Source organism: Jujubicoccus corallicola, assembly GCF_047345645.1.
GTDB lineage: Bacteria > Pseudomonadota > Alphaproteobacteria > Rhodobacterales > Rhodobacteraceae > JBLEFH01.
Genome location: NZ_JBLEFH010000002.1, coordinates 1 through 223,551, shown reverse-complemented (window position 1 = coordinate 223,551; position 223,551 = coordinate 1). Strand labels below are relative to the sequence as shown.

General features: G+C 62.6%; 223 protein-coding genes, 2 tRNA genes, 1 other RNA gene and 3 pseudogenes (1 of these 229 only partly in view). 97 read left to right on the top strand and 132 right to left on the bottom strand.

Features of this window, described 5'->3' with window-relative positions; genetic code table 11:
- The 19 genes from lpxC to ACMA5I_RS03800 form a co-directional block, all read right to left on the bottom strand.
- Positions 1 to 241 carry the beginning of a UDP-3-O-acyl-N-acetylglucosamine deacetylase gene (gene lpxC / locus ACMA5I_RS03890; protein WP_525884923.1) on the bottom strand. 680 nt of this gene lie to the left of the window's left edge, so only the first 241 of its 921 coding nucleotides appear in the window; it begins with the start codon at positions 239 to 241; the stop codon falls past the left edge of the window.
- Between the two features lie 193 nt (positions 242 to 434).
- Complete coding sequence (gene ftsZ, locus ACMA5I_RS03885) at positions 435 to 1,937, bottom strand: cell division protein FtsZ (protein WP_525884922.1); 1,503 nt, start codon at positions 1,935 to 1,937, stop codon at positions 435 to 437.
- A gap of 181 nt (positions 1,938 to 2,118) precedes the next feature.
- The gene (gene ftsA / locus ACMA5I_RS03880; protein ID WP_525884921.1) at positions 2,119 to 3,468 is read right to left on the bottom strand and encodes a cell division protein FtsA; all 1,350 of its coding nucleotides are present in this window, start codon (positions 3,466 to 3,468) and stop codon (positions 2,119 to 2,121) included.
- On the bottom strand, positions 3,465 to 4,319 hold the full coding sequence (locus ACMA5I_RS03875; RefSeq protein ID WP_525884920.1) for a cell division protein FtsQ/DivIB: 855 nt from the start codon (positions 4,317 to 4,319) through the stop codon (positions 3,465 to 3,467). Before ACMA5I_RS03875 ends, ftsA begins: the two co-directional genes overlap by 4 nt.
- Entirely contained in the window at positions 4,307 to 5,221 is a 915-nt protein-coding gene (locus tag ACMA5I_RS03870) for a D-alanine--D-alanine ligase family protein (RefSeq protein ID WP_525884919.1), read from the bottom strand. The genes ACMA5I_RS03875 and ACMA5I_RS03870 overlap by 13 nt, the downstream gene beginning before the upstream one ends.
- 61 nt (positions 5,222 to 5,282) lie before the next feature.
- Positions 5,283 to 6,212: a UDP-N-acetylmuramate dehydrogenase gene (murB, locus tag ACMA5I_RS03865; RefSeq protein ID WP_525884918.1), complete on the bottom strand. Its 930-nt coding sequence runs from the start codon at positions 6,210 to 6,212 to the stop codon at positions 5,283 to 5,285.
- Positions 6,213 to 6,223: 11 nt separating this feature from the next.
- Positions 6,224 to 6,466 (bottom strand): hypothetical protein, encoded by a 243-nt coding sequence (locus ACMA5I_RS03860; protein ID WP_525884917.1) that lies wholly within the window; start codon positions 6,464 to 6,466, stop codon positions 6,224 to 6,226.
- A gap of 1 nt (position 6,467) precedes the next feature.
- Entirely contained in the window at positions 6,468 to 7,877 is a 1,410-nt protein-coding gene (gene murC, locus ACMA5I_RS03855; RefSeq protein ID WP_525884916.1) for a UDP-N-acetylmuramate--L-alanine ligase, read from the bottom strand.
- 2 nt (positions 7,878 to 7,879) lie between these two features.
- Positions 7,880 to 8,968: an undecaprenyldiphospho-muramoylpentapeptide beta-N-acetylglucosaminyltransferase gene (murG, locus tag ACMA5I_RS03850; RefSeq protein WP_525884915.1), complete on the bottom strand. Its 1,089-nt coding sequence runs from the start codon at positions 8,966 to 8,968 to the stop codon at positions 7,880 to 7,882.
- On the bottom strand, positions 8,968 to 10,128 hold the full coding sequence (locus ACMA5I_RS03845; protein WP_525884914.1) for an FtsW/RodA/SpoVE family cell cycle protein: 1,161 nt from the start codon (positions 10,126 to 10,128) through the stop codon (positions 8,968 to 8,970). Before ACMA5I_RS03845 ends, murG begins: the two co-directional genes overlap by 1 nt.
- A 151-nt stretch (positions 10,129 to 10,279) precedes the next feature.
- On the bottom strand, positions 10,280 to 11,674 hold the full coding sequence (murD, locus tag ACMA5I_RS03840) for a UDP-N-acetylmuramoyl-L-alanine--D-glutamate ligase (RefSeq protein ID WP_525884913.1): 1,395 nt from the start codon (positions 11,672 to 11,674) through the stop codon (positions 10,280 to 10,282).
- 9 nt (positions 11,675 to 11,683) lie between these two features.
- Positions 11,684 to 12,133 (bottom strand): hypothetical protein, encoded by a 450-nt coding sequence (locus ACMA5I_RS03835; protein ID WP_525884912.1) that lies wholly within the window; start codon positions 12,131 to 12,133, stop codon positions 11,684 to 11,686.
- 8 nt (positions 12,134 to 12,141) lie between these two features.
- Positions 12,142 to 13,227 (bottom strand): phospho-N-acetylmuramoyl-pentapeptide-transferase, encoded by a 1,086-nt coding sequence (gene mraY / locus ACMA5I_RS03830; protein ID WP_525884911.1) that lies wholly within the window; start codon positions 13,225 to 13,227, stop codon positions 12,142 to 12,144.
- Positions 13,227 to 14,669, bottom strand: a complete 1,443-nt coding sequence (locus ACMA5I_RS03825) for a UDP-N-acetylmuramoyl-tripeptide--D-alanyl-D-alanine ligase (protein ID WP_525884910.1) — start codon at positions 14,667 to 14,669, stop codon at positions 13,227 to 13,229. Before ACMA5I_RS03825 ends, mraY begins: the two co-directional genes overlap by 1 nt.
- The gene (locus ACMA5I_RS03820) at positions 14,666 to 16,138 is read right to left on the bottom strand and encodes a UDP-N-acetylmuramoyl-L-alanyl-D-glutamate--2,6-diaminopimelate ligase (RefSeq protein ID WP_525884909.1); all 1,473 of its coding nucleotides are present in this window, start codon (positions 16,136 to 16,138) and stop codon (positions 14,666 to 14,668) included. Before ACMA5I_RS03820 ends, ACMA5I_RS03825 begins: the two co-directional genes overlap by 4 nt.
- Before the next feature lies 1 nt (position 16,139).
- Positions 16,140 to 17,966, bottom strand: coding sequence for a peptidoglycan D,D-transpeptidase FtsI family protein (locus ACMA5I_RS03815; protein WP_525884908.1), 1,827 nt, complete (start codon positions 17,964 to 17,966; stop codon positions 16,140 to 16,142).
- Positions 17,967 to 17,970: 4 nt separating this feature from the next.
- Positions 17,971 to 18,282, bottom strand: a complete 312-nt coding sequence (gene ftsL, locus ACMA5I_RS03810) for a cell division protein FtsL (RefSeq protein WP_525884907.1) — start codon at positions 18,280 to 18,282, stop codon at positions 17,971 to 17,973.
- A complete protein-coding gene (rsmH, locus tag ACMA5I_RS03805) occupies positions 18,279 to 19,247 on the bottom strand; it encodes a 16S rRNA (cytosine(1402)-N(4))-methyltransferase RsmH (RefSeq protein WP_525884906.1) in 969 nt (322 codons plus the stop codon). Before rsmH ends, ftsL begins: the two co-directional genes overlap by 4 nt.
- Positions 19,244 to 19,720, bottom strand: a complete 477-nt coding sequence (locus ACMA5I_RS03800; RefSeq protein WP_525884905.1) for a division/cell wall cluster transcriptional repressor MraZ — start codon at positions 19,718 to 19,720, stop codon at positions 19,244 to 19,246. Before ACMA5I_RS03800 ends, rsmH begins: the two co-directional genes overlap by 4 nt.
- 596 nt (positions 19,721 to 20,316) lie before the next feature.
- Here ACMA5I_RS03800 and ACMA5I_RS03795 point away from each other — a divergent pair.
- On the top strand, positions 20,317 to 21,501 hold the full coding sequence (locus ACMA5I_RS03795; protein WP_525884904.1) for an FAD-dependent oxidoreductase: 1,185 nt from the start codon (positions 20,317 to 20,319) through the stop codon (positions 21,499 to 21,501).
- 32 nt (positions 21,502 to 21,533) lie between these two features.
- Here the strand turns inward: ACMA5I_RS03795 and rnpB are convergent.
- The 3 genes from rnpB to ACMA5I_RS03780 all read right to left on the bottom strand — a co-directional run bounded on the left by rnpB (position 21,534) and on the right by ACMA5I_RS03780 (position 23,574).
- Positions 21,534 to 21,891, bottom strand: an RNA gene (gene rnpB / locus ACMA5I_RS03790) — RNase P RNA component class A.
- A 10-nt stretch (positions 21,892 to 21,901) separates the two neighbouring features.
- Positions 21,902 to 22,591, bottom strand: coding sequence for an N-acetylmuramoyl-L-alanine amidase (locus ACMA5I_RS03785; RefSeq protein WP_525884903.1), 690 nt, complete (start codon positions 22,589 to 22,591; stop codon positions 21,902 to 21,904).
- The gene (locus ACMA5I_RS03780; RefSeq protein ID WP_525884902.1) at positions 22,588 to 23,574 is read right to left on the bottom strand and encodes an RNA pseudouridine synthase; all 987 of its coding nucleotides are present in this window, start codon (positions 23,572 to 23,574) and stop codon (positions 22,588 to 22,590) included. The genes ACMA5I_RS03785 and ACMA5I_RS03780 overlap by 4 nt, the downstream gene beginning before the upstream one ends.
- 43 nt (positions 23,575 to 23,617) lie before the next feature.
- Between ACMA5I_RS03780 and ACMA5I_RS03775 the strand changes: the two genes are divergently transcribed.
- From ACMA5I_RS03775 to ACMA5I_RS03725, 11 genes are all read left to right on the top strand, one after another.
- A complete protein-coding gene (locus ACMA5I_RS03775; protein WP_525884901.1) occupies positions 23,618 to 24,070 on the top strand; it encodes a nucleoside deaminase in 453 nt (150 codons plus the stop codon).
- 75 nt (positions 24,071 to 24,145) lie between these two features.
- Positions 24,146 to 24,835: a ceramidase domain-containing protein gene (locus tag ACMA5I_RS03770; RefSeq protein WP_525884900.1), complete on the top strand. Its 690-nt coding sequence runs from the start codon at positions 24,146 to 24,148 to the stop codon at positions 24,833 to 24,835.
- A gap of 30 nt (positions 24,836 to 24,865) precedes the next feature.
- Positions 24,866 to 25,153 (top strand): Asp-tRNA(Asn)/Glu-tRNA(Gln) amidotransferase subunit GatC, encoded by a 288-nt coding sequence (gene gatC / locus ACMA5I_RS03765; protein WP_525884899.1) that lies wholly within the window; start codon positions 24,866 to 24,868, stop codon positions 25,151 to 25,153.
- 3 nt (positions 25,154 to 25,156) lie between these two features.
- Positions 25,157 to 26,626, top strand: coding sequence for an Asp-tRNA(Asn)/Glu-tRNA(Gln) amidotransferase subunit GatA (gatA, locus tag ACMA5I_RS03760; RefSeq protein ID WP_525884898.1), 1,470 nt, complete (start codon positions 25,157 to 25,159; stop codon positions 26,624 to 26,626).
- Between the two features lie 39 nt (positions 26,627 to 26,665).
- Positions 26,666 to 27,187, top strand: a complete 522-nt coding sequence (locus tag ACMA5I_RS03755; RefSeq protein WP_525884897.1) for a hypothetical protein — start codon at positions 26,666 to 26,668, stop codon at positions 27,185 to 27,187.
- A 303-nt stretch (positions 27,188 to 27,490) separates the two neighbouring features.
- Positions 27,491 to 28,420 (top strand): 5-bromo-4-chloroindolyl phosphate hydrolysis family protein, encoded by a 930-nt coding sequence (locus ACMA5I_RS03750; RefSeq protein ID WP_525884896.1) that lies wholly within the window; start codon positions 27,491 to 27,493, stop codon positions 28,418 to 28,420.
- A gap of 2 nt (positions 28,421 to 28,422) precedes the next feature.
- The gene (locus tag ACMA5I_RS03745) at positions 28,423 to 29,604 is read left to right on the top strand and encodes a toxic anion resistance protein (RefSeq protein WP_525884895.1); all 1,182 of its coding nucleotides are present in this window, start codon (positions 28,423 to 28,425) and stop codon (positions 29,602 to 29,604) included.
- A gap of 51 nt (positions 29,605 to 29,655) precedes the next feature.
- On the top strand, positions 29,656 to 30,549 hold the full coding sequence (locus ACMA5I_RS03740; protein WP_525884894.1) for a DUF2927 domain-containing protein: 894 nt from the start codon (positions 29,656 to 29,658) through the stop codon (positions 30,547 to 30,549).
- Between the two features lie 3 nt (positions 30,550 to 30,552).
- Positions 30,553 to 31,668 (top strand): SPFH domain-containing protein, encoded by a 1,116-nt coding sequence (locus ACMA5I_RS03735; protein WP_525884893.1) that lies wholly within the window; start codon positions 30,553 to 30,555, stop codon positions 31,666 to 31,668.
- A gap of 18 nt (positions 31,669 to 31,686) precedes the next feature.
- Entirely contained in the window at positions 31,687 to 32,877 is a 1,191-nt protein-coding gene (locus tag ACMA5I_RS03730) for a TFIIB-type zinc ribbon-containing protein (RefSeq protein WP_525884892.1), read from the top strand.
- A gap of 19 nt (positions 32,878 to 32,896) precedes the next feature.
- Positions 32,897 to 33,745 carry an MBL fold metallo-hydrolase gene (locus tag ACMA5I_RS03725; RefSeq protein ID WP_525884891.1) on the top strand — a complete coding sequence of 283 codons (849 nt, stop codon included), beginning with the start codon at positions 32,897 to 32,899 and terminating at the stop codon, positions 33,743 to 33,745.
- 63 nt (positions 33,746 to 33,808) lie between these two features.
- Here the strand turns inward: ACMA5I_RS03725 and ACMA5I_RS03720 are convergent, their stop codons facing one another.
- Positions 33,809 to 35,563, bottom strand: coding sequence for a bifunctional metallophosphatase/5'-nucleotidase (locus ACMA5I_RS03720; RefSeq protein WP_525884890.1), 1,755 nt, complete (start codon positions 35,561 to 35,563; stop codon positions 33,809 to 33,811).
- Between the two features lie 146 nt (positions 35,564 to 35,709).
- Between ACMA5I_RS03720 and ACMA5I_RS03715 the strand changes: the two genes are divergently transcribed.
- Together ACMA5I_RS03715 and ACMA5I_RS03710 are read left to right on the top strand one after the other, a co-directional pair.
- On the top strand, positions 35,710 to 36,051 hold the full coding sequence (locus tag ACMA5I_RS03715; protein ID WP_525884889.1) for a DUF952 domain-containing protein: 342 nt from the start codon (positions 35,710 to 35,712) through the stop codon (positions 36,049 to 36,051).
- The gene (locus ACMA5I_RS03710) at positions 36,048 to 37,118 is read left to right on the top strand and encodes a quinone-dependent dihydroorotate dehydrogenase (RefSeq protein WP_525884888.1); all 1,071 of its coding nucleotides are present in this window, start codon (positions 36,048 to 36,050) and stop codon (positions 37,116 to 37,118) included. Before ACMA5I_RS03715 ends, ACMA5I_RS03710 begins: the two co-directional genes overlap by 4 nt.
- Here the strand turns inward: ACMA5I_RS03710 and ACMA5I_RS03705 are convergent.
- From ACMA5I_RS03705 to ACMA5I_RS03695, 3 genes are read right to left on the bottom strand one after another with little or no spacing between them, the layout of a single operon-like run.
- Complete coding sequence (locus tag ACMA5I_RS03705; RefSeq protein WP_525884887.1) at positions 37,070 to 38,401, bottom strand: MATE family efflux transporter; 1,332 nt, start codon at positions 38,399 to 38,401, stop codon at positions 37,070 to 37,072. The genes ACMA5I_RS03710 and ACMA5I_RS03705 overlap by 49 nt on opposite strands.
- Before the next feature lies 1 nt (position 38,402).
- The gene (locus ACMA5I_RS03700; protein WP_525884886.1) at positions 38,403 to 38,873 is read right to left on the bottom strand and encodes a PaaI family thioesterase; all 471 of its coding nucleotides are present in this window, start codon (positions 38,871 to 38,873) and stop codon (positions 38,403 to 38,405) included.
- Positions 38,866 to 39,339: a PaaI family thioesterase gene (locus tag ACMA5I_RS03695; RefSeq protein ID WP_525884885.1), complete on the bottom strand. Its 474-nt coding sequence runs from the start codon at positions 39,337 to 39,339 to the stop codon at positions 38,866 to 38,868. The genes ACMA5I_RS03700 and ACMA5I_RS03695 overlap by 8 nt, the downstream gene beginning before the upstream one ends.
- A gap of 183 nt (positions 39,340 to 39,522) precedes the next feature.
- Here ACMA5I_RS03695 and ACMA5I_RS03690 point away from each other — a divergent pair, with 183 nt between their 5' ends.
- From ACMA5I_RS03690 to ACMA5I_RS03655, 8 genes are all read left to right on the top strand, one after another.
- Positions 39,523 to 39,909, top strand: a complete 387-nt coding sequence (locus tag ACMA5I_RS03690) for a MerR family transcriptional regulator (protein ID WP_525885170.1) — start codon at positions 39,523 to 39,525, stop codon at positions 39,907 to 39,909.
- Positions 39,910 to 39,967: 58 nt separating this feature from the next.
- A complete protein-coding gene (locus ACMA5I_RS03685) occupies positions 39,968 to 40,390 on the top strand; it encodes a MerR family transcriptional regulator (protein WP_525884884.1) in 423 nt (140 codons plus the stop codon).
- A gap of 21 nt (positions 40,391 to 40,411) precedes the next feature.
- Positions 40,412 to 42,187 carry an acyl-CoA dehydrogenase C-terminal domain-containing protein gene (locus tag ACMA5I_RS03680; RefSeq protein WP_525884883.1) on the top strand — a complete coding sequence of 592 codons (1,776 nt, stop codon included), beginning with the start codon at positions 40,412 to 40,414 and terminating at the stop codon, positions 42,185 to 42,187.
- A gap of 55 nt (positions 42,188 to 42,242) precedes the next feature.
- Positions 42,243 to 42,803 carry a hypothetical protein gene (locus ACMA5I_RS03675; RefSeq protein ID WP_525884882.1) on the top strand — a complete coding sequence of 187 codons (561 nt, stop codon included), beginning with the start codon at positions 42,243 to 42,245 and terminating at the stop codon, positions 42,801 to 42,803.
- 60 nt (positions 42,804 to 42,863) lie between these two features.
- Positions 42,864 to 43,262: a hypothetical protein gene (locus ACMA5I_RS03670; RefSeq protein WP_525884881.1), complete on the top strand. Its 399-nt coding sequence runs from the start codon at positions 42,864 to 42,866 to the stop codon at positions 43,260 to 43,262.
- Between the two features lie 16 nt (positions 43,263 to 43,278).
- Positions 43,279 to 44,490: an acetyl-CoA C-acetyltransferase gene (locus ACMA5I_RS03665; protein ID WP_525884880.1), complete on the top strand. Its 1,212-nt coding sequence runs from the start codon at positions 43,279 to 43,281 to the stop codon at positions 44,488 to 44,490.
- A 12-nt stretch (positions 44,491 to 44,502) separates the two neighbouring features.
- Positions 44,503 to 46,707: a 3-hydroxyacyl-CoA dehydrogenase NAD-binding domain-containing protein gene (locus ACMA5I_RS03660; RefSeq protein ID WP_525884879.1), complete on the top strand. Its 2,205-nt coding sequence runs from the start codon at positions 44,503 to 44,505 to the stop codon at positions 46,705 to 46,707.
- A 140-nt stretch (positions 46,708 to 46,847) separates the two neighbouring features.
- Positions 46,848 to 47,051, top strand: a complete 204-nt coding sequence (locus ACMA5I_RS03655) for a hypothetical protein (RefSeq protein WP_525884878.1) — start codon at positions 46,848 to 46,850, stop codon at positions 47,049 to 47,051.
- Between the two features lie 46 nt (positions 47,052 to 47,097).
- Here the strand turns inward: ACMA5I_RS03655 and ACMA5I_RS03650 are convergent, their stop codons facing one another.
- Positions 47,098 to 47,802: a VIT1/CCC1 transporter family protein gene (locus tag ACMA5I_RS03650; protein WP_525884877.1), complete on the bottom strand. Its 705-nt coding sequence runs from the start codon at positions 47,800 to 47,802 to the stop codon at positions 47,098 to 47,100.
- A 121-nt stretch (positions 47,803 to 47,923) separates the two neighbouring features.
- Between ACMA5I_RS03650 and ACMA5I_RS03645 the strand changes: the two genes are divergently transcribed.
- A complete protein-coding gene (locus tag ACMA5I_RS03645) occupies positions 47,924 to 48,967 on the top strand; it encodes a hypothetical protein (protein ID WP_525884876.1) in 1,044 nt (347 codons plus the stop codon).
- 93 nt (positions 48,968 to 49,060) lie between these two features.
- Positions 49,061 to 50,413 (top strand): short-chain fatty acid transporter, encoded by a 1,353-nt coding sequence (locus tag ACMA5I_RS03640; protein WP_525884875.1) that lies wholly within the window; start codon positions 49,061 to 49,063, stop codon positions 50,411 to 50,413.
- 38 nt (positions 50,414 to 50,451) lie between these two features.
- On the opposite strand, the gene ACMA5I_RS03635 is transcribed toward ACMA5I_RS03640, so the two are convergent.
- Together ACMA5I_RS03635 and ACMA5I_RS03630 are read right to left on the bottom strand one after the other, a co-directional pair.
- Positions 50,452 to 51,129 (bottom strand): ABC transporter ATP-binding protein, encoded by a 678-nt coding sequence (locus ACMA5I_RS03635; protein ID WP_525884874.1) that lies wholly within the window; start codon positions 51,127 to 51,129, stop codon positions 50,452 to 50,454.
- Positions 51,122 to 52,414, bottom strand: coding sequence for a lipoprotein-releasing ABC transporter permease subunit (locus ACMA5I_RS03630; protein ID WP_525884873.1), 1,293 nt, complete (start codon positions 52,412 to 52,414; stop codon positions 51,122 to 51,124). The genes ACMA5I_RS03635 and ACMA5I_RS03630 overlap by 8 nt, the downstream gene beginning before the upstream one ends.
- A 114-nt stretch (positions 52,415 to 52,528) precedes the next feature.
- On the opposite strand from ACMA5I_RS03630, the gene ACMA5I_RS03625 reads away from it, so the two are divergent.
- A complete protein-coding gene (locus ACMA5I_RS03625; RefSeq protein ID WP_525884872.1) occupies positions 52,529 to 53,062 on the top strand; it encodes a hypothetical protein in 534 nt (177 codons plus the stop codon).
- Between the two features lie 62 nt (positions 53,063 to 53,124).
- Here the strand turns inward: ACMA5I_RS03625 and proS are convergent, their stop codons facing one another.
- The 6 genes from proS to ACMA5I_RS03595 form a co-directional block, all read right to left on the bottom strand.
- Entirely contained in the window at positions 53,125 to 54,462 is a 1,338-nt protein-coding gene (proS, locus tag ACMA5I_RS03620; RefSeq protein WP_525884871.1) for a proline--tRNA ligase, read from the bottom strand.
- 348 nt (positions 54,463 to 54,810) lie between these two features.
- Positions 54,811 to 56,334, bottom strand: a complete 1,524-nt coding sequence (locus tag ACMA5I_RS03615; protein WP_525884870.1) for a Ppx/GppA family phosphatase — start codon at positions 56,332 to 56,334, stop codon at positions 54,811 to 54,813.
- A gap of 59 nt (positions 56,335 to 56,393) precedes the next feature.
- Complete coding sequence (locus ACMA5I_RS03610; protein WP_525884869.1) at positions 56,394 to 58,574, bottom strand: RNA degradosome polyphosphate kinase; 2,181 nt, start codon at positions 58,572 to 58,574, stop codon at positions 56,394 to 56,396.
- Positions 58,575 to 58,626: 52 nt separating this feature from the next.
- Positions 58,627 to 59,346 carry a DnaA/Hda family protein gene (locus ACMA5I_RS03605; RefSeq protein WP_525884868.1) on the bottom strand — a complete coding sequence of 240 codons (720 nt, stop codon included), beginning with the start codon at positions 59,344 to 59,346 and terminating at the stop codon, positions 58,627 to 58,629.
- Positions 59,343 to 60,410, bottom strand: coding sequence for an AI-2E family transporter (locus ACMA5I_RS03600; RefSeq protein ID WP_525884867.1), 1,068 nt, complete (start codon positions 60,408 to 60,410; stop codon positions 59,343 to 59,345). The genes ACMA5I_RS03605 and ACMA5I_RS03600 overlap by 4 nt, the downstream gene beginning before the upstream one ends.
- A 100-nt stretch (positions 60,411 to 60,510) precedes the next feature.
- Positions 60,511 to 61,305 carry an NAD kinase gene (locus ACMA5I_RS03595; RefSeq protein ID WP_525884866.1) on the bottom strand — a complete coding sequence of 265 codons (795 nt, stop codon included), beginning with the start codon at positions 61,303 to 61,305 and terminating at the stop codon, positions 60,511 to 60,513.
- 207 nt (positions 61,306 to 61,512) lie between these two features.
- Between ACMA5I_RS03595 and glyA the strand changes: the two genes are divergently transcribed.
- The 3 genes from glyA to ACMA5I_RS03580 all read left to right on the top strand — a co-directional run bounded on the left by glyA (position 61,513) and on the right by ACMA5I_RS03580 (position 65,142).
- A complete protein-coding gene (gene glyA / locus ACMA5I_RS03590; protein ID WP_525884865.1) occupies positions 61,513 to 62,781 on the top strand; it encodes a serine hydroxymethyltransferase in 1,269 nt (422 codons plus the stop codon).
- A gap of 319 nt (positions 62,782 to 63,100) precedes the next feature.
- Complete coding sequence (locus ACMA5I_RS03585; RefSeq protein WP_525884864.1) at positions 63,101 to 63,928, top strand: LysR family transcriptional regulator; 828 nt, start codon at positions 63,101 to 63,103, stop codon at positions 63,926 to 63,928.
- 131 nt (positions 63,929 to 64,059) lie between these two features.
- On the top strand, positions 64,060 to 65,142 hold the full coding sequence (locus ACMA5I_RS03580) for a hypothetical protein (RefSeq protein WP_525884863.1): 1,083 nt from the start codon (positions 64,060 to 64,062) through the stop codon (positions 65,140 to 65,142).
- 69 nt (positions 65,143 to 65,211) lie between these two features.
- Here the strand turns inward: ACMA5I_RS03580 and ACMA5I_RS03575 are convergent, their stop codons facing one another.
- Both ACMA5I_RS03575 and ACMA5I_RS03570 read right to left on the bottom strand, forming a co-directional pair.
- Positions 65,212 to 65,772, bottom strand: coding sequence for a TetR/AcrR family transcriptional regulator (locus ACMA5I_RS03575; protein WP_525884862.1), 561 nt, complete (start codon positions 65,770 to 65,772; stop codon positions 65,212 to 65,214).
- Complete coding sequence (locus ACMA5I_RS03570; protein ID WP_525884861.1) at positions 65,772 to 67,613, bottom strand: PHA/PHB synthase family protein; 1,842 nt, start codon at positions 67,611 to 67,613, stop codon at positions 65,772 to 65,774. The genes ACMA5I_RS03575 and ACMA5I_RS03570 overlap by 1 nt, the downstream gene beginning before the upstream one ends.
- Positions 67,614 to 67,835: 222 nt before the next feature.
- Here ACMA5I_RS03570 and ACMA5I_RS03565 point away from each other — a divergent pair, with 222 nt between their 5' ends.
- From ACMA5I_RS03565 to ACMA5I_RS03520, 10 genes are all read left to right on the top strand, one after another.
- Positions 67,836 to 68,078 carry a hypothetical protein gene (locus ACMA5I_RS03565; protein ID WP_525884860.1) on the top strand — a complete coding sequence of 81 codons (243 nt, stop codon included), beginning with the start codon at positions 67,836 to 67,838 and terminating at the stop codon, positions 68,076 to 68,078.
- Between the two features lie 37 nt (positions 68,079 to 68,115).
- Complete coding sequence (locus ACMA5I_RS03560; protein WP_525884859.1) at positions 68,116 to 69,336, top strand: LL-diaminopimelate aminotransferase; 1,221 nt, start codon at positions 68,116 to 68,118, stop codon at positions 69,334 to 69,336.
- 188 nt (positions 69,337 to 69,524) lie between these two features.
- Positions 69,525 to 70,580: a Hint domain-containing protein gene (locus tag ACMA5I_RS03555; protein WP_525884858.1), complete on the top strand. Its 1,056-nt coding sequence runs from the start codon at positions 69,525 to 69,527 to the stop codon at positions 70,578 to 70,580.
- Positions 70,581 to 70,633: 53 nt separating this feature from the next.
- Positions 70,634 to 71,293, top strand: coding sequence for a DUF3891 family protein (locus ACMA5I_RS03550; RefSeq protein WP_525884857.1), 660 nt, complete (start codon positions 70,634 to 70,636; stop codon positions 71,291 to 71,293).
- 82 nt (positions 71,294 to 71,375) lie between these two features.
- Positions 71,376 to 71,780, top strand: coding sequence for a hypothetical protein (locus ACMA5I_RS03545; protein WP_525884856.1), 405 nt, complete (start codon positions 71,376 to 71,378; stop codon positions 71,778 to 71,780).
- Between the two features lie 155 nt (positions 71,781 to 71,935).
- Complete coding sequence (locus ACMA5I_RS03540) at positions 71,936 to 73,225, top strand: homoserine dehydrogenase (RefSeq protein ID WP_525884855.1); 1,290 nt, start codon at positions 71,936 to 71,938, stop codon at positions 73,223 to 73,225.
- Complete coding sequence (locus ACMA5I_RS03535; protein ID WP_525884854.1) at positions 73,222 to 73,737, top strand: GNAT family N-acetyltransferase; 516 nt, start codon at positions 73,222 to 73,224, stop codon at positions 73,735 to 73,737. The genes ACMA5I_RS03540 and ACMA5I_RS03535 overlap by 4 nt, the downstream gene beginning before the upstream one ends.
- 98 nt (positions 73,738 to 73,835) lie before the next feature.
- Positions 73,836 to 74,798: a class II fructose-bisphosphatase gene (gene glpX / locus ACMA5I_RS03530; RefSeq protein WP_525884853.1), complete on the top strand. Its 963-nt coding sequence runs from the start codon at positions 73,836 to 73,838 to the stop codon at positions 74,796 to 74,798.
- Complete coding sequence (recJ, locus tag ACMA5I_RS03525; RefSeq protein WP_525884852.1) at positions 74,799 to 76,526, top strand: single-stranded-DNA-specific exonuclease RecJ; 1,728 nt, start codon at positions 74,799 to 74,801, stop codon at positions 76,524 to 76,526. It abuts the gene before it with no gap.
- 89 nt (positions 76,527 to 76,615) lie between these two features.
- Positions 76,616 to 76,691 (top strand) — tRNA-Glu (locus tag ACMA5I_RS03520).
- Positions 76,692 to 76,736: 45 nt separating this feature from the next.
- Here ACMA5I_RS03520 and ACMA5I_RS03515 read toward each other — a convergent pair.
- The 7 genes from ACMA5I_RS03515 to ACMA5I_RS03485 form a co-directional block, all read right to left on the bottom strand.
- Positions 76,737 to 77,156: a hypothetical protein gene (locus ACMA5I_RS03515; protein WP_525884851.1), complete on the bottom strand. Its 420-nt coding sequence runs from the start codon at positions 77,154 to 77,156 to the stop codon at positions 76,737 to 76,739.
- A 3-nt stretch (positions 77,157 to 77,159) separates the two neighbouring features.
- Positions 77,160 to 78,467: a branched-chain amino acid ABC transporter permease gene (locus ACMA5I_RS03510; protein ID WP_525884850.1), complete on the bottom strand. Its 1,308-nt coding sequence runs from the start codon at positions 78,465 to 78,467 to the stop codon at positions 77,160 to 77,162.
- Positions 78,464 to 79,474 (bottom strand): branched-chain amino acid ABC transporter permease, encoded by a 1,011-nt coding sequence (locus tag ACMA5I_RS03505; protein WP_525884849.1) that lies wholly within the window; start codon positions 79,472 to 79,474, stop codon positions 78,464 to 78,466. The genes ACMA5I_RS03510 and ACMA5I_RS03505 overlap by 4 nt, the downstream gene beginning before the upstream one ends.
- Positions 79,474 to 79,872 carry a hypothetical protein gene (locus ACMA5I_RS03500; protein WP_525884848.1) on the bottom strand — a complete coding sequence of 133 codons (399 nt, stop codon included), beginning with the start codon at positions 79,870 to 79,872 and terminating at the stop codon, positions 79,474 to 79,476. The genes ACMA5I_RS03505 and ACMA5I_RS03500 overlap by 1 nt, the downstream gene beginning before the upstream one ends.
- A 1-nt stretch (position 79,873) precedes the next feature.
- Positions 79,874 to 80,578, bottom strand: a complete 705-nt coding sequence (locus ACMA5I_RS03495) for an ABC transporter ATP-binding protein (protein ID WP_525884847.1) — start codon at positions 80,576 to 80,578, stop codon at positions 79,874 to 79,876.
- Positions 80,575 to 81,372: an ABC transporter ATP-binding protein gene (locus ACMA5I_RS03490; protein WP_525884846.1), complete on the bottom strand. Its 798-nt coding sequence runs from the start codon at positions 81,370 to 81,372 to the stop codon at positions 80,575 to 80,577. Before ACMA5I_RS03490 ends, ACMA5I_RS03495 begins: the two co-directional genes overlap by 4 nt.
- A gap of 66 nt (positions 81,373 to 81,438) precedes the next feature.
- Positions 81,439 to 82,614: an ABC transporter substrate-binding protein gene (locus tag ACMA5I_RS03485; RefSeq protein ID WP_525884845.1), complete on the bottom strand. Its 1,176-nt coding sequence runs from the start codon at positions 82,612 to 82,614 to the stop codon at positions 81,439 to 81,441.
- A gap of 120 nt (positions 82,615 to 82,734) precedes the next feature.
- Between ACMA5I_RS03485 and rimO the strand changes: the two genes are divergently transcribed.
- Complete coding sequence (gene rimO / locus ACMA5I_RS03480; protein WP_525884844.1) at positions 82,735 to 84,129, top strand: 30S ribosomal protein S12 methylthiotransferase RimO; 1,395 nt, start codon at positions 82,735 to 82,737, stop codon at positions 84,127 to 84,129.
- 18 nt (positions 84,130 to 84,147) lie between these two features.
- Here the strand turns inward: rimO and ACMA5I_RS03475 are convergent, their stop codons facing one another.
- From ACMA5I_RS03475 to ACMA5I_RS03405, 15 genes are all read right to left on the bottom strand, one after another.
- Complete coding sequence (locus tag ACMA5I_RS03475) at positions 84,148 to 84,750, bottom strand: DUF4870 family protein (protein WP_525884843.1); 603 nt, start codon at positions 84,748 to 84,750, stop codon at positions 84,148 to 84,150.
- Between the two features lie 125 nt (positions 84,751 to 84,875).
- The gene (locus tag ACMA5I_RS03470; RefSeq protein ID WP_525884842.1) at positions 84,876 to 85,505 is read right to left on the bottom strand and encodes a 3-oxoacid CoA-transferase subunit B; all 630 of its coding nucleotides are present in this window, start codon (positions 85,503 to 85,505) and stop codon (positions 84,876 to 84,878) included.
- Between the two features lie 2 nt (positions 85,506 to 85,507).
- The gene (locus ACMA5I_RS03465) at positions 85,508 to 86,203 is read right to left on the bottom strand and encodes a CoA transferase subunit A (protein ID WP_525884841.1); all 696 of its coding nucleotides are present in this window, start codon (positions 86,201 to 86,203) and stop codon (positions 85,508 to 85,510) included.
- Between the two features lie 195 nt (positions 86,204 to 86,398).
- Entirely contained in the window at positions 86,399 to 87,274 is an 876-nt protein-coding gene (folD, locus tag ACMA5I_RS03460) for a bifunctional methylenetetrahydrofolate dehydrogenase/methenyltetrahydrofolate cyclohydrolase FolD (RefSeq protein WP_525884840.1), read from the bottom strand.
- A gap of 111 nt (positions 87,275 to 87,385) precedes the next feature.
- Positions 87,386 to 89,308: an ATP-dependent zinc metalloprotease FtsH gene (gene ftsH / locus ACMA5I_RS03455; RefSeq protein ID WP_525884839.1), complete on the bottom strand. Its 1,923-nt coding sequence runs from the start codon at positions 89,306 to 89,308 to the stop codon at positions 87,386 to 87,388.
- 100 nt (positions 89,309 to 89,408) lie between these two features.
- Entirely contained in the window at positions 89,409 to 90,590 is a 1,182-nt protein-coding gene (gene tilS / locus ACMA5I_RS03450) for a tRNA lysidine(34) synthetase TilS (protein WP_525884838.1), read from the bottom strand.
- Entirely contained in the window at positions 90,590 to 91,270 is a 681-nt protein-coding gene (locus tag ACMA5I_RS03445) for a tetratricopeptide repeat protein (RefSeq protein WP_525884837.1), read from the bottom strand. The genes tilS and ACMA5I_RS03445 overlap by 1 nt, the downstream gene beginning before the upstream one ends.
- Before the next feature lie 112 nt (positions 91,271 to 91,382).
- The gene (locus ACMA5I_RS03440) at positions 91,383 to 93,161 is read right to left on the bottom strand and encodes a hypothetical protein (protein WP_525884836.1); all 1,779 of its coding nucleotides are present in this window, start codon (positions 93,159 to 93,161) and stop codon (positions 91,383 to 91,385) included.
- 4 nt (positions 93,162 to 93,165) lie between these two features.
- The gene (locus ACMA5I_RS03435) at positions 93,166 to 93,615 is read right to left on the bottom strand and encodes an ExbD/TolR family protein (protein WP_525884835.1); all 450 of its coding nucleotides are present in this window, start codon (positions 93,613 to 93,615) and stop codon (positions 93,166 to 93,168) included.
- Positions 93,615 to 94,376, bottom strand: coding sequence for a protein TolQ (tolQ, locus tag ACMA5I_RS03430; RefSeq protein WP_525884834.1), 762 nt, complete (start codon positions 94,374 to 94,376; stop codon positions 93,615 to 93,617). Before tolQ ends, ACMA5I_RS03435 begins: the two co-directional genes overlap by 1 nt.
- Positions 94,377 to 94,478: 102 nt before the next feature.
- Positions 94,479 to 94,874: a YbgC/FadM family acyl-CoA thioesterase gene (locus ACMA5I_RS03425; protein WP_525884833.1), complete on the bottom strand. Its 396-nt coding sequence runs from the start codon at positions 94,872 to 94,874 to the stop codon at positions 94,479 to 94,481.
- A gap of 8 nt (positions 94,875 to 94,882) precedes the next feature.
- Entirely contained in the window at positions 94,883 to 95,920 is a 1,038-nt protein-coding gene (ruvB, locus tag ACMA5I_RS03420) for a Holliday junction branch migration DNA helicase RuvB (protein ID WP_525884832.1), read from the bottom strand.
- Positions 95,917 to 96,600: a Holliday junction branch migration protein RuvA gene (ruvA, locus tag ACMA5I_RS03415; RefSeq protein WP_525884831.1), complete on the bottom strand. Its 684-nt coding sequence runs from the start codon at positions 96,598 to 96,600 to the stop codon at positions 95,917 to 95,919. Before ruvA ends, ruvB begins: the two co-directional genes overlap by 4 nt.
- Entirely contained in the window at positions 96,597 to 97,112 is a 516-nt protein-coding gene (ruvC, locus tag ACMA5I_RS03410; RefSeq protein WP_525884830.1) for a crossover junction endodeoxyribonuclease RuvC, read from the bottom strand. Before ruvC ends, ruvA begins: the two co-directional genes overlap by 4 nt.
- 105 nt (positions 97,113 to 97,217) lie before the next feature.
- A complete protein-coding gene (locus ACMA5I_RS03405; RefSeq protein WP_525884829.1) occupies positions 97,218 to 98,090 on the bottom strand; it encodes a 50S ribosomal protein L11 methyltransferase in 873 nt (290 codons plus the stop codon).
- Positions 98,091 to 98,178: 88 nt separating this feature from the next.
- On the opposite strand from ACMA5I_RS03405, the gene ACMA5I_RS03400 reads away from it, so the two are divergent.
- The gene (locus tag ACMA5I_RS03400; RefSeq protein ID WP_525884828.1) at positions 98,179 to 99,576 is read left to right on the top strand and encodes a KAP family P-loop NTPase fold protein; all 1,398 of its coding nucleotides are present in this window, start codon (positions 98,179 to 98,181) and stop codon (positions 99,574 to 99,576) included.
- Between the two features lie 3 nt (positions 99,577 to 99,579).
- Here the strand turns inward: ACMA5I_RS03400 and msrA are convergent, their stop codons facing one another.
- On the bottom strand, positions 99,580 to 100,227 hold the full coding sequence (gene msrA / locus ACMA5I_RS03395) for a peptide-methionine (S)-S-oxide reductase MsrA (protein ID WP_525884827.1): 648 nt from the start codon (positions 100,225 to 100,227) through the stop codon (positions 99,580 to 99,582).
- A gap of 1 nt (position 100,228) precedes the next feature.
- Entirely contained in the window at positions 100,229 to 101,653 is a 1,425-nt protein-coding gene (locus ACMA5I_RS03390; RefSeq protein WP_525884826.1) for an MATE family efflux transporter, read from the bottom strand.
- A 425-nt stretch (positions 101,654 to 102,078) separates the two neighbouring features.
- Between ACMA5I_RS03390 and ACMA5I_RS03385 the strand changes: the two genes are divergently transcribed.
- On the top strand, positions 102,079 to 102,969 hold the full coding sequence (locus ACMA5I_RS03385) for an EamA family transporter (RefSeq protein ID WP_525884825.1): 891 nt from the start codon (positions 102,079 to 102,081) through the stop codon (positions 102,967 to 102,969).
- A gap of 69 nt (positions 102,970 to 103,038) precedes the next feature.
- Here ACMA5I_RS03385 and ACMA5I_RS03380 read toward each other — a convergent pair whose 3' ends face one another.
- On the bottom strand, positions 103,039 to 103,680 hold the full coding sequence (locus tag ACMA5I_RS03380; protein WP_525884824.1) for a GcrA family cell cycle regulator: 642 nt from the start codon (positions 103,678 to 103,680) through the stop codon (positions 103,039 to 103,041).
- Positions 103,681 to 103,806: 126 nt separating this feature from the next.
- Between ACMA5I_RS03380 and ACMA5I_RS03375 the strand changes: the two genes are divergently transcribed.
- On the top strand, positions 103,807 to 104,622 hold the full coding sequence (locus ACMA5I_RS03375; protein ID WP_525884823.1) for an ABC transporter permease: 816 nt from the start codon (positions 103,807 to 103,809) through the stop codon (positions 104,620 to 104,622).
- A 118-nt stretch (positions 104,623 to 104,740) separates the two neighbouring features.
- On the opposite strand, the gene ACMA5I_RS03370 is transcribed toward ACMA5I_RS03375, so the two are convergent.
- Both ACMA5I_RS03370 and ACMA5I_RS03365 read right to left on the bottom strand, forming a co-directional pair.
- Complete coding sequence (locus ACMA5I_RS03370; protein WP_525884822.1) at positions 104,741 to 105,826, bottom strand: sensor histidine kinase; 1,086 nt, start codon at positions 105,824 to 105,826, stop codon at positions 104,741 to 104,743.
- 1 nt (position 105,827) lies between these two features.
- Positions 105,828 to 106,511: a hypothetical protein gene (locus ACMA5I_RS03365; protein WP_525884821.1), complete on the bottom strand. Its 684-nt coding sequence runs from the start codon at positions 106,509 to 106,511 to the stop codon at positions 105,828 to 105,830.
- 230 nt (positions 106,512 to 106,741) lie between these two features.
- Here ACMA5I_RS03365 and ACMA5I_RS03360 point away from each other — a divergent pair, with 230 nt between their 5' ends.
- Positions 106,742 to 107,914: an aspartate aminotransferase family protein gene (locus tag ACMA5I_RS03360; protein ID WP_525884820.1), complete on the top strand. Its 1,173-nt coding sequence runs from the start codon at positions 106,742 to 106,744 to the stop codon at positions 107,912 to 107,914.
- On the top strand, positions 107,914 to 108,840 hold the full coding sequence (argF, locus tag ACMA5I_RS03355) for an ornithine carbamoyltransferase (RefSeq protein ID WP_525885169.1): 927 nt from the start codon (positions 107,914 to 107,916) through the stop codon (positions 108,838 to 108,840). Before ACMA5I_RS03360 ends, argF begins: the two co-directional genes overlap by 1 nt.
- Before the next feature lie 33 nt (positions 108,841 to 108,873).
- Here argF and ACMA5I_RS03350 read toward each other — a convergent pair whose 3' ends face one another.
- Both ACMA5I_RS03350 and ACMA5I_RS03345 read right to left on the bottom strand, forming a co-directional pair.
- Positions 108,874 to 109,242 (bottom strand): GFA family protein, encoded by a 369-nt coding sequence (locus ACMA5I_RS03350; RefSeq protein ID WP_525885168.1) that lies wholly within the window; start codon positions 109,240 to 109,242, stop codon positions 108,874 to 108,876.
- Positions 109,243 to 109,314: 72 nt separating this feature from the next.
- Positions 109,315 to 109,800 (bottom strand): annotated as a pseudogene (locus tag ACMA5I_RS03345) (RBBP9/YdeN family alpha/beta hydrolase); the annotation flags it as partial.
- 204 nt (positions 109,801 to 110,004) lie between these two features.
- Between ACMA5I_RS03345 and ACMA5I_RS03340 the strand changes: the two are divergent.
- Positions 110,005 to 111,087 (top strand): Hint domain-containing protein, encoded by a 1,083-nt coding sequence (locus ACMA5I_RS03340; protein WP_525884819.1) that lies wholly within the window; start codon positions 110,005 to 110,007, stop codon positions 111,085 to 111,087.
- A 42-nt stretch (positions 111,088 to 111,129) separates the two neighbouring features.
- Here ACMA5I_RS03340 and phoB read toward each other — a convergent pair whose 3' ends face one another.
- From phoB to ACMA5I_RS03305, 7 genes are all read right to left on the bottom strand, one after another.
- Positions 111,130 to 111,825: a phosphate regulon transcriptional regulator PhoB gene (gene phoB, locus ACMA5I_RS03335; protein WP_525884818.1), complete on the bottom strand. Its 696-nt coding sequence runs from the start codon at positions 111,823 to 111,825 to the stop codon at positions 111,130 to 111,132.
- Positions 111,826 to 111,842: 17 nt separating this feature from the next.
- Entirely contained in the window at positions 111,843 to 112,568 is a 726-nt protein-coding gene (phoU, locus tag ACMA5I_RS03330; protein WP_525884817.1) for a phosphate signaling complex protein PhoU, read from the bottom strand.
- 9 nt (positions 112,569 to 112,577) lie between these two features.
- The gene (pstB, locus tag ACMA5I_RS03325; protein ID WP_525884816.1) at positions 112,578 to 113,375 is read right to left on the bottom strand and encodes a phosphate ABC transporter ATP-binding protein PstB; all 798 of its coding nucleotides are present in this window, start codon (positions 113,373 to 113,375) and stop codon (positions 112,578 to 112,580) included.
- 17 nt (positions 113,376 to 113,392) lie between these two features.
- The gene (gene pstA / locus ACMA5I_RS03320) at positions 113,393 to 114,718 is read right to left on the bottom strand and encodes a phosphate ABC transporter permease PstA (RefSeq protein ID WP_525884815.1); all 1,326 of its coding nucleotides are present in this window, start codon (positions 114,716 to 114,718) and stop codon (positions 113,393 to 113,395) included.
- Positions 114,715 to 116,175, bottom strand: coding sequence for a phosphate ABC transporter permease subunit PstC (pstC, locus tag ACMA5I_RS03315; protein WP_525884814.1), 1,461 nt, complete (start codon positions 116,173 to 116,175; stop codon positions 114,715 to 114,717). Before pstC ends, pstA begins: the two co-directional genes overlap by 4 nt.
- Before the next feature lie 97 nt (positions 116,176 to 116,272).
- Entirely contained in the window at positions 116,273 to 117,316 is a 1,044-nt protein-coding gene (locus tag ACMA5I_RS03310) for a substrate-binding domain-containing protein (RefSeq protein ID WP_525884813.1), read from the bottom strand.
- A 157-nt stretch (positions 117,317 to 117,473) separates the two neighbouring features.
- Positions 117,474 to 118,730, bottom strand: a complete 1,257-nt coding sequence (locus tag ACMA5I_RS03305) for a sensor histidine kinase (RefSeq protein ID WP_525884812.1) — start codon at positions 118,728 to 118,730, stop codon at positions 117,474 to 117,476.
- 64 nt (positions 118,731 to 118,794) lie between these two features.
- Between ACMA5I_RS03305 and ACMA5I_RS03300 the strand changes: the two genes are divergently transcribed.
- From ACMA5I_RS03300 to ptsP, 3 genes are all read left to right on the top strand, one after another.
- Positions 118,795 to 119,178: a DUF1178 family protein gene (locus ACMA5I_RS03300; RefSeq protein WP_525884811.1), complete on the top strand. Its 384-nt coding sequence runs from the start codon at positions 118,795 to 118,797 to the stop codon at positions 119,176 to 119,178.
- A gap of 174 nt (positions 119,179 to 119,352) precedes the next feature.
- Complete coding sequence (locus ACMA5I_RS03295) at positions 119,353 to 120,570, top strand: aspartate kinase (RefSeq protein ID WP_525885167.1); 1,218 nt, start codon at positions 119,353 to 119,355, stop codon at positions 120,568 to 120,570.
- 1 nt (position 120,571) lies between these two features.
- On the top strand, positions 120,572 to 122,848 hold the full coding sequence (gene ptsP / locus ACMA5I_RS03290) for a phosphoenolpyruvate--protein phosphotransferase (protein WP_525884810.1): 2,277 nt from the start codon (positions 120,572 to 120,574) through the stop codon (positions 122,846 to 122,848).
- A 41-nt stretch (positions 122,849 to 122,889) separates the two neighbouring features.
- Here ptsP and ACMA5I_RS03285 read toward each other — a convergent pair whose 3' ends face one another.
- On the bottom strand, positions 122,890 to 123,366 hold the full coding sequence (locus ACMA5I_RS03285) for a GNAT family N-acetyltransferase (RefSeq protein ID WP_525884809.1): 477 nt from the start codon (positions 123,364 to 123,366) through the stop codon (positions 122,890 to 122,892).
- A 122-nt stretch (positions 123,367 to 123,488) separates the two neighbouring features.
- Here ACMA5I_RS03285 and ACMA5I_RS03280 point away from each other — a divergent pair, with 122 nt between their 5' ends.
- Genes ACMA5I_RS03280 through ACMA5I_RS03270 form a run of 3 tightly spaced genes read left to right on the top strand, consistent with a single transcriptional unit; the run spans position 123,489 to position 125,609 of the window.
- A complete protein-coding gene (locus tag ACMA5I_RS03280) occupies positions 123,489 to 124,103 on the top strand; it encodes a flavin reductase family protein (RefSeq protein ID WP_525884808.1) in 615 nt (204 codons plus the stop codon).
- Complete coding sequence (locus ACMA5I_RS03275; protein WP_525884807.1) at positions 124,100 to 125,074, top strand: AAA family ATPase; 975 nt, start codon at positions 124,100 to 124,102, stop codon at positions 125,072 to 125,074. Before ACMA5I_RS03280 ends, ACMA5I_RS03275 begins: the two co-directional genes overlap by 4 nt.
- Complete coding sequence (locus tag ACMA5I_RS03270) at positions 125,064 to 125,609, top strand: adenine phosphoribosyltransferase (RefSeq protein ID WP_525884806.1); 546 nt, start codon at positions 125,064 to 125,066, stop codon at positions 125,607 to 125,609. The genes ACMA5I_RS03275 and ACMA5I_RS03270 overlap by 11 nt, the downstream gene beginning before the upstream one ends.
- A gap of 2 nt (positions 125,610 to 125,611) precedes the next feature.
- Here ACMA5I_RS03270 and ACMA5I_RS03265 read toward each other — a convergent pair whose 3' ends face one another.
- The 11 genes from ACMA5I_RS03265 to coxB form a co-directional block, all read right to left on the bottom strand.
- Complete coding sequence (locus tag ACMA5I_RS03265; protein WP_525884805.1) at positions 125,612 to 126,028, bottom strand: GNAT family acetyltransferase; 417 nt, start codon at positions 126,026 to 126,028, stop codon at positions 125,612 to 125,614.
- Positions 126,025 to 127,431, bottom strand: coding sequence for an FAD-binding oxidoreductase (locus tag ACMA5I_RS03260; protein ID WP_525884804.1), 1,407 nt, complete (start codon positions 127,429 to 127,431; stop codon positions 126,025 to 126,027). Before ACMA5I_RS03260 ends, ACMA5I_RS03265 begins: the two co-directional genes overlap by 4 nt.
- Before the next feature lie 54 nt (positions 127,432 to 127,485).
- On the bottom strand, positions 127,486 to 128,103 hold the full coding sequence (locus ACMA5I_RS03255) for a GNAT family N-acetyltransferase (RefSeq protein WP_525884803.1): 618 nt from the start codon (positions 128,101 to 128,103) through the stop codon (positions 127,486 to 127,488).
- Complete coding sequence (locus tag ACMA5I_RS03250; protein WP_525884802.1) at positions 128,100 to 129,359, bottom strand: M16 family metallopeptidase; 1,260 nt, start codon at positions 129,357 to 129,359, stop codon at positions 128,100 to 128,102. The genes ACMA5I_RS03255 and ACMA5I_RS03250 overlap by 4 nt, the downstream gene beginning before the upstream one ends.
- Positions 129,360 to 129,380: 21 nt before the next feature.
- Positions 129,381 to 130,772, bottom strand: a complete 1,392-nt coding sequence (gene thrC, locus ACMA5I_RS03245) for a threonine synthase (protein ID WP_525884801.1) — start codon at positions 130,770 to 130,772, stop codon at positions 129,381 to 129,383.
- Positions 130,773 to 130,774: 2 nt separating this feature from the next.
- Positions 130,775 to 131,446 carry an SURF1 family protein gene (locus tag ACMA5I_RS03240; RefSeq protein ID WP_525884800.1) on the bottom strand — a complete coding sequence of 224 codons (672 nt, stop codon included), beginning with the start codon at positions 131,444 to 131,446 and terminating at the stop codon, positions 130,775 to 130,777.
- 61 nt (positions 131,447 to 131,507) lie between these two features.
- Positions 131,508 to 132,314 carry a cytochrome c oxidase subunit 3 gene (locus tag ACMA5I_RS03235; protein ID WP_525884799.1) on the bottom strand — a complete coding sequence of 269 codons (807 nt, stop codon included), beginning with the start codon at positions 132,312 to 132,314 and terminating at the stop codon, positions 131,508 to 131,510.
- 41 nt (positions 132,315 to 132,355) lie between these two features.
- A complete protein-coding gene (locus ACMA5I_RS03230) occupies positions 132,356 to 132,916 on the bottom strand; it encodes a cytochrome c oxidase assembly protein (protein WP_525884798.1) in 561 nt (186 codons plus the stop codon).
- Positions 132,903 to 133,157, bottom strand: coding sequence for a cytochrome c oxidase system small membrane protein (locus tag ACMA5I_RS03225; RefSeq protein WP_525884797.1), 255 nt, complete (start codon positions 133,155 to 133,157; stop codon positions 132,903 to 132,905). The genes ACMA5I_RS03230 and ACMA5I_RS03225 overlap by 14 nt, the downstream gene beginning before the upstream one ends.
- Positions 133,157 to 134,077 (bottom strand): heme o synthase, encoded by a 921-nt coding sequence (gene cyoE / locus ACMA5I_RS03220; protein WP_525884796.1) that lies wholly within the window; start codon positions 134,075 to 134,077, stop codon positions 133,157 to 133,159. The genes ACMA5I_RS03225 and cyoE overlap by 1 nt, the downstream gene beginning before the upstream one ends.
- Positions 134,078 to 134,110: 33 nt before the next feature.
- Entirely contained in the window at positions 134,111 to 134,995 is an 885-nt protein-coding gene (gene coxB / locus ACMA5I_RS03215) for a cytochrome c oxidase subunit II (protein WP_525884795.1), read from the bottom strand.
- A gap of 156 nt (positions 134,996 to 135,151) precedes the next feature.
- Here coxB and tldD point away from each other — a divergent pair, with 156 nt between their 5' ends.
- From tldD to mnmH, 7 genes are all read left to right on the top strand, one after another.
- The gene (tldD, locus tag ACMA5I_RS03210) at positions 135,152 to 136,585 is read left to right on the top strand and encodes a metalloprotease TldD (protein ID WP_525884794.1); all 1,434 of its coding nucleotides are present in this window, start codon (positions 135,152 to 135,154) and stop codon (positions 136,583 to 136,585) included.
- Positions 136,586 to 136,653: 68 nt separating this feature from the next.
- Positions 136,654 to 137,724 (top strand): DNA-processing protein DprA, encoded by a 1,071-nt coding sequence (gene dprA / locus ACMA5I_RS03205; RefSeq protein ID WP_525884793.1) that lies wholly within the window; start codon positions 136,654 to 136,656, stop codon positions 137,722 to 137,724.
- 160 nt (positions 137,725 to 137,884) lie between these two features.
- Positions 137,885 to 140,554: a type I DNA topoisomerase gene (gene topA, locus ACMA5I_RS03200; RefSeq protein WP_525884792.1), complete on the top strand. Its 2,670-nt coding sequence runs from the start codon at positions 137,885 to 137,887 to the stop codon at positions 140,552 to 140,554.
- Positions 140,555 to 140,623: 69 nt separating this feature from the next.
- On the top strand, positions 140,624 to 140,881 hold the full coding sequence (locus tag ACMA5I_RS03195; protein ID WP_525884791.1) for a hypothetical protein: 258 nt from the start codon (positions 140,624 to 140,626) through the stop codon (positions 140,879 to 140,881).
- A gap of 57 nt (positions 140,882 to 140,938) precedes the next feature.
- Positions 140,939 to 143,155 (top strand): ribonuclease R, encoded by a 2,217-nt coding sequence (gene rnr, locus ACMA5I_RS03190; RefSeq protein ID WP_525884790.1) that lies wholly within the window; start codon positions 140,939 to 140,941, stop codon positions 143,153 to 143,155.
- Positions 143,156 to 143,224: 69 nt separating this feature from the next.
- Positions 143,225 to 144,463, top strand: coding sequence for a lytic murein transglycosylase (locus ACMA5I_RS03185; protein WP_525884789.1), 1,239 nt, complete (start codon positions 143,225 to 143,227; stop codon positions 144,461 to 144,463).
- Positions 144,463 to 145,470 (top strand): tRNA 2-selenouridine(34) synthase MnmH, encoded by a 1,008-nt coding sequence (gene mnmH, locus ACMA5I_RS03180; RefSeq protein ID WP_525884788.1) that lies wholly within the window; start codon positions 144,463 to 144,465, stop codon positions 145,468 to 145,470. Before ACMA5I_RS03185 ends, mnmH begins: the two co-directional genes overlap by 1 nt.
- Here mnmH and ACMA5I_RS03175 read toward each other — a convergent pair whose 3' ends face one another.
- A complete protein-coding gene (locus tag ACMA5I_RS03175; RefSeq protein WP_525884787.1) occupies positions 145,471 to 147,579 on the bottom strand; it encodes a slr1591 family oxidoreductase in 2,109 nt (702 codons plus the stop codon). It lies immediately after the preceding gene.
- Entirely contained in the window at positions 147,576 to 148,667 is a 1,092-nt protein-coding gene (gene zapE / locus ACMA5I_RS03170) for a cell division protein ZapE (protein ID WP_525884786.1), read from the bottom strand. The genes ACMA5I_RS03175 and zapE overlap by 4 nt, the downstream gene beginning before the upstream one ends.
- Positions 148,668 to 148,802: 135 nt before the next feature.
- Between zapE and ACMA5I_RS03165 the strand changes: the two genes are divergently transcribed.
- Positions 148,803 to 150,056: an MFS transporter gene (locus tag ACMA5I_RS03165; protein WP_525884785.1), complete on the top strand. Its 1,254-nt coding sequence runs from the start codon at positions 148,803 to 148,805 to the stop codon at positions 150,054 to 150,056.
- Between the two features lie 49 nt (positions 150,057 to 150,105).
- Positions 150,106 to 151,134 carry an NADPH-dependent curcumin/dihydrocurcumin reductase gene (gene curA, locus ACMA5I_RS03160; RefSeq protein WP_525884784.1) on the top strand — a complete coding sequence of 343 codons (1,029 nt, stop codon included), beginning with the start codon at positions 150,106 to 150,108 and terminating at the stop codon, positions 151,132 to 151,134.
- Positions 151,135 to 151,166: 32 nt separating this feature from the next.
- Here the strand turns inward: curA and ACMA5I_RS03155 are convergent, their stop codons facing one another.
- The 3 genes from ACMA5I_RS03155 to ACMA5I_RS03145 form a co-directional block, all read right to left on the bottom strand.
- Positions 151,167 to 151,406 carry a DUF6552 family protein gene (locus ACMA5I_RS03155; protein ID WP_525884783.1) on the bottom strand — a complete coding sequence of 80 codons (240 nt, stop codon included), beginning with the start codon at positions 151,404 to 151,406 and terminating at the stop codon, positions 151,167 to 151,169.
- A 66-nt stretch (positions 151,407 to 151,472) separates the two neighbouring features.
- Positions 151,473 to 152,384 (bottom strand): oxygen-dependent tRNA uridine(34) hydroxylase TrhO, encoded by a 912-nt coding sequence (gene trhO, locus ACMA5I_RS03150; protein WP_525884782.1) that lies wholly within the window; start codon positions 152,382 to 152,384, stop codon positions 151,473 to 151,475.
- Between the two features lie 6 nt (positions 152,385 to 152,390).
- Positions 152,391 to 153,569 (bottom strand): MFS transporter, encoded by a 1,179-nt coding sequence (locus tag ACMA5I_RS03145; protein ID WP_525884781.1) that lies wholly within the window; start codon positions 153,567 to 153,569, stop codon positions 152,391 to 152,393.
- Positions 153,570 to 154,020: 451 nt separating this feature from the next.
- Here ACMA5I_RS03145 and ACMA5I_RS03140 point away from each other — a divergent pair, with 451 nt between their 5' ends.
- From ACMA5I_RS03140 to ACMA5I_RS03090, 11 genes are all read left to right on the top strand, one after another.
- Complete coding sequence (locus tag ACMA5I_RS03140) at positions 154,021 to 154,398, top strand: hypothetical protein (protein ID WP_525884780.1); 378 nt, start codon at positions 154,021 to 154,023, stop codon at positions 154,396 to 154,398.
- A 177-nt stretch (positions 154,399 to 154,575) separates the two neighbouring features.
- Positions 154,576 to 156,030, top strand: coding sequence for a signal recognition particle protein (gene ffh / locus ACMA5I_RS03135; RefSeq protein WP_525884779.1), 1,455 nt, complete (start codon positions 154,576 to 154,578; stop codon positions 156,028 to 156,030).
- The gene (locus ACMA5I_RS03130; protein ID WP_525884778.1) at positions 156,027 to 156,542 is read left to right on the top strand and encodes a GNAT family N-acetyltransferase; all 516 of its coding nucleotides are present in this window, start codon (positions 156,027 to 156,029) and stop codon (positions 156,540 to 156,542) included. Before ffh ends, ACMA5I_RS03130 begins: the two co-directional genes overlap by 4 nt.
- On the top strand, positions 156,539 to 156,847 hold the full coding sequence (locus ACMA5I_RS03125; RefSeq protein ID WP_525884777.1) for a chorismate mutase: 309 nt from the start codon (positions 156,539 to 156,541) through the stop codon (positions 156,845 to 156,847). The genes ACMA5I_RS03130 and ACMA5I_RS03125 overlap by 4 nt, the downstream gene beginning before the upstream one ends.
- Positions 156,847 to 157,281, top strand: coding sequence for a 30S ribosomal protein S16 (gene rpsP, locus ACMA5I_RS03120; protein ID WP_525884776.1), 435 nt, complete (start codon positions 156,847 to 156,849; stop codon positions 157,279 to 157,281). Before ACMA5I_RS03125 ends, rpsP begins: the two co-directional genes overlap by 1 nt.
- Positions 157,282 to 157,329: 48 nt before the next feature.
- The gene (rimM, locus tag ACMA5I_RS03115) at positions 157,330 to 157,863 is read left to right on the top strand and encodes a ribosome maturation factor RimM (protein WP_525884775.1); all 534 of its coding nucleotides are present in this window, start codon (positions 157,330 to 157,332) and stop codon (positions 157,861 to 157,863) included.
- A complete protein-coding gene (gene trmD / locus ACMA5I_RS03110; RefSeq protein WP_525884774.1) occupies positions 157,856 to 158,725 on the top strand; it encodes a tRNA (guanosine(37)-N1)-methyltransferase TrmD in 870 nt (289 codons plus the stop codon). Before rimM ends, trmD begins: the two co-directional genes overlap by 8 nt.
- Entirely contained in the window at positions 158,722 to 159,108 is a 387-nt protein-coding gene (gene rplS, locus ACMA5I_RS03105; protein ID WP_525884773.1) for a 50S ribosomal protein L19, read from the top strand. The genes trmD and rplS overlap by 4 nt, the downstream gene beginning before the upstream one ends.
- An 11-nt stretch (positions 159,109 to 159,119) precedes the next feature.
- The gene (gene rpmE / locus ACMA5I_RS03100) at positions 159,120 to 159,341 is read left to right on the top strand and encodes a 50S ribosomal protein L31 (protein WP_525884772.1); all 222 of its coding nucleotides are present in this window, start codon (positions 159,120 to 159,122) and stop codon (positions 159,339 to 159,341) included.
- A gap of 130 nt (positions 159,342 to 159,471) precedes the next feature.
- A complete protein-coding gene (locus ACMA5I_RS03095) occupies positions 159,472 to 160,596 on the top strand; it encodes an HPP family protein (protein ID WP_525884771.1) in 1,125 nt (374 codons plus the stop codon).
- Positions 160,597 to 160,674: 78 nt separating this feature from the next.
- Entirely contained in the window at positions 160,675 to 161,484 is an 810-nt protein-coding gene (locus tag ACMA5I_RS03090; protein WP_525884770.1) for a division plane positioning ATPase MipZ, read from the top strand.
- A gap of 67 nt (positions 161,485 to 161,551) precedes the next feature.
- Here the strand turns inward: ACMA5I_RS03090 and ACMA5I_RS03085 are convergent, their stop codons facing one another.
- Complete coding sequence (locus ACMA5I_RS03085) at positions 161,552 to 162,943, bottom strand: D-alanyl-D-alanine carboxypeptidase family protein (RefSeq protein WP_525884769.1); 1,392 nt, start codon at positions 162,941 to 162,943, stop codon at positions 161,552 to 161,554.
- A gap of 242 nt (positions 162,944 to 163,185) precedes the next feature.
- Here ACMA5I_RS03085 and clpS point away from each other — a divergent pair, with 242 nt between their 5' ends.
- From clpS to ACMA5I_RS03070, 3 genes are read left to right on the top strand one after another with little or no spacing between them, the layout of a single operon-like run.
- Positions 163,186 to 163,500, top strand: coding sequence for an ATP-dependent Clp protease adapter ClpS (clpS, locus tag ACMA5I_RS03080; protein WP_525885166.1), 315 nt, complete (start codon positions 163,186 to 163,188; stop codon positions 163,498 to 163,500).
- The gene (locus tag ACMA5I_RS03075; RefSeq protein ID WP_525884768.1) at positions 163,497 to 164,477 is read left to right on the top strand and encodes a methyltransferase; all 981 of its coding nucleotides are present in this window, start codon (positions 163,497 to 163,499) and stop codon (positions 164,475 to 164,477) included. The genes clpS and ACMA5I_RS03075 overlap by 4 nt, the downstream gene beginning before the upstream one ends.
- The gene (locus ACMA5I_RS03070) at positions 164,477 to 165,301 is read left to right on the top strand and encodes an SDR family NAD(P)-dependent oxidoreductase (RefSeq protein ID WP_525884767.1); all 825 of its coding nucleotides are present in this window, start codon (positions 164,477 to 164,479) and stop codon (positions 165,299 to 165,301) included. The genes ACMA5I_RS03075 and ACMA5I_RS03070 overlap by 1 nt, the downstream gene beginning before the upstream one ends.
- Before the next feature lie 27 nt (positions 165,302 to 165,328).
- On the opposite strand, the gene ACMA5I_RS03065 is transcribed toward ACMA5I_RS03070, so the two are convergent.
- The gene (locus ACMA5I_RS03065; protein ID WP_525884766.1) at positions 165,329 to 166,063 is read right to left on the bottom strand and encodes a cell cycle transcriptional regulator TrcR; all 735 of its coding nucleotides are present in this window, start codon (positions 166,061 to 166,063) and stop codon (positions 165,329 to 165,331) included.
- A 121-nt stretch (positions 166,064 to 166,184) separates the two neighbouring features.
- On the opposite strand from ACMA5I_RS03065, the gene ACMA5I_RS03060 reads away from it, so the two are divergent.
- Entirely contained in the window at positions 166,185 to 166,802 is a 618-nt protein-coding gene (locus ACMA5I_RS03060; RefSeq protein ID WP_525884765.1) for a ribonuclease T2 family protein, read from the top strand.
- 81 nt (positions 166,803 to 166,883) lie between these two features.
- Here ACMA5I_RS03060 and ACMA5I_RS03055 read toward each other — a convergent pair whose 3' ends face one another.
- The 3 genes from ACMA5I_RS03055 to ACMA5I_RS03045 are packed head-to-tail and all read right to left on the bottom strand — an operon-like array spanning position 166,884 to position 169,424.
- Complete coding sequence (locus tag ACMA5I_RS03055; protein WP_525884764.1) at positions 166,884 to 167,870, bottom strand: NAD(P)H-quinone oxidoreductase; 987 nt, start codon at positions 167,868 to 167,870, stop codon at positions 166,884 to 166,886.
- Positions 167,870 to 168,736, bottom strand: a complete 867-nt coding sequence (locus ACMA5I_RS03050) for a branched-chain amino acid aminotransferase (protein WP_525884763.1) — start codon at positions 168,734 to 168,736, stop codon at positions 167,870 to 167,872. Before ACMA5I_RS03050 ends, ACMA5I_RS03055 begins: the two co-directional genes overlap by 1 nt.
- A gap of 1 nt (position 168,737) precedes the next feature.
- Positions 168,738 to 169,424, bottom strand: coding sequence for a COQ9 family protein (locus ACMA5I_RS03045; protein WP_525884762.1), 687 nt, complete (start codon positions 169,422 to 169,424; stop codon positions 168,738 to 168,740).
- A gap of 89 nt (positions 169,425 to 169,513) precedes the next feature.
- On the opposite strand from ACMA5I_RS03045, the gene rpsU reads away from it, so the two are divergent.
- Positions 169,514 to 169,720 carry a 30S ribosomal protein S21 gene (gene rpsU, locus ACMA5I_RS03040; RefSeq protein WP_525884761.1) on the top strand — a complete coding sequence of 69 codons (207 nt, stop codon included), beginning with the start codon at positions 169,514 to 169,516 and terminating at the stop codon, positions 169,718 to 169,720.
- 183 nt (positions 169,721 to 169,903) lie between these two features.
- Here rpsU and ACMA5I_RS03035 read toward each other — a convergent pair whose 3' ends face one another.
- From ACMA5I_RS03035 to ACMA5I_RS03000, 8 genes are all read right to left on the bottom strand, one after another.
- Positions 169,904 to 170,224 carry a hypothetical protein gene (locus ACMA5I_RS03035; RefSeq protein ID WP_525884760.1) on the bottom strand — a complete coding sequence of 107 codons (321 nt, stop codon included), beginning with the start codon at positions 170,222 to 170,224 and terminating at the stop codon, positions 169,904 to 169,906.
- Between the two features lie 3 nt (positions 170,225 to 170,227).
- On the bottom strand, positions 170,228 to 171,088 hold the full coding sequence (locus ACMA5I_RS03030) for a hypothetical protein (RefSeq protein WP_525884759.1): 861 nt from the start codon (positions 171,086 to 171,088) through the stop codon (positions 170,228 to 170,230).
- 303 nt (positions 171,089 to 171,391) lie between these two features.
- Complete coding sequence (locus ACMA5I_RS03025) at positions 171,392 to 172,303, bottom strand: EamA family transporter (protein ID WP_525884758.1); 912 nt, start codon at positions 172,301 to 172,303, stop codon at positions 171,392 to 171,394.
- Between the two features lie 67 nt (positions 172,304 to 172,370).
- Positions 172,371 to 172,979, bottom strand: coding sequence for a hypothetical protein (locus tag ACMA5I_RS03020; protein WP_525884757.1), 609 nt, complete (start codon positions 172,977 to 172,979; stop codon positions 172,371 to 172,373).
- Between the two features lie 9 nt (positions 172,980 to 172,988).
- On the bottom strand, positions 172,989 to 173,135 hold the full coding sequence (locus tag ACMA5I_RS03015) for an aa3-type cytochrome c oxidase subunit IV (RefSeq protein WP_525884756.1): 147 nt from the start codon (positions 173,133 to 173,135) through the stop codon (positions 172,989 to 172,991).
- Between the two features lie 50 nt (positions 173,136 to 173,185).
- Entirely contained in the window at positions 173,186 to 173,626 is a 441-nt protein-coding gene (locus tag ACMA5I_RS03010; RefSeq protein WP_525884755.1) for a DUF6173 family protein, read from the bottom strand.
- The gene (locus ACMA5I_RS03005) at positions 173,623 to 174,642 is read right to left on the bottom strand and encodes an MBL fold metallo-hydrolase (protein WP_525884754.1); all 1,020 of its coding nucleotides are present in this window, start codon (positions 174,640 to 174,642) and stop codon (positions 173,623 to 173,625) included. The genes ACMA5I_RS03010 and ACMA5I_RS03005 overlap by 4 nt, the downstream gene beginning before the upstream one ends.
- A 9-nt stretch (positions 174,643 to 174,651) precedes the next feature.
- Positions 174,652 to 176,331 carry an acyl-CoA dehydrogenase family protein gene (locus ACMA5I_RS03000; protein ID WP_525884753.1) on the bottom strand — a complete coding sequence of 560 codons (1,680 nt, stop codon included), beginning with the start codon at positions 176,329 to 176,331 and terminating at the stop codon, positions 174,652 to 174,654.
- 132 nt (positions 176,332 to 176,463) lie between these two features.
- On the opposite strand from ACMA5I_RS03000, the gene ACMA5I_RS02995 reads away from it, so the two are divergent.
- Complete coding sequence (locus ACMA5I_RS02995) at positions 176,464 to 177,429, top strand: L-threonylcarbamoyladenylate synthase (protein ID WP_525884752.1); 966 nt, start codon at positions 176,464 to 176,466, stop codon at positions 177,427 to 177,429.
- Here the strand turns inward: ACMA5I_RS02995 and ACMA5I_RS02990 are convergent.
- A complete protein-coding gene (locus ACMA5I_RS02990) occupies positions 177,426 to 177,989 on the bottom strand; it encodes a YqgE/AlgH family protein (protein ID WP_525884751.1) in 564 nt (187 codons plus the stop codon). The two genes, ACMA5I_RS02995 and ACMA5I_RS02990, sit on opposite strands and share 4 nt — an antisense overlap.
- A gap of 122 nt (positions 177,990 to 178,111) precedes the next feature.
- On the opposite strand from ACMA5I_RS02990, the gene ACMA5I_RS02985 reads away from it, so the two are divergent.
- Entirely contained in the window at positions 178,112 to 178,885 is a 774-nt protein-coding gene (locus ACMA5I_RS02985) for a protein-disulfide reductase DsbD domain-containing protein (protein ID WP_525884750.1), read from the top strand.
- On the opposite strand, the gene ACMA5I_RS02980 is transcribed toward ACMA5I_RS02985, so the two are convergent.
- The gene (locus ACMA5I_RS02980) at positions 178,886 to 179,329 is read right to left on the bottom strand and encodes an Lrp/AsnC family transcriptional regulator (protein ID WP_525884749.1); all 444 of its coding nucleotides are present in this window, start codon (positions 179,327 to 179,329) and stop codon (positions 178,886 to 178,888) included. It abuts the gene before it with no gap.
- An 82-nt stretch (positions 179,330 to 179,411) separates the two neighbouring features.
- Here ACMA5I_RS02980 and ACMA5I_RS02975 point away from each other — a divergent pair, with 82 nt between their 5' ends.
- Positions 179,412 to 180,005 (top strand): LysE family translocator, encoded by a 594-nt coding sequence (locus ACMA5I_RS02975; protein WP_525884748.1) that lies wholly within the window; start codon positions 179,412 to 179,414, stop codon positions 180,003 to 180,005.
- Here ACMA5I_RS02975 and ACMA5I_RS02970 read toward each other — a convergent pair.
- Together ACMA5I_RS02970 and ACMA5I_RS02965 are read right to left on the bottom strand one after the other, a co-directional pair.
- Positions 179,937 to 180,473, bottom strand: a complete 537-nt coding sequence (locus tag ACMA5I_RS02970) for an NUDIX domain-containing protein (protein ID WP_525884747.1) — start codon at positions 180,471 to 180,473, stop codon at positions 179,937 to 179,939. The two genes, ACMA5I_RS02975 and ACMA5I_RS02970, sit on opposite strands and share 69 nt — an antisense overlap.
- A complete protein-coding gene (locus ACMA5I_RS02965; protein WP_525884746.1) occupies positions 180,470 to 181,246 on the bottom strand; it encodes a uracil-DNA glycosylase in 777 nt (258 codons plus the stop codon). The genes ACMA5I_RS02970 and ACMA5I_RS02965 overlap by 4 nt, the downstream gene beginning before the upstream one ends.
- 83 nt (positions 181,247 to 181,329) lie before the next feature.
- Between ACMA5I_RS02965 and ACMA5I_RS02960 the strand changes: the two genes are divergently transcribed.
- From ACMA5I_RS02960 to ACMA5I_RS02940, 5 genes are read left to right on the top strand one after another with little or no spacing between them, the layout of a single operon-like run.
- Complete coding sequence (locus tag ACMA5I_RS02960) at positions 181,330 to 182,271, top strand: aspartate carbamoyltransferase catalytic subunit (RefSeq protein ID WP_525884745.1); 942 nt, start codon at positions 181,330 to 181,332, stop codon at positions 182,269 to 182,271.
- Positions 182,268 to 182,663: a hypothetical protein gene (locus ACMA5I_RS02955; RefSeq protein ID WP_525884744.1), complete on the top strand. Its 396-nt coding sequence runs from the start codon at positions 182,268 to 182,270 to the stop codon at positions 182,661 to 182,663. Before ACMA5I_RS02960 ends, ACMA5I_RS02955 begins: the two co-directional genes overlap by 4 nt.
- Positions 182,660 to 183,916 (top strand): dihydroorotase, encoded by a 1,257-nt coding sequence (locus ACMA5I_RS02950; RefSeq protein WP_525884743.1) that lies wholly within the window; start codon positions 182,660 to 182,662, stop codon positions 183,914 to 183,916. The genes ACMA5I_RS02955 and ACMA5I_RS02950 overlap by 4 nt, the downstream gene beginning before the upstream one ends.
- Before the next feature lie 3 nt (positions 183,917 to 183,919).
- Complete coding sequence (gene plsY, locus ACMA5I_RS02945) at positions 183,920 to 184,534, top strand: glycerol-3-phosphate 1-O-acyltransferase PlsY (protein WP_525884742.1); 615 nt, start codon at positions 183,920 to 183,922, stop codon at positions 184,532 to 184,534.
- A 37-nt stretch (positions 184,535 to 184,571) separates the two neighbouring features.
- Positions 184,572 to 185,033: a DUF805 domain-containing protein gene (locus ACMA5I_RS02940; protein ID WP_525884741.1), complete on the top strand. Its 462-nt coding sequence runs from the start codon at positions 184,572 to 184,574 to the stop codon at positions 185,031 to 185,033.
- On the opposite strand, the gene ACMA5I_RS02935 is transcribed toward ACMA5I_RS02940, so the two are convergent.
- From ACMA5I_RS02935 to ACMA5I_RS02915, 5 genes are all read right to left on the bottom strand, one after another.
- Positions 185,034 to 185,300 (bottom strand): hypothetical protein, encoded by a 267-nt coding sequence (locus tag ACMA5I_RS02935; protein ID WP_525884740.1) that lies wholly within the window; start codon positions 185,298 to 185,300, stop codon positions 185,034 to 185,036.
- Between the two features lie 81 nt (positions 185,301 to 185,381).
- Positions 185,382 to 185,570 carry a hypothetical protein gene (locus ACMA5I_RS02930; RefSeq protein ID WP_525884739.1) on the bottom strand — a complete coding sequence of 63 codons (189 nt, stop codon included), beginning with the start codon at positions 185,568 to 185,570 and terminating at the stop codon, positions 185,382 to 185,384.
- A 57-nt stretch (positions 185,571 to 185,627) separates the two neighbouring features.
- Positions 185,628 to 186,998: a glutamate--cysteine ligase gene (locus tag ACMA5I_RS02925; RefSeq protein ID WP_525884738.1), complete on the bottom strand. Its 1,371-nt coding sequence runs from the start codon at positions 186,996 to 186,998 to the stop codon at positions 185,628 to 185,630.
- Positions 186,999 to 187,044: 46 nt separating this feature from the next.
- Complete coding sequence (locus tag ACMA5I_RS02920) at positions 187,045 to 187,581, bottom strand: hypothetical protein (RefSeq protein ID WP_525884737.1); 537 nt, start codon at positions 187,579 to 187,581, stop codon at positions 187,045 to 187,047.
- Entirely contained in the window at positions 187,578 to 188,315 is a 738-nt protein-coding gene (locus ACMA5I_RS02915; RefSeq protein ID WP_525884736.1) for a 16S rRNA (uracil(1498)-N(3))-methyltransferase, read from the bottom strand. Before ACMA5I_RS02915 ends, ACMA5I_RS02920 begins: the two co-directional genes overlap by 4 nt.
- Positions 188,316 to 188,356: 41 nt before the next feature.
- Here ACMA5I_RS02915 and ubiA point away from each other — a divergent pair, with 41 nt between their 5' ends.
- The 3 genes from ubiA to ACMA5I_RS02900 all read left to right on the top strand — a co-directional run bounded on the left by ubiA (position 188,357) and on the right by ACMA5I_RS02900 (position 191,491).
- Positions 188,357 to 189,295, top strand: a complete 939-nt coding sequence (ubiA, locus tag ACMA5I_RS02910; protein WP_525884735.1) for a 4-hydroxybenzoate octaprenyltransferase — start codon at positions 188,357 to 188,359, stop codon at positions 189,293 to 189,295.
- A gap of 116 nt (positions 189,296 to 189,411) precedes the next feature.
- Entirely contained in the window at positions 189,412 to 191,181 is a 1,770-nt protein-coding gene (locus ACMA5I_RS02905) for an OmpA family protein (RefSeq protein ID WP_525884734.1), read from the top strand.
- Positions 191,174 to 191,491 (top strand): hypothetical protein, encoded by a 318-nt coding sequence (locus tag ACMA5I_RS02900; RefSeq protein ID WP_525884733.1) that lies wholly within the window; start codon positions 191,174 to 191,176, stop codon positions 191,489 to 191,491. Before ACMA5I_RS02905 ends, ACMA5I_RS02900 begins: the two co-directional genes overlap by 8 nt.
- Here the strand turns inward: ACMA5I_RS02900 and pgsA are convergent, their stop codons facing one another.
- From pgsA to ACMA5I_RS02870, 6 genes are all read right to left on the bottom strand, one after another.
- Complete coding sequence (pgsA, locus tag ACMA5I_RS02895) at positions 191,492 to 192,121, bottom strand: CDP-diacylglycerol--glycerol-3-phosphate 3-phosphatidyltransferase (RefSeq protein ID WP_525884732.1); 630 nt, start codon at positions 192,119 to 192,121, stop codon at positions 191,492 to 191,494. It lies immediately after the preceding gene.
- 69 nt (positions 192,122 to 192,190) lie between these two features.
- Complete coding sequence (uvrC, locus tag ACMA5I_RS02890) at positions 192,191 to 194,071, bottom strand: excinuclease ABC subunit UvrC (protein WP_525884731.1); 1,881 nt, start codon at positions 194,069 to 194,071, stop codon at positions 192,191 to 192,193.
- Positions 194,072 to 194,374: 303 nt separating this feature from the next.
- Positions 194,375 to 195,115 (bottom strand): SDR family oxidoreductase, encoded by a 741-nt coding sequence (locus ACMA5I_RS02885; RefSeq protein WP_525884730.1) that lies wholly within the window; start codon positions 195,113 to 195,115, stop codon positions 194,375 to 194,377.
- On the bottom strand, positions 195,112 to 196,068 hold the full coding sequence (locus tag ACMA5I_RS02880; protein WP_525884729.1) for a calcium/sodium antiporter: 957 nt from the start codon (positions 196,066 to 196,068) through the stop codon (positions 195,112 to 195,114). Before ACMA5I_RS02880 ends, ACMA5I_RS02885 begins: the two co-directional genes overlap by 4 nt.
- A 93-nt stretch (positions 196,069 to 196,161) precedes the next feature.
- Positions 196,162 to 196,968 carry a S49 family peptidase gene (locus ACMA5I_RS02875; protein ID WP_525884728.1) on the bottom strand — a complete coding sequence of 269 codons (807 nt, stop codon included), beginning with the start codon at positions 196,966 to 196,968 and terminating at the stop codon, positions 196,162 to 196,164.
- 93 nt (positions 196,969 to 197,061) lie between these two features.
- Positions 197,062 to 198,393, bottom strand: coding sequence for an aspartate aminotransferase family protein (locus ACMA5I_RS02870; protein WP_525884727.1), 1,332 nt, complete (start codon positions 198,391 to 198,393; stop codon positions 197,062 to 197,064).
- A 53-nt stretch (positions 198,394 to 198,446) separates the two neighbouring features.
- Here ACMA5I_RS02870 and ACMA5I_RS02865 point away from each other — a divergent pair, with 53 nt between their 5' ends.
- The 3 genes from ACMA5I_RS02865 (at position 198,447) to ACMA5I_RS02855 (ending at position 201,035) form a co-directional block, all read left to right on the top strand.
- Positions 198,447 to 199,961 carry an AAA family ATPase gene (locus ACMA5I_RS02865; protein WP_525884726.1) on the top strand — a complete coding sequence of 505 codons (1,515 nt, stop codon included), beginning with the start codon at positions 198,447 to 198,449 and terminating at the stop codon, positions 199,959 to 199,961.
- Between the two features lie 66 nt (positions 199,962 to 200,027).
- Positions 200,028 to 200,117, top strand: a tRNA-Ser gene (locus ACMA5I_RS02860).
- A 588-nt stretch (positions 200,118 to 200,705) separates the two neighbouring features.
- On the top strand, positions 200,706 to 201,035 hold the full coding sequence (locus ACMA5I_RS02855) for a type I restriction-modification system subunit M N-terminal domain-containing protein (protein ID WP_525884725.1): 330 nt from the start codon (positions 200,706 to 200,708) through the stop codon (positions 201,033 to 201,035).
- A gap of 1 nt (position 201,036) precedes the next feature.
- On the opposite strand, the gene ACMA5I_RS02850 is transcribed toward ACMA5I_RS02855, so the two are convergent.
- The 12 genes and pseudogenes from ACMA5I_RS02850 to ACMA5I_RS02795 all read right to left on the bottom strand — a co-directional run bounded on the left by ACMA5I_RS02850 (position 201,037) and on the right by ACMA5I_RS02795 (position 212,746).
- A protein-coding gene (locus ACMA5I_RS02850; protein ID WP_525884724.1) for an IS3 family transposase occupies positions 201,037 to 202,190 on the bottom strand; the annotation gives its coding sequence in 2 pieces (ribosomal slippage) (positions 201,037 to 201,923 and positions 201,923 to 202,190; 1,155 coding nt in all).
- Positions 202,191 to 202,400: 210 nt separating this feature from the next.
- A pseudogene (locus ACMA5I_RS02845) lies at positions 202,401 to 203,464 on the bottom strand (IS3 family transposase); the annotation flags it as partial.
- 236 nt (positions 203,465 to 203,700) lie between these two features.
- A complete protein-coding gene (locus tag ACMA5I_RS02840; RefSeq protein ID WP_525884723.1) occupies positions 203,701 to 203,907 on the bottom strand; it encodes a UTRA domain-containing protein in 207 nt (68 codons plus the stop codon).
- A 23-nt stretch (positions 203,908 to 203,930) separates the two neighbouring features.
- Positions 203,931 to 205,526, bottom strand: coding sequence for a DUF892 family protein (locus ACMA5I_RS02835; protein ID WP_525884722.1), 1,596 nt, complete (start codon positions 205,524 to 205,526; stop codon positions 203,931 to 203,933).
- Positions 205,523 to 206,086 (bottom strand): SAM-dependent methyltransferase, encoded by a 564-nt coding sequence (locus ACMA5I_RS02830; RefSeq protein WP_525884721.1) that lies wholly within the window; start codon positions 206,084 to 206,086, stop codon positions 205,523 to 205,525. Before ACMA5I_RS02830 ends, ACMA5I_RS02835 begins: the two co-directional genes overlap by 4 nt.
- Positions 206,086 to 206,790: a PIG-L deacetylase family protein gene (locus ACMA5I_RS02825; RefSeq protein WP_525884720.1), complete on the bottom strand. Its 705-nt coding sequence runs from the start codon at positions 206,788 to 206,790 to the stop codon at positions 206,086 to 206,088. The genes ACMA5I_RS02830 and ACMA5I_RS02825 overlap by 1 nt, the downstream gene beginning before the upstream one ends.
- Positions 206,787 to 207,884 (bottom strand): acyl-CoA dehydrogenase family protein, encoded by a 1,098-nt coding sequence (locus tag ACMA5I_RS02820; protein ID WP_525884719.1) that lies wholly within the window; start codon positions 207,882 to 207,884, stop codon positions 206,787 to 206,789. The genes ACMA5I_RS02825 and ACMA5I_RS02820 overlap by 4 nt, the downstream gene beginning before the upstream one ends.
- On the bottom strand, positions 207,881 to 208,900 hold the full coding sequence (locus ACMA5I_RS02815; protein ID WP_525884718.1) for a glycosyltransferase: 1,020 nt from the start codon (positions 208,898 to 208,900) through the stop codon (positions 207,881 to 207,883). Before ACMA5I_RS02815 ends, ACMA5I_RS02820 begins: the two co-directional genes overlap by 4 nt.
- A 32-nt stretch (positions 208,901 to 208,932) precedes the next feature.
- The gene (locus ACMA5I_RS02810; protein WP_525884717.1) at positions 208,933 to 209,901 is read right to left on the bottom strand and encodes a glycosyltransferase family 2 protein; all 969 of its coding nucleotides are present in this window, start codon (positions 209,899 to 209,901) and stop codon (positions 208,933 to 208,935) included.
- Positions 209,898 to 211,355, bottom strand: coding sequence for a glycosyltransferase family 2 protein (locus ACMA5I_RS02805; protein ID WP_525884716.1), 1,458 nt, complete (start codon positions 211,353 to 211,355; stop codon positions 209,898 to 209,900). Before ACMA5I_RS02805 ends, ACMA5I_RS02810 begins: the two co-directional genes overlap by 4 nt.
- Before the next feature lie 199 nt (positions 211,356 to 211,554).
- Positions 211,555 to 212,292, bottom strand: a complete 738-nt coding sequence (locus ACMA5I_RS02800; protein ID WP_525884715.1) for a Crp/Fnr family transcriptional regulator — start codon at positions 212,290 to 212,292, stop codon at positions 211,555 to 211,557.
- Positions 212,293 to 212,302: 10 nt separating this feature from the next.
- On the bottom strand, positions 212,303 to 212,746 hold the full coding sequence (locus tag ACMA5I_RS02795; RefSeq protein ID WP_525884714.1) for an MgtC/SapB family protein: 444 nt from the start codon (positions 212,744 to 212,746) through the stop codon (positions 212,303 to 212,305).
- A gap of 172 nt (positions 212,747 to 212,918) precedes the next feature.
- Here ACMA5I_RS02795 and ACMA5I_RS02790 point away from each other — a divergent pair, with 172 nt between their 5' ends.
- Entirely contained in the window at positions 212,919 to 213,434 is a 516-nt protein-coding gene (locus tag ACMA5I_RS02790; protein ID WP_525884713.1) for a DUF421 domain-containing protein, read from the top strand.
- A 1-nt stretch (position 213,435) separates the two neighbouring features.
- Positions 213,436 to 214,677 carry a cation:proton antiporter gene (locus ACMA5I_RS02785; protein WP_525884712.1) on the top strand — a complete coding sequence of 414 codons (1,242 nt, stop codon included), beginning with the start codon at positions 213,436 to 213,438 and terminating at the stop codon, positions 214,675 to 214,677.
- Between the two features lie 48 nt (positions 214,678 to 214,725).
- Here ACMA5I_RS02785 and ACMA5I_RS02780 read toward each other — a convergent pair whose 3' ends face one another.
- On the bottom strand, positions 214,726 to 216,834 hold the full coding sequence (locus ACMA5I_RS02780) for a catalase (protein ID WP_525884711.1): 2,109 nt from the start codon (positions 216,832 to 216,834) through the stop codon (positions 214,726 to 214,728).
- A 285-nt stretch (positions 216,835 to 217,119) separates the two neighbouring features.
- A pseudogene (locus tag ACMA5I_RS02775) lies at positions 217,120 to 217,713 on the bottom strand (IS3 family transposase); the annotation flags it as partial.
- Positions 217,714 to 217,958: 245 nt separating this feature from the next.
- On the opposite strand from ACMA5I_RS02775, the gene ACMA5I_RS02770 reads away from it, so the two are divergent.
- From ACMA5I_RS02770 to ACMA5I_RS02750, 5 genes are all read left to right on the top strand, one after another.
- Positions 217,959 to 218,294 (top strand): nuclear transport factor 2 family protein, encoded by a 336-nt coding sequence (locus ACMA5I_RS02770; protein WP_525884710.1) that lies wholly within the window; start codon positions 217,959 to 217,961, stop codon positions 218,292 to 218,294.
- Between the two features lie 421 nt (positions 218,295 to 218,715).
- Entirely contained in the window at positions 218,716 to 219,276 is a 561-nt protein-coding gene (locus ACMA5I_RS02765; protein WP_525884709.1) for a type 1 glutamine amidotransferase domain-containing protein, read from the top strand.
- Between the two features lie 203 nt (positions 219,277 to 219,479).
- Positions 219,480 to 219,983 (top strand): (2Fe-2S)-binding protein, encoded by a 504-nt coding sequence (locus ACMA5I_RS02760; protein ID WP_525884708.1) that lies wholly within the window; start codon positions 219,480 to 219,482, stop codon positions 219,981 to 219,983.
- Positions 219,983 to 220,951, top strand: coding sequence for an FAD binding domain-containing protein (locus ACMA5I_RS02755; protein WP_525884707.1), 969 nt, complete (start codon positions 219,983 to 219,985; stop codon positions 220,949 to 220,951). Before ACMA5I_RS02760 ends, ACMA5I_RS02755 begins: the two co-directional genes overlap by 1 nt.
- Positions 220,948 to 223,131: a xanthine dehydrogenase family protein molybdopterin-binding subunit gene (locus ACMA5I_RS02750; protein WP_525884706.1), complete on the top strand. Its 2,184-nt coding sequence runs from the start codon at positions 220,948 to 220,950 to the stop codon at positions 223,129 to 223,131. The genes ACMA5I_RS02755 and ACMA5I_RS02750 overlap by 4 nt, the downstream gene beginning before the upstream one ends.
- Positions 223,132 to 223,551 lie beyond the last annotated feature (420 nt).

Below are 223,551 nucleotides of genomic sequence, written 5' to 3'. Positions count from 1 at the left end.
CCATGATATGCTCGATCGTCGAGAGAGTGACACCATTCTCCCCCGCAATCCGGGTGCAGAGCGTGGTGTTTTCCACCGAGTCGTAAAGAGCGGGGATCAGCGTGTCGTTGCCTTGCGCATCGGTGCGGCGGAACCAGATCCCGAAATCGGCTGGCTGCGGCGCGATGGTCATGCGCACAGGGCGGCCCGAGTGCAGCCCGGTGCCGATCAAAGTCACAGATTTTTTCAGTGTCGTCTGCATGGCTCTGCCTCGATCTGAACGTCTCTTGGGAGGGGCGTTAAGAATCGTCTGCCCTTCCATCTTTCCCAGAGAAATTACGCCCACGGCACTTAGGCGACAAATCAAAGAATATGTCGAAATGCTACAGAACCGACACAAATGAAAAGCCCCCGCAAATGCAGGGGCTTAATCAATGATCTTAAAGTGGATTGACTTAGTTGGCCTGGCGGCGGAGGAACGCCGGGATCTCCATCTGCTCGTCCTGCGAGTCGTCCTCATCCTTCGGAGCCGGGCCCGATTTGGCGCCTGCGGTGCCGCCGGTCAGTCCCGATGCCGCCTGCGCGTTGCGGCCATGGCTCATCCGCTCAATCAGGCTGTTGATCGGGTTGTGGCTGCGCTGCGGCGCGGCGGGCTGTGCCGGGGTCTGCGGCTCTTCGGCACGCGGCTCCGGTGTCGGCTGCTGCTGCACCGGACGCGGGCTCAAGCCTGCCGCCTGCTGGTCGATAAAGGTCGACCGGGGGGCCTGCGGCTCGGCGGGCTGCTGCGGTTCCGGCTCGGCGCGCTGCACCGGCTCGGGATTGTAACGCGGCTCGCGCGGCTCTTCGGCGAATTCCGGCTGGCGCTGCGGCGTCGGCTGCTCATAGCGCGGAGTGGGCTGCACAGGTGCGGCCACTTCGGGCTTCGGCTCCTGACGGGCAATCGCCGCCTGGTTGTAACCGCCAACCGCCGGACGCTCGGACCCGCTCTGCGGCTCGGCATCGATCCCGGTCGCGACGAGCGAGACGCGGATGCGGCCTTCCATTTCCGGATCGAGGGTCGAACCGACGATGATATTGGCGTTCTCGTCCACCTGCTCGCGGATGTAGTTCGACGCTTCGTCCAGTTCGAACAGCGTGAGATCGCGGCCTGCGGTGACGTTGATAAGAACGCCTTTCGCGCCTTTGAGGCTGACCTCGTCGAGCAGCGGGTTGGAGACAGCGAGTTCCGCCGCCTGACGCGCCCGGCCTTCGCCTTCGGCCTCGCCTGCCCCCATCATCGCCTTGCCCATCTCGTCCATCACGGTGCGGATATCGGCAAAGTCGAGGTTCATCAGGCCCGGACGGACGATGAGATCCGTCACCCCTTTGACACCCTGATAAAGAACGTCATCGGCCAGCATGAAGGCTTCGGTAAAGGTGGTGTTCTCGGTCGCGAGACGGAACAGGTTCTGGTTGGGGATGATGATCAGCGTGTCCACATGGCGCTGAAGCGCTTCGATCCCAGCTTCCGCCTGACGCATCCGCTTGCTGCCTTCGAAGGTGAACGGCTTGGTCACGACACCCACCGTCAGAACCCCCATTTCGCGGGCCGCTTGTGCGATCACTGGCGCGGCGCCCGTCCCGGTGCCGCCACCCATCCCGGCGGTCACAAAGCACATGTGACGGCCCTGAAGATATTCCGCGATCTCGTTAATGCTCTCTTCGGCAGCGGCTTTCCCGATCTCAGGGCGCGCACCTGCGCCGAGACCCTCGGTCACACGCGCGCCGAGCTGGATGCGCAGATCTGCGCGGCTCTGTTGCAGCGCCTGGCTGTCCGTGTTCGCGACGACGAATTCCGCGCCTTCCAGCGCCTTTTCGATCATGTTGTTGACGGCGTTGCCACCCGCGCCACCGACGCCCACCACCGTGATGCGCGGCTGAAGGTCGTGATTTTCCGCCAAACCGATATTGAGTGTCATAATAGTGCCTGCTTGCTCTGCTCGTTGCGCTCTGAGCGGCCCGTTTACCGCGCCGACCCACCGAATTTTGGATGTTCGATTCGTATCGTAGCGAAAAACTGCCGAGCCGTCACTTCAAAATATGGCTCACCGCATAATCTAGCGGAGAGCCACCTGATCATAGGCAATATTTCGCGCGTAATTACCAGTTCTCTTTGAACCAGCGCACCGCCTGATGGAACGGTTTACGGGCGAAAATTTCATCCGGCAGATCGAAATCCCAGCACTCGTCCTGCGGGTGGACCGCATGGAGCGCGAGGCCAACCAGCGCGGAGAAATGGGCGTCCGACGCGCGGCGCGGAAGGCCCTGCACACGCACCGGATGACCGAGCCGCACGCGGCGGCCCAGAATGTCGCTCGCCAGCCCGTCGATACCGGGCAAGAGGCTCCCGCCGCCGGTCAGCACGACCCGTTGCCCGGGCAGATAATCGAAGCCCGCCGCATCGAGGCTCGCGCGAACGTGTTCGAGGATTTCTTCGACGCGCGGGCGGATCACGCCGATCAGCTCGGTCCGGGTGATCTGCCGGGTGCCGTGCTCCCAGTCCCCCTGCTCGCTCGGCAGGTCGATATAGTCGCGATCATCGAGACCCGTCGCCAGCACGCCGCCATGGCGAATCTTTACCTCTTCGGCGACCTGACGGCTGACCATCAGCCCTTGGGCAATGTCGCCGGTGATCTGGCTGCCGCCCATGCGGAGCGCGTCGCCGTAAATCATCTGGCCGCGCAGGAAAATCGAAAGACCGGTCGAACCCGCGCCCAGATCGATACAGGCCGCGCCGAGTTCCTGCTCATCCTCGATCAGCGCCGACATGCCGCTGGCATAGGCCGAATGGGTGAGCCCGGCGAGTTCGAGATCGCAGCGGCGGATCGCTTGCAGGATGTTGCGCACCGCGCCGCCGGAGACGGTCATGAGGTGCATATCGACGGACAGCTCATCGCCCACCTGACCGCGCGGATCGGTGAGACCCGAGCGCCCATCAATCGCGAAATTCACCGGCAGCGCATGAAGTGCTTCCCGCGCCTCGTGATAGCCATCCTGATAATCCGGCACATCGCAGCTTGCGAGGGCGCGGCCAATTTGCGGCGCGCCGACGGGTTTGCCGGTGATATCGACTTTGCCTTCAATGCCATAGCTGCGCGGACGCCCGCCCGCGAAACAGGCGATCACATGATCCACACGGGTATTCGCCATCCGCTGCGCGTTCTGAATGACGGTGCGGATCGCGCGCTCGGTCTCTTCCATGGCGGAGATCTCGCCGTAACGCACACCGCGGGCGCGGTTCACCGCCGCGCCGATCACGCGGAACGCGCCGTGACCCGAGAGCGAGCCGATCCCCTCGGCCAGCGCATGTTGGCGGGAGGGGTCGAATTTCAGCACGAAGCAACGGATCGAGGAGGTGCCAATGTCGAGAACCGCCACCTCGCCGCGTTTGATCGCCGCCTGACGGGTGGCCCGCATGGCCCGCTGCGCCTCATAAAGCGGCATCGTCATATTTTCTCTCCCTCAGCATTCACCCGCGCCAATTCCTCAAGCGCGCCATTCCCCAGCTTCAGCACAGGCCGCTCGCCCACACGCATATCAATCACCGCGACATCGCGGCGCAGAACATCCTCGGCCTCGTGAAGCGCCAAAATCCGCTCCAGCGCGGCGACCGGGTTTTCTTCGGGCAAGCGGATCACCTGCCCCCGATCCAGCGCCACATCCCAGCGGCGTTCCCCGATCCGCACCAGCCCGCGCACCCGCGCGACCAGCGGCCCGGCGGCACGATAAATCGCCAGCGCCTCGTCAATCTCGCGCTCGGCCCCGGCCCCGGAGATCAGCGCCAGACGCGCCGCCTCATTGCGGCTGTCGATCCGGCCAAGCTGGCGCCCTTCGCGGTCCATCAGCATCAGCCCTTCCGGGCCGCGCCAGAGAATTTCGGGCCGCCGCTCGGTGACGACCACTTGAAGTTTGTCGCCGGAGACCTTGAGTTCGCTTGCAGAAACCATCGGGATGGTCGCCAGCTTCTCGCTCATCGCGGGAAGATCGAGATCGAGCGAAGAGATCGGGAAGTCGATCCCCAACTGACCCTCAATTTGCGTTGTGGTCCGGGGGTTTGCGCCCGTCACTTCAAGTGCCGTCACCTGAAATTCGGGCCGCGCGGCAATGCCGTCCCGCGCCGCGTGGAATTGCTCCGTGATCGCGCCGCGTGTCGCCGGATGCGCGATGATCACGGCCACGGCTGTCACGGCGACGCACATGGGCAGCCAATAGCTCAGGAATCGGCGGAAGCGTGGCGTCAGCCAGAGCCGCTGCATTTTATAGGCGAGGCGCGACGGCGCGGGATCTTTCATCGCTCGCATGACGCATCCTCCACCAGCCAACGGCACAGCGCGCCATAGGAAATGCCAACCGCCTGCGCCTGTTCGGGCGCGAGCGAGGTCGGCGTCATCCCCGGCTGGGTGTTTGTTTCGAGCAGGATAATCCCGTCCACGCCCTGTTCATCATCCCAGCGAAAATCGGTCCGGCTCACCCCGCGGCAGCCAAGCGCCTGATGCGCCCGGAGCGCGTAATCCATGCAGGCATCGAATACATCCTGCGGGATCTCGGCGGGGCACACATGGCGCGAGCCGCCTTCCCCGTATTTCGCATGATAATCATACCAGCCATCGCTGATGATGTCGGTGACGGTCAGCGGTTTGTCATCCATCACCGCGACGGTCAACTCGCGGCCCTTCACATAACTCTCGACCATCACGGTCGCGGGCATGTCCTGGGAAATCTCCGGCGGCGTGTTCGCGCCTTCCGCGACAATGTAGATCCCGACCGACGAGCCCTCATTATACGGCTTCACCACATAGGGCGGGGCCATCACATGCTCGCGGCGCACGCGGTCGGTCTCGGCGATCACGCTTTCGGCGATCGGCAAGCCCGCATCGCGGTAAATCTGCTTGGTGAGTTCCTTGTCCATCGCGACCGCAGAGGCCTGAACGCCGGAATGTGTGTAGGGAATGCGGAGCCATTCGAGGATGCCCTGAACGCAGCCATCCTCACCCCAACGGCCATGCAAAGCATTGAACACGACGTCAGGCTGAGCCTCGCGCAGGCGCTCGACCAGATCGTCGCCCGCATCGATCTCGATGACCTCGAATCCTTCACCCCGAAGCGCGGCGGCGCACTCTTTACCAGAGGACAAGGACACTTCGCGCTCAGCCGAAGGTCCGCCCATTAATACCGCGACCCGGGAAGTTGCCCTGCTCGACATACTGCCCCCGTCAAATGCCGGTGCTCTTTATGTTCTGGTGAGCTTTCCGGCGAAAATACGGTCAGGCCCGACGGCCTACCCGCTTGATTTCCCACTCTAACTGAATCCCACTCGATTGGAAAACCTTTTTGCGCACTTCCTCGCCCAAATCTTCCAGATCGGCGGATGTCGCCCCCCCGGTGTTCACGAGGAAATTGCTGTGCATGGGCGACATTTGCGCGCCGCCAATGCTCGCGCCGCGCATCCCGGCATCGTCGATGAGTTTCCACGCCTTGAGATCATGCGTGTCGTCTGCCTTGCCGGTGGAGGAAAACCCGGCGGGATTGCGGAAGGTCGAGCCGCAGGAGCGGTCTTTCGTCGGCTGGGTTTTCTCGCGCTTCTCCAGCGCCTCTTCCATCGCTGCATGGATCGCTTCGGGTTCGCCTCTCGGGCCTTCCATGGTGACGGCGGTGATCACGGCACCGTCTGGCAAATCGCTCTGGCGATAGGCGAAATTGAGGTCCTCGGCGGTGAGCGTCGCTTGAGAGCCGTCCCGTAACACCGCGTTTGCGCTCACGAAAACATCCGCCATATAGCGGCCATAGCAGCCCGCATTCATCCGCACCGCGCCGCCAATCGCGCCGGGAATGGTGCGCAGGAACGCGACATCCACCCCCGCATCCGCAGCCTTGCGAGCGACATGCGCATCGAGCGCCGCCGGGCCGGCGGTGACGTGCGTGCCGTCAATCTCGATCCCGTTAAAGCCGCGCCCGAGGCGGATCACCACCCCGTCGATCCCGCCATCGCGGATGATGAGGTTAGAGCAGACGCCGACCGGAAAGACCGGCACATCCTCTGGCAGCGCTTTCAGGAAATCGCACAGATCATCGAGATCGGCGGGCTGAAACAGCACCTCCGCCGGGCCGCCGGTCTTGAGCCAGCTCATCGCCGCCATGTCGCGGTTTTCATAAAGCCCGCCCCGAACGGGGGGCAAACGGTCGATCAGCCCCATGATGAGCCCTTTCAATAACCTTGCTTGCGCCGGATATGGGCCGCCCATGCTGCTCCAAGAAACAGCGATATGCCCATGACCAGCGCCAAAAATACCTTCAAGCCGAGCGAGAAATGCGTCGCGAACACGCCCAGCGGCAGGATGAGCGACAGCGCGTTCGAGACCTGCCGGAAGCGCGCGGCCTCCATCACCCCCGCCAAAGCATAGAAGCCGACATAGCAAAGCGGCACCAGAATGGCGAGGAGGGCGATCATCTTAGGCGGGTTGCTTGCAGGTCAGCGCCTCTGGCAGCGCATTGGCCCACTGGCTGATGGAGCCCGCGCCGAGGCAGACGACCATATCGCCCTCGCCCGCCGCCGCGCGCACGAAATCGGCCAGCGCGTCTTCGCCCGAAAGCGCCAGCGCCCGGCGGTGGCCGTGGTCGATCAGGCCAGCGACAAGATCCTGCTGCGATGCGCCCTCAATCGGGTCCTCGCCCGCGGCATAAACCGGCGCGATGGCGACCACATCGGCATCGTTGAAACAGGTGCAGAAGTCCTCAAAGAGCGATTGCAGGCGGCTGTAGCGATGCGGCTGATGGACAGCGATCACGCGGCCCTTGGTCGAATGACGCGCGGCTTTCAGCACCGCCGCAATCTCGACCGGGTGGTGGCCGTAATCGTCGATGATCGTCACGCCATTCACCTCGCCCACACGGGTAAAGCGACGGTTGACCCCACCGAACCCGGCCAGCGCATCGCGGATTTCATCATCGCTCGCGCCCAGATGCAGGGCTACGGCGATGCCGGATAAGGCGTTGGACACGTTGTGATCCCCCGGCATCGGCAACGCGCAATTCGTAATCACGCGATCCTCCCCCGGCAGCGCCACATCGAAATGCGCAACGCCATTCTCATAACGCAGATTGTCCGCCCGCACATCGGCCTGTTTGTTGAACCCGTAAGTCACGACGCGGCGGTCGCGGATGCGGCCTACAAGGCTCTGCACTTCGGCATGGTCGATACAGCAGACCGCGACACCGTAGAACGGGATGTTCGAAACGAACTGGTAAAACGCATCGCGCAGCGCATCGAAGCTGCCGTAATGGTCCATATGTTCGGGGTCGATATTGGTAACAATCGCGATGGTGGCGGGGAGTTTGTTGAACGTCCCGTCGCTCTCATCGGCCTCGACCACCATCCAGTCCGACTGCCCCATCCGGGCGTTGGAGCCATAAGCATGGATGATCCCGCCATTGATCACGGTCGGGTCGATCCCGGCGCCGTCCAGCAGTGCGGCAACCATCGAGGTGGTGGTCGTTTTGCCATGGGTGCCCGCCACCGCGACGTTATTCCGCAAGCGCATCAGCTCGGCCAGCATCTCGGCGCGGCGCACCACGGGCAGACCGCGAGTCCGCGCGCCGTCGAGCTCCGGGTTGCCCGGTTTGATCGCCGAGGAGATCACGATGACCTCCGCCCCTTCCAAATTCTCTTCCTTCTGCCCGACAAACACTTTCGCGCCGAGCTTTTCGAGACGGCGCAGAATGGGGCTGTCCTTCGCATCCGAGCCTTGCACATCATAACCGAGCGACAGCAGCACCTCGGCGATGCCGGACATGCCTATCCCCCCGATGCCGACGAAGTGGATAGGGCCGATGGAGGCAGGGAGACGGGTTGCTGGGGACATAGTTAACCTTTTGTTTTCGCGATCTCTTCCACGAGATCGGCAAGATGTTTGGCCGCATCCGGGCGGCCTTGGCTCTTCGCGGCCTGCGCCATGTGATGCGCGCCTTCGGGGTCCGCGAGGACCGTTTCAATTTTCGCGGCGAGCGCGGCGGCGGTCGCCTCCGTCTCGCTCAACACATAAGCCGCCCCGGCCGATTTCAGCGCCGCGGCATTGGCGGTTTGGTGGTCATCCATCGCCGCCGCATAGGGGATCAGGATCGACGGACGGCCTACCGCCCCGATCTCGGCCACCGAACTTGCGCCCGCGCGGGAAATGACGAGATGCGCCTTTTCCATCAATTCGGGGACATTGTCTATAAAGCTGCGAATATCCGCATTGATCCCGAGCGCCTCATAGGCGTTTTTCACCGCCTGTTCATCCTCGGGCCGGGCTTGCTGGGTAATCGTGAGCCGCGCGCGGATGTCCTCCGGCAGCGCGCCAATCGCCTCGGGGATGCGTTCCGACATGATCCGCGCGCCTTGGCTTCCTCCCATGACCAGCACATTCAGCGGCCCTCCGCCGCGCATCTCAAACGCCGCGCCCGCCTTCTCGCGGATCGCGCCGCGCACCGGGTTGCCGACATATTCGACACGCTTGCCGCCCGGCACATCCGCTCCCTTGATACCAAGCGCCACCAGCGTGGCCTTGCGCGCGAAGAGTTTGTTTACACGGCCCAAAACGCCGTTTTGTTCATGAATGAGGAAAGGCGTGTTCGAGGCCACCGCCGCCGCCATGGTCGGCAGCGCGGGATAGCCGCCGAACCCCGCCACGCAAGCGGGCTTGTCCTTGCGCATCGCCGCGCTGGCCGAGAGCACACCCGCGCCAATCCGAAAGGGCGTCGTCAGCTTCCCGATCAACCCGCCCTGCGCAAAACTGCCCGCTTTGAGGACCTGCCGCTCCACCGCCCCGGAAAATCCGCCCGCATAGCGCGCGCCGCGTGCATCCGTCGCGAGCCGCACCGTCCAGCCGCGCGACAGCATCTCTTCGGCCAAAGCCTGCGCGGGAAACATATGTCCGCCGGTCCCCCCGGCGGCAATCACCAGAAGCGGCATCACTGGCCTCCCAGAATTTCGGAAAGCTCATGCTGTGGCCGGGTCCGCGTCAGCGCGAGCAGCATCCCCATGCTGAGACTGGCCGCAACGAGCGACGAACCGCCATAGGAGATGAAGGGCAGCGTCATGCCCTTGGCCGGCAAGAGCCGCACCGCGACGCCGAGATTGATCATGGCTTGCGTCGCGAAGAGCGCGGCAAGGCCGGAGCCCGCGAGGCGGATAAAGAGGTCGCGTTCCTGCGAGAGCCGCATCAGTGCGCGGATGGTGATGGTCATGTAAAGCGCGATCACCAGCAGCACGATAATCATGCCATATTCTTCCGCGCCGACCGCGATGATGAAATCCGTATGCGCGTCCGGCAGGCGCCATTTCACCTCGCCCTCGCCGAGACCGACGCCGAGGAACCCGCCTTCCTTGATCGCGTCCATCGCATAGCCGATCTGCGTGCGCGGATCGACATCCGCCGAGAGGAACCCGTCGATCCGGCGGGCCACGTGTTCCGACGCGGAATAGGCAAAGCGCATCAGCGCGGCCACCGAGACACCCGCGAGGATCAGCCACATCAGCGGCGCGCCGGAGATGAAATACATCACGACCCAGGCGACGAAAATCAGGCCAGCTTGGCCGAAATCAGGTTGGAGCGCCAGCATCAGGCAAAGAACCGCGCCGAGGCTCGCCGCAAGCTTGCCGCCTGGCGGGCCGCCAATTTCCTTGCCCGCGGCCATCAGCCAGCCCGCCGTCACGGCGTAGCAGGGTTTGATAAATTCGGACGGTTGCAGCGAACCAAAGCCGAGCGAATACCACCGCGTCGCGCCCTTGCCGTAATCGGTGCCGAAGACCGGCAGCAGAACAATCGCGACGAAGAACAGCAGAAAGCCGACCACCCCGATCCGGCGGATCTTGGTCGGCTCACACATCGAGGTGGCGAGCAGAACGAAAATCGCCGGTCCGGCGAAGATCAACTGCTTGATCACATAGCTGAATTGCGCCTGACCGTTGCGCTCGGCGAGCGGCGGCGAGGCCGCCATGGTCAGCAAGATCCCGAGAACGATGAGGCCCAGAACGCAGGCCAGCGAGACGCGGTCCACGCTGTGCCACCAGCGCGGCAGGATCGGCTCGCCCTCATGGGCTGCAGCCCCACCATAGACCATATCCGTCATGGATCTGCCCCTCTATTTCGTGCCTGTCTTGCCTCGATCCACCCTCTTTGGGGTGATTTGCAAAAGACTGTAGCACCAATTGAGGCAAGCTGACCAGCTTTTAGAGGGAATTTTCCGATGAATACGACAGCGCTGCGCGGGCCGTTGCTGTCTAGTCTTTCAGAAGCGGCTTCACCAGATCCTCAAAGTCCCGGCCGCGATGCTCGAAACTGGGATATTGGTCGAAACTCGCGCAAGCGGGCGCGAGCAGGATCACATCGCCCTCCCGCGCTTCTTCGGCAGCGCGGGCGACGGCGCGCTCCAGCGTCTCGCAGACCTCATGCGGCTCATTGCGGAGTGTCTGCGCGAAATCGGGCGCGGCCTCACCGATGAGATAGGTTTTCTCCACCCGGTCCATCAGCGGCAGAAGCGGCGTGATCCCGCCCTCCTTCGCCACACCGCCCGCGATCCAGCGGATGCGCTCGAACGCTTTCAGCGCCTGCTCGGCCGCATCGGCATTGGTCGCCTTGCTGTCATTGACCCAGGTCACCCCCTTCGCGGTCCCGAGGATCTGGCAGCGATGCGGCAAGCCGCCGAAACTCTCCAGCCCCTTGGCGAGATCCTTCGGCCCGATCCCGAGGCTCCGGCAGGCGGCCCAGGCGGCGCAGGCATTCTGATGGTTATGCGTGCCCGGCAACCCGCGCAGGCTGCGCAGATCGACTGAGGCCATCTGCTTCTCGCCGCGCCATTCGGTCAAAAACCCTTTACGCGCGAACACACGCCAGCCCGGCCCCGCAACCTTGCGGGCAGAGGAGATACGGATCACCTCGCTCCCGGTCGTCTCCATCTGGCCCGCGAGATAGCGCCCCTCCATCTGATCGACGCCAATTACAGCGCGGTTCGGCTGGCCAAGCGTGAAGAGCCGCGCCTTGGCCGCGAAATAGCCGCCCATGCCACCGTGCCGGTCGAGATGATCGAGCGAGAGATTCATGAACACCGCCACATCCGGGGCGAGCATCCGCGCCAGATCCGTCTGGTAGGAGGACAACTCCAGCACATAAACCATGCCATCCTCGGGCGGGTCGAGATCGAACACACCGCGCCCGATATTCCCGCCCATCTGCACCTTTCGGCCCGCCGTCTCCAGCAGATGCGCCGTCAGCGCCGTGGTGGTCGATTTGCCGTTCGAGCCGGTGATGCAGATCACCTTCGGCTCGGGGTCATACTCGCCCGCGATATCTTCCAGCGCCCGGAAGAACAGGCCGATGTCATTATCGACGGGCACCCCCCGGTCGAGCGCGGCGGCAATCACCGGATGCGGGGCGGGGTAAAGATGCGGAATGCCCGGCGAGGTGACGAGCAGATCGATCCCCTCCCATGACGCATCGCGCGTGAGATCACGGGTCTCGAACCCCTCCTCAGCGGCCTTCTCGCGACCCGCCTCATTGTCGTCCCAACAGATCGGCGTGCCGCCGGACGCAGCCACCGCGCGGGCGGCGGCAAGGCCGGAGCGACCGAGACCGAGGATCCCGATGGTTTGGGATTCGATGGAGGGGATGGGGATCATATACTAAGTCTAAGAGTACGAAGAAAGAATAAAAACGGACGTCATCAATGCAAAAATTATGAAAAACACCCACAAAGCAATCATAAAGAAATTAATAATAATATTATAGCCAGGCAATTCTTCCTTTAATTTACTATGTGAAATTAGCAATTGCAACATCGGAATGAAGAATGCCATCAACAAGATTAGAAGGAAGATAAGTCTCTGAAAATATTCAAGACGCGGAGCAGCTTGACCTTCAAATTTTAATTCCAAAATTATATCTAACACTGCCAAAAAAGAGAAAAAAAGCCCAAGGGAAACGAGAAAATCTCTCGCTTCAACTGCCATAGGCCTCAGAGATTTTTGCTCACCAGAAATACTGCCTACTTTTCCGTACAGTTCCATATATGCGAAATTTCCCTTCGATCCTGCGCGCGCTTGATCCAAACGCTTATCAAATGAGTCGTAGTCGATCATTGTTTACATCACCGCAGCTTCAACGTCGCCAGCCCGACCATCGCCAAGATCAGTGAGATAATCCAAAACCGGATGACGATCTGCGGCTCGGCCCAGCCTTTTTTCTCAAAATGGTGGTGGATCGGGGCCATCAGGAAGATGCGTTTCTTGGTGCGTTTGTAATAGGCGACCTGGATGATGACCGAGAGCGCTTCGACGACGAAGAGGCCGCCGACGATGGCCAGAACGATTTCGTGTTTGGTCGCGACGGCGATCGCGCCGAGAGCGCCGCCCAAGGCGAGCGAGCCGGTGTCGCCCATAAAGACCGCGGCGGGCGGTGCGTTATACCACAGGAACCCGAGGCCGCCGCCGATGAGGGCGAGGCAGAAGACGATCAACTCGCCCGCGCCGGGCACCTGGTGGACTTCGAGATATTCCGCGAAGACCGCGTTGCCGACGAAATAGGAGATGATGCCGAAGGTGCCTGCTGCGATCATCACCGGCATGATGGCAAGGCCGTCGAGGCCGTCGGTGAGGTTCACCGCGTTGGCCGCGCCGACGATCACGATCATGGCGAAGGGGATGTAGAGGAGACCCAGATTCATCAGAAAATTCTTGAAGAAGGGGAAGGCCAGATGCGCCGAAATGTCGCTTGGCTGCATCGACATGGCGACAAATCCGGCAGCGGCGGCGATGGCGAAGCCGGCCAGCAGGCGGATTTTGCCCGGCACCCCGGCGACATTCTGTTTGGAGACCTTGAGATAGTCGTCGGCAAAGCCAATCGCGCCGAAGCCAAGGGTCACGAGCAGGACCATCCAGACATAGGCATTGTCGAGTCGCGCCCAAAGGAGCGTCGAGACGGTTAACGCGCCGAGGATCAGCACGCCGCCCATGGTGGGCGTGCCGACCTTGGTCAGTAGATGCGCCTCCGGCCCGTCATCGCGGATCGGCTGGCCCTTTTTCTGCTTGCGCCGCAGCATGTTGATGATCGGCTTGCCGAAAATGAAGCCGAACAAAAGCGCCGTCAGGAAGGCCGCGCCAGCGCGGAAGGTGATGTAGCGAAAGAGGTTAAAGACCCCGCCCCCATCGGATAACTCAGACAAAAAATACAACATTACGCACTCTCCGAAGTCTGCTGGGGACGTGCATCGCCCAATTTCTTGATACCGTCAACGATGAGGCCCATCTTCGAGCCGAGCGAGCCCTTTACCATCACCACATCGCCCTCGTCGATCATCCGGCCAAGGCGCGGCAGAAATTCGCTGGAGCGCTCGACCCAGTCGCCGCGTTTGTTCCGCGGGAGCGCGTCATAAAGGGCACGCATGAGCGGGCCGACGCAATAAACGCGGTCAATCTGCGCCATGGAAGGGTTGGCGGCGATGGCGGCATGGGCCTCGGCTTCCGTCTCGCCAAGCTCCAGCATATCGCCAAGGATCGCGATGCGGCGGCCGCGCGCGACGCGCCCGTAACCGTCCAGCGGGCGCGAGGCGGCAAGCACATCGAGCGCCGCGCCCATGGAGGCCGGGTTAGCGTTGTAGCTTTCATCAATAAGATCAATGACCTCGCCATCCATCTCGCTGCGATGGATCTCCCAGCGAGCGCCGCGTCCGGGCGGGGGCCGCCAATCGGCGAGCGCCAGCGCCGCGCGGGCCGGGTCTGCGCCCGCCGCTTCCACAGCCGCCAGCACCGCCGAAGCGTTCTGTGCGAGGTGGCGACCCGGCGCGGCGAGTTTCACAAGCCGGTCGGTTTTGGCATGGCGCAGTTTGAACTGCGTGCCTTCATCCTGAAGCTGGATGCGGGTCAAACGGTAGTCGGGCCGCCCGGTCTGGCCGAAGCGCAGAACCTTTCCCGCCCGCGCTTTGGCTTCGCGGTAGAGGATCGGATAGGTGTCGATATCGCGGTTAATGACAGCGGTGCCGCCGGGGACAAGCCCCTCAAAAATCGCAGCTTTCTCCCGCGCAATCCCCGCGACATTCTCGAAGGCGGCGATATGCACCGGGGCGACCGTGGTGACAATCGCCACATGCGGCTGCGCCATGCGGGCCAGCGGGCCGATCTCGCCGGGATGGTTCATGCCGATCTCGATCACGGCGAAATCCGTGTCCTGCGGCATCCGCGCGAGGGTCAGAGGGACGCCCCAATGGTTGTTGTAACTCTTTTCAGCCGCATGGATTTTGCCCTGCCCGGCCAGCGCCGAGCGGAGCATTTCCTTGGTGCCGGTCTTGCCGACGGAGCCGGTCACGGCGATCACCTTCGCCTGGGTCCGCGCCCGCGCCGCGAGGCCGAGTTTTTCGAGAGCGGGCAGAACGTCGTCCACAATGAGCAGGGGCGCATCGGTCGCCACGCCTTCGGGGAGGTGCGACACCAGCGCCGCACCCGCACCCTTCTCCAAAGCCTGCGCGACGAAATCATGGCCGTCCCGCTGATCTTTGAGGGCCACGAAAAGATCGCCCTTTTCAATCGTCCGCGTGTCGATGGAGACGCCGTTCACATCCCACTCACCTTGCGCTTTGCCGCCGGTGGCCTTGGCCGCCTCCGCTGCTGTCCAAAGGCTCATACGCCCTTCTCCTCAAGCGCGCGCACGGCGACGCTGGCCATTTCCGCATCGTCGAAATGCAGCACATCGGTGCCGACGATTTGACCCGTCTCATGCCCCTTGCCCGCGATGAGCAGCGCATCGCCCGGCTTCAGCGCATCCACACCGGCAAGGATCGCTTCGGCGCGGTCGCCGACTTCGGTGGCCTCGGGCGCGGCCTCCATGATCGCGGCGCGGATGGTGGCCGGGTCCTCGGTGCGCGGGTTGTCGTCGGTGACGATCACCACATCGGCGTCCGCCGTGGCGGCCTCGCCCATCAGGGGCCGCTTGCCCGTGTCCCGGTCGCCGCCCGCGCCGAAGACGACCACAATCCGGCCCGGCACATGGGGGCGGAGCGCGCGGAGCGCGGTCGTCAGCGCATCGGGGGTGTGAGCGTAATCGACGAAAATCGTCGCACCATTGTCGCGTTTGGCGACGAGCTCCATCCGCCCGCGCACGGTCTCAAGCTGCGGCAGGACGCGAAACACCTGTGCCGGGTCTGCGCCGCAACCGATGACGAGGCCCGCCGCCAGCGCTGCGTTATGCGCCTGAAAGCCGCCGATCAGCGTCAGGCGGCATTGATAGACCTCGCTCTCATAGGCGAACCGCACATCCTGCCCCGCCGGATCGAAACGCGCCGAGAGGATGCGCAGATCCGCCGTCTCCGCCTCGCCGACCGTCAGCACACGAAGCCCGCGCGCGGAAGCGGCGTCCACCACCTCCTGCCCGCGCGGATCGTCGATATTGATCACCGCCACGCCGTCATGGGGCAGAACGCGGGTGAAAAGACCGAGCTTGGCCTGAAAATACTCTTCCGCATCTGCGTGATAGTCGAGATGGTCGCGGGTGATATTGGTGAACGCCCCGGCCCGCAATTGCACCCCGTCGAGGCGGTGCTGCGCGAGACCGTGGGAGGACGCTTCCATTGCCGCATGGGTCACGCCTTTCGCATCGAGATCGGCCAAGAGCGCATGGAGCGTCACCGGCTCGGGCGTCGTATGGGTCAGCGGCGCCGCGACCGCGCCTTCCACGCCGGTCGTGCCGAAATTCACCGCCTCGAAGCCAAGCGCTTCCCAGATTTGCCGCGTGAAACTGGAGACCGAGGTTTTGCCATTCGTCCCCGTGACCGCGACGATGGTTTCGGGCTGCGCCGCGTGAAAGCGGGCGGCAGCACGGGCGAGCGCAAGGCGGGGATTGGCGTCGATCAGGATCACCGTGTCATGGCCCGGAACTGTCTCGTCGATGATCCGCGCGCCCTCCTCATCGGTCAGAACCGCCGCCGCGCCCATGCGGATCGCATATTGCGCAAACTCACCGCCATGAACCTTGGTGCCCGGCAAGGCCGCGAAAAGATGGCCCTTTTCCACCTTTCGACTGTCCACGGAAAGACCAGAAATGGACGGATCGCCCGGCCCCTTGAGGCCGAGCGCGGAAAGCGGCTTTGCAGTCATGTTAATCCCAGCTCGTTGTCGCGAGTGTTACTTTGGGCGCAGAGTTGTCGCCGCCGCCGTTCTTGTCAAGTTTCGGGCGCAGGCCCATGAGCGGCGCGACCCGTTCAATGGCTTTCGCGGCGACCGGCACGGCGGTCCAGCCCGCGGTGCGGATGCGGGTGCCGTTGATGATCGCCACCGGCTCATCGAGCGAGAGGACGAGGACATATTCGGGGTCCGACGCCGGAAACACGCCCGCGAAGGTCGCCAGCACCTTGTTCTCATAATAGCCACCCTGCGGGTTCGGCTTGTCCGCCGTCCCGGTTTTCGCGCCGACCTCATAGCCCGCCACATCCGCCTTGCTCGCGGTGCCGCGCGTGACCACCTGACGCAGAATGTCGCGCAGGCGGGCGGAGTTTTCTTCCGAGATGATCCGGTCAGCCTCGGTCGGGAGCGGGCTGTCCTTCAGCAGCGACGGCGTCACTTTCAGCCCGCCATTGACCATGGTGGCATAGGCGGTCGCGAGGTGCAGCGGCGTCGCCGCAATGCCGTGGCCATAAGAGACGGTCATGGTCGACAGTTCCGACCAGCGCGGCGGCAGCATAGGCATGGAGCCCGCGGCTTCGGTCAACTCCACCGGCAGCGGGGAGAAGAAGCCGAGACCCTTGAGGAAATTCTGCTGCGCTTCCTTGCCCGCGTGAACCGCGAGCTTGGCCGAGCCGATATTGGACGACTTCACCATGATGTCCGTCACCGACAACTCATTGCCGTAATTGCGGAAATCGCGGATCGTATATTTGCCCCATTTCCACGGGCCGCGAATGTCGATCACGGTGTAAGGGCCGACGAGCCCCTTCTCCATCGCATTGGCGACGGCGAAGAGTTTGAAGGTCGAGCCCAGCTCATAGTTTCCCTGCGCCACGCGGTTGAAGAGCGGCGAAAGGGCCGGGTCTTCATATTGCCCCGGCAGCGGGCGGTTGTTCGGATCAAAATCGGGGAGCGACGCCATGGCCACGATGCGGCCGGTCTTGGCCTCCATCAGCACCGCGCCCGCGCCCTTGGCCTGATAGTCCGCCATGCCTTGCGCCAGCACCTGCTCCAGCGCGATTTGCGCCGAAATATCAAGGGACAGCTCCAGCGGCTTGCCCGCTTCCGGGTCGCGCAGATAGGTGTCGAACCATTTCTCGACCCCGGCCCGGCCCACGACTTCCGCCGCGCGCACGCCTTCGCGGCCAAAACCGGCACCGCCGAGGATATGCGATGCGACCGCCGCATTAGGGTAGAGCCGCATTTCGCGGGAGCCGAATTTCAGCCCCGGCTCGCCCAGATCATGAACCGCCTGCTGCTGCTCCGGGCTGATGACCTTGCGCACCCAGTGGAAGGTCTGCTTGCCGGTGAATTTTTCGTAAAGGGTGTCGGCGTTGAGATCCGGGAAAATCCGCGCCAGCCCGTACGCGGCGGCGCGCGGGTCCACCAGATCGCGGGTTTCGACGTAAAGCGCGTTGGTCTGCACATTCGTTGCCAGCACCGCGCCGTTGCGGTCCACGATATCGGCGCGCTCGGCCAGGATCGCATGACGGTCAGGTGTCGCAATCGGCGCCGCTTCCCCGCTGCCCGCGATGATCGCCATCTTCACCGCAACCGAGCTGAAGCACAGCACAAAGAACCCGCCAAGCAGGAACATCCGCCCTTCCGAGCGGCGGCGGCGTGTCGAATTCATCTCCGCTTGGCGCGCCTGACGGATCTCCTGCTCGATCGGCGCGGGATCATTGCCCTTGGCGCGGGCGGCGATCACACGGGCCAGCGGGCGCAGCGGGCGGCGGACGTGATGGGCGGCTTTCCGGATCATAGGGTTACTCCGCACTGGTCAGTTGCGCCTCGGCGGCGAAAGGAACATTGGCGACCGCGCCAAACTGGCTGGGATGGAGCGGCTGAAGCCCAAGCTCCCCCTGATAGCGGTTCACCAGACGAATGAGACGCTCGGGACGGTTGAGAAAGGCCCATTCCGCTTCGAGCATCCGGATCTTTTCCTGCTCGCGCTCCAGCCCGGTCTCGATCTGGCGCAAGTCGTCCATCGCGGCGCGGGTGCGGTAGTTTTCCGAATAAGCCCAGGCGGCCGCGGCCACCATCAGAACGAAACCGGCAATCGTGACAAGCACTCTCATGAAGATCTCCTTTTTCGCTGCGCGCCCGGCATCCCAAGGGCGGCGGCGTCAACGGGAAGCGGGCGGGCCTCGGTCCGGCGCGCCACGCGAAGTTTGGCGGAGCGAGCCCGAGGGTTGCGGTCAATTTCGGTATCGCTCGGCGCAATCGCCTTGCGCGGCGCGAGCACGAAGGTCGGTTCAGGCCCTTCCTGAGCGGGTGCGTGGCGACTCCCCTTCGCAGCGCTGTCCGAACGGCTCTGCATGAAGCGTTTGACGATCCGGTCCTCCAGCGAATGAAAGGTCACGACCGCGAGCCAACCGCCCGGCTTGAGGATCCGCTCCGCCGCCGCGAGCCCCGCGACCAACTCGCCCAACTCGTCATTCACGGCAATGCGCAGCGCCTGAAAGCTGCGGGTCGCCGGATGGGGCTGGCCCGGTCTCTGGCGCGGCATGACGGAAGAAATCACCTCCGCGAGCGCGAGCGTCCGGCTATGGGGACGCGACTCCACGATCTTGCGGGCGATCCGCCGGGAGGCACGCTCTTCGCCGTAAAGGTAAAGCAAATCCGCCAGTTCCGCTTCGGAGAGGGAATTCACCAGATCCGCCGCGCTCGGCCCTTCCTGCGCCATACGCATGTCGAGCGGCCCGTCCTTCTGGAAGGAAAACCCGCGCTCCGCCTCGTCGATCTGCATGGACGACACACCAATATCGAGCACGACGCCATCGACCGGCCCGTCCACCATCTCATCGAGTTTGGAAAACGTCCCGCGCGTCAGTGTGATCGTGGGCCAATCCGCGAGCCAGCCGGAACGCGCATGAACATCCGGGTCGCGGTCGATCCCGGTGACATGGCTCGCCCCAGCCTCCACCAGCGCCCGCGCATAGCCGCCCGCGCCGAATGTGCCGTCGATCCAATGCCCCTCAACGGGCGCAACCGCTTCGATCAGCGGCTCGATGAGAACGGGGATATGGGGCGCGTCGCTCATGCCTCGCCCCCCAGAAGATCGCCGAGATCCAGATCGTCGTCGTCGAGCATCGCTTCGTCGGCGTCGAAGGCGTCGGGCGACCAGATCTGGAAGCTTTCGCCCATGCCGGAGAACTGCACTTCGCCGCTCACGCCGATCTTGTCGCGCAACTCCTTGGACAAAACGATCCGGCCCGTATCGTCGAGTTGCATCTCCACCGAGCGGCGGAACAGCAGCTTTTCGGCCCGTTTGCGTTTGTCGGAAAAGCGCGGCAGGGCGGCGATCATCTCGCTGATCCCGTTCATACCGATCCGGCTGTAGCCTTCCAGATAGGGCTGGCTCGACGGGCCCCAGACGAGAATGACGGTCGGCGGCTTGCCGGCTTCGCGGGTGGGGTCGCCCTCTTCGAGCACACGGCGGAACTGGGCCGGAATCGACATCCGCCCCTTCGTGTCAACCTTGCTTTTCGGGCTGCCCCGAAATTGGTCGTTCACGCCAAATCCCCTTCCAAGACGAAAAGGGCGGACCGTGCCTGCTCCGCACGATCCGCCGCTTTCGCATTACGCCCGACTGCATCTGCTCGCTGTCGCGTCGGATCATTTTTTCGGTGAAGACGGTGCCTGTATGAAACCTGCTCTTTTTCTTATCCGGGATCGTTGTCCCGTCCGCTCTTCATCGTGCATTTGGTATCCCATGGGAGCTTATGGAAATCAATGGGAATTTCTCCCACAGGCAAGTTGCACACATGGGAAATCATGCTGCGATGCATGAAAATACGGAACATCTATGTAAACGGAGTGATTAACCACACCAGATATAGTGGCGGTGTTCGGTGGGCATCATTCCCAAAAAATCGACATCCGCGACTTTATACACGGAGTTATCCACAGGCAATTGGGAGAAATCTGCGTGAATTCCCGCGATTTCCCATGATGTGGGGGTGATTCGTTTTCCCAATATCCGCTGATCCGCTCTCGAAATTGGGTATCCGCCCCAAAAATTTGGGATTTCATGGGCGACGTTTTTCGCGCCGCGCTGTTGCTAATGACGCTGAGGTCAGCATACGGTGCGGCGACGTGAGGGGTGCAGGATGAAAATTGCCATTTGCGGCTGTGGGATCGGCGGGCTCGCCGCCGCCATTCTGGCCAAACGCGCGGGCTTCTCCATCGCGCTTTTCGATCAGTTCGACACGCCAAAACCCGTCGGCTCGGGCCTTGTGATCCAGCCGGTCGGGCTGCGCGTGCTAGAAGAGATTGGCGCGGCAGAGGCGGCTTTGGCCAAGGGCGCCAAAGGCTATTTCATGATCGGTCATGAAGCCAAAAACGGTCGCAAAATTCTCGACGTGTCCTATGGCCCGCCCGGCGGTCCGCATTTCGGTTTGGGCATTCATCGCGCCTCGCTTTTCGAGGCGCTGCTGGATGTTGCGACGAAAGACGGCATCGAGATCAAGGCGAAGCATCGCCTCGTGTCCACATCCCTTGCGCCCGAAGGCAGGCACCTCACCTTCGCCGATGGCAGCACTGCCGGACCCTTTGATCTGGTGATCGACACGACCGGCGCGAACTCGCCCATCAGCCCGCTGGTCTTCAAACCTCTCGCCTATGGCGCGATTTGGGGAACCGTGGATTGGCCGGAAGAGTGCGCCCTGCGCTACGACGCCCTGCAACAGCGCTATCGCCGCGCAACGCATATGATCGGCATCCTGCCCATCGGGACGCTGCCGGGGGAGGACAAACTCAAAGCCGCCCTGTTCTGGTCGCTCCCGCGCGCGAAGCTCAAGGCATGGCAAGAAACGCCGCTGGATGCCTGGCGCGATGAGGCGACCCGCCTCTGGCCCGACCTCGCGCCGTTCACCGCGCAGATCACCGACCACAGCCAGATGACCGCCGCCGTCTATTCCCATGGTTCCCTGCGCAAACCCTATGGTGAGCGGATCGTCTATATTGGCGACGCCGCGCACCGCGCCAGCCCGCAACTCGGGCAAGGGGCGAATATGGCCCTGCTCGACGCCTCGGCCCTGATCCGATCCCTCACAACATGGCCCCTGGACGACGCCCTGCCGAACTACGCCAAGGCGCGATGGCTGCATACCAACGCCTATCAGGCGATGAGTTGGATCTTCACACCGCTCTATCAGTCCGGCAATCGCGCCTTGCCCATCCTGCGCGACTATATCTTCGCGCCTTTCAGCCATATGCCGCCGATGCCGACGATCCTCAGCCATCTTGTGCGCGGCAGCCTGATCAATCCTATGCGGGGCCTGCCGCCAAGATAACGGCGCAGCCCTAGGGCGTTAGCACAGGTGAAAAACGCGGATGGCCTGTAAGCCGGATTCTGTAGCGAGCCTTGCGGCTCCCGATGACCATTCATCTTGGCGGACGGTTTGCACCGCCGCTCCTTGCAGCCAACCCGGAGCGCGAGGGCGAAAGGCGGCCCGATACGCTCCCTATTTGGCTTTGCTCCCGATGGGGCTTGCCCTGCCGCCCCCGTTACCGGCGGCGCGGTGCGCTCTTACCGCACCTTTTCACCCTGACCCGCGCAAGCGCGGGCGGTCTGTTTTCTGTGGCGCTGTCCCTCAGATTGCTCTGGCCGGGCGTTACCCGGCATCGTGCCCTTCTGGAGTCCGGACTTTCCTCACATTACGCGCGGTCATCCGGCCATCCGCAGGCGCGGGTTTAGGCTTGGGCGGCCTTCAGGTCAACGGGATAACGCGCGGCGAGGTCCGCGACGGCCGCGCGGTCGGCGTCGTTCGGGCCGGGTGAGCGGTCCCATGGGCGGAAGCGTTGGCGGAAAGCGTCCAGCACGGCGGCCTCTTCGGCAGGGGGATAGCCGAAGCGGCGGGCGTTTTCGAAAAAATCAGTTTGCGTGGCGGGTTGATCGGCCTGCGGCTCATACCAAACCGACAGCCCTTGCCGCGCCAAACGCCGCCAGTCAAAGGCCCGCCCCGGATCGTTTTTCCGTCCCGGCGCGAGGTCCGAGTGACCAATCACCCGATGCGGGCCGAGGCTGTAGCGCGCCATCAGCCCCCGCAGCAGCGACTCCAGCGCGTCCATTTGCTTTGCCGGAAAGGGCGGCGCGCGGTCATCCGTGACATGAAGCGCCAGCTCGATCCCGATGGAATGGCTGTTCACATCCGTGATCTCGCCCCACTGCCCGGCCCCGGCATGCCAGGCGCGGCGATCCTCGGCGACGAGTTGCTGGACCTCGCCCACCTCGGAAATCAGATAATGCGCCGAAACCTCGACCGCCGGATTGCAAAGCCGGTCAAACGCCGCCCGTGCGCTCTCCATGGCCGTGTAATGGAGGACAATAAGCTGCGGAAACCCGCCATCCCGCCGCTCGCCATGGCTCGGCGAGAGCATCAACGGCTCCTGCGGATGCTCGGGCGGCTCGGCTTGGCGGGGCCTTTGCCTTTAGGCGCGCCGGGTTTGCCACTCTGACCTTTCGAGCCGCCCGACTTCCCGCCTCCAGCCTTCGCGCCGACGGTCTTCCCGCCGCCCAATTTCCCAACCGCAGGCTTCCCGCCCGGTTTGCCCTTCGGCCCACCCGGCTTGCCGCGCCGCATCGGCCGCTTCTTCTGCGCCGCTTCATGCTTCTGCGCCTCGGCCTCAATGTCTTCCTGGCTGAGCCCCAACTGATCGCGCAGCACTTTGGGGCGGATCTCCTCCACCGCGCCGCGCGCCAGATCGCCAAGCTGGAACGGTCCATAAGACACACGGATCAGCCGGTTCACCTCGAAGCCGACCGCCTCCATGGCGCGGCGGATCTCACGGTTCTTGCCCTCACGGAGCCCGATGGTCAGCCACGCATTCGCACCCTGCACCCGGTCGAGCGAGACGGACATGCCCTGAAACCGCTCGCCGTCGATGGTGACACCTTTGCGGAGCGGCGCGAGGTCGGCGTCTTCCGGGTTCCCCTTTATGCGGACACGATATTTGCGGACCCAACCCGTCGCTGGCAATTCCAGTCGCCGCTTCAATTCGCCGTCATTGGTGAGGAGCAGCAGCCCCTCCGAATTCAGATCGAGCCGCCCGACGCTCATGACCCGCGGCATCTCCGGCGGCATTTTGTCGAACACCGTCTCGCGGCCCTTTTCGTCGCGCTCGCTGGTCACGAGGCCCGAGGGTTTGTGATACCGCCACATGCGGATCGGCTCCGGCGCTTTGAGCGGCTGCTCGTCCACTGTAATCTCGTCTTTCGGGCCGACATTGAGGGCCGGGCTGTCGATGGTCTTGCCGTTGACGGTCACCCGCCCGGCCTCAATCATCCGCTCCGCCTCGCGCCGCGACGCCACACCCGCCCGCGCAAGGCGCTTGGCGATCCGCTCTTGATCTGTTTCCTTGGTCATATCCGGGCTATACCGCGACAGGCGATCAGGAAACAGGGGAAAGATGGGCTTCACCTCATATATGGACATCGCGCTTGGCGAGGCCCGCGCGGCGGCGGCGCGCGGCGAAGTGCCTGTGGGGGCGGTGGTCGTGCGGCGTGGCGCTGTGCTGGCGCAAGCGGGCAACCGCACACGCGAGCTCTGCGATCCCTCCGCCCATGCCGAAATGATGGCGATCCGCGCGGCCTGCGCGGCGCTCGGCTCGGAACGGCTGACCGGCTGCGACCTCTATGTAACCCTGGAGCCCTGCCCCACCTGCGCCGGCGTCATCGCGGCGGCGCGGATCGCACGGCTCTATTACGGCGCAGCGGACCCGAAATCCGGCGGCGTGACCGTCGGCCCGCGCGTCTTCGACCACCCGCAAGCCCACCATGCGCCCGAAATCTATGGTGGGATCGCCGAATCCGAAGCCGCCGCCCTGCTCCGTGATTTCTTCACCGAACGGCGCGGCGCGTGACCCGGCGAGAAACGCAAGGCCAGCACCGCGCCGGGCACGGTCCGGCGCATCTTCATGGGACAGGAGACCCGGCGCATGTTTGAACAATTCGACGCCTATTGCGAGCGCACCGATTTTTCCTTCTGGTCCGAGCCGGTGAACGCCCTCACCAACCTCGCATTTATTCTCGCCGCCCTTATCGCGTGGCGGCGCATCGGCGGGCGGGCGGCACATCCGCTCAGCCAGACGCTCTGCCTCATTCTCTTCATCATCGGCATCGGCTCCTTCCTCTTCCACAGCTTCGCGACCGCTTGGGCCAGCCTCGCGGATACGCTCCCAATCCTCGCCTATGTCGTCACCTATATCTTCGCCGCGACCTTTCTCATCCTGCGCCAACCCGGCTGGCGCAGCGCGGCGCTGACCTTGGCGGGACTGGTCTTCGCCGTCTTCGCGGGCCGCGCCCTTGGGGCGATCCTGCCGCTCGGCTCATCCTCGACCTATGCAGGCATCCCGGTTCTCATCGCACTCTACAGCGTGATCCTGCGGGGCCGCGACCCGGAAACCGCCAAGGGGTGGATCATCGGCGCGGGCATTCTCGCGGTCTCCATCATCTTCCGCACGCTTGACGGCCCGATCTGCGACAGCTTCCCGCTCGGCACCCATTTCCTCTGGCATATCCTCAACGCCGTGATGCTCTGCCATATGATCCTCGTGCTGGAGCACGGTTATGCAAAGGTCGTTCTAGAGCGCGGCCGCCCCCTTGCCTCACCGCCGCGCCAGCGGTAAACCGCCCTCAACCAATCAAAGAGGACGCCGATGTCGATCGACACCGCAACAGCCGCCCGCGCCGCGCAACTGGCGCGTATTCGCGTCAAGGACGATGACCTGCCGCAACTCGCCGATGAGCTGAGCAAAATTCTCGATTTCGTCGAGCAGTTGAATGAGGTCGATGTGGAGGGCGTCGAGCCGCTCACCAATGTGAATGAGACCGCGCTCTATCGCCGCGAGGACGAGATCACGGCGGGCGAGATGCAGGACAAGGTCCTCGCCAACGCCCCCGATGCGCGCGAAGGCTTTTTCGCGGTCCCGAAAGTGGTGGAGTAAGACATGGATTTTCGCAATCTGACCATCGCGGACGCGCGCGAGCAGCTTCAGGGCGGGCTCTCCGCCGTCGATCTCACGGAAGCGGCGATTGCCGAGGTGGAGGCCGCCGCCCCGCTCAACGCCTATGTCCACACGACTTTTGACAAGGCGCGGGAACAGGCCAAGGCCGCCGATGCGAACAAGACCGGCGCGCTTTCGGGCATTCCGCTGGGCATCAAGGATCTCTTCTGCGTCGAGAATGTCCCGACGCAGGCGGCCTCGAAAATCCTCGACGGGTTCAAACCGCAATATGAATCCACCGTTACCCGCAAGCTGTGGGAATCCGGTGCGGTCATGCTCGGCAAGCTGAACATGGATGAATTCGCCATGGGCTCGTCGAATGAACATTCGGTCTATGGCCCGGCGGTCAGCCCGTGGCGGCGCAAGGGCGATGACGCGCAGATCACCGCAGGCGGCTCCTCGGGCGGCTCTGCGGCGGCGGTTGCCGCTGGCATCTGTCTTGGCGCCACCGGCACGGATACCGGCGGCTCGATCCGCCAGCCCGCGGCCTTCACCGGCACGGTGGGTCTGAAACCGACCTATGGCCGTGTCTCCCGCTGGGGGATCGTGGCTTATGCGTCCTCGCTCGATCAGGCGGGCCCGATGACCAAAACCGTGCGCGATGCGGCGATCATGCTCGGCGCGATGGCCGGTCACGACAAGATGGACAGCACCAGCGCGAATGTCCCGGTGCCGGATTATGAAGCGGCGCTGACCGGCGATCTCAAAGGCAAGCGCATCGGGATTCCCAAGGAATATCGCCTGGAAGGTCTCTCGGACGAGATCGACGCGGCCTGGAAAAAAGGCGCGGACCTTCTGCGCGATCAAGGCGCGGAGATCGTGGATATTTCCCTGCCCCACACCAAATACGCCCTGCCCGCCTACTATATTATCGCGCCGGCGGAAGCCTCTTCGAACCTCTCGCGCTATGACGGGGTGCGCTATGGCTACCGCGCCAAGCTTGATGCGGGCGACGGTGTGCAGGATATGTATGAGAAAACCCGCGCCGAAGGATTCGGCTCGGAAGTGCGCCGCCGCGTGATGGTCGGGGCCTATGTGCTTTCAGCCGGGTTCTACGACGCCTATTACCGCAAGGCGCAGCGGGTGCGCCGCCTCGTACGCCGCGATTTCACCGACGCTTTTGGGCAGGTGGACGCCATTTTGGCCCCCGCAACCCCCACCCCGGCCTTCGGTCTGGGCGAAGTCGCCGATAGTGACCCAATTGCCATGTATTTGAACGATGTGTTCACGATCACGGTGAATCTATCTGGCCTTCCAGCGGTATCTGTGCCAACTAGTTTAACGAATTCGGGACTGCCGCTTGGCCTCCAGCTTATTGGTCGTCCCTTTGAGGAAGATGCGCTCCTGAACCTGGCCTACGGGCTTGAAAGCGCCGCAGAATTTTCCGCCAAGCCGGAAGTCTGGTGGCGCTGATCCGAGGGTCGATCGGGGCGCGTGGAAAGGATAGTTATGATGTTGCGCAGCTTTGCACTGATTTCTGTGATTGCTCTTGGCGCCTGTGCGTCTCCGCCCGCGCCCAATTATGAGCAAACCGTCGCCACGCCCGGCGCCCAGCCGACCGCGGAAGGGGCTGCGGACCCGGCCGCTGTCGAGGTGAGCGGGATCTCGCAAACCAATGATTTTGATGCGATTCGTGAGGAAGAGACCATTGAATCGGACGCTGAGCGCCGCCGCCGTGCCGCTGCTCAGCTGGTCATTGATCAGCCGACCGCCGTGCCCGAGCGCGCCAATGGTGTGAACCTCGCAGAATATGCTTTGCAATCGACCCATCCGGTCGGCACCCGCATGTATCGCCGCAGCGGCGGGATCGGTGGCGGTGGCTGCTCGCGTTACGCCTCGGCTGACGCCGCACAGCGCGCGTTCCTGTCGAATGGCGGCCCGACCAATGACAACCAGAACCTCGACCGTGACGGCGATGGTTACGCCTGCAACTGGACGCCGGAGCCCTATCAGCGGATGCTGACGGCCAACTGAACGGCCTTGAATTGATTCGCAAAAAGCCGCTGCATGTCAGCGGCTTTTTCATTTTCAAACAAATCTCACCAAACTGTGATCGCAACGCTGCATCCGACGCGCAGCTTCCTTAACTTTTGCTTAGAGCGTCCCTATCTCTAGGATATGCTCCGGCTCGTCATCATTTTGGCCCTCGTGGCTTTCTGTGCAATGTTAATCGCGCGCATCGCGGGAGAGGGTAGCCATGCAAAACGGATTTCTCGGCAAGATCGCGTGGGTGGTTCTCGCGCTGATCATTCTGACTCTCGGTCTGGGAGGTCTGTGATGGCGGAACGCTGGGGGGGGCGCTACAGCCCTGAAAATTCGCGCCCCGAGGACTGGCAGCTCGATGCCGATGGCCGCCCGCCTGCCGCGAATTTCCGGGGCCGCAAGGTGCGCAAATCCCGGTTTCGGGCGCGGGCCATGTTCGCCCTGCCCATTCCACTCCTCTTCAGCGCGCTCGGCGCGATCAGCGGCGGCGATCCGATGGAAACCCTCGGACGGCTCGGCGGCTTCGCGCTCCTGATGCTCGCTGCATGGATCAATGTGGACGGGCTGAAAGCCGAAGACGCTTATAACGAACGCAAAATTGCCCGCCGCCCAGCCTTCCCCCGCAAAATTTTCGCCTCGGTGCTGACCGGCCTCGGCGTCGGTCTCGGTGCGACCCTTGGCTTTGGCACGGATATTATTGGCGGGGTCGTCTTTGGCCTCCTGGCCGGTGTCTCGCACAGCCTCGCCTTCGGTCTCGACCCGTTGAAAGACAAGGGCCTTGATGAGACCAACCGCTTCGACGCGGACCGCGCCATGCGCGCGGTTGAGGACGCCGAAAAGATGCTCAACGAGACCCTCGCCGCCTCGCGCCGTTTCAACGATCGCCGTCTCGAAGAGCGGGTGCGGGCCATGGCCACCGCCGCCCGCGAGATGTTTGCCCGCGTCGAGGAAGATCCGCGCGATCTGACCCGCGCCCGGAAATATCTCACCGTCTATTTGCAGGGCGCGCGGGATGCGACGCTGAAATTTGCCGATCTTTATGCGCGCAACCCGGAGACGGAATCCCGCGCCGAATATGTCGAATTGCTTGATGATCTGGAACAAAGCTTCCGTCAGAAGCGCGATATTTTGCTGGTCGAGGACCGCACCGATCTTGACGTTGAGATCGAAGTGCTTCGAGATCGGCTGCAACAAGAGGGGCTGGTGGCCCGTAAAGGAGAGTAACGATGTCGCAGAAAATCCGCGAACAGGCCGAAGCGGCCGTCAAAGATGTTGAGGATGTGGTGAATATGCCGCTGGCCGAGCCGAAAGATGAGGTGATTATCGTCGAGAATTTCGCGCCCCATGAGCAGGCGGAAGTCGAGCAGCGCAAGGCCGAGCTCAACATGGCCGACACCCAGTCGATCATCCAGTTTGGCTCGACCGCGCAGGCGGAGCTTCAGCAGATTTCGCAGGAAATGCTCTCGGGCGTGCGCAACAAGGATGTGGGGCCTGCGGGCAACTCGCTCCGCGAGATCGTCACCTCGATCCGCGGCTTCTCCGTCGATGAGCTGGACCCGAACCGCAAGCGCAGCTGGTGGGAGCGCCTTCTGGGCCGTGCAAAGCCCGTCGCCGAGTTCATGGCGCAATATGAGACGGTGCAGGCGCAGATCGACAAGATCACGACCGACCTTCTCGGCCATGAGCATCAGCTTTTGAAGGACATCAAGAGCCTCGACAAACTCTATGAAAAGACGCTGGATTTCTACGACGAACTGGCGCTTTACATCGCCGCCGGTCAGGAAAAGCTGAAAGAGCTCGACGAGAGCGTCATTCCCGCCAAGGAGCAGGAAGTGCAGGACGCGCCCGAAGATCAGGGCGTCATCAAGGCGCAGGAATTGCGTGATCTGCGTTCCGCCCGCGACGATCTGGAGCGCCGGGTGCATGACCTCAAGCTGACCCGTCAGGTCACCATGCAGTCGCTCCCCTCGATCCGCCTTGTGCAGGAGAACGACAAGAGCCTTGTGACCAAGATCAACTCCACGCTGGTCAACACTGTCCCGCTTTGGGAGACGCAACTGGCGCAGGCCGTCACCATCCACCGTTCGCGCGAAGCGGCGGGCGCGGTGAAGGAAGCCAATGACCTGACTAACGAACTGCTGACCAAAAACGCCGACAATCTCAAGCAAGCCAACCGCGAGGTGCGTGAGCAGATGGAGCGCGGCGTGTTCGATATCGAGGCGATCAAAAAGGCCAATGCCGATCTGATCGAGACGATTCAGGACAGCCTGCGCATTGCCGATGAAGGCAAATCCAAACGCGCGAAGGCCGAAGAAGAGCTGATCGCCATGGAAGAGGAGTTGAAAAATACCCTCGCAGCGGCCAAAGCTCAGAAGGGCGGTAACGCAAATGTTGGCGACGCCGTTTAAAACACATCGGAGGGGGATGGCGACATTCCCCTCCCCTTATGAAAGATCGAGATGAAAGCACGCGTCCTCGCCGCCCTTATTGCCCTCGCCGCCTGCACGCCCGATGCGCCGTTGCCGGAGGATCAGGACGCCGCGCTTTCGGATTATTACATGCAGGTCGAAACGCAGATCCGCGCCAATGGCGGGATGCGCCGGGAATATTGGCCGCGGGACGCGCGGTTCAACACCAATGATCTGATTGAGAATTTCAAGCGCATCGCCTTCTACAGCGAGATGGATGAGCGGGCCGGGCGCTTCGTGCAGCGCGAGAAGCAGGTTGGGCTCCAACGCTGGCAAGACCCGGTGCGGATCGGCGTGCATCACTCCATCGGCGCGAGCGTCGGGCAGGTCAACCGGGACCGCAAGGCCGTCGCCGTGATGGCCCGCCGCCTGCGCAACATCACCGGGCATGACATCAGCCTCGTGGATGATCCCGAGGATGCGAATATGCGCGTGACTTTCTTCGACACGGAGTCCGGCCGCCTCGCCGCTGACCGGATCGAGGAAGCCGACACGCCGCTCTCCAAGGCGACGCTGAACCAGTTCCGCAATCCCGATCCGTCGATCCTCTGCATGGGCAGCTTTGCGGGCACGGTGCAATCGCCAAGCTCCATCGCCTTTGCCCTCATCATCATCAACGATGCGCAGACCCCCGCCTTGCGGGAAAGCTGCATCCATGAGGAACTGGCGCAGGCCCTCGGGCTTCTCAATGACAGTTTCCTCGCGCGGCCCTCGATCTTCAATGATGACGAGGAATTCGCGCTGATTACCGCCCATGACGCGGCGCTGCTCCGTATGCTTTACGACGAGCGGCTGCGTCCGGGTATGTCGCTCGAAGAGGCGACGCCAATGCTCCCCCAACTCGCGGCGGATGCACTGGCATTTGTGCAACAAGGAGGCCCGTAACCCATGCCTATTTTCGATTTCCTCCGCGGGGAAGCCATCGACGTCATCCACCACACGCAGGATGACCGCGACACCATCGTCTACCGTTTCGAGCGCGAAGGCCACGCCATCAAATATGGCGCAAAGCTGACCGTGCGCGAAGGTCAGGCGGCGGTCTTCATCCATGAGGGCCAGCTTGCGGATGTGTTCCGCCCCGGCCTTTACATGCTCGAAACCAACAACCTGCCGATCCTGACGACGCTGCAAAACTGGCATCACGGCTTCAACAGCCCGTTCAAATCCGAGATCTATTTCGTCAACACGACGCGGATTCAGGACCTGAAATGGGGCACCAAGAACCCAATCATCTGCCGCGACCCGGAATTCGGCCCGGTGCGTCTGCGCGCCTATGGCACCTACACGATCCGCGTCAGCGATCCCGGCAAATTCCTGCAAGAGATCGTCGGCACGGATGGCGAGTTCACCACCGACGAGATCCATTACCAGATCCGCAACATCATCGTCTCCCATTTCAGTCAGGCGATTGCGGAGAGCGGGATTCCGGTTCTCGACATGGCGGCGAACACGCAGGATCTCGCCAAGCTGGTCGCCGCGAAGATCAAGCCGCTCATTGCCGAATACGGGCTGGAGATGCCGGAATTCTACATTGAGAACATCAGCTTGCCCGACGCGGTTGAAGAAGCGCTCGACAAGCGCACTTCGGCGGGTCTCGCCGGGGATCTTGGCCGCTTCACCCAATATAGCGCGGCCGAAGCGATGACCGAAGCGGCCCGCAATCCGGGCGGCGCGGGTGCCGGCATGGGCGCGGGTCTCGGCGCCGGGATCGGTATGGCCATGGGCGCCGGTGCCGGAATACAGCGCGGCCCTTGGGGCCAAGCGCCCGCAAGCGCGCCAACGCCGCCGCCCCTTCCGAGTGAGAAGGTCTGGCATGTCGCCAAGGATGGCGAGGCGACCGGCCCCTATAACAAAGCCGAGCTTGGCCGCATGGCGAAGGATGGCGGACTGAGCCGCGAGACGCTGGTCTGGACGCCCGGCCAGGATGGCTGGACCAAAGCGGATGAGGTCGACGAGCTGGCGCAGCTTTTCACCATCCTTCCGCCGCCCCCGCCCGGCGCGTAAGCGGCGCGGACCGCGCGCATGGCGGAGTTCAACCCGGATATTATTGGGAAACAAGCGGAAGTGGAGATCAACGATCACCGCTTCCCCTGCCATCAATGCGGCTCCGACATGCGCTTTGCGCCGGAGAGCGGGCTGCTCGCCTGCGACCATTGCGGCGCGACCCGGCAGATCGGCGCGAGCGAGGGTTTCTGGAACGGTGCGGAGCTGGCCGAAATCCCCATTCAGGAAGGGCTCGACAACGAACTCGCCCCCGCCGAGATGGAGGACATCCGCACCTCGCAATGCCCCAATTGCGGCGCGACGGTGGAGTTTCAGCCCGATATCCACTCGAAAGACTGCCCCTTCTGCGCGACCCCGGTGGTCGTGGACACCGGCACCCATCGGCAGATCAAACCCAAGGGCGTGCTGCCCTTCGGCATCCCCGAGAAAGAGGCGCATGAGCGGCTGAACAACTGGCTTGGCTCACTCTGGTTTGCCCCCAATGGCCTCAAGGAATACGCCCGCAAGGGGCGGAAAATGAACGGCATTTACGTCCCCTACTGGACCTATGATGCCGCCACCCGTTCGCGCTATCGCGGCCAGCGCGGTGATGTGTATTACGAAACGCAGCGGGTCACGGTGATGGTGGATGGCAAGCCGCAGACGCGGATGCAGCAGGTGCCGAAAATCCGCTGGACCCCGGTGAGCGGGCGCGTCGCGCGGAATTTCGACGATGTGCTGGTCCTCGGCGCGACCAGCCTGCCGAAGAAATATACCGATGCGCTGCAACCATGGGATCTGCCCGCGCTGGAGCCCTACCGCCCCGAATATCTCGCGGGCTTTCGGGCGGAGGCCTACACGGTCGCCCTCAAGGACGGATTCACCGAGGCGCGCCAGATCATGGACCGCACGATCCGCCGCGATGTAAAATTCGATATCGGCGGCGACCAACAGCAGATTTCTGCCCTCGATACAGATATTTCCAACGTGACCTTCAAGCATATCCTGCTCCCGGTCTGGATGGCGGCGTATAAATATCGCGGGCAAAGCTACCGTTTCGTCATCAATGGCCGCACGGGTCAGGTCGAGGGCGAGCGCCCCTATTCGAAGTGGAAAATCGCCTTCGCGGTGATCCTCGGGCTGATCGTCGCCGCGATTGTCGGCTTCGTTCTGGCGGGGATGGAAGGCGGCTCCATCAATATCGGGGGCGGCGGAATTTACGTGAACTGATCGGCGCAGGAGGCTGGCGATGCTGTATAAAATCGGTGATGTGGAAATCTGGCGGGTGCTGGACTTGCTCGCCCCCTTCATGCCGCCCGAAGAGCTGTTCCCGACGGTGGGCCCAGATGTCACCGAGATCATCGAGCGCCACGCCCCCGGCACCTATGATGCCGCGAGCGGCAAGCTGATCTTTCCGTTTCAAGGGTTCTTGCTGAAAACGCCGTCCCATGTGATCCTCGTCGATAGCTGCGTCGGCAATCACAAGACTCACCCGAAAAAGGCGATCTGGCATCAGCGCGACTCTGGCCGTTTCATGGCCGCGCTGAAAGCGGCGGATGTCGCGCCCGAGGATGTGGATTATGTCCTTTGCACCCATCTGCACGCCGACCATATCGGCTGGAACACGCAGCTTGTGGATGGCCGCTGGGTGCCGACCTTCCCGAAGGCGCGCTACATTCTGCCGAAAGCCGATGAGGCCGCGCTCAAATCCGCCGATGACCTGCGCTACACGGAAAGCGTTTTGCCGGTCATCGCGGCGGGTCAGGCGGAATTTGTGGAGCGGGAACACCCGCTTGGCGATCACGTGACTCTGATGCCGACGCCGGGCCACACGCCCGGCCATGTCTCGGTGCTGATCACCAGCGGCGGGCGCGAGGCGGTGATTACGGGCGATGCGATCCACATGGCGGCGCAGTGTCAGCACCCGGACTGGCATTTCAAATTCGACGCCGACCCGGAGGAGGCCGTGACCTCCCGCCGCACGCTTTTGGCAAGCTCGGCGGAGGCGCAGCGCGTGGTCGTCGGCAGCCATTTCGCGCTACCGTCCATCGGGCGCGTGGCCGAGGATGGCGATGCGTTTAGCTGGGAGAACCTCTAGCGGCCCGGACATGAAAAAGCCCCCGCAATCTCCTGCGAGAGCTTTGTTTTTTCGGGTCGCGGCTTACTGCGTTGCCGCTTCCGTCTCGGCTTCGCCAGTCTCGGCATCGCCCTCAGCTTCCGCAGCCGCGTCGCCTTCGGCGCTCGCTTCCGCTTCACCTTCAGCAGCCGCCTCGGTTTCCGCAGCAGCTTCACCTTCAGCCGCATCCGACGCGCCCTCTTCAGCCGCTGCGTCACCTGCATCGGCGCTCGCCAGAACGGTGATCCGGCCATCGGTGTAGGGCTGATACGGCGTGTTGTCGGCCAGGAATTCGGCAACCACATCTTCGAGGTTCGGGCCGAAATCATAGGCGTTTTCGGCCTGGGTGAAGACCGCATAGCCGTCGCCGCCGGTCCGCAGATAGTTGTTGGCGACAACGCCGTAAGTTCCCGCCGGATCAAGCTCGACCCAGCCGTCGCCATCCTCAACCATCACCTCGGAAATGCGCGACCCGGCTTCCGCCGCGGGATCGACGGTGAACTTCATCCCCGCCACTTGCGGGAAGCGCCCAGCCTGCTCTTCCATCTGGCTCACACCGTTTTCCAGCGCCTCAAGCACCTGTTCGCCCGAAAGCTGGAAGGTCGCGATCACGTTCTGGAAGGGCAGCACGGTCAGCACTTCGCCCATGGTGACTTCGCCCGCGTCAATCGAGGCGCGCAAACCGCCGCTGTTCTGGATCGCGATCTGGATGCCTTGATCGCGCACCCGCTCCAGCGTCGCATCGGCCACGAGGTTGCCCATGCCGCATTCCTGCATCCGGCACACTTCACGGTCACCGATGATCGGTTCGGCGGCTTCGGCGACGATCTCGTTGCGGATCTCGTCGAGCGGCGCGGCCAGCTCGGAAATGCGCGAGAGGGTCTCTTCATCCTCGGCCACGCTGTTGTCCATCAGGATCGGCGCGCCGCTGGCCTCGGTGACGACGCCGTTGTCGTCAAAGGTCACGTTCAACTCGCCCAGGAATTTGCCGTAGGCATAAGCCTGCACGATCGCCGTATCGCCGACCATGGTGGGATATGGGCCCGCCGCATCGCTGTCCTCGTTCGACAGATACGTGTTCGAGTGACCACCGACGATCACGTCGATCCCGTCCACCGCTTCGGCGACGCGCATATCGACCTCATAGCCGGAATGCGACAGGACGATGATCTTGTTCACGCCCTCTTCTTCCAGCTTGGCAATCTCTGCGGCAACGCCATCCTCGGGCGCAGTGAAGATCACATTCTCACCGGGGCTGGCAAGTTCATCTGTGTCCTGCGGGGTCAGCCCGATGATCCCGAATTTCTCGCCATCGCGCTCGATCACGGTGGATTTGGCGATCTTGTCTTTGAGCAGATCCTCGCCCGAGAGGTCCGCATTCGACATCAGCACAGGGAAATCGACCGCATCGACAAAGCCCGCCAGCACTTCGGGGCCATCGTCGAATTCATGGTTGCCCACGGTCATCGCGTCATAGCCGAGCTTGTTCATCATCTCGGCGGCCATTTCGCCCTTATATTGCGTGTAGAACAGCGTGCCCTGGAACTGGTCGCCGCCATCAAAGAGGAAGGCGCTCGGGTTGCGCTCCTTGGCCTCGGCAATCGCGGTCACAAGCCGCGCCGTGCCGCCGAGACATTCGCCCGCTTCCTGCGTTTCATCATCGCAGGTCGAGTCGTATTTGTTGATCGCCTCGAAGCGCGCGTGAAAGTCGTTGGTGTGCAGAATGGTGATCTGCGTCTCGGCCGCGGCGATTCCCGCCGAAAGGGCCAAAACGGAGGCGGCTAAGCTGAAACTCTTCATAAGATACTCCCTGTCATGCGGCACTGATTCCGCAATATGCCCAAGTTTAGGCAGATAAGCGCCCGCGCTGGCAAGTTTCTTCAAGAGTTTCGGAACGTTCCTCGCGCTTGCTTGACTTTCTTTCATGCAAGCGCAACACCGGGATTATGCAGCGCATCTTTAAAGTTTTCCGCGCCGATGAATGGGCCTATTTCAAGGCGTCCGGGAGCACGTCCGGCTCGCCGGATGACATTCGTGACGGCTTCATCCACTTCTCCACGGGCGCGCAACTGCGCGGCACGGTCGAGAAGCATTTTGCAGGGGAAGAAGGATTGTGGCTCGTCGTCTGCGATGTGGCGCAGCTTGGCGAGGATCTTCGCTGGGAGGAATCGCGCGGCGGTGCGCTGTTTCCGCATCTTTACCGGCGGATTCACATGCGCGACGTGAGCAGTTCCGAGGAGCTGAAACGGCGCGGCGGGCGCTATTTCTTTGAGGAGGATGTGCGGTGAAACTCATCGAGCGGGTTGGTCTCTCTGCCATGCACCGGCTCGACCCGGAGAAGATGCACCGCGCCGCGATCCATGCGCTGAAATACGGCGTCGCGCCCATGGGCAAGCCGGTGGAGAGCCTGCGCCTGCGCACGGAGCTCGCCGGGTTGTCGCTTCCCAATCCGCTTGGGGTGGCCGCGGGGTTCGACAAAAACGCCGAGGTGCCGGATGAGGCGCTGAATGCGGGCTTCGGCTTTGTCGAGCTTGGCGCCGTGACGCCGCGCCCGCAGCCGGGCAACCCCAAGCCGCGCCTGTTCCGCCTGATGCGCGACAGCGCCGTCATCAATCGGTTTGGCTTTAACAATGACGGAATGGAAGCGGTCGCCGCCCGCCTCGCCGCACGCCAGAAACAGGGCGTAATCGGGCTCAATCTTGGGGCGAACAAGGACAGCGCCGACCGGGCCGCAGATTTCGGCAAAGTGCTGGCGCGTTGCGGGCCGTTTCTGGATTTCGCGACTGTGAATGTCTCCTCCCCCAACACCGAAAAGCTGCGCGATCTGCAAGGGGCGGACGCGCTGCGCGGGCTACTTGCGCAGACCCGCGACGTCCGCGACGGGCTGACTCGGAAGATCCCGCTTTTCGTGAAAATCGCGCCGGATCTCTCTGACGCCGATATTGCCGATGTTGCGCGGGTCGCGCAGGAGGTCGGGATTGACGGGATCATCGCGACGAACACCACCCTCTCCCGCGACGGGCTGACCGATAAGAACCGCGATCAGGCGGGCGGGCTCTCCGGGGTGCCGCTCTTCCAGCCCTCGACCCGCGTTCTGGCGCGGCTGGCGGTGGAAACCGGCGATGCGATCCCGCTGATCGGTGTGGGCGGGATCGCCTCCGCCGAGGACGCTTATGCCAAGATCAAGGCGGGCGCGAGCGCTGTGCAGCTTTACACGGCGCTTGTTTATCACGGGCTATCTCTGGTCAGCGATATTCTCTCGGGCCTCGACAAATTGCTCGCCGAAGATGGCTATGAGCGGGTCGATCAGGCGGTCGGCGTCGAGCGGGAAGCTTGGGCCTCGATGGCCGGATAACGCCGCCAGAGCGTCAGCGCGCGGGTGATGTAGAAGAACAAAAATGCCAGCCAAAGCCCGTGATTGCCGAAGGCAAGCGGCAGCAGGACGAGCGCGACCGCATAGGCACCTGTGGCCTCGATCATCGCGCGGCGCATGTCACCCGTCCGGGTCGCGCCGATGAAAATCCCGTCCAACATCCATCCCGGCAAGCCGATCAGCGGCGCGAGAATGATATAGGGGAGCAGCCCCTTGGCCGCTGCGCGCACGTCTTCCGCCGTGGTCATCACCTCCACGATCCGCCCGCCGATAAGTAGAAAGACGAGGCTCATCACCGCGCAAAGGAGCAGCCCCCATTGGCTGGTCAGGATCGCGGCGCGCTGCAATCCGCCGCGGGACCGCGCGCCGAGGGCATAGCCGACCAGCGCCTCGGCGGCGAAGGCGAAGCCGTCGAGGGCGAAGGCGGTGACGTTAATGAATTGCAGCAGGATCTGATTGGCGGCGAGGGCCACATCCCCTTCCCGCGCCCCGAGGAACAGAAAGGCGAGGATGCCGCCCGAGAGCAGAAAGGACCGGATCATGATGTCGGTATTCACCCGCGCCATGTTAATCAGGCGCTCGCGGTTAAAGACACGCGGCCAGTCCCGCCATTGATCCCCGGCAAACGCGTCGCGGCAGAGCCAGAGCCCGAAGATCACCCCGGCGATTTCGGAGATCAGCGTGCCAAGCGCGACCCCGGCGACACCCCAGCCAAAGCCGAGAACGAAGGTTACGTTCAGCACCACATTCACGCCGTTGACCAGCAGTTGGTGGATAAAGACCGACCGGCTCCGCTCCATCGCGATCAGCCAGCCGACGATGGCGTAAATCATGATCGCGGCGGGCGCGGACCAGATGCGGATCGACATGTAGCTCCGCGCGAGGTTCTCCACCTCCGGGCTGGCGGGCGAGAGCATGAAGGAGACGGCAAAGAGCGGGATTTGCAGCAGGATCAGGAGAAGCCCGCCCGCCGCGCCGATCATCAGCCCGCGCATCAGGAGCGCCCCGGTTTCCGCCGTGTCGCCCGCGCCGCGCGCCTGTGCGGCGAGGCCGGAGACCCCCATGCGCAGGAAGCCGAAGATCCAGTAGAGCGTCGAGAGGATCACCCCGCCAATCGCCACCGCCCCGATCGGCGCGGCGCGGCCAAGCTGCCCGATCACCGCCGTATCGACCGCGCCAAGGAGCGGCACGGTGGCATTCGACAGCATGATCGGGATCGCCATGGCCAGCACCCGGCGATGCGTGATGGCGGCGCTTTGGCTCATGCTAACCCTGCGGCATCAGGAAATGCGCGTTGGCATGGGCGAAGGGCCGGTCGCGATTGTCCTGCCACGCTTCGATAAAGACCGAGGCATAGCGCCGCCCGGACCGGGTGATCTGCGCCCGCGCATAGGCATCGCGCGGCAGGCCGGAGCGCAGGTAATCCACGGTGAAATCAATGGTTTTGGGGTAGACGAGCGCAGGCTCCTCCTCCCCGCCCTCCATTTTCGGCCAGAGGATCGACCAGGAGAGAACGACCTGCGCCGTGATCTCCAGAAAGGCACCGACCGCCCCGCCATGGAGCGCGGGCAGCGCCGGGTTGCCGATCAGCTTGCCGTCATAGGGCAGGATCGAGGTCAGCTCATCGCCGCGCCGGTCGAATCGCACCCCGAGCCAGGCTGCATAGGGCACCGAGTCCGTCAGGCGGGCGAGCATGGTGTCGCGGCGGGCCTTGATCTGCTGCAAGGTCTCAGTCATTGGCCTGCCCTCCCAGAACCTCGTCCAGCGTCGGCGCATCGGGCGCGGGCGTGAAGGTGAACGCCCCCGTGGCCATCGCCACCGGCGCATTGGGATCATCCGCATAAGCCACCGCGCGCACGAAGGCGACGCTGCGGGTGGTGTGGTAGCAATCGGCCCGCGCGGTCAGCCGCGCACCGGGTTTGGCCGGGCGCATATAGTCGATCCTCAGATCAATCGTCGCCGTCGCGCCGCCCATGCGGGGGTGCATCAACACCGCTGTGCCGCAACAGGTGTCGAGCAGCGCCGTCACCACGCCGCCATGCAAAACGCCGGTTTCCGGGTTGCCGATGAATTTCTCATTGTAGGGAATCGACAGATAGGCATAGGCCCAGCCGGTCTCGCCAATCTCCATGCCAAGCGCTTCGCTATGCGGGATGGCGCTAATAAAACTTTTCGCAAGTTTTTGTTTATCTTCAATCTTCATCTCAATCCGCCCTATTTGTCCCAAAGAGTAGCCACTCGGCAACTACAGGCAAGAGGCATTGCAGAAAACCTGATGAGGATTCCTGTTGACGCTAGGGCATTCGCTCGCCTAAAGTGACGTTAACGTCAAAAAAATATGGGGGAGGATGTTGAGATGCAGAACATTCGCTTGGAGACGGACGAGATGGGCGATTCTCTAATGACACTCAAAGAGATGTGTGAGGCGTTCGATGTGACACCACGCACATTGCGCTACTACGAATATATTGAACTGCTCTCACCGGAGAAGGACGGCCGCAAACGGCTGTACGGCCCGCGCGAACGCGCGCGGCTCACGCTTATCCTGCGCGGACGGCGCTTCGGGTTCAGCCTCGAAGAGATCCGGCAATGGCTGGAACTTTACGATGTCGACGAGGACAGCAAGGTCCAGATGACCAAATGGATCGACCTTTCCACCAACCAGATTGACGAGCTTGAAGAGCGCCGCAAGGAGCTTGGCGAGACCATTGAGGAACTGAAACGACTCCGCCAATGGGCGCAAAACCATGTCGACGGTTCTGACGCAACGTAGATTGACGTTCACGTCAACTTTGACTTGATTCCTGTCCGTGCCGTGCCAAAGTTGGGGCATGAAGAACGGACGAGTAGATCAGGCTGCGGCCCAAAAGGTGACCACCTCTTCGCAAGAGGAACTGGGCATCGGTGAGATGTGTGAAGCCTATGACGTAACCGCACGGGCTTTGCGTTTTTACGAAAGCAAAGGGCTGCTCGCACCGCGTCGCATCGGTGCCAAACGCCTTTATGGCCGGCGCGACCGCGCCCGCCTTCAGCTCATCTTGCAGGGGAAACGCTTCGGCTTTGCCCTCGATGAGATCGGTGAATTGTTCATGCTTTACGATGACGGTCTGACGACCGAGCAGCAGCGCCGCGCCCTCGCGCTCGGCAAGGAGCGGCTCGACGTGATGAAGGACCAATATCGCGAACTTGGCGAAGCGATCACGGATCTGGAGAGCAGAATCTCCCAGGCCGAGACCCGGCTTCGCGCAAACTAATTCGGCAAAGGGAGGATCCATATGCCCAGCTATAACGCACCGCTGAAAGATTTCAGCTTCCTTCTCCATGATTACCTGAAGGTTGAGACGCTGAAGCTCGACGGCTTCTCGGAGCTCGACCGCGATTTTACCGGCGCGATCCTCGAAGAGGCCGGCAAGATTTCCCGCGACGTTCTCGCCCCGCTCAACCGCGTGGGGGACGAGCAGGGCTGCAAGCTCGAAAACGGCGTTGTCCGCGTGCCGGAAGGCTTCAAGGATGCGTTCGACCAGCTTCGCGAAGGCGGCTGGACCGGCCTTGATTGCGATCCTGAATATGGCGGTCAGGGCATGCCCTACGTCATGGCGACCGCGATTGGCGAGATGACCTCGGCGGCGAATATGGCGCTGATGATGTACCCGGGCCTGACCCATGGCGCCTATTCCGCGATCCATACCCATGGCTCCGACGAGCAGAAACAGACCTATCTGCCGAAAATGGTTTCCGGTGAGTGGACCGGCACGATGAACCTGACCGAGCCGCATTGCGGCACCGATCTGGGTCTGCTGCGCACCAAGGCCGAGCCGCAGGACGACGGCAGCTACAAGATTTCGGGCCAGAAAATCTTCATCTCCGCCGGTGAGCATGAGATGAGCGAAAACATCATCCACCTCGTGCTGGCGAAAATCCCCGGCGGGCCGGATGGCGTGAAAGGCATTTCCCTCTTCATCGTGCCGAAATTCATGGTGAAGGACGATGGCAGCCTCGGCGAGCGCAACGGCGTGTCCTGCGGCGCGCTGGAAGAGAAAATGGGCATCCACGGCAACTCGACCTGTGTGATGAACTATGACGAAGCGACGGGCTTCCTCATCGGTGAAGAGCACAAGGGTCTGCGCGCCATGTTCACCATGATGAACGAAGCGCGGATCGGCGTCGGCATTCAGGGCCTGAGCCAGGCGGTCGCCGCCTATCAGAACGCCGTGGATTACGCCAATGACCGCCTTCAGGGCCGCGCCGTGACCGGGGCCGAAGCGCCGAACAAACCGGCGGACCCGATCATCGTGCATCCCGATGTGCGCCGCTCGCTGATGGACCAGAAAGCCTTCATCGAAGGCGCTCGCGGCTTTGCCCTCTGGTGCGCGCTGATGATCGACAAGGAGCATCAGGGCGATGAGGAAGCGGCGGCGATGGTCGCGCTCCTGACCCCGATCGTGAAAGCCTTCCTGACCGACAAGGGCTTCGAGATGACCGTTCAGGCGCAGCAGCTTTACGGCGGCCACGGCTATATCGAGGAATGGGGCATGAGCCAATTCGTGCGCGACGCCCGGATCGCCATGATCTATGAGGGTGCGAACGGCGTTCAGGCGCTCGACCTCGTAGGCCGCAAACTGCCGCAGAATGGCGGCAAGGCGATGATGGCCTTCTTCGAGATGGTGAAGAATTTCATCAAGGAGAATGACGGCAATGAAGCGCTGAAAGCCGATTTCCTCGAACCGCTGAAAGCGGCGAGCAAGGATCTGCAGGCGGCGGGCATGTTCTTCATGCAAAACGGGATGAAGAACCCCAATGCCGCCCTCGCTGGCTCCACCGATTTCCTCCATCTCTTCGGCCATGTCTGCCTCGGTTATATCTGGGCGCATATGGCGAAATCGGCGCAGGAAGCGCTCGATGGCGGCGCGTCGGACACGGCGTTCTACGAGACCAAGCTCAAGACCGGCCGCTATTACATGGCGCGCCTCTTGCCCGAAACCGGCCTGCGCCTTGCGCGCATCAACTCGGGCGCCGAGCCTGTGATGGCGCTGGAAGCCGAGCAGTTCTGATCCATGCGCTGTGGCGGTCCGCCGCCACAGCCGTCACCTTTTCAGGGGAATGGTCATGGGATATCTGACTCACCATTTTGGGCCTGCGCTTCTGGCGCTTGGCCTGACCGCGCTGCCGCTGGCGGCGCAAGACGCGGCGGATATCGCCGAGGTCGAGCGTCTCGCCGAAGCGTTTGAGCGTGCGACCGAGACGGATGACCCGACCCAAACCTTGCCGATGTTCCCGCCGCACTATGTGACTTACATGTCCGAAAGCAATGGGATCACGGAGGCGGACTATGTCGCGTGGCTCAAAGACGCCGCCGCCCAGATGGAGGGCATTGTCGATATCACAAGCTCGGACATCGACACGGACCCGATCACTTTCTCCGAGATAGAGGAAGGCACACCCTACGCCCTCCTGCCGACCCGCAACATGATCGAGATCCGCGACCCTGAGGAACCGGGTTTCGTGAGCAAGGTTCAGGAAGACAGCACAACCCTCGCCATCAAGGAAGATGGCGCATGGCATATGATCCGGCTCGGCAGTGCCGGGCAGCAGGAGGCGGTGATCGCGACCTACCCCTTCTTGCAAAATCTCGATCTGCCGGCCGCCACAACGCAGGTGGTCGAGTAAGGCCCCTGCCCGCCACCGCGCGGATATGAAAGCAACATCGTCTTTGGGAGGAGACAACGCGTGACCGACACCGGATTTTTTGTTGTGCATTTCGCCGTGATCTGGGCCGCGCTGGCCCTGATCGCCGCAGGCGTGGCGCTCATGATCTGGCGTCGCCGGGCGCGCCGTCCCGACCCCGAAGCGCTCGCCCCCCAAGGCGGGATCGACCAGACGCTCAGCCAGATCGTCGCGGGCGCGGGTGCCTTGGCCGCCTTTATCGCCCTGCTGCCCTTTGGCGGGCTCATCTTCGGCGCGCTTGTCGCCCTCGTTTTCATGGCGCTCGGCGCGGGTCTGGGTGCAATCGCACCGCGCCCCGCATCGGACCGCGCCATTCCTGTTTTCTCCGGCCTCGCCCTTCTGTTGGGGTTGATCGCCGGATTCACCGCCTCCGGTGTCGGCCTCGCGGTCGGTGCCAGCTAAACCAAAGGAGACCCCTATGACCGAAGCCTATATTTACGACGCCGTGCGCACACCGCGCGGCAAGGGCCGCAAGGATGGCGCGCTGCATGAGGTGACGAGCCTCCGCGTCTCCTCGACGATCCTCAACGCGCTCAAAGAGCGCAACGGGCTGGAAGGCTCGGAGATCGAGGATGTGATCTGGGGCAACGTGACCCAGGTGAAGGAAAATGGCGGCTGCCTCGCGCGCTCCGCTGTCCTCTTCTCGGATCTGCCGGAGCAGGTACCGGGCGTTTCGATCAACCGGTTCTGCGCCTCCGGCATGGAAGCGACCAATATGTCCGCCAACCAGATCAAGGGCGGCGACGGTCAGGCTTATATCGGCGGCGGCGTCGAGATGATGGGCCGTGTCGCCATGGGCTCGGACGGCGCGGCTGTGGCCGTTGATCCGGCGCTGGCGAATAAAATCTACTTCGCCCCGCAGGGCATCGGCGCGGACCTCATCGCGACGCTTTACGGCTTCACCCGCGAGGATTGCGACCAATATGCGGTGGAAAGCCAGCGCCGCGCCGCGCATGCTTGGGAAAACGGCTATTTCAAGAATTCCATCGTGCCGGTGAAGGATCAGAACGGTCTCGTGATCCTCGATCATGACGAATATATGCGCCCCGGCACCGGCATGGATGATCTCGCGAAGCTGAACCCGGCGTTCAAGGATATGGGCGAAACCATGCCCGGCTTCGACGCGCTCGGCATCATGAAATACCCGACGCTGGAGCGGGTGAACCATGTCCACCATGCGGGCAACAGCTCGGGCATCGTGGACGGTGCGTCGGGCATCCTCGTCGGCTCGAAAGAGTTTGGCGAGCGCCTCGGCCTCAAGCCGCGCGCAAAGATCCTGCACACCGCAAAGATCGGCTCGGACCCGACCATCAACCTCACCGGCCCCGTGCCCGTGACCGAAAAGATCCTGCGCGACAGCGGCATGAGCATCTCGGATTTCGATCTCTTCGAGGTCAACGAGGCGTTCTCGGCTGTGGTGCTGCGCTTCATGCAGGCCTTCGATGTGCCGCATGACAAGGTGAACGTAAACGGCGGGGCGATTGCCATGGGCCACCCGCTCGGCGCAACCGGCGCCATGATTATCAACACCGCTCTCGATGAGCTGGAGCGTTCGGGCAAAGGCACCGCGCTCTGCACCCTCTGCGTCGCCTCCGGCATGGGCGCGGCCACCATCATCGAACGCGTGTAAGGGAGACGAGACATGACCATTTTTTCTTACGACGTTGATGCAGGCGGCATTGCAACGATCACCTGGGACCTCCAGGGCAAGAGCATGAACGTGCTCAATCTCGAAGGCGCGGCACAGCTCGATGGCCATATCGACACCGCTCTGGCCGATGAGAATGTCAAAGGGATCGTCATCACCTCCGGCAAGGACAGCTTTGCCGCCGGGATGGATCTCAACATCATTGCCAAGATGAAAGACGATGCGGGCGACAACCCGGCCAAGGGTGTGTTCGAGGGCATCATGGGGCTTCACAAGATGCTCCGCAAAATCGAGCGCGCCGGTGCGGACCCGAAGACCAATAAGGGCGGCAAGCCGGTGTGCTGGGCGGGTCCCGGCACGGCGCTCGGGATCGGTTACGAGATCGCGCTCGCCTGTCACCACCGCATCGCGGCGGACAACCCCAAGGCGAAGATCGGCCTGCCGGAAATCCTCGTCGGGATCTTCCCCGGTGCGGGCGGCACGACGCGCCTGACGCGGATGCTCGGCCTCATGGGCGCGCAGCAATATCTGCTTCAGGGCAAGACCGTGGCACCGGCCAAGGCGAAGTCCGCGGGCCTCATCGACGCGGTCGTCCCGGCGGATGAGCTGCTGTCTGCGGCCAAGGAGTGGGTCAAAAACGCTGGCCCCGATGACATCGTGAAGCCGTGGGACAAGAAGGGGTACAAATACCCCGGCGGCGCGCCCTATTCGGCGGAAGGCTTCATGACCTTCACCGGCGCGAATGCCATGGTGATCGGCAACACTCATGACGCCTACCCGGCCCCCAAGGCGATGCTGGCGGCGATCTATGAGGGCGCGCAGGTCGATTTCGACACCGCAATCCGCATTGAGGCGCGTTGGTTCACCAATATCCTGATGAATCCGTCCTCCTCGGCCATGATCCGCTCGCTCTTCATCAATAAAGAAGCGCTGGAGAAAGGCGCGAACCGTCCCGATGTGCCCGATGAAACCGTCAAGAAAGTCGGCATCCTCGGCGCCGGGATGATGGGTGCGGGCATTGCCTATGTCTCCGCCAATGCTGGGATGGAGGTCGTGCTGATCGACCGCGATCAGGAGGCCGCGGACAAGGGCAAATCCCATGTCGAAGGTATCCTCGATGACGGCATGAAGAAGAAAAAAGTGACCGAGGAGAAAAAGGCCGAGGTTCTGGGCCGCGTCAACGCGACGCCGGATTATGCCGCGCTCGCGGGCTGCGATCTGGTGATCGAGGCGGTATTCGAGGATGTCGGCGTCAAGGCCGAGGTCACAAAACAGGCCGAGGCGCATCTGCCCGCAGACGCGATCTTCGCGACCAACACCTCGACCCTGCCGATCAGCGAGCTGGCCAAGGCGAGCCGCAATCCTGAGCAGTTTATCGGCATCCACTTCTTCTCGCCGGTCCACAAGATGATGCTGGTCGAGATCATCAAGGGCAAGGAAACCGGAAGCCGCGCCGTGGCGAAGTCCCTCGATTTCGTCCGCCAGATCCGCAAAACGCCGATCGTGGTCAACGACGCGCGCTTCTTCTATGCCAACCGCTGCATCATCCCTTATATCAACGAGGGTGTGCGGATGCTGGCCGAAGGGGTGAACCCGGCGCTGATCGAGAACGCGGCGAAGATGATGGGGATGCCCCTCGGTCCGCTCCAGTTGACCGACGAGACCTCCATCGACCTCGGCGTAAAGATCGCCAAGGCGACCAAGGCGGCCATGGGGGATGACTATCCCGAGAGCCCGTCCGACGATGTGATCTTCTGGATGTTCGATCAGGAGCGTCTTGGCCGCAAGAACGGCAAGGGCTTCTATGTCTATGACGAGAAAGGCAAACGTCAGGGTCTCTGGGACGGTCTCACCGAGAAGTTCCCGAGCCGCGCTGACCAGCCGAGCCTCGAAGAGGTGCAGAACCGCCTGACGCTGGCGCAGGTGCTCGAAGCGGTCCGTGCCTTCGAAGAGGGCGTTCTGGAAGACATCCGGGAAGGCGATGTCGGCGCGATCCTTGGCTGGGGCTTCCGCCCGGCTTCGGGTGGCCCGTTCAGCTGGCTGGACATTATCGGCGCTGAAAAAGCCGTCGAAATCTGCGATCAGCTCACCGCCTCGGAAGGCCCGCGCTTCGAAGCGCCGCAGCTTCTGCGCGACCTCGCCAAGGCCGGCGAGACCTTCTATGGCCGCTATGGGGACGGCTCCAAAGCCGCAGCATAAACGCAGCAAAACCAAGGTGCTAAAAATGCAACACCCCGCCCTTCTCGGGCGGGGTGACGTTTTTGTGTGACGTATTCAATACAATTATGTGTATTTTTGAGTTATGTTACGACCATTAGGGGTTGTGGGAAAGAGTAACTATGAAGAAGCAAAATACACACTGCGATGCACCGGGCGATGACCGTCCGCCAGTCGCGCAAAGCAATGGGGCAGTCTCCTGCCATCGCGGCGAGACAACCAACCGGGTCCGGATTTCCGCCCGGAAGATGCAGCAAAATATCCGGCGCATGATCGACACGCCCGATAATCCTTGGGCAGACAAGCGCAAGCCGCATCATGCGTGAGATGTGATAAGCCGCCCCGATCCGAGGCGGCTTTTCTTTTGGCGCGTTAAACGCTGACGCCGAAGAGGCGTCCGACAAAGGCCGTGAGCGCCATGGCCAGCACCCCCCAGATCATCACCCGGCCAATCGCCCTGAGCATCGGCGCGCCGCCAATCCGCGCGCCCGTCGCGCCGAGAAGGCCAAGCGCAAGCAGCGTCACGATCAGCACCGCCGGGATCACCCCGCCCTCCGGGGCCTGCCACGCCGCGATGAGCGGGATCGCGCCGGCGAGCGAAAAGGTCAGCCCTGAGGTCAGCGCCGCTTGCAGCGGATTGGCCGAGAGCGCATCGGTCAGCCCGATCTCGTCGCGCATATGCGCATCGAGCGCGTCATGCTCATGCAGCTCCTTCGCGACCTGATAAGAGGTTTCCTCACTCACGCCGCGAAGCTGATAAATCTCAGCGAGTTCCGTAAGTTCCGTCTCCGGAGCGTGCGCCAGCGCCTGTTTCTCGCGGGCAATATCGGCGCGCTCGATATCCGCTTGGGAGGAAACCGACACAAACTCCCCCGCCGCCATCGACATCGCCCCCGCCGTCAGCGCCGCCGTGCCCGCGAGCAGGATCGTCTCATGGCTTGGCCCCGCCGTCGCCACCCCGATGAGCAACGAGGACACCGACACGATCCCGTCATTCGCTCCCAGCACCGCCGCACGAAGCCAGCCGCTGCGGTTGATACGATGCGGATCGTCAGGATGGGCACAGGGTTTGGTCACGACTCACTCCAAATTTCGCCCCTTCTCCATACAGATTGGCGGGCGGCTGCAAAAGCTGCCCGTCCACCCGTGACAGCGCGCGGCCTTGCGGTTATCCTGCATCGCAAAAAACAAGAGCAGTATGCAGAGCGAGACGGCCCTCGACCAATATCAGCGCCTCGAATCCGTGGGCGACTGGCGGCCCGCACCGGATGCGGAGCCGCGTGAAGTGCTGCTCACGTTCGGGCGCGCGACGCTGATCCTTTTGGAGCCGCAGAATGAGTGGCCAATCACCCATTGGTCGCTTTCGGCGATCCGTCGCGAGGGCCAGGGCTTCCCGGCGCGCTTCACCCCCGATGAAGAAGGCTATGAGACCGTCGAGATCGGCGATTCGGATATGGTCGCCGCGATCGAGGCCGTTGCCGACGCCGTGCAGGACCCGCCAAGCCGCCGCCCGAACCCGCGGATCGCCCAAGGCATTTTCGGCGGGATTGTCTGCGCCGTGGTGCTGGGGGCGATCTTCCTGCCCGAGCGGATCCATCAGGCGACGCTCAACGCCATCCCCGAATCCCGCGCAGAGCGGTTCGGCACCGATGTGCTGAGCGAGATCAGCGCCGGTCGTGGGGTGTGCAAATCGACCGACGGGATCGCGGCGCTGCGCAAACTCATGGCGCGGCTTCCCGGCGCGCTTGGCAAGAAAATCGCCGTGCTGCCCTTGGGCGATGCGCCGAGTGCGACCCTTCCGGGTGATATCATCCTGCTGAACTCCGCGCTCTTGGAGACGCTGGAGACCCCCGAAGCCTTTGCCGGCTTCGCCCTCGATGCGATGATCCGCGCCGAGGAGCGCCCCGCCTTCGATGCGATGCTCCGCGAGGCCGGGCCGATGACCACCGCCCGCGTCCTCTTTACCGGCGATCTGCCGAAAAACGCGGCCAAGAACGCGGCTTTCCAGATCAAGAACGCTGCGCCGCCGCTGGAGCCGGTTGATGACGAAAAGCTGCTCGACGCGCTGGCGCTCGCCAAACTCCCCTCCCTGCCCTTCGCCGAAGCGCTCTTGAAAGAAGGCGCCGCCGCCACCCGCGTCGAAGCCATCCGCGACGGCGACACGGTCGGCGAGGCCGAGTTCGACCCCGCGATCAACGACTCCGAATGGGTCGCATTGCAGGGAATCTGCAACACAGAGTAATTTTATTTTAACACTCTTTGAAACAATCTTGCGCGGCCTTGCATTGAAAGGGTCCGCGAGTCAGATTGCGGGCAATTCACAGGGAGGTTGAATATGTCTGAAACTGCGAACAGAAGTCCATTGATGCGCGTCGTTCACGGCGTCGATGCGGGGGTGCAGCGCTGGCTGCCGGACCCGTTTGTGATCGTGCTCTTGCTCACCGTGGTGGTGTTTGTCTGCGGCATGATCTTCGAAGGCCAGGGCCCGGCGCAAATGGCCACCCATTGGGGCGACGGGTTCTGGTCGCTCCTCAGCTTCGCCATGCAAATGATGCTGGTGCTCGTCACCGGTCACGTCATGGCCAGCACGCCGCTCCTGTCAAAGCTGATGAACAGCCTTGCGCGGCTCGCGAGCACCCCGGCACAGGCCATTGTGCTCGTCACCGTGGTCGCACTGGCGGCGGCATGGATCAACTGGGGCTTCGGCCTCGTCGTCGGCGCCCTCTTCGCCCGCGCCGTTGGCCGCCATGTGCCGGACACCGATTACCGCGTCCTGATCGCGGCGGCCTATTCGGGCTTCGTGATCTGGCATGGCGGCTTCTCCGGCTCGATCCCGCTGACCATCGCCACGCCGGAACATTTTCTTGCCGAAATGATCGGCGTGATCCCCACCTCGCAAACCATTTTCGCCCTTTATAACCTCATCATCGTAGCCGTGCTGGTCGTGACCATCCCAATGGTCAACCGCATGATGCTCAACCATGGCGGGCAAGTGGTGCGCTCGGGGGATGTAGACCTCGGCGGCGATGACGTCGAGGATGATTTCACCCCCACCACCCCGGCGGAACGCCTTGAAAACAGCCGCATCGTCTCGCTCCTCGCGGCGGCGATTGGCCTGCTCTTCATCGTGCTTTACTTCGCCCGGAACGGCTTCGCGCTGAACCTCAACATCGTGAACATGATCTTCCTCTTCGTGGGCCTCGCGCTCCACAAGAGCCCGCGCGCCTTCACCAAAGCGGTGCAGGATGCCATCGGCGGCGCGGCGGCGATCCTCGTCCAGTTTCCCTTCTATGCGGGCATCATGGGCATGATGGCAGGCTCCGGCATGGCGGCGGATATCACGAGCTGGTTCACCTCCATCTCGACCGCCTCGACCCTGCCGGTCATTGCGTTTCTCTCCGGCGGCTTCGTCAACGTGCTGGTGCCCTCGGGCGGCGGTCAGTGGGCGGTGCAAGGCCCGATCATGATGGAAACGGCGCAGGCCCTCGGCGCGGACCCCGCTCGTGTCGCCATGGGCGTAGCATGGGGCGATGCCTGGACCAACATGATCCAGCCCTTCTGGGCGCTCCCGGCGCTGGCCATCGCGGGCCTTTCCGCGCGCGACATCATGGGCTTCTGCCTCATTCTGGTGGTGCTCGTCGGCGTCGTCGTCTCTGCGGGCCTGATGCTCATCCCGGCGCTGCCGTAAATATTTGGCGCGTGCGGCGAGACCTCGCCGCGCGCCTCTTACCCCGCGACCAGCGCGCCGTTTTCCAGCTTCACAACCCGGTCCATCCGTGCCGCAAGCTCATGATTATGGGTCGCGATCAGCGCCGCCAGCCCGGTCTCCCGCGCCAGATTTGTCAGCAGATCAAAGAGCCGGTCCGAGGTTTCCGGGTCGAGATTGCCCGTTGGCTCATCGGCCAGCAAAACGCTCGGGCTGTTCGCCATGGCGCGGCAGAAGGCCACCCGCTGCTGCTCGCCGCCTGACAGCTCCGCCGGGCGATGATCCATCCGGCCTTCCAGCCCCACGCGGGCCAGCAAATCCCGCCCCCGCTCTTCGGCTTGACCAAGCGCCACACCCGCCGCGCGCTGCGGCAAGGTGATGTTCTCCAGCGCCGAAAACTCCGGCAGAAGATGGTGGAACTGATAGATAAATCCGATCTCGTCGCGGCGCAGCGCCGTGCGGCCACGCTCGCCAAGCCCGTCCGTGTCCTGCCCCGCGACCACGACCTGCCCCGCATCCGCCGTATCAAGCAGCCCGGCAATATGCAGCAGCGTCGATTTGCCCGCCCCGGAGGGCGCGACCAGCGCGGTGATCTCGCCTGCGTTCAGCGAAAGCGACGCGCCTTGCAGCACGTTCAGCGTCTCCGCCTCGGTCCGGTAACTCTTTGTGATGCCTTCGAGTTTCAGGGACTCACTCATAACGCAGCGCCTCCACCGGGTTCATTCGCGCCGCGCGGCGCGCCGGGAAATAGGTGACGGTAAAGGATAAAAACAGCGACAGCGCGACGGCGGACAGCACATCCATCCATTCCAGCTTCGCCGGAAGGGCCGAGAGATAGCGCACGGACGGGTCCCACGCGCCGCCCCCCAGCAGCCAGTTCACCGCGCTGAAAATCGGGTCGATATAGATCGCGAAGAGACAGCCGAGAATCGTCCCGATCACCGTCCCCACCAACCCGATCATGGCCCCGCAGATGAAGAACACCCGCAGGATCGAGCCCTCGGAGAGCCCCATCGTCCGCAAGATTCCCACATCGCGGCCCTTGTTTTTCACCAGCATAATCAAGCCCGACACGATGTTGAGCGCCGCAATCAACACGAGGATCGCCATGATGATGAACATCACATTGTCCTCCATCTTGAGCGCATCAAGGAAGCTGCCCGACGCATCGCGCCAACTCCACAGGCTCAGTTGCTGCCCGCCCACACGGTAGAAATCCGGGCGCAGCGCATCGACGGCTTCGGGGTCCTCGACCATCACCTCGATCTCGCCCGCGCGGCCTTCGCTGTTGAAATAGCTCTGCGCCTCTTCCAGCGGCATGTAAATCCGTGTGCGGTCAATGTCATAGCGCCCGACCTGAAAGATATAGACGATCTTGTAAGCATTGATCCGGGGCGAGGTGCCAAAGGGCGTCTGCACCCCATTGGGCGAGATCAGGTCGATCACATCGCCCACGCCGACACCCAGTTCCCGCGCGACGCCCGAGCCAATCGCGATCCCGTCCTCAAGATCGGCCAGATCGCCCTGCGCGCTCTCGGGGTTGGCGATGAGCGGCAGCGTCTGAAGATCCTCCAGCCGCTCGCCGTAAACCTCCACGCCGCTGTTATACTGCCCGGTCGAGGCCATCACCTGCCCGCGCACCACCGGCGCGGCGCGGGTCACACCATCGATTCCGGCAATATTCTCAGCCATTTCGTCGTAATTGCTGATCCCGCGCACAAGCTGCCCGGTGTCTTCGTCCAACAGGCTCTGGCTGATCGACATATGGGCGTTGGCCCCCAAAATCGTGCCCACAAATTCCGAGCGGAAACCCGAGCGCACCGCCATGGTCGCGATGAGCGCAAACACCGCCAGCGCGATCCCGACCAGCGAGATCACCGACATCACCGAAATCCCGCCATCCTTGCGCCGCGCGCGCAGATAGCGCCAGGCGATGGTCCATTCAAAGGGTGCAAATGGGGTCATGATGCTCCTCTCGCTCATGCCGGGGAGATGCGGGATTGTGCGGCGCAAAGCAAGCCCTCTCGCGCAACTGTGTGGCGGTTCCCCTGTGGATGTGAGCGGGTTAAGCTGGGGTTAAATCTCAAGGAGACCGCCATGCCCCCGACGATCCGCGCCGCCCTCTCTCTGCCGCTTCTGCTTGCCTGCGCGCCGGTGGAGGACGCCGCGCCGCAAGGCCCGCTCCTCACCATCGCGCGGCTCGACGGCGGGCAATCCGTTCCCATCGCCACCACGGACCCGAACCGCGGCGCCGTGGAAGGCCCCTGCGGCGACACCAAGGTCGAAGGCGTCCATTTCCTGCCCGGCGGCGACAGCGCGGCGACGCTGCTTTTCACCCTCCGCGCGGACACCGGAATGAGCGCCGCGAATATCTCCATCCCCGGCAGCTTCATCGTCGCGCCCGATCCACGAATGGCGCGCGCCGAGCAAACGGACGAGACCGGCGCCATCGTGCCGGTCTACACCTTCACCGAAACATGGGAAGCGCCGGAGACCGAACCGCAAGTCGTCAGCCTCACCATCACCTTCCGCGACGATCAGCCGGTGGATGTGACCCTCACCGGCACTGATAGCGCGGGCGCAACGGCGGCACTCTCCGCGCGCATCCAAGGCGGGCGGCATTGCGGCTGATGCTATAATCGGTTGCGGCGCGACCCTTTAAAGCCGCGCCGCAAGCCCTTCAAAACCCGCGCTTAAACGTCGGCGTAAATCTGCGCGATCCGATCCACGGCGGCTTCTGGCGACAGCTCTTCGCTCTCACCCGTCCGGCGGGAGGTCAGCTCAACCACGCCCTTTTCCAGCCCGCGCGGGCCGACCGTGATCCGCCAGGGCAGACCGATCAGATCCATGGTCGCGAATTTCGCGCCCGCCCGCTCCTCGCGGTCGTCATAGAGCGGATCGAGACCCTTGGCTTGCAGCGCCTCATAGATCTTTTCGCTCGCCGCATCCGCCGCGCTATCGCCTTGTTTCAGATTGACAATCCCGGCATGGAATGGCGTCACGCCCTCGGGCCAGATGATGCCTTTATTGTCATGGTTCGCCTCGATCAGCGCGCCGACCAAACGGCTCACCCCGATCCCGTGGCTGCCCATATGCACCGGTATGCGGCTCCCGTCAGGGCCCGTCACCACGGCGCCCATCGGCTCGGAATATTTGGTCCCGAAATAGAAGATCTGACCGACCTCGATCCCGCGACCCTGCACCCGGCGATCCTCCGGCACCTCGCCGAATTTCGCCGCGTCATGGGTCTCGTCTGTGCGCGCATAAGGCGTCGTCCACTCGGTCTTGATGCCCTCAAGCTGGTCGCGATCCTGCCAGTCGATCGCCCGGTCGCCGAGGCGCAGATCGGTGATCGTCTTGTCGTAAAACACCTCGGACTCGCCGGTGTCCGCCAGCACGAGAAACTCATGCGTGTCGTCCCCGCCAATCGGGCCGCTATCCGCGCGCATCGGGATCGCCGTCAGCCCCATCCGCTCATAGCTGCGCAGATAGGAGACGAGATGCCGGTTATAGGCGTGCATCGCATCCTCTTTGGTGAGATCGAAATTATAGCCGTCTTTCATCAGGAATTCGCGGCCCCGCATCACCCCGAACCGGGGGCGGCGCTCATCGCGGAATTTCCACTGAATATGGTAAAGCGTCAGCGGCAAGTCCTTGTAGGAATTGACGTAAGAGCGGAAAATATCCGTGATCATTTCCTCATTGGTCGGCCCGAACAGCATGTCGCGCTCATGCCTGTCCTTGATGCGCAGAAGCTCCTCACCGTAAGCATCATAGCGCCCGCTCTCGCGCCAGAGATCCGCCGATTGCAGGGTCGGCATCAGAACCGGGATATGGCCCGCCCGCTGCTGCTCCTCATGCACGATCTTCTCGATGTTCCGCAGAACCTTATAGCCGAGCGGCAACCAGCTATAGATCCCAGCGGCCTGCTGGCGGACCATCCCGGCGCGCAGCATCAGCCGGTGGCTGGCGATCTGCGCATCGGCAGGGGTTTCTTTCAAAACGGGAAGAAAATAACGGCTCAGACGCATCGCGATCTCCAAAAAACTTTGCCATGGTCTAGCCGGGAGCGCGCTGCGGTGCAATTGATGTTTCCGCGCACAGACAGTTGCCGCACGGTTAAGCGCTTAACATGGAATAAAATAGTTAATGCGCCCCTTAACATTCTGACATTTTTTGAAACACAACCGTTGCAAACTGCCCAAGAATCATGCAACGTCGCGCTCACAACAGGAAGGATCGAAGAAGATCCGCACGATAAAAGGGCCCGGTCTTACCGGAAACAAGGTCCGAGTTTAGGGAAGAATGGCCCGGCATAGCGCCGGGCCTTATTCATTTTAAAGGATAATTTTTCCGCAGGGCGCGAAATAGTTTCACGCTTAACTTGCCTGCGTGATCTCGGCCTCGGCCCCGAGCGAATCTGCAAGGGCGCTCGCGCGCTTCGTGACCGTCTCGCCAAAGAATCGCTTCGCCTGCGGTCCCAGATGCAGTGTGAGGCGCGATTTCTCCAGCGTCAGTTCCGTATCGCTGAGCGCCGCCGCGGAGCCGCCCGCCAGCATCGCGCCAAGGCGCAGCGCCCGCCCGACCCGCTCGGCCTTTTGCCGCATCTGCTCATCCACCACCCCGGCGACAAATTCGTCATCGACATGTTTGCGACTGTTCTTGTAGCGGTGGAGCAGCGCCAGCCCGAGGAAGATCCGCTCATCATGCGCCAGCCCGCCAAGATTGGCGCGAGTCGCGGTCTCAAAACAGGTTTCGGCGCGGTAATCGGGATGCGAGCGCCAGTTGATGTCATGCAGAAGCGACGCCGCATGGATCAGCCGCAGCACCTCCTTTGGCTCATCGCGAAAGAGCGGCTGCATCCACAGATAGAGCGCATCACCCGCCCCCGGAAACCGCGCCGAGGCCGCTTCCATATGGAGGCACGCTTCAATCAGCGGATCGCGGGAGCGCAGCTGTTTCGGCAGCGCCTCATACAGCATCCCCTCCCGGATCCCGTAAGACGAAATCGCGAGTTCCGCGGGCGAAAATTCCTTTACGATCCGGGCCAGAACCTCCGCCGCGAGCGGCACCAGTTGCAGCCGCGCCGCCGAAGTGTCGGTCCCAAGCTCGCCGAGGCCATCCGCATCTTGCCCGGCGCACCACTCCGCCGTCTCCGCCGCCTGCTCTGGCGTCATGCGATACTCATGCAGCACCTTCAGCGGATAGCCATTGCGTTCCATATCGACGCGGGCAATCGCCCGGAAAGATCCGCCGACAAGGAACATCCGGTCCGGCTTGCCGGGAAATTTCTTGTGTAATTTCTTCAGCGTTTTCTCGATATAGGCCGCGCGGTCCTTGGCCTTCTCAAACTGCTGAAGCTTCAGCGGGCCGAGCGCGGAGGTCTCGCAGCGCCCGATCTCGCCGCCCGAAAGCTCCGCCAGTTCCAGCGACGAGCCGCCAATATCGCAGACGATCCCTTCCGCATCCGGCCAGCCGAGCAGCACCCCCTGCGCCGAGAGCCGCCCCTCTTCCGGGCCGCTCGCCACTTGCAGCGTGATGCCGGTTTCCGCCTCCACCTGCGCGACGAAATCCGGTCCGTCCTCCGCGTCGCGGACCGCCGCCGTCGCAACCCCGTTGAGGCTTTGCACCTCCATCGCCTTGGCGAGCGCCGCAAAGCGGTTCAGCGTCTCATGCGCCCGCGCCCGGCCTTCGGGGTTCAACACGCCCGAATCCGCCATGTCCTTGCCAAGCCCGCACAGCACCTTTTCGTTGAAAAAATAGGCCGGAGACCGCGCCGCCCCCTCAAAAACCACGAGGCGGACCGAGTTTGAGCCGACATCGATCACGCCGACCCGCATTTCTTGGCCCAAAGCGTAGGGGATGACACCGGCGCTGCCTTGTTGCGGCTCTTGTTCCTGCACGACATCCCTCCCCGTTTTAACAAAGAGGTAACCTGCTCAAAGAGCCGGGGTCAATCGGTTCAGTGGCGCGAGTGCGTCAGGCGCGGCACATCGTCGATCCCGGCGCTGCCCCGGCCCGACATGGAGGGATTTTCCATGAAAAACTTGTGGCAGTTAAAGAGCCGCTCGCCCTCTTTGGCGACATGGCGGTCGAATGTACCGTCCGGGTTCAACACCCAGCTTTGCGCCGTATCCGCCAGATTCGCCGCCATGATCTGATCGAGGATCTGGCTATGCACGGTCGGGTTGTGGATCTGCACCATATGCTCGATCCGGCGGTTGAGGTTGCGCCCCATCAGATCGGCGGAGGACATATAGACCTTCGCGCCGGTATTCGGCAGCGCATCGCCATTGCCGAAGCAATAGATGCGGCTGTGCTCCAGAAACCGCCCGACGATGGATTTGACGCGGATATTCTCCGACAGCCCCTTCACCCCAGGCCGGATGCCGCAAATGCCGCGGCAGATCACCTCGATCTTCACCCCCGCCTGGCTCGCCTTGTAAAAGGCGTCGATGATCTGCGGCTCGATGATCGAGTTGCATTTGATCCACACATGGGCGGGCCGCCCCGCCTTCGCATGTTTCGCCTCTTCCTCCAGATCCGCGATCAACCGCTGCTTGAGCGAATGCGGCGACATTTGCAGATTCTCCATCTCCGTCGGCAGCGCATAGCCGGAAACGTAGTTAAAGAGTTTCGTCGAATCGCGCCCCAAGGCCGGGTCGGTCGTGAAGAAGCTGAGATCGGTGTAAATATTCGCGGTAATGTGGTGATAATTCCCGGTGCCATAATGGGAATAGGTCACCAGCTTGTCGCCCTCACGCCGCACCACGGTCGAGACTTTGGCGTGGGTTTTCCAGTCCATAAACCCATAAACCACCTGCACGCCGGAGCGCTCCAGCTTGCGGGACTGCCGGATATTCGCCGCCTCATCAAACCGCGCCTTCAGCTCCACCAGCGCGGTGACGGATTTGCCATCCTCCGCCGCCTCGCAAAGCGCATCCACAATCGGACTATCCTGCGCTGTGCGGTAAAGCGTCTGCTTGATCGCCACGACATTGGGGTCGCGCGCGGCTTGCTGGAGGAACCGCACTACGATGTCGAAGGTCTCGTAAGGGTGGTGCAGCAACATATCCTTCTGGCGGATCGCGGCGAAAATATCGCCGTCATGGTCGTTCACCACCCGCTCCGGCATCCGGGGCACGAAGCGCGGCCAAACGAGGTCGGGCCGGGTCTTGATGATCATTTCCGAAAGGTCCTTGACCCCGATCACCCCGTCCACCTCGATCACCTCGGCGGGGTCGATATGCATCGCCTCGACGATCATCTGATGCAGATCCTCGGGCGCGCTGGCGGACATTTCGAGCCGGATCACATCGCCCCGGCGGCGACGTTTCAGCGCGCTTTCAAACTCGCGCACGAGATCCTCGGCCTCTTCCTCCAGCTCCATTTCGCCGTCCCGCAGCACGCGGAAGGCGCAGGAGCCATCAAGGCGATAGCGCGGGAAAAGCTGCGGCAGGAAGGCTTCGAGCAACCCTTCGAGCGGCAGGAAGCGCTTGTTGCCGCCGCGCGGCGTCTCCACCTCGATAAACCGGTCCACCTGCGCCGGGACGGGCAGGAGCGCGTGCAATTCCTCACCCGTCTCTTCATGAATGAGCGACAGCGCGAGGGCGAAACCATTATTCGCGATGAAGGGAAACGGATGGGCCGGGTCAATCGCGATCGGCGTCAGCACCGGGAACACCTGATTCATAAAGGTGTCCTCAAGCCGCTTGATATCCGCCTTGGTCAGATCCGCGCGGGTGATGACATCCAGCCCCTCGGCGGACATCTGCGCCTGCAACTCACGCCACACATCCTGCTGATAATCCATCAGCTTGCGCGCCTCGGCGTCGATCTTGCGAAGCTGCTCCTCCGGCGTCATCCCGTCGGCAGATGGCTTGGAAATCCCCGCCCGGACCAGCCCGCGCAGACCCGCGACACGCACCGAAAAGAACTCATCGAGATTGGAGCCGGAGATCGAGACGAACCGCACCCGCTCCAGCAGCGGCACCTTGGGGTTCTCCGCCTCTTCCAGAACGCGCCAGTTGAACGCCAGCCAGCTCAGCTCCCGGTTAAAGAGCCGCGCGCAGCTCTCCATGGTCACGCCATCAAGGGCCACGGGATCGCGAAACGGAGCGGTGAGGAAATCTGAATTTGTCATAGCTGTCTTCTGGCGTGTTTTCGTGACCCTTTTATGAATCTTCTGAGAAATCTCAGGGCGTCTCACACACTCTATCATCATTTTGCGCGCCAAGGGCCTGCATGACGGAGGCGGCCAGCGGCACCGTGATCTCCCGCCGCGATTCCATCGCGACCTCGTCAAGCTGCGCGACAAGGCGGCGAGCGGTCTCGAAACTCCGCTCCATCCGGGCGACCATATAGGTCACCACCTCGCCCGGCGGCACCAGCCCGCGATCATCGAAGAGCTTATAGAGAAGCGCGCCAAGCAGCGCATCATCCGGCGGGTTGATCTGCGCCAGATTGGCGGCCCGCACGCGGCTCGCCAGATCCGGCAAGGTGATCGCCCAATGGGCCGGCACGCCGCGCCCGGTGATCATCAGCGCCTGCCCCGCTTCGGCCAAGAGGTTGTGGAGGTGAAACAGCGCCGCCTCCGCCGCGTCCTTTTTCGGGCCATTCAGCCGGTCGAGATCCTCCACCGCCACCGGGCGGCGGGCCAGCCCCGGCAGATTGGCGCTCGCAAGGCTCTCGGCATCCACAATGAGCGCCCCGGTCTGCGTCGCCCAGACATGCGCCAGATGCGTCTTGCCCGAGCCCGCCGGGCCGGACAGCACCAGCTTGCCCTCAGGCCAGTTGCGCCAGTCCTCGACCATCGCGAGGGCCAGCGCATTCGGTTGCGAGATGATGAAATCCTCACGGCCAAGCGCCTGACGGCGCGGCAGCGGCAGGCGCAACTGACGGGCGGGCTCGCTCAAAGCTCGTCCCCGTTGATGCTGCTCGTCTCCGTGCCGCGGTAAAGATCGCTCTTGAAATACTCATCCATCGCATGGCGGAAAAAGACGCCAAGACAGGCGGCAACCGGCACCGCGATCAGCATCCCCGTGAAGCCGAACAGCGTCGCAAAGGCCGAGAGGGCGAACATCAGCCAGACCGGGTGCAGCCCCACCGAGTCCCCCACGAGTTTCGGCGAGAGGAAATTGCCCTCGACCATCTGGCCGGTCACGAAGATCGCGGCGACGGCGATCACCATCACCCAGTCGCCCCAGAACTGGAAGAGCGCAAGGCCGATGGAGAGCGCGCCGCCGACGATGGAGCCGACATAGGGGATAAAGGTCAAAAGCCCCGCGAACATCCCGACGAGCAGGCCGAAATCGAGGCCCACAATCGCCAGCGCGACCGCGTAGAACGTGCCGAGGATCAGACAGACCGTGAGTTGCCCGCGCACGAAGCCCGCCAGCACATTGTCGATCTCCTGCGCGATCCCGCGAATACGCTCGGCGTGATCGGCGGGCAGCCAGCGATTGACCTTGGCCATCATCCGGTCCCAATCGAGCAGCATATAGAAGGTCACGACCGGGATCACGACAATCGCGACCACCGCATCGACCAGTCGCAGCGAGGATTTCAGCACCGATCCGGCAATCTCACCGGCGCGCTCCTGCACCATGGAGATAAAGTTGTCGATCGCGGTGTTGATCTGCGAGCCTTCCGAATAGACCTCCGGGAAACGGGTAATCAGCAGGTTCTGAAGCTGGTCCAGATAGCCCGGCGCGGCCTGCGCGAAGGCCACGGCCTGCTGATAAAGCAGCGGTACCGCGAAGGCGATGACCACCACCAAGACACTCAAAAGTCCCAGCGATATAATCACCGTCGCCCAGACCCGTTTGATCCCCTGCCGCTCCAGCCGGTCCGCCAGCGGGTCGAGGAAATAGGCCAGCGCCATCCCGGCGAGGAACGGGAACAAGATGCCCTTGAGCAGCCACAGCATAATCCCAAGGACAAGGATCCCGATGATCGTCCACCAGCGTCTTTCGGTCATGGCACTCTCCTTTAAAGGGTTATGCCCGTTATGAGGCCCTGACCCGTGCTGTCAATCTCTGCCGCGCGCAATCTTGCCGCTTCGCGGCATAACGCCGCTTTTAGGTGAATTGTTCCCGGATGAGTCGCTCTTCGAGACCGTGGCCCGGATCGAAGAGCAAGCGATGCACCACACTCATCTCCGTGCGCACTTCGACATACAGAACATCGCGCACCTCATAGCCGTCCGCCACCGCCGCGACCGGGCGCTTTTGCGGCTCCAGCACATCGAAACGCACCACCGCCTTTTGCGGCAAAAGCGCGCCGCGCCAGCGCCGCGGGCGAAACGCCGCCACCGGGGTGAGCGCCAGAATATCCGCGCCAATCGGCAGGATCGGACCATGCGCCGAGTAGTTATACGCCGTCGAGCCCGCCGCCGTCGCCACCATCGCGCCGTCGCAAATCAGCTCTTCCATGCGCGGCCGCCCATCGACGGAGATTTTCAGCTTCGCCGCCTGCGGCCCTTCGCGCAAAAGCGACACCTCATTGATCGCCAGCGCCTGCTGCGCCTCGCCATTTGCGGGCATCGCCACCATCGAGAGCGGGTTGATCTCCGCCAGTTCCGCCTCGGCGAGCCGTTCAAAAAGCCCGTCCTCGCCATATTCATTCATGATAAAGCCGACCGTGCCCCGGTTCATCCCGTAAACCGGCGCGGCCAGCCCTTGGGTTGCGTGGAGCGTCGAGAGCATGAAGCCATCCCCGCCAAGCGCAATGATGATATCCGCATCATGCGCCCGCGTCTGGCCATAGCGCGCGGTCAGCCGGGCATGGGCGGCCTGCGCATCCTCGGCCCGCGAGGCGGCGAAATGAAGCTTGGGCTGCCCCTTGGGAGCGCCCCTGTCTGCTCTTTGCGACATATCCCCCCTCAAGCGGCCTGCGCGCCCCCGCATTTTGTCCCGCCAATCAAGCTGTTGCAAGCGCTCTCGACGCCGCCGCGCCTCTCGCCCGGCCCGCCCAAGGCGAAAACATGCCGCAAACTTCCCCCGAAAACGCCGCAAAACTCCGCTTTCAGCGCCGTTCGTTTCACGTTAGATAACGGCAACCACATCAAAGGGGATAGGATTATGAGCGCCTTTTTCACCCAAAGCCTCGCCGAGCGCGACCCGAAAGTCTTTGCCACAGTTGAGGACGAACTCACCCGCCAGCGCGAGGAGATCGAACTGATCGCCTCCGAAAACATCGTTTCCAAAGCGGTGATGGAAGCGCAAGGCTCGGTTCTCACGAACAAATATGCCGAAGGCTATCCGGGCAAACGCTATTACGGCGGCTGCCAGCATGTCGATGTGACCGAGCAATTGGCGATCGACCGGGCGAAAGAGCTGTTCGGCGCGGGTTTCGCGAACGTCCAGCCTCATTCAGGCAGTCAGGCGAACCAGGCGGTGTTCATGGCGCTCCTCAAGCCGGGCGACACGTTCCTGGCGATGGACCTCGCCGCAGGCGGGCATCTCACCCATGGCGCGAAGCCCAACCAGTCCGGCAAATGGTTCAACCCGGTCCATTACAGCGTGCGCAAGCAGGATCAGGAACTGGATTACGACCAGATGGCCGAGCTTGCCCGCGAGCATAAGCCGAAGCTCATCATCGCCGGTGGCTCCGCCGTGCCGCGCCAGATCGACTTCGCCAAATTCCGCGAGATTGCCGATGAAGTCGGCGCCTATCTGATGGTCGACATGGCCCATTTCGCCGGGCTCGTGGCGGGCGGTGAGCATCCGAACCCGCTCGATCACGCCCATGTCGCCACCACCACGACCCATAAAACCCTGCGCGGCCCGCGCGGCGGTCTGGTGCTGACCAATGACGAAGCGATTGCGAAGAAAATCAACTCGGCGATCTTCCCCGGCCTGCAAGGCGGCCCGCTGGAACATGTGATCGCCGCCAAGGCCGTCGCTTTTGGTGAGGCCCTTCAGCCGGAGTTCAAGGACTACGCCAAACAGGTCGTCGCCAATGCCAAAGCCATGGGCGAAGCGCTGATGAAGGGCGGGCTCGATCTCGTCACCGGCGGGACGGACACGCATCTGCTGCTCGTCGATCTGCGCCCCAAAGGCGTGAAGGGCAACGAGACCGAGGAAGCCCTCGGCCGCGCCCATATCACCTGCAACAAGAACGGCATCCCGTTCGATCCGGAAAAGCCCACCGTGACCTCCGGCATCCGCCTCGGCTCGCCCGCAGGCACCACCCGCGGCTTCGGCGAGGCCGAGTTCACCAAGATCGGCGAGTTGATCGTCGAAGTGGTCAACGGGCTTGCTGCGAATGGCGCGGATGGCAATGCCGAGGTGGAAGAAAAGGTGAAGGCCGAGGTCGCGAAGCTCTGTAAGGACTTCCCGATCTACTGATCCCTTCCGCCTGAACATCCAGACCCGCATCCACTACCGGATGCGGGTCTTTTTTATGCGCGCCCTTGCGGCGGGCGAAACGCGCCAGCGCCGCCCTGATCCGGGTTGCAAGCGACGGCGCGCCGCAGGTCTCGTAAAACAGCGCCTCCGCCTCCCGTGCCCGCTGCGCGGCCTCTTCGGGCAAGATCATCCCGGGGTGCCGATCCTTGGCGCGATGGTCGAAATATCCATTCATGACAGCCTCCTTTGGCAAATCTCTTGCCTCAAGATAGCGTCCGGCTATCATGTCTGAAATGAAACGGATTGAAGGGTTCTTTTCATGAATGAAAAGACTTTACCCCCGACACTCGACTGGGCCGATCTGCCGCTCTTTCTCGCCATCGCCCGCGAAGGCACCCTGACCGGCGCGGCGAAAATCAGCGGCAAAAGCCCCGCGACCCTCAGCCGCCGGATGCTGGATCTGGAACGCCGTCTGGGGAAGGAACTGCTGATCCGCCATGACCGCGGCTATGCGCTCACCGATGAGGGCCGCGCCTTCGCCGACGCACTTGGTACAGTCGAACAGGATCTTGTTCAGTTGATCAAGAAACCAGAGGACGACCTGCCGCTCGTCAAACTCTCCGCCGGAAGCTGGACCAGCCTCGACCTCATCCGCGCCCTGCCCGCCATCCTCGGCACGCCCCCGGAATTCCGCCTGCGCCTCATCGCGGACGAAGCCCGCCTCAGCCTGTCCCACCGGGAAATCAGCCTCGGCATCCGCGCGGGCCGCCCCACCGAAGAAGGCCTCGCCGGCAAGCGCCTCCGCCGCGTCTATTTCGCACCCTATGCTCTTGAAAAATCAGAAAAACGCTGGCTGAACACGACCCTCGACACCCCCTCCGCCCGCTGGGTCGCCGAGCGCGCGGGCGCCTTCGTCCACCTCGAAGCGAGCACCGCCCGGAGCCTCCTCGACATGGCCCTCGCCGGGCTCGGCAAAGCGATGCTCCCCGACTTCGTTGCCCGCCACTACCCAGAGCTCGTCCGCTCCGGCCAGATGGTCCCGGAACTCTCGCATGATCAATGGCTTGTCATGCATGACGACGACCGCCACCTCCCCGCCCAACGCCGCGCCATCGACCGGATCGTGAGCGCGCTAAGGGGGGATTAACCAACTCTGCAATAAACCTAGTCAACGACAGTCATGCATAATGTTAAATAAATATCACAAATCGATGCTACTATGGTGCAGAAAAAACTGAGATGAATATTCCACTAATATGATATTTTTAAGGGGTTATTATGGCTGAAAAAGATGTTGCCGACGCGGCGCTTGCAAATGAACAATACTACGATCTATTCGTTAGTAAAATCACGGCGCAAGTCAACGAACGCTCAGACGAACGCGCTGAAAAGCGTATTGGCAGGCTCATACAAACCGCCGCGGTGGTTATCCCTGTTGTCCTTCTGATTTCGGGAACAATCGCAACTCTTTATATTAAATCCTCTATAACGAGCGCGGCTGAGGAAGCTGTATCAGAACGAATAGACCGGCAATATTTAGCAGCTGAATATAGTGCAGACTTCGCTGCGGCAAGCGTTTTCGCGACGCTAATGGAACGAGACGATGGCTTTACTGACACTCAGATAAAAGAAGCTATGATCGTATGGGAAAATCTATCTGAAACAATCAAAACAAGCCTGAACGATAACGACATCCCCCAACAGGAGAAGGTTCGCTGGAAGGAGCGGATGGACGACCTTCTGATGTTTGCTGATAAGCTAATCAGAAACTTTGCTATGGTTGATAGGGATGTCGAAATAATATCTATTCTCGAAAATGTGAAAGAATTTAATGGTGAAGATTTAGATTTTCTTAGCGAAGATACTCATCGCGTATTATCTCAAAGCTTTGGGAATATTCTTATCGGATCAAATTATTTACCAATTGAATGGATAAATAAAGAACATTTGTCAGCGGTTTATGAGATGCATTTAGAGAGTATAAAAGTTATTGAATACAGATACCCGGAAATAGGACTCTTATATACAATGCTACGCTCACATATGGCGGGCGAGAGCTCAGAGCGCATGACATTATATGTTAATCAACTTGAAAATCTTAAACCGGTTGATTCCTTAAACTTTACGGTAATTCTCAGAAACATTGTCGAGCAAAGTATCGCAGCGCCCCCAAACCAGCCGAGTGGGCGCACTAAGATGCAGCGCAGTGCAGCAAAGGTGGTAGCGGAATTTTTAGAAGCAAACAGAGGCAAGTCGGACGTGCTTGAAAAGGTTGCGAGAGAAATCGAAGGTTTCGATAGCGGTCAAAACGTCGTCGGTGAAAATCGGCCAACCTATGTAGACAAAGAAAATTCAAACTGAGCGCTATCGAAACATTCAAATACTTCTGCGACCTTGAAGAGGAGACGCTACTTAATTTATCCAACTAAGCTACTCCACAACCCCCTTCGCCATCTCCTGATAGCGTGCGATGAGCGCGTCGCGGCTGAGGGGGCCGCCTTCGTCATACCAATTGGTCACGCCGGTCAGCATGGCGATGAGGGCGCGGGTTTCGACATTGGCGTCCGTCGTGCCGCGCGCCTCCAGAATACCGCGCAGGATGCTTTCATAGTCCCGCCGAAGCCCTTCAATCCGGGCGAAATTCTCTGGCTCCAGATTGCGCAGTTCCATATAGGCGATGAAGACCTCGTCGCGGCGGTCGAGGTGGTAATCGAGATGGAAGCGGACGAAGGCGGCGAGCGGGTCGGGCGTCTCTTTCTCCGCCGCGTCCCAGGCCGCGAGCAGCGCGGTCATGTGGCCTTCCATGAGTTCCATTAGCAGGGATTGCTTGTCGGGCACATAGAGATAGAGCGCGCCCGCCTGCACGCCGACCTCCTTGGCGATCTGCCGCATGGAGACCGCCGCATAGCCATGCCGGGCAATCAATTTCAGCGCCGCCGCCCGGATCGCCCGCGCGGTGTCTGCCCCACTCACCCCGGATTTTCGCGCCATCAGTCCTTCGTGGCCGTGGTGCTGTGGCTCACGCGCACATAGCTGCCCGGCGCATCCTCGATGGTGCCGAGAACCTCGCCCGGCTCGCGCGCCTTGGTCGCCTTGCGGCCTCCGGCGAGCGGACGCAGCCATTGCTCCCAATGGGGCCACCAGCTGCCCGGATGCTCCTCGGCGCCCTCGATCCATTCCTCTACGGTGCCCGGCTCCAGCGTGTCATTGACCCAATACTGATATTTGTTCTTCACCGGCGGGTTGACGATCCCGGCGATATGGCCGGAGCCGGAGAGCGTGTAGGTCACATCCGCGCCGGTCAGCAGTTTCGCCCCGCGATAGACCGAAGCGGCGGGCGCGATATGGTCCTCGCGCGCGGCGACGTGGAAGACCGGGACGTTGATCTTGCCGAGATCCACCGGCTTGCCCTCAAAGGTCAGGTTGCCTTTGGCCAAGTCGTTGTTGTTGTAAAAGGATTCGAGATAGTAGTGATGCACATTCGGCACCATCGCCGTGGAATCCGCGTTCCAGTAGAGCAGATCGAAGGCAATCGGCTTTTTGCCGAGCATGTAGTTGTTGACCACATAGCTCCAGATCAGATCATTCGAGCGCATCATATTGAAGGCTGAGGACATGGCCGTCGCAGGCAACACGCCCTTTTCCATCATCGCATCGAGGCTCTGGATCTGCTGCTCGTCGATAAAGACCTGCAGATCGCCCGGATCGGAGAATTCATGCTGGGCGGTGAAGAAGGTGATCGAGTTGAGCCGATCATCCCCCGCCCCGCACATATGCGACGCCATCACGCCGGTCATGGTGCCCCCGATGCAATAGGCGATGAGGTTGAGATCGTCCTGCCCGGTCTCCTCCAGCACCTTCTCGATGGCGGTCATGCCGCCCTTTTTGACATAGCTTTCCCATGTCTCGTCGATATTGGCGGGGCTCGGGTTGACCCAGCTGAGCATGAACACGGTGTAGCCCTGCCCGACCAGCCAGCGCACGAAGCTTTTCTCTTCGTTGAGGTCGAGAATGTAGAATTTGTTGATCCAGGGCGGAATGATCAGCACCGGCTTGGCATAGACCTTTTCGGTCGTCGGCGCGTATTGGATGAGCTGGAACAGCTCGTTCTGGAAGATCACCTTGCCGGGCGTGTTGGCCATGTCGTCGCCGACCTTGAAGGCGTCCATATCGGTCTGGCTGATCGAAAGCTGACCATGGCCGCGGCGCAGATCTTTCAGCATCATTTCCAGCCCGCGCACGAGGTTCGCGCCCTGCTCCTTGCTGGTCGTTTCCATCACCTCGGGGTTGAGGGCGGCGAAGTTCGCCGGGTTCATCGCTTCGATGAAATTGCGGGTGTAGAACTCCACCTTGCGGCGGTCCCGGTCGTTGAGATCATTGCCCATCTCGACCGCCATTTCCCGCAGATGCTTGGCGGCCAACTCGTAACTCTCGCGGATATAGGAGAGCATCGGGTTCTTTTCCCACTCATCATGGGCAAAGCGCTTGTTGCGCGGCTTGCCGCTCGCGAGCGGCTCAGCGGTGAGTTCCGTGCGGCCGAATTGCTCCCAGAATTTCAGGCCCGTGCGCGTCCACAGATCCGCCTGATCGCGCCAGAAGCCGAACATCATGCGGCTGGTCTGCGCCGGATGCGTCATCATCGCCTGCACCAGATGGGTGAAGGCGGGCGTGGTGTTGAGCGGATCAGAGGGGGCGGGGGTTTCATCGCCAAGGCCGGATTCCATGAATTCCTGCCAGATCTTTTGCGTTAACTCGCCAGCCTTCGTCATATTCGCGCTGAATTCAGGGGATGTTGGATCGAAGGCTTCGGCTGCACTCTGATTGTTGCTCATTCCACTTTGCTCCCATTTTCTTCAGCTTGCTGCGGCGCACCCTTGCCAACAGCCGAGGTTTGGCTATCAATGCAAAGAGGTTTCGAACAATAATCAAGGCAAAACTGACATCCCATGCTGCGACCGTTTTGCCTTCTGCTCCTTGCATCCTGTTCGGTCCCCGACACTATACCAAGTGACGTGACGAAACAAACCGGGAATCGGGCCGATGCGCCGCACTTGATGACGATTGCCGAAGCGGATGCGGCGAGCGCCCCGATTGCGGGCGATGCCGAAGAGATGTTGCGCGAGGGCCGTCTGGCCGCCGACGCCGCAGCGCTCGACGCGCGCGCGAGCGGCCTTGCGCCTGCGGGCGGCGACGATATGCAGGCGCGGCTGGAGGCGCTGGAGGCCCGTGCCGCAAGGCTACAGTCAGCCTCCCTCCCCCCGACCGATCTTTCCCGTCAAAACGACGACCCCTCCTGATCCCGGCCAGAGATGCCGGAGCTTGGAAACCGAACCTATGAACACAGATTTTCACCGCATCAAACGCCTTCCCCCTTACGTCTTTGCCGAGGTGAACCGCCTCAAGGCCGAGTATCGCGCGGGCGGGATGGACATTATCGACTTCGGCATGGGCAACCCGGATATGGACACGCCCAAACATATCGTCGACAAGCTGATCGAGACCGTGCAGAAGCCGCGCACACATCGCTATTCGGTCTCACGCGGCATCCCCGGTTTGCGCCGCGCGCAAGCGGGCTATTACGAGCGCCGCTTTGGCGTGAAGCTGAACCCGGACACCGAGGTGATCGCCTCCCTCGGCTCCAAGGAAGCGCTCGCCAACCTCGCCATGGCGATCACCGCGCCCGGCGATGTGATGCTGGTGCCGAACCCGTCCTACCCCATCCACCCCTACGGTTTCATGATCGCGGGCGGCAATCTGCGACATGTTGCCGCGCTGCATAATGGGCGGTTTGAGCCGGAAGCCTATATGCGCGCGCTCGATCAGGCGGTGAAGCATTCCGTGCCGAGCCCGGCGGCAATTGTCGTCAGCTTCCCGTCGAACCCGACCGCGCAGGTCTGCGATCTCGATTTTTACAAGGAACTCGTGGCCTTCGCGAAGAAACACGAGATCTGGGTTCTCTCCGATCTCGCCTATGCGGAGATCTATTTCGACGGCAACCCGCCCCCTTCGATCCTGCAAGTCGAGGGTGCGAAAGAGGTGGCGGTCGAGTTCACGTCGCTGTCGAAAACATACTCCATGCCCGGCTGGCGCATGGGGTTCGCGGTCGGCAATCATCACCTGATTTCGGCGCTGACCCGGATCAAAAGCTATCTTGATTATGGCGCTTTCACCCCGGTTCAGGTCGCCGCCGCCGCTGCGCTCAACGGGCCGGACGACTGCATCGCGGAGATCCGCGGCGTCTATAAATCCCGCCGCGATGTGCTGTGCGAAACCATGGGCCGCGCCGGCTGGGACATCCCGCCGCCGCCCGCCACCATGTTCGCCTGGGCCCCGGTCCCCGAGACATTTGCCCATCTCGGCTCCATGGAATTCTCAAAAATCCTGCTCCGCGAGGCCGAAGTCGCCGTCTCGCCCGGTGTCGGTTTCGGCGAATATGGCGAAGGCTATGTCCGCCTCGGCCTCGTGGAAAACGAGCAGCGCATCCGTCAGGCCGCGCGCAACGTCAAACGCATGATGGACGACGCGGACCGGATTCTAGCCGAGTACGACAACTAATCCGCATGTAAAACGACAGGCAGCGCCCCGAGATCGCTGCCTGTTCTCCCGAGATTTCGGGCCCGCCGCTGTGTATTCGCGGCGATTTTTTCCAGCAAATGGGCGCGAAAGGCTTGAAACGGCGGGTTTTCATGAGAAAGTAATCAGCCAGAAACACGCCGCACCACCCCGGCGGGAAAGGCAGAACCATGGCGATTTATGAGTTCGGTTACGTCTATCGCGGCAGCGCGTTCGATCCGAACCGCAGCAATCTGGAACTCGGGATTTACGAGATCGAGGACACCGCGACCCCGCTCGACATTGCCATCGAGGATGACGATAACATCCTGCAAGACAACAATAATAACAACGGACAGTCGCGCGATGACTCGCAGCAGGTTCTGGCCGAAGCCTTCGACGGCAAGCCTATTGGCACCGGCGTCTATTCCCGCGTGACCTATGAGGTCGAGGTGACGACGCCCAATGGCGATGTGATCACCGGCGAAGCGAACCAGATCGTTGTGGGCGGCACCCGCTATACGGCTTTCCAGTTCGCGGTGGAACCGGGCTCGACGGTGAATTTCCTGTCTTATGACATTGTCGGCGACACCCCTTTCGACGATTTCGTCTGTTTTGCCGCAGGAACGATGATCGAGACCGACACCGGCGCGCGCCCCGTGGAGACGCTCGCCAAGGGCGACAGGGTGATGACGTTGGAGCATGGCCCGCAGGCGATCAAATGGACCGGGCAGCGGCATTTCTCCGCAGAGGATCTCGCCACCAATCCCGACCTCACCCCGATCCGCATCCGTGCCGGCGCGCTCGGCCCGAACCTTCCCGCCCGCGATCTGCTGGTCTCCCCGCAGCACCGCATCCTGCTCCGCTCCAAGATCGTCGCGCGGATGTTCGACGGCGAGGACGTGCTGATCCCGGCCAAGAAATTGCTGGATTATCCGGGGATTGAGATCGCCGATGATGTCGCCGAGATCACCTATGTCCACTTCCTTTGCGATCAGCATGAGGTGGTCACGGCCGAGGGTGCGCTGGCCGAAACCCTCTATCTCGGCCCGCAGGCGCTCGACATGCTGGGGCAGGACGCGGTCCATGAAATCCTCACCATCTTCCCGGATTTGACCCACCATCTGCTGCAAGAACCGCGCGCCGAGCGCCCGCCGCTCTGCAAACCCGTCGCCCGCGGCAAGCGGCAGGCGCAACTGGTCAAACGGCATCTGAAGAACCCGCAACAACCGCTGCTCTCCCTCTGACCCGGCGGTGCGAGAGGCTTGCGGAACGCCGGTCCCGCCTCTAGCCTTACCCCATGTTTGCCAGCACGAAACGCGCGATTGTGGTGCCGCAGTCGGAACATCTGCGCCTCTGCGGCGCGCTCGCGCTCCATTGGGGCAATGCGCGTTTCGCCCTGCCCGCCATCGACCGCGCGGCGCTCCTGCTCGGCATCGCCACCCATGACCGCGCTTTTGGCGAACTCGACACGGCGGAAATCCGGTCGATCACCTCTGCGGACCGCGCCGCGCAGGTCGAGCGCTGGATCGCGACGGGTTACGCCAATATCGACGCCGAAATCGTCGTGCTGAACCATGTCCGCCGCCTGATGAGCTGGGGGAACGAAACCGCCCTCTGCGCCCGCCTCGACGCTCGGATCGCGGAACTGATGCCGCAAGCGACCGCCACCCCCGACGCCTTCGCCGAGGCCGACACAATCACCGATCTCTGCGACAGCATCGCCTTCGATTTTTGCTACGAGCATGAGACCGAACGCCGCAAAACCGTCACGTCCGGCGCGGGCGAAATGGCCGAGCTGACCTACCGCGTGAACGGCGTTGAGATCACCGTGGACCCTTGGCCGTTCTCGGTCACCGCGTTTGAGGGGTATGTGTTGGGATATGAGGCGGAGGGGTATCCCAAACATCTACAACCCTTGTTAATGCCTTATCGGATATGTAGGGCTGAGAGCGCATGAAGCGCCGCAAATACCTGTGGCGCACTCCATGCTGTGAACATGTTAAGCCAACGAATTTATGTATTGATTGGAAAATTTACGGATGAAACTCGCATATATCGCAATCCTGCTCGTCGCTCTCGCCGGCTGCCAGTCCTATGAGACAGGCCCGGATTCAGAGGGCAAGGCGATGGTTTACGAGGCGCCTAAAACGATCATGCAGGCACCCGGAATGTTCGCCGTGATGGTGAGAGGAAATGTCTACACCATCACGCCCGAGGGCGAGAAACAAGGCTGGCGGGTCACCACGAAGAAAGAGACGACGTTCTCAAATGTGGCTCCGCAAGATGAGCGCGGCGCGGTCGATGCGGTCCTGCATATCGCGCGTCAGATGGGTGTCACATGTGAGCCCCCGTCCAAACTGGTGGTGCAGCGCGATGCGTCCAGAGCCAGCTATGGTGAAACGGCGGACTCGCAATATTGGCTTCTGTCGCCGGGGTGTAGCTGAGGCTTTGCCAAACTTGGCCTTGGCGACACGCAAGAGGATACATCCAGAAAAATCGTCAAAGAAACGGTTCTGAATTCCACCATCCTAACCCCCGCCCTTGCTCCCTGCCGCGTTAGTCGCTAACCCCTTCGGCACAACGCGAAAGGACACTTATCATGGCGAAGGCACTTCGAATCGGACTTGCGGGACTGGGCACCGTGGGAACCGGGATTGTGACCATTATTCAGAGCCATGGTGAGATGATTGCGGCCCGTGCGGGTCGGCCGATTGAGATTACTGCCGTTTCCGCCCGCTCGCGCGGCAAGGATCGCGGGGTGGATATTTCCGGCTATGGTTGGGAGGACAGCCCGGCGGAGCTTGCCAAACGGGACGATGTGGACCTGCTCGTCGAAGTGATGGGCGGCGAGGACGGGCCGGCCAAGGCCGCCGTGGAAGCCGCGCTTGAAGCGGGCAAGCCGGTCGTGACAGCGAACAAGGCGATGCTGGCGCTGCATGGGCAGGCACTTGCCGAGCAGGCCGAGAAGAACGACACCACGATCCGCTTTGAAGCGGCGGTGGCGGGCGGCATTCCGATCATCAAATCGCTGACCGAGGGGCTCGCCGGCAACGCGATCACCCGCATCATGGGCGTGATGAACGGCACCTGTAACTACATCCTGACGCGCATGGAAAAAGAGGGCATTTCCTATGAGGATGTGTTCGATGATGCGCTGCGGCTCGGCTATCTCGAAGCGGATCCGACCCTCGATGTGGGCGGGATTGACGCGGCCCATAAGCTGGCGCTCCTCTCGGCGATCGGCTTCGGCGCGCAGGTGGATTTCGACGGCATCAATATCGAGGGCATCGAGCGGGTCTCGCTGACCGATATTCAGCAGGCCAAGGAACTGGGCTACCGCATCAAACTGCTCGGCCTTGCCCGGATGAGCGACGGCAAGCTGGAGCAGCGGATGCAGCCCTGCCTCGTCCCGGCGCGGTCGGATTTCGGCCAGCTCGACGGGGTCACGAATATGGTGGTGGTCGAGGGCGACTCGATTGGCCGCGTGGTGCTGTCCGGCCCCGGAGCGGGCATGGGCGCGACCGCTTCGGCCGTGATGGGCGATGTGATCGACATTGCGCGCGGGCTGACGGTGCCGGTCTTTGGCCAACCCGCCGCGAGCCTCAAGGCGATGGACCGCGCCGCCCCGAATGGCAACAGCGCCTATTATCTGCGGGTGCTTTTGGAGGACACGCCGGGGGTTCTCGCCCGCGTCGCGACCGTTCTCGGCGAGCATGGCATTTCCATCGACCGCTTGATGCAGGATGCGCATAACGAGGATGAGGGCGCGCAGGTGCTGATCATCACCCATGGCGCGCCGCGCAGCGCGCTTGACGATGCGCTGGAGGCGATCAAGGCGCTGCCGACCTCGCTGGCCGATCCGGTCGCGATCCGCATCGTGCAGCTATGATCCGGGAGGCGCGGGCGGGCGATCTGCCCGCCATCACCGGGATTTATGCCCATCACGTCCGGCATGGTCTGGCGACTTACGAGGAAGTCCCGCCCGACCTTGCCGAGATGACCCGCCGGTTTGAGGCGTTTCTGGCAGAGGGCTATCCTTACATCGTCTGGGAAGAGGATGGCACGCTTCTCGGCTACGCCTACGGCGGCCCGTTCCGCACCCGCTCCGCCTATCGCTATCTCGTTGAAGATTCGGTGTATCTGTCGCCGGACGCCCAAGGCCGCGGCATCGGCAGCGCCCTCCTCGCCGAGCTGCTGATCCGCTGCGAAGCCGCCGGTTTCCGCCAGATGGTCGCCGTGATCGGCGACGGCAACAACCGCCCCTCCATCGCCCTCCACGCCAAACACGGCTTCGCCCCAATCGGCACTCTGCCCGGCACCGGATTCAAACTCGGCCAATGGGTCGACACGGTCATCATGCAGCGCCCGCTAGGTGAGGGTAAAGAAACGTTGCCCGAATAGCGATCTGCGCAAAGCCGCTTTAAGTCCTCCGCATAACTTGCCCGCCCGCGCGGCCCTCGCTACAAGCGAGGCAACGGAGCGGACAGGAGGAGCCACCGATGACCAATGATGAAATTTTTGCCGACCGGATGTTGTCGCTCGGCCTTGCCCGCGTGTCGGAGCAGGCGGCGATTGCGTCGGCCAAGCTGATCGGGCGCGGCGATGAGAAGGCGGCGGATCAGGCGGCGGTGGACGCGATGCGCACGCAGCTCAACAAGCTGGACATCAAAGGCACGGTCGTCATCGGTGAGGGCGAGCGCGACGAGGCGCCGATGCTGTATATCGGTGAGGAGGTCGGCGGCGGCAACGGCCCTGAGGTGGACATTGCGCTCGATCCGCTTGAAGGCACGACGCTGACCGCGAAGGACATGCCGAACGCGCTGGCGGTGATCGCCATGGGGCCGCGCGGCTCGATGCTTCATGCGCCGGATGTGTATATGGAAAAACTCGCCATCGGGCCGGGCTATGATGAGGGTGTGGTGACGCTCGACATGACCCCGACCCAGCGGATCGAGGCGCTGGCGAAAGCCAAGGGCGTGAAGCCGTCGGAAATCACCTGCTGCGTGCTGGAGCGTCCGCGCCATGAGGAGATGGTGAAGGAACTCCGCGCGACCGGCGCGGGCATCCGCCTGATCACCGATGGCGATGTCGCCGGTGTCATTCACTGCGCCGAGCCGATGACCGGGATCGACATTTACATGGGCTCGGGCGGCGCGCCGGAGGGGGTTCTGGCGGCTGCTGCGCTCAAATGTATGGGCGGCCAGATGTATGGCCAGCTGCTCTTCCGCAATGACGACGAGCGCGGCCGGGCGGAGCGCGCCGGGATCACGGATTACGACAAGATTTACACCAAGGACGAGTTGGTCACGCAGCATGTGATCTTCTCGGCGACCGGTGTGACGGACGGGTCCATCGTGAAGGGCGCGAAGAAAATCGGCGATTTCCTGGAGACCGAGACGATCCTTATGCGCTCGAAAACCGGGTCGGTCCGCCGGATTATCTACCGTCAAAACAACCAGTAAGTGGCGTTTCTTGATGTAGAGAACAGCCTGTCGGGCCGGTTTTGGCAAGGCCCGACAGATGCCGAGCTTCGGATGGGCGCGGCGATTGCGCAGGCCCATGGGCTGAACGAGATGCTCGCGCGGATCCTCGCACGGCGCGGGATTACGCCGGAAACGGCCCGCGAGTTTCTGGATCCGACCCTGCGCGATCTGATGCCCGATCCGTCGAGCCTGATGGATATGGATGCGGCCACGGCGCGTCTTATCACGGCGCTGGAGCGCGGCGAGCGGATCGCGATTTTCGCCGATTACGATGTGGATGGGGCGGGCTCCGCCGCGCTGCTGATCTTATGGCTGCGGCATTTCGGGGTGGAGCCGACGCTTTATATTCCCGACCGGATCGACGAGGGCTATGGCCCGAATATCCCCGCGATGGAGCGGCTTGGCGCGGCGCATGACCTGATTATCTGCGTCGATTGCGGCACGGTCGCCCATGAGCCTATTGCGGCGGCGGGCTGCGATGTGATCGTGCTCGACCACCACCAGGGCGCCGAAACCCTGCCGCCCGCGGTCGCGACCGTGAACCCGAACCGGCAGGATGAGGAGAGCCCCCTCACCTATCTTTGCGCCGCGGGCGTGGTGTTTCTGCTGCTCGTCGCCGCCAACCGCGGCTTGCGCGGCAAGCGTGATCTGCCGGATCTGATGGCGATGCTGGATATCGTCGCGCTGGCGACCGTGGCCGATGTCGCGCCGCTGCTCGGGCTCAACCGCGCGCTGGTCCGGCAGGGGCTGACCGTGATGGCGCGGCGGCAACGCCCCGGCCTCGTCGCGCTCTCCGATGTGGCCCGGCTCGACCGCGCGCCGGAGGCGTTCCATCTCGGTTTTCTGCTCGGCCCGCGCATCAATGCGGGCGGGCGTGTTGGCCGCGCCGATCTCGGCACGCGGCTCCTGACGGCGCAGACCCATGAGGAGGCCATCGGCCTTGCGACCCAGCTCGACGATCTCAATAAGGAACGCCGCGCCATCGAGGCGCAGGTGCTGGACGATGCGATTGCGCAGGCCGAGGCGCGCGGCGATGCGGCGCTGGTCTGGGCGGCGGGCGAAAACTGGCATCCGGGCGTGGTCGGCATCGTCGCCTCGCGTCTGAAGGAACGGATGCACCGTCCGGCGGTGGTGATCGGGTTTGTGGATGGCGAGGGCAAAGGCTCCGGGCGCTCGGTCGCGGGGGTGGATCTCGGGACGGCGATTTCCAAACTCATGCATGAAGGCCTGATCGAGCGCGGCGGCGGGCATAAAATGGCGGCGGGTCTGTCGCTGACGGAGCCGCAGCTGGAGCCCGCGATGGCGCGGCTCACCGCCCTCATCGACGCGCAGGACGGCGCGACCGGCCCCGAGCCGCTGCGCATCGACGGCGTGATCGCCGCAGCCGCCGCAACGCCGGACCTCATCGAGGACATGGCCAAGGCCGGCCCCTACGGCGCGGCGGCCTCGGCCCCGCGTGTGGCCCTCAGCGGCGCGCGGATCGCCTTCACCCGCCCGGTCGGCGACGGCCATTTGCAGGTGACGTTCAACGATGGGACGGGCAAGCTCGACGCCATCGCTTTTCGCGTGATGGACACCCCGCTCGGCGAGGCTTTGGTCAACCATGATGGCGCGGCTTTCCACGTCGCCGGACGGCTGGAAATCGACACATGGCAGGGCCGGATGAAGGTCAAACTGCGCATCGAGGACGCCGCCCCGGTGCGTTAAGCGTGGCCACAAAAAAATTCGCGAAACCGCAAAAAATGCCCTTGCGCTCCCCCGCCGCTCCCCGTAAACACCGCTGCACAGACCACGAGGCGCCCTTCGTCTAGCGGTCTAGGACGCCGCCCTTTCACGGCGGAAACACGGGTTCGAGTCCCGTAGGGCGTACCATCTGTTTGAAGAAAACCCCGCTTCGGCGGGGTTTTCTTTTGGGCGCTAGACGCGCTTCGGATCGACCAACCGCAGATAGAGGGGCAAGCCTCCTATGAGCGTCCCACCAAAACCGATCCCCAAAATCCACCCGAGCGGCACGCCAAACTGATCCAGCAAAACCATGACAAGCGACCAGAGCAGAAAGGCGAGATAGAGCCGCACTGCACCCCGTGGCCGCGCGCGCCCACGGGTGAGCAAGCGCGCCACGAGAAACGCCACGAGGAAAGGAAACCAGCTTTCCAAGACATGGTTGAGATAGTGTAACTCTGGCGTGGCCCCACCCGGAAAGCTGATCCCCGTCAAGACCATTAACGGGGGAAATTGCCACGGCAAAAAGGGGTTCAGCGCTTCGAAAAGCGCAAAACCAAACCACGTTGTCAGGCCCGCAACAAAGGCCGCAATATAGACGAGGATGCGGCGCACGCTCTAGTGCCGCCGCCCCCTCTCCTCGGGGATCAACCCGCGCGGTGCGAAGCGCATGACGAGGAGCAGGATCGCCCCCATGAAGATCATGCGCATATGGGCGGCGCGGTCGACGAGGGTGTCGCGCAGCGCGCTGTCTTCGCCCAAGGGGCCGGTCAGAACGTCCATCAGCCAGCGGCCCACGGGCTCGGCTTCCACCCAGACAAACCAGATGACAAAGCCGCCCAGGATCGCGCCGAAATTGTTGCCAGAGCCGCCGACGATCACCATCACGAGGATGAGGAAGGTGTAGCGCAGCGGCACGTAAGAGGTCGGGGTGAACTGGCCGTTCATGGTGACCAGCATCGCGCCTGCCACGCCGACCACCGCAGAGCCCAGCACGAAAATTTCGAGATGGCGGCGGGTCACGTCCTTGCCCATGGCGCGGGCGGCGGTTTCATTGTCGCGGATCGCGCGCATCATGCGGCCCCATGGCGAGTGGAGCGCCCGTTGCGCGAGGATCGTGAAGATAATCAGCACGAGGCCGAAAAGCGCCGTATAGCAAAGATCCACGAAGAGGCCCGCAAAGGCGGAGGGCGTGGTGCCGAGGGTCTCGCACAGGTTGATGAACCACGGCGCTTCGCGCAGGCCAACCTCGGTCGGGACCGTGCGCGGGAGCGAGGTCACGTTTTTCACGCCCCGGCTCAGCCAGTCCTCGTTTTTCAGGATCGCGATTATGATCTCGGAAATGCCGAGGGTCGCGATGGCCAGATAGTCCGAGCGCAGGCCGAGGGCGGTTTTGCCGACCAGCCAGGCCGCGCCCGCCGCGAGCAACCCGCCCACGGGCCAGCCGAGCAGGATCGGCAGGCCGAGACCGCCGAGATAGCCGGTGCGGGACGGGTTGACCGCCTCGATCGCCGCCGTCGCCGGGTCAAAGACCAGCCGCGCCGTGAAATAGCCCGCGATGATGATGATTGCCGTCACCGCGCCGCGATAGCGCGTCAGGCGCGGGCGGATCAGGATCGCCGCGAGGATGAAGCCGAGCATCACGATGGCCGAGAGGATCACGCCGATCCCGCCCGCGGACCAGGCGTCGCGCACCGGGGGCATCGCCACCAGCACCGCGCCGAGCCCGCCAATGGCGGTGAAGCCCATGATGCCGACATTCAGAAGCCCCGCATAGCCCCATTGCAAATTCACCCCAAGCGCCATGATGGCGGAGATGATGCAGAGGTTCAGAATGGTCAGCGCCACGGCGGGCGACTGCATCACGCCGACAATGACGAGAAGCAGCGCCATGATGGCGAAATAAGAGGCATGGCGTAGGGTCATATCGTGTCCCCCTTCATCAGGCCAGTGGGTTTGAGCACCAGCACGATCACCAGAATGAGGAAGGAGATCGCGAATTTATAATCGGTGGAGAGGAGCTGCATCAGTCCGTCCGGCACCATGGACTCCGGCAGCGCATAGGTGGCGACCAGCTTCCAAGCATAGGTGAGCGTGACCTCGGAAAAGGCGATGACGAAGCCGCCGACGATGGCGCCCAAGGGGTTGCCGATCCCGCCCACAATCGCCGCCGCGAAGATCGGCAGGACGAGTTGGAAATAGGTGAAGGGCCGGAAGCTCTTGTCGAGGCCGTAAAGCGTGCCCGCGATGGTCGCGAGGCTCGCCGCGATCACCCATGTCCAGAACACCACTCGTTCGGGGTTGATGCCCGACAGGAGCGCCAGATCTTCATTGTCGGAGAAGGCGCGCATGGCTTTGCCGGTCCGCGTTTTGCGCAGGAACCAGAAGAGCCAGAGGACCACCACTACGGCGACCACCAGCGTCAGCGCCTGTGTGGAGCGGATGGCGAGACCCTGATCGAGCCCGCTCCATTCCTTGAAATCCCGGGCGTTGATGAGGAACCGCGCGCCATCGGCAAAGCGCTGGTCATCCGGCCCGATGATGAGGCGCGTGATCCCGTTGAGGATAAACATCACGCCGATGGAGATGATCACGAAGATCACCCCGTCGGATTTCTGCTTGCGGTAGAAACGGTAGACGGTGCGGTCGATCACGAGCGAGATCGCCACCGCGCCGATAATGCCGAAGGGCAGCGCCAGAAGCGCGGTCGGGATCGCGCCGCCGGTGATGCCGAGGCTCTGGAACCACCATGTCACGAGGATCACGCACATGGTCCCGAAAGCCATCAGATCGCCATGGGCGAAGTTGGAGAACCGCAGAACGGCATAGATGATCGTGACCCCAAGCGCGCCGAGGGCGAGCTGGCTACCATAGGCGAGCGCCGGGACGAACACGAAATTTGCGAAGACAACGAGAGCGTTGAGAAGGTCCATTATTCCGCCTCCTCGCAGGTGCCGGTATAGAGGATCGACTGGAGCGGCACATCGGTGATGAGCGTTTGCAGATTGGCCTGCCCGGTCTCCGTGACCACCGCGAGGGCGTGATGGGTCTGGATGTCATCCTCCCCCACCTTCTCGGTGACGAAGGTATAGACCGTGACCGGCCCAAACTCATCCGCATCTACATCATTCGGCCCACTGGCCTGCGGCACGGTCGCACTCGGGTCGACGAAATCCAAAAGACCCGCTTCATCCTTCTCGATGCTGACCTCGTAACCGGTCTCCTGACACGCCTCCTCGCCATAGCATTCTTGCGTGAAATTGCAGGTCAGAACCGGCTGCGCGGCGGCGAGCGCCGGGATGAGGGTGGCTGCTAGGGTTAATCGGATCATATCACCCTCCCAAGAAACTTTTGCGGACTTCGGGATCGGCGAGCAGGGCCTCCCCGGTGTCGGTATAGGCGTTGCGGCCCTGCACCATCACATAACCTTTGTCGGCGATGTTGAGGGCTTGGCGCGCGTTTTGCTCCACCATCAGGATCGAGATGCCGGTGCGGGCGATCTCGATGATGCGGTCGAACAGCTCGTCCATCACGATGGGGGAGACCCCGGCTGTCGGCTCGTCGAGCATCAGGAGTTTCGGGCGGGTCATGAGGGCGCGGCCCACGGCGACCTGCTGGCGTTGGCCGCCGGACAGTTCACCCGCGGGCTGGCCTTGCTTCTCGCGCAGGATCGGGAAGAGGTTGAAGACTTCCTCGACCGTCCCCTCGATGCTGTCCTCCCGCAGAAACGCGCCCATTTCGAGATTTTCGCGCACGGTCATGGAGCGGAACACGTTGTTGACCTGCGGCACGAAGCCCATGCCGCTCGCGACGCGCTCCTGCGGGGAGAGTTTGGTGATGTTCTGTTCATTGAACATCACGCGGCCCTCGCGGAGCGGGAGCATCCCGAACACGGCCTTCATCGCCGTCGATTTGCCCGCGCCATTGGGGCCGACGATCACCGCGATCTCGCCCTTTTCAACGGCGATATTGGTGGAGTGGAGAATATCGGCGGCGCCATAGCCGCCGGTCATGCTTTCAGCGGAGAGGAAACTCATGCGGGCGCCCCCTCTTCCGGCTTAGGATCCTTGTTTTTCAAGCCCGTGCCGAGATAAGCCTCGATGACGCGCTCGTCATTCTTGACCTCATCGACCGTCCCTTGCGCCAGCACCGTGCCCTCGGCCATGACGATGACCGGGTCGCAGAGTTTGGCGATGAAATCCATGTCGTGCTCGATGAGACAGAAGGTGTAGCCCTGCTCCTTGTTGAGCCGCAAAATCGCGTCGCCAATTGTGCCGAGCAGGGTGCGGTTCACCCCGGCCCCGACCTCGTCGAGAAAGACGATCTTGGGGTCCACCATCATCGTGCGGCCAAGCTCCACCAGCTTTTTCTGCCCGCCTGAGAGATTGCCCGCCAACTCATCAGCCACATGGGAAATTTCCAGAAATTCAATGACTTCATCGGCACGCTTGGCAATGGCGCGCTCTTCCTCGCGGATCCGCGCGCGGCCCCAGAAGGCCGTGGTCAGCCGCTCGCCCGACTGGTTCGCCGGGACCATCATCAGGTTCTCACGGACCGTGAGATTGGTAAATTCATGGGCGATCTGGAAGGTGCGCAGGAGCCCCTTGCCGAACAGCTCATGCGGGGGCAGCCCCGTAATATCCTCGCCAGAGAGGTAAATTTTCCCCGCCGTCGGCGTGTAGAGCCCGGCAATACAGTTAAATAAAGTTGATTTTCCCGCGCCATTCGGGCCGATCAGGCCGGTGATCGAGCCTTTTTCGATCTCCAATGTCGCGTGGTCCACCGCTTTGATCCCGCCGAAATGCATCGACAAGTCATCCACTCGGATCATGTTCCCTCTCCGGAAAACGCGACACGGCCCGGAAGCAGGTCCGGGCCGTGTGCGGGTTTCGTCACATCAGTGCTGACCGACGACCTCAAGCGCGCCGCCCTGCATCTCATATTCGAGATAGGAGCCTGCCGGGTCGCCATTGTCGTCGAATTCCACGGCGGTCACGCCCTGATAATCAACGTCCTGGCCGTCTGCGATCAACTGGAGACCTTTTTCGATCTCGCCGACGCCGATCTGCTCACCGGGGGCGTTCGCCACTTCCATGATCGCCTCGGGCGTCACGGTCGCTTCGCCCGCTTTCTGCATGGCAAGGGCAAAGAGCGCCACCGCGTCATAGGACTCGCCACGGTAAGGGCCCGTGCCTTCCGTGCCCGCTTCGTTGAGCATGGTGGTGAAGGTCTCGCCTTCCGGGCCTTCCGAACCCGCAGCGGTGCCGAAGGAGCCTTCGATCTCGTCGCCGAAATCGTCGCCCATCTTGTCGCCGATCATGCCGTCGCCGAACGCGAAGGTGTCGAAAGCGCCGGTGTCGAGCGCGTTGCGGATGATGCCGTTGCCGCCCTGGTCGATATAGCCAAGCACGACGAGGATATCGGCACCTGCTGCCGCGAGCGCGCCGACCTCAGCGGAGTAGTCCGCCTTGCCGTCCTCATGAGCCGCCGAAATGGCAATCGAGCCGCCCGCCGCTTCAAACGCCGCTTCGAAGCTCTCGGCAAAGCCTTTGCCGTAATCGTTGTTCGTGTAGGTCACAGCGGCGTTCTCAAAGCCCTTGTCCTTCACGATATTGGCGAGGATTTCCCCCTGACGCGCATCGGACGGCGCGGTGCGGAAGAAATGGCCATCATCTTCGAGATCGGTCAGCGCCGGGCTGGTCGAGGCGGGCGAGATCATCACAAGCCCTTGCGGGATCGCCACATTGTTCGCCACAGCCGTCGATGCGCCCGAGCAGGCCGCGCCGACAATCGCCACGACATCTTCGGCCAAAATCGCTTCCGCCGCGGTCGTCGCCGCGCCAGCATCCACGCAGGTCGAGTCGCCGCGCACCGGGGTGAGCGTCATGCCATCAAGCAGCGCACCACTGTCGCTGACTTCCTGCATCGCGAGTTCCGCACCTGCTGCCATGCCGGGCGTCAGGGATTCAATCGGGCCGGTAAAGCCCATCAGAACGCCGACTTTCGCCTCTTGTGCCATGGCCGCGCCAGACATCAGCGCAAACACAGCGGTTGCGGTCATCATCTTCTTCATTTCAACCCTCCCAAAGGTCCGTATCGGCGGAATTCCGCCTGAATAGGAACAGGCTAGCGATAGTTAAAAGTTTTGACAATGGGGATAGCGTCGCATCCTTAACCGGATTAAAGGTTTGCCATGAGCCAGCAACACAGCCAAAACCCGCCCGAACTCCGCCCGGACCTCGCCAGAACGCAGATGCCTCACGAGGTCGCGCGCCCCGGTCAGCCGCGCATCGGGATGGTCTCGCTCGGCTGCCCCAAAGCCCTTGTGGACAGTGAGCGGATCCTCACGCGGCTACGCGCCGAGGGCTATGCGATTTCCGCCGATTATGACGGCGCGGACGCGGTGATCGTCAACACATGCGGGTTTCTCGACAGTGCGAAGGCCGAGAGCCTTGAGGCGATTGGCGAGGCGCTGACGGCCAACGGCAAAGTGATCGTGACCGGCTGCCTCGGGGCCGAAGAGGACTATATCCGCGGCACCCACCCTTCGGTTCTCGCCGTCACCGGCCCGCATCAATATGAGCAGGTGCTCGACGCGGTCCATGGCGCGGTGCCGCCGATGCCCGACCCCTTTGTCGATCTGCTGCCCGCGAGCGGCGTGAAACTGACGCCGCGTCATTACGCCTATCTCAAGATTTCCGAGGGCTGTAACCACAAATGCAAATTCTGCATCATCCCGGATATGCGTGGCCGTCTCGTCTCGCGCCCGGCCCATGCGGTGCTGCGCGAGGCGGAAAAGCTGGTCGAGGCCGGGGTGCAGGAACTGCTCGTCATTTCGCAGGACAGCTCCGCTTACGGGGTGGACCGCAAACATGATCTGCATCCGTGGAAAGACGGCGAGGTGCGCACGCATCTCACGGACCTTTCCCGCGAGCTTGGCAAACTCGGGGCTTGGGTGCGGCTCCATTACGTCTACCCCTACCCCCATGTGCGCCAGCTCATTCCGCTGATGGCCGAGGGTGCGGTGCTGCCCTATCTCGACATTCCCTTCCAGCACGCCCACCCGGATGTGCTGAAACGCATGGCCCGCCCGGCGGCGAGCGCCAAGACGCTGGACGAAATCAACGCCTGGCGGAGCGATTGCCCGGACATCATCCTGCGCTCCACCTTCATCGTCGGCTATCCCGGCGAGACGGAGGAAGAGTTTAACTACCTTCTCGACTGGCTCGACGAGGCGCAACTCGACCGGGTCGGCGCGTTCAAATATGAGAATGTGGACGGTGCCCGCGCCAATGATTTGCCGGATCATGTGCCGGATGAGGTGAAGGAAGAGCGCTACGCCCGGTTCATGGAGAAAAGTCAGGCGATTTCAGCGGCCAAGCTGGCGGCTAAGGTCGGCCAGCGCCTCGATGTGATCGTCGATAGCGTCGATGAGGAAGGCGCGGTGTGCCGCACGAAAGCGGACGCGCCGGAGATCGACGGCAATCTCTTCATTGATGAGAATTTCGAAGGGCTTGCCCCCGGCCAGATCCTCACGGTCGAGGTGGATGAGGCCAGCGAATACGACCTTTGGGGGCGGCCGGTTTAACCGCCCCTACTCGGCGCTTCAGACGCCGAAGGATTCCGGCGTCGACACCCCGCCCCCCCGGCTCTGCGCCTGCCAGCCTTTCCAGAGTCGCATCAGATACCAGATCCCGAGCGCAAGCATGACGATCCAGCCGAGCCAGCTTTGCAGCGCCAGCCGGATCACGAGGCTCGCCACGGCTGCGATGGCCACGGTGCGAAATTGCCAGACATAATGCGACTCCGCCGGATGCCCGGCCTTCTCGCGGAAAAGAAACGCCATGATCCCGGCGATCAGCGCCAGCGGCCAAACCAGCACGCCAAGCGCCGCGAGGATATAATTCAGCCGCACATTCTGCATCCCGGCGGCGAACATGCCGGGTCGCGCATCGGCCTCATAGGGATGGCCCGGCGTATGACCGCGCCCCTGCGTGGCCTCCTCGTCCTTCGGCTCGTAACTCTCCTCATCCGCCGCGAGATTTTCGCCCCGCACCGCATCCTCATGGCCGGGACCATAGCTGCGCCCGCCATTGCTCTTGTCCTGCGGCTCCGTCTCTATCTCGCCCGGACCCTTTTCCCCCGGAAATGGCGCGCCCGTCTTGTCGTCGCTCATCGTGACATCCTCCTCATCTCCCACTGTCGGCATGGATGTTAACACTTTCGACACGAAAAAGTTTACACTTTCTGAGTTTCGGCAAGACGATGCTCAAAACAAACGAAAAAAGCGCCGGATACCGTCCGGCGCTTTTCCTAATTTTCCCTGCGGCTAGCTCAGTTCACCAGCGTCGCTTCGGTCTTTTCGCGGACCTCGGATTCCTCCACCCCATCGGCGAGTTCCACGATCTTCAGACCGCCCTCGACCACGTCAAAGACGCCGAGATTGGTAATGATCCGGTTCACAACGCCCGTGCCGGTCAGCGGCAGGGTGCATTCTTTCAGAAGCTTGCTCTCGCCATGCTTATTGGCGTGATCCATCACGACCACCACGCGCTGCACCCCGGCCACGAGATCCATCGCGCCGCCCATGCCTTTGACGAGCTTTTTCGGGATCATCCAGTTCGCGAGATCGCCATTCTCGGCCACCTCCATCGCGCCCAGGATCGCGAGGTTGATATGCCCGCCGCGGATCATCGCAAAGCTGGTGGAGGAGGAGAAATAGCTCGACCGGTTCAGCTCGGTGATCGTCTGTTTCCCGGCATTGATGAGATCGGGGTCCACCGTCTCTTCCGTCGGGAAGGGGCCCATGCCGAGCATGCCGTTCTCCGATTGCAGCGTCACATCGACACCGTCCGGGATGTAGTTTGCCACCAGCGTCGGGATGCCGATGCCGAGGTTCACATACATGCCGTCTTCAAGTTCCTGCGCCGCACGGGCGGCCATCTGATTTCTGTCCCAAGCCATGATTATTCCTCCCGCAGCGTGCGTTTTTCGATGCGCTTCTCGAACTCGCCCTTAATGAGACGGTTCACGAAAATTCCGGGCAGATGGATCTGGTCCGGGTCCAACTCGCCCACCGGCACGATTTCCTCGACCTCGGCCACGCAGACCTTGCCGCACATCGCCACATCCGGGTTGAAGTTGCGCGCGGTCTTGCGGAACATCAGGTTCCCGGCTTCATCGGCTTTCCAACCCTTGATGATGGAGAGATCGGCGAAAATGCCCTTTTCCATGATATAGGTCTTGCCGTCGAATTCGCGCTCTTCCTTGCCCTCGGCGATCTGCGTGCCCACACCCGTCGCGGTGTAGAAGGCCGGGATGCCCGCGCCGCCAGCGCGCATCCGCTCGGCCAGAGTGCCTTGCGGGTTGAACTCGATCTCAAGCTCGCCGGAGAGATATTGACGCATGAACTCGTCATTCTCGCCCACATAGGAGGACATCATTTTGCTGATCTGCTTGGTGTCGAGCAGGATGCCGAGGCCGAAGCCGTCCACACCGCAATTGTTCGACGCAATGGTCAGATCCTTCACACCCGAGTCGCGGATCGCCGCGATGGTGTTTTCCGGAATGCCGCAGAGACCGAAGCCGCCCGCGGCAATCAACATGCCGTCAAAAAGCAGCCCGTCGAGCGCCGACGCGGCGTTGTCATAGACCTTTTTCATATTTCCTCCTCATCCGGGGTGACGCCCCGTCATCGCCGTTAAACTGCGGCGCTGCACAAAAACTGTCAAGCGCCGACGCGTCACTTAAAGCGGTTTGGAGGTGGGGGATGTGAAAGATTCTTGCTTAACCATAAACAAGCGAAGGCGCCGCATAACCAGATGTTATGCGGAGCCTCTTTGCGCGTTTAAACGGGTTTAACTCTGGCGCTGGAGCGGGTTGGAATAGCCCGCGCTGCGGCAGGCCGCCGTCACCGTGTTCGACAGAAGGCAGGCGATCGTCATCGGCCCGACCCCGCCCGGAACCGGGGTGATCGCGCCCGCTTTCGGCTCCACATCGTCGAAATCGACATCGCCGACGAGCCGGTCGCCGCCCCGGTTGATGCCGACGTCAATCACCGTCGCGCCCTCTTTGACCCAATCGCCCTTCACCATGCCGGGCTGGCCCACGGCGGCGACGAGAATATCCGCGCCCCGGCAGACCTCCGGCAGATCGCGGGTGCGGGAATGGGCGATGGTCACAGTGCAATTCTCGCGCAGGAGAAGCTGCGCCATGGGTTTGCCGACGATGTTGGAGCGCCCGATCACCACCGCATGAAGGCCGGACAGATTGCCGATCTCCGCCTTCAGCATCTTGAGGCAACCCAGCGGCGTGCAGGGGATCAGCGCCTGCTGGCCCGTCGCGAGCCGCCCGGCATTGTCGATATGAAACCCGTCCACATCCTTTTTCACGGCGATCGCGTTGATGATCTCGGTTTCATCGAGATGGGACGGCAGCGGAAGCTGGACGAGGATGCCATGCACCGCCGGGTCCGTGTTCAGCTTGTCAATGAGGCCCAGCAATTCCTCGCGGCTGGCGCTCGCGGGCAGGATATGGGTAGAGCCGGCAATGCCCGCCGCCTTGGCCGCTTTTTCCTTGGATTTGACGTAAACGCTGCTCGCCGGATCATCGCCGACCAGAACCACCGCAAGACCCGGCGTCAGCCCGTGGATTTCGCGGAGCTGGTCCACCGCATCTTTCACCTGCGCTTTGAGCTTTTTCGCATGGGCGCGCCCGTCGATGATCTTGGCCATGGTCCCTCCAAATGCTGCCCCTTCATACCCATGGGGAGGCGGGGCGCAAGAGCGCGCGCGGGCAAAACCGCAAAAGAAAACCGCCGGCGGATGAGGCCGGCGGTTTTGGGGTTAGCCAGTCGGCTGCGGGGTCAGATCCCCCTCGCCGCCGCTATCCTTGCGTTTCCCGGTTTTCGGCACCGTGGGAATGCCGCTGCCCGAGGACCCGCTGCTGTCGTCTTCCTCGCCCGGTCCGGGGCGCGGCGGCTCGCCATTGATGACGCGGGTGATCTCGGCACCGGTCAGGGTCTCATATTCCAGAAGCCCCTGCGCGAGACGTTCCAGATCATCCTTTTTCTCGGTCAGGATGTTTTTCGCGCGCTCATAGCCCTCATCGACCAGCTTGCGGACCTCTTCGTCGATGATCTGCTGCGTATCCTGACTCGCGGTGGTCATGCCGCCTTGCGGGCCGAGATAGCTCTGCTGCTCATCGGAATAGTTGATATAGCCGAGCTTGTCCGAATAGCCGAACTGCGTGACCATGGCGCGGGCGATTTTCGTCACCTGCTGGATGTCCGAAGACGCGCCCGACGTGATGTTTTCCGGGCCGAAAATCAGCTCCTCGGCCACGCGGCCACCCATGGCCATCGCGATCTTGGATTTGTATTTCGTCAGCGTCACCGAAAGCTGGTCACGCTCCGGCAGCGACAGCACGAGACCAAGCGCACGGCCGCGCGGGATGATCGTCGCTTTGTGGATCGGGTCATGTTGCGGCACGTTGAGGCCGACAATCGCATGGCCCGCCTCGTGATAGGCCGTCAGCTTTTTCTCGTCCTCGGTCATGACCATGGAGCGGCGTTCGGCCCCCATCATGACCTTGTCCTTGGCGTTCTCGAAATCTTCCATGGTGACGAAGCGCTTGCCCGACCGCGCGGCCATCAGCGCCGCCTCGTTCACGAGGTTGGCGAGATCCGCACCCGAGAAACCCGGCGTGCCGCGCGCGATGATGCGCAGGTCCACATCGGGGCCGAGCGGCGTCTTGCGCGCATGGACTTCGAGGATCCGCTGGCGGCCCTTGATATCGGGGTTCGGCACCTGCACCTGACGGTCGAACCGGCCGGGACGCAGCAGCGCCGGGTCGAGAACGTCCGGGCGGTTGGTGGCAGCGAGAAGGATCACGCCCTCATTCGCCTCAAACCCGTCCATCTCGACCAGCAGTTGGTTCAGCGTCTGCTCGCGCTCGTCATTGCCGCCGCCATAACCGGCACCCCGGTGACGGCCCACAGCATCGATCTCATCAATAAAGACGATACAGGGCGCGTTTTTCTTGGCCTGCTCGAACATGTCGCGGACACGGCTCGCACCCACACCGACAAACATTTCCACGAAATCGGAACCTGAAATGGTGAAGAACGGCACGCCCGCCTCCCCCGCAATCGCGCGGGCGAGCAGCGTTTTACCCGTGCCCGGAGGGCCGACCAGCAGCGCGCCTTTGGGGATCTTGCCGCCCAGACGGCCAAATTTCTGCGGGTCTTTGAGGAATTCGACGATCTCTTGCAGCTCGTCCTTCGCCTCGTCGATCCCCGCCACATCGTCAAAGGTGACGCGGCCATGTTTCTCGGTCAGCAGCTTGGCTTTCGACTTGCCAAAGCCCATGGCGCCGCCGCGTCCGCCACCCTGCATCCGGTTCATGAAGAAAATCCACACACCGATCAGCAGCAGGAACGGCAGCCAGAGCGACAGAGTCGCCATAAAGCCCGATTGCTCCTGCGGGTTCACGTTGATCGCAACACCCTTGTCGCGCAGCTCGCCCGTGATGTCCGCCTCGCGCGGGCGGATCGTGCGATAAGCGGTGTTGCCCTCGGTGCGGAAATACACCTTCTCGCCATCCAGCGTGACCTCGCGCACTTCCCCATTATCGACCTGCTCCATGAAGTCGGAATAGGAGATGTCGCGGGCGTTGGTCGCGTTGCTGTTGCCATCAAACAGGCTGAACAGCGCCACCGCCATCAGGATCAAAACCGCCCAGAAGGCAAAATTCTTGGCATTCCCCATTGGGCGCGCTCCCTTCACTCTGACGCCTCTTAGCGCCACAAATCTTGATACGGGCCTAACATATGACCTGACGCGGGGGTTTCAATTGCGATCGCCCGTGTCAGGGATGAATTTCCGGGGAGATCACGCGGAAAATCCCCTCTTCGGCCTCCGCCGCGGGCATCGGCCCCGCGACAAGGGTTATAGTATCCCACAAACCGGGCGCGGACAGCAATGCGATTCGACTCGCGCCGCTTTCCCGCCAGTCCGGGAGCGCCTTGAGGCCGGATTCGCCAAGCGCGGCAAGATGTTGGCCGGGCCGGGTGGGGCCAAGATACTGCCAGCGGCCATCCCAGATCGCGCCGGTCTCGGCGGGAACGGGGTCCGGCACATGGGCAAATTCGCGGTCAAAGGCGAGGGTTTCGGGACGGTGCGTAATCACCACGCCGCCCAGAGTCTGCCGGGTCTCACCCGAAAGCACCCGGCCCAGATCCTCCAGCCGCGGACGATAAGCCGCGCCGCTGATATGGCGCAAGACCCTCGCGACCAGACGCTGCCGCAGATCGCGCGGCGCGGCGTTAAGCCCTTGGCGGTCCAGCGTAATCGTGCCGAAAGGATGCTGCGTGAGGGTCCGCGCCGCCAGTTCCGCCTCGGCCCAGATCAGGCTCTCGCGCGCGCCAGCCATCCGCGCCGCCGTGCGCGCGAGGCGCGGCACATCAAGATCGAGCGCCGCAATCGCCTGCCGAGTCTGGATGCGCCGTTGCCCCGGATCGTCATTACCCGGATCATCCGCCCAAGTGATGTTTTTGCTTTGCAGATAAGTGCGTAACTCCGCCCGCCGCGCACCGAGGAGCGGACGCAGCCAGAGCAACCCATCCCGCTTGAGCCGCGGCGGCATCGCCGCCAGCCCGTCCACCCCGGAGCCGCGCGCGAGGTTCATCAGCAGTGTCTCCGCCTGATCCTCCGCCGTATGGCCAAGCGCAATCGCCTTGATCCCGCGCGCCTTGGCCCATGCGGCCAGCGCGGCCCGGCGGCCATCGCGCGCAGCAGCGGCAAGATTGCCCTGCCCGTCCCACGTCCAATAGAGCGTCTCATGCGGCACACCGCGCGCGGCGCAAAACCGCGCGACCATCGCGGCCTCCGCCGCCGACTCGGGCCGCAGCCCGTGATCGACGGTCGCGACCTCAACAGCAATGTTTTCAGAGAGAAGCAGATCGAGCAGCGCCATCGAGTCGCCGCCACCAGAGACGGCCACCCCCAGCGGCCCCTCCGGGCGCGGCTCAAGCGCCGCGCGGGCGAGCATCAGCAGCCCAGTTCGGACTGCAATGCCGCAGCAGCCTGCGCTTCGGGGGCCTCCGCAAACCGGTTGCGGAGCGCGTTGAAACTGGCGCAAGCCGCCTCGTTCTTGCCGATCCCGGCCAGCGCATTGCCAAGCTCCAGCGTCGCTTCGGGCGCGCGGTCACCCTGCGGGCTGGCGGTCAGATAATCTAGAAACGCCTGTGCAGCCTCGCGGGTGCGGCCCCGCGATTTTTCTGCAAGACCAAGATAATAGCTGGCTTCACCATAGGCGGCGCTTTCGGGATAGGCCGCGCGGAAAGCCGTGAGCCGCGCCGCTGCCTGCGCCGTGTCGCCGCTCTCGTAAGACGCCAGCGCACGTTCCAGAAGCGCCGTCTCGTCCGGCAGATCTTCCTCGCTGACGCTGCCCTCTTCTATCGTCGCGGGACGCGGGCGCGGTGTGATCGACGCGAACGCCGCCCCTTCGAGCGCCTCGAACCGCGCCGCCAAAGCCGCGCGCTCTTCGCCTTCGGGGAGCGCCATAATGTCGTTTTCAAGAGAGGTCAGCGCATTCAGCTCCGCCACGCCGCGGATTTCCAGCGCCTGTAACCGGGCCTCCACGGACTCGCTCTGCGCCAGCGCCGTTCCGGCGCAAAAGAGCCAAATGCCCGATGCCGCCCATGCCGTCACTTTGCGCGAAATATCCATGATTGCTCCCCTGACCAGCCTTATTTCTGCCGCAGATCCGGCCACATAGCAATGCGCGCCGCCCGCCGTGACCGCGATGACGCAGTCACTGTGCTTTCAGTGTCACGAATGGTTAATTGCTAAATTGCGGCGCGTAGGTGATCTGGAAATTGCGCCAGTTCTCAAACCGCTCGTCGAGGAAAAAGTCGGGCGGGCAGCTCTGGATCGCGTTCACTGCGGCGCGATAGAGCAGCGCCGTGCCGGGATCCGTCAGTTCCGGCTCAATCAGTTCCGGGATGCCCACCAACTGCCGATCCTCATCAAGCGTCACCTCAATCGTCGCATAAGCGCCGGGAAATTCTCGAACATCCGCCGGGACGACAGAACACTGACCAATCAGATCGGCCAGACCCGCGCGCTCCTCACCGTTGAGACCACCCGCGCCTTCGCCGCCCTCACCCTGACCAGCCTCGCCGCTCGCGCCCTCGCCGGGTTCACCCTGCGACGCGCCAACGCCCAGCTTGGCGAGGCTCTTGGTCAGATCATCGCCGCTCACCGTCGTATCGCTGATCAACTCTTCAAACGCCTCTTGCCGCAGCGCCTCGGCCTGCGCTTCCTTAGCCAGCCGCTTGGCCTCCGCCGCATCCGCCTCGCCCAGATTTTGCGCGACCTCATTGGCAATCACATCTTCCAGCGACAATTGATCGGACAGCGCCCGCGCCTCGTCATCCGCGGCTTGTAACGCGGCCTCTTCCTCGGCCTGACGGCGCGCGGCTTCCTCTGCGGCCAGTCGCGCCCGCTCGGCTTCTTCTGCGGCGAGCGCCTGCTGCTCGGCCAAACGCGCGGCCTGCTCGGCCCGCTCCGCCTCCAAACGTGCGGCCTCCTCAGCGGCCACCACGCGGGCATTTTCCGCATCAATCTCCGCCTGACGCGCCGCCTCGGCCTGCGCTGCGGCTTCCGCATCCGCTGCCGCTTGCGCCGCCGCCTCCGCCGCCAAACGCTCGGCCTCCGCCTGCTCTGCCGCTTGCCGCTCGGCTTCGGCCTGTGCCGCCGCCTGACGTTCCGCCTCAGCCGCCGCTTCTGCTGCTGCGGCCTGCTCCGCCGCTAGGCGCTCAGCTTCGGCTGCTTCCGCCGCTTGTCTCTCTGCTTCGGCCTGCGCAGCGGCTTCCGCAGCTTGACGTTCCGCCTCTGCCTGCGCAGCCGCCTCTGCGGCCTGACGCTCGGCTTCCGCTTGAGCCGCAGCCTCCGCTTCCGCACGCGCCGCTTCTTCTGCTGCCGCCTGACGTTCCGCTTCTGCGGCGGCCTCAGCAGCCTGCCGCGCGGCCTCTTCTTCCGCTGCCTGACGCGCAGCTTCCTCAGCCGCCTGCTGCTCTGCCAACGCTGCTGCTTCTGCCGCTGCGGCCTCTTCCGCTGCCAGGCGCTCCGCTTCCGCCTGCGCCGCGGCCTCTGCCGCTTGGCGCTCCGCTTCGGCCTGCGCCGCCGCTTCCGCCGCCTGACGTTCAGCCTCCGCCTGCGCGGCTTCTTCCGCTGCTGCTTGGCGCTCTGCCTCGGCGGCGGCTTCTGCTGCCGCAGCCTCTTCCGCGGCCAATCTTGCGGCTTCCGCCTCTTCAGCAGCCTGCTGTTCCTCTGCCGCCTGCGCAGCCGCAGCTTCCGCCTCGCCCGCCTCGGCGCTGTCCTCTTCGGCGTCGCCAGCGGCGCCTTCCTCGTTACCGTCACCGGCCCCGGCTTCCGTGCCGCCGCCCGCACCGGCAACCGCCTGCATCTGCGCAAGCTGCTCCTCGGTGATGAACTCCACATCCGTCACCGGCTCAATACCGCGAAACTGGTCGGGCACAAACACGGGGATCGTGAAAAGCGCGAGCAAAAGCAGGGCGATATGCCCGAATATGGAAAGCTTGAAGCCGGTATTCATTGGGCTATTGCCCCCTGAGATCAGGGCCGCCGGGCGCGGTCACAAGGCCGATATCGGTGAAGCCGCCCGCATTGAGCGCCCCCATGAGCTGCATCACATCCGCATAGGACGCCGCCGCCGGCGCGCGCAGGAAGATCCGCTCAGGGTTGCCGCCGGTGACCTCTTCGATCCGCGTGACGAGACTGTCCCGCGAGACTTCATCCTCGCCGATCATCACGCCGCCATCATCGCGCAGCGTCACGGTGAGCGGCGGGCCCGCAGGCTCATCCATCGCACCCGCCGCCGATTGCGGCAATTCCACCGGCACCCCGGTCGAGAGCATCGGCGCGGCCACCATGAAGATGATGAGCAGCACCAGCATCACGTCCACAAAGGGCGTCACGTTGATTTCCGACATGGGCTGAAGGCGTCGCCGCCCGCGCCCGCGCCGCGGTGTGTGATCGAAACCGGGCATCAGCCGAGGCTCCCGTCCCGCTCACGTTCCACGGCGAGATCCGGCGTGGTCCGCCCGCCGCGCGCGTCGCGGCCAATCTGGCGCGACAGGATCAGCGCGAACTCATCGGCCAGCGCGTTCAGACGGTCGCCCATCCGGCCGACGCGTGTCGACAGACGGTTGTAGAAAATGACGGCTGGGATCGCGGCCACAAGGCCAAGCGCGGTCGCCAGAAGCGCCTCGGCAATCCCGGGCGCGACGACGGCGAGGTTGGTGCTCTGCTCGCCCGCAATATCACCAAAGGCGGTCTTGATGCCCCAGACGGTCCCGAAAAGGCCCACAAAGGGCGCGACCGAACCAATGGTCGCCAGCACCGGAAGATCGCCGCTCATGCGCTCGGATTCGCGGTTGATCGCAAGGTCCATCGCCCGGTCGATCCGCGTCTCCGCGCCCGATATGATCCGCCCCCCCTCGTCATAGCTCTTGCGCCACTCGCCCATGCCCGCCGAGAACACGCGCTCGGCGGCGGTGTTCGGATCGCGGCCCAGACGGTCGTAAATCTCGTCCAGCGGATCACCCGACCAGAACGCATCCTCAAACCGGCGCGTCTGACCCGACACCCGGCCCAGAACAATATATTTTTGCAGGATAATGCCCCAGCTCACGACCGAGGCGATGATCAGCAAGCCAATGACGATTTTGACGACAAGACCGGCCTGCATGAACAGGGACAACATCGAGAAATCCGCCGCTTGGGCGGGAAGGATAGCGGCAATGGCCATAAACTGCTCTCTCCGGCGGGTGCGCCCCGCATTATTACACTGCGCCCGGTTTTATCGGCCGATGCGCGATTGGTCCTAAAATAACGCTAATGCGCAGCGCGTTCAATCGGCTGCAAGGCCGGATGACAGCACTGTGCGCAATTTGTCAGGCACCCGCACCGGGCGGAACTCTTCATTGAGATGCACCAGCGTCAACATACAGGAAAACAAGAGGTTACCGTCTTTCAGCACCTCCTGCTTGAAGGTGATCGACGCCCCGCCCACCTTGGTGACCTCGCTCGTCACGATGAGGTGATCGTCGAGTTTCGCGGGCAGGTAATAATCCATTTCCATATGGCGCACGGCAAAGGGAGCCTGATCCGCCTTGTCCCAGACGCCCAGATCGCGGAGCATTTCGGTCCGCGCCCGCTCCATGAAGTCGATATAGCGCCCGTGATAGGTGACACCGCCCACATCGGTGTCCTGATAGTAAATGCGGACGGGATATTCATGCACCATGATAAACCTCAAAGATCGCCGAACAAATCATTGCCCTCGCGCGGTGCCTCAAGCCCCAGATGTTGCCAAGCCTTGCGCGCGAGCATCCGTCCGCGCGGTGTGCGCGCAATCAGCCCCTGTTGCAAGAGGAAAGGCTCGATCACCTCCTCAATCGCGTCCCGCGACTCCGAGAGCGCGGCGGCGATGGTTTCCACCCCGACAGGCCCGCCGCCATAATTTTCGGCGAGCATACTAAGGTAACGCCGGTCGGCGCTATCAAGGCCAAGGTCATCGACGCCAAGCCGCGTCAGCGCCATATCGGCCAGCTCGCGGGTGATCGTCCCGTCCCCTTCCACTTGCGCAAAATCAACCACCCTGCGCAGGAGCCGCCCGGCAATCCGGGGCGTGCCGCGCGCCCGCCGCGCGATCTCCGATGCGCCATTGTCCGACGCTTCCGCCCCCATCAGATCCGCGCCGCGCCGCACGATCTTGATGAGTTCTTCTGTGGTGTAAAATTCCAGCCGCGTCGGGATCCCGAACCGGTCGCGCAACGGTGTGGTGAGCAAGCCAAGCCGCGTCGTCGCCCCCACCAGCGTGAAAGGTTGCAGATCAATCCGCACCGTCCGCGCCGCCGGGCCCTCGCCGATCACCAGATCCAGCTCAAAATCCTCCATCGCCGGATACAGCACCTCTTCCACCGCTGGATTCATCCGGTGAATCTCGTCAATAAACAGCACATCCCGCGCGTCGAGATTGGTCAGGATCGCCGCGAGATCCCCCGCCCGCGCCAGAACCGGGCCGGAGGTCATGCGAAAATTCACCCCCAGCTCCCGCGCCATGATCTGCGCCAGCGTCGTTTTCCCCAAACCCGGCGGGCCGTAAAACAGCGTGTGATCCATCGCCGTGCCGCGCTTTTTCGCCGCCTCGATAAAGACCCGCAAATTCGCCCGCGCCTCGGCCTGTCCGGTGAACTCGTCAAGGCTTTGCGGGCGCAGCGCCACGCCGCCTTCGGGCGTCTCATCTTCGGGCAAGCGTTCGGCGCGGATCGTGTCTTCGGTGTCCATCATGCCTCCGGCGCCAGCGCTTTGAGCGCCTTGCGAATAAGCGTTCCGGTGTCATCGCCCTCACCCTGCACACGGGCAATCGCTCCCGCGGCCTCGCCCTGCCCATAGCCAAGATTAACCAAGGCCGAGAGCGCCTCGGAAGCCGCCGCCCCCGCAGGCTGCGCAGCGGCCGGCGCGGGCGTTTCCACAAGCGCAGCCGGTGCGGGGCCGCTGGCGGCGGACCCGGTCTCGATGACCGGGGCGGACGCCGCCGCGCTGGCTTCGCCGCCCATCGCCATCACCTGCGGGGCCTTGCCCGCGAGTTCATGCACAATCCGCTGCGCGATCTTCGGCCCGATCCCCGGCGCGGCCTTGATCGCCGTCGCATCGCCCAGAAGGATCGCCCGGCCCGTCGCCTCCGGCCCGAGCGTGCCCAAGACCGCCATCGCCGCCTTGGCCCCAACCCCCTGAACCGAAGTCAACAAACGGTGCCACTCGCGCTCCACCAGCGTCGGGAAGCCAAACAACTGCAACAGATCCTCACGCACCAAAAGCTCCGTATAGAGCGCCGCCATCCCACCCTTGGCCGGGAGCATCGCCAGCACGCGCTCATTGCAATAGACCTGATAGCCCACGCCATTCACATCGAGCAGCACATGATCCGCGCCCTTGTAATCCACCCGTCCGGTGAGCTTGCCGATCATGCCTTCGCCCTCGCCTTGCTGATCGCCGCATCGAGCCGCCCCGAAAACCGCGCGTGATGCGCATGGCAGAGCGCAATCGCCAGCGCGTCGGCGGCGTCCGGCCCGGCAATCTCCACGCCCGGAAGCTGCATCCGCACCATGTGATCGACCTGCGCTTTCTCCGCATGGCCAACCCCGACCACGGTTTTCTTCACCGCATTCGGCGCATATTCCCCAATCGGGAGCCCCGCCTCGGCGGGCGCAAGCAGCGCAATCCCGCGCGCCTGCCCCAGCTTGAGCGTTCCAACCGCATCCTTGTTCACGAAAGTCTGCTCCACCGCCGCCAAGGTCGGCGCAAACCGCGCAATCACATCCGAGAGTTGCCGGTAAAGCGAGAGAAGCCGCAGCGCCAGATCCTCGCTGCCCTCCGACGTGCAGACCCCATTGGCGACATGGCTGCATTTCGCGCCCGCCACATCGACAATGCCCCAGCCCATACGGCGAAGCCCCGGATCAATCCCGATAATGCGCATCCTGCTCCTCTTATCCCCCAGTTATCCGCCAGTGCGATCTCGCGCGACCCACCGGGATTTTTTCAAAGGATTAGCACAAAGCAGGAACGTTGCCTAGGCTCGCGATCAGCCCTTTTTAAGCGTGAGCGTCACCCAATCCTCAATCTGTTCGCGCGCCGTCTCGGTGAAGCCCTCGGCCTGATAGGCCTCCAGCACATCATCGGCCTGCCGTGACAGCAGCCCCGAGAGGATCGCAACGCCGCCCGGCGTGATATGGCGCGCCATATCCGGCGCGAGCGCGATCAGCGGGGCCTTGAGAATATTGGCAAAAATCAACTCAAACGGCGCGGCGGCGTGGATCGCGTCATCCGCAAAGCCCGGCGCGGTGACGACCGTGATCTTCCCGCCAAGCCCGTTATGCTCGATATTCGCGCGGGCCGTGTCCGTCGCCACCTCGTCGATATCGCTTGCGAGGGTCGGCACATCCCAAAGCTTCGCCGCCCCCATCGCCAGAACCGCCGTGCCGCAGCCGATATCGGCCACGGAAGACGGCGCAAACCCGCCGCTCGCCAGCTTGTCGAGCGCGATCAGACAGCCCTGCGTCGTCCCGTGATGCCCCGTGCCAAACGCCATCGCCGCCTCAATCGCGAGCCCGACCCTGCCCTCGGGCAGCTTGTCCGCATCATGCGAGCCGTAAAGGAAAAACCGCCCCGCCTCGATGGGCGTGAGCTCCCGCCGCACCTGCGCCACCCAATCGGTTTCGGGCACCTCGGAGAGAATGAAATCCGGCGCGTCATGGATCGACGCCAGCAGCGCCAGCCCCGCCAGATCCGGCTTTTCATCGAAATAACCGCCCACCTGCCAACGCTCCGAACCGTCCTCGATCAGCGTATGCGCAATCCCGATCGGCTCCGGATACAGCGCCTCCATCGCATCCGCCAAACGCGCGGCGCTCTCTTCATCATTGAGGGTCGTAATGGCGGCATAAGTCACGGGCATCGGCAAGCTCCTTTGCCGCTTGCGCTACCCTGCGGGAGAGGTCCGGTCAAGAATTGATAAACCGCGATGCGCGCGCCAGAGTGCCCATATGAAATATATTGTTCCCCAACCCGACATCACCCTCTACGAAGACGGCTTCGAAAAGCACGACCTGCTGGATCGCACAGAGCTGTCCACCCAACTCTCCAATCTCGTCGAACGCATCGAAGACCCCATGGTCATCGCCCTCGACGGCCCTTGGGGCAGCGGGAAAAGCGTCTTTCTGAAATGTTGGGTGGGTCAGCATTTGAAGGATGAGAAAACGAAAGCCGAACCCGTCTATTTCGACGCCTTTCGCCATGACTATGCGGATACGCCGCTGTTGTCGCTGACGCAGGTGATCGTCGAGCGGTTCTTGGAGCCGGAGACAGCGCAGCCGATCGTATCCGACAACGCAAAAAAGCTTTTCCACAAGCTTAAAAGACCTGCGATGCGGGTTGGCCTAGCTGCGGCTTCGGCAGGATTGAATGTCGCTTCAGCGGGACTTTTGCCTGCGGCTTTTCAACTATCTGAGGTCGCGACCGCCGCCGCCAACGAAGCCGTTAGTGCGACAAGTGATGAAGCCCAGAAGGCGCTGGACAAACTCTGGGCGCAGCAGACTGCTCAGAAAGATGCAATGGAGCAATTTCGCAATACGCTAGAGAAGTTGACCAAGCCCAAAGACGAAGGCGGCGAAGCCCAGAAACTCGTCATTGCCATCGACGAGTTGGACCGCTGCCGCCCTGACTATGCGCTCTCGGTTCTGGAAACGATCAAACATTTCTTCGACGTGCCGAATGTCCATTTCGTCCTTGGCGTCAATCTTGAGGAACTCGCAAACAGCGTGCGGGCGCGGTATGGCGCCGGAACGGACGCGCAGAAGTATCTGGCGAAGTTTGTGAATGTAGGAATGCTGCTTCCCAAAAGAGGATCAAATGGTAATCTGATGGGTCCAGAATATTTTGGCAAGATGGCTGAAAAAATGGAGATCGACAAAGAGAGGACCCGTGCCGCGCTGCGTTGCATCGACCGTTCTTCCTTCGCCGAAACCCTTACGCTTCGAGACATAGAGCGAATACTGACAAAGCTCGCGCTTATTCCTTCTAAGCTCGCTAATGATCCTGACTATAGCGTCACCATCGTTACCGAACTGGCCATACTCAATGTGGTTGCCCCAGATGCCTTTAAGAAAGCCATAGAGGGACGACTGGAGATCAACGACATCTATAAAGCGTTCAATGTTCGAAATACTAATGATGATGAAGTCGACGTGTCATCAGAGGATGGCTTGATCACAACTCAGTGGATGATGATCATAGACCATGAGTACAATAGCCCTTTGGGATCGAATATCCCGGGACATGAGCAGCAAGAAAGCCAGTTGCTGCTTAGGCGTTTGTGCCAAAAGTATCTTATGAAAATCCGTGCCTTTGACGCGGATAGTGCTGACCCGGAGGCCAGCACCTAATTTTCACACCCCAACCCCAATCGGACAACTCAACCCTGTCCCCTGCAACCCGCAATACCCGTTCGGGTTCTTCGCCAGATATTGCTGGTGGTAGTCCTCGGCGAAATAGAACGGGCCGGCGGGGAGGATTTCGGTCGTGATCTCGCCCTTGCCAGCCGCATCGAGCCGCGCTTGATAGGCGTCGCGGCTCGCCGTGGCGGCTTCGGCCTGCGCCTCGGTCGTCGTGTAAATGCCGCTGCGATATTGCGTGCCGCGGTCATTGCCCTGCCGCATCCCCTGGGTCGGGTCATGCTCTTCCCAGAAGATTTTCAGCAGCGTCTCGATCTCCGTTTTCGCCGGATCATAGACCACGCGGACCAGCTCGTTATGGCCGGTCTTGCCGGTGCAGACTTCCTCGTAAGTCGGGTTCGGCGTAAAGCCGGCGCCATAGCCCACGGCGGTCACATAGACGCCGGGCACATCCCAAAACAGCCGCTCGACGCCCCAGAAACAGCCCATGCCGAGGAAAATTTCCTCCATCCCTTCAGGCACATCCTTGAGGTTGCGGCCATTGACATAATGGGTCTCGGCGGTCGGGATCGGGTGGTCGCGGCCATCGAGCGCGTTCGCCGGGTCCACCATGGTCGATTTGTCGTTCAGTCCAAAGAGCATATCAGGCCTCCTTTTTGCCATGGCCGAGCGGGAGTGCCGCTGCGGCCTTGCCTGCAGACACCGTCGGGGCGTAGCTATGCGATCCTTCGGGATCGGCCGCCACCGGCGCTTCCAGATTGTTTATATAGTGCCACCCCCAGAGCGCTGCCACCAGCCCGGCGAGCCCGCCTGCAATCGCCTGTCCGTAAACCGCGCCCGGCGCGGCGAACCAGGCGGTCATGGCGGCGACCGCCGGAGCCATCAGGATGCCGTCGCGGAACCAGTTCGCGGCGGTGGAGAAGAGCGGGCGGCCCAGCGTGTTGAACGCGGCGTTGGAGCAGAAGAGCGCGCCGACGAAGATGAACCCGCCCGCGCCGATATGGGTGAAGGCCCTCAGCACCTCCGCGCCCTCGCCCGAGAGGTGGAAAATACTGACGATCCAAGGGGTAATGCTCGCCATGATCGCCCAGGCGATCAACGTGTAGCAGGCCGCGAAGATCAGCGCGTCGCGATAGGTGGAGCGCACCCGCTCCATCAGCGCCGCGCCATAGTTTTGCCCGACGATGCCGCCAATCGCGCCGGAAAGGGCGAAAATGCCGCCAAAGGCGAGGGTTGTCAGGCGCAGCACCACGGTCCAGCCCGCGACGGCGCTGTCGCCAAATTCGGCCACGGCGCGGGTCAACACCGCATTGCCGAAGGGGGTGGACATTTGCGTGAGCAGCGCCGGTCCCGCGATCACGAAATAAGGGCGCAGTACGGGCGCGAAGTCCCCAAGCCGCGGCTTGGCGGCCAAATCATGTTTGCGCACCACCAGCCAGAGGCCGACAAACACGCTCGTTGAGCGGGAGATCACCATGGCGACCGCCGCGCCGATGATCCCGAGATCGAGGTAAATGATCAGCAGCGGATCGAGAACCATCGCCGTCGCGCCCATGATGAGCGTGGTATACATCGCCCCCGTCGCATCGCCCTCGGCGCGCAAAACGGCGCTGGCGGTCATCCCGACAGCCATGATGGGGAGCGACGGCACGGTGATGAGCAGGAAATGCGACGCCGCCTCCGCCGCCGCGCCGCTCGCCCCAAAAAGCCCAAGCAGCGCATCGCGGTTGACGACCACGAGGCCCGCCACCACCGCCTGCACCAGCATCGTCAGGATCATCGCCACCGTCGCCGTGCGCCGCGCCTCGTCGCGCTTGCCCTGTCCGAGCGCGCGGCTCACCAGCGTCAGCGCCCCGATCATCAGGCCAATCCCGGAAGATACGGTGAAAAACTGCACCGCGCCCGCATAGCCGAGCGCCGCGATCAGCACCTCATCCTGAAGCTGGCCAACCCAGAACAGCGTCGCCGCGTCCACAAGGAAGGTAAACATCAGCCCGATCGAGCCGGTGAGGGTCATCACCATGACATGACGCATGGTGGAACCGGTGGTGAAACGGGCTTGGCTCATGGACGGCCTCTTTATGTCGAATAGCTGACGGGGGAGCAGCGACCGCCCGCGATGAAAGCGAGCCTATAACCTGTTCACGCGCCGCGCAAAAACAAGGTCCTTAAAGTGCCGATGAAAAGAAGGCAACGCCTCGTGAATCTGCGAGATGGTGGTGGTGTGGTGGGTGGGATACATCGCAGGTCCCCGAGGCGCTAACATAAGTTTGTCTCTATCGGTCCAGGTTTCAAGGGACGACCTCACGTAACGGTAAGCATTTTACTCAAAAGTGATCAAAACCCGTGCAAAATTCGGATTTGTTAAGCTTTTATTGCGCTTATTTAAAGGTTTATTAACGGTTTAACGCCGAAAAGCCACCTCTTCCGCCGTCCGGCTTGCCTCTCGTCGAGCCCTGTGTTAGCGCTCACATATAGTCATCGGAGACTCTCATGCTGTCCCCTCGCGCCGCCATCCTGTTTCTTGTCGCGACCTTTTTCATCACGGTCATGTCGGCGCTGGTGCATTACGTCACGCAAGAGGTGCCCATCGGTCAGGTGATCTTCTGGCGCTCCTTCGCGTCCCTGCCGGTGATCGTCGCCTATATGTGGGCGCGCGGGCAGCTTCCGGCGGCGCTGCATACGAATCATCCCAAACTCCACATCATTCGCGGGCTGCTCGGAGCCGGAGCGATGGCCTGCTCCTTCATCTCGCTCGCCTATCTGCCCGTCGCCAATGCCAAGGCGCTGAGCTATCTCGGCCCGGTCTTTACACTGCCGCTGGCGGCGCTGATCGGCGGCGAGACGGTGACGCGGCGGATCATCATCGCCACCTCCCTCGGCATGGGCGGCGTGATCGCGATGCTCTGGCAGGCGCTCGCCCTTCCCGGCAACAGCGCGCTGATCGGCGTCGCCGCCGGGCTGAGCATGGCCTGCATCACCTCTTACATCCGCATCCATATCCGCCGCATGACCCGGACCGAGCGCCCGGCCACCATCGCGCTGTCCTTCGCCGTGACCGCCACATTCGTCGGCCTCTGCACATGGCCCTTCGGCTGGGAGCCCCTGAGCGGCACCTATCTGATGCTGCTCGTCATGGTCGGGACCCTCGGCGGCATGGCCCATGTGCTCTCCGCCGAAGCGGTGAAAATCGCGCCGGTCTCCCTGCTCGCGCCGCTGGAATATTCCGGCCTCGTCTGGGCGCTCGGGATCGACCTCATCATCTTCCGCAACAATCCCGGCCTCTGGGGCTTCCTCGGCGCGGTGATGATCCTCGGGGGCGCGCTGCTCGTCACCTTGGGGATGCGCCGCCAGCGGACGGGCGTGCCCACGGGTGGGGCGTAAAGCACGAAAAAAGGGCGCGTCATTCGCGCCCTTCCCCTAATCTCAAAAGCTTATCGCCAGCCCCTAAAGTTACCGACGGCGATCCCGGCGCGAGGACATCGGCTGGAACGCCACCGCCACATGGGTCTCGCAGTAAGGCTTGCCCGCTTGCGCCGGATGGCCGCAGAACCAGAATTTCTCCGTCGCCGGATCGCCAATCGGCCATTTACAGGTCCGCTCGGTCAGCTCCATCAGCGACAGCTTATGCGCCTGCTTCTCCAGATCCGACACCTTTGCCAGCGCCTCGGGGTCAATCTCATCGGTCGAGGGCTGCGGCGGCAGCGGCTTGCCCGCCGTGATGATCGGGCGCTTATAGGGCTGCGCAGCAACCTCGACCTTCTCTTCCGGCGCGCCCTTGGCCGCAGGTTCGGCCTTCGGGGCCGCCTCTTTCTTCGGCTTGGCCTCGGCGGCGGGCTTCTCTTCCTTCGGCGCGGCCTCCTTGGCCGGCTTCGCCTTGGCCGCCGGTTTCGCCTTCTTCGCCGGCGCCGCCTTGGCCGGAGCCGCATCGCCCTTGCCGTCATCGGTGTTGCGGTTCGACAGGCCCAGCCGGTGGACCTTGCCGATCACCGCATTGCGCGTCACGCCGCCAAGCTCCTTGGCGATCTGGCTCGCGCTCTTGCCCTCGCCCCACATTTTCTTCAGCGTCTCGACACGCTCATCTGTCCAGGACATGATGTCTCCATTCACGAAAGGGGCCGTCCCTGCCCTTGGCCGGACCGCCCTGAAAACTCAAGGATGCTATTGTAACCCTCAATGCAGCGGTTACAAGGGACGCAGCCCGAAAAAGGAGCACCCGTCATGGCATCTGTGGACCCGCACGCCCAAGGCATGGGCACCCGCCGCTTCGGCCGCGTCAACTGGCTCGGCCTGCAAACGCTCACGATCCGCGAGATCAGGCGCTTCACCACCGTCTGGGCGCAGACCCTCATGGCCCCGGTCATCACGGCGGCACTCTTCATGACCGTCTTCACCCTCGCCCTCGGCGCGAACCGGGGCGAAGTCCACGGCGTGCCTTACGCGCAATTCATGGCCCCCGGTATCCTGATGATGAGCGTCATCCAGAACGCCTTCGCCAACTCCTCCTCCTCGCTGGTCATCGCCAAGGTGCAGGGCAATATCGTCGACACGCTCATGCCCCCCCTCTCGGCGGCGGAACTCGTCGCGGGCTACACCATCGGCGCGGTCGCGCGCGGCGTGATCGTGGCGGTCGTGATCGCGCTCATCGTCTTCCCCTTTGTCGGACTGGTCCCGAGTCACCCGATCTGGGCGATCCTCTTCATCCTGCTCGGCGCCACCATGATGGCGCTCCTCGGCCTGCTCGGCGGGATTTTCGCCAGCAAATTCGACCAGATGGCGGCGATCACCAATTTCGTCATCACCCCGCTGAGCTTCCTCTCCGGCACCTTCTACTCAATCAACATCCTGCCCGAGCCCTTCCGCACGATCTCCCACCTCAACCCGTTTTTCTACGTGATCGACGGCGCCCGCTACGGCTTCATCGGCCAATCCGACGCCAACCCCTGGCTCGGCCTTGTTTTTGTCACGCTGATCTGCGCGGCGCTTGCCACGCTGGCGTGGCGGTGGATGAAGCGGGGGTATCGGTTGAAGAGTTGAGGGAGACGAGACTGATTAGACCGCAAAATGAAAAACTGCGGCACGCAGACATCAATTAAGTTTCTCTGATACCGTGCTGAAGAATGATCCTACCAAGTACGCCTTATCATCGAAAACTCTAGTTCTGTCTATATTGCCTCGGCCTTCGCCTTGAACGATGCATCCTAACCTTATCTTCACCGCCGGATGGAACAGTGAAGGTGAACGTCGAATTAAGGTACTTGATACCCTCACGGTCGACCGCGTCTCCGTCTTGTTTGACGTCGATCACTCCTGAAAATTTCTCAACAATTTCTTTTGCGACAGAAAGACCGATACCCGTACCTGACGATCGAACTGCTAATGCACTCTTGCCACGAAAACCGACTTCGAAAATTTTTTCACGTTCATGACTATGCACAATCGGCCCTATGGATGAAATCGACACGACTGTACTCGCTTCAAGATCATAAACCCCAACATCAACTTGGCAGTTCGGCGGACTATATTTGATCGCATTATCGATGATAGTGTACGGCACAATATCCAAGATGTTCGGCCCCTTGGTAAGACGATATGATTGACCCGATAAATTGATCGCAACTCCCTTGTCTTTGGCTGTCGCTCTGAAGCACCTAACGACTTTGTCTACTCGGCTGTATACTGGAATTTCCTCAACAGTCTCAAAACGATCTACTCCCGTTGTGTAATCCAGATAGTCAATGCGCGCTTTTAGCATCGTTTGAGTAGCGACAATGGTCTTCAAGCTATCCGCAAGCTCAGCATGATCTCTGTCTTTACGTGCTCTTTCAGCTTGTTCGGCAGAGTGGTATATCGCGGACGACAGATGGCGCAAGTCGTGCACAAGAGCTGTGGTGCTTTCTTCGGCGAGAACTCTTTGGTCCCGCGAGCGGGATATGTGTTGTCTTAAGTAGTCTTCAATCATTGCCTTGGTGTTCTGAGCTTTGTATCCATAAATCTTCTTCTTGGGCTTGCGACCATCTTCTAGGAAAAGTCCCGGCAAAATGAATGTACGGCCTAGATCATCAGTTTTTCGATAGAGCAAGTAACCAAACTCGGATTGGTGCCACCCGTCCCGTGAAATCGACTTATATTGCTCAATACGATAAGGGTCGCAGAGTTCGGGAGGAAGCTTAAAAAGAGAACCTTGAGAAGCCGTATATGAACCATCGATTTCTTTAATTATAGAAAAAAACGCAAGCATACTAGGCGAATAAAATATCGTAAATTGCTGATGCAACCAGGCTTTGAATTATACCTTTCGCATGTCCACTTAGACTAATCTTTGATATAGCCTCATCCATCCGCTTGAAGTCGGCGTCCTGCGACAACACGGAACGAACATACGCATCTTCCAATTTGACGATGTCTCTCAGATCAATCTCCTGATCTAGCAAGCCATCCCTTGCACTTATCCATATGATATAAGGGTCTATGACCTGCTCAACATAGGTGTCCAGCATTTCAGACCACTCAGTTAAGTCCGCATCCTTCTTTAAAAAATGATCACAATACTCCTTCGCAGCAATTGCTTCGGTGGAATTTGCCCTAGCCCCTGTATAAGCAATCACAATCTTGGTGGGATAATTTGTTTTTATCTCCCTAATAAGACTCGCACCACCTACGGATTGGTCGAAGTGAGCGCCAACACCCATCAAATCCGACAAGATTATATCGTATCCGACAATGTCAGATATCTTTGATATATCTGGCAATAAAGTAATATCATAGCCATAAGAATTAAGATTGGAAAATGGCTGAAATTTTTCGTCATCAATTACAGCAATCTTGACGGCACCGCGAATATCAGCTTGTGTCTGCTTCAGCTTATGTTTCTTTGCATAGTCCCGAAGTTCAAGCACCGATTTATACGAATTCAACGGCCACATATACTGGCACCCTATTTAAAATTTTCTCACAGCCCCGAACCTAAGGTGCGATGCTAGTATAGTAAAGGCGAATTAAGTTGACGAAATCAGATCGGGTGAATCAGCCTAGAGTGATCGTTTGGCAATGTAGGCCCCCCCAAAAACCATTGACACTTCCGCGCGCCCGCGCAAACCTGCAAGCCCCGCAACTCCTGCGGGGCTTTTTATTTCATCCCAGAGGAGACAGCACCGTGATCACCCCCGTTCTTCCATCCTATAGCCGGGCGAAGCTGCGTTTCGTCCGTGGGCAGGGCCCTTGGCTTGAGGATGAGCAGGGGCGACGCTTTCTCGATTTCGGGGCCGGGATCGCGGTGAATGTGCTCGGCCATTCCCATCCCAAACTCGTCGAGACCCTGAAAACGCAGGGCGAGAAGCTGTGGCATGTTTCCAATCTCTATGAGGTGCCGGGTCAGGAGCAGCTTGCCGAAGCGCTGACCGAGGCGACCTTCGCGGACACGGTGTTCTTCACCAATTCCGGCACCGAGGCGACGGAATGTGCCGTCAAGATGGCGCGGAAATATCACGCGGTCCATGGCACCGGCCGCGATGAGATCATCACCTTCTCCGGCGCGTTTCATGGCCGGACGCTCGGCATGATCTCGGCGGCGGGCAATGAGAAACATCTCGAAGGGTTCGGCCCGCGTCTGCCCGGCTTCGTCCATGTCGAGACCGGCGACGAGGACGCCCTCCGCGCCGCCGTCACGGACAAAACCGCCGCGCTGATGATCGAGCCCATTCAGGGCGAAAGCGGCATCCAGCCCGTGCCGGACAGTTTCCTGCGCCTCATGCGCCAGCTTTGCGACGACCACGGCCTCTTGCTGATCTTCGACGAGATCCAGTGCGGCATGGGCCGGACGGGCAAGCTCTTCGCCTATGAATGGACCGGCGTGACCCCGGACATCATGTCCATCGCCAAAGGCATCGGCGGGGGCTTCCCCTTGGGCGCGTGCCTCGCGACCGAGGCGGCGGCGGTTGGCATGACCGCGGGCACCCATGGCTCCACCTATGGCGGCAACCCGCTTGCCTGTGCGATTGGCAACGCGGTGATGGAAGAAGTCAACACTGCAGAGTTTTTACAGCATGTGCAGAGAATATCCGGCACCCTGCGGCAAAAACTCGAAGGGCTGGTGGATAGTCACCCCGGCGTGTTCAGCGCGGTCCGCGGCGCGGGTCTGATGATCGGCCTCAAATGCGTCCTGCCGAATGGCGATGTGGTGAATGCCGCCCGCGAGGCGGGTCTGCTCACCGTGCCCGGCGGCGACAATGTGGTCCGGCTCCTGCCCCCGCTCAACATCACCGAAGACGATATCAACGACGCGCTGGAACGGCTGGAGACCGCCGCCACCGCGCTGGAGGACGCATGATGCGGCATTTTCTCGACATCAATTCGACGGACACCAATGAGCTGCAAACCATGCTCTCCGAAGCGGCGCGGATCAAGGCGGCCCGCCCGCAAGGCGGCAAAGCGTTCCCGGATGCGGAAAAGCCGCTGGACGGCAAGATGGTCGCGCTGATTTTCGAAAAACCCTCCACCCGGACGCGCATTTCCTTCGATCTCGGCGCGCGCCAGATGGGGGCGGAGACGATGGTCCTCTCCGGCAACGATCTCCAACTCGGCCATGGCGAGACGATTGCGGACACCGCCCGCGTTCTCTCGCGCTATGTGGACCTCATCATGATCCGCTGTTTCGAGGAAAGCACGCTGCTGGAAATGGCCGAATATGCGTCCGTCCCGGTCATCAATGGCCTCACCAACCGCACCCATCCTTGCCAGATTATGGCGGATTTACAGACCTATAGCGAACATCGCGGGCCGATCGCGGGCAAGAAGGTCACATGGATGGGTGACGGCAACAATGTCTGCGCCAGCTTCATCCACGCGGCGGGCAAACTGGGGTTCGACTTCACCTTCTGCGGGCCGGAGACGCTCGACCCGGAGGATGTGTTTGTGAAGGAGGCGCAAAGTGCGGGCTCCAATGTCACCATCGAGCGCGACCCGGCCAAGGCGGCCAGCGGCGCGGATCTCGTCGTGACCGATACCTGGGTCTCCATGCACGATCCGATGTCCACCCGCGAGCGGCGGCACAATCAGCTTCGCCCCTATCAGGTCAATGAAGAGCTGATGGCCCAAGCCAAGGACGACGCGCTCTTCATGCATTGCCTGCCCGCGCATCGCAATGAAGAGGTCACGGATGCGGTGATGGACGGCCCGCAATCGGTGATCTGGGACGAGGCGGAGAACCGGCTGCACGCGCAAAAGGCGGTGATGCGCTGGTGTCTCGGGGCTTGAATTTGTGACGGAAAAGGGGCGCTGCGGCGCCCCTTAGCGTGTCCGGTCGGAGATGTGGTCGGCGCCATCCGCCCAAGGCACTTCGCCGAGATCGCGCGGGTTCAGCCCGTCGATACAGGCGGCGTTAACCCCGAATTCATTCGGGTTCGAGCGCCGTTGATGGTGGGTGTAAATCCCGCATGTCTTGCAGAAATAATGCTTCGCCGTGCCGGTGTTCCATGTGTAGAGGCTGAGATTGTCCGCCCCCTCGACCTCCAGCTGACCCACCGGCACGCTCACCGCAATCGCAGCGCGGCGGCGGCAGTAAGAGCAGTCGCAGCGGCGGGCGGAGGCGAGGTCGAGCGTCGGGAAGCGCAGATGCACCGCGCCGCAATGGCAGGCGGCGTGGACGGGTTCAGCCATTTCCGGCGGGTTGCTGAACAGCCCGTCCGGCAGGGCGATCCCGGCTCCGGCGAGAAAGCCCGTCAGGATGCGGCGGCCCGTCTGCCAGTCCCCCACCCCGCTGTCGCCGTTGATATGGCCAAACGCGCCGAGCGGGAGATAGCCTGCGCCCCAAGCCTGCGCGGCGTCTTGCGCCCAACCCGTTGGATCGTAAGGGTCATTCTGGCTGGCGACGATCAGCGACGGGAAGGGAAGCGGCGTTTGCGGGACCGGAAGGAAACTCTCCGCCGCGTCCGGGAAATCCGCCCCGTCCGGCGCAGGCGGCGCGACGAGAAAGGCGGCTTTGATCCCCGGCAGATCCGCCGCATGAGCGACCAGATGACAGGCGAGACTATGGGCCACGATCACCGCCGGGCCCTCCGCAAGCGCGGCTGCAAGGGCCATTTTCCAGTCGCCAAGGTCAGGCTGGTCGAAATCCGGGACGGTGAGGCGGGCCGCGCCCAAACGGGTCTCCCAATGGCTCTGCCAGTGGCGCGGGCCGGAGCCGGTATAGCCGGGGCAGATGAGGATCCGTGTCATGGGCGAAAGAGACGGCGAACGCCCCGCCCTGTCAATCCGTTTACCGCTTCCTCAGCTTTCTTAAGGACGGCACCGATTGTTAACCTCTCATTAAGAAAATGTTATCTAGTATCGTTTTGCCACTGGACGACTCAGGTTGACACACTTAATCTGTGCGTATGCTTACTGAATGTGCTATGATGTTGATAAATGGAGTAAACCGCCATGCCTGACTATTCTTTTGGCGGGTTGATTGATTCACCGAATGTTTTTACCTGGGTTTCGGGCGGCACCAATCCCGGACCTACGATTGATGAGGCTGGCGACGGCCTTCCTGAGGCGTCGGTCGGCCAGATCTATACCTATACTTCAGGTTCGTCATATGCTGTCACGATCACGGATAATGACAGCGCGTTTGGTGAGGGTGACGGCTCGCAACAAACGCTGACCAACCCCGCAACGATCAATGGCACAACCTATTCCGCCGGCACCCGCCTTGTCCCGACCGGGCAGATGACCTTTGTCGATCAGGCGACAGGAACGTCCTATACAGTCTATACAGGCAGTGTGAACACGACGAGTTCCGGTCAGGCGACGCCGACCGATTTCTATATCTGGCGGGATGGAATCAAGCCGCCGGATGGTGCCAGTTTGCGCCTGACCGAAAGGGCACAGCCGAACCCCATCCCTTACGAGACCCTGCCGCCGCCCTGCTTCACCCGCGGCACGATGATCGAAACGGATCAGGGGCCGCGTGCGGTCGAGACATTAAAGATCGGCGATAAGGTGCTGACGATGAACGGGCATTTCGAACCTGTCCGCTGGATTGCATCGCGCAAACTTTCGGCGGACACGCTGAATGCTCTCCCGAAGATGCGACCAATCCGCATCGCCAAAGGCGCGCTTGGCGCGAATAGCCCTGCGCAGGACCTCGTGGTCTCGCCGCAGCACCGGGTGCGGCTGGCTTCTGCCGCTGTGCGAAAACATGTCGGGAAGGGCGAAATTCTCGTGCCCGCCAAAAAGCTGGTTGGCCTGCCCGGTATCACGGTAGATGACAGTTGCGAGGCCGTGGATTATTTCCACCTTCTTCTAGACCGTCACAGTCTGGTGAACAGCAATGGCGCGTGGACGGAGACGCTGCTTCTGGGCAAGGAGTTTCTGAAAACCCTGTCCCGAGAGGCGCATGACGAATTGGCGTTCCTGTTTCCCGGCCTTTTCAGCGATGAGACTTTCACCTACGACCCCGCCGCGCCGATTGTCTCACGCCAGCGGGATCTCAAGGGGCTGATCGCCGCGCTTCAACCCTGATCAGGGAAAGGGTCGGGCGCGGCGGCGCGCCCTGCCCCACCGTCAATTCGCCTGATAGGTCTCGTCCAGCGCGTAGCCGGAGGAGCGGACGGTGCGGATCGGGTCGCGCTCGCCGCGTTTGTTGAGCGCCTTGCGGAGCCGTCCGACATGCACATCGACGGTGCGGATTTCGACGTAAACATCGTTGCCCCAGACCCGGTCGAGAAGCTGCTCGCGCGAATAGACGCGGCCAGGCCGCTCCATCAGCACATTGAGCAGGCGAAACTCGGTCGGACCGAGATGGATGTCCCGCCCGCTGCGCTTCACCCGGCGGGTTTCGCGGTCGAGGATGATATCGGAGAAGGTCGCCACGTCGCTCGCCACGGACGGGCGAGAGCGGCGCAGCACGGCGCGGATGCGGGCGACCAGTTCGGACATGGAGAAGGGTTTGGTGACGTAATCATCGGCCCCGAGTTCCAGCCCGCGGATGCGGTCCTCCTCCTCGCCGCGCGCGGTCATCATGATGACGGGCAACTCTTTCATGTCGCTGCGGGCGCGGATCTGGCGGCAAATCTCGATGCCGGAGACATTGGGGAGCATCCAGTCGAGAAGCACCAGATCGGGGCGCTCCTCGTCAATCGCGATCAGGGCTTCGTCCCCATCGGCCACGGTGTGCACATCGAAGCCTTCTTTGCCAAGATTGTAGCTGAGAAGATGGCTCAGCGCATCTTCATCCTCGACCACAACAATGTTGGGCATGGACCCGGTCCTCTCTCTTAGTCAATCCCGAGCCCGACCGGGCCGCCCTTGGGGCGATCATCCGGCAGCGGCTCGCCTTCGCAGATATAGTAAACGGCATCTGCGATATGGGTGGTGTGATCGCCGATCCGCTCCAGGTTCTTGGCGATGAACAGAAGCTGCGAGCCATGGCCGACGACGCGCGGGTCCTCGATCATATAGGAGACGATCTCGCGGAAGATGGCGTTATAGACCTCGTCGAGATCCTGATCGCGCTGCCAGATCGAGAGGGCCAGTTCCGGGTCGCGGCTGACATGAGCGTCGAGCACATTGGTCAGCTGATCGAGCGTCTGCGCGCCCATGCGGATGAGCGATTGCGTCGAGCGGCCCGGACGGCCCGCGATCAAGAGTTCCACCCGGCGGGCGACATTGACGGCCAGATCGCCGATCCGCTCCAGCGTGTTGGAGATTTTTAGCGAGGCGATCACGACACGCAGGTCGATGGCGACCGGCTGGCGCAGCGCGATGAGACGGATGCTCATTTCCTCGACTTCGCTTTCCAGCTCGTTGAGGCGCTTGTCGCGGGCGATCACCTTGGCGGCCAGATCCCCGTCGCGGTTTTGCAGGGCGTCGAGCGCATTGGAGAGCTGCTCCTCCGCGATGCCGCCCATTTCCGAGATCTTCGCCTGCACCAGCATCAGATCCTCGTCGAAGGCGGAGCTGATATGGGGTCCGGCGGGAAGCTGTTTGTTCTTGGGGTTCATATTCATCCCTCAGCCCACGCGGCCGGAAATGTAGTCCTGCGTCCGCTTGTCGATGGGGTTGGTGAAGATTTCATTCGTGTCATTATATTCCACCAGATCGCCAAGGTGGAAGAAAGCCGTTTTCTGGCTGATCCGGGCCGCCTGCTGCATGGAGTGGGTGACGATCACGACGGAGTAATTCTCGCGCAGCTCGTCGATCAGCTCTTCCACCTGCGCGGTGGCGATCGGGTCAAGCGCGGAGCAAGGCTCATCCATCAGCAGGACTTCCGGCTGGGTCGCCACGGCGCGGGCGATGCAAAGACGCTGCTGCTGACCCCCGGAAAGGCCGGTGCCGGGCTTGTCGAGACGGTCCTTCACCTCATTCCAGAGGGCGGCGCGGCGGAGCGATTCCTCGACGATCTGGTCGAGGTCTTCCTTGCGGTTCACAAGGCCGTGGATGCGCGGGCCGTAAGCGACATTGTCATAGATCGATTTGGGGAAAGGGTTCGGCTTCTGGAACACCATGCCGACGCGGGCGCGCAGTTGCACCGGGTCGATCTTCTTGTCGTGAATATCGTTGCCGTCGAGGGTGATATCCCCGGTCACGCGGCAGATCGGGATGGTGTCGTTCATCCGGTTGATGCAGCGCAGGAAGGTCGATTTCCCGCAGCCCGACGGACCGATAAAGGCGGTCACGGCATTGTCGTGGATGTCCACATCGACGCCTTTTATCGCTTCATTGTCGCCGTAATAGACATGCACGTCGCGCGCCTTCACCTTGACGTCGTGGGTATCGACCTTGGCGTGATTGATCTCTTGGTTGGTCATCGTATCCATCCTTTGACTTACCAGCGACGCTCGAAGCGTTTGCGGAGGAAAATTGCAAGTGCATTCATGCACAGAAGGAAAATAAGCAGCACAATGATGGCGCCCGAGGCACGCTCAACAAAGCCGGGATCGGCGCGCTGCGTCCAGTTATAGACCTGCACCGGAAGCGCCGAGGCCGGGTCGAACAGACCCTCCGGCGGGGCGGCAGGATAGTCGCGCACAAAAGCGACCATGCCGATCAGCAAGAGCGGTGCGGTCTCGCCAAGCGCTTGCGCGAGGCCAATGATCGTGCCGGTCAGGATGCCGGGCATGGCGAGCGGCAGGACATGGTGGAACACCGCCTGCATCCGCGAGGCCCCCACCCCGAGCGCCGCTTCGCGGATCGAGGGCGGCACAGCGCGCAGCGCGGCGCGGGTCGCGATGATGATGGTCGGCAGGGTCATCAGCGTCAGCACGAGGCCGCCGACAATCGGCGCGGATTGCGGCAAGCCCGCGAAGTTGATGAAGATCGAGAGGCCAAGGATACCGAACACGATGGACGGGACCGCCGCGAGGTTCGAGATGTTGACCTCAATGAGGTCGGTAAGTTTGTTCTTGGGCGCGAACTCTTCGAGATAGATCGACGCGGCGACGCCGATGGGGAGCGCAAGGCAGAGCACCACCAGCATCATATAGAGCGAGCCGAGGATGGCGACGCCCACACCCGCAGCTTCCGGGCGCTGATCCGACGCATCGGGGGCGGTGAAGAAGTCCCAGTTGAACTTGGTCTCCAGCATCCCGGCGTCTTTGAGCGCATCGGCGAGGACAAGCTGTTCGGGGGAGATATTGCTGTCCCGCTCGGCGCTCTCCATGGAGACGCGACCCTTGTAATAGCCGTCGATCCGGCCATTGGCGAGCAGGTTCATCTCCACCGTGTTGCCGACAAGCTCGGGGTTGGCCAGCACGCGGTCGCGAAGCTGGGCGGCGGCGGATTGCGACATCAGCCCGCCAATATCGGCATCGGAGTCGATCCCGGCCTCGACCAGCGCCTGGCGGAAGCCTTCCTCGATCAGCGGCGTATAGGCAAAGGTCAGCACCTTGGCCATGTCGTCGCGGTTGCGGTTGCCTTCCGGGTCCAGCGCTTCGGCGCTCAGCGGCACATCGAAGGTCAGGAAGGTCTGGCGGAAGGAGGACGCGCCATTATTCAGGATCGAGCCGAGCAGCGTGACCAGGAAGAAGATGGCCAGCACAATCGCGCCGATCCCGTAGAAGCGGAAGCGTTTCTCGGCGGCGTTGCGCTTGCTGACCCGGCGCCGCGACTCTTCGGAGCCGTAGTCATGGGGCGTGGAGATTTCCGAGCTCATTCGTACTGCTCCTGATATTTCTGCACGATGTGCTTAGCGTAGATATTGAGGCCAAGGGTCATGACGAAGAGCGTCAGGCCGAGGGCGAAGGCGACCAGCGTTTCGGGCGAGTTGAAATCCGTATCGCCGGTGAGCTGGGAGACGATTTTCACCGTCACGGTGGTCATGGCCTCGAAGGGGTTGAGGCTCATCCGGGCGGCGGCCCCGGCCCCGAGCACCACGATCATGGTCTCGCCAATGGCGCGGGAGGCCGCGAGCAGCACCGCGCCGACAATGCCGGGCAGAGCAGCGGGCAGGATCACCTGTTTCACGGTTTCCGACTTGGTCGCGCCGAGGCCGAGCGAGCCGTCGCGCATGGTTTGCGGGACCGAGGTGATGACGTCATCCGAGAGCGAGGACACGAAGGGGATGAGCATGATGCCCATGACGATCCCGGCGGTCGCGACGCTTGCGCCGCTGTCGCCGAGGCCGAGCGGCGAGGCGATGGCGTCGCGCAGGAGCGGGCCGACTGTGATCAGCGCGAAGAGGCCGTAAACGATGGTCGGTATCCCGGCGAGCATTTCGAGCGCCGGTTTGGCGAAGGAGCGGACCTTGGGCGTTGCGTATTCCGCCATATAGACCGCCGCCATCAGCCCGATCGGCACCGCCACGAGCAGCGCGATCAGCGAGATATAGAGCGTGCCCCAGAGCAGCGGGATGATCCCGAGCGAAGAGTTGCCCCGGAAGTTCGGCGACCAGTTGGTGCCGAAGAAGAAGTCCAGCGCCGGGTATTCCTTGAAGAAATTGATCGACTCGAAGAGCATCGAGAAGACGATGCCCACCGTGGTCAGGATGGCGATGCTGGACGCGCCAAGCAGCAGGCCCATGACCACGCTTTCGACCGAGTTGCGGGCGCGAATGTCGGGCTGCGCCGCGCGGATGCCGAGGAAGAGGCCACCGGCGGCGAGAAGCAGCGTCAGCACCGTTTTGATGAGCGTCGCGCTGTGATCGAGGCTGCGCAGGTTGCGGGCGGACTCGATGATCTGCGCATCCGCATTCGCCCCGCCGACGACGCCCACAGAGGAGAGGACTTCGCGCAAATTCGTGCTGTCCGCGCTGATATTGGCGATCTCGCGCTCGGTCATCACATCGCGCTCGACCAGCACCTCGAACCCGTTGGCGATCCGGCTGACCTCGGCCATGGCGAGATCGACGGATTGCAGGCTTTCGGTGTATTCGGTCGGCAGCTCCGCCTGAATGATGCGCTCGACGATGCGCGGCTGACCCACCGTCCAGATGATCAGCAGCAGGAAGGCCGGCACGGCGGTCATGATGAAGGCATAGGTGCCGTAATAGGTCGGGCGGGAATGCAAAAGGCGGGTGTCCCCGCCCACTGCGCGCACCGCGCGGTTGCGTGCGATCACATAGCCCGCAGCGGCCATGATCAGCACAATCAGCAGCAACCAGATAAAACTCATATCGGCCTCGCCTTGCTCAGGTCAGGAGCAGCGCTCCAAAAGGTCTAAAAGAATAATGGGCGCCCTCCCGAGGGAAGGCACCCAACGATGTTAAGGCTTATTCGCCAGCCGCGCCCATGGTGACTTCCTCAGCCACTTTTTGCTGGGTCTCGGCCAGTTCCGGATCGGAAACGAGGCCGTAATTGGCGAGCGGGCCGTTCGGGCCAGCGATCTGGTCGGACACGAAGAATTCAGCGTATTCTTTCAGGCCCGGGATCACGCCGATATGCGCTTTCTTGATGTAGAAATAGAGCGGGCGGGACACCGGATATTCACCAGATGCGATGGTCTCGGTGGACGGAACCACGTCCGACATGGTGGCCACGTTCAGCTTGGCGGTGTTGTTCTCGTAGAAAGCGAGGCCGAAAACGCCGATGCCATCGGTGTCGGATTCGATCCGTGCGAGGGTCTCGGTGTAGTCGCCGTCGATATCGACCGAACGGCCATCTTCGCGAACGGCCATGCAAGCCTCTTCAGCCGCATCTTCGTCGCCGCCGTTGATTTCGAGGATCTGTTCCATCGCGCCGGACTCTTCACAGCCAGCAAGCAGAACTTTTTCTTCGAAGACTTCGCGGGTGCCGTGCTTGGTGCCCGGAATGTATGCGGTGATTTCCTGCTCCGGCAGGCTCTCATCAACCTCGTTCCAGTTGGTCACGTCATTGGCAACCATCTCGCCGTCGACCGGCTTTTCCTTGGCCAGCGCGTTATACCACTGGGCCGGGGTGAATTTGAATTCCGGAGCCGATGCGTCCGACGCGAACACGATGCCGTCATAGCCGATGCGCACTTCGATGATGTCGGTCACGCCGTTGGCGGCGCAAGCTTCGACTTCGCTGTCGCGGATCGCGCGGGATGCGTTTGCGATGTCGATGGTGGTCTCGCCGACGCCTTCGCAGAAGCGCTTGAGGCCAGCCGAGGAGCCGCCCGATTCAACAACCGGGTTTGCGAAACCCATGTTTTCGCCGAACGCTTCGGCAACGATTTCTGCATAGGGCAGAACGGTCGAGGACCCGGCAATCTGCACCTGGTCACGCGACTGCGCGCTGGCAGCGCCAGCAACAAGAGCAGCAGCGGCCGCGACTGCGAAGATGTTGGTTTTCATTGGAATTCTCCAGTGACTGTGAACTTAACGGAGCCAGAATCGGCTGCCACGCCCCGCAACCTAACGATCTCACATTGCATTTATATCGCAGATTCATGACAGTTCTGCGACAGTTTAACTGTTTGTTATTATTCGTAAAATTTAGGTAAATGACTCATTAACCTAACGAATCGTCACCTTTTGTGACACGGGGCAGATAGGCCGAGAATCGCGAGCCATGCCCTTGCCGCGACTCGATCGCCAGCGCCCCGCCATGGCGGTTGAGGATATGTTTGACGATGGCGAGCCCCAGCCCCGTGCCGCCCTTGTTGCGGCTATGGGCGGCGTTGACGCGGTAAAACCGCTCGGTCAGGCGATGGATATGCTCGCGGGCGATCCCCGGCCCCGTATCCGCCACACTGATCCCGATCATTCGGGCATAGCGCGGATCGGGCGGCGCGGTGCCGACGGTCACGGAGGCGCCCTTGCCCGCATATTTCAGCGCGTTTTCAACGAGATTGATGACGACCTGCGAAATCTGGTCCCGGTCGGCGCGGATCATGGCGGGCTCCAACGGCTCAAGGGTCAGCGTCACGCCGCCATCCTCCGCGAGCAGCGTCAGCCCGTTCACCGCATCGCGGACGATATCGGCGAGGTCCACCTCCTCTTCGGGGCGGACATGCTCATTGAGCTCGATCTGGCTCAGATGCATCAGATCATCCACCAGCCGCTGCATCCGCCGCGCCTGTTTGCTCATGATCCCGAGGAATTCCTCCTGCGCCGCCGGGTCGTCCTTCGCATGGCCTTGCAATGTCTCGATATATCCCAGGATCGAGGCGAGCGGCGTGCGGAGTTCATGGCTGGCATTGGCGATGAAATCGGAGCGCATCTGCGCGGCGCGGCGGTCCTTGGTGCGGTCCACCAGAACGATATAGACGGGCGCGGTGCTAGACGGCGTTTTCATCGGAAGCGTCGCGACGCTCGCCTCCATATGGCGATCCTGCCCCAGCACCGAGAAGCGCACATGCCGCGCCTCGCCATCGGTGATCGTGGCCGCGACCGCATCGACAAAGACCGGCGCGCGGAACAGCGTGGTATAATGCACCCCCGGCACGAAGCGCGCATTCATTTCCCGCGCGGCGGCATTGGCATAGCGGATCGTCCCGCGAATCCCGACGACGAGCAGCGCCGTTGGCATGGATTCGGCGAAAGTGAGGTCCGGGATCTCCCGCGCGGCGGGCATAGGCTCGCCGTCGGGCGTGGGCATGATGCCGCTATCGGGGCTGCGCACGACCGTGAAAAGCGAGGACAGAGCGCCAATGAGACCCGCCGCGGCCAGCACGGTCAGCGGGGTGTATCCCGCAAAACTCGCCACCCCTGCGGCAACTGCCGCCGGCAATGCGCCGATCAGCGCGGAACTCACGTCACGATTCATTCTCTGGCACCCCTTTGCATCCCCCATAACCTCACATTATTTTAGGGGAGAGGAAAGCAATGAGATGATCCGATATCGCCTAAAATGTGCCGCAGGGCATGAATTTGAGAGCTGGTTCAAAAACGCCGATGCCTTTGACAAACTCAAAGGGCGCGGGCTGGTGGAATGTGCGACTTGCGGCAGCACCGAGATTGAGAAGGCTTTGATGGCACCGGGCCTTGGCGCGCTCTCGGACGAGGCGGGCAAAGCGCGGCGCAAGGCGGCGGCGGATCTGCGCGCCAAGGGCGAGGATGTCGGCCCGCGCTTTGCGGAGGAAGCGCGGGCGATCCACAATCAGGAGCGGCCCGAGCGGCTCATCTATGGCAAGGCGAACCGCGAGGAAGTCCGCGAGCTTCTGGAGGACGGCGTGCCCGTTGCGCCTGCGCCTTTTCTCGATCACGACAGCTAAGGCGCGCGCCCGCTTAGCGTGCGCCTTTCTCTTGCACTGCCCCCCCACCCTCACTAGAACGCAACCGCAGGCGGGTATCCCCCGTTGTGAGAAGGATGGACCATGGCAGACGCAAGCGCGCGAGACGCATCGCAATCGGCACATCAAAAGCCCCATCAGAAAAAGCGCCTCGTGATGAAGTTTGGCGGCACATCGGTCGGCGATCTCACACGTATTCGCAAAGCGGCGCAAAAGGTGAAAGCCGAGGTTGAGCGCGGCTATGATGTGGCCGTGGTCGTCTCCGCCATGTCCGGCAAGACCAATGAGCTGGTGGGCTGGGTCGAAGAGGTCAGCCATCTTTATGATGCGCGCGAATATGACGCCGTGGTCTCGTCGGGCGAGAATGTCACGGCGGGGCTAATGGCGCTGACCTTGCAGGAGCTTGGCGTTCCCGCGCGGAGCTGGCAGGGCTGGCAGGTGCCGCTGAGAACCAACGCATCGCATAGCGCGGCGCGGATCGAGAGCATCGACACCACGCATCTCGATGAGAAATTCGCCGAAGGGCTCCATGCGGTGATCGCGGGTTTTCAGGGCCTTTCCCCCGAGGGCCGGATCGCGACGCTCGGCCGCGGCGGCTCGGACACCTCCGCCGTCGCCTTTGCCGCCGCCCTTGGCGCAGAGCGCTGCGACATCTACACTGATGTCGACGGCATCTACACGACGGACCCGCGCATCAGTTCCAAGGCCCGCAAACTCGACCGCATCGCGTTCGAGGAAATGCTGGAGCTGGCCTCGCTTGGCGCGAAGGTTCTGCAAACCCGCTCGGTGGAGCTTGCGATGCGCAACAAGGTGCGCCTGCGCGTGCTCTCCAGCTTCGAAGATACAGATGAAACATCCGGCACGCTTGTCTGCGATGAGGAGGAAATCATGGAATCCAAGGTCGTCAATGGCGTCGCCTTCACCCGCGACGAGGCGAAAGTTACCCTGTTCAACATCAAGGACAAACCGGGCATCGCCGCCGCCATCTTCGGCCCGCTCGCCGAAGCCGGGGTGAATGTGGACATGATCATCCAGAACATCTCGGAAGACGGGTTGACGGATATGACCTTCTCCTGCCCCGAAAACCAGCTCGACCGCGCGCGTCAGGCCGTGGAAGAGGCCGCCGAGGCGGGCAAGATCCAGTATGAAGAGCTGATCCTCGACGAGAATGTCGCCAAGGTGTCGGTCGTCGGGATCGGGATGCGTTCGCACACCGGGGTCGCGCAGAAAATGTTCGCGGCGCTGGCGGCGGAAGGCATCAATATCAAGGTCATCACCACCTCGGAGATCAAGGTTTCCGTGCTGGTCGAGCGGAAATATCTCGAACTGGCGGTTCAGGCGCTTCACGACGCGTTCGAACTCGAAAAGGCCTGAGATGTCACCGATGCGGGGCGAGGACAGCAGCCGCGCCCTGCTCCGCCGGCTTCGCAGCGTTCTTGCGGAACCGATTGAGGGGCAGACGCGGCTGGACCGGATCACCGGGCTGATCGCGGACGGCCTCGGGGCCAATGTCTGCTCGATCTATCTGCGGCGCGACGACACCACGCTGGAGCTGTGCGCGACCGAGGGGCTGAGCCCCGATGCGGTCCACCAGACGCGGCTCCGGGTCGGTCAGGGTCTCGTCGGCACGATTGCCGAGACCGCGACGCCGCTGCGCACGCCCGAAGCGCCGCATCACCCCAATTTCCGCTATATGCCGGAGACGCAGGAGGACGCCTATCACGGCTTTCTCGGCGTGCCGGTGCAGCGGCTTGGCGAGGTTCTGGGCGTGCTGGTCGTGCAGGATGCCAGCCCGCGCGAGTATACCGACGACGATATTTACGTCCTCGAAGTCATCGCCATGGTGCTGGCGGAGATGGCGGAGCTTGGCGCATTTGTCGATGAGGGCGGCGCGATGGCGCTCCATCAGCGGCCTTTCTTTTCGCCTGCCCGGCCTGCGCAGGAAGGGATCGCGGAAGGCACAGTCCTGCTGCATGAGCCGCGCCTTTCCTTCTCCCAGCCGGTTGCCGATGATCCCGAGGAGGAGGACAAGCGCCTCATGGGCGCAGTCGAGGCGCTGCGCGCGGAAGTGGACCAGATGCTGCAAGGCGAGACCCCGATGCAGGATCAGGAATATACAGATATTCTCCATTCCTACCGGATGTTTGCTCATGACAAAGGGTGGCTCGCGCGGATGCGGGCGTCCGTGGAAAGCGGCCTCTCCGCCGAGGTGGCCGTGGAGCGGGAGCAATCCGCGACCCGCGCGCGGATGGAGCGCCTGAAAGACCCCTATCTCAAAGCGCGCCTGTCGGATCTCGACGATGTGGCGAACCGGCTGTTGAAACATCTCTCCGGCGTCAGCAGCCCGGCGGAGCGCGAAATTCCCGAGGATGCGATCCTCGTCGCCCGCAATATCGGCCCGGCGGAACTTCTCGATTACGGCAAGAAAATCCGGGGCGTGGTGCTGGAGGATGGCGCGGTCGGGGCCCATGCGACCATCGTGGCCCGCGCGCTGGCGATCCCGCTGGTGGTGCAGGCGAAAAACATCCTGCGCGAGGCGATCAATGGCGATGCCATCCTGATCGACGCGGATATCGGCGCGGTCCATCTGCGGCCCGACGATGCGGTGCGCCGCGCGTTCAACGAGAAAATGGCCATGCGGGCCGAGGCGCAGGAAGCCTATGCGGCGCTGCGCGATGTGCCCGCCGTGACCCGCGACGGCACACGGATCGGCATGATGATGAATGCGGGACTGCTCGCGGATTTGCCGAGCCTCGAGGGGTCCGGCGCCGAAGGCGTGGGCCTCTTCCGCACCGAATTGCAGTTTCTGACCCGCCAGACCGTGCCAAAACGCGCGCATCAGGCGCGGCTTTATGCGCATATCATTTCGCGGGCAGGCGAGCGCCCGGTGGTGTTCCGCACTCTCGACATCGGGTCGGACAAGGTGCTGCCTTACATGAAACGAAATGAGGAGCCGAACCCGGCTCTTGGCTGGCGCGCGATCCGGGTGGGGCTCGACCGCAAGAATCTGATGCGGATGCAGATTCAGGCGCTGATCCGGGGGGCCAAGGGGCGGCCGCTGTCGGTGCTGCTGCCCTTCGTCGCCGAGCCAAGCGAATATTATGCGGGCCGCGAGATCATCGAGGCGGAGATCGCGCGGGAGGCCAGGATCGGCAACCCGGTCCCCGAAAGCGTGAAAATCGGCGCGATGCTGGAGACGCCCTCGCTCGCTTTCGCGCCAGAGAGTTTCTTCCGCGCGGTGGATTTCCTCTCCATCGGCGGCAATGATCTCAAACAGTTCTTCTTCGCCGCCGACCGCGAGAATGAGCGCGTGCGCAGCCGCTATGACATGCTCAGCACCAGCTTTTTGCGCTTCATCGAGGAGATCACCCGGCGGGCCAGCGTCTGCGACACGCCGGTGAGTTTCTGTGGCGAGGATGCGGGCAAGCCCCTCGATGCGGTCGCTCTGGCGGCCATGGGGCTGCGCAGTCTCTCGATGCGCCCGGCCTCCATCGGGCCGGTGAAATTCGTGCTGCGGCAGGTGACGCTCAAGGATGTGGAGCGGGTCATCAAGGATGTGCGCGCGGCGGGAGAAGGCAATGTGCGCAGCGCGCTTCTGGAGCATTTGCGGGGCCGCGGCGTGACCCTGCCGCCGACGCTGCGGGACAGTTAAGGCGCTTTAACGTTTCTGCGTAATCTTCTGAAACATCGCGTTTATCCCGAAACCTTCGTGACCGGCCCGGTCAGATGCGCCAGCCGGCGCCCGGAGAGATCCCGCGCCAAAATCCGCTCGGGGTTGGTCGGCGGCGGGAAGTCCACCGAGACCTTGGAAAACCCGAATTTCGAGTAATAAGGCGCGTCGCCGATGAGGATCACCCAGGGCCAGCCCGTTGCCAGCGCGAGACTTTCCTCGACCAGCACCGCGCCGAGACCCTCGCCCTGCCGCGTCGGGTGGACGGCGACGGGACCGAGCAGCAAGCCCTTCTCCCCCGCCACCTCGATCGGCCAATAGCGGATCGCGCCCGCCACCGCGCCATAGTCGCGATAGACGAGGCAGAGCGGCGCGACCGGCGGCACCCCGTCCCGCAAACGGTAGGAGGACAGCGCCTCCCGGCCCGGCGCGAAACACAGGTCGTAAAGCGCCTCGACCTCTGCCCGGTCCGCCTCGGTTTCGACTTCTATCGCCGTCATTCTGGTCCTGTCCGCGCCTCTCTTGGGCTGAAAATCGCTGGCAATCTCCGTAGCATAGCCCTAACCTGCGGGCGAAGTGAATGGCCCTTTGCGGGGCGCGCGCCGCAGATGCAGGAGCAGCAATGTTCTACAAAATTTCCGACGGGCACCCCTTCGCCCATGATCCGTTCAAAGCGATTGTCAGCCCCCGGCCTATTGGCTGGATTTCGACGGTGAGCAAGGACGGGCAGGCCAATCTCGCCCCTTACAGTTTCTTCAACGCGGTGGCGGGCAACCCGCCCGTGGTGATGTTCGCGCCGAGCGGCACCAAGCCCGGCGGCGCGACCAAGGACAGCCTGCGCAATATTCGGGAGACCGGCGGGTTTTGCGTGAATGTCGCGAGCTACGCCTTGCGCGATGCGATGAATGACAGCTCCGCCCCCTTCGGCGATGATGTGGACGAGTTTGGCGCGACGGGCCTCACCGCCCTGCCCTGCGAGATGATCGACGCGCCGCGTGTTGGCGCCGCGCCCGCCTCGCTGGAATGTACGCTCTTCAAGGAGGTCGATCTGCCCGGCAACAATCGCATGATTATCGGCGAGGTCGTGGGGGTGCATATCGACGAGGGCTGCGTGCGCGACGGGCGGTTCGACGTGACCAGTTTCGGCCCGCTGACCCGGCTCGGCTATCACGATTACGCCGTGACCTGGGAGGTGTTCGAAATGCCGCGCCCGACCACGGACCCGGCGAAGAAATGACCAAGCTGAATATTGACGGGATCCTCATCCCCGGTGCGTTCATGCCGCTTCAGGCGGGTCAGTTGGCGCTGATCCGGGCGGCGTTTGCTATGGATCACCGGGTGACCATCGCGCTACAGGATCGCGGCGATGATCCGATCCCGGCGGGCATCCGTGCGGCGTGGCTGCGCGATCTCTTTCCCGATGTGAAAATCATCTTTGTGGACAATGAGACCGGCGCGCGGGATCTGGATGACTGGCTGACGACGCTGAAAGACTGGCGCGCGGGCCGGCTGCTCTGCTCCGAGCCATGGGGCCCGGATCTGGCGAAATCCCTGAAAGCGGATTGGACGGTGATGGACCCGGAGCGCGTTACATTCCCCATCCACTCCAAGGATTTGCGCGCCGATCTTGTCAGCCACTGGGCGCAGCTTCCGGGCGTCGCGCGGCCTTATTTCCAGAAGCGCCTGACGCTGGTTGGCCCCGAAAGCGTGGGCAAGTCGCAAATCTCGAAACATCTGGCGGAGAAATTCGGCGGCCCGCATGTCCCCGAATATGGTCGCCCCTTCGAGAAATACCGCGATGAGGGCGATTATTCCGGGCAAGAGCTCTTCGCCATCGTCGACGGTCATGAAGCCTGGCGCGGCGCGATTGCGCATCACGCCGGGCCGGTATTGTTCGAAGATACGGACGCGTTGATGACCGCCGTCTGGGCCGAAATGCTCCTCGGGCGGCGGCTGCGGCGGCTGGAGAAAATCCTGCTCCGGGCCGATCACTATATCCTGCTCGGCGATGATGTGCCTTGGGTCGATGACGGCATCCGCTATTACGGCCGCGAGGAGAAGCGCCGGGAATTTTTCAACGCGACGCGGGCGATGCTGGACCGGCTCGGCGCGTCTTATGACATCGTCACCGGCGATTGGGAGACCCGCGAGGCCCGCGCCGAAGACATTGCCCGCACCATGATCGAAGAGGTTCGCCATGCCATCTGAACGCCAGATCCGCGACTATGTTCGCACCATCCCCGACTTCCCCAAACCCGGCATCATGTTCCGCGACGTGACCACACTTTTCGCTAACCCGCGTGGGTTTCGCATTTGCGTGGACCAGCTTCTCGCGCCCTATGCCGATGACAAGATTGACAAAGTCGTCGGGCTCGAAGCGCGCGGCTTCATTCTGGGCGGTGCGGTGGCGCATCAGCTTTCGGTCGGCTTCGTACCGATCCGCAAGGCGGGCAAGCTGCCCGGCAAGGTGCTGCGCCAGAGCTATCAGCTCGAATATGGCGAGGCGACGATGGAGCTGCATGATGACGCGATCAAGCCGGGCGAGAAGATCCTGCTCGTCGATGATCTGCTGGCCACGGGCGGCACCGCCGAAGCCGGGATCGCGCTCTGCGAAGCGCTTGGCGGCGAGGTGATTTCCTGCGCCTTCATCATCGACCTGCCGGAGCTTGGCGGGCGCAAACGGCTGGAGTCGCGCGACATGCACGTCCATGCGCTGACGGAATTTAGCGAGACGGTGGAGTAAGGTCAGAGGTCTTTCTGCAAGACCACCACATCCGAGGTGCGGAAGCCGAGGCGGTCGTAAAAATCGCGGATAGCGATATTGTCTTGCCGGACCATGAGGTTGAGGCGCCAGACGCCGCGCGCGGTGAGCCAGCTTTCTGCCTCGCGCATCAGGCGGCGGGCGAGGCCCTGCCCGCGATGCGTTTCGGCGATGGCGAGGTAGTAGACCCAACCGCGATGGCCGTCCGCGCCGGTCATGACCGTGCCGATGATCGCGCCGTCCTGACTGACGATAAAGAGTTCCGATTCCGGGCGTTCAAGGCAATAGCTGATGTCGCGGGCCGGGTCGTTCCACGGGCGCGTAAGGCCGCAAGCCTCCCAGAGAAGCGCGATTTGCGGGATGTCCGCCGAGCTGGCAGTGTCGAAAATCGGGCGGCTCATGGGCGGTAGGGCAGCACCGCGCCCGGATTGAGAATGCCCTTGGGGTCGAGTGCGGATTTGATGGCTCGCATGGCGGCGATCAGCGCCGGGTCCGCCACGGTTTCGAGTTCCGCCGCCTTGAAGCGCCCGATGCCGTGTTCGGCGGAGATGGAGCCGCCCATGGCCAGCACCTGCGCATGGACAATCCCGGTCAGGCGTTTGGCGTCGTAGTCGCTGCGGGTCCGGCCCTCAAGCGGGAAGAGATTGTAATGCAGATTGCCGTCCCCCACATGGCCGAAACAGTTGATCCGTAAATCCTCAGCGGCAAGCGCCTCGCCGGTTTCGCGGATGAAGGCGTCGAGCCCGTCCAGCGGCACGGAAATGTCGTGGCTGGCAATCGCGCCGATCTCTCGATTGGCGAGCGGGATTTCCTCACGCAGCCGCCACATCGCCGCCCGCTGGCTTTCAGATTGCGCCAGCACGGCCTCGCCGATAGTCCCGGCCTCCATGCGCGCGGCCAAAGCTTCGGCGAGCCGTTCGGGCAGATCGCTCTCCGCCGCGACGCTCGCCTCCATCAGGACGCGCCATTCCGGCCCGCTCTCCAGCGGATCGGCGGGGCCGAGACGGGCGGCGCGCAGGAAGGCAAGGCCCTGTTTGTGGATGAGTTCAAAGGCCGTGATCGCCTCGCCGGTCAGGGCCTGCATGTCGTGCAGAAGGTCGAGCGCCGCCGCCGGGCTCTCCACCGCCATCATCGCGGTGACGTGGTCGGCGGGTTGCAGGAACAGCTTGAGGCTCGCCGCGGTGATGATCCCAAGCGTGCCCTCGCTGCCGACGAGAAGCGACGCGAGATCATAGCCCATCCGGTCCTTGCGGAGTTTTTTCAGCCCGTGCCAGATCTGCCCGTCCGGCAGCACCGCTTCCAGCCCGAGGACGAGATCGCCCGCCGTGCCGTAACGCAGCACCTGAATGCCGCCCGCATTGCACGCCAGCGTGCCGCCGATGGAGCAGGAGCCTTGCGAGGCCATGGCGAGGGGGAACAGCCGGTCCGCCTTAGCCGCCGCGTCTTGCACCTCCTGCAAGGTCAGCCCGGCTTCGACAGTGATGACATTGCCCGCCGGGTCCACCTCCCGCACGGCGCGGAGTTTTTCGAGGGACAGGACGAGCGGCGCCACCGCGCCTGATGTGGGCGTCCCATCGGAGAGTTGACCGCCAACGAGCCCGGTGCCGCCGCCGTAAGGGACAATCGGCACGCCCGCCTCGTGGCAGGCGCGGACGATCTTCGCCACCTCTTCGGTCGAACCGGGGCGCACGACGCCGCCCGCAACGCCCTCCATCTTGCCGCGCCGCTCTTCGAGATAGCGCGGCTCGGCAGGCTGCCCGCCCAATGCGGCAACGAAATCAGGGGTGGCGGGGGTCAGCGTCATGGGCGGCTCCTTCTTGCCCCCGCATCCTGCATGATCGCGGCGGGAGTGCCAAGATCAGCCGGGCTGCGCGTCCTCATGGATCACGCGGGCGGCGGCGCGGTCGCTGCGCAAGTGGCTGTAAAGGATGTGATCCTGCCACTGATCGGCGATCTTGAGATAGGCGGGGAGCAGCGCCTCACGCTGGAATCCAACCGACTCCAGCACCTTCCGGCTGGCGCTGTTATGAGGAAGGATCGCCGCCTCTATCCGGCTCAGATCGAGGTCGAAAAACGCGTAGGAGATCACGGCGCTGACCGCCTCGGTCATGTAGCCCTTGCCGACATGCGGCTCGCCCAGCCAATAGCCGATGGTGCCCTGCTGGCTGACCCCGCGGCGGATATTGTCGAGGGTGATCGCGCCGAGCATCGGGCCGCCATCCAGCGGGCGGATGAAGAGCGGCACCGCGCGGCCATCCTCGATCATGCGCTGCGCCCAGTCCACGCGGGCGCGGAACCCGTTGCGGGTATAGTGGCGCGGATCGCGGGCGGGCTCCCAACGGCTGAGGAAATCCCAGCCATCGGAGCGCAGCCGCCGCCATTCGTTGAAATCGCCCATGAGCGGCGGCGACAGGCGCAGGCGCTCGGTGACCAGCACCGGCTCCTCGATATCCTTGAGCCGCCGCGGCCAGATCATGCCGCCAATTGCCCCTTGAGATCGCTGAGCATGGGGGCGTCGCCAATGGGGCCGTAAAGCGCCATCGCCGCCTTGCGCTCCGCGAGCGAGCCCGCGAAACGGCGGATGGAGGCGAGGTCCACCGCGTCGATCTTCGCCACGGTTTCCTCAATCGCCGGGATGCGGCCCCAGATCGAGAGCATCCGGGCCTGCCGCTCCGCGCGGGCGGACGGGCTTTCGAGACCCATCACGAGACCGGCCTTGAGTTGCGCGCGGGCGCGGGCGACCTCTTCTTCGGTGATCTCGCCCGGCGCGCGGCGCAGCTCGTCCATGGTGGCGTTCAGCAGTTCGGGCAGATCCTTCTCGCCGGTGCCCGCATAGAGGGTGAGCATCCCCGTGTCCTCATGCGCGCCGGCCTGAGCGAAGATGGTGTAGCAGAGGCCACGCTCCTCACGCAGCGCCTGAAAGAGCCGGGAGGACATGCCGCCGCCCATCAGGGTGGTATAAATCTGCGCTGTGTAGAGATCCGCATCGCGATAGCCGGGCGACTCGAAGGCCAGCGTCACATGGGCCTGTTCGAGCTTCTTGCGCTCGCGCCGCTCGCCGCCTTCGAAATGCGCCAGTTCCGGGCCGCCGCGATCTGCGCGGGCCATGCCGCCGAAGAGCCGTTCCGCATCCTTGACGATCTTGTCGTGATCGACCGCGCCCGCCGCCGAGAGGATCATCCGCTCGGGGTGGTAATGGGTGGAAACGAAGCCCGACAGATCCTCGCGCGAGAAGCCGGACACCCGCTCCGCCGGGCCAAGAATGGTGCGCCCGAAGGCCTGCTCCGGGTAAGCGGTTTCCTGAAGCCAGTCGAAAATAATGTCGTCGGGCGTGTCGAGGGACTGGCCGATTTCCGACAGGATCACGCCGCGCTCGCTCTCGATCTCCTTCGGCTCAAGGGTCGAACCGGTGAGAATGTCCCCGATCACATCGAGCGCCAGCGGCACGTCCTCGCCCAGAACCCGCGCATAATAGGCGGTGATTTCCTTGGAGGTGTAGGCGTTGATATAGCCGCCCACATCCTCAATCGTCTCGGCGATCTGACGGGCCGAGCGGCGCGCCGTGCCTTTGAACGCCATATGCTCAAGGAAATGGGCGATCCCGTTTTCCTCGGGGCGCTCATGCCGCCCGCCAGCCTCGACCCAGACCCCCAGCGTCGCCGAAGCGAGCGAGGGCTGGTGTTCCGTCACAATCCGCAGCCCGTTATCGAGCGTCGTTATCTTTTGTGTCATTCACATCCTTTGCAGCGGGCCTTAGGCGCCCCTGCGGTCCAAAATCAGTTTTTGCAGGGCTTGCCGGTCGTTCGGGACCGACGTCATCCGCTCTTCGCGGTCATAGAGATCCACCATATGCGGCGGCAGGGCCGGACGAATGCCGATCGCCTTTTCCACCGCATCGGGGAATTTCGCCGCATGGGCGGTGGCGAGGGCAACCATCGGCGTCATATCCGAGTAGGAGACAGCCACATCAATCGCAATGGCCGAATGCGGACAGACGATCTCGCCGGTGTCCTCATAGGTGGTTTTGATCCCATCGAGGGTCTCTTCGTCGTCCTTCCGATCCGAATAAAATTGCTCATCACGCAGCTTATCTAGGGCACCCTGGCTCAAATCAAAGCGGCCCTGCTCTTTCAACTCGGTGAAAAGCTGCGCGACCGCATCGCCTTCGCGGTCGTAAAGGTCGAACACAAGGCGCTCGAAATTGGACGAGACCTGAATATCCATCGACGGGCTGAGGGACGGAATTACGCCCTGTTTCTCGTGTTTGCCCTCTTCCAGCGTGCGGTGGAGAATGTCGTTCTTGTTGGTCGCGATGATCAGATCGTCAATCGGCAGGCCCATTTTCTTGGCCACATAGCCCGCATAGATATCCCCGAAATTGCCGGTCGGCACGGTGAAGCTGATTTTGCGATGCGGCGCGCCAAGATGGACGGCGGCGTAGAAGTAATAGACCACCTGCGCCATGATCCGCGCCCAGTTGATCGAGTTCACCCCTGCAAGGCCCACATGGTCGCGGAAGGCAAAATCGGCGAACATGTCCTTGAGAAGCCCCTGACAATCATCGAAATCCCCATCGACGGCGAGCGCATGGACATTCGCTTCGCTCGGCGTGGTCATCTGGCGGCGCTGCACTTCGGAAACGCGGCCCTCGGGGAAGAGAATAAACACATCCACATTGTCGAGGCCCCGGAAGGCTTCGATGGCGGCGGAGCCCGTGTCACCTGAGGTCGCGCCAACGATGGTGACGCGCTCGCCGCGGCGCTTCAGCACGGTTTCGAACATCTGGCCAATGAGCTGCATTGCGACGTCTTTGAATGCCAGAGTCGGGCCATGGAACAGCTCCAGCATGAAGAAATTGGAGCTAATCTGCTTCAGCGGCACGCGGGCGGCATGGTTAAAACTGGCATAGGCGCGGTCGATGATGTCGCGGAACTCATCATCGGTGAAGGTGTCGCCCACGAAGGGGCGCATCACCTCATAGGCCACCTCTTCATAGGTCTTATCGACCAGAGCGGCGATCTCACCATGGCTCATCTGCGGCCATTCGCGCGGCACGTAAAGCCCGCCATCGCGCGCAAGGCCCGTCAGCATTGCCTCTTCGAAGGAAAGCGCGGGCGCGTGGCCCCGTGTCGAGATGTAGTCCATATCTATGCCTTTTCGTTCCGTCCGCGCCACATACGCCAGATATACCAGCTTGTCATCATGGCCCAAGCAATTGCCATGCAAAACCACTGAATCGCATAGCCAAAATGATCATTCGGCAGGTTCGGCGTCACCGGCATGACGAAGGGGGCGCCGTCCGTCTGATTGCTCTGCACGACGAGGATCGGGTCCGTGCCGAGGGTGGCGGCCATGCTCGGCACATCGCGGGCGAACCAGATGAGGTTGTCCATATCGGGGTCCGGGATACCGCTACCGCCTTCATTGGGCCAGTGCAGATTGCCGACCACCTCAGCCGTGCCGGTCGGCCATGTGAGATCCGCCTGCGCGCGCGGCACAAACCCGCGATCCACCATGATGGTGCGCCCGCTGGTCTCGAACGGCGCGATGATCCGGTAGCCCGAGCCTTGCGGCGTGGCGGCGAGTGCGCGGATCTGGCCGGGCAGGAACGTGCCGTCTATCGTCACGCGCTGATATTCATCGGCCTCTTCGGTGGGGATTTCCGGCAGCGCGACGGCGTCCTCGGTCAGCCGCGCCTCGATGCTCTCGATCATCGCGGTTTTCGGGCCGACCTTGTTCCATTGCCACACGGCGAGGCTGACCAGCAGGCCGAACCCCAGAAGGGCGCAAAACGCCGTGAAGAAGATATTGCCGCGCATGGAGGTCTCCTAAAGAAAAAGCGGGCCGAGTGGCCCGCCCTTTGCATCGCTCAGCGGGGAATTAGCTGCCCCAGACGTAGATCGCGGCGAAAAGGAAGAGCCACACCACATCGACGAAGTGCCAATACCAAGCGGCGGCCTCAAAGCCGAGATGCTTGTCTTGCGTGAAATCGCCGCGACGTGCGCGCATCAGGCAGACGAAGAGGAAGATCGTCCCGATGATGACGTGGAAGCCGTGGAAGCCCGTCGCCATGAAGAAAATGCCGCCATAGGTGGTGTCGCCAATGCCGAAAAGGGCGTGGCTGTATTCGAAAGCCTGCAGGCCGGTGAAGATCACACCGAGGACCACGGCGATGGTCAGGCCCTGCACAAGCGCTTTGCGGTTGTTGTTATGCACCAGCTCATGGTGCGCCCATGTCACGGCGGTCCCGGACAGGAGCAGGATAAACGTGTTGATCAGCGGCAGGCCCCAAGGATCGAACGCTTCGATGGAGGCAGGCGGCCACTGGGCTTCGGCCACGGTGATCCCTTCGATCGCGCCCATCGGGTAGAAGGCGTTTTTGAAGAAGGTCCAGAAGAAGGCGACGAAGAACATCACCTCGGAGGCGATGAAGAGCAGCACGCCGTAGCGCAGGCCGATCTGCACCACCGGGGTGTGATCGCCCTCATGGCTTTCATCGACCACATCGGCCCACCACGCATACATGACGTAAAGCACCATCACGAGCCCTGCGAGCAGGAGCCACGGCGCGTCACCTTTCATGTAGCGCACGCCGCCCACCATCAGAAGGAAGGTGCCAACCGCGCCAAGGAACGGCCAGATGCTCGGCGGCAGAATGTGGTAATCGTGATTCTTCTCATGCGCCATCGGCGGATCCCCCAGTTCAGTTGCGTTCGTTTTAAGTCAGCTTATTGCCCTGTCGCAAGAGCGACATCGTTTTCTTCCGGCAAATCGGTCTCATGAAAGGTATAAGAGAGGGTGATTTCCGGCACATATTTCGCTTCGGGATCGTCGAGGAACTCCGGATCGACGAAGAAGGTCACCGGCATGTCCACCCGCTCGCCCGGTTGCAGCACCTGCATGTCGAAGCAGAAACAGTCGATTTTCTCGAAATAGCCCCCCGCCGAGAAGGGCGCGACATTGTAGCTCGCGGTGCCGGCGATCACCCGGTTGGTCGGGTTATAGGCCTCGTAGAAGGCGAGGAAGGTCTGGCCCATCTTCACCGTCATGGTGTTCTGCTTGGGTTTGAACTCCCACGGCATCCCTTTTTCGGTGGAGGCGTCGAAGCGGATGCGGATCTCTTCTTCGGACACTTCCACGCTGTCAGCCGCCGCCACGCCCGTTGCGCCGCCAAAGCCCGTGACCCGGCAGAACCAATCGTAGAAGGGCACGGAGGCATAGGCGAGCCCGACCATCAGGGCGACCGTGCCGACCACGCAGCCCGCAATTTCCCGATTATTCAACCGCATCGCCTTGCTCCACTATCTGCTCATCGCTCGGGCGCATACTGGTCGCGCCCTCGGCCGCTTCGGTCTGGCCCGGCACCATTTGCGGGCGCAGCGTGTGCTGGAACCGCTCGCCAAGCTCGCCCCGGCTCATTTTGACATAGGAGACGGCGAAAATCAGCACCACAAGCGCGCCAAGCGCGAGGCCCACGCCGACATTGCGGCTCCGCCGTCTGCGATAGATTTCATGTTGATCTGGTTTCATCAGCTCACCGCTCGGATCAGGGCGTCGATCCCGAGCGCCCCGAAATGGAGGAAAAGATAGAGAATGGAGAAGCCGAAAAAGCGTTTCTCGGCTTTGTATTTGTCCGCTTCGGCCTGCGCCTCGTCGCGCCGCCAGAGGCGGATGGCCCCGAGGAGGAAAATCGCGTTCAGCACGATGGCGGTGGCGAGATAGACGATCCCGCCCGCCGGCACCCAAGCGAGCGCCAGCGCCGTTGGCACCAGCAGCACGGTATAGGCGAGGATATGGGCGCGGGTGACTTTCTTGCCATGCGTCACGGTCAACATCGGCACACCGGCGCGGCTGTAATCCTCGTTCATGAAGAGCGCCAGCGCCCAGAAATGCGGCGGCGTCCACATGAAGATCAGGAGGAACATCAGGAAGGAGTCGAGCGAGACCCCGCCCGTCGCCACCGCCCAGCCGATCATCGGGGGGAACGCGCCCGCCGCACCGCCGATGACGATGTTTTGCGGGGTCGAGCGCTTCAGCCACATCGAATAGACGACGGCGTAGAAGAAGATGGTGAAGGCCAGAATGGCGGCCGAGAGCGGGTTGCCGAAGAGGAACAGCATCAGCACCGACATGCCAGACAGGCCAAGGCCAACCGCCAGCGCGTCTTCCTTGTCGAGGCGGCCCGAGGGGACCGGGCGGCCCGCTGTGCGTTTCATCACCGCGTCGATATCCGCGTCCCACCACATATTGAGCGCGCCCGATGCCCCTGCCCCGACGGCGATGCAGAGGAGCGCCGCGAACCCGATCACGGGATGCGGCGGCGTCGGTGCCGCGACCATCCCGATAAAGGCCGTGAAAATGACGAGCGACATCACCCGCGGCTTCAAAAGCGCGAAATAATCGCCGAATTGCGGTTCGGCGGGAAGGAGGCTGTCGTCAATGCTCATCATCGAAAAGAGCGGGGCGCGCGGCCCCGCTGTCCTTTACTCCGCCGAAGCCAGTTCCGTGGTGGATTCTGTCGGCAGTTTCGCTTGCTGGACGCTGTTCATATAGGCGTCGAATTTCTCCTGGCTCACCGCTTTGACGGTGATCGGCATGAAGGCGTGGTCCTTGCCGCAGAGCTCGGAACACTGGCCGAAATAGATGCCTTCCTGCTCAACATTGAACCATGTCTCATTGAGGCGGCCCGGAATGGCGTCCATTTTCACACCGAAGGCCGGCATCGCCCAGCTATGGATCACATCGCCGCCGGTCACGAGCAATTTCACATTCGCATTGGTCGGCACGATCACCGCATTGTCGGCGGCCAGCTGGAACCATTTCTCGTCATAGCCATAGGCGGCCATGTCTTCTTTGGGCAGCATATAGGCGGCGAACCCATGCTCCTGGTCCGGGTATTCATATTCCCAATACCACTGATAGCCGGTCGCCTTGATCGTCAGATCCGGGTCCGGGATGCGCACCTGTTTGAAAAGGACGGGCAGCGAGAAGGAGCCGATGACGATCAGGATCAGAACCGGGATGATCGTCCAGGCGATCTCCACCGGCGTGTTGTGGCTGAACCGTGCCGGTTCCTTGTTCACGCGGCTGTTGTAACGGATCGACACCCAAGCCATCAGCCCGGTCACGAAGAGAACGATCACGATCATGATGCTCATGACCATCGTGTCGAGCCACTGAACATCGCGGGCCAGTTCCGTCGCGGCGGGTTGAAAGCCGGTGGCTGCGCCGCCAGCCGGTGCGCCGATCACGGGAAGATCGCCCAGAAGCTCCGTCCCGGCCTGCTGTGCGGCAGCAACACCTGCTGCTGCAAATGCACCCGCGCCGGTCAGGCCCGCTGCGATCGTTTTCCCCATGCCCTTAAACATTCATGCATCTCCTTTGGCCCAGCCTGCGCCGCATAGATGGCGGATTGCCCATGCAGCGCGATTCCTGCTAGCTGTTCGTTTTGTGAAAAACCACAATCTCCGCGCCCGTGCAAGGCAAGAGGGATCGTAAATGACGAATGGAGCCACCGCAACACCATGAACAGCACCGTTTCGCCCCCTTTTCGCCCTTTTGAGACCGATCTTGATGAAGCTGCGGCGCTCAGTGTTCTGCGCGGCGCGGTGGCCGGGGCCGATGATGGCGAGTTGTTTTTGGAGCGTCGGCGCTCCGAAGCGCTGGTTCTCGACGATGGCCGGATCCGGCAAGCCAGTTACGATGCGTCCGAAGGGTTCGGCCTGCGCGCTGTGCGCGGCGAGGTGATCGGCTACGCCCATGCGACCGAGCTGAACGAAGCCGCCCTTGGCCGCGCCGCCGAAACCGCACGGTTGGCGGTTGGTGCGGGCGGCGGTGTGCTGGCTCCCGGTCCGCAAGGCACCAATCAGCGGCTTTATCCGCCAGATGATCCGTTGGAAGACGCGGATTTTGCAGAGAAAATCGCGCTTCTGCATGAGATCGACGCCTATGCCCGCGCCGCCGATCCAAAGGTCGTGCAAGTCACCGCCAGCCTCGCCGCCGCGCATCAGGAGGTGGTGATCCTGCGCCCCGATGGCCATATCCTCACCGATATCCGCCCGATGGCACGCATGAGTGTTGCCGTCATTCTGGAGAAAAACGGCCGGCGCGAGAGCGGCCATGCGGGCGGCGGCGGGCGGCACGGCTTGATCGACATGCTCCGCCCGAACCATTGGCAGGGCCTCATCCGCGAAGCGATCCGCATTGCCGAAGTGAATCTCGACGCGGTCCCGGCCCCGGCGGGCGCGTTCGACATTGCCCTTGGCCCCGGCTGGCCGGGTATCCTTTTGCATGAAGCGGTCGGCCACGGTCTTGAGGGCGATTTCAACCGCAAGAAAACCAGCGTTTTCGCAGGGTTGATGGGCGAGCAGGTGGCCGCGCCCGGTGTGACCGTCCTCGACGATGGCACCATCCCGGACCGCCGCGGCTCGCTCACCATCGACGATGAGGGCACGCCCTCGGGCAAGAATGTCCTGATCGAGAATGGCCGCCTCGTGGGTTATATGCAGGACCGGCAAAACGCGCGCCTCATGGGCGCGGCGCCCACCGGCAATGGCCGCCGCGAAAGCTACGCCCATGCCCCGATGCCGCGTATGACCAACACCTATATGCTCAGCGGCGATGCCGACCCCGGCGAGATCACCGCCAGCATCGAGAACGGTATTCACGCGGTCGGCTTCGGCGGCGGTCAGGTCGATATCACCAACGGCAAATTCGTGTTCTCCTGCACCGAGGCGTATCGCGTCCGAAACGGCAAGATCGGCGAGCCGGTGCGCGGCGCGACCCTGATTGGCGACGGCGCGACCGCGCTCCAGAAAATCCGCATGATCGGCAATGACATGGCGCTTGATCCGGGCGTCGGCAATTGCGGCAAGGCGGGCCAGTGGGTGCCGGTCGGCGTGGGCCAGCCGACGCTCCTGATCGGCGGGCTGACCGTGGGCGGCGCGGCGCTCGACTGATCCTTGCAGGCGAAAATCGCCGTTTGAGGTCAACGGGCTATTAACCGATTCTGCGGCAAAGACAGCGCATGACAGCGCTTCTCGATCATTTGCAGCTTTTCCGCAGCCCGAAAGTCGGCCCCCTCACCTATCAGCGCCTGATGGCCGAGTTCGATGGCGATGCCGCCGCCGCCCTCGACGCCTTGCCCGGCCTCGCCGGTAAGGATTACGAACCCGCGCCGCGCCACTTGGCGGAAGCCGAGCTAGAGGCAGGGCAAGCCTTCGGCGCGGAGTTGATCCTGCGGAGCGACCCGCGGTTCTCCCCGCTTCTGGCCGAGATCGACGGCGGCCCGCCGCTTCTTTGGGCCAAGGGTGATCTCAGCCTCCTCCACCGCTCCACCATCGCGATTGTCGGCGCGCGCAACGCATCCTCCGCCGGGTTGCGCATCTCCCGCCAGATCGCCCGCGAGATCGGCGCGGATGGGTTCATCATCGTCTCCGGCCTGGCCCGCGGGATAGACGGCGCGGTCCATGACGCCGCCCTCGCTTCAGGCACCATCGCCGTGGTCGCGGGCGGGCTCGACGTGATCTACCCGCCCGAACATGAATGGCTCCACGCGGAAATCGGCACCCACGGCCTTATCCTGTCGGAAATGCCCATGGGAATGCGCCCGCTCGCCCGCCATTTCCCGCGCCGCAACCGCATCATCTCCGGCCTCGCGCAAGCCACCGTGCTGGTCGAAGCCGCGCTGAAATCCGGCTCCATGATCACCGCCCGCGACGCCGCCGAACAGGGCCGCGAGGTAATGGCCATCCCCGGAAGCCCGCTCGATCCGCGCTCGCTTGGTTGCAACGCGCTGATCCGCGACGGCGCGACCCTCGTGCAATCGAGCCGCGAAATTCTCGAAACCCTCGGGCATAAGCGCGGCATGGTCCTCCCCGAAGCTGCCGAACAAGGCGCACTTCCGCTGGACGCCGAGCCCGCACCGCCCGACCTACCCGCCGCGATCCTCAGCGCCCTTTCCGCCGTCCCGGAAACCGAGGACCACATCATCCGCGCGCTGAAACGCCCCGCCCAAGAGGTGATGGGCGCAATCTCGGAGCTGGAAATCCTCGGCCAGGTCACCCGGCTCCCCGGCGGCCGCGTCTGCCTCGCCTGACGGCGCGACCAGCCACCGCCCGCTGCCCCCATCTCGCGGCAGCGCGCTGCGAAGGGGGTCAATCCCCCTGACGCAGCGCCCGCCCGCCAGATACGGCCAAGGTTGACAACGCCGCCCTACGCCCACATCTTCCGCCCCCGATCAAACGCTGGAGACCCGAATGGCCGTCGTCGTTGTCGAATCGCCTGCTAAGGCCAAGACTATCAACAAATATCTGGGCAATGACTTCACGGTTCTCGCCTCCTACGGCCATGTGCGCGACCTGCCGCCCAAGGACGGTTCGGTCGATCCTGACAATAATTTTGACATGAAATGGCAGATCGCGAGCGACAGCCAGAAACACGTCCGCGCGATTGCCGAGGCGCTGAAGGATGACGATCACCTCATCCTCGCAACCGACCCTGACCGCGAAGGCGAGGCGATTTCCTGGCATCTGCTCGAAGCGCTCACCAAGCGCCGCGCGGTGAAGAAATCCACCGAGGTTGAGCGGGTTGTCTTCAACGCGATCACCAAATCGGCGGTGACTTCGGCAATGGAGAACCCGCGCCAGATCGATATGGAACTGGTCCACGCCTATCTCGCCCGCCGCGCGCTCGACTATCTCGTCGGCTTCAACCTCTCGCCGGTCCTCTGGCGCAAGCTGCCCGGCGCGAAATCGGCGGGCCGGGTGCAGTCGGTCTCGCTGCGGCTCATTGTCGAGCGAGAAATGGAGATCGAGGCTTTCCGCCCGCAGGAATACTGGTCCGTCCGCGCCGCGCTGAAAACGCCGCGCGGTCAGGGCTTTGAGGCGCGTCTGACCACCCTCTCGGGCAAGAAACTCGACAAATTCGACATTCCCGACGCGACCAAGGCGGAACTTGCCGTGGCCGCCGTCGCCAAGCGTGATCTCAAGGTCGCGTCGGTCGAAGCCAAGCCCGGCACCCGTAACCCGGCGGCGCCCTTCATGACCTCAACCCTCCAGCAGGAGGCGAGCCGCAAGTTTTCCATGGGCGCGCAGCAGACCATGCGCGCGGCGCAGCGTCTCTATGAGGCGGGGCTGATCACCTATATGCGGACCGACGGAATCGATATGGCCCCTGAGGCCGTGATGTCCGCTCGCGACGCGATCAAGGGCCGGTATGGCGACAAATATGTCCCGAAAAGTCCGCGCATGTATAAGAACAAGGCGAAAAACGCGCAGGAAGCCCACGAATGTATCCGCCCGACGGATATGTCCCGCGCGCCGGATACGCTCGGCAAAGTCGAGCCGGATCAGCGCAAGCTTTACGATCTCATCTGGAAACGCGCGCTGGCGAGCCAGATGGAAGCGGCGCGGCTGGAGCGCACCACGGTCGAGATTGCCAGCGATGACGGGCAAGTGGGCCTCCGTGCGACCGGTCAGGTCATTGTGTTTGATGGCTTTTTGAAGGTCTATGAGGAAGGCCGCGACGATGTCGTCGAGGATGACGACGCGCGCCTGCCGCAGATCGATCAGGGCGACAAACTCGGCAAGGATGGCGGGGCGCTCAAGGCGCTCGCCGCGAAGATCGAAGAGGGCGAGAAACAGGCGCTTCTCTCCGACGATGCCGCCGTGCTCGGCCAGCAGCACCACACCACGCCGCCGCCGCGCTATACTGAGGCGACGCTGGTGAAGAAGATGGAAGAACTCGGCATCGGCCGCCCCTCCACCTACGCCTCGATCGTCACGACCATTCAGGATCGGGGCTATGTCCGCAAAGATCAGAACCGCCTGATTCCAGAGGATAAAGGGCGGCTCGTCACGGCGTTTCTGTCGAATTACTTCGCGCGCTACGTGTCCTATGATTTCACCGCGGGCCTTGAGAACGAGCTCGACGACATCACCCGCGGCGAGGAGGATTGGCACCTGGTTCTGGAGCGCTTCTGGCGCGATTTCTCCGCCGCGATTGGTGAGACCAGCGAGCTGCGCATTACCGATGTGCTTGAGAAAATTAACGAAATTCTCGCACCGCATCTCTTCCCCGATCCCGGCGATGGGTCGGACCCGCGGCTGTGCCCGCAATGTAGCAAGGGGCAGCTCAACCTGAAAACCGCCCGCTCCGGCGGCGCGTTTATCGGCTGCAGCAACTACCCGGATTGCAACTATACCCGCCCGCTCGCGGGATCGCTTGAGGGCGAGGATGTGATCGGCCCGGATGGTAAACTTCTCGGCCACACCGATGCGGGCGAGCCGATTTCCCTGCGCACCGGGCGCTTCGGCCCCTATGTGCAGGAGGGCGAGGTCACCGAAGAGAACAAGAAGCCGAACCGGGCGTCGATCCCGAAAGGCAAGGATCTCGAAGACGTTGATTTCGCTTACGCTATGGAGCTTTTGTCGCTCCCGCGTCTGATCGGCACCCATCCCGAAGGCGGCGAGCTTTCCACCAATATCGGGCGGTTCGGCCCCTATGTGATGCGCGAAACCGTGGGCGAGGATGGCAAGGCGAAAAAGGTTTACGCCAACCTCAAATCGGTCGATGAGGTCTTCACCCTCGGCATGAACCACGCGGTCGAACTGATCGCGCAAAAAGAGGCGCGCGGCGGGCGCGGTCAGGCGGCCAAGCCGTTGCATGAGCTGGGCGATCACCCCGATGGCGGCGCAGTCAATGTCATGGCCGGGCGCTACGGGCCTTATGTGAAATGGGAAAAGGTGAACGCGACCTTGCCCAAGGATCTGGAGCCCGAGGATGTGACGCTGGAGCGCGCGCTGGAGCTGATCGCCGAGAAACAGGCCAAGGGCGGCGGCAAGAAAAAGACGACCCGCAAAAGCGCAGCGAAAAAGCCTGCTGCGAAGAAAAAAGCCGCCCCCAAGAAGACGGCGAAGAAGGACTGAACGGGCAATCGTTAACCGAATCGTGACTCTCTCGGCGCATGGTCCGTAGCCATGCGCGCGGAGGGCTCGATGCATTACCTTGTGATTCTTTTTCTAGTCTTTGCTCTCGCTGCCAAGGCGGGCGAGGCCAACCGTGCGCAGCCGCGTTTTCCGCTCGGAATCGAGGATATTGGTTTTAGCGCGAGCTTGACCAAATCGGGCGAGCGCGAGGCGCGGCACCCCGGCCCTGCGGCCATGCGGCAGGCCCCGCCGGATCAGAAAAAAGAGCGGGAGGATGATCCGCTCTGGTCGCCCTCCGCGCGGGTCGATCTGACGATCAATTTCTGATTTTCTGCCGTTAAGATAATCATATGCGGCGCGGCTCAGGGGTGTTAAGCCATGCCCATGAGCAAGCTCCCATCCAAAGACGCCCTTCTCGATTTCATCCAAAGTCAGCCGAGCCGTGTAGGCAAGCGCGAGATCGCGCGCGCCTTCGGCATCAAGGGCGACCAGCGCGCGGCGCTCAAGGACATGCTCCGCGAATTGGCCGATGAGGGGCTGATCTCGCGCGGGCGGAAAAACGCGAAACCCGGCGCGCTGCCGCCGGTGACGGTACTGCGGGTGACGGGGCTCAATGATGCGGGCGAGCCGGTGGCCGTGCCGCAGCAGTGGAAAGAGGATGGCGCGCCGCCGCCGATCCTCGTGCTGCCCTCCGAAAAAGCCGCGCCCGGCGCGGGCGACCGCATTTTGGCGAAGCTGCGCAAAAGCCCGGACGGCCCCGGCTATGAAGCGGAGATCATGCGGCTTTTGAAAGATGGCCCGGCGCGGCTTCTCGGGATTTTCCGCAAGAATGCCGAAGGCGGCGGGCGGATTGTGCCGGTCGATAAGGGCGCGGATCGCGATTTTCTCGTCCCGGCGGGAGAGACGAATGGCGCGCGGGATGGCGAGCTTGTTGAGGGCGAGCAATTCGGCTCCAAAGCCCGCGCGGGCCTGCCGAAAGCGCGGATCACGGCGCGGCTTGGCGATCCGTCGGCCCCGAAATCCGTCTCGCTCATCGCGATCCATGAACATGGCATCCCGGACGCTTTCCCTCGCGCCGCGCTGGAGGAAGCTGAAGCGGCGGAGCGCGCGCCGATGGACGGCCGCACCGATTTGCGCGACGTGCCGCTCATCACCATCGACCCCTCCGATGCGCGCGACCATGACGATGCGGTCGCCGCCGAGGAGACCGAGACCGGCTTCACCCTCTGGGTCGCGATCGCCGATGTGGCCTATTATGTCCGCCCCGGCTCCGCGCTCGACAAGGAGGCGCGGCGGCGCGGGAACTCGACCTATTTTCCCGACCGCGTGGTGCCGATGCTGCCGGAAGAACTCTCCGCCGATCTCTGCTCGCTCCATGAGGGGGTGGACCGCCCTTGTGTTGCGGTCAAAATCACCATCGACCGGGACGGGAACAAGACGGGCCACGAATTTCTGCGCGGCATGATGAACTCGCCCGCCTCGCTCTCCTATGAGCAGGCGCAAGCGGCGGCAGATGGCGAGCCGGACGCGGGGGCCAAGCCGCATCTCGATGTGATCACAAATCTGTTCAAAGCCTATGCCGCGCTAAAAAAGGCGCGCACCCGGCGCGATCCGGTCGATCTGCACCTGCCGGAGCGGCAAATTCAGCTTGATGATGAGGGCAAGGTCACTTCGGTTGCGGTCAAGGAACGGTTTGACGCGCATCGGCTGATCGAGGAATTCATGGTCCTCGCCAATGTCTGCGCGGCGGAGACGCTGGAGAAAAAGCGCGCGGAATTCCTCTACCGTGTCCATGAGGAGCCCGGCCCGGAAAAACTCGATGCGCTGCGCGAGGTCGTTGATTCCATTGGCATGACGCTCGGCAAAGGGCAGGTCTTACAGACTCAGCAGCTCAACCGGCTGATCCGCGAGGCCGAAGGCACCGAGCATGACGAGATGGTCAATATGGCCGTGCTGCGCGCCATGACGCAGGCCTATTACAGCCCGCAGAATTTCAGCCATTTCGGCCTTGCCCTGAAGCGTTACGCGCATTTCACCTCGCCGATCCGCCGCTATGCAGATCTCATCGTCCACCGCGCGCTGATCTCGGCTCATGGCTGGGGCAAGGACGGCTTGCCGCCCGAGGCCGGGGACGAGTTGCCCGCCACCGCCGAGCATATTTCCATGACCGAACGCCGCTCCATGATGGCCGAGCGCGACACGACGGATCGCTATCTCGCCGCCTATCTCGAAGAACGGCAGGGCACGGAGATGGAGGGAACGGTTTCAGGAATCGCGAAATTCGGGATTTTCGTGAAGCTGAAAGAGACCGGCGCGGACGGGCTGATCCCGCTGTCCAGCCTTGGCCATGAATATTACCGCTATGACGCGACGACCCAGAGTCTCAAGGGCGAGCGCACCGGGCGGCGCATCGCGGCGGGCATGTCGGCGACGGTGCGGATTGCCGAAGTCACGCCGATTTCCGGCGGCATGATCTTCGAACTCCTGGCGCTGGAGGACAAGAAGCTCCCCACCCCGCCGAAGCGCAAATCCAGCACCAGCCCGCGCCGCAAACAGAAGCGTGCAAAAATCAAGCGGTCCAAGACCCGCAAGGGCCGCTGACGCTTTCTTTCGCGGCGACTGCGGGTTATCGTGTTTGCTAAATACATGCGAAAAGACATGGAGAGCAGCATGAAGACCCTCACCCGCGCCACGCTTGGGCTCGTCACCCTTGTCGGACTGGCCGCTTGCGCCGGATCCCCGATGCCCAATTATGGGGGCGGACCTGCCGCAGCCCCGGCCACGCAATATGGCAGTTTTGAAAGCTGGCGGAATGATTTCCGCTCCCGCGCCCTCTCCGCCGGCATCCGCGCCGACGTCTTCGACAGCGCCTTTGCCGGGATCAGCATGGACAATGAGGTCGTGCGGCTCGACGGGCAACAGGCGGAATTCTCGAAACAAATCTGGGAATATCTCGACGGCGCCGTCTCCTCGGACCGGATCGGCACGGGCCGCGCCAAGTCGCAGGAATGGTCGCGCACGCTGGACGGGATCGAGAGCCGCTACGGGGTGGACAAGCGCGCCGTGCTGGCGATCTGGGGGATGGAGACGAATTACGGCGGCTTCATGGGCAATAAATCCGTGATCGGCTCGCTCGCGACGCTGGCCTATGAAGGCCGCCGCCGCAGTTTCGCCGAGGAACAGCTCATCGCCGCGCTGCGCATCCTGCAATCGGGCGACACCAGCCCCGGCAATATGCGCGGAAGCTGGGCGGGCGCCATGGGCCACACGCAGTTCATGCCGACCTCCTATCTCACCTATGCGCAGGACTATTACGGCGACGGTCGCCGCGACATCTGGGATGCGGGCAACCCGACCGATGCGCTCGCTTCAACGGCCTATTATCTCAAGCAAAATGGCTGGGTGAAGGGTCAGCCCTGGGGCGTCGAAGTGGCGGTGCCGTCCGGGTTCAACTATGCTCTGGCGGATGAACAGACCAAACAGTCGGTTTCGGCTTGGCGCTCGCTCGGGGTGACGACGCCGTCGGGCGGGTCGGTCCCGGATTACGGCACGGCGGGGATGATTGCGCCGGGCGGCGCAAACGGTCCGAAATTCCTCGTTTTCAACAACTTCTCGGTCATCAAGACCTATAATAACTCGACCAGCTACGCCATGGGCGTGGGCCATCTGGGCGACCGGATCTATGGCGGCGCGCCCTTCGCGCAAAGCTGGCCGCGCGGTGATGCGGCGCTCTCGCGCACCCAGAAGCGCGAGTTACAGGAACGGCTGACCGCGCTTGGCTATGACACCGGCGGTATCGACGGCGTGACCGGCTCGAAAACATCCGACGCGGTGCGCCGCTATCAGCGCGACAACGGGCTCGTCGCCGATGGCTATGTCAACGCGGCGCTCTTGAACCGCCTGCGCTGATGCCGGTTCTGGACACCGCAAACTATGATGCGGTGATCGACGTGCGGTCCCCGGCGGAATTCACCGAGGACCATATTCCGGGCGCGATCAACCTGCCGGTGCTGTCCAATGACGAGCGCGCCGAGATCGGAACGCTCTACACGCAGATCAGCCGGTTCGAGGCCCGCCGCCGGGGTGCGGCGCTGGTCTCCGCCAATATCGCGCGCCATCTCGACGGGCCGCTGGCCTATAAACCCGCGAAATTCCGGCCGCTTGTCTACTGCTGGCGCGGCGGGATGCGCTCGAACAGTTTCGCCCATGTGCTGCGGCAGGTCGGCTGGCCCGCCGAGGTAGTGGAGGGCGGCTATCGCACCTATCGCCGCGCGGTGGCGGCGCGGCTTTACGACGAGGCGCTGCCCTTCCAGCCGGTGCTGATCGACGGGAACACGGGGACGGCCAAGACGGAAATCTTGAAGAGTTACGGCGGGTTGAAGCTTGATCTTGAAGGGCTGGCTAACCATCGCGGCTCGGTCTTTGGGGCGCAAGGCGCGCAGCCGAGCCAGAAGATGTTCGAGAGCCGTTTGGCGGACGCGATGGAGGGGCTGACCGGCCCGGTGCTGGTGGAGGCCGAGAGCAACAAGATCGGCGAGCTGCTGATCCCGCCAAGCCTCTGGAAAGCCATGCAGACCGCGCCCCGGATCATGATCGACGCACCTTTGGATGCCCGAGCGGATTTCCTCATGCGGGCTTATGGCGATATTTCGGAGGACCGGGCGGCGCTGGTCGAAATCCTTCGTCGCCTCAAGCCGTTGCAAGGGAAAGATCAAGTGGCCGCTTGGGAGGAGATGGTCGCCGCAGGCGAGATCAAGCCGCTGGCGCGTGACCTTCTGGAGCGGCATTACGATCCGGCCTATCGGCGCTCGCGCGGCGAACCGGTCGTGGCGGAGACGGTGCGGATGGTGAACCTCAATCCGTCCGAGGTCGCGCGGGCGGCCAGCGAGATTGCCGAGATCATTGCGGATTTGTGATCACACAGCAGACCGCCGCAGACGCAGACCGCGTTCTGTGATCACACCTATCGCCGCCGCGCCGGTTTCAGCGCAAAGCCGCTCCGCCTGATTTGCCGGGACCGTCGCGAGCAAGCCGCCCGAGGTTTGCGGGTCGAACATCAAGTCGCTCCGCGCATCGGGCGCGCCGTCCAGTGCATGCGGCTCGGTTTGGTTGGCATCGAAGAGCGTCGAGCGTACACCGTCTCGCGCGAGGACCAGCGCGCCCGCGAGAAGCGGGACGTGATCCACCCAAAGATCCGCGCCGACCTGCGAGGCGCGGCAAAGACTTCCCAAATGCCCGACGAGGCCGAAGCCGGTCACATCGGTCATGGCGGAGGCATGGGGGGCGAGGATCGCCGTAACCTCTTGGGATGACTGCGCCATTTGCGCCCAGGCTGCCGCCACATCGCGGGCCTGCGCGCGGCGCTGCATCTCGCCTGCGAGGAGAACGCCGGTGCCAATTGGTTTGGTCAGCAGGATCGCATCGCCCACCTGCGCGCCCGCGAGCCCGATCGGTTTGGGACAGTGGCCCGTCAGCGAAAAGCCGACCGTGAGCTCCGCGCCGAGCGCCGAGTGGCCGCCGACGAGCGCCGCGCCTGTGGGCTCCAACGCGGCGCGGGCCCCGGCGAGCAATTCCTTCAGCGTCCGCGCCTGTAGATCCTCGGTCATACGCGGCAGGATCAGGTTCGCGAGCGCCGTTTGCGGCTGCCCGCCCATGGCCCAGATGTCGCCCATGGCGTGGATCGCGGCGATGCGGCCCAAGAGATACGGATCGTCGAGAAAGGCGCGGAAATGGTCGGTCGTGAGCGCGACCGTCTCGCCGCCGATGCTGACAAGGGCGGCGTCGTCGCCCGCGCCTTGTAGGATATCGGGGCGCTGGATCGGCATCTCCGCAAGCGCGTCACGCAAAACCGCAGGCGCGACTTTGGCCCCGCACCCGGCGCAAAGCGGCGCGGCGAGATCGCGCGCGCCGAGGGCTGTTTCGGCGGGCTGCATCTCGGACATGGGCGGCAGATCGGTGAGCTTTTTCATAAAGCTGCGGTCGATGTGATCCTTCCAGCGCCACGCCCAAGCCCCCGAGGCCGAGCGGCCCCATTTGCCCGCCGCTGCCTTGGTTTCGCCCAAGGACAGCAGCTTGAGATAGTCCTTCTGCGGGTGATAGCGCGCGAGCCGTCCACCCGCCGCATAGGCCCGCAAATTGCGCGCGAGAACCGCGCCCTGGCGGACGGCGTAGACCCCGGCTTTGGGGCGCGGGTCCCATGGCATATGGGCGGCGTCCCCGGCTGCGAAGACGTGGTCATGCACCTCGGTTTGCAGGGTCGGGCGGATCGGGATGCCCTCCGCGCCGAAGCCGATCTGGCGGACGAGTGCGGGCATCTGCGCGCCGGGCGCGGTGACGATGAAATCGGTGGGAATGGCGCCCGCTTCGGTCTCGACATGGCCGGGGGCGAAGCCGGTGACGGGGCAGTCCGTCTTGACCTCCACGCCGAATTTGATGAGCGCCGCGCGGGCTTTTTCGCGAAGCGCGGGCATGGCCGGGAGGATGTCTCCGCCCGCTTCGATCAACGTCACATGCGCCCGGCCCGAGAGCCGCGCTTTCATGGCGAGGGCGAGCTCCACGCCCGCCGCGCCGCCGCCGATCATGGCGATCCGCGCGCCGTCCGGCGGGGCGGCCGCGAAGCGCTCCCACGCATCAAGAAAGCCCTCCAAGGGTTTGGCAGGGATGGTGTTTTCCGCGCCGGGCAGGCGCATGCCCGTTTCGATCCCGACATTGATCGAGGCGATGTCGAAACCGATCTCGGGGCGCTCATCGAGCAGGACGGAATGGGGCGTCAAGTCGCGCGCTTTGGCGAGGACGATCCGCGCGCCTGCGTGGCGGGCGAGGCGGATCAGGTCAATCTCAAGCGCCGCGCGCGGGTAGTGGCCCGCGACGACGCCGGGGAGCATCCCGGAATAAGTGGCGACCGGCTCCGGGGTGATGAGGGTGAGGCGCGCGCCGGGCAGCGGGTCCATCCCCCAGCGGCGCAGCGCGATGGCATGGGCGTGGCCGCCACCAATCAGGACGATGTCGCGCGAGAGGCGGATCACGGCCAGTCTTTCGCCCGCATCTCATGCAGGCGCGAGGCGGTGCGCTCGAATTCGAAACTGCCCGTGCCCTCGGCATAGAGGTTTTCCGGCTCGGCCGCAGCTTCGATCACCAGTTCGATTTTCGCCTCGTAGAGCGCATCGACGAGGGTCACGAAACGTTTGGCCGCATCGAAATTGGTGGCGTGCAGGCGCGGGACGCCTTCGAGGATCAGCCCGTCGATCTTCTTGGCGAGCGCGAGGTAATCCCCTGCCCCCAAAGGATTTTCGCAGAGCTTTTCGAAATCCGTCCGCACCACGCCCTTGGCGAAGCGGTGGAAGGTCAGCTTGCGGGATTTCAGCTCCAGCGTCAGCGCCTCGGGCTTCGCGCCGCCGGTCATGTCCTCCCACGCCGCGTCGAGCGCTTTGGGGGCGGGCGCGATCAGATAGCTGTCTTCGCGCGCGGTGCCGCCCTGCCGGTGATCGTTGGCGCTGTCGAGATGATAGACCTCCAGCTTCTCCTTGATGAGATCAATAAAGGGCAGGAAAAGCTGGCGGTTGAGGCCGTCCTTATAGAGATCATCCGGGTGGCGGTTCGAGGTGGTCACGACAACGATGCCGCGCGCAAACAGCCCCTCGAAGAGCCGCCCGACGATCATCGCATCGGTGATGTCGGTGATCTGCATTTCGTCGAAACAGAGCAGGGTCGCGCTGGCGGCGATCTTCTCGACGACCGGACCCATCGAGTCCTTGGTCCCCTTCTCCCGCGCCTCGCCGATGAGACCGTGGACCTCCTGCATGAATTCGTGGAAATGCACGCGGCGCTTCGGCTCCACCGGGGCGCTGTCGAAGAACATATTCATCAGCATCGACTTGCCGCGCCCGACGCCGCCCCAGATATAAAGACCCGGCATATCCGCCTCGGGCGTCTCTTCCTTGCCCCAGCCAAACAGCCCCTTGCGGACCTTTTTCGGCTTGCTCGGCTCGTAGCCCCTGAGTCGCGACCAGAGCATTTGAAGCTGCTCGACCGCGTGGCGCTGCGCAGGATCATCGCGCAGCTCGCCCTCTGCGACACGTTGGCGATATTGGGTGATCGGTCCGTCGGATGCCATGAATTCTCCTTATCCTGCATAGCAATAGGCCAGTCACCGGCGCTTGGCAAAGCCCGATTGACGCGGCGGAGATTCCGCTTCCGCTTGCCGCGCATCGCGCCTATGCTCGCCACCGTTCTGTCAGGAGTGAACGCCATGACCGCGAGCACCGCAAAAGCCAATCTTTTCACCCCCGTGATGATCGCCGGCTGCGTCATCATGCTGGTCGGTTTCGGCATCCGGGCGAGTTTCGGCCTGTTCCAGATCCCGATTGCGAGCGAGTTCAACTGGCCGCGCGCGGAATACTCCATGGCGATTGCGATCCAGAACCTTGCCTGGGGCTTCGGCCAGCCGATTTTCGGCGCGATTGGCGAGAAATGGGGCGACCGGGCGGCGATTGTGCTGGGGATTATCACCTATGCCATCGGCCTCGCGCTCTCGGCCTTTGCGATCACGCCGGAAGGGCATCAGCTGATTAACGTCATCATTGGCTTCGGTGTCGCAGGCACGGGCTTTGGCGTCATCCTTGCGATGATCGGCCGCGCGACGGATGAGAAAAACCGCTCCATGGCGCTCGGGATTGCGACGGCGGCGGGCTCGTCGGGCCAGCTTTTCGGCCCGCCCATCGTGGCCGCACTCCTGCCGAATATGGGCTGGGCGAATGTGTTTCTGGTCATGGCCGTCGCGATCCTCGCCGTCCTGCTGGTCCTTCCGCTCCTGCGCGGCGTCCATGCACCGAAGAAAAACGAATTGGAAGAAACCCTCGGCCAGATCCTGAAAAAAGCGATGCGGGACCCATCCTACACGCTGATCTTCCTCGGCTTTTTCTCCTGCGGCTTTCAGCTTGCCTTCATCACGGCCCACTTCCCGGCCATGGTCGCGGAGATGTGCGGCCCGATCCTGCCGACCGGGTTTCTCGCCAGCATGGGCATCACGACGACCACCGGCCTCGGCGCGATTGCGCTGGCGGTGATTGGGTTGATGAACATCATCGGCTCCATCACGGCGGGCGCATTGGGCCAGAAATTCACCCGCAAATATCTGCTTTCAGGCATCTACACCGCGCGGACGATCATCGCCGTCTGGTTCATCATGACCCCGATGACGCCGACCACGGTGCTGGTGTTCTCCGCCATCATGGGCGCGCTTTGGCTCGCCACCGTGCCGCTGACCTCCGGCCTCGTCGCCTATATTTACGGGCTGCGCTATATGGGCACGCTCTACGGGATCATCTTCCTGTCCCACCAGATCGGCGGGTTCCTCGGCGTCTGGCTCGGTGGCGCGCTCTATGACCGGTTTGGCGGCTATGAAGTTGTTTGGTGGGTCGGCATCGCGGTTGGCGCGTTCTCGGCCATCGTCCATCTGCCGGTGCGCGAGCAACCGATGCTGGCGGGGCCACGTCCCGCTTGATCCTGCGGCAGGGCGGCTTACCTTCATCTTCAGATGAAAGGAGTCCCCCATGCCCCAGACTCAAGACACCAACCGCCAGTGGATTTTGAACGAACGCCCCCACGGCGCGCCCGACGAGAACACGCTGCGCCTTGAAAAAGGCGACGTGCCCAAGCCGGGGAGCGGCGAGATGCTGCTCCGCACGCAGTTTCTCTCCCTCGATCCTTACATGCGCGGACGGATGAGCGCTGCGGAAAGCTATGCCGAGCCGGTTGAGGTCGGCGGCGTGATGACCGCGCAGGTGGTGGCCGAGGTGGTCGAGTCCAATCTCGACGGCTACGCGCCCGGCGATCAGGTGCTCGCCTTTAGCGGCTGGCAGGATTACGCGGTCTCGGACGGCGAGATGATCCAGAAAATCAACGGCTTGGACAAACCAAGCTGGGCGCTTGGCATCCTCGGAATGCCCGGCTTCACCGCCTGGGCGGGGCTGACGCGGATCGGCCAGCCGAAAGAAGGCGAAACGCTGGTGGTTGCCGCTGCCACCGGCCCGGTCGGCGCCACGGTCGGCCAGATCGCCAAACTGCGCGGGCTTCGCGCGGTCGGCATTGCGGGCGGGCCGGAGAAATGCCGCCACGCCGTTGAGGAATTCGGTTTCGACGCCTGTATCGACCACCGCGCGCCGGACTTCGCCGCGCAATTGAAGGCCGCCGTGCCAGACGGGATCGACATCTATTTCGAGAATGTCGGCGGCAAGGTTTTCGACGCGGTGCTGCCCCTCTTCAACCCCCATGCCCGCGTCCCGGTCTGCGGCCTCGTCGCCAACTACAACGCGACCGCCCTGCCTGACGGCCCGGACCGCATGGGCTTCCTGATGAGCCAGATCCTGATCAAGAAACTGACCGTGCAGGGCTTCATCATCTGGGACACATTCGGGCATCTCTACCCCGAATTCATCGCCGAAATGCAGCCCTGGCTCGCCAATGGCGAGATCAGCTACACCGAAGAGATGATCGACGGGCTGGAAGCCGCCCCCGAAGCCTTTATCGGTCTGCTTGAGGGCAAAAACTTCGGCAAACGGGTCATCCGCGTCGGCGATTAAAGCGGCAGGCGCGCCGCCCCAAGGCGGCGCGTCTAGCTCAGTTGCCCCACGACCATCGCGGCGAGGGCGACGATGTGGATCAGCATGATCGCGCGGTCCTTCCACATCACGCCGACAATGAACCAGCCGACCAGCCCCACAAGGAAGAAATAGATGTTCAGCGGCACATAGCCGAAGCCCGTCGCCGCATAGCCGCAGATCTGCGCGATGGACGCGATCCATTTGGTCCAGAACGTAAAATTGGACCGTTTCGGCCCCATTGCCATCGCCATGATGCGCCCTTTCTCATTTGAACTTTTTCAAACGAGATCATGCGCCTTGAGGGCTGGCAAGCGGAATTAATCGCGCTTTGTTCCTAAGTGGATCTCGCCCCGTTCGGCGGCGAGTTTCATCTGCCGCTGGCGCTCGCGGAAGCGTTCGCGGCGGGCGTCGTCGATCTCATCAATGCACTGATGGCAGGACACGCCCGGCTCGAATTCGGGGCGGGTTTTGTCCTCCGGCACGATGGGGCGGCGGCAGGCGTGGCAAAGCTCGTGCTCGCCCTCCTCCAGCCCGTGACCGACCGAGACGCGGCCGTCAAAGACGAAACATTCGCCATTCCAGAGGCTTTGCTCCTGCGGCACCTCTTCGAGATATTTCAGGATGCCGCCTTTGAGGTGGTAGACTTCCGGCACGCCGAGGCCGAGCAGATAGCTTGAGGCCTTCTCGCAGCGGATCCCTCCGGTGCAGAACATCGCGACCGTTTTGTTGTGGAACTGCGCCTTGTTCTCTTCCCACCAGCGCGGGAAGTCGCGGAAGGTCTTGGTCTGCGGGTCCACCGCGCCCTCGAAGGTGCCGATCCCGACCTCGTAGTCGTTGCGGGTGTCGATCACGACCACATCGTCGCGGGAGATGAGATCGTTCCAGTCCTCTGCCGCGACATAGGAGCCGACCTGCGCCGTCGGGTCCGCCAGCGGCTGGCCCATGGTGACGATCTCGCGCTTCAGCCGCACTTTCATGCGCAGGAAGGGCATCTCTTCGGCGTGGCTTTCCTTATGCTCCAGCGCGGCGAAGCCCGGAATGGCGCGGATCGCGGCGAGGACCGTGTCGATCCCGCCGCGCGGCCCGGCAATCGTGCCGTTGATCCCCTCGCTCGCCAGCAGCAGGGAGCCGCGCACGCCGTTCTCATCGCAAAGCGATTGCAGCCGCTCCCGATGGGCGTCGGGCTCGAGGGGGGCGAAGTGGTAGAGGGCAGCGACGGTGTAACTCATGCGGCTCTATGTGCGCGCGAGCCGCCGATCGTCAAGAGCCATGAGCAGCCAAACGCCCAAGCCCGCCACACCGAGCGCGACGCCCACCCAGCCGGGCGCACCCCAACCCCAGCCTGCCGCGAGGGCCGCACCAGCGAGGAAAGGACCAAGCGCATTGGCGAGGTTGAAGGCCGCGTGGTTCATCGCGGCGGCCATGGTTTGCGCGTCGCCCGCGACATCCATCAGCCGGGTCTGAAGCGGCACGACCATCCCGCCGCTGAAGCCGATGAGGAAAATCGCCAGCGCCAGCGCCTGCCAACTGCCGATCAACTGGGTGTAAAGCGCGCAGGCGATGACCATGAAGAGCTGGAACCCGCCCGCGCTCGCGATAAGGCGGCCCGAGGAGATGCGGCCCGACACGAGATTGCCGACCGTGGAGCCGATCCCGAACATCGCCAGCACAATCGCGACGCTCCATTCGGGCGCAGCGGCGTGCTGAAGCAGGGTCGCGCTCAGGTAGGAATAGGTCGCGAACATGCCGCCAAAGCCAATCGCGCCCATGGCAAGCGGGAGCCAGACGGAGCGGTTTTTCAGCGCCTCAAGCTCGCGGAGCGGGCTGGCTTCGGGGTGGCGCGTGTCGTTCGGACCGGTTTTCCAGATCATATAGAGGGAAACCGCGCCCATGATCGCGACCGAGAGGAAACAGAACCGCCAGCCAAAGACCTGCCCGAGCGCGCTCGCCGCAGGCACCCCGATGATATTGGCGGTGGTGAGGCCGAGCAGCACCTGGCTCACCGCTTGCGCGCGCTTGCCTTTGCCCATCATTTCCGCCGCATAAAGGGTGGAAATCCCGAGGACGCCCGCATGGGGCAGTCCGGTGAGGAAGCGCGCAGCGATCAGCATATTCATGGTCGGCGCGAGCGTGGTGAGGATATTGCCGACCACAAACACGGCGATCAGGGCGAGAATGAAGCTCTTGCGGGAGAATTTCGCGCCGAAAAGCGCCAGCAGCGGCGCGCCGATCACCACGCCAAGCGCATAGGCGCTGACGGCGTGGCCCGCTTCGGTCTCGCTGACCTCAAGCCCGGCGGCGTAATAGGGCAAGAGGCCCATGGCGGCAAATTCCGCCGTGCCAAGGGCAAAGGCCGCCGCGGCGAGCCAGAAAATCGCGACACCAGGGCGTCGTTCGGTCATATCGAGGGCCATGACCGTCTCCTTTGAATGTAAAGATAGCGCTAACAGTTTGGCCGCAGAAAATCGTTAATGCGGTCGGGAGTCAATCCGCGCTGAACGCATGGCCGCTATGCGCGGCGGCGGTTTGCGCGCGATTCGGATTTTTGGGGTGGGCATGGGTCTGGTCGGACGGGATGGCTCGCGAGCGCCGCAAAGATGCCACACCCGGCGGGCTTGCGGTATCCCGTCGCCGTATGACTAGGGCCGCGCACAAGCCCATGCCTTTTCGCCGCGCCGCCCTACCCTATCTTGCGGTCGAAACGCGGTTTGGCAGGTTCACCTCACCCCGAAATAAGTCAAGAAAACAAGGCCTTTGCGCAACAGCTTTGGCGAAAAATTAACCTCTGCGACCCTAAAGCTTGACCCAAAGCCGTCCGGCCCGGATCGTGCCTGTAAAAAGGCGTTAAAAGAAATGAGGCAAGGTATGATTAAGAAAAGTCTGGCAGTGATCGCCCTTCTCGCAACCCCGCTTCTCGCGGCTCCGGTGATGGCACAGGATCTGCCGCGCGGTGAGTATCGCGACACCGACCCCGCCCGCGACATGCGCGTGAAATTCGGCCCGAGCCAGGATTTCGCCATCGACGTGAAAGCCCAGCAATGCGCGGGTGAAGGCAAGGGCAAATTCCACCGCGTGCGCCCCGGTGCGCTCCGCGCCGTGCTGATGACCCCGGACCAGCCGAACAGCCCCACCTGCGAGCTGCATATTACCGAGAACGCGGGCCGCTACACCATCACGCAAGGCAATGGCGATTGCAGCTATTACAACAAAAGCTGCTATTTCTTCGGCACTGTCGAGCGGTAACACCCTCGGCGGGGCTTGACTCGCACCCGCCTCCCCTTTAACTGCTCGGTCCAAATCCCGGTCGGTGTATAGCCTTCCGGTCCATGCTATAAGGCTGGATCGCCACCCGTCAGCGCGTTGCGCCCACGGGTGCTTTACCGCTTTGCCGCATTGGTTCGCTCGCGAAAGGAGAGGCGCATGTTTGAAAATCTGTCAGATCGCTTGGGCGGTGTCTTTGACCGGCTGACCAAACAGGGTGCGCTCTCCGAAGGAGATGTGAAAACGGCGATGCGCGAGGTGCGCACGGCGCTTCTGGAGGCGGATGTCTCGCTCCCCGTGGTCCGCAATTTCGTCAAGCGCGTGACCGACAAGGCGACCGGCCAAGCGGTGCTGAAATCCGTCACCCCCGGCCAGATGGTCGTGAAATTCGTTCATGATGAGCTGGTGGATATGCTCGCGGGCGATGATGAGACGGCGGGCCAGCTCAAGATTTCCTCGCCCCCGGCCCCGATCCTGATGGTCGGCCTGCAAGGCTCCGGTAAGACGACAACCACGGCGAAACTCGCCAAACGGCTCAAGGATCGAGAGGGCAAAAAGGTCCTCATGGCCTCTCTCGACACCCGCCGTCCGGCGGCGATGGAGCAGCTTGCGGTGCTGGGGCAGCAGATCGGCGTCGACACGCTCCCTATCGTGATGGGCCAGTCGGCGGTCGATATTGCCAAGCGCGCCAAGCAGCAGGCGACGCTCGGCGGCTATGATGTGTTCATGCTCGACACGGCGGGCCGCCTTCATATCGACGCGGAACTGATGGCCGAAGTCGAGGCGGTGCGCGACTCCACCACGCCGCGCGAGACGCTTCTCGTCGTCGATGGCCTGACGGGTCAGGACGCGGTGAATGTGGCCGAACAATTTGACGGGCAAATCGGCATTTCCGGCGTGGTCCTCACCCGGATGGACGGCGACGGGCGCGGCGGTGCGGCGCTCTCGATGCGCGCGGTCACGGGCAAGCCGATCAAATTCGTCGGCCTCGGCGAGAAAATGGACGCGCTGGAAGAATTCCACGCAAGCCGCGTCGCGGGCCGGATCCTCGGCATGGGCGACATTGTCAGCCTCGTCGAGAAGGCACAGGAAACGCTGGAGGCCGAACAGGCCGAGCGCATGATGAAGCGCTTCCAGAAGGGCCAGTTCAACATGAACGACCTGAAATCCCAGCTTGAACAGATGATCAAGATGGGCGGGATGCAGGGCGTCATGGGAATGATGCCGGGCATGGGCAAACTCGCCAAGCAGATGGACGAGGCCGGGATGGACGACAAGGTCCTGCGCCAGCAAATCGCCCTCATCAACTCCATGACCAAAATGGAACGCGCCAACCCGCAACTCATGCAGGCGAGCCGTAAGAAACGCGTCGCCGCAGGGGCCGGGATGGAGGTCTCAGATCTCAACAAGCTTTTGAAAATGCAGCGCCAAATGGGCGACATGATGAAAAAGCTCGGCAAGCAGGGCGGCAAGGGGATGCTGCGCGGCATGATGGGGCAACTCATGGGCAAAGGCGGCGGGATGCCTCCGATGGGCGGGATGCCCGGCGGCGCAGGGATGCCGCAAATGCCGCAGGGCCTGCCGCCGCTCGGAGGCCTCGGGAAGAAGAAATGACCGAGACACTCACCACAGAACGGCTGGTTTTGCGCAGGTCCGAAGGCAAGGATTGGCCGCAGTTCCACGCCTTCGCGCTGTCCGAGCGCTCGAAGGGCATCGGCGGGCCGCATAATCTGAAGGATGCGTGGCGCAAATTCGCCTATGGCGTTGGCCATTGGCAGATTTTCGGCTTCGGTATGTGGATCGTCACCACCAAGGAGGATGACACCGCGCTTGCACTCGTTGGTCCATGGTCGCCCCCGGACTGGCCCGAAAACGAAATCGGCTGGATGGTTCTCGACCCCGCTTTCGAAGGCAAAGGCTATGCGTTTGAAGCCGCCCGCGCAGCGCTTGAGGATGCTTACACCCGCCTCGGCTGGACCACGGCTGTCAGCTATATCGACCCGGACAACACCCGCTCGCGCGCTCTTGCGGAGCGTCTCGGCGCGGTGATTGATCCGAACGCGGCGGCACCAGGCACGCATCCCAGCCTCGTCTACCGTCACCCCGCCCCGCAGGAGGCCGCATGACCGATACCGTAAAAAAAGCTGCCGAAATCCTGCGCGAGCATCGCGAGAGCATTGACCGGCTCGACGCGATCCTCGTCTACACGCTCGCCGAGCGTTTCAAGCATACGCAGGGTGTGGGCCGCCTCAAGGCGACCCATGCGCTGCCGCCCGCTGACCCGGACCGGGAAGCGGCGCAGATCGAACGGCTCCAGCGGCTTGCCCGCGACGCCGATCTCGACCCCGAATTCGCGGAGAAGTTTCTCAACTTCATCATCGCGGAAGTCGTCAAAAACCATCAGTCATTCCAAAATTCAGGAGAAGAATAATGGCTATCAAAATCCGTCTGGCCCGTGGTGGCTCCAAAAAGCGTCCGTTCTATTCGATCGTCGCCTCCGACAGCCGCTCGCCCCGCGACGGCCGCTTCATCGAGAAGCTCGGCACCTATAATCCGCTGCTCCCGAAAGACAGCGAAGAGCGCGTGAAGATGAACATGGAGCGCGTGAAGCATTGGCTGGAGCAGGGCGCGCAGCCGACCGACCGTATCTCGCGCTTCCTCGAAGCGGCTGGCGAGATCGAGAAGAAGGAGCGCAACAACCCCAAGAAAGCCGAGCCGGGCAAAGCCGCGCAGCAGCGCGCGCAGGAAAAAGCGGACAAGGAAGAGGCCCGCAAGCAGGCGGAAGCTGATGCCAAGGCCGCTGCCGAGGCTCCGGCTGAGGAAGCGCCCGCTGAAGAGGCACCCGCCGAAGAGGCCAGCGAGTAATCCAAAAGGGGGCCGCTTGGCCCCTTTTTTCGCTTTGGGAGCATGGGAATGGCAAAAGATCTGGTATGCGTCGGCGCAATTGTCGGGGCCTTCGGTGTGAAGGGCGAGACCCGGATCAAGAGCTTTTGCGCCGAGCCCGAGGACATTGCCAGCTATGGTCCGCTGAAGGATCAGGCGGGCAAGAGCTACACGCTCTCCGCGCTGCGCCCGATCAAGGGCGGCTTTGCGGTGCGCCTGTCGGGTGTGCCGAGCAAGGAGGCCGCCGACGCGATGCGCGGCACCCGCCTTTATGCGCCGCGCGATGCCCTGCCCTCGCTCCCTGATGACGAGTTTTACCATGCCGATCTCATTGGCCTTGAGGTCTATGACACCGGCGGGGTGAAGCTTGGCAAGGTGAAGGCGGTGCATAACCACGGGGCGGGCGATTTTCTCGAAGTCGCCGCGCATGGCGCTTCGCCGCGCCTTCTGCCCTTCACGCAAGCGGCCGTGCCGACGGTGGATCTCGCCGCGGGCCGCATCATCGCCGATCCGCCCGAGGAAACCGGGGAGCCGGAGGGCGATCCGGTGCAGAGCGATGAGTGACGACGAGACCCCGGCCCGCTCCCATGGCCGCGTCCCGGTCCGCCCCAGCCTGACACCGAGCGATCTTTTGGCGGAGACAGGCCGCTCCGGCCCGGACCGCTGGACGGCGCGGGTTCTCACCCTTTTCCCCGACATGTTCCCCGGCCCGCTCGGTGGCTCGCTCACGGGTAAGGCCTTGAAAGACGGGCTTTGGGGGCTGGAGCCGATCGGCATCCGCGCTTTTGCCACCGGCAAGCACCGCAATGTGGACGACACCCCCGCAGGCGGCGGCGCGGGCATGGTGCTGCGCCCCGATGTGGTCGCCCGCGCGGTGGATTTCGCCGGGCGCGACACGCCGGAAAACTGGCCCGTCCTCTATCTCTCGCCGCGCGGCAAACCCTTCACGCAGGCCATGGCGCAGACCCTCGCAGACGGTCCCGGCGTCACGCTTCTCTGCGGCCGTTTCGAGGGCGTCGACGAGCGTGTGATCGAGGCGCGCAACATCATGGAAGTCTCGCTCGGAGATTTCGTCCTGACGGGCGGCGAAATCCCGGCAATGGCCTTGATTGACGCGACGGTTCGCCTTATACCGCAGGTTCTTGGGAACGCCGATTCGACCATTGAGGAAAGCTTTTCCTCCGGCCTTTTGGAGCACCCGCACTATACCAGACCCGCTGAATGGGAAGGGCGCACGATCCCGGAAATTCTCCTTTCCGGACATCACGCGAAGATCGCCGCATGGCGGCGCGCCTGTTCAGAGGAGCTGACCAAGGAACGTCGACCTGACCTCTGGCGGGCCCATCTCGGGGACCACGGTGGAGACCAAGAGCTCTCGGGACGCGCAGAACAATCGGCCGTGAAGCCGAGAGGAGAAAAGCCATGAACCTGCTCAAAGAGCTGGAAAAAGAACATCTTGCCGAGCTTGGCAAAGAGATCCCGGATTTCGCCGCTGGGGACACTGTCCGCGTCGGCTATAAAGTGACCGAGGGCACCCGTACCCGCGTCCAGAACTACGAAGGCGTTGTGATTGCTCGCAAAAACGGCCACGGCGTTGACGGCACCTTCACCGTGCGCAAGATCAGCTTCGGCGAAGGCGTCGAGCGTATCTTCCCGCTGCACAGCCCGAATATCGACGCGATCACCGTTGTTCGCCGCGGCCGTGTCCGCCGTGCGAAGCTGTATTACCTGCGCTCGCGCCGTGGTAAATCCGCCCGTATCGCCGAGAAAACCAACTACCGCGCCCCCAAGGCAAAAGCGGCTGAGTAAGGGACGAGACCATGAAAAAAGACATTCATCCCGAATACCACACCATCGAAGTCAAGATGACCGACGGCACGACCATCGAGATGCGCTCGACCTGGGGCAAAGAGGGCGACACGCTCAACCTCGACATTGACCCGAACTCGCATCCGGCATGGACCGGCGGCTCGACCCGCCTGATGGACACCGGCGGCCGTGTGTCGAAGTTCAAAAAGAAATTCGAAGGCCTCGGCTTCTAAGCAGCCCGCAAACGGATTTGGAAACGCGCTCCGCTCGGGGCGCGTTTTTGTTTTGGGGGCGTGCGCCGCTGCGCCCTTGCACTTGGCCCGAAAGCCTGAAATTTTGCGCGCAAATTCATGAGGCCCGCCCGTGCAGATCTTCCGCTCCCTCGCGCCCGCCGCCGCCCATGCCGGACCCCGTGAGGCGGTCCGCGCCGGTCTTGGCGCGCTGCTCGGCCTCGGGATTGCGGGGCTGTTCCTGCTCTCCCCCGGCATCGATTTGCAAACCGGCCTCTATCTCGTCGCGCCCTTCGGAGCCAGTTCCGTGCTGCTCTTCGCGGTCCCCAACAGCCCGCTCGCCCAGCCATGGAATGCGGTTGTCGGCAACACGGTCGCGGCACTCGTTGGCGTTGCGGTCTGCCTGACCGTCGCCGATCCAGCACTGCGGATTGCTCTCGCGGTTGGCCTCGCGATCACCGCGACCATCCTCTGCCGCGCCATCCATCCACCCGCGGGCGCCGTCGCCATGACCGCCGCGATGAGCCCGGACGCCGTCGCCGAACTGGGCTTCCGCTTCGCCCTCGCGCCGATCGCCGCCGGAACGATTGCCCTCGTCCTGCTCGCCGCCCTCTACGCGCGCCTCACGGGCCGGCACTACCCGTTCCGCCAGTTTGATGATCCGAACACCCATGGCACCGAGGACGCCGAACCCGCTGAGCGCCTTGGCCTCAGCGAGGAAGAATTGGTCGGGATTCTCGAACGCTATCGCCAATCCTTCAACCTCGGCGTCGAGGACCTTGCCCGGCTGATCGGCGCGGCAGAGCTCCAGGCGGCGAGCCACAGCGTCGGCCCGCTCACCGCTGGCGACATCATGTCCCGCGACCTCGTGACCGTGACGCCGGAGACGTCGCTCTCCGCCCTCGCCGCGATGTTCACCCGCCACCGCTTCACCTCCCTGCCCGTCACCCGCGACGACCGCTATCTCGGCATTATCTTTCAGATGGACCTCATCGCGGTCGCGGATTACCGCCATGGCGTCTCCGGCGCGTTCGACCGGCTTCGCGCGCGCGACGGCGACGCGCGCCGCCGTGCCGAAAGCGTCATGCGCAGCGACACGCCGAAAGCCGTAAAAGCCACGCCGATCAGTGCGTTACTGCCGCTGATGGCCGATGGCGATGTGGACGCGGTGCCGGTTCTGGAAGGCGAAACCCTCGTCGGGATCGTCACCCGCACCGACCTGATCGCCGCCCTCGCGCGGCAAGTGGCGCGGACGTAACGCCGCCCTCCGCCCTGCCCCATTGCACTTCCCGCCCGTCCGTCGCATTCATAGCGTCCGAACAGAAAGGGGAATCGCATGCACGTGATCGTTTTTGGAAACGAAAAAGGCGGGTCGGGGAAATCCACCACCGCGATGCATGTGATCACAGCCCTGACGCGGGCGGGCTATGCCGTCGGCGCGATGGATCTCGACCTGCGCCAGCAGAGCCTGTTTCGCTATCTCGACAACCGGCAGGCGTTTATCACGCGAGAGCAGGTGACGCTCCCGATGCCGGTGCGCGGGACGTTGAAACCGAGTCAGGATGACAGCCGCAAGGCCGCCGAGGAGTCTGACCGGGCGCAATTTGGCGAGATTCTGGAGCAGTTCCGCAGCGAGGGCTGTGAGTTCGCGCTGATCGACTGCCCCGGTGCGGACACCCATTACGCCCGGATGGCGCATAGTGCGGCGAATACGCTGGTCACGCCAATGAATGACTCGCTGATTGATTTCGACCTGCTGGCCCGGCTCGATCCGGTGAGCGGGCGGGTCATGGGGCCGTCGATTTATTCCGAAATGGTGTGGAATGCGCGGCAGGACCGCGCCGCGGCGGGTCTGCCGCCGCTCGACTGGGTGGTGCTGCGCAACCGCATGGCCGTGCAGAACGCCCATAACAAACGCAAGGTCGGCGCAGCGCTGAAGGATTTGCAGAAGCGGATCGGCTTCCGGCTGCTGCCCGGCATGAGCGAGCGCGTAATTTTCCGCGAGATGTTCCTGAACGGGCTGACGTTGCTGGACCTGAAGCAGTTGCAGACGGGCAAGCTCAGTCTCTCCAACATCGCCGCGCGGCAGGAATTGCGTGATTTGATGAGCGGGCTGAACCTGCCTGCGCCGGATGTGACGATCTAAACCATCCTATCGCCAACAAAAAAAGCGCGCCGAATGAGGCGCGCTTTTTTCGTTGTCTAACCGGAACTTAGTTCACCCGGATCGGCTCACATTTCACATTCTGCGCCATCAGGGCGGAGCAAATTTGCGCCGCGTGCCCTTGGGTGATGCCGACAAAGCGCGCGTCGTAAAGCTCCATGCCTTGCAGGCGTACCGCCTGAATGCGCGAGGTCGCGCCGTTGACCTGATCGGGCGCGGACATGGCCGCCTGAATCAAACGCTCTTCGGCAGATTGCGGCTGTTTATACGCGCCGAGACGCACGCCCCAACTGTTGCCCCCCGGCGCGGCTTTTCCTGCCGACGAGCCGCCAATCTGGCCCGCAACGGAGGCAACGGCAGAGTCGATGCTCGCGCGGATATTGGTGTTTGCGGTCTCTCGCGGGGCGGGCCGCATATTGCCATTGAGGCTGCCGGAGGCGAGCGATCCGCTTTGCGCCGCGCGAGCGGCGGCTTGTGCGGCAAGCTGTTCCGCCTGACGCTGCTCTGCGGCTTGCGCGGCGGCGGCCTGCTGCTGCGCTTGCTGCGCGTCGGACACCGACCGCAGCGGCGCGCGGCGCGCGGCGACCTGATAGGCAATCGGGCGCGGCTGCTGAACCCGCGCGAATTGCGGCGAGCGGCTGAACCCGTAATCGAGAAGCTGCGAGACCGTCTCCGTCCGCGCCGCCGAGGAGGTGCCGCCGAAGAAGGACACGATCACCCGCTGATTGCCGCGCTTGGCGGAGGCGACGAGGTTGTGACCAGCCGCGCGGGTATAACCGGTCTTGATGCCATCCGCGCCCTCGTATCCCTTGAGCAGACGGATATTCGTGTTCGACACGGTCTTGAGACCCGCATCGGTCGTCCGGCGGCTGAAGAGGTTGTAATATTGCGGATAATCATAGAAAAGGCGCCGCCCCAGCAGCGCCATATCACGGGCGGTCGAGTAGTGACCGGACTCGGTCAGGCCATGCGCGTTCTTGAACACCGTGTTGCGCATCCCGAGGGCGCGGCCCGTGGTGGTCATGCGCGCGGCGAACTCCGGAACGCTGCCGGACACCGCTTCGGCCAGCGCCGTCGCCGCGTCATTCGCCGATTTCACCGCCGAGGCGCGGATGAGATAATGCAGCGAAATCCGGGTGCCTTCGCGCAGACCCAGCTTTGACGGCGGCTCCGCGGCGGCGCGGCGCGAGACCAGAACCTGATCGCCAAGCGCAAGCTCACCCCGTTTCACCGCCTCAAAGACGACATAAAGCGTCATCATCTTGGTAAGCGATGCCGGATGGAGCTGCACATCGGCGTTTTTTTCGTAGAGCACCCTGCCGTCGCGTGCGTCGATCACCACAGCCGCCTGCGTGGCCGCCTGTGCGCGCACGCCCGCGAGGAGCGCGATAAATACTAAAAAGACGAGTGGAAATACCGCTCGTGAAACCCGGAGTGTCATAACTGCCTCGACGCTATTCTTGCGCTATCATCCCCGCTCTTGAACTGGCGGTTTTTTGCTTTATCTAAAGAAGCTACCATGCACCGCCTAATGAGGAAACTCATTTTTAACTCATGGCAAGCATGGACCCGCAGTTTGAACATTGCGTTAACAGCAAATCCCCTTTTGTCCACCCGGTGCTGCGGCTATAGTCCGCGCATGCGAATGGGAGGCTTCTCTTGAGCGATAAACTGACGCCCCTGATGTCCGACGAGACCCCTGACAGTGAGGGTGAACTCGCGGTCAAAACCAAGCCGAAGACACAGCGTCCACCTTTGTATAAGGTGTTGCTTCTGAACGATGATTACACGCCAATGGATTTCGTCGTGCATGTTCTGGAGCGGTTCTTCGGGATCAATTACGAACATGCGGTGCAGATCATGCTGACCGTGCATAAAAAGGGCGTGGCCGTGGTCGGCGTGTTCTCGCGCGAGATCGCCGAAACGAAGGTCACGCAAGTCATGGATTATTCGCGAAAAAATCAGCATCCACTGCAATGCACGATGGAAAAAGAATGAGCGCACGTCTTGCGCTCGCCTTTGAGGACCCGCCCGAGGGCCCGGTTCTCGCCCTGATGCCGCGAATCGAGGATTTGTCCGTGCTGGCGGCGGCGGATGTGACCGTTTATCAGCCGCTTGCGCCGGCCTTTCAGGCTGCGCAAGGCGCGGGTCTGGCGGCCAATGAGGCGCTTCCGGCGGGCGAATGGCCGGTCGTGTTCGTCTTTGGCCGCAAGGCGCGGGCGGAGTTTCTGGCGCTGATCGGCGAGGGCTGGCGGCGCTGCGCGCTTGGCGGACGCTTCTATATCGACGCGCCGAAAACGCTTGGGATCGACGCGATTATCAAGCAACTCCGCAAGCGGGTGGAGATCGCGGATGTCACGCCGAAAGCCCATGGCAAGCTGGTGGAAATCACCAAATCCGGCCCCGATGATCTGTTCGACGACTGGATCGAGGCGGCGAAACCGCGTCCCGGCCCCGAGGGGTTTCTGACCGCGCCCGGCCTGTTCAGCCCTGAGAAGATCGACCCCGGTTCCGCCCGGCTGGCAGAGATTGTAGGTGAGGCCAAGGGCCGCGTGCTCGATCTTGGCGCGGGTTGGGGCTATCTCGCCAAGGCAACGCTCGGGCGCGAGACCGAGGCGGTCCATCTGGTCGACGCCGATGCCCGCGCGCTGGATCTGGCAAGGCAAAACCTCATCGATCCGCGCGCCCATTTCCACTGGGCGGATGCGGCGACCTTCACCTCAAACGCGCCCTTCGACACGATCCTGAGCAACCCGCCCTTCCATCAGGACCGCGCCAGCGACATCTCCCTCGGCCAGAGCTTCATCACCACCGCAGCGCGGCTTCTCGCCCGTGGCGGCACCGCCTATTTCGTCGCCAACCGCCACCTGCCCTATGAGAAAGTCTTCGAACAGGCCTTCGCGCAATGGCGCATTCTCGACGAGGAAGGCGGGTTCAAAATAGTCTCGGCGCAAAGGCCGAAAGGAGCGCGTTAATGTCCATTCAGCTTAATGAAAAAACCGTCATCGTGACGGGTGCGGCGGCGGGCGTTGGCCTTGCGACGGCACGGATCATGGCGCAACGCGGCGCGCGGGTGATGATGACGGACGACAATGACGAAAAGCTGAAGGCCGAATGCGCGACGCTGGCTGAGGACGGGCTGACGGTTGCGGCCTATGGCGGCAAGCTGACCGAAAAGCTGACCCGCGCCAATCTGCTCTCGGCCACGATCGACCAGTTCGAGCGGGTGGACATCCTCATCAATGGCAGCCGCGAGGCGCATTCGGCGGACCCGCTGGAGCCGGAACATGACGGGTTCACCACGATGATGGCGAATAATGTGGAAGCGACGCTGCGGCTCTCGCAACTCGTCGCCAAGCGCATGATTTCGCAGGCGGAAGACTTGCCGGAAAAGCCGCGTTCGGCGGGGTCCATCGTCAACATCACCTCGATTGCCGCGAACCGCACCCTGCCGGTGCTTATGGCCTATTCGGTCAGCTGCGCCGCGATGGAGCAACTCACCCGCGCCATGGCGGTCTCGCTCGCCGAACACCGCATCCGCGTCAACGCGGTCTCGCTCGGATCCGTCATGAGCGCGCCGCTCCGCGCGGCCCTCAAGGCGCGCAAGGATCTGCGCAAGGAAATGGAAAGTGTCACCCCGCTTGGCCGGATCGGCGAGGCGAAAGAAGCGGCGGATGCGGCGGTCTTTCTCGCCAGCAATTACGCCAGCTTCATCACCGGCCAGATCCTCGCGGTCGATGGCGGGCGCTCCCTGCTCGACCCGCTCGACCTGCCCGCCGTGATGGATTTCGAGGAATAAAAAAGGCGCCCATCCGGCGCCTTTTTCTTAATTCTCGTCCTCGTCTTCGTCATCCGTGCTTTCGGGGAGATTGAAGAAGCTGTCCGCATCCGGCACCGCCTCCTCTTTCTTCTCCTCGCTCATCGAAAAATCGCCAAGCGCGCCGATATGCGCCGGGATCTTCGGCCCATCATCGCCCGAGAGGGACTCTTCAGTCGAGACGAGCTTCATCCGCTCCTCGTCGCTCATCACCTCGGTGTTGGTCTTTTTCGCGGCCTTGGCCACGGCGGCATCCAGCTCGCGCTGCTTACAAAGACCAAGCGCGACCGGATCAATCGGCTGAATATTGGCGATATTCCAATGGGTCCGCTCACGGATCGACTGGATGGTCGGCTTGGTGGTGCCCACGAGCTTCGAAATCTGGCTATCCGCCAGCTCCGGGTGGAATTTCACCAACCACGCAATCGCCGACGGGCGATCCTGACGCTTCGACAGCGGCGTATACCGCGGACCTTTGCGCTTTTCCTCGCCCTCGGAGGCCGGATTGAATTTCAGCTTCAACTCCGCCTTGGGGTCATTCTCACAGCGCTCGATCTCGGCCGCATCCAGCTGCTTGGTCTCAATCGGGTCGAGCCCCTTGATCCCTTGCGCCACTTCGCCATCCGCAATGCCATTCACCTCAAGCTCATGCAAATCGCAGAATTTTGCGATCTGCTTGAAGGTCAGCGTCGTATTGTCGATCAGCCACACAGCCGTGGCCTTTTGCATCAGGGGACGGTCCATACCTGTTCTCCACATATAACTCTACCCCGCGTTGAAAACGCGTGCTTCGGTGAGCAATCGGTTTCCGGGGGAACTGCACTCTTGTATAAGCTGAGATGAGGCGAAGTTAAAGAGGCAAAAAATGGGTTTTCTAGGGTTCACGGCGACATTTCTCGGCGCGCTTTTCGGGGAAGACACGCCGGATTTTGACTATTACGTGCTGGCCCTGAGCTGGTCGCCCAGCTTTTGCGAGCGGGTGGATTACGATGCCATTCAATGCGAAGAGGCCGGGCGTACCTTCGTGACCCACGGCCTCTGGCCGCAATATGAAGAGGGGTGGCCGGAATATTGCGATACCGCCGCGCGCGATCCCTCCCGCAGCGAGACCCGCGCGCAGACGGACCTTTTCGGCTCCGGCGATGCGGCCTGGTATCAATGGAAGAAACATGGCCGCTGCTCGGGGTTGGAGCCGGAGGACTATTTCGCGGCCAACCGCGCGGCATACGAGGCCTTCACCATTCCGCCGGTTCTGGAAAAGCTGACCAAGGACATCCGCATCGACCCCAGCGTCGTCGAGGAGGCCGTGCTGGAAGTGAACCCGCAACTCAACGCCGATCAGGTCACGATCACCTGCAAATCCAACATGATCGCCGAGGTCCGCCTGTGCCTTACCAAAGACCTGGAGCCGCGCCGCTGCGGCGACGATGTGATCCGCGATTGCACGCAATCGGGCGTCCGGATGCCGGGGATCAGCCCCTAACAGCGCAGCGAAGCGCCCGCCGAAAAATCCACATGAGCGAGACCATAGGGATCGAGCGATTGTGGAGTTTTCGGCTCCGCATCAGCGGACTTTCAGCGTGATCTTCCCGATATGCGTCAAGCCTTCCATCCGGGCATGCGCCTCAGCAGCATCGGCCAGCGAGAACTCCTCATCCATCACCGGCGCAATCCGGCCCGCATCCAGCAGCGGCCAGACCTTCTCGCGCAACTGATCCGCAATCGCCGCCTTGGCCGCATCCGATTGCGGGCGCAGCGTCGCCCCGGTCACGGTCAACCGCTTGCGCATCACATGCGCGAAATTCACTTCCGCCTTCGGGCCCTGCAAGAATGCGATCAGAACCAGTCGGCCATCCGTGTCGAGCAGATTGATATTCTGCGCGATATAGTCTCCGCCGACCATGTCGAGAATAAGGTTCGCGCCCTCGTCTTTCAGCGCGTCAAACCAATTCTCGTCCCGGTAATTGATCGCCTTCTCCGCGCCAAGCTCCAGACATTTCGCGCATTTCTCCGCGCTCCCCGCCGTGGTGAACACCCGCGCACCGAAATGGCTGGCAAGCTGGATCGCCGTCGTCCCGATCCCGCTGGAGCCGCCATGCACGAGGAATTTCTCGCCCGCCTGCAAACCGCCGCGCATGAAGACCGTGGACCAGACCGTGAAGAACGTCTCCGGCAGCGCCGCCGCTTCACGCATCGACATTCCCGCCGGGATCGCCAGCGCATGATCCGCAGGCGTCACCGCATATTCCGCATAGCCACCGCCGGGGAGAAGCGCGCAAACGTGATCGCCCACTTTCCAGCGGCTCACCGCCGGGCCGACCGCTGCAACGCGGCCCGCACATTCCAGCCCCGGCAAATCGCTCGCCCCTTTCGGCGGCGGATAGCCCCCGGCCCGCTGGATCGCATCGGGGCGGTTCACCCCGGAATAATGGATCTCGATCAAAATCTCGCCCGCGCCCGGCTGCGGCACCGGGCGTTTGGCAGGTTTCAGCACCTCGGGCGCACCGGGTGTGCTGATCTCAACAACGGTCATTTCATCGGGTAGAGCCATCAATACCGCGCCTCCTGATGCGCATAATCCCAGTAAAGTGTGCGGGCGCGTTCAAAGAGCGGGCCAATGCCGATCTCGCGCGCCTCATAGCGGGTGAAGGGCATCACTTTCGACGCGTTGGCCGTGTAGAAAACCTCATCCGCTGTCTCGAAATCCGCCGGGCGCAGCGTCGTCTCGACCACATCCACCCCATCGGCGCGCAGAAGCTGGATCACCCGCTGGCGCGTCAGCCCGTTCAGAAACGTTCCATTCGGCACCGGCGTAAAGACAACACCACCCTTGGCCATGAAAATATTGCTGCTCGCCGTCTCACAAACATTGCCATTGAGATCGCGCGTCAGCCCATTGTCGAACCCACGCTTGCGCGCTTCGGTGAAAATCCGGCTGTTATTGGGATAGAGCGATGCCGCCTTGGCCCCCGTCAGCGCCGTCTCGATACTCGGGCGGCGGAAGGGCGAGAGCGTCAACGCCGCCTCGTGCGGCTCCGGCATCGGGCAATCCTCGATACAGAGCGCAAAGCCGGTGCTTTCGGGGTCACATTCGAGCATCACCGGCCCCGACTCCTTCGACCACATCATCGGGCGGATATAGAGCGGCACCTCTTTAGGATATTTTTTGATCCCCTCCCAGGCGATCTCCAGCACCTCCTCGCCCGTCACCGGCGAGACCATTCCCATCGCCTCCGCGCTCCGCACGATCCGCGCGCAATGCAGCGCCAGATCCGGCGCGGTGCCCTCGAAACTGCGCGCCCCGTCAAACACCTGATTGCCCAGCCACATTGCGAAATCCGCCGCGCCGAGGATCGCCAGATTGCCCTCATGCCACGCACCCTCGTAATAGGTGCGCACCTCTTTGCCTAATGCCATGTCAGTCCTGCTTTACCGATCCCGGAAAGCCTGCAACATGGCGCGGCGCTTGGATGCGGTCAAGAAGCCTGCCCGGCCCCATCTCAAAGAGTTTGCCCAAGGGCGATTTGTTGAACTGCGCCTTGGCCTTTTCGAACTGCATCACATTGTCGATCCGCCGGTCGATAAAGGCGCGGGTGTCCTGCATGTTCTCGCTTTCATCGCCGAGCCAGTAGAGAACCACCGAACTCCACACTGCCGAGAGCGTCGCCCGTTTGCTGTACCAGTTGATGTCATCGCTCTGATCGCCAAGCGCCGTCCAGACCGCATCCGCTGTCTGCCAGATGCAGCGCGTTCCCTCGTTGAAATATTGCGGCATGGCAAACAGCGTCGCGCCCCGCCGAACCGCCTCGCGGTCCGTCACCTCCAGGCGGATCTCCAGCGCCCGCGCCACCTTGTCGCGGAACCGCAGCGCCGAGAGGTCCTCGTCTTTCAGCCGCTGCACCATCAACTGATCGCCGCGCGCGTGATAGCCCATGGCCAGATCCACACCGCCGCGCGGAAACAGCATCTTGGCCAGCGACGGCTCGACCCCTGCCTGCGCCGCGGCGGCGGTCAGATTCTCATCGCTCCATCCATCAAAAACCACATTCTCGGCGGCCGCGGTCAAAATCGCCTCGCGCGCCTCTTCCAAACCCAGCTTGCTCATGGCGGACTCCTCTCGACAAGCCATATCCACTTTGCTATACAGCGGACTTCCTGCTGACTTTAACGAATTTAGGAAGGTGGTGAAAGCCAGTGCAGGTACAGGTTCGTGACAACAACGTCGAACAGGCCATCCGCGCCCTGAAGAAGAAACTTCAGCGTGAAGGTGTGTTTCGTGAAATGAAGCTCAAGCAACATTTCGAGAAGCCCTCCGTGAAAAAGGCCCGTGAGCGTGCCGAAGCGATTCGTCGTCAACGCAAGCTCGCGCGCAAGAAAGCACAGCGCGAAGGTCTGCTCTGAGCCGACCCTCTGGCGGGGCCGACCACGCCCCGACCCGCAGGACAAAATGAAAAACCCCGCTCTCGAGAGCGGGGTTTTTATTTGGGATGAGCGAGGTCCATAATGCATACTGAGTATGCTTTCGCTGCGCCTCCGCCAATTACAACTTTCGGATAGTAGGTTAAAATCGGCAGTCTATACTTGTTAAGCTAGTAGAGACAGGACGCGGGTAGCTGCATTAAGGATACTGGTAGCGCCAACTAATTTATTAGCCAATTTCTTCCGCTCGTCACGAATTTTCTCAAGATCATATTTCGCATCTAAAAGCTGCCCCTCAACAACAGAGTATTCAGTGTCCGCCGTTACTCCCAGCAAACGCCTGTGCTCTTCTTTTAGGTAAGATATTGTGCTTTCCAGAACACCAAGGTCATCATCACTGAGATTATGGTCCTCACGAGCGAGTATAAGCCTCGCCCGCAGTGATTTCACCGCCATAAGTGCTTCTTTGTTAATTATTTTTCCCATTGATCAAAGTCCTTCAACTGCTTCAACCAAGGTGTTTGTTTCCTCGGCTACCGATGTAACCTGCTGAAGAACCTGCTCAAATGTGGCTGTTTCTTCACCTGCAAGTAGATGAGCATCGACCAAACTATTTAAGGTTGCAGGGCCACGTTTAATGATAACAATCTGAGTTGCAAACTCACGTCGTTGCGCATCAAGTCTTTCGTAAAGATCAATCGCGCCCGGCCGGGTCCGCATAGCACTTAAAATGCATCCGGCTGAACGGTCCCAAACAACCATCGCGGCTTCAGAGTCCTGAATCGCCTCAGCTACATCTCGCTCGACAAGCGCTGACAGGATTTCTAGGGTATCAGTCGTTTCATACATTATTCCTCGAATCCGTGCTTGGCGCTGAGATTCCCCCGCCCTGAAGATTAGGTTTCCCAATGCATCAACAACTGGGCTGATCTCGGCAGAGCCTCGAGCAGCAGCCTCAAATTCACCGACACTAACGACAAACCCCTGCCTCGCCTGCGTTAGCTCAGTTATACTTTCACCCCTCGAGGCATCTTCAAGAGCTTCGAGATAGGCCAGAAGGAGCTCACCTGTCTGTTCTTGAGCTAGCGCGAGTGAAGATATTTCCACACGGCTCTCAACTGGCCCGAGTTGAGTTTCAGCTCCTGACAAATATCTACATAAGCGTTGGTATTCGGAGGCTTGCGACAAAGCTGTGCGCTGGACATTTGCAGGTGCACCTAATGCCGACGCGGCAAAGCGAGTTACGTTGTCTAGTTGTTGCGAAGAATCTTCAGAAATGGGCTGGGTGCACCCGATCAAGAATGCAAAAGCCAAAATAGAAGAAACAAAATTCCTCTTTGCGAAGAACACATTGACCTCCCTAAATTTATATACTACCAGTAACATAATAACAAAAATTTGTATTCATCACAAACTCTTTCCATATTTACTTAGGACGCGTAGCGCAACTGAAAGATTTCTTTAGGTAAAAAAGTCGTTTTGGCGCACGACTAACTTCGATCAAGATCGCTGGAAAATCTTCCGCCACAAAAGTCTTAGCGAAAGCCATGTTGTTTCTACCTAGTTTTAAACTAGCTTCGCAAAAGCTGACACCCGAGAGGCTCTCAACAGCTGGCAAGTTAGATCAAACGAGACCAACACAGCGATCATCAATCAGCTTTTGGATGGTCTTACTGCACCCCGCACTGCCCGCCGCGCCGCCCTCTCCCGATACAAAATCAGCAGCCCGCTCCCGATAATCACCGCCGCCCCCAGATACGTGGCCGCATCGGGGATTTCCGCCCAGACCAGCCAGCCGATCAGGGTGGCCCAGAGGAGCGAGCTGTATTCGAGGGGCGCGATCACCACGGCCGGGGCCATGCGGAAGGCTTGGGTCATCATCGTGATCCCTAAGGTCCCGCAGAGCGCGATGGCGGCGAAGAGCCAGAGGTCTTCGAGCCGCAGCGCGGTCCAGAAAAACGGGGTGATGGCGGCGCAGATCACGGCGCTCAGGCCGGTGGAATAGAGCATCAGCGTCCAGACGCTGTCGCCGCGATCCACCCAGCGGGCGCTCAGCATCAGGATGGCGTAGAAAAGTGCCGTGGCAATCGGCAGGAGCGAGGCGAGTTGGAAGGTCGCGCCGCTTGGCCGCACGATGATCAGCACACCGAGAAAGCCAACCACCACCGCCGTCCAGCGCGCCCAGCCGACCTCTTCGCCGAAAAACAGCGCCGCGATGGCCGTGATGAAGAGCGGCGCGACGAAGATCAGCGCCGTGGCTTCGGCCAGTTCGAGGAACATCAGGCTGGAGAAAAACAGCACCGTCGCCGTGACCCAGACCACCGCGCGGATGATATGGATCCCGATCCGCCGCGAGCGCAGCGCCGACGCCCCGCCCATTTTATAGGCGATCAGAAGGGCGACCGGCGTGCTGATGAGATTGCGGATAAAGATGATCTGGATCGGCGCATAACGCTCCGTCAGCGTCTTGGCGAGCGCGTCATTGAGGCAGAGAAACAGGATCCCGACGCTCATCATCAAGATGCCCGCGCTGTGGTTTTGATTGTCTGTGGCTTCGCTCTGCATGACGCCCCCCTTCTCAAGAGGACGCTACAGGCAAACGGCGCGGGCGGCGATGGTTTTTACGCGGCGCTCAATAGGCGCCCGACCGCGCTTCCTCGAAGGTTTGCGGGGCCACCAAATTCTGCCCCTCATCCTCGTCATAGACGATGCGGCTGGTCACGCCGGGCAGCTCCGCGAAACTTTGCGAGAGTTTGCCGGGGTAATAGGTGTGATCCACATTGATCCCCGCCCCGCGAAGGACGTTGGAGACGTGGTTGGAACACATCATCATGCTGCTCGCGCCCTCGGCTTCGGCGAGGCGGCGCAGCTCCAGGGCGGTTTCCATGCTGACGGGCAGCGTCTGGATCAGCGTGTGATGCGTCGTGCGGGCGTGGTAATAGGCATAGGCCTCGAACATCGACGGGAACACGCCATAGAGCACGTCATTGCGCTCGGGCACGTCGGGATGTTTGAAACTGCCTGCAGGGTCATAGAGAACCACTTCGCCGGCATTGATCAGCAGGGCGGAATGGTCGCCCTTGCTGTCGTTCTTATTGCGAAGCATGGTCACGAGCGCAACGAAGGGCGCTTCCTCGCTGACATAGCGCGCGGCCTCAACCTCTGCGTCGGGCGCATAGAGGCTTTCCGCACAGGCGGTCAGGAAGATGAGCGGCAACAGCGCTCGGAACCATTTAAACATAAAGACCTGTCAGACCCGGAAAATCGCGAGGAAAATCATCAGGCAGATCAGAAAGATGATCGTGCGGATGGTCCATTTGACCGTGCCGTCAAAAGTGGCTTTCTGCGCCGTGATATCCATTTCGCCCGGTTTGTGTTCGCTATGCCCTTCGGCCATGTCGCTCTCCTGTCTCTTTCGCTGAGAAATCCCCTATTCGGGCGCGCCGGTCAAGCCTTTGCCGTTTCAGCCTCGCCCGAGAGGCGAAAGCCGATGCGCTCGGCGGTCTCGTTGAGTTTCGGCACGGCGCGGAGCATCAGGTTGAGCTGGCTCACATGCTGGACGAGCTGCGCCTTGTTGCCGCGCTGGTCCATCCCATAGAAGGCAAGGATGTCCGGCGCGAAAAAGGCGAGGCCCTGAATCCGCATCGTCCCGGCGTCGGACCCGGCGAAGCCCATAGCGACTTCCTGTTCACTATCAAGCTGTTTCTCGAAATTCTTGATGTAGAGGATCACCCGCTCATAGGCCCATTCGGCAGGGGATTTGCCCGTCGGGTCCACCTTGGGATCCTTGCGCGCATCCTCCTCGGCCATATGCGGCGCGTCGTCCGTGGCCTTGGCAGCCTTGGCGAGAATTGAGTTCTCCAGAGCGTCTGCGGTGCTGTCGATCATGCGGCCCTCCAAATCCATGCCTCGCCCTCTTTATGGCGGCGCGCGCGGCCCGAGAGCAAGAGGTGGTTGAGATGGCCGATGGTTTCCGCCAGCGCCAGCCCATATTCGCCGCGTCCGATCTGGCGGCGATACATCAGATCGAAGCATTGGGCGGCGGTGCGGCCGTCTCCGAGACCCGCGACGAGGCGATTGAGCGCCTTGTGGTGGTTGGCGATAAGTTGATCCATCCGCTCCGGCAAGCCTGAGAACACGCGCTTGTGTCCCGAGAGGACGAGGTGGTTTGCGGTCGCCCGCGCGCGGATGCGCTCGCAGCTTGTCAGCCAGCCGGTCACGGGGTCCGCCAGCGGTTCGGTCGGGTAGACGCCGAGATTGGGGGAGATGGAGGAGATCACCTGATCGCCCGCAATTAGAATGTCGCCCTCCTCGGACCAGAGCGTCACGTGATCCGGCGCGTGGCCTTGCCCGAACATCACGTCCCAGTTGCGGCCCGCGGCGTGGAGGGTTGCGCCCTCTTCAACCACCCGAAAGCCAAGCGGCATGGGCCAAAGCGCGTCCTTGAAATTGACCGGGCGGCTGGTGCGGCGATGCTCATATTCCTCCGCATCCATCCCGGCTTCGCGGTAGAAGCGCAGCGCCTCGGGCGTCGGCACCGGCTGCTCGTCGAGCGAGAGCATCCGCGCAAAGAGCCACGCCGTGCGGGACATCCAGAGCTCCGCGCCGCGCTCCTGAAACCAGCCCGCCAGCCCGACATGATCGGGGTGGTGATGGGTCACGATCACGCGGGAGACCGGCTTGCCGCCAAGCGGCCCGGCGAGCAGGTTTTCCCATATCTCGCGGGTGGTTTTGGAGTTCAGCCCGGTATCCACAATCGTCCAGCTGTCGCCCTCATCGAGCGCGTAGCAATTGACGTGGTTGAGCGCCATTGGCAGCGGGATGAGGATCCAGAGCACCCCCGGCGCAACCTCTATGGCTGCGCCCGGCTCCGGCGGGTCGGGGAAAGGATAGGAGATCGCCATATGGCGGCGTTACGACTCCAGCGCGCTGTTGTAAAGCAGCTCCGCCCCCTGCCGCGCGCGCACGCACTGGCTATGCGCATCGGCGAGCGTGCAGTTCAGGAAATAGCGCGCCAGCGCCCGGTGCGCGTCATCGGTCGCCGCCTTAATGAGATAATGCCCGCCCATGACCAGCGAAAACGCCATCAGATAAGGCACCGCGCCCGCAAAGCGGTCATTCATCTCGGCGTTCAGCATCCAGTCAGTCGTCTCGCGCAGCGAGTCGAGCGCGGAGAGAAGCGGCGCGCCGTCCTCATCACCCTTGGCGGTCGCCTCGACCTCATCCATCAGCGCGCGCAGCGCATCGCCGCCATCCATCATCTTGCGGCCCACGAGATCCATCGCCTGGATACCGTTGGTGCCCTCATAGATCGCGGTGACGCGCACGTCGCGGTAATATTGCGCCGCCCCGGTTTCCTCGACAAAGCCCATCCCGCCATGGACCTGCACGCCCATTTCGGAGACACGCATCCCGGCCTCGGTCCCGAACGCCTTGGCCATCGGGGTCAGCGCCGCTGCGCGGGCCGACCACGCCTGATCGCCGGTCGCCTTCGCCATGTCGAGCGAGAGCGCGGTGTCGAGGCAAAGCCCGCGGGAGACCGCCGTCAGCGCCTTCATTTCCATGAGCATCCGGCGCACATCCGCATGGGCGATAATGCCCTTGCCATAGCCTTCCACCGGAACGCGGCCCTGCACGCGCTCTTCAGCATAGTCGCGCGCCTTCTGATAGGCCGCTTCGGCAACACCGAGACCCTGCACACCCACGCCAAGGCGGGCGTTGTTCATCATCGTGAACATCGCGGCCATGCCGTCATGCTCCTCACCGACGAGCCAACCGGTGGCGTTCTCATATTCCATGACGCAGGTCGGCGAGCCGTGGAGGCCCATCTTCTCCTCAATGGAGACCACCTGAACGCCGTTGCGCTGGCCCGGCTCGCCATTCTCATCGGGGATGAATTTCGGCACCATGAAGAGCGAAATGCCCTTGGTCCCCGGCTTGCCATCGGGCAGACGCGCCAGCACGAGGTGGCAGACATTCTCGGCGAAATCCGCGTCGCCCCAGGAAATCCAGATCTTGTTGCCGGAGATGGAATAGGTGCCGTCGTCATTGCGCTCGGCCTTGGTGCGCAGCGCGCCGACATCGGAGCCTGCTTGCGGCTCAGAGAGGTTCATCGTGCCGATCCATTCGCCAGAAATCAGTTTCGGCAAATAGGTCGCTTGCAATTCGTCCGAGCCGTGATGCTCCAGCGCCTCGATCTGGCCTTGCGTGAGCAGCGGCGCGAGCGACAGCGAGAGACAGGCCCCGAACATCATCTCATTGACGGCGGTATTGGCGACCATCGGCAGGCCCATCCCGCCATGGTCCTCACCCGCCGAAACCGCGGCCCAGCCCCCTTCGGCGAACTGCTTATAGGCATCATGATAGGCCGGGGAGGCGCGCATCACGCCGTTTTCCAGAACCGTCGGCTCCTCATCGCCCGCGCGGTTGACCGGCGCGAACACGTCATCGGCAATCTTGGCCGCCTCGCTCAGCACCGCAGACAGCGTCTCCGGGCCCGCCTCGGCGAACATTTCCGTCTCTTCGAGACGGTCCGCGCCGATCACATGCTTGAGGTAATGCGAAATTTCCGAAACAGGGGACTGAAATGGCATAGCGCTCTCCTCCTTGCGCATGGCTCTTGCGAAACAGAGCCTAAATTGCTTGTATGCGCGGACCATAACGCGAGGCTCAGGGCGCAAACCAGCGTTCCCCAAGGTTACACAGAGGATCAACGCGGCGTCACCATGAAAAGAACCGAGCGGTTGAAGGATGATTTGACCGGTATTGCGCGCGCGGCGGCGATCCTGAAAGCGGGCGGTCTGGTCGCCCTGCCGACGGAGACGGTTTACGGTCTCGCGGCGGATGCGCTGAACCCGGAGGCGGTGGCGGGGATTTACACCGCCAAGGGGCGCCCGAGTTTCAACCCGCTGATTATCCATGTCTCCAGCCCCTCCATGGCGGGCCGTTTTGCGGAGATCGAAGCCGCGCGCCCGCTCATCAATGCATTCTGGCCGGGGCCGCTCACGCTGGTTCTGCCGCTCCGCGCGAAGAGCGGGATCGCGCCAGCGGTGACGGCGGGCCATGACAGCATCGCGGTGCGGATGCCTGCCCATCCGGTGATGCAATCGGTTCTCGCGGCCTTTAACGGGCCGGTCGCCGCACCCTCCGCCAATCCCTCTGGCCGGATCAGCCCGACCACGGCGGCGCATGTCGAGACGGATATGGACGGCAAAATCGACGCCATTCTCGACGGCGGCGCCTGCGATGTGGGTGTGGAAAGCACGATCATCTCCCTCTTGGACCGTCCGCGCCTGCTGCGACCGGGCGGCGTCCCGGTTCAGGCCATCGAGGCCCTCACCGGCCCGCTGGCGCGCTTTTCAGGCGGCAGCACCGCGCCGAAAGCGCCGGGTATGCTCGCCTCTCATTACGCGCCAGTTCTTCCGGTGCGGCTGAATGCGCAGAAAGCCGAGGACGGTGAGGCGTGGCTGGGCTTCGGGCCGGATCAACCGGACGCGCCGGTGACGATCAATTTGTCGGAAGAGGAAGATCTCGAAGAGGCCGCGACCAATCTCTTCGCGGCACTCCATGAGATTGACGCGGCGGCGCGGGCGGCGGGCCTCACGCAAATCGCCGTGGCCCCGATCCCGGAGGACGGGCTTGGCCTCGCCATCAATGACCGATTGCGCCGCGCTGCGGCTCCGCGGGGTTAGGCGCTGCCGCCGCCGCTGCTCAGGAGGCGAATGTCGATGCCGATCTCGGCAACCGCTTTTTCCCATTTCTCGGCATCCGGCGTCTGAAACACGATCTCGGCGCTCGCCGGACAGGTCAGCCAGTCATTGCGCTGCAACTCCGCCTCAAGCTGCCCGCCGCCCCAACCGGCATAGCCGATGGCAATCAGGAGTTCGCCCGGCCCCTGCCCGACCGCGATGTCTTCGAGAATCTCGCGGGTCGCGGTCATGCGGAACGCGTCCGACACCTCCACCGTCATTTCGTCGCGCCCGTAATCGGGACCATGCAGCACGAAACCCCGGAACCGATCCACAGGGCCGCCGACATGCATCATGACCGCAGGCGCATCCTCTTCCAGCTCAATCTCCATCTGATCCAGCACATCCGAAAAAGCCAGACGCTCCGCCGGATGATTCACGATGAAGCCAAGCGCGCCGTTCTCGTCATGCTCGCAAATCAGCACCACCGAGCGGGCAAAGCGCGGATCGGCCATGCCGGGCATGGCAATGAGAAGCTGACCAGAGAGATATTGCGCATCCATATGAAAAAGATGGCCCTCTGCCCGGCTCTTGGCAAGCCGCCCCTTGCGAAAACCGGGGAAAAGATCGTGATCTCGCAGAAATGCGACTTCCCTTTGCGCGGCAAGAGGCGCATCTTGCGGCCATGTTGAAAGCACTCGCCGCCCTCGCTCTGGCCCTGCCGGGCCTCGCCGCCGCGCAAATGCCGCAACCGGCGCAGATCCAGCTTCTGCCGGGCTGGCGCATGGCCGATGGCACCCATATGGCGGCGCTCGATATCCGGCTCGATCCGGGCTGGAAAACCTATTGGCGCAGCACGGCGACCGGCATCGCGCCGCGTCTCGATTACGGCGCGTCCGAGAATATCGCCGCGCTGGAGCCGATCTTTCCCGCACCGCGCGTGATCCCGCTCAATGGCGGGCAGGTGGTGGGCTATGAGACGCGGCTGACGCTGCCGCTCAAGATCACGCTGAAAGACCCGAACGCGCCGGTGCGGCTCGACCTCAAGGCGGATCTCGGGATTTGCGAGGATGTCTGCCTGCCGCTGACGGCGGAAGTGGCGACGGATCTGCCCGCAGGCTCCGGCGAAACACCTGAAATCACACGCGCACTTGCCGCCGCGCCGCGCGCCGGAACCGCCTACCGCGCGCAATGCGCCATCCAGCCCGCCGGGCGCGATTGGCAGATTACGGCGAATGTGAGCGGCGGCGCAGAGGCCGAGACGATCCTGATTGAAACCGGGACCGACAGTGTTTGGAGCAGCTTTCCGGCGACCGCGCCGCAACCGGACGGCGCGACCGCCACGGCGACGCTTCAGCAATTCACCACCGGCCCGCTGACCCTCTCCCGCGATCAGATCCGCTTGACACTTCTCACCAATTCCGGCGCGTTCGAGATCGAGGGCTGCCCCGCCGGGTGATCACCCGCGCTCATCCTTAGGCGTATCCAGCACCATATAAGTTGTGATCGACGAGACCACGGGCAATGCGCCCAGAACATCGGTGTGGAAGCGCTTGTAATCCGCGAAATCCTGCGACTCGATGCGCAGCAGATATTCCACCGTCCCGGCAATATTGTGGCATTCGCGCACATCCGGCGCGCGCGCCATCGCGTCCTCAAACACGACCTGACTTTTCTTCGTATGCTCATTGAGGCCGACGGCGACATAGGCGATCAGCCCGTTGCCGATCTTCACCGGATCAATGACCGCGCGATACCCCTTGATGACACCGCTGCGCTCCAACTCCTGCACCCGGCGCAGGCAGGCCGAAGGCGACAGCCCCACCTTTTCCGCCAGCGCGAGATTGGAGAGTCGCCCGTCGCGGGACAGTTCACGCAATATTTTCTGATTTATCGCATCCATAACTAGGATATATTGCAAAATATCTTTTCTGAAAACAATTTTTGCAATCTCTCATCGCGCATCTCCGCATAATCTGCGGAGCATGACATACGATCTCCTCCCTGCCCTCGCGGGCTTTGCCATCGTCACCTCGGTCACACCGGGGCCCAACAACCTCATGCTCATGGCGTCCGGCGTGAATTTCGGCCTGCGCCGAACGCTGCCGCATCTCGCCGGGATCACCAGCGGGTTCGTCGCGATGATTCTGATCCTCGGCGCGGGTCTCGGCGATCTGCTGACCCGCGTCCCGGTGCTGGAGCTTGGGATGAAAATCCTCTCCGCCGCGTTCATCTTTTGGCTCGCCTACAAAATTGCGACCTCGAAACCGCCCCAAGCGCGGGACGAGACGCAGCGCCCGATGCGCTTTTTCGAGGCCGCGGCGTTTCAATGGGTGAACCCGAAATCCTGGGCCATGGCGGTCTCGGCGATCACCACCTACCGCGCGGATGCCTCGCTGACCGGCCTATTGCTCGTCGCGGTGATCTATGGGGCGATCAACGCGCCATTTTGCAGCCTCTGGGCCATCGCGGGTACCGGCCTGCGCCGCGCCCTGCAAAACCCGCAGACGCTACGGGTGTTCAACATAGCGATGGCACTGCTCCTGCTGGTCAGCTTCCTGCCCGTCCTCCTCCACTGACGGCCGGGGGAGCGGCGCGCGGCGCAGATGGCCGCCGCGCGTTAGCCACGCCAAAACCGGCGCGAGCGAAGGGTTTAGCGGCAGGTCTTCAAGTTGCGGCTCATGGAACACGCCAAAGCCCGCGCCCTCTTTCAGACGGATGTCGCTCAGATCATGCGGGAAGCGCCAGAGCCAGCAATGCAGCGCGACTTTCGGGGTCAGCACGCCAAGCGCGCGGCCAATAGGGTTGAGGTCGGAAAGCGCGGGCCGCAGGCCGATTTCCTCCTCCACCTCGCGAACAAGCGCCTCTAGCGGCGTCTCGCCCGCCTCGAACCCGCCGCCAAAAAAGCTCCAGAGACCCGGTGCGGCGATGCCGTCACGCGCTTCCCGAAGCTGCAAAAGGAGCCGCCCATGCCGGTCCACCGGGGCGACCAAAGCCGCCTGGCGAACGGTTTCATCCCACTCGGGCGTCAGCAGCGGAAGGGTCACAAACGGCCCTTGAGCGTCAGCAGATCCTCCCAAGACCCGCGTTTCTGCGCCGGGTTCCGCAGCAACGCCGCCGGGTGCATCATCGGCAGCGCGGGCAGCCCCGCCACCTCCTGCCAATTGCCCCGCAGTTTGGTGATCCCCGGCGGATTTTCCAGCAGCGTCCCGCACGCCGTGTTCCCCATCAGCACCAGAAATTCCGGCTTCGCCAATTCGATATGGCGGAGCGCAAAGGGCCGGAGCATAGCCATCTCGTCCCGCGTCGGTGCGCGGTTCTGAGGCGGCCGCCAATACACCACATTGGTGATATAGAGCGCCTTCATCGGATCATCGGCCGTGCGCGCCAGATCAATCGCCGCGAACATCCGGTCGAGAAGCTGGCCCGCCTGCCCGACAAACGGCTTGCCCAAACGGTCCTCATCCCGGCCCGGGGCTTCGCCGATAATCATGACCCGCGCGCCCGGCTGGCCGTCGCTGACGACCGTGTTGCGAGCGCCCTTCTTCAGCTCGCAGCCCTCAAAGCCGCGGATCGCCGCATCGAGCACATCGAGACTGTCCGCAGCCGTCGCCAAACGCGCCGCCTCAGCCGCCCAGTCCATCCCCGTCTCCACCGGAGGCGGCGGCGCTTCGGCGGGCGGCGGCGCTTTGGCCGCGACCTTCGCCGCCTCAGCCGCGGCAAAGCGATCGACCGGCGCGTCCTCGATGCACGCATCCGCCCCCATCTCCACCTGCCATGCCAGCGCCGCAAGATCGCTCTCGAATCCCATGCCGCTCACCCTACAGCCTGCCGCGCGCCGCGCCAACGGCTTGCCGCAACCCCGATCCGCCGCTATCAGGGAGCCAGCAAAGGGAGGCGTTGATGCTGTCTGTTCCCCACCTTCTCGGGATCGAAGGGCTGACCCAGTCCGATGTCACAACGATTCTTGACCTTGCCGAGCGCTATGTGGACCTCAACCGCAGCCCCGACAAACGCTCCGACGCGCTGCGCGGCCTCACCCAGATCAACATGTTTTTCGAAAACTCGACCCGCACGCAGGCGAGTTTCGAGCTGGCGGGCAAGCGTCTTGGCGCGGATGTCATGAATATGGCGGTGGCGTCGTCCTCGGTGAAAAAGGGCGAAACGCTGATCGACACGGCGATGACCCTGAACGCGATGCAGCCGGATTTGCTGGTCATCCGCCATCCGGACTCCGGCGCGCCGAAACTTCTGGCGGACAAGGTCAATTGCGCCGTTCTCAACGCGGGCGACGGGCGGCACGAGCACCCGACGCAAGCCCTTCTCGACGCGCTCACCATCCGCCGCCGCAAGGGCAAACTCCACCGGCTCACCGTCGCGATCTGCGGCGATGTGGTCCATAGCCGCGTCGCCCGCTCCAACATCCTGCTGCTCGGGCTGATGGAAAACCGGGTGCGCCTCATCGGCCCGTCCACACTCGTCCCGCAAAGTTTCGAAACCCTCGGCTGTGAGATCGCCCGCGATATGCGCGAAGGGCTCGAAGGCGCCGATGTGGTGATGATGCTCCGCCTCCAACGCGAGCGCATGAATGGCGGCTTCATCCCCTCGGCCCGCGAATATTACCACCGCTTCGGCCTCGACGCCGAGAAACTGAGCCACGCCAAAGACGACGCCATCGTCATGCACCCCGGCCCGATGAACCGCGGTGTCGAGATCGACGGGCTGCTCGCTGACGACATCAACCGCTCGGTAATTCAGGAGCAAGTTGAAATGGGCGTCGCCGTGCGGATGGCCGCGATGGATCTGCTGGCGCAGGGCGTGAAGGCACGGAGGGATGCAGCGTGACGGATTTGGAGAAGAGCGAGCTGCTGGTGGCGGAACTTCTCGACTCGCTATCTACGCAAGGCACTAGAATAGAAGTCTATAACCACGCTGAATTTCCGTGGCTGGCTGGTGATCCGGGGCTCTTCAGAAATACGGTACAATGGCTTGCAGAAGAAGGAGTTGTGCGCGCGCTCTGGCACGAGTCGAGCACCATGCGAGACCCAGTAGTTGGCATCGTACTGACCTCATTAGGATTTCAACTTCTCTCACGAAAATTTAAGGGTGAACTGTCGCTCATTGACGCAGCCAAGGAAGTCAGGGACGGAAAGGCATCCTATGCCAATCCTGATGCCGGAGGCTTTGTCGGCGGCATCCTCGGTGGCTTCACGAAATCCATTATGGGGACGCCATGACCACCCTCACCAACGCCCGCCTGATCGACCCTGAAGCCGGAACCGAAACCCTCGGCTGGCTGCGCATCGAAGACGGTAAAATCGCGGAGATCGGCACAGGCGCGCAAACCGGAACCGATTGCGGCGGGCTCTGCGTTGCGCCCGGAATTGTCGATATCGGCGTGAAGGTCGGCGAGCCGGGGGAGCGCCACAAGGAAAGTTACCGCACGGCGGGCCTCGCCGCGGCGGCGGGCGGCGTGACCACCATGGTCGTGCGCCCGGACACGTCGCCCGCCCTCGACGATCCCGAAACCCTCACCTTCACCCTGCGCCGCGCGGCGGAGGAAGCGCCGGTGCATGTCCGCGCTATCGGGGCGCTGACCAAAGGGTGCAAGGGCGCGGAAATGGCCGAGATGGGGTTCTTGCAGGATGCCGGGGCCGTCGCCTTTTCAGATGTCTGGGCGAGCCATGATGCCAAGGCGTTTCTGCGCTGCCTGACCTATGCCGCCGATCTCGGCGCGCTGGTGATCGGCCACCCGCAGGAGCCGTCACTCTCGGCGGGCGCGGTCGCAACCTCGTCGCCCTTTGCCACGCTGCGCGGGCTGTCGGCGGTCTCCCCCAAGGCCGAAGCCATGGGGCTCGCGCATGATCTCGCCCTCGCGGGCATGGCCGGGGCGCGCTATCACGCCGATACGCTCTCAACCGAGGGCGCGCTGCCCGTGCTGCGCCGCGCCCGCGATGAAGGGGTGAAGGTCACGGCGGGCGTCTCGATCCATCACCTGACCCTCAACGAATATGACATTGGTGATTGGCGAACCTTCTTCAAATTCGCTCCGCCCTTGCGCAGCGAAGATGACCGCATGGCGATGGTCGAAGCGCTCGCGGCGGGGGAAATCGACATTATTTCGTCGCTCCACTCGCCGCAGGATGAGGAGAGCAAACGCCTGCCCTTCGCCGAAGCGGCGACCGGTGCGGTTGGCCTCGAAACCATGCTCCCGGCGGCGATGCAGCTTGTCCATGGCGGGCATATCTCGCTGCCGGTTCTCTGGCGTGCGCTGTCGCTCAATCCGGCGAAACTGATCGGGCTGGGCTCGGGCCGCCTCGCTGTCGGCGCGCCCGCCGATCTGGTGCTGTTCGATCCCGACGCGCCCTTCGTCCTCGACCGTGAAACCCTGAAGTCCAAATCGAAAAACACGCCTTATGACGGGCGGCGGATGCAGGGCCGGGTGCGCGGAACATGGGTGGACGGGGTGCGGATTTTCGGAGAAGGTTAACCCATGCAGACACTGATTTTCGTCGTCTATATCGGCCTCTTTCTCATGGGCTATGTGCTGGGTTCAATCCCCTTCGGCCTCGTCGTCGCCCGCGCCTTCGGCCTCGGCGATCTTCGCCAGATCGGCTCCGGCAATATCGGCGCAACCAATGTGCTGCGGACCGGCAACAAACTGGCTGCCCTGCTGACCCTCATCGGCGACAGCGGCAAAGGCGCCTTCGCGGTGCTGATCGCCTATCTCATCGCCCCGGACGGCGCAGCGATTTTCGCCGCCTTCGGCGCGATTCTCGGCCACTGCTTCCCGATCACGCTCGGCTTCAAGGGCGGCAAGGGTGTCGCGACCTTCCTTGGCACGATGCTCGCCCTCTCCTTCCCGGCGGGTCTCGCGGCCTGCGCAACATGGCTCGTCATGGCGGCAATTTTCCGCTTCTCGTCGCTCGCCGCGCTCATGGCCACCGCCACCTCACCCATCTGGATGGCGTGGTTTGGCCCTGAAAACAACGGTGTCTGGGCATTTTTAACCGCGTTGATGGCTTTGCTTGTCTGGGTCCGCCATGCTGATAACATCAAGAGGTTGCGAAACGGCACCGAGACCAAGATCGGCCAGAAGAAGAGCTGAGACCTACCGCCCCGGAAACATCACGACGGAGATCACCATGAATTTTCAAACAGCGGTTAAGACCTGTTTTCAGAAATACGCCACCTTCTCAGGCCGCGCACATCGCCCGGAATTCTGGTGGTTTGTGCTGTTTTCGTTTATTGCCAGCATCGCGTTCACAGCACTCGACTTCATGATGTTCGACACGGCGACTGCTGAGATCGGCGTCTTCAGCACCCTCTTCCAACTTGCGATCCTTTTGCCATCGCTCGCTGTCGGGGCACGGCGACTTCATGACATCGGGAAATCGGGCTGGTGGCAGCTTATCATGCTGATCCCGCTCATCGGGATCATTGTCCTTATCTGGTGGTGGTGCCGCCCGGCGCAGGCGGCTGGCGCGAAATACGGTCCCACGGATGCGGACACCGTGACTCAGGACGATCCTGCACCCGCACCTTACCCGCAAGAGGAAACCGTGGTGCGCCCGTCGGAGCGGACCGACGCGCAGCCGCCGGTCTGATCAGAGCGGCGCAGCGCCGTCGATGGCTTCGGAGATCGACTTGAGACGGCGCTCCAGATCTCGGCTTGCGCGGCGCTTGTGGCGCGATTGCAGGATCAGCCAGAGATAGCCCAACCCGATCAGTTGCACGCCCATGACGACGAGCAGCCCGAGCATCGGGTTGGTCGTCCCTGCGAGCGCAAGGCCGAGCATCACCTCGACCACCAGCGCAGCCGCAAAGATCGCCAGCGCCGCGAGTTCAAAACCGCTAAGAAATTTCTGCCGCATAACCCCCTCCGCAGCTTATTCACAATTGAATAAACTTGCACGAGAAGGGATTAAGACTTCGTAACCAAAGAGGACACGACTTTAGTCGAGGCGATCGAGCTTCTGGTTAATTTCACGGATATTCTTATAAATACCGACGGCGATGAAAAATATGCCGCCGAGCATGATGGCATAGAGGGGCGCACCGATGATGAGGCCCCAACCACTTGGATCGCCCTGTGAGATCATGGCCAAGCCGCCAACGACACCGATGACGGCCACGAGCAGCATGACAAGTCAGATGATGATGTCGAACGTCCTAATGACAAAGTCGCGCATGAATACTCCTTAGTAACTATAATCCCGGAAGATGTTGCTCAGATCGCCGTTCCATGGCCCGTGATATTTCGTGAGCAGTTCGCAGGACGGGCTTTGACCGGTTTCGACAACCTCTTCCAGCGCATTGAGAAAATGCGTTTCATCGGCAACGAGACCGCCCGCGCCGGTCCGGGCGCGGCGCTTCAGGCCTTCGCGGGCGATGCCGACCATTTCGCGGGCGAGATCGTGCATTTTCACGCCGCCGACTTCCGCCTGGATCCCCCAGATGCCGGCAGCAAGCCGCCAGTCCGTGCGGGTCGCAGCGGTCCAATCCTTGGCGAGATCCCAGGCCGCGTTCAGGCAATCTTCATCATACATCACCCCGACCCAGAGCGCCGGGAGCGCGCAGAGCCGCCGCCAGGGGCCGCCATCCGCGCCGCGCATCTCCATGAATTTCTTGATCCGCGCCTCAGGGAAGATCGTGGTGAGATGGTCCGCCCAGTCCGACAGGGTCGGCACCTCGCCGGGCAGCGCCGGGAGTTTGCCGTCCAGAAAATCGCGGAAGGACTGGCCGAGCGCATCGACATATTCGCCGTTGCGATAGACGAAATACATCGGCACATCGAGGGCGTAATCGACATAGCGCTCGAAGCCCATCCCGTCCTCGAACACGAAGGGTAGCATCCCGGTGCGGTCGTGATCCGTGTCCTGCCAGATGCGGGCGCGCCAGCTTTTCCAGCCGGTCGGGCGGTTCTCGAAAAAGGGCGAATTGGCGAAGAGCGCCGTCGCGACCGGTTGCAAGGCCAACGCGACGCGGAATTTCTGCACCATATCCGCTTCGGAGGCGAAGTCGAGATTCACCTGAACCGTGCAGCTGCGATACATCATCTGCGTGCCGTGGCTGCCAACCTGCCCCATATAGCGGGTCATCAGGCGGTAACGGCCCTTGGGCATTTGCGGCATGTCGCTCGCCGTCCATGTCGGGGCCGCGCCGAGGCCGATAAAGCCCGCGCCGATCTCGTCAGCGATCTCGCGCACCTCGCGCAGATGGCTGTTCACCTCGTCGCAGGTCTCGTGGATCGTCTCCAGCGGCGCGCCGGAAAGCTCCAGCTGCCCGCCCGGCTCCAGCGAGACATTCGCGCCGTTTTTCTCCAGCCCAATCAGATGGCCCGCCTCTTCCACGGGCGACCAGCCAAACCGATCCCGCAGACCTTCCAGCATGGTGCGGATCGACGCTTTGCCCTCATAGGGCAGCGGCATCAGGTTGTCGGCCTGATAGCCGAATTTCTCATGCTCCGTGCCAATGCGCCAATCCTCCTTGGGCTTGCAGCCCGCTTCCAGATATTCGGCGAGTTGGGTCTTGCTGGTGATCGGGCCGCCACCTTGCTGGGGGATGGACATGAGAGCCTCCGTGTCTCGTTTCTTCGGGCTTAGAAGGGCGCGGCGTTCAGTGCAAGCGCGGATAATCGCGGCTCGCCGTGCCGCTGCGCGCGCCGAGCGGTTTTTGCCAAACCATCACTGGCCGATGCGCCTTGCGGCTCCTTGCCTCACGCTGTGCATCGGCGAGTTTGTCCCATGACAGGCCCGGCAGGCGCAGGAAGGCATCGAGCAGCGCATCGGCCCCATCCGCGCCAATCGGGATGGCCAGAACCGTCTCGCGATCCGAGAGGCGCCATGCCCCATCGACCAGATCCACGGCGCGGATTTCGTCAATGGCAAGGCTCCCGCCCTCATGCGGGCCCATATAGGAAATGCGGCCTTCCGAAATGCGGACGAGGCCGGGGCCAAGCGCGTCCGGTAGCGCCCGCGCCTTCAGCCAGCCGAGCCAGATGAGCGTGAGGCCAAGCAGCGTCGCCGCCGCGCCGAGCGCTTCGAGAATCCAGCCGCCGCGCGTGTAGGTCCAGACACCAAAGGCCAGCACCACCGCGCCGCCGATCATGTCGCGCCATCGGCGGAGCTTGCGGCGCATTTCGGGGCGGATCATGTCCAGTCTCCGAGGCGGCTTTGCCACAGGGTGAGCGCCGCCACCGCTGCCGTGTCCGCACGCAGGATGCGCGGGCCGAGGGAAACGGAATGGGTGAAATCAAGGCTGCGGAGCCTATCGAGTTCGGCGGGCGAGAAGCCGCCTTCGGGGCCGATGAGGATCGCCCAAGGTCCGGGCGTATCGGGCAGAGCCGCCGCCGCGCCGCCATTCACCTCGGCCAAAGTCTCGTCGCAAAACATGAGTTTGCGCGCCGGATCCCACGCCGCCAGCAGTTTCGACAGCGGCTTGAGATCATCGACGGGCGGCACATAAGTGCCGCCACATTGCTCCGCCGCCTCGACCGCATGGGCCTGCAAACGGTCCTGACGGATGCGCTCGGCGTTGGTGTGATCGGTCTGCACCGGGCAAATCCGCGCCGCGCCCATTTCAGCGGCTTTCTCGACGATGAAATCGGTGCGGGCTTTTTTGATGGGCGCAAACAGCAGCCACAGATCCGGCGGCATCCGTTGCGGCGCGGATTGGGTAAGGCAGCGCAGCGTGCCGCCCCGTTTGCCCGCCTGCACGACCTCCGCCTGCCATTCGCCATCGCGGCCATTGAAGAGCGCAACCCGCGCGCCCTCGCTCTGCCGCATCACGCCAAAAAGGTAATGCGCCTGATCGCGGCCCAGCGAAACCTCGACCCCCTCCGCAAGCGTTGCCTCGACATGAAGCCGTATTTTTGCCACATCTGCCATGCGATCAACATAAGCCCGCTTCGGGCGGAGGAAAGAGCCAGATGACAGATTCGGCGCAAAACGCCCCGCAGGATGCGATTGCCGATGCCTATACCGGCAACTGGGTGGACCACCGCGCGCCTGCCGCGCTGCGCCCCTATTTCCGGCTCTCGCGCCTCGATCGGCCCATTGGGACATGGCTGCTCCTCCTGCCCTGCTGGTGGGGGCTGGCGCTCGCGACGATCGAAACCGGGCCGCGGCTGGAGGATTTGTGGATCGCCATCGGCTGCGGGCTTGGCGCGATCCTGATGCGCGGCGCGGGCTGCACATGGAACGACATCACGGACCGCAAGATCGACGGCTCGGTCACACGCACGGCCCGCCGCCCGATTCCGTCCGGCGCGGTCAGCGTGTTTCAGGCGCTGCTCTGGATGGCCGCGCAATGCGCGCTGGCGCTCCTGATCCTCGTCACCTTCGACCGCGCGGCGATCCTGCTCGGCCTCTTCTCGATGGCCCCGGTGGTCATTTATCCCTTCGCCAAGCGCTTTACCTGGTGGCCACAAGTCTTTCTCGGCATTGCCTTTAACTGGGGCGCGCTTCTCGCCTATGCCGCGCATAAAGGGAGCCTCGGCTGGCCTGCGATCCTGCTCTATCTCGCCGGGATCTGCTGGACCCTCTTCTACGACACGATCTACGCCCATCAGGACGCGGAGGACGACGCGCTGATCGGCGTCAAATCCACCGCCCGCCTTTTCGGGGAAGACAGCCCCAAATGGCTCGCGGATTTCGGGACCGGCGCGGTCCTCCTTATGGCCGCCGCGATCCTCGCCGCCGGAGAGCCAATCGCCCTCATCGCCCCCATTGGCTTCGCCGTGCATCTCATCTGGCAATGGCGCGTTCTCGACATCCATGACGGGGATATCTGCCTCAAACTCTTCCGTTCCAACCGCGATGCCGGGCTGATCGCCGCCGGGCTTCTCGCCCTGATCGCGCTCTTCTGAGCATTTTGCGCGCGGCTCGCGCTTGAAGGCTGCGCAGCAAACACCTATTCCATGCACACGGAATTACAGACGGATCCTTCATGCGCGTTCTTTCATCCCTGTTCTTTGTCTCCGCAATGGCGGGGTCGGCAGCCCTTGCATGGTATGGTGCCGACTGGGCCATGGATGAGCTTGAGACGCGGACCGAGGATGAATTGAGCACAGCGCTCTCGCGGGGCTATCCATGGGCGAGCGTTTCGGCGGACGGGCTGATGGTGCGCCTGACCGGCGAGGCCCCAAGCGAGGCGGACCGCATGAATGCGCGCGAACTACTCAACCAGCATATCAGCGCGGCGCGGGTCGATGATGGCGTGACCGTCGCGCCGAAAGTGGAGATCCCGGAGCCGGATTTTGTGTTGGAAATTCTGCGCCAGAACGGGCGGTTATCGCTGATCGGGCTGGTGCCGCAGGAGGCCGGGCGCGAGCTGCTGATGGCGCGGCTCGACGATATTGACGGCACGGACATCACGGACATGCTCGAAAGCGTCGATTACCAGCCGCCCGAGGGCTGGACGGGCGCGGTCGATCTCGCGACCCGCGCCGCCGCGATCCTGCCGCGCTCTCGCATTTCGGCCACGCCGGATGAGGTCACGATCACCGCGACGCTCGACAGCAATGAGGATCGTGCCGCCGTGGAGGAACAGCTTTACGCGCTGGAGCAAAGCGGCGTGACGCTGAACCTCTCGCTCTCGACGCCGCCCGCCGTGGTCGCGCCGTTTACCCTGTCGGTTGTGAAAGATGCAGACGGGCTGGAGATCGAGACCTGCCACGCCGCCACTTCGGACGAGGCGGCACAAATCCGCAGCGCGCTGAAGCTGGCAGGGGATGAGGGGCAGATCTGCACCATCGCCCTTGGCAGTCCCGATCCGAATTGGGGCAGCGTTGCCGAAGCTGCCATTGGCGCGCTCGCTAAACTGGAAGCCGGACGGCTCGACATGCGCGATCTGGAGGTGAAGCTTGCCGGGGTTCAGGGTGGCGACCGCACGGCCTTTGACGAGATCTCGAAAACCCTCGCCAAGACCCTGCCCGAACCGTTCGATCTGTCGCTGACCCGCCCTGCGCCCGTCGAGCTTGATGTTGAAAACGGGCCGAAAATCACCCTCACCCGCGCGGCCAATGGCGATGTGACCATGAAAGGCCCGATCCGCGACGACCTCTCCGCCGAGGCGGTTGAAGGGTTCGCTGCGTCGGTCTTCGGCGCGGTTCCGATCCACACCAGTTTCACCCCGACCGATGGCCTACCCGAGGGCTGGAACAAACGCATCTTCGCCGCGAGCGAAGCGCTCTCGCTGGCCAAAACCGGCACGGCGGAACTGACCAATGACCACATCACCATCGTGGCACGCGACACGGACAGCACCGTCGCGCCGCTGATGGATGCGTTTCTGCGCGATGCGTTCGGGCCCGAAAACTACACGCTCGACGCGGCGGTGGACCCGGAACTTTACCGCGTCTTCGGCTCACCCGAGGCGGATGAATGCTCCTTCCAGATCAAAGCGCTGCTCGATCTCGATCCGCTGCAATTCGAGGTCGCCGAAGCGCGGCTTGCCCCGCAAAGTGAGCCGACCGTGGGCCAGATCGCCGAGATCCTGAAAACCTGTCCCTATGGCCGCTTCGAGGTCGCGGGCTACACCGACAATCAGGGCGATGCGGAGTATAACCGCGAACTGAGCCAGTCCCGCGCCGAGGCGGTGCGTGAGGGTCTGCTGCTGCGCGGCGTGGAACTGATGGAGCTTCAGGCGCGCGGCTACGGGCAGGACGATCCGATCGCCGATAACGAGACCGAAGAGGGCCGTGCGCAAAACCGGCGCATCGAGATCCGGCAAATGGAGGCCGATAATGGATAGAGACGAGCTGACATGGATTGTCGCGGGCGGCATTTTCGCGGCCATCGTGCTGGGGTGGATCCTGCATTGGATCTATTCGATGCTCGCGCATCCGCACCGCAAGGAAGCGCAGACGGCGGAACTCGCGACGCGGCTCCATGATGCCGAAGAAGCGCTCACCGAAGCGCGCCAGCAGGCGCAAAAGCTGGAAGCGGATATGAATTTCCGGCTTGGCCAGAAGCAGGCGGAATATGATGCGGCGATGGAAGCGCTGGAGGAGGCGCGGCTGCAAACCTCGCGCCTTTTGGGCGAGTTGCAGCAGCGCCGCTGATCAGTCGATTTTCAGGAACGGCTTGGCTTTGCGGAAGTAATCATAGCCGGTCACGACCGTCAGCACGGCGGCGATATTGAGCAGCAGCACGCCCATATAAAGCCCGTTCACCGTCGCCAGCCGCAGATAATCCTGATCCGGCGAGAGCACACTGCCCGATCCGCCCATCTTCGCCCGCGCGGTGAAGTTCATCGCAATCGAGAAGAGCAGCACCGAGATCGCCACCATCTGCGAGGTGGTTTTCCATTTCGCCAGTTTGGTAACTTGCAACTTGCCCGCATCGGCGCCCAAGAATTCGCGTAGACCAGAGACAAACACTTCGCGCAGCAGGATAAACGCCGCCGGGATGATGATCCACGGATTGCCCGCCGAGAAGCCCATTACCACCGCCAGCGCCGTAATCACCATCGCCTTGTCGGCAATCGGGTCGAGCATCGCGCCAAGGGGGCTGACGACCTGCCATTTGCGGGCCAGATAGCCGTCGAGAAAATCCGTTGCCGAGGCCGCGACGAAGAGAAAGAGCGCGATCCAGCCCGCCCAGACCGGCGGCACAATCACGAAAATGATCGCCACCATCGGCGCCGCGATCAGCCGCAAAACTGTCAGGATCATCGGTAAATTGGCGAGCATCTCGGGTCTCCTTTGCGGGCGCAGCCTAGCGCGGGTTGGGGGCGGAGAAAAGAGGCCGCACGCAGCGTTTTAACTACGGTGAAAATGCCCGTAAATCGTCTCGGCCATGGCGCGGCTGATCCCGCTCACCGCTGTTAAATCGTCGATATTCGCGTTGGAAACCGCTTTGGCGGACCCGAAATGCGCCAGAAGCGCCCGTTTGCGCGCCGCGCCGATGCCCGGCACTTCATCGAGCGGGTTCTTGCGCATATCCCCGGCCCGGCGTGTGCGGTGCGCGCCGATGGCATAGCGGTGCGCCTCATCGCGCAGGCGCTGGATGAAATAAAGCACCGGGTCGCGATGCGGCAGGGCAAAGCTGTGGCGGCCCTTCATGTGAAAGACCTCCTTGCCCGCATCCCGGTCGAAGCCCTTGGAAACGCCCACCAATGTGACCCCCTCGACGCCTACTTCGGCCAGCGCTTCATGGGCGGAGGTGAGCTGCCCCTCCCCGCCGTCGATGAGGCAAATATCGGGCCACTTGCCGGATTTGCGCTCCGGGTCCTCTTTCAAGAGACGCGCGAAGCGGCGGGTCAGCACCTCTTTCATCATGCCGAAATCATCGCCCGGCGTGAGGGTTTCATCCTTGATGTTAAACTTGCGGTAATCGGATTTCTGGAAGCCCTCCGGCCCTGCCACGATCATCCCGCCAACCGCGTTGCTGCCCTGAATATGCGAGTTGTCGTACACCTCGACGCGCTCGGGCGGGGTCTCCATGCCGAAGGCCTCGCCGAGTCCCGTCATCAGCTTGGTCTGGCTCGCCGTATCCGCGAGCTTCCGGGCCAGCGCTTCGCGCGCGTTGCGCAACGCCTCGCCGACCAGCACCGCCTTTTCCCCCCGCTGCGGCACAGTGAAAGTCACCTTGCGGCCCGCCCGCTCGCAGAGGGCGGCGGCGACCAGCTCGTCATTGGCGGGCATTTCCGACAGCAGGATCTGACCCGGCGGCTCGCGTCCGTCATAAAACTGCGTGATGAACGCCTCCAGAATCTCCGGCGCTTCAGCGCCCGACCCGGTGCGCGGGAAATAGGCGCGGTTGCCCCAGTTCTGATGCGCACGGATAAAAAACACCTGCACACAAGCCTGCCCGCCATCCTCATGGAGCGCGATCACATCGGCTTCTGGCGTGCTGGACGGGTTCACCCCCTGACCCTGCTGCACCTGCGTCAGCGCCTTGATCCGGTCACGCAGGGCGGCGGCGCGCTCATATTCCATGGCCGCGCTCGCCTCGGTCATCTGGCTGGCGAGTTTTTCCTGAATTTCCGTCGATTGCCCGCGCAGGAACCGCGTCGCATCGGCGACACTCGCCTGATACTCGTCCTTGCTGATGATGTCGACGCAAGGGGCCGAGCAGCGTTTGATCTGATATTGCAGGCAGGGCCGCGTGCGGCTTTCAAACATCGAGTCCGAGCAATCCCTCAGCAGGAACACACGCTGCAAATGCGTCAGCGTGCGGTTCACGGCGCCGGCGCTGGCGAAGGGCCCGAAATAGGTCTCGCCCTTTTTCCGCGCGCCGCGATGCTTTTTCACCTGCGGGTAATCATGCGCGGTGACGGCGATGAAGGGGAAGCTCTTGTCGTCGCGCAGCAGCACATTGTAACGCGGCTTGAGCTGCTTGATGAGGTTCTGCTCCAGAAGCAGTGCCTCGGTCTCCGTCCGGGTCGTGAGAAACATCATCGACGCGGTGGCCGAAATCATTCGCCCGATCCGCGAGGAATGGCCCGTGGGCCGCGCATAGCTGGAGACGCGCTTTTTCAGGCTCCGCGCCTTGCCGACGTAAAGCACATCCCCCTGACGGTCGAGCATCCGGTACACGCCGGGCGAGTCGTCCAGCCGCGGCAGATAGGAGGCGATCACCTCATGCCCGCGCGGGCCCTCGCCGCCCGTTTTGCCGTCTTCTTCGAACCCGTCATTCATGCGGTTTGATACCCTTTCCGGTCCCCGGTTGCTACAGAATCGGGCCTGCTCCCGCGCTGCACTTTCTGTTTCGCCGTAGCAAGAAGAATCCTATCCACGAAAGCTGTGGATAACTCTGTGGGCGAGTGCTTTAACAAAGGAAAATATACAGTAAATCAAGGCTGTTCAATGACTTGCCTAAAAAATAGGCATATTTTCAAAACCTTGTTTTCATTGATTTTTTTGCCTGAAATTCCGTCGCGAAAGCCGCGAATGACGACTCTCTGTCAGATTTACGACAAGCATGCGAATGTCTGAATAAAACTACTCTACGCCAAGAATATCGGGCGTCTTCCAAGCTAAATGCTGACCGCCATCGACGCAAATAAGCTGGCCGGTCACGGAAGGACTGTCGATTAAGAATTCCATAGCGCGAACAATGCCTTCCGGGTCCGACCCGATGCCGAGGATGGTCGCCGCCTGCTGCTGATCGAAATGGTCTTTCGACTGGCGCGCGCCTTGCAGGGTTGGTCCCGGACCAATCGCATTCACGCGGATCTTCGGCGCAAGGCCCTGCGCTGCGGTTTGCGTCAACGTCCAGAGCGCGGACTTCGCCAAAGTATAGGTCATGAATTCCGGCGTCAGCTTGCGCACGCGCTGGTCGATGATGTTGATGATGTTGCTGCCCGCGCCCGCTTGCGCGGCGAAGTCCTGTGTCAGCATCAGCGGCGCGCGGAGGTTCGAGCCCAAATGCCGGTCCCAGCTTTCGGGTGTCACCGTCCCGATACGGTCATATTCGAAAATCGAGGCGTTGTTGACGAGTAGGTCAAGTGGGCCAAGCGCCTCTGCAGCGCGGGCGATGAGGTCCGGCTGCGGGTCCAAGAGATCGCCTTGCAAGGCGACAGCCTTGCCGCCCGCCTCGGTGATTTCGCGCGCCAGCGCTTCGGCTGCATCGCCGCTCGAATTGTAATGAATCGCGACCGGCTTGCCACGCGCCGCGAGCGCCCGCACCAGCGCCGCGCCGATGCGTTTCGCGCCGCCCGTGACCAGCGCCGCGCCGGTCATTTGACCACCAAGAGCAGCGCCACATAGGCGCAGTAGAGCGCCGACAGCACAACCCCGGAGCGGCGGCCAAGGCGCACCCAATGCCAGACGAAGGGGATCATCGCGAGCGCGGCGGCCAGCATGATCCAGAGATCACGGCTCAGGAATTCCTCTCCCACGCCCACTGGCGTGATCACGGAGGTGAGGCCCATGATCAGCATCAGGTTGAAGAAGTTGGAGCCGATCACATTGCCAAGCGCCACCGCCGCCTGACCGCGGATCGCGGCGCTGACCGTGGTCGCGAGTTCCGGCAGCGAGGTGCCGAAGGCCACCAGCGTCAGCCCGATCACCGCTTCGGAAATGCCGAAGGAGAGCGCGATGCTTTGCGCGCCGGTGATGAGCAGTTGTGCCCCAATCGGCAGGCCGATGATCCCCACGATGATGAGAAAGAGGATGCGCGACATCGGAAGCGACGGATCGCCCTCTTCGAGTTCATCCTCGTCGTCCGCCGCATCCGCCGCCCGCGCCTTGCGCGCCTTCTGGAAGCTCATCCAGAGGCTGACGGCGAGCAGGACCAGCATGATCATCCCGTCGATCCGCGAGACATTGCCGTCGAGCGAAAGCGCGATGAAGAGGACCGTCGCGCCGAGCATGGTCAGGAAATCCGCCTTGCTGTCGCAATCCTTCATGGAAATCCGTGCGATGGCGGCGGGCAGACCCAAGACTAGCAATATATTGGCGATATTGGAGCCGACGATATTGCCCATGGCGATATCCGGCGCGCCGTCCAGCGCGGCTTGAATCGCGACGAGCAGCTCGGGCGCAGAGGTCCCGAAGGCCACAATCGTCATCGACACAATCAGCGCCGGGATGCCGAGCCGCAGCGAGAGCGAAACAGCTCCCTTCACCAGCATATCGCCGCACACCACCAGCAGGCCAAGCCCGATAGCCACATACACAAGGTCGAGGATCATTTACGTCTCCTGGGGTCGAGCCATTTCAGCTTGCCGAACATGCCGAGCAGGGCCACAAAAACGAAGAAAATCAGGACGGCCTTGAGCATCATGTCAAAGGCCGTAGCGGGACCACAGGGCGTCCGCCTCCAAGGTTCCCATAAGATCGGATGCACTCGGCGCACCAAGGCGGCGGAAGAGCGATTTTTTGGCGGAGACGATGGGTAGGCGCACATCCTCGCCAAATTCTTCCCGCATCACCGGGCGCAGATGGCCGATCCCGTCGATCAGCCCTTTGTCCCGCGCCTCTTCGGCCAGCCAGAATTCGCCGGTGAAGATACCGTCGGCGAGGCCGCTGCGGCGACGCTCCACCTGGTCAATGAAATGCTGGTGGATGCCGCGCTGCAACTCTTTCAGACGCTCGATATCTTCGGGCTTTTCGGGGCGGAATGGGTCGAGCATCGACTTGTCCTCGCCCGCCGTGTGGACGCGGCGCTCGATGCCGTGTTTCTTGATAAATTCCTGAAATCCAAAGCCCGCCGAAATCACGCCGATGGAGCCGACAATCGACGAGCGGTCCGCGTAAATCTCATCGGCGGCGGTCGCGAGCCAGTAGCCGCCCGACGCGGCCACATCCTCAACGAAGCCGTAGACCTTGATGCCGCGTTCTTCCGCCTTGGCGCGGATATGCGCAGCAATGAGCGAGCTTTGCGCGGGCGATCCGCCCGGCGAGTTGATCGAGAGCGCGACCGCTTTCGCCTTTTTGGTAAACGCCCGGTCAATGAGCGGCAGCATGGTGGCGGCATTCATCCCGCCGCCAAAGCGCCCGCCCGCACCAATCGCGCCATGGAGCCGCAGAACCGGCACCACCGGCCCGCCGCGCAAGCGCTTCTTTATTCTCGCAATCCAGCCTTGTGACATGGCTCGCGACATAAGCCCGCGCGGCCCCTACGGCAAGTGCTGGGCGAAAATAGAAAGAAGAGAGCCGCTTATCTGTGACATGAAACGACGTCTTTATTTCGCCAAAGCGCTTTCAAACGCGCGGGCAAATTTTTCGACCGCCTCGTCGATATGCGCATCGGTGAAAATATAGGGCGGCGCGAAGAGGACGTGATCCCCCTGCCGCCCGTCAATCGTGCCGCCCATCGGATAGCACATCAGCCCCTCGGCCATCGCGGCGGCTTTGACCTTTTTGTTCAGCTTGCGGGCCGGATCGAAGGGCGCTTTCGTCTCACGGTTTTCCACGAACTCCATCCCCCAGAAAAGTCCGCGCCCGCGAATATCGCCGATATGGGGATGCTGACCGAACCGCTCCGTCAGTGCATCGGCGAACCGCGCGCCGGTCTGGCGCACCTGCGGCATGAGGTTGCGCTCCACCATCGCCTCAACCGTCGCCCGCGCTGCCGCCATCGCCATCGGATGCGCAATATAAGTGTGCCCATGCTGGAAAAAGCCGGAGCCATTCGCGATGGCGTCGAAAATCCGGCCGGTGCAGAGCATCGCGCCGACGGGCTGATAGCCCGCGCCCATGCCCTTGGCGATGGTGCAGATATCGGGTGAAATACCCTCCTGCTCATGGGCGAAGAAGCTGCCCGTGCGCCCGGAGCCGCACATAACCTCATCGAGGATCAGCAGCACGCCATATTTGTCGCAAATCTCGCGGATGCGTTTGAAATAGCCCAGCGGCGCGGGCTGTGCGCCCAAGGTCGCACCGACGACCGGCTCGGCGAGGAAGGCCAGCACCGTCTCCGGCCCTTCCGCTTCGATCTGCGCCTCCAGCGCATTCGCGACCCGCTGGCCGTAATCCTCCAAACTCTCGCCCGGCCCCTGTCCTCGATAAGGATAGGCGGCGGGAATATGCGACGTCTCGATCAGAAGCGGATTATACGCCTCACGCCGCCAGAGATTGCCGCCCGCCGCCAGCGCGCCAAGCGTGTTGCCGTGATAGGATTGCAACCGCGCGATCAGCTTCGTCCGCTGCCCCTGCCCCGTCTCCACCGCATATTGTCGCGCGAGCTTCACCGCCGCCTCAACCGCTTCGGACCCGCCGGAGACGAAATAGACATGGCTCAAATCACCGGGCGCGAGATCGACGAGCAGATCCGCCAACCGCGCCGCCTCATCGCTGGTGAAAAAGCCGGTATGGGCGAACGGCACTTTGTCCATCTGCGCCGCGATGGCCGCTTTCACATCCGGGTCCGAATGGCCGAGGCAGGACACCGCCGCGCCGCCGCAGGCATCGAGATAGCGCTTGCCCGCCTGATCGAAGAGATACACCCCCTCCCCGCGATCAATCACCGGTAAATCCGCGTGGCAACTCCGCCCGAACACATGCGCCTGACCCATGGCATCCCCTCCCTTGCTTCGTTAAAAGCCAATAAGAACCATCAGGGCAGGATATGGAATACTCAACCGACCAGAAGCGTGCATTTGACGCGATTGAAGCGATTTTGGCGGATGCGGGCGTCGATCTGGGCGGCGCGGAGATCCTGCCTGAGGCGAGCGGCAAAGCCCGCGTTCTGGCGGTTTTGGGCAAGGCGGGTTCAGGCAAGACGCTGCTGCTGGCCAATGTCACGCTGGCGTTGAAAGAGATCGGGGTGAAGATCGTCTCCCCTGATTTTGAGAGTCGCAAGACGCGCAAGAGCCGCAACTTCGCCGTGCTGGCGCCGACCAACAAAGCCGCCAGTGTGCTGCGCAATCGCGGGGTGCCGGCGACCACGATCCACCGCATCCTCTACACGCCGATCTATGACGCCGATTACGAGAAAATCGCCGAGTGGTTGATGGGGGAAAGCCCGCGCCCGGAGACCGACGCGCTCGCGCCCGAGGCGCTTGACCGGGCGATGGCGTTTTACAAAGAACATGCCTCCGTGCCGGGCGCGCTGGCAGCAGCGGGTTTGCGCGGGTCGGATTTCATCACCGGCTGGAAACGCCGCGAAGAGCCGCTCGATATCGGTTTCGTCGATGAAGCGTCGATGCTGGACCCCAAGCAGCTTGAAGATCTGCGTGAGATTTTCACGACGCTTGTTCTCTTCGGCGACCCGGCGCAACTCGCCCCCGTTGGCAATTCCGGTGACATGGCCTTTGACGATCTGCCGGACAAGCTGAAGATCCATCTCTCCCGCATCCACCGCCAGGCCGCCGACAACCCGATCCTCGATCTGGCGCATATGCTGTCCGACCCCGCTCTCGATTTCGCCACCTTCGAGCGGGAGATCGAAGCCGCCGCCGCGAAGGACGACCGGGTCCAGATCGCGCAGCGGGTCGATGCGGCGATGATGGCGCGCTCGCCCGTGCTGGTTTGGCGCAACGACACGCGCAAGCGGCTCATTCAGGCGTTTCGCACCGCCTACCAGATCCCCATCGACGCGATGATGCCGGGCGAGCCGCTCATCTGCGACGGCTTGGAACTGCCCATGAAGCACCGCAAACGGCGCATCGACCTGGAAGCGCGCGGGCTCATCAAAGGCGCGCAAGTCGTCTATCTCGGCGCGGGCAACAAACCGGGTTTCGCCAAGCTTCATGTCCTCGGCGCGGAAGAGCCACGGGTCAACGCCGCCTCGATCATCCAGATCGAACACCCGAACGAAGAGGAACCCTTCATCGCCAGCGCCGCCCGCATGGGCGCGCTGTTCCTGCACGGCGCCGCATGCACGATCCACAAGGCGCAAGGCAGCCAATGGCCCGAGGTGCAGGTCTTCGCCCCCGACCTCTTCGCCGCCGCCCGCACGGGCCGCAGCGAAGCGGGCCTGCCGCTCTGGCAACGCCTCGCCTATGTCGCCATCACCCGCGCCGAAGAGCGCCTGATCTGGGTCACCCGCTACCGCCTCGCCCGCCCCGAAGAGCCGCTCGGCATCGAAGATTTGCCCAACCCGCAAACCCGCCTGACGCTGGAAGCGCAAACGCAGGAATGACAACGCGGGCAAGATTGCGGCAAAAACCCCTTGTCCCGCCCGCCCGCTTTCCATAAACAGGCCAGCGGAGACGTGGCCGAGTGGTCGAAGGCGCTCCCCTGCTAAGGGAGTATACCGGAAACGGTATCGAGGGTTCGAATCCCTTCGTCTCCGCCATTTGCCCTTGAAATCATTGGGAGATTTGGCGATTTAACCGGGCTACCCGCCAAAATACCCGCCAAACGATTTTCGCTTGGATGCGACGTAATGCGATGGCCTCGCGATTTGCTGTGTCATCGAGATGCCGGTCCGAGCATACTGATATTTTTAGATGGAAGGTGCGCCTGAATGATTTCGTCAAGCTGTCCCGGCGCATCTATCCAGAGTGATCTGCCTCCGTCGCCTCGCAACAGCTCGATTTGGCGGACGCCATAGTGGATCCGAGTCTTTGGATCCTCAGACGGAACCATATTGTACGTTGCGATGAGAGGGTTGGCGCACGGAACAGTGTGCCGCTTGCTTACAAAGAGCAACAGGACCCACCAAAACGCTTTGGATAGCTGCATGTGCGCACCTCTGAAGTAAACGGTTGCATCCAATCGTGACAGATTGCTTTGCGATTGAACAGGTTTTCAGTCGGGCGCTATAAAGTAAGGGCGCGACAATCCTGCTGAGAGGCCCGCTCGAACTACCCGGGGCTAGTCGCTTGCCGATTCAGAGCTTTGACCGGTAGGGTCCGCACAACAAAACGTAGAGGCGCATCCCATGCTCACAGGCAACATCCGCAACCAGGTTGATCAGATCTGGAATGCGTTCTGGTCCGGCGGGGTCTCCAACCCGCTCTCCGTGATCGAACAGATCACCTTCCTGATGTTCATCAAGCGGCTGGATGACCTCCACACGGTCGAGGAGCGCAAGGCCGAGGATCTTGGCATCCCTATGTCCCGCCGCATCTTCCCGGAAGGGATGGATGACAAGGGTGAGCCCTACGACAATCTGCGCTGGTCCCGCTTCAAGCATTTTGAGGCGCGGGAGATGATGCGGATCGTGGACGAGCTGAGCTACTCCCCATCCATTGGACAGTATCTGGCGTAAATTAAGCTACTCTCTGCCCCTGCTGATCGGGTTGGGTTTTGTCATTTTTCAGCCAATAGAACACGGCTGGAGGCCTACCGCCAAGGGCTGAGTGTGGGCGTTGGTTGTTGTAAAAGGTCATCCATTTCCGGATGCCTGCCTTCGCTTCTGATCCGGTCTCCCAGGCATGCAGGTAGACGCACTCGTATTTCAGGGATCGCCACAGCCGCTCGATGAAGATATTGTCTAGGAAGCGGCCCTTGCCATCCATGGAGATGCGGACGCCGGTCCGGCGCAGTCGATCCGTCCAGGCAAAAGATATGAACTGAGATCCTTGGTCAGTATTCATGATCTCCGGCGGACCAAACTTGTGGATGGCCTCGTTCAGTGCCTCAACGCAGAAGTCCGCCTCCAGCGTATTCGAGATGCGCCAAGCCAGCACCTTACGGGTGTGCCAATCCATAATAGCGACCAGATACAGGAACCCTCGGCGCATGGGCAGATAGGTAATATCCGAGCACCAAACTTGGTTCGGACGCTCCACCCGAAGGCCTCTCAGCAGATAGGGATAGGTCTTGTGCTCTTTCGCCGGCCTGCTGGTGTTGGGCTTTTGGTAGATCGGCATCAGCCCCATCAGGCGCATCAGCCGGCGTATCCGTTTCTCGTTCACCAAATGGCCGTCGTTGCGCAAATGCCAAGTCATCTGGCGGACACCGAAGAACGGCGTCTCCAGAAACTGCTCGTCGATCTGCCGCATCAGGCCGAGGTTCTGCTCGGTCTCGCCCTTAGGCTTGTAATAGAATGACGAGCGCGAGATCGACAGCAACCTGCATTGCTGACCAATGGACAAAATGGAATTGTTCGGCTCAATCATGTCGCGCCTCACTTGCCGGTCCACGGTTTGAGCTTTCGTGACAAAAAATCGTTGGCCACAGCCAGCTCCCCGATCTTGGCGTGCAGCTCTCTCACCTGATCTTCGCCGATCTCGGGGGCTTTCCTGCCGCCGCGCTCGAACACGCCAGACGCACCTTCCAGCAACGCCCGCTTCCATGTGTGGATCATCGTCGGATGAACCCCGAACCGGCTCGCCAACTCGGCCACCGTCTGCTCCCCCTTCAGCGCTTCAAGCGCCACCTTCGCCTTGAACTCGGGCGCGTGTTGTTTCCGTTTCGGCATCTCTGATCTCCTTCTCGTCGAAGATCAGCAGACAACAAATCGTAGCTTACGTCAGTGTCCGATTTTCGGGGGGTAGCTCAGTGGTCCTGAATTTTCGACCAGTTTGCCGCCGGGCTAAGCTATAGCATTGGTTTCATTTCAGGCGGCGGCTTTCAGGTTCGGAGCCCGACTATCATATGCCTCGCCCGGCGTCAGCAGCCCATGGGATTAGTGCGGGCGCTTTTCATTGTAATAGGTGATCCAGGCGCCGATCCCCTCTCGGGCTTCAGAGCCGGTCTCGAAGGCGTTCAGGTAGACGCATTCATATTTCAGGGATCGCCAGAAGCGCTCGATCATCCGGTTGTCGATCCAGCGCCCGCGGCCGTCCATCGAGATCTTCACCTTGGCGTCATGCAGTACATTGGTGAAGTCGGTGCTGGTGAACTGCGAGCCTTGGTCGGAGTTGAATATCTCCGGCGGGCCGTATCGGGCCAGCGCCTCTTTCAGCGCCTCGACGCAGAACCCGGCATCCATCGAATTCGACAGCCGCCAGCTCAGCACTTTCCGGCTGTGCCAGTCCATGATCGCCACCAGATACAAGAAGCCCCGGCGCATCGGGATATAGCTGATGTCGGTACACCAGACCTGGTTCGGGCGGGTTATGGACAGCCCCTTGAGAAGGTACGGGTAAATCCTGTGCTCGGGATGCTTCTTGCTGGTTTTCGGCTCCTGGTAGATCGGCACCAGCCGCATGAGCCTCATCAGCCGCCGCACGCGATGACGCCCGCATCTGAACCCCTCTCGCTGCATGTGGCGGGCCATTTGCCATGAGCCGTACCAGGGCGTTTCCAGGAACTGCCGGTCGATGATGTCCATGAAGGCCAGATTCTCGGCGCTTTCCCCGCGCGGGTGATAGGAGAGGCTGGAACGCGCCAGCGACAGCAGGCTGCACTGGCGACGGACACTAAGATCGAAATGGTCCCGCTTCACCGCTTTCTGCCTCCAATGCCGAGGATGAGACTGGAGGCTTCCGATAAAAAATCCCGTTCCACGACCAGCTGGCCGATCTTGACGTGCAGCTTCTCGACATCCCTCTCGGAAATCACCGCCTCGGCCGATGTGGCACCGCCAAACGCCGATGCCATGTTCTCAATCGCCGTTCTCTTCCAGCCGCTGATCATTGTGGGATGGACGCCGTATTTCTTGGCCAGCTCGGCCGTCGTCAACTCTTCACGGATGGCCTCAAGAGCAACCTTGGCCTTGAACTCCGCCGAATAGCGTTTCCGCTTCGTCATCTGGGGTATTCCTTCGTCAGTCGCTACAGCTTAGCAACTGGTCCGAAATCTCGCGACCACCTCTGTATGTGCCGGACAACCCACGAGTGGCGCTGCGCAATAGTGCCACGAGGCAGTATGTCTGTTTGAAGCCCATCTTTTCGGATGTTGCGCGGTGGATGAGGGCCAGCTTTAGGCTGGGAAGCGGCGATCGTTGTCGTTGAGCAAAAGCTAAGTCTAAATATTGCAGCTTACATTCAATCATCAGCGCTACCGCCCTGTTGGCGACGCAGAGTGATACGATATTCAAAACGACCTGCCGGATAGGTGCTGAAGCTGAACAGCACTGGGCGACTATGCGATAGATAGCGCCTGGTGATTTCCAAGGCGGGGTCGCCAGAGTCAGCCTTCAACAATTTAGCGGTTTCATCGTTCAGCAAGGCGGGTCGGATAACCTGCTGCACTCCTTCGACGGAAATCAACACCGTCAGGCCATCGCATCCACGTTCCGCGAGCGTTCGGCCAGCTCGGTCATGAAATCGTCGGACCCGTAGATGTTGTCCAACGCTTTGTCGAGCTTGCGCGCCGCCTCATCATTGCCGAGTGCCTCGGCGAATGCCTTGGCTGTGCCGAACCCGGCGATGCCGTAATGGCACATGCGCTGGTATTGCGCGATGATCGCCACGTCGAGCGCGGCACCGCTCATGTCACTGTCGAGCGCGTGCTTCCTGGCCTCCCTCACGAGCCCTTCCATACCCTTGCAATGCTCTTTCTTCACATCGGCACCGGTGTCCTCGAGCACGGATTTCAGAAGGCGGGTATGCTGGTCGATCCCGTCCTTGGCCGAACTCAACCGGTCGACCAGCTTGCTGTCGGATACCTTGTCGGCCATCGCCGATACCACCTTCGACATCTGGTCGTTTGCGGACCAGAGATCCTGTAGTTCATCGATATAAAGGTCTTTCAACGTTGTCATCTTCTCTCCTTTCACGGTCGGCAGTGCCGACGCATTTGTTTGAGTGGGTGCGGGCAGACGATCCACAGGGACCGGACAGGCCCGCATGCCGGGGCCAGCGGAGACATTTGCTGACCCCTTGACTGGCAGCAGCGTGTCAAGGTGGGAACATGGCATCGTTGCTGCCGAAGCTATCGGGGCGGATATCAGCCGCTCCGAATTCCTGAACTTCTCCAGTATTTCAATATGCTGCGGGAGATCCCGCACATGCAGGCGAAAGCGGGCGGGCACCTGCGGCGGCCAGGGGCCCAGCGTCTTGCCGCTGGCCTGCGTGACCAGCCAGTCCGCCGGCGGCAGGCAATCGTCGATCAGGTAATCCAGGTCCCCGATCCGCGCCTTCAGCGCGTCGGACATGCCCCCCGCCGCGCGTCCGATTAGGCGGCACGAGGCCTGCACCGTCACATCGTCGGCGTGACGGACCCGGCAACCCGCCGCGCGGAGCGCGCGAACGATCCGGCGGTCTTCGCCGCAACGAACGGGCGCGAATCCGCCTCCTGCCAGATAGGCCGCGCGTGTGAACCCGAGGCTCGCCCCCGCCGCTTCGCCGTGGGTGTCGCCGATATCCGCACATCCGGGCGCGTGGCGGGCGTAGATGTCCTGCACCAGGGCCCTATAGATGCCTTCCAGTTCGGCGAGGTGGGGGTCCATGCCATCGAGGATATCTGCCTCGCCCGCGATCAGATCGACCTTGCCGCAGACAGCGTCCATCGTTTTCAGGTGGGCAAGGTTTCGTGCAATCCAATCCGGGGCGACGATGCAATCGGCGTCGGTGGTCAAAAGGTAGCGCAGCGCGGGCATGGTCTGCAGGGCGTGATCGCATCCGATCCGCCGGGCGGTGCCGACACCCTCCCGTGACGCCAGTGTCCGTTCCAGCACCGTCAGGTCCAGGTCATGCCGCGCGGCGGTGTCGTGGGCCACGCTGCCGGTGCGGTCGGTGGTGTTGTTGAGCACCAGGATCACCACCGCGTTGCCTTGTCCGGCGAGGGCGGTGAGACAGGCACCGATCCGGGCTTCCTCGTTGCGGGCCGGGATGACGATGGCGGTGTCTTTTGCGGCGGGGCGGGTCATGTCGTGCCCTTCGGCAGTCCGCGGTCGATGCGATACCCGTCGGTCTGCGCCACGCAATCGAACTCATGGGTGTCCAGCGCCGCCGTGAAGATCGCCAGCGCTTCTTCGCCCTGCAAATCATGGTCAGTTTCGCCAAGCCAACTCACGCAGAGCACCTCCGCCTTCGGCCAGGCGCTAGCGATATCCAATGCCAGTGTGCGCAAGCTGCCCTCATCGAGGAAATAGAGGATCTCGGACAGGATCAGCAGGACGAAATCGCCCCTTGGCAGCGGACAAGGGTAAAAGTCGTGGATGAAGGTGGCATCCGGCACGGCACGGCGCGCTGCCTCGATCGCGATGGCCACCGCATCCATGCCGGTATAGCGGTCACAGATGTCCACCAGATGCTGTGCAAGCTGCCCGTTGCCGCAGCCCAGCTCGAAGGCCGAGGCGTAGCGGGGCCGCGTCAGCGCCGCCCGCGTCGCGGCGAACTTGGCCTGTTCGTAACCACTGTGCTCGAAATCCCAAGGGTCCGAGGTGTCGGCATAAAGCGCGTGCAGGTGATCGCGGCCCACACCCATCACGGCATCCTCCAGAAGATCTCGTCTTCGGTCACGAATTTCTCGATGAACCCTGCCGGAAGAATGAAGCCCGATGGATCATCGGTGACGACCCTGCCCAGTTGGCTTCGATGCGCATGGATTGCCGCGCGTTTCCTGTCGCGCAGGTCCTCCGAAGGCACGCACACCGGGGCGTGACGGGTGGCGGTCTGGCGGAAATCGGGATTGTCCCAGCGGCACCAGACGGGATAGCTGTAGAACGCCCACTCCGGACGGCGGCGGCGCAACGCGCCGGCGAACCGCGCCGTCGCCTGGTGGTCTTCGTGGTGATCCTCGGCGGCGGGCACGAAGACATGGCGCGCGCCATGACCTTCGATGATCTGTTCCAGCCTGGCGGCAACCTCTGTCGCATCGGCCTGATAGAGACGGCTGTCAGCCATGCCCAGCCAGGTCATATCGCGCGCGGAACCGCCGAGACATTCGATGGCCGCTACCATCTCCGCACGTCGCTGGCGGGCCAGCCGCCGGGGCGTCCATTGGCGAGATCCGGGGTGGCTCGCACTGCCATCCGTCAGGCAAATGACATGCGCGCCGGCGCATGCGAAACCTCGCGCCAGAAGTGCGCCGCAGCCGAGGGATTCATCGTCGGGATGCGGGGCCAAGACGACGAGGCTTTCGCGGCCCTCGAACACGTCCGGCAATAAAGGGAGGTGCGCGACATTCATCCGAACACTCCCCAGATGCGCCCGTCTTCCCCGAGAGCCGTCTGCGCCGCGCGTTGCAGGAACGCATCCCGCGCGGCCTGCCGCAGATAGACCGCCAGATCGCGGGCCATGCGTCCGGTCTCGGAGCCGGCCTCGAAATGCCGCAGGCCGATGCTCTGCTCGACGGCCCGGATGGCATAGAGCCCGACCTCCTCGGTAAAGAGCCGGGCCGCGATGGAGGTGGTAACGATGTCGTCCGGCGCGATGTGGCGATCGGCAGCGGCTTCGGCGGCGCGCTCGGTCAGGGCCATGCCGGCCCATGTCCGCATCAGCACATCCATCAGCCGGCCCCTCTGGGCCTCTGCCGCCATGCGGCCTGCGGCGCGAAGCTCTGTCGCGGCCACGTCCAGCAGGCCGACGGTGGCGCCGGCCTGCAAGGCCGCAATCCGCCAAACACCGCCGACGAAATGCGGCTCCTTCAGGTAATCGCCGGGGTCGCCGATCCATTCGATCCTGTCGACCGGCAGGCCGGTAAAATCAAAGCTACCCGAGGCAGTCGCCCGCATTCCCTGCATATCCCATGCGGACGGGTCCGCGGCGGCGGCGTCCGTCACATCGACCAGCGCCAGCCGCACCTCGGGACCGGAATCCACAGTGACCAGCGCATGGGTCACGGTGCCCAGCCCCGAGGCATAGCACTTGCCGCCCTGCAAATGCTGCCCCGTGGCATCCAGCGTCACCGGCGCCGCGCCATCGGCCCCCCAGACGCCCAGCAGGGCACCCTCGGCGATCTGGCGATCGACCTGCGCCTCTTGCACCTTCGTTCCATATAGGCGGACCAGGTGCAGCGCGTTGACATGCCCTTCGAACAGCCTCCCGACGCCGAGGTTCGCAGCGCCCACCTGCATCAGCACCCGGGCGGTGCGGGCGGGATCTGGCGCGCCGTCATCGGTCAGAAGGTCCGTCTGTCGCAGCAGATCGATGGAGCGGCCGATCGGGCGCGCGCCGCGTTCCTCTTCTGCGGCGGCGGCCCGCAGGGCCTCCGCGACATCGGACGGCACCGGCCCGGCGGTGGTCGAAAGCGGCAACTCGGCAAGGGGTCTGGAAGCTGTCATGTGCTCTTTACCATCTCCATCTCAGGATGCCTTGCAGCGGCGTGTTCCAGCAGCTGCACCCAGTCCCCGGTGACCCGGCCCAGCCGGAAGGCGGGATTGGCGGTGACCTGCGGCGGCGCACGCCGCCACGCCTGAATGCGCCCAAGGATCTGCGCCGGGTCATGGCCATCCACGCGCTGCGTGGCATCCGCCACGATTTCCGCATTGGCACCCAGCCCATCATGCACCAGCACCGGCGTGCCGACCGCATTGGCCTCGGCCAGCACCAGGCCGAAGGTCTCGGCAAATGTCGTCTGGGGATAGAACAGGCAGAGCGCACGGCGCATCTGCCGGATGAGCGCATCATGGGACAGGGATCCCAGAAAAACCACGCCCTCGGGCACCGGCCCGGTATCCCAGCGCAGATAGCCCGGATCGGCCACGGCAAGGGTCAGGTTCGGAAGGTCACGGCGCAGGGCGGCGAATTGTTCAAACACCTCGGCCAACCCCTTGTGGGGCGAACTGGCAAAGAGCAGCAGGTCGGGATCGCGGGGCGTGGCGTCGGGGTGCAGATCGTCATCGAGCGGATCGTAGATCACCCGAATGGGCGGCACATCCTCCGCCCCGAGAAACCCCGCAAGCGCACGGGCGTGCGTTTCGGACACGCAGATCACCGTGATGCCGGCAGCCTTCAGCGCCGCGGCCATCTTGCGGTTGTGACGACCGGGATAGACGTGCAGCCAAAGAAAGATCGGCGTGGCTGGATGCCGCTTGCGCAGCTTGATCGCCACCTTCCACCGGTTGATGACGATCAGGGCGGCTTGGTTTTGCGCGTCATCGAGGTCTTGCAGGGGCCGCAACGTCCCTGCCTCGGACAGGTGCCTGTTGGTGCGACCCTGCTGATACTGCGTGATCTCGAACCGGGAGCCGAGTGCAGCGGCCACCCGCAGCACCGTCGCTTCGGTGCCGCCAAGACCGCCGGTCCCGAGGTCGGGCAGATCGTAACCCGCGGCAGAGCACGGATCGACGATTCCCATGGGCGCGCGCGCTGTCTCCTGGCGAAAGGCCTTCATTGCGCGGCCATCCCTGTAGCAGGAAAGATGGCGAGGACTTGCTCGACCCGGGCCGACGTGGCGGGCGTGACCGGCATGTCCCGCCGCGCCAGCAGGTCGGGCCGGCTGACATGGCTGACGCCGAGGGTCGGGATATCCACCGGCACCGGGGCCACCTTGCCGTTCTCCCGCCACACCTCGACCTTGGCCCAGACCTTCTGCCGGTCCGCCCTGCGCCGGGCGCTGTCGTAATCCGAGACCGTCGATTGCGTCAGGCTGTCGGGCGTCTCGATCTTGGTCAGCAACAGTTCCGGCACGATCCAGACGATCTCGCCGTTCAGGATCAGCCGGTTGCGGAACTCGCGGTCCTCCTCGATGCAATCCTCGAACCCGCCGAGACGGCGGAACACATCCGCGCGGAACAGGCCGGAGTTGATGTGCGTCCACTCCCCCGGCACCTGCGCGCCCATCTGAAGGTTCGGGAACACGTCATCGAGCAGGGAAAGGTCGCGCCGGATCTCGCCGCGCCGCCCGTCCGGCAGGATCAGTTCGTGGTGGGTGAGCGCGGCGCTGACCTCCAGCCGCTGCCCCGCTTCCTTGCCCGCCAGTTGCCAGTTCAGGCAGTCGTCGGCACCGATATCCTGCGCGGTCAACACGCGCACCTGGTGCAGAACCTTGTCGCGGTGCGGGATGTCGTCGGAATCGTGGAAGGTGACCGCATCGCCCGCGGTCAGCAGCAGGCCCGCGTTCTTGGCATTGGCGGTGCCGAGGTTCTGCGACAGCCGGATGTAGTTGAAACGCGGATCGTCCAGGAAGCACCGCACCGCGTCTTCGGTCGCGTCGGTGCTGGCGTCGTCGATCACCGTGACGCGGATGTTCCACCAGCTTTGTTCGAGTGCCGCGCGGATGGCCCCGACGATCAGATGAGCGCGGTTCCAGGTCGGGATGACGATATCGACCAGGGGGGCCAGCGGATCGGATGTCATGCGGAAACCTCCTTCACAGGTGAGGCGATGGTGGCGCGATAGGCGCGCAGGCTCCTGTCGGTCAGCAGCGCGGCGGGCAACGGCAGCAGGAGCGCCAGCAGCGCGGCGCGGATCAGCGGCTCCGCAGGGTGCCCGCCGAGAAGCACCAGGAGCGCGGTGAGGAAAACCATGAGGTGACAGATGGACAGAGAACCGGCACCCTTGCCGCCCGATTTGTCGGTGACCACGAATTTCAGGCGGCAGCCCGCGAGCGCATCGAAGGTCGCCTTAGCCGATTGCGGCGCTAGCGCGATGCGACAGGCCAGCGCGTGGAGGATGACCGGAAGGGCCTGCCCGTCGCGCAACCCGCGCGCCACGACGCGTGAAACGATATCGCAAAGCGCGAGCAGGATGGCCACCGCAGCCAGCGTGGCGGCGACCGTATGCCCCTGCCCGGTCAGCAGCCAGACCGTCAGCAGCGCGAAAGGCACGAGGGCGAGGCTGAACCATGCAGTCAGTTGCGTGAGGATCACCAGCCGCTTGTGCAGCTCGAACTCGCCCGCGCGGGTGAGGATCGTCCGCCCATGCCGCAGCAGGGTCTGGACGTTGCCGCTGCACCAGCGATAGCGCTGCCTTTCGAGATCGCGCAGCGACAGCGGCAGCAGCCCCTTGCCCACGACCCGGTTGATGAACCGGCCCGCGAAGCCCGAGTGGCAAAGCCGCACACCCAGGTCCGCATCCTCGGTCGTGGTGGCGCCCGACCACCCGCCGACGGAAACCAGCGCAGTCTTCGAAATCACGCAGAGCGTGCCGGTCAACAGCACCGCCTCTGCCTCATCGGCGGCGGCGGCATTGGTGCGGAAATATTCCTCAAGCTCGGCATCCACGCCCGGTGCGGTGGTCGTCGTGGCGACATAGGATTGCGGAAACTGCACGTAATCCGCCCCGGTCCGGTGCAGCGCCTCCGCCGCGCAGCGCAGGAAATCGCGGTCGACCACGTAATCCGCATCGACGGTGACCACATGGGTCGCATCGTCGCGAGTATGCGCCAGCGCGATGTTGAGCGCGCCGGCCTTGGCACCCTTGACACCCGTCCGGTGCAGAAAGGCGATCCGGCCCGGATGCGCGGCGCAAAACCTCTCCACCGGCTTCCAGAGCGCGGGATCGGCTGTGTTGTTGTCCATCACGACGATCTCGTAGCCATCCGACGGCCAATCCTGACCCAGCAGGGCCCGCAGGGTGCGGATCACCAGCCGGGGCGGTTCCGCATGGGTCGCGACATGGATTGAAAAACGCGGGCTGGCGAAGTCCTGCCGACCCGTCGCCAGCCGGGCGGGCAGACAGGCAACAAATGGCCGAAGGCCCATCAAACTGATCTGAACCACGATGATGACCGCACAGAGGAACAGACCGACCGCCGGGAGGACGGCAGACAGAATCAGTATTCCCCAGATGATGACAGCCCGCAGTTCCACATTCGCCCCCAAGCGTTAGTTAAGTAGCAATAAAATTTTTCGATCAGTAGCTTGTCAGATTTCGACGCTACCGACGGTGCAACAAACTTCGTTACTAGTTGGTTCCCACTTCGGATGATTCGTCGCCGACGTGGGTGTGCCAAAGATGCAGGACATCGCCAAACCATGCTTTCAACTGGATTGAATTCCGCCGCGGCGGTCAGTCTTGCGGAAACCAGGAGGTATCCATGTCGGCATAGCGATCATGGAAATCCGTAAGTTCGATCATCGCATCTTCCCGAAGGATCTGGAGCCGATCCTGATCGCGGTGAATATAGCCATCATCTTCCATCCGGATGAAGGTCTTGCTGATGTAGACATTGGTCAGGCCTAGGTAATCAGCGATCTGGCTCTGCGTCATCGGCAGGCGGATCGTGTCGGTCATGCCCGGATTGGTGATCCGGAGACGGGATATGAGATCCAGCAACATGTAGCTGACCCGTTCCTGCGCACTCATCCGGCCCATTGCGCGGAGAACATCAATCAAAACAACCTGGTCGCGAAGTGCTATCGAAAGCAGAAGTGCTGAAAGCTTCGGAGACTCGCGCAGGATCTCGTCCAGCGACGATTTCGGGAATGGACACAGGCACACCTCTTCGACAGTTCGCAGCGTGGTCGTGGAGTGCTTGAGGGTGACGTCGGGGAAACCGATGACGTCGCCGGGATGATGGATCTTAACAATCTGGCGCCGACCATCGGGCAGATCGGTATAGCTGAAGGCCCAGCCATGTTTGACCACGTATAGGTCCTTGTTCTCGTCGCCCCCCTGATACACTTCCCGTCCTGCATCGAAAATGCGCTCGGCTTTCTCAAGCTTAGCCAACCTATCACAATCGGCCTCAGAAAGTGAGACGTAATGCGACAGCTTGGTAACGAGGCAACTGGATGTGCTGGACATGAAATTTTTCCTATTTGTTGCCTCTGATATGAAGATAGTCGAAAATATTGAGAACGACGAAGATGAGCACAGAGATAAATGCCGCTTCCTTAAGGAAACCTAGCCCGCAAGCGATGCCAATTGACCCTACAGCCCAGATTGCGGCTCCGCTGCGGACACCTTTTAGTCGCCCGTCGTCACTGGGCGACATGATCGCGCCCGCTCCGAGGAACCCGATGCCACCGACAATACCCTGAATAAGGCGGGTAGGGTCAATACTGAGGGCCTCATCCTCGGCCATGCTGCTCAGAGCAAAATTGAGGGTAACTGCCATTAGGGCGGTAGAGCCGATCGCAACCAAAACGTATACACCCGCCCCTAGAGGCTTTCCTTTGATCTCGCGATCAAGCCCGACGATTAACCCACACCCCCCAGAAAAAAGGACGCGAAGTATAAATTCACTGAAATCGACCACTAACCGCGAACTCCCTGTTCTGGTGCCAACCTTGCCATATACTTTCTTTAAACCCCAATGCCTTGCGTGGATTTAATATGCATTGAAACGGGGTATTCCGCACGAGGCTATGGTCGCGTTTGAACGGATAAGTCTTGGATGCAAAAAGAACCTTCAAACAAGGGATACATTGATGTTTTTTGACGGACCTATACTCGATGCGTTAGCCAAGGGTTCGCTACTGAGCGTGATCGGTATTGCCTGGATCATTTTTCTGGTCCGCATCGTGGGATTGAGATCATTCTCGAAAATGACGAATTTCGACTTCGTCATGACTGTTGCCATGGGCTCGCTTCTGGCCGGGGCGTCTCAGTCGCAGGAAGGGACGGGATTTCTTCAGACGCTGACGGCGATAGCCAGCCTCTTTGCCGTCCAGTATGGCGTCTCGCGGCTGCGACGCTGGTCGCCGCGACTCGACGCGCTGGTTCAGAATACGCCGGTCCTGCTGATGAAGGACGGCGTCATCCTGCACGATGCCTTGCGCGCGACGCGTGTTGTCGAGGAAGACCTGATCGCAAAGTTGCGGGAGGCCAATGCGCTTGATTTCTCATCCGTTCGTGCCGTGGTGCTGGAGACAACCGGCGATATCTCGGTGCTGCACGGCGATCATGTGGACGAGGCCCTGTTCAAGGGGGTTGCCGACGCCTGAAATGGAAACTGATGCCTTCTTCGAATTCAGCGCCTATCACCTGACCCTCGCGGTGGCGGGATGCATCGTGATCTTGGCGCGCTGGTTTCCGCGGCTGGTTTCCTCGCGGGAACCGGCAGCCGCCCCGCTGATGATCCTGCTGGGCGCGCTGGCCGTCCTGACGGTCCCCGGCCTGCCCGCACCTCCCGACCCCCGCAGCGCCCCCCTGCTGTGGGAGGTCGTGGCGGAAATCACCGTCATCGTCGCGCTCTTCGCCGCCGGCATGCGGGTCGACAGACTCGGTCCGCTGGAAAAATGGGGACCGACGCTGCGGCTGCTCGTGATCGGGATGCCCCTGACCATCGCGGCGGTCGCGCTCCTGGGCGTGGTTCTGGGTGGGCTGACCGTCGGCGCCGCGCTTCTGCTGGCCGCCGTGCTGGCACCGACCGACCCGGTTCTCGCCGCCGATGTGCAGATCGCACCACCCCAAGAGGGACAGGAGCATCCGGTGCGCTTTTCCCTGACCACGGAGGCCGCGCTGAACGACGGGCTGGCCTTTCCCTTCGTCTACCTCGGCCTGCTCGTCATCGCGCAGGGTCTGGCCCCCGGCGACTGGGGTCTGCGCTGGCTGCTGGAAGACGTGATCTACCGGATATCCATCGGGGCCGCGATGGGCTGGGCCGGAGGTTGGCTGCTGGGCCAGATCCTGTTCAACCTGCCCCGCGAAACCCGGCTGGCCGATACCGGCTCGGGGGTGATCGCGATTGCTGGGGTGTTCCTGTGTTATGGCTCCACCGAACTTGTCGAGGGCTACGGTTTCATCGCCGTGGCCGCGATGGGCCTGTCGCTGAGGCGTATCGAGAGCGAACACCATTATCATCGGCATTTGCACGATTTCTCGGAATCTATCGAACACGCCCTGACGGCGCTTCTGCTGATTGCCCTGGGTGGCCTGCTCCCCGCTCTGGCAGCGGACCTGACCTGGACCCATGTCGCCATCGCGGTGCTGCTGATCGTGGTGCTGCGCCCGCTGGCGGGATGGGTATCCCTGACGGCAAGGGCGTTAGCCCGTTCCGACCGGGCGGTGGTTGCCGTCTATGGGGTGCGCGGGATCGGATCGATCTACTATCTGGCCTATGCGACCAGCCATGCCGATCTGCCACATCTCTCTGACCTGTGGATCATCACCGCGCTGACGATCTTCCTGTCCACCATCCTACATGGTTTCTCGGTGGGCTGGAGTATGGATAGGATCGGGCGCTGATCGTCGGGTCTCTTGCCGCCGGTCACACACTAGCGGCAAAGAAGCTCTTCATTTGCGCTGCCAGAATCTCAGTTTCCCGCAAGCTTTGATGAAAGCCGCACAGTCGCCCTTTTTCGCAATCCGGAATACGCCGTCATCGAAATCGCCGACTCCTGCTGCGTGAAACAATTCCTCGGCTTCACCAGCGAGGGCGATGAACTTCGCATGTGCAAACGCGTCGGCAGCGAAGCCCTTGGCCGGGGGCATGGACTTCAACTTTTTGATCCCGTCTTCCGATGCCATCACGGCGACAGCATCATAGAGCACGGATGGCCCGCCATCGACTTTCTGATCCGCCGGCACGCGTTTACCATCGGACGTCTTGATGCCGCCGATGGTCGGCGCGACGATCTCGACCATGCCGCCCGCGTCCTTTACAGCGTCTCGAAGTGAAGCCAGCAGATCACCGTCGATCCCGTCTGTCGCGAGGATCCCCAGCTTGCGGCCCTTGAAGTTGTCCGGCCCGTTCTTGAGGATCGAAAGCGCGTCCGATGGTTTGAGACCCTCGACCATGTCGCGCCGGGGCGTGTGGGCCTTGGGCAGTTTGTCAAAACCCAGCCCATCTGCGACCATCTGCGCCAGATCAGGGTCGATGTTCGGCAGATGCGCCACGACACGCTCGCGGATGTCCAGCACCTCGCATTTCGACAGCTCGAAGATCAGCGCGTCGGCGATGTGGCCCTGCTCCACCTCGGTCTGGCTTTGGTAAAACTGCCGCGCCTGACTGTAGTGATCGGCGAACAGCTCTGCACGCACCTTGCGCCTCTCACCCTCGACGGCTTCTGGGAACGACGTGAAACCGCTCTCCGGATCGGCGCGGGGGCCGCCATCCTTCCAACTGTTCGGCTCGTAATTGGCGCGGCCCGCCGGGTTGTGCATCGCCATGTGGCCGTCCTGCTGGAAATGCGCAAAGGGACATTTCGGCGCATTGACGGGGATATGGGTAAAGTTTGGACCACCCAGACGTTTCATTTGTGTGTCGAGATAGGAGAAATTCCGCCCCTGCAGCAGCGGGTCGTTGGTAAAGTCGACGCCCGGCACGATGTTCTGGGTGCAGAACGCGACCTGTTCCGTCTCGGCAAAGAAGTTGTCGACCACGCTGTCCAGCACAAGCCGCCCGATTATACGCACGGGCACGTCCTCTTCGGGGATCAACTTGGTCGCATCCAGCACATCGAAGTCGAACGTGTCGGCAAAGGCGTCGTCAAACACCTGCACGCCCAGTTCCCATTCCGGGAAATCGCCCGCTTGAATGGCTCCCCACAGGTCGCGTCGGTGAAAGTCGGGATCGGCGCCATTGATCTTGACCGCCTCGTCCCACAGGACCGATTGCAGACCCTGCTTGGGTTTCCAGTGGAACTTGACGAAATGGCTCTCCCCCTCCGCGTTGACGAACCGGAATGTGTGAACTCCGAACCCCTCCATGAACCGGAACGACCGCGGAATGCCCCGGTCCGACATGGTCCACATGACCATGTGCATGGCTTCGGGCATGAACGAGATGAAATCCCAGAAGTTGTCATGCGCCGATTGCGCCTGTGGAAAGGCGCGATCAGGCGCTTCCTTGACCGAATGCACCAGATCGGGAAACTTCATCGCGTCCTGGATGAAGAACACCGGGATGTTGTTGCCGACGATATCCCAGTTGCCTTCCTCGGTATAGAGTTTCACGGCAAATCCGCGTGCATCGCGGGCCAGATCCATCGACCCCTTGTTGCCCGCCACGGTCGAGAACCGGACGAATGCCGGCACCTTGCGGCCATTCTCCTGCAAAAGATGCGCGGACGTAAGCTCCGGGATCGCGTCGGTTGTCTCGAAATATCCCCGCGCGCCATAGCCCCGGGCATGCACCACCCGCTCGGGGATACGCTCGTGGTCGAAATGAAACATCTTCTCGCGGAAATGGAAGTCCTCGAGCAAGGCTGGACCCCGCGGCCCCGCTTTCAACGTGTTCTGATTGTCCGAAACCGGCACACCCTGCGCTGTGGTCAAACGCGCGCCATCAGATGACTGCTGATGCGTTTCGCCGCCCTGCCCCGTTTTTTTGGGACGCTCAGTCGTCTCATTTGATTTCTGGGTCTCGATTGAGGGACGAAATTGCAGTGATTTTTCAGACATTTGTGCTTCTCCAGGGGATTGGTGCGCGCGCAGACAGGATAATATCGACCAACGCAGATCCTACGCCGGTTAATATTCCATAGCTTCCATCTAGATTGATGCGACGAGACGTAAAGTCATGCCTACCAATCTGATTGAAAGCCGTCTGCGACCTCAAACGAACGTCCGAGCTTGTCTCGAGCGTCGGAACTGAAGTGGTCCTATCCTTTCGGACAGGTTTGCAGCGTTTCTAAGGTGTATCGGGTTTAGGTTTCATGCTGCTTTTTGCTCTTCCAAGCCTGCCCAATATGCGTCGTCTGGCGTCCGCCGATCAAGCCCGGAATGGGGCCGCTTGGTGTTGTAGAAGGCCATCCAGTCCTTAACGACGCGCCGCGCCTGGAAGCCGTCGGTGATTTCCTCAAGGGAGATGGCCTCTTGTTTCAGGCTTCGCCAGAGGCCCTCGATGAAGATGTTGTCGAGGTAACGGCCGCGCCCATCCATCGAGATGCGCACGCCTGCCTCGGTCAACGTCGCGATCCAGGCTGATCCCGTGAACTGCGACCCTTGATCTGTATTCATGATCTCCGGTGGGCCGTGTTTCGCGATGGCCTCGTTCAGAGCCTCGACACAGAAGTCGGCATGCATCGTGTTCGACAGCCGCCAGCTGAGCACCTTGCGCGTGGCCCAATCCATGATGGCAAGCAGATACAAAAGGCCGTTCTTGACCGGCACGAAGGTGATATCCGCACACCAGACCTGGTTGGGTCGGTCGATCTGCATTTTCCTCAGCAGATACGGATAAACCGGGTGCTGCGGATGCCGCTGGCTGGTTCTGGGGCGCTTGTAGATTGCCTCCAGCCCCATCTTCGCCATCAGTCGGCGCACGCGATGGCGGCCCACGTGCAAAATCTCAAGTGACTGCCCACCCAGTTCTCTGAGCATTGGTCGGGTGATCTTAATAAGATTGTCCGGTCAGACGATCATGTTGACCACTCGAGATATCACACTCGAAGGTCATCTGTGCGGACAGAGCGGACATTCAACATTCGAATTGATATGTCTGCATTCATCTGGAACTCTCGCGCTGTGAAATTTCGATGGGAAGGGAGCTCGTGACTTTATCATCAGAAGACAGAGCCGCTCTCATGGCGTTAGAAGAAACGCTTTGGCGGGCTGAAACACGCTTTGATCCGATACTAATGGATCAAACATTTTCTTCGGAGTTCGTGGAGTTCGGTAGGTCGGGGCGCAGATATGAACGGGCGGAAATGCTGTTTGATCCCGATCAAAAAGCCGAAATCAGAGCATCTTTACCTCTGCCCGACTATTCGGTGCAGTTGGTCGCTGCCGATGTGGCTCTTGCGACCTACACGAGTGAGGTAAGATATGGTGATGAAGTCGAAGTCGGACGCCGCTCGTCGCTTTGGGTCAAAGAGGGCAGTCGCTGGCTACTTCGGTTTCATCAAGGAACACCTTGCTGACAGGTACTCAACGCACGTCGCCCCATCTTGAAAGTAGTCCTTAGCGCAAGTTGCAGCATCGGTCAGTCTGGGCTCGAAGCAGACTTGCGGCGGCGCGGCATGCACCTCGCCCTGGCACGCCAAGCCTGCGGACGGTGATCGGCCCATTGCGGTCACTCGGCCGTGCGCTCGGATCCTGTGGTCGCAGCCCACTTTGCGGTCATTCGCTGCAAGCGCAAAATCTAGGGTTGGTCAAGTTCACAGATGCGGACGAAGCGGACTTTCGTCCCTGCGTGCCCAATGACTGCTTTGGCGATCAAGTCGAAAGCTTGTTGACAACACGGTTCTATATTTGGAACGATCATTCCGATAATGCGACACCGACGCCCCGTGTGGTGTGGATGTCGGAATCACGTATCGAAACCGAACGGAGAAATTCGACATGACCGACATCAAAGACGCAAAAATTGCAATTCTGTCCACCAATGGGTTCGAGCAGTCAGAACTGTTCGAACCGAAACGGCAGCTGGAAGAGGCGGGCGCGACGATCACCGTAATTTCCCCCGAAAGCGGCTCCATCAAGGGATGGGACGAAGACGACTGGGGCCAAAGCATCGACGTCGATCTTGCCCTCGACGATGCGAGGGTCGAGGATTTCGACGCGCTTGTGCTGCCCGGCGGACAGATTAACCCCGACATCCTGCGCACCAATGAGAAGGCCGTCAGGTTCGTGCACGACTTCTTCAATTCGGGCAAGACCCTGGCCGCGATCTGCCACGCGCCCTGGCTGCTGGTCGAGGCCGGCGTCATCGGGGGGCGCAACGTGACCTCGTATCAGTCGATCCAGACCGACGTGAAGAACGCGGGCGGCAACTGGGAAGATAGCGAGGTCGTCGTCGACCAGGCGCTCATCACCTCACGCAACCCCGGCGATCTCGATGCCTTTTGCGCCAAGATCATCGAAGAAGTGAAAGAGGGCCGCCATCAGCGCAGTGCCGTCTGACGCCCGGTGCGGCATTCCGGCCGGATCTCGGATCGGAGTGTAGCGCTTGTCCGTGCCGCGCTCACCGAGATCGCGCGACAAAGCTCTCAGATAGGGAAGACAACCGATGCCCCAGACCACCGCGAATGACGGAAGGAAAATCCATATCCATGTCGAAGGCGACGGCCCCGACGTCGTGCTGATCCACGGCTGGGGGTAAGCGGATGAAAACCGACCTGACGATCAACGGCGAGGCGCGCGCGCTCGACGCCGATCCGCGCACCACCCTGCTCGATGCGCTGCGGATGCATCTGGGACTGACCGGCAGCAAGAAGGGTTGCGATCACGGCCAATGCGGGGCCTGCACCGTGCTGGTGAACGGGCGGCGGATCAATTCCTGTCTGACGCTCGCCTGCATGCATGACGGTGACGAGATCACGACAATCGAAGGGCTGGGCGAGCCGGGCGACCTTTCGCCCCTGCAACGCGCCTTCGTCGAACATGACGGGTATCAGTGCGGTTATTGCACGCCCGGGCAGATCTGCTCGGCCACCGCGATGCTGGAGGAGGCGAAAGCGGGCTGGCCCAGCCATGTCACCGACGATGTGACATCTGCGCCGGAGCTGACCGACGTCGAGATTTCGGAACGGATGAGCGGCAATCTCTGCCGCTGCTCCGCCTATCCCAACATCGTCGACGCCATCCGCGAGGTCTGGAAGGAAAAGTAATGAAACCGTTCGATTACAAGCGCGCCGCCTCGGCGGAAGACGCCATCAGCGCAGCGGCCCGCGGCGCCACGATCATTGCGGGCGGCACCAACCTGCTGGACCTGATGAAGCTGGAGGTGATGGCCCCCGATACGCTAGTGGACATCAACCGGCTGGATCTGGGCCAGATCACCACGTCGGACGACGGACGGCGCATCGGCGCGCTTGTCACCAACAGCGATCTGGCCGCCGATGAGGCCGTGCGACGGAACTATCCGGTGCTTGCCAAGGCACTGCTGGCCGGGGCAAGCGGACAGCTTCGCAACAAGGCGACCACGGGCGGCAACCTGCTGCAGCGCACCCGCTGCTATTATTTCTACGACACCGCCATGCCCTGCAACAAACGCGACCCCGGCAGCGGCTGTGGTGCGATGGAGGGCTTCAACCGCATCCACGCGATCCTGGGCGCGAGCGAACATTGCATCGCCACCCATCCCAGCGACATGGCGGTGGCCATGCTGGCGCTCAAAGCACAGGTCGAGATCGAAGGCGAAGACGGCGCGCGCAGTGTTTCGCTGGACGATTTCTACCGGCTGCCAGGCGACACCCCGCAGCATGAAACCATACTGAAACCCGGTGAGCTCATCACCGCCGTGACCTTGCCCGCGCCTGTCGCATCGACGCAAATCTACCGCAAGGTGCGCGACCGGGCGTCCTATGCCTTCGCGCTGGTCTCGGTCGCCGCCGTGATCGGGATGGAGGACGGCAAGATCACCCATGCGGCACTTGCCTTCGGCGGTCTCGCACCGCGCCCGTGGCGCAACGATGCGCTGGACCTCGCGCTGGTCGGCGCCGAGCCCTCCGCCGCCCTGTTCGAAAAAGCCGCCGATATCCTGCTGGAAGACGCGGCGGGCCATGGCGGCAACGATTTCAAGATACCGCTCGCGCGCCGCACGCTGATCGCCGTGCTGGAGGAGGCCACCAAATGACCACGCATCTGAAGATGGACGAACCCGACAACCGCAATCGCCTCGATAACCTGGCGCAGGGTGTGATCGGCCAGCCGCTCGACCGCCCCGATGGTCCGCTCAAGGTTTTGGGGCGCGCCACCTACGCCAACGAATACGCCGTCGACGACCTCGCCCACGGCGTGCTCGTGCGCGCAACTGCTGCAAAGGGCCGCGTCTCGCGCGTGGATGCGGAGGCAGTCGAGGCGAGGAACGGCATGCTCGCGGTCATCACCGACGAACGTCTGCTGCGCAATCCCGCGCAGGGAACCGCCAACGAGGCGCCGGTGCAGGGTCCGTCCGACGTGGCCTATTTCGGCCAACCAATCGCCCTGGTCGTGGCCGAGACGTTCGAGCAGGCCCGGCACGGTGCGCAGTCCCTGGTGATCGAGATCGAGAACGAGGCGGCGGCGGTCGATCCCGAAGCGGACCGTACAGAAGTCGAAAGCCCCGACGGCACCAGCCAAGGCGATCTCGACCAAGCGATGAAGGACGCCGTGCACAGTGTCGACGTCATCTACCGCACCCCCGGCCATAACAGCGCCGCGATGGAGCCGCACGCATCCATCGCCGAGTGGGACGGCGACAAGCTGACCCTGCGCGGCAGCTACCAGATGCTGAAATTCAACCGCAACGAGCTGGCCGACAGCCTCGGCATCGACCCGGAAAACATCCGCATCCTGTCGCCTTACGTCGGCGGCGGCTTCGGCTCGAAGCTCGGCATCGCGCCCGAGGCGGTGGCGGCGGCGATCGCGGCCAGGCAGTTGCAGCGCCCCGTCTCGGTCGCGCTGACCCGTCCGCAGGTGTTCGAGGCCGTCATGCGCCGGTCGGAATCGCGCCAGCGCATCCGTCTTGCTGCGGATGCGCATGGTCGGCTGACCGGGATCGGTCAGGAATCGCTGGTCTCCAACCTGCCGGGCGAGAGCTTTTCCGAGCCGGTGGGGCAGGCCACCCACTTCCTCTATCGCGGCGAGAACCGCGAGATCAGCGAGAAAATTGCCCGCGTCAACCGCACCTGTGCCGGTTCCGTCCGCGCGCCGGGCGAGGCCATCGGCATCGTGGTCCTCGAGAATGCGATGGACGAGTTGGCCCATGAGGTGGGGATCGACCCGCTGGAGCTGCGCAAGCGAAATATCCCCGAAGATCATCCCGAGAACGACAAGCCGTTCTCCTCGCGCCGCTTCGCTGACTGTCTGGATCGCGGAGCGGAGAAATTTGGCTGGGCTGATCGCAAGACCGGCGGCACCCGCGATGGGGAGTGGTTGATCGGCACGGGCATGGCCTCGGCGGTGCGGGTCAACATGTTGATGGAATCGCGGGCGCGGGTGACGCTCGGCGCGGACGGCAAAGCGACGGTCGAGACCGACATGACCGATCTGGGGACCGGGACATATGCCATCCTGACCCAGATCGCCGCCGAGATGCTGGGCCTGCCGGTCGAGCGCGTGACGGTGACGCTCGGCGATACCCGGCTGCCAGCCGCCTCCGGCTCCGGCGGCTCCTGGGGCGCGGCGTCTAGCGGCTCTTCGGTGTTTCTCGCCTGCGAGGACATTCGCGGGCAGATATGCCGTCAGCTGGGTTGCAAGGACGACGATCTGACGCTGAAGGACGGCTCGGCAATCTACGCAAATACCACCACGCCGCTCGAAGATATCCTCGACGGCGGCGCCCTGACCGCCGAAGGCCACATCGAGCCGGGCGAGGCGGGCGAAAAGACCCGCCAGGCGACCTACGGCGCTTATTTCGCCGAGGTTGCGGTCAGCGCCGTGACCGGCGAGACGCGGGTGCGGCGGATGCACGGCACGTTCTCGGCAGGCCGGATTCTCAACGCCAAGACCGCGCGCTCGCAATGCCTCGGCGGCATGGTCTGGGGCATCGGCATGGCGCTGACCGAGGAACTCGCCTTCGACCCGCGCGACGGCCATATCGTCAATCACGATCTCGGCGAGTACCATGTCGCGGTCAACGCGGACGTGCCGCAGATCACGGTGGACCTGCTGGAGGAGCGCGACCCATGGGCCAATCCGCTTCAGGCCAAGGGGATTGGCGAGCTGGGCATCTGCGGCGCGGCGGCCTCGATCACCAATGCGATCCATGACGCCACCGGCGTGCGCGTGCGGGATTATCCGGCGACGCTCGACAAGGTGATCGCCGGGATGTGACGACGGGGGTCGATATGTCCCGGAGGCGAAGAAATCGGCATCTCTCGAGAAATGCGGTGCAGCCGACAGAACGACGACAGTTCGATTATCCCAACTGCAAGGACATCACGCAGGAGCACAATCCATACGGCGAACAGGCATCAGTGCGGTCAACTGGCACAGGGCTTAGCAACAATCCGGCCGGAACTCGTGAGCCCAGGAAAAATTTGACCAAAACCTTCGACAAGCACAAATCCAATCTTGACATTTCCTTGCCAGGTTAAGGAGCAGACATTCATGTTGCGCGCGGCAATCTGAATTTTGGGCTCGAAGCAGACTTGCGGCGGCGCGGCATGCTTTGTTCGACTTGATCGCCTTTAAGCGTGGCGAGTGTGGTATGATCGGGTGTCGGCATGCTGCCGAGGACGTGGTGGGCGTGGT

Bases quoted from the DNA above. Each gene is read 5' to 3' on its own strand.
- ACMA5I_RS03725 (WP_525884891.1), top strand. From the start codon at position 32,897: ATGCTGTATAAAATCGGTGATGTGGAAATCTGGCGGGTGCTGGACTTG.
- ACMA5I_RS03165 (WP_525884785.1), top strand. From the start codon at position 148,803: ATGACCGCGAGCACCGCAAAAGCCAATCTTTTCACCCCCGTGATGATC.
- topA (WP_525884792.1), top strand. From the start codon at position 137,885: ATGGCCGTCGTCGTTGTCGAATCGCCTGCTAAGGCCAAGACTATCAAC.
- ACMA5I_RS03535 (WP_525884854.1), top strand. From the start codon at position 73,222: ATGATCCGGGAGGCGCGGGCGGGCGATCTGCCCGCCATCACCGGGATT.
- curA (WP_525884784.1), top strand. From the start codon at position 150,106: ATGCCCCAGACTCAAGACACCAACCGCCAGTGGATTTTGAACGAACGC.
- ACMA5I_RS03250 (WP_525884802.1), bottom strand. From the start codon at position 129,359: ATGACACAAAAGATAACGACGCTCGATAACGGGCTGCGGATTGTGACG.
- ACMA5I_RS03130 (WP_525884778.1), top strand. From the start codon at position 156,027: ATGACCGAGACACTCACCACAGAACGGCTGGTTTTGCGCAGGTCCGAA.
- ACMA5I_RS03495 (WP_525884847.1), bottom strand. From the start codon at position 80,578: ATGAGTTTCCTCTCCGCTGAAAGCATGACCGGCGGCTATGGCGCCGCC.
- ACMA5I_RS03870 (WP_525884919.1), bottom strand. From the start codon at position 5,221: ATGTCGAGCAGGGCAACTTCCCGGGTCGCGGTATTAATGGGCGGACCT.
- ACMA5I_RS03470 (WP_525884842.1), bottom strand. From the start codon at position 85,505: ATGGCTTGGGACAGAAATCAGATGGCCGCCCGTGCGGCGCAGGAACTT.
- pstC (WP_525884814.1), bottom strand. From the start codon at position 116,175: ATGAGTTTTATCTGGTTGCTGCTGATTGTGCTGATCATGGCCGCTGCG.
- ACMA5I_RS02865 (WP_525884726.1), top strand. From the start codon at position 198,447: ATGGAATACTCAACCGACCAGAAGCGTGCATTTGACGCGATTGAAGCG.
- clpS (WP_525885166.1), top strand. From the start codon at position 163,186: ATGTCCGACGAGACCCCTGACAGTGAGGGTGAACTCGCGGTCAAAACC.
- ACMA5I_RS03305 (WP_525884812.1), bottom strand. From the start codon at position 118,730: ATGAATCGTGACGTGAGTTCCGCGCTGATCGGCGCATTGCCGGCGGCA.
- ACMA5I_RS02790 (WP_525884713.1), top strand. From the start codon at position 212,919: ATGTTTTTTGACGGACCTATACTCGATGCGTTAGCCAAGGGTTCGCTA.
- ACMA5I_RS03275 (WP_525884807.1), top strand. From the start codon at position 124,100: ATGACCAAGCTGAATATTGACGGGATCCTCATCCCCGGTGCGTTCATG.
- rplS (WP_525884773.1), top strand. From the start codon at position 158,722: ATGAACCTGCTCAAAGAGCTGGAAAAAGAACATCTTGCCGAGCTTGGC.
- coxB (WP_525884795.1), bottom strand. From the start codon at position 134,995: ATGTTTAAGGGCATGGGGAAAACGATCGCAGCGGGCCTGACCGGCGCG.
- ACMA5I_RS02855 (WP_525884725.1), top strand. From the start codon at position 200,706: ATGCTCACAGGCAACATCCGCAACCAGGTTGATCAGATCTGGAATGCG.
- ACMA5I_RS03285 (WP_525884809.1), bottom strand. From the start codon at position 123,366: ATGACGGCGATAGAAGTCGAAACCGAGGCGGACCGGGCAGAGGTCGAG.
- ACMA5I_RS03600 (WP_525884867.1), bottom strand. From the start codon at position 60,410: ATGACCGAAAGACGCTGGTGGACGATCATCGGGATCCTTGTCCTTGGG.
- ACMA5I_RS03655 (WP_525884878.1), top strand. From the start codon at position 46,848: ATGAAGAAGCAAAATACACACTGCGATGCACCGGGCGATGACCGTCCG.
- ACMA5I_RS03155 (WP_525884783.1), bottom strand. From the start codon at position 151,406: ATGGCGATGGCAATGGGGCCGAAACGGTCCAATTTTACGTTCTGGACC.
- ACMA5I_RS03465 (WP_525884841.1), bottom strand. From the start codon at position 86,203: ATGAAAAAGGTCTATGACAACGCCGCGTCGGCGCTCGACGGGCTGCTT.
- ACMA5I_RS03770 (WP_525884900.1), top strand. From the start codon at position 24,146: ATGTTTGAACAATTCGACGCCTATTGCGAGCGCACCGATTTTTCCTTC.
- ACMA5I_RS02785 (WP_525884712.1), top strand. From the start codon at position 213,436: ATGGAAACTGATGCCTTCTTCGAATTCAGCGCCTATCACCTGACCCTC.
- ACMA5I_RS03775 (WP_525884901.1), top strand. From the start codon at position 23,618: ATGGGCTTCACCTCATATATGGACATCGCGCTTGGCGAGGCCCGCGCG.
- ACMA5I_RS03445 (WP_525884837.1), bottom strand. From the start codon at position 91,270: ATGGATATTTCGCGCAAAGTGACGGCATGGGCGGCATCGGGCATTTGG.
- ACMA5I_RS03405 (WP_525884829.1), bottom strand. From the start codon at position 98,090: ATGCCCGTGACTTATGCCGCCATTACGACCCTCAATGATGAAGAGAGC.
- ACMA5I_RS03750 (WP_525884896.1), top strand. From the start codon at position 27,491: ATGGCGGAACGCTGGGGGGGGCGCTACAGCCCTGAAAATTCGCGCCCC.
- ffh (WP_525884779.1), top strand. From the start codon at position 154,576: ATGTTTGAAAATCTGTCAGATCGCTTGGGCGGTGTCTTTGACCGGCTG.
- ACMA5I_RS03575 (WP_525884862.1), bottom strand. From the start codon at position 65,772: ATGGCGCGAAAATCCGGGGTGAGTGGGGCAGACACCGCGCGGGCGATC.
- ACMA5I_RS02900 (WP_525884733.1), top strand. From the start codon at position 191,174: ATGGATAGAGACGAGCTGACATGGATTGTCGCGGGCGGCATTTTCGCG.
- ACMA5I_RS03090 (WP_525884770.1), top strand. From the start codon at position 160,675: ATGCACGTGATCGTTTTTGGAAACGAAAAAGGCGGGTCGGGGAAATCC.
- ftsA (WP_525884921.1), bottom strand. From the start codon at position 3,468: ATGACGATGCCGCTTTATGAGGCGCAGCGGGCCATGCGGGCCACCCGT.
- ACMA5I_RS03000 (WP_525884753.1), bottom strand. From the start codon at position 176,331: ATGCCATTTCAGTCCCCTGTTTCGGAAATTTCGCATTACCTCAAGCAT.
- ACMA5I_RS02960 (WP_525884745.1), top strand. From the start codon at position 181,330: ATGCTGTCTGTTCCCCACCTTCTCGGGATCGAAGGGCTGACCCAGTCC.
- rpmE (WP_525884772.1), top strand. From the start codon at position 159,120: ATGAAAAAAGACATTCATCCCGAATACCACACCATCGAAGTCAAGATG.
- ACMA5I_RS03630 (WP_525884873.1), bottom strand. From the start codon at position 52,414: ATGAGCGAGAGGAGCATCATGACCCCATTTGCACCCTTTGAATGGACC.
- ACMA5I_RS03565 (WP_525884860.1), top strand. From the start codon at position 67,836: ATGACGATTGCCGAAGCGGATGCGGCGAGCGCCCCGATTGCGGGCGAT.
- ACMA5I_RS03020 (WP_525884757.1), bottom strand. From the start codon at position 172,979: ATGTTTAAATGGTTCCGAGCGCTGTTGCCGCTCATCTTCCTGACCGCC.
- ACMA5I_RS03755 (WP_525884897.1), top strand. From the start codon at position 26,666: ATGTTGCGCAGCTTTGCACTGATTTCTGTGATTGCTCTTGGCGCCTGT.
- ACMA5I_RS02880 (WP_525884729.1), bottom strand. From the start codon at position 196,068: ATGATCCTCGACCTTGTGTATGTGGCTATCGGGCTTGGCCTGCTGGTG.
- ACMA5I_RS02870 (WP_525884727.1), bottom strand. From the start codon at position 198,393: ATGGGTCAGGCGCATGTGTTCGGGCGGAGTTGCCACGCGGATTTACCG.
- dprA (WP_525884793.1), top strand. From the start codon at position 136,654: ATGACAGCGCTTCTCGATCATTTGCAGCTTTTCCGCAGCCCGAAAGTC.
- ACMA5I_RS03380 (WP_525884824.1), bottom strand. From the start codon at position 103,680: ATGTCCTGGACAGATGAGCGTGTCGAGACGCTGAAGAAAATGTGGGGC.
- ACMA5I_RS03340 (WP_525884819.1), top strand. From the start codon at position 110,005: ATGCCTGACTATTCTTTTGGCGGGTTGATTGATTCACCGAATGTTTTT.
- mraY (WP_525884911.1), bottom strand. From the start codon at position 13,227: ATGTTGTATTTTTTGTCTGAGTTATCCGATGGGGGCGGGGTCTTTAAC.
- ftsL (WP_525884907.1), bottom strand. From the start codon at position 18,282: ATGAGAGTGCTTGTCACGATTGCCGGTTTCGTTCTGATGGTGGCCGCG.
- ACMA5I_RS03270 (WP_525884806.1), top strand. From the start codon at position 125,064: ATGCCATCTGAACGCCAGATCCGCGACTATGTTCGCACCATCCCCGAC.
- ACMA5I_RS03685 (WP_525884884.1), top strand. From the start codon at position 39,968: ATGAAGAACGGACGAGTAGATCAGGCTGCGGCCCAAAAGGTGACCACC.
- ACMA5I_RS02820 (WP_525884719.1), bottom strand. From the start codon at position 207,884: ATGACAGCTTCCAGACCCCTTGCCGAGTTGCCGCTTTCGACCACCGCC.
- ruvA (WP_525884831.1), bottom strand. From the start codon at position 96,600: ATGATCGGCAAGCTCACCGGACGGGTGGATTACAAGGGCGCGGATCAT.
- ACMA5I_RS03425 (WP_525884833.1), bottom strand. From the start codon at position 94,874: ATGGTGCATGAATATCCCGTCCGCATTTACTATCAGGACACCGATGTG.
- ACMA5I_RS02800 (WP_525884715.1), bottom strand. From the start codon at position 212,292: ATGTCCAGCACATCCAGTTGCCTCGTTACCAAGCTGTCGCATTACGTC.
- ACMA5I_RS03815 (WP_525884908.1), bottom strand. From the start codon at position 17,966: ATGATCCGGAAAGCCGCCCATCACGTCCGCCGCCCGCTGCGCCCGCTG.
- ACMA5I_RS02780 (WP_525884711.1), bottom strand. From the start codon at position 216,834: ATGTCTGAAAAATCACTGCAATTTCGTCCCTCAATCGAGACCCAGAAA.
- ACMA5I_RS03720 (WP_525884890.1), bottom strand. From the start codon at position 35,563: ATGAAGAGTTTCAGCTTAGCCGCCTCCGTTTTGGCCCTTTCGGCGGGA.
- ACMA5I_RS02980 (WP_525884749.1), bottom strand. From the start codon at position 179,329: ATGGATGCGATAAATCAGAAAATATTGCGTGAACTGTCCCGCGACGGG.
- ACMA5I_RS03645 (WP_525884876.1), top strand. From the start codon at position 47,924: ATGCAGAGCGAGACGGCCCTCGACCAATATCAGCGCCTCGAATCCGTG.
- ACMA5I_RS03735 (WP_525884893.1), top strand. From the start codon at position 30,553: ATGCCTATTTTCGATTTCCTCCGCGGGGAAGCCATCGACGTCATCCAC.
- ACMA5I_RS03845 (WP_525884914.1), bottom strand. From the start codon at position 10,128: ATGACGGATATGGTCTATGGTGGGGCTGCAGCCCATGAGGGCGAGCCG.
- ACMA5I_RS03295 (WP_525885167.1), top strand. From the start codon at position 119,353: ATGAAGTTTGGCGGCACATCGGTCGGCGATCTCACACGTATTCGCAAA.
- tldD (WP_525884794.1), top strand. From the start codon at position 135,152: ATGAACAGCACCGTTTCGCCCCCTTTTCGCCCTTTTGAGACCGATCTT.
- ACMA5I_RS02825 (WP_525884720.1), bottom strand. From the start codon at position 206,790: ATGAATGTCGCGCACCTCCCTTTATTGCCGGACGTGTTCGAGGGCCGC.
- murB (WP_525884918.1), bottom strand. From the start codon at position 6,212: ATGGGGCTGATCGACCGTTTGCCCCCCGTTCGGGGCGGGCTTTATGAA.
- ACMA5I_RS02920 (WP_525884737.1), bottom strand. From the start codon at position 187,581: ATGATCCGCCCCGAAATGCGCCGCAAGCTCCGCCGATGGCGCGACATG.
- ACMA5I_RS03440 (WP_525884836.1), bottom strand. From the start codon at position 93,161: ATGAATACCGGCTTCAAGCTTTCCATATTCGGGCATATCGCCCTGCTT.
- ACMA5I_RS03045 (WP_525884762.1), bottom strand. From the start codon at position 169,424: ATGAGCAAGCTGGGTTTGGAAGAGGCGCGCGAGGCGATTTTGACCGCG.
- glpX (WP_525884853.1), top strand. From the start codon at position 73,836: ATGACCAATGATGAAATTTTTGCCGACCGGATGTTGTCGCTCGGCCTT.
- ACMA5I_RS03635 (WP_525884874.1), bottom strand. From the start codon at position 51,129: ATGAGTGAGTCCCTGAAACTCGAAGGCATCACAAAGAGTTACCGGACC.
- ACMA5I_RS03280 (WP_525884808.1), top strand. From the start codon at position 123,489: ATGTTCTACAAAATTTCCGACGGGCACCCCTTCGCCCATGATCCGTTC.
- ACMA5I_RS03875 (WP_525884920.1), bottom strand. From the start codon at position 4,319: ATGCGAGCGATGAAAGATCCCGCGCCGTCGCGCCTCGCCTATAAAATG.
- ACMA5I_RS03795 (WP_525884904.1), top strand. From the start codon at position 20,317: ATGAAAATTGCCATTTGCGGCTGTGGGATCGGCGGGCTCGCCGCCGCC.
- ACMA5I_RS03485 (WP_525884845.1), bottom strand. From the start codon at position 82,614: ATGAAGAAGATGATGACCGCAACCGCTGTGTTTGCGCTGATGTCTGGC.
- ACMA5I_RS02760 (WP_525884708.1), top strand. From the start codon at position 219,480: ATGAAAACCGACCTGACGATCAACGGCGAGGCGCGCGCGCTCGACGCC.
- ACMA5I_RS03070 (WP_525884767.1), top strand. From the start codon at position 164,477: ATGTCCATTCAGCTTAATGAAAAAACCGTCATCGTGACGGGTGCGGCG.
- ACMA5I_RS03475 (WP_525884843.1), bottom strand. From the start codon at position 84,750: ATGCCGACAGTGGGAGATGAGGAGGATGTCACGATGAGCGACGACAAG.
- ACMA5I_RS03400 (WP_525884828.1), top strand. From the start codon at position 98,179: ATGAAATATATTGTTCCCCAACCCGACATCACCCTCTACGAAGACGGC.
- ACMA5I_RS03140 (WP_525884780.1), top strand. From the start codon at position 154,021: ATGATTAAGAAAAGTCTGGCAGTGATCGCCCTTCTCGCAACCCCGCTT.
- ACMA5I_RS02985 (WP_525884750.1), top strand. From the start codon at position 178,112: ATGTTGAAAGCACTCGCCGCCCTCGCTCTGGCCCTGCCGGGCCTCGCC.
- ACMA5I_RS03370 (WP_525884822.1), bottom strand. From the start codon at position 105,826: ATGCTTGCGTTTTTTTCTATAATTAAAGAAATCGATGGTTCATATACG.
- phoU (WP_525884817.1), bottom strand. From the start codon at position 112,568: ATGAACCCCAAGAACAAACAGCTTCCCGCCGGACCCCATATCAGCTCC.
- ACMA5I_RS02815 (WP_525884718.1), bottom strand. From the start codon at position 208,900: ATGGGAATCGTCGATCCGTGCTCTGCCGCGGGTTACGATCTGCCCGAC.
- folD (WP_525884840.1), bottom strand. From the start codon at position 87,274: ATGGCCAAGATCATCGACGGGCGCGCCCATGCGAAAAAGCTCAAAGCG.
- ACMA5I_RS03660 (WP_525884879.1), top strand. From the start codon at position 44,503: ATGACCATTTTTTCTTACGACGTTGATGCAGGCGGCATTGCAACGATC.
- pstB (WP_525884816.1), bottom strand. From the start codon at position 113,375: ATGACCAACCAAGAGATCAATCACGCCAAGGTCGATACCCACGACGTC.
- ACMA5I_RS03820 (WP_525884909.1), bottom strand. From the start codon at position 16,138: ATGACTGCAAAGCCGCTTTCCGCGCTCGGCCTCAAGGGGCCGGGCGAT.
- ACMA5I_RS03260 (WP_525884804.1), bottom strand. From the start codon at position 127,431: ATGACGCTGACCCCCGCCACCCCTGATTTCGTTGCCGCATTGGGCGGG.
- tilS (WP_525884838.1), bottom strand. From the start codon at position 90,590: ATGCTCGCCCGCGCGGCGCTTGAGCCGCGCCCGGAGGGGCCGCTGGGG.
- ACMA5I_RS02930 (WP_525884739.1), bottom strand. From the start codon at position 185,570: ATGCTGCTCGTGGCCGTCATCGGTGTCGTTGGCGGCTTGGCCATGATC.
- trmD (WP_525884774.1), top strand. From the start codon at position 157,856: ATGAGTGACGACGAGACCCCGGCCCGCTCCCATGGCCGCGTCCCGGTC.
- ACMA5I_RS03375 (WP_525884823.1), top strand. From the start codon at position 103,807: ATGGCATCTGTGGACCCGCACGCCCAAGGCATGGGCACCCGCCGCTTC.
- ACMA5I_RS03025 (WP_525884758.1), bottom strand. From the start codon at position 172,303: ATGCAGAGCGAAGCCACAGACAATCAAAACCACAGCGCGGGCATCTTG.
- pgsA (WP_525884732.1), bottom strand. From the start codon at position 192,121: ATGCTCGCCAATTTACCGATGATCCTGACAGTTTTGCGGCTGATCGCG.
- ACMA5I_RS03075 (WP_525884768.1), top strand. From the start codon at position 163,497: ATGAGCGCACGTCTTGCGCTCGCCTTTGAGGACCCGCCCGAGGGCCCG.
- ACMA5I_RS03145 (WP_525884781.1), bottom strand. From the start codon at position 153,569: ATGGCCCTCGATATGACCGAACGACGCCCTGGTGTCGCGATTTTCTGG.
- ACMA5I_RS03745 (WP_525884895.1), top strand. From the start codon at position 28,423: ATGTCGCAGAAAATCCGCGAACAGGCCGAAGCGGCCGTCAAAGATGTT.
- glyA (WP_525884865.1), top strand. From the start codon at position 61,513: ATGAGCGCCTTTTTCACCCAAAGCCTCGCCGAGCGCGACCCGAAAGTC.
- ACMA5I_RS03580 (WP_525884863.1), top strand. From the start codon at position 64,060: ATGGCTGAAAAAGATGTTGCCGACGCGGCGCTTGCAAATGAACAATAC.
- ACMA5I_RS03235 (WP_525884799.1), bottom strand. From the start codon at position 132,314: ATGGCGCATGAGAAGAATCACGATTACCACATTCTGCCGCCGAGCATC.
- ACMA5I_RS03490 (WP_525884846.1), bottom strand. From the start codon at position 81,372: ATGATCCGAGTGGATGACTTGTCGATGCATTTCGGCGGGATCAAAGCG.
- ACMA5I_RS03640 (WP_525884875.1), top strand. From the start codon at position 49,061: ATGTCTGAAACTGCGAACAGAAGTCCATTGATGCGCGTCGTTCACGGC.
- ACMA5I_RS03195 (WP_525884791.1), top strand. From the start codon at position 140,624: ATGCATTACCTTGTGATTCTTTTTCTAGTCTTTGCTCTCGCTGCCAAG.
- ACMA5I_RS02940 (WP_525884741.1), top strand. From the start codon at position 184,572: ATGAATTTTCAAACAGCGGTTAAGACCTGTTTTCAGAAATACGCCACC.
- ptsP (WP_525884810.1), top strand. From the start codon at position 120,572: ATGTCACCGATGCGGGGCGAGGACAGCAGCCGCGCCCTGCTCCGCCGG.
- ACMA5I_RS02990 (WP_525884751.1), bottom strand. From the start codon at position 177,989: ATGGATGCGCAATATCTCTCTGGTCAGCTTCTCATTGCCATGCCCGGC.
- ruvB (WP_525884832.1), bottom strand. From the start codon at position 95,920: ATGATGGACACCGAAGACACGATCCGCGCCGAACGCTTGCCCGAAGAT.
- rpsP (WP_525884776.1), top strand. From the start codon at position 156,847: ATGGCTATCAAAATCCGTCTGGCCCGTGGTGGCTCCAAAAAGCGTCCG.
- ftsZ (WP_525884922.1), bottom strand. From the start codon at position 1,937: ATGACACTCAATATCGGTTTGGCGGAAAATCACGACCTTCAGCCGCGC.
- ACMA5I_RS03060 (WP_525884765.1), top strand. From the start codon at position 166,185: ATGGGTTTTCTAGGGTTCACGGCGACATTTCTCGGCGCGCTTTTCGGG.
- ACMA5I_RS02885 (WP_525884730.1), bottom strand. From the start codon at position 195,115: ATGACCGGCGCGGCGCTGGTCACGGGCGGCGCGAAACGCATCGGCGCG.
- ACMA5I_RS03675 (WP_525884882.1), top strand. From the start codon at position 42,243: ATGGGATATCTGACTCACCATTTTGGGCCTGCGCTTCTGGCGCTTGGC.
- ACMA5I_RS02925 (WP_525884738.1), bottom strand. From the start codon at position 186,998: ATGTCCATCCCCCAGCAAGGTGGCGGCCCGATCACCAGCAAGACCCAA.
- ACMA5I_RS02950 (WP_525884743.1), top strand. From the start codon at position 182,660: ATGACCACCCTCACCAACGCCCGCCTGATCGACCCTGAAGCCGGAACC.
- msrA (WP_525884827.1), bottom strand. From the start codon at position 100,227: ATGCTCTTTGGACTGAACGACAAATCGACCATGGTGGACCCGGCGAAC.
- ACMA5I_RS03385 (WP_525884825.1), top strand. From the start codon at position 102,079: ATGCTGTCCCCTCGCGCCGCCATCCTGTTTCTTGTCGCGACCTTTTTC.
- trhO (WP_525884782.1), bottom strand. From the start codon at position 152,384: ATGAGTTACACCGTCGCTGCCCTCTACCACTTCGCCCCCCTCGAGCCC.
- ACMA5I_RS03595 (WP_525884866.1), bottom strand. From the start codon at position 61,305: ATGTCGCAAAGAGCAGACAGGGGCGCTCCCAAGGGGCAGCCCAAGCTT.
- thrC (WP_525884801.1), bottom strand. From the start codon at position 130,772: ATGGACTACATCTCGACACGGGGCCACGCGCCCGCGCTTTCCTTCGAA.
- rnr (WP_525884790.1), top strand. From the start codon at position 140,939: ATGAGCAAGCTCCCATCCAAAGACGCCCTTCTCGATTTCATCCAAAGT.
- ACMA5I_RS02765 (WP_525884709.1), top strand. From the start codon at position 218,716: ATGACCGACATCAAAGACGCAAAAATTGCAATTCTGTCCACCAATGGG.
- ACMA5I_RS02905 (WP_525884734.1), top strand. From the start codon at position 189,412: ATGGCGGGGTCGGCAGCCCTTGCATGGTATGGTGCCGACTGGGCCATG.
- ACMA5I_RS03705 (WP_525884887.1), bottom strand. From the start codon at position 38,401: ATGAGCCAAAGCGCCGCCATCACGCATCGCCGGGTGCTGGCCATGGCG.
- ACMA5I_RS02750 (WP_525884706.1), top strand. From the start codon at position 220,948: ATGACCACGCATCTGAAGATGGACGAACCCGACAACCGCAATCGCCTC.
- ACMA5I_RS03740 (WP_525884894.1), top strand. From the start codon at position 29,656: ATGAAAGCACGCGTCCTCGCCGCCCTTATTGCCCTCGCCGCCTGCACG.
- ACMA5I_RS03825 (WP_525884910.1), bottom strand. From the start codon at position 14,669: ATGAGCCTTTGGACAGCAGCGGAGGCGGCCAAGGCCACCGGCGGCAAA.
- ACMA5I_RS03225 (WP_525884797.1), bottom strand. From the start codon at position 133,157: ATGAAACCAGATCAACATGAAATCTATCGCAGACGGCGGAGCCGCAAT.
- ACMA5I_RS03055 (WP_525884764.1), bottom strand. From the start codon at position 167,870: ATGGCTCTACCCGATGAAATGACCGTTGTTGAGATCAGCACACCCGGT.
- gatA (WP_525884898.1), top strand. From the start codon at position 25,157: ATGGATTTTCGCAATCTGACCATCGCGGACGCGCGCGAGCAGCTTCAG.
- ACMA5I_RS03550 (WP_525884857.1), top strand. From the start codon at position 70,634: ATGTTTGCCAGCACGAAACGCGCGATTGTGGTGCCGCAGTCGGAACAT.
- ACMA5I_RS03255 (WP_525884803.1), bottom strand. From the start codon at position 128,103: ATGATCTGGCCGCGGCGGCTCAAGGATATCGAGGAGCCGGTGCTGGTC.
- cyoE (WP_525884796.1), bottom strand. From the start codon at position 134,077: ATGATGAGCATTGACGACAGCCTCCTTCCCGCCGAACCGCAATTCGGC.
- ACMA5I_RS03010 (WP_525884755.1), bottom strand. From the start codon at position 173,626: ATGATCGACAGCACCGCAGACGCTCTGGAGAACTCAATTCTCGCCAAG.
- ACMA5I_RS03500 (WP_525884848.1), bottom strand. From the start codon at position 79,872: ATGATCCGATTAACCCTAGCAGCCACCCTCATCCCGGCGCTCGCCGCC.
- ACMA5I_RS03540 (WP_525884855.1), top strand. From the start codon at position 71,936: ATGGCGAAGGCACTTCGAATCGGACTTGCGGGACTGGGCACCGTGGGA.
- ACMA5I_RS03835 (WP_525884912.1), bottom strand. From the start codon at position 12,133: ATGATCGACTACGACTCATTTGATAAGCGTTTGGATCAAGCGCGCGCA.
- ACMA5I_RS03665 (WP_525884880.1), top strand. From the start codon at position 43,279: ATGACCGAAGCCTATATTTACGACGCCGTGCGCACACCGCGCGGCAAG.
- ACMA5I_RS03715 (WP_525884889.1), top strand. From the start codon at position 35,710: ATGCAGCGCATCTTTAAAGTTTTCCGCGCCGATGAATGGGCCTATTTC.
- ACMA5I_RS03780 (WP_525884902.1), bottom strand. From the start codon at position 23,574: ATGACCAAGGAAACAGATCAAGAGCGGATCGCCAAGCGCCTTGCGCGG.
- ruvC (WP_525884830.1), bottom strand. From the start codon at position 97,112: ATGCGCATTATCGGGATTGATCCGGGGCTTCGCCGTATGGGCTGGGGC.
- ACMA5I_RS03690 (WP_525885170.1), top strand. From the start codon at position 39,523: ATGGGCGATTCTCTAATGACACTCAAAGAGATGTGTGAGGCGTTCGAT.
- ACMA5I_RS03185 (WP_525884789.1), top strand. From the start codon at position 143,225: ATGAAGACCCTCACCCGCGCCACGCTTGGGCTCGTCACCCTTGTCGGA.
- ACMA5I_RS03390 (WP_525884826.1), bottom strand. From the start codon at position 101,653: ATGAGCCAAGCCCGTTTCACCACCGGTTCCACCATGCGTCATGTCATG.
- pstA (WP_525884815.1), bottom strand. From the start codon at position 114,718: ATGAGCTCGGAAATCTCCACGCCCCATGACTACGGCTCCGAAGAGTCG.
- ACMA5I_RS03555 (WP_525884858.1), top strand. From the start codon at position 69,525: ATGGCGATTTATGAGTTCGGTTACGTCTATCGCGGCAGCGCGTTCGAT.
- proS (WP_525884871.1), bottom strand. From the start codon at position 54,462: ATGCGTCTGAGCCGTTATTTTCTTCCCGTTTTGAAAGAAACCCCTGCC.
- gatC (WP_525884899.1), top strand. From the start codon at position 24,866: ATGTCGATCGACACCGCAACAGCCGCCCGCGCCGCGCAACTGGCGCGT.
- zapE (WP_525884786.1), bottom strand. From the start codon at position 148,667: ATGGCATCCGACGGACCGATCACCCAATATCGCCAACGTGTCGCAGAG.
- murG (WP_525884915.1), bottom strand. From the start codon at position 8,968: ATGCCGCTTCTGGTGATTGCCGCCGGGGGGACCGGCGGACATATGTTT.
- ACMA5I_RS03585 (WP_525884864.1), top strand. From the start codon at position 63,101: ATGAATGAAAAGACTTTACCCCCGACACTCGACTGGGCCGATCTGCCG.
- phoB (WP_525884818.1), bottom strand. From the start codon at position 111,825: ATGCCCAACATTGTTGTGGTCGAGGATGAAGATGCGCTGAGCCATCTT.
- ACMA5I_RS02755 (WP_525884707.1), top strand. From the start codon at position 219,983: ATGAAACCGTTCGATTACAAGCGCGCCGCCTCGGCGGAAGACGCCATC.
- ACMA5I_RS03510 (WP_525884850.1), bottom strand. From the start codon at position 78,467: ATGACCCTACGCCATGCCTCTTATTTCGCCATCATGGCGCTGCTTCTC.
- plsY (WP_525884742.1), top strand. From the start codon at position 183,920: ATGCAGACACTGATTTTCGTCGTCTATATCGGCCTCTTTCTCATGGGC.
- ACMA5I_RS03230 (WP_525884798.1), bottom strand. From the start codon at position 132,916: ATGCGGTTGAATAATCGGGAAATTGCGGGCTGCGTGGTCGGCACGGTC.
- ACMA5I_RS03125 (WP_525884777.1), top strand. From the start codon at position 156,539: ATGACCGATACCGTAAAAAAAGCTGCCGAAATCCTGCGCGAGCATCGC.
- ACMA5I_RS03005 (WP_525884754.1), bottom strand. From the start codon at position 174,642: ATGGCGATCTCCTATCCTTTCCCCGACCCGCCGGAGCCGGGCGCAGCC.
- ACMA5I_RS02875 (WP_525884728.1), bottom strand. From the start codon at position 196,968: ATGTCACAAGGCTGGATTGCGAGAATAAAGAAGCGCTTGCGCGGCGGG.
- ACMA5I_RS03860 (WP_525884917.1), bottom strand. From the start codon at position 6,466: ATGATCGCCCTCCTCGCCATTCTGGTGCCGCTTTGCTATGTCGGCTTC.
- argF (WP_525885169.1), top strand. From the start codon at position 107,914: ATGCGGCATTTTCTCGACATCAATTCGACGGACACCAATGAGCTGCAA.
- ACMA5I_RS03350 (WP_525885168.1), bottom strand. From the start codon at position 109,242: ATGGCTGAACCCGTCCACGCCGCCTGCCATTGCGGCGCGGTGCATCTG.
- ACMA5I_RS03505 (WP_525884849.1), bottom strand. From the start codon at position 79,474: ATGGACCTTCTCAACGCTCTCGTTGTCTTCGCAAATTTCGTGTTCGTC.
- ftsH (WP_525884839.1), bottom strand. From the start codon at position 89,308: ATGGGGAATGCCAAGAATTTTGCCTTCTGGGCGGTTTTGATCCTGATG.
- ACMA5I_RS02835 (WP_525884722.1), bottom strand. From the start codon at position 205,526: ATGACCCGCCCCGCCGCAAAAGACACCGCCATCGTCATCCCGGCCCGC.
- ACMA5I_RS02995 (WP_525884752.1), top strand. From the start codon at position 176,464: ATGAAAAGAACCGAGCGGTTGAAGGATGATTTGACCGGTATTGCGCGC.
- ACMA5I_RS03240 (WP_525884800.1), bottom strand. From the start codon at position 131,446: ATGCGCGGCAATATCTTCTTCACGGCGTTTTGCGCCCTTCTGGGGTTC.
- ACMA5I_RS03545 (WP_525884856.1), top strand. From the start codon at position 71,376: ATGAAACTCGCATATATCGCAATCCTGCTCGTCGCTCTCGCCGGCTGC.
- ACMA5I_RS02935 (WP_525884740.1), bottom strand. From the start codon at position 185,300: ATGCGGCAGAAATTTCTTAGCGGTTTTGAACTCGCGGCGCTGGCGATC.
- rimM (WP_525884775.1), top strand. From the start codon at position 157,330: ATGGCAAAAGATCTGGTATGCGTCGGCGCAATTGTCGGGGCCTTCGGT.
- ACMA5I_RS03610 (WP_525884869.1), bottom strand. From the start codon at position 58,574: ATGACAAATTCAGATTTCCTCACCGCTCCGTTTCGCGATCCCGTGGCC.
- ACMA5I_RS02830 (WP_525884721.1), bottom strand. From the start codon at position 206,086: ATGGGTGTGGGCCGCGATCACCTGCACGCGCTTTATGCCGACACCTCG.
- ACMA5I_RS02810 (WP_525884717.1), bottom strand. From the start codon at position 209,901: ATGACATCCGATCCGCTGGCCCCCCTGGTCGATATCGTCATCCCGACC.
- ACMA5I_RS03560 (WP_525884859.1), top strand. From the start codon at position 68,116: ATGAACACAGATTTTCACCGCATCAAACGCCTTCCCCCTTACGTCTTT.
- ACMA5I_RS03085 (WP_525884769.1), bottom strand. From the start codon at position 162,943: ATGACACTCCGGGTTTCACGAGCGGTATTTCCACTCGTCTTTTTAGTA.
- ACMA5I_RS02770 (WP_525884710.1), top strand. From the start codon at position 217,959: ATGGCGTTAGAAGAAACGCTTTGGCGGGCTGAAACACGCTTTGATCCG.
- ACMA5I_RS03680 (WP_525884883.1), top strand. From the start codon at position 40,412: ATGCCCAGCTATAACGCACCGCTGAAAGATTTCAGCTTCCTTCTCCAT.
- murD (WP_525884913.1), bottom strand. From the start codon at position 11,674: ATGATCCCCATCCCCTCCATCGAATCCCAAACCATCGGGATCCTCGGT.
- ACMA5I_RS03435 (WP_525884835.1), bottom strand. From the start codon at position 93,615: ATGCCCGGTTTCGATCACACACCGCGGCGCGGGCGCGGGCGGCGACGC.
- ACMA5I_RS03050 (WP_525884763.1), bottom strand. From the start codon at position 168,736: ATGGCATTAGGCAAAGAGGTGCGCACCTATTACGAGGGTGCGTGGCAT.
- rimO (WP_525884844.1), top strand. From the start codon at position 82,735: ATGAGCCAGCAACACAGCCAAAACCCGCCCGAACTCCGCCCGGACCTC.
- ubiA (WP_525884735.1), top strand. From the start codon at position 188,357: ATGACAGATTCGGCGCAAAACGCCCCGCAGGATGCGATTGCCGATGCC.
- ACMA5I_RS03015 (WP_525884756.1), bottom strand. From the start codon at position 173,135: ATGGCCGAAGGGCATAGCGAACACAAACCGGGCGAAATGGATATCACG.
- ACMA5I_RS03265 (WP_525884805.1), bottom strand. From the start codon at position 126,028: ATGAGCCGCCCGATTTTCGACACTGCCAGCTCGGCGGACATCCCGCAA.
- ACMA5I_RS02975 (WP_525884748.1), top strand. From the start codon at position 179,412: ATGACATACGATCTCCTCCCTGCCCTCGCGGGCTTTGCCATCGTCACC.
- ACMA5I_RS03570 (WP_525884861.1), bottom strand. From the start codon at position 67,613: ATGAGCAACAATCAGAGTGCAGCCGAAGCCTTCGATCCAACATCCCCT.
- ACMA5I_RS02915 (WP_525884736.1), bottom strand. From the start codon at position 188,315: ATGGCAGATGTGGCAAAAATACGGCTTCATGTCGAGGCAACGCTTGCG.
- rsmH (WP_525884906.1), bottom strand. From the start codon at position 19,247: ATGAGCGACGCGCCCCATATCCCCGTTCTCATCGAGCCGCTGATCGAA.
- ACMA5I_RS03035 (WP_525884760.1), bottom strand. From the start codon at position 170,224: ATGGGAAAAATAATTAACAAAGAAGCACTTATGGCGGTGAAATCACTG.
- ACMA5I_RS03625 (WP_525884872.1), top strand. From the start codon at position 52,529: ATGCCCCCGACGATCCGCGCCGCCCTCTCTCTGCCGCTTCTGCTTGCC.
- murC (WP_525884916.1), bottom strand. From the start codon at position 7,877: ATGTCCCCAGCAACCCGTCTCCCTGCCTCCATCGGCCCTATCCACTTC.
- mnmH (WP_525884788.1), top strand. From the start codon at position 144,463: ATGCCGGTTCTGGACACCGCAAACTATGATGCGGTGATCGACGTGCGG.
- ACMA5I_RS03365 (WP_525884821.1), bottom strand. From the start codon at position 106,511: ATGTGGCCGTTGAATTCGTATAAATCGGTGCTTGAACTTCGGGACTAT.
- ACMA5I_RS03300 (WP_525884811.1), top strand. From the start codon at position 118,795: ATGATCCGATATCGCCTAAAATGTGCCGCAGGGCATGAATTTGAGAGC.
- ACMA5I_RS03730 (WP_525884892.1), top strand. From the start codon at position 31,687: ATGGCGGAGTTCAACCCGGATATTATTGGGAAACAAGCGGAAGTGGAG.
- ACMA5I_RS03065 (WP_525884766.1), bottom strand. From the start codon at position 166,063: ATGGACCGTCCCCTGATGCAAAAGGCCACGGCTGTGTGGCTGATCGAC.
- ACMA5I_RS03695 (WP_525884885.1), bottom strand. From the start codon at position 39,339: ATGAAGATTGAAGATAAACAAAAACTTGCGAAAAGTTTTATTAGCGCC.
- uvrC (WP_525884731.1), bottom strand. From the start codon at position 194,071: ATGAATGACGGGTTCGAAGAAGACGGCAAAACGGGCGGCGAGGGCCCG.
- ACMA5I_RS03310 (WP_525884813.1), bottom strand. From the start codon at position 117,316: ATGAAAACCAACATCTTCGCAGTCGCGGCCGCTGCTGCTCTTGTTGCT.
- tolQ (WP_525884834.1), bottom strand. From the start codon at position 94,376: ATGGCCATTGCCGCTATCCTTCCCGCCCAAGCGGCGGATTTCTCGATG.
- ACMA5I_RS03700 (WP_525884886.1), bottom strand. From the start codon at position 38,873: ATGACTGAGACCTTGCAGCAGATCAAGGCCCGCCGCGACACCATGCTC.